Origin of the sequence: Bacteroides sp. FSHCM14E1 (assembly GCF_019633785.1) — a bacterium.
GTDB lineage: Bacteria > Bacteroidota > Bacteroidia > Bacteroidales > Bacteroidaceae > Bacteroides > Bacteroides hominis.
Genome location: NZ_JADKYL010000001.1, coordinates 346,028 through 576,713, shown reverse-complemented (window position 1 = coordinate 576,713; position 230,686 = coordinate 346,028). Strand labels below are relative to the sequence as shown.

General features: G+C 40.6%; 185 protein-coding genes, 8 tRNA genes and 6 pseudogenes (2 of these 199 cut by a window edge). 100 read left to right on the top strand and 99 right to left on the bottom strand.

What is annotated here, in order from left to right; translation table 11 throughout:
• The 5 genes from ISX59_RS02470 to ISX59_RS02450 form a co-directional block, all read left to right on the top strand.
• A protein-coding gene (locus ISX59_RS02470; RefSeq protein WP_220575622.1) for a S41 family peptidase crosses the window boundary here: on the top strand, positions 1–1,560 show its end. The gene continues 1,674 nt to the left of window position 1, outside the view; the window shows 1,560 of its 3,234 coding nt (coding positions 1,675–3,234); its start codon lies off the left edge, out of view; the stop codon is at positions 1,558–1,560.
• 131 nt (positions 1,561–1,691) lie between these two features.
• Positions 1,692–2,426, top strand: a complete 735-nt coding sequence (locus tag ISX59_RS02465) for a TIGR02757 family protein (RefSeq protein WP_220575621.1) — start codon at positions 1,692–1,694, stop codon at positions 2,424–2,426.
• Positions 2,427–2,510: 84 nt separating this feature from the next.
• Positions 2,511–3,275: a CDGSH iron-sulfur domain-containing protein gene (locus tag ISX59_RS02460; RefSeq protein ID WP_220575620.1), complete on the top strand. Its 765-nt coding sequence runs from the start codon at positions 2,511–2,513 to the stop codon at positions 3,273–3,275.
• Positions 3,276–3,454: 179 nt separating this feature from the next.
• Positions 3,455–4,948, top strand: coding sequence for a proline--tRNA ligase (gene proS / locus ISX59_RS02455; protein WP_005777918.1), 1,494 nt, complete (start codon positions 3,455–3,457; stop codon positions 4,946–4,948).
• An 88-nt stretch (positions 4,949–5,036) separates the two neighbouring features.
• On the top strand, positions 5,037–5,417 hold the full coding sequence (locus ISX59_RS02450) for a YccF domain-containing protein (RefSeq protein ID WP_005820355.1): 381 nt from the start codon (positions 5,037–5,039) through the stop codon (positions 5,415–5,417).
• Positions 5,418–5,525: 108 nt separating this feature from the next.
• On the opposite strand, the gene ISX59_RS02445 is transcribed toward ISX59_RS02450, so the two are convergent.
• Positions 5,526–9,962 carry a translocation/assembly module TamB domain-containing protein gene (locus tag ISX59_RS02445; RefSeq protein WP_220575619.1) on the bottom strand — a complete coding sequence of 1,479 codons (4,437 nt, stop codon included), beginning with the start codon at positions 9,960–9,962 and terminating at the stop codon, positions 5,526–5,528.
• A 200-nt stretch (positions 9,963–10,162) separates the two neighbouring features.
• On the opposite strand from ISX59_RS02445, the gene tsaD reads away from it, so the two are divergent.
• From tsaD to ISX59_RS02350, 19 genes are all read left to right on the top strand, one after another.
• Positions 10,163–11,182: a tRNA (adenosine(37)-N6)-threonylcarbamoyltransferase complex transferase subunit TsaD gene (tsaD, locus tag ISX59_RS02440; RefSeq protein WP_005777909.1), complete on the top strand. Its 1,020-nt coding sequence runs from the start codon at positions 10,163–10,165 to the stop codon at positions 11,180–11,182.
• Positions 11,183–11,250: 68 nt separating this feature from the next.
• A complete protein-coding gene (locus tag ISX59_RS02435; RefSeq protein ID WP_220575618.1) occupies positions 11,251–12,483 on the top strand; it encodes a CinA family nicotinamide mononucleotide deamidase-related protein in 1,233 nt (410 codons plus the stop codon).
• 121 nt (positions 12,484–12,604) lie between these two features.
• On the top strand, positions 12,605–12,865 hold the full coding sequence (rpmB, locus tag ISX59_RS02430) for a 50S ribosomal protein L28 (RefSeq protein WP_002560154.1): 261 nt from the start codon (positions 12,605–12,607) through the stop codon (positions 12,863–12,865).
• 22 nt (positions 12,866–12,887) lie between these two features.
• Complete coding sequence (rpmG, locus tag ISX59_RS02425) at positions 12,888–13,076, top strand: 50S ribosomal protein L33 (protein ID WP_002560155.1); 189 nt, start codon at positions 12,888–12,890, stop codon at positions 13,074–13,076.
• Positions 13,077–13,095: 19 nt separating this feature from the next.
• Entirely contained in the window at positions 13,096–13,254 is a 159-nt protein-coding gene (locus tag ISX59_RS02420) for a DUF4295 domain-containing protein (protein ID WP_005777897.1), read from the top strand.
• A gap of 150 nt (positions 13,255–13,404) precedes the next feature.
• Complete coding sequence (gene ftsY, locus ISX59_RS02415) at positions 13,405–14,364, top strand: signal recognition particle-docking protein FtsY (protein WP_022011375.1); 960 nt, start codon at positions 13,405–13,407, stop codon at positions 14,362–14,364.
• Positions 14,361–15,659: a 30S ribosomal protein S12 methylthiotransferase RimO gene (gene rimO, locus ISX59_RS02410; protein WP_122142144.1), complete on the top strand. Its 1,299-nt coding sequence runs from the start codon at positions 14,361–14,363 to the stop codon at positions 15,657–15,659. The genes ftsY and rimO overlap by 4 nt, the downstream gene beginning before the upstream one ends.
• A 75-nt stretch (positions 15,660–15,734) precedes the next feature.
• A complete protein-coding gene (locus tag ISX59_RS02405) occupies positions 15,735–16,025 on the top strand; it encodes an HU family DNA-binding protein (RefSeq protein WP_005777892.1) in 291 nt (96 codons plus the stop codon).
• On the top strand, positions 16,018–17,433 hold the full coding sequence (locus tag ISX59_RS02400) for an HU family DNA-binding protein (RefSeq protein ID WP_220575617.1): 1,416 nt from the start codon (positions 16,018–16,020) through the stop codon (positions 17,431–17,433). Before ISX59_RS02405 ends, ISX59_RS02400 begins: the two co-directional genes overlap by 8 nt.
• Before the next feature lie 241 nt (positions 17,434–17,674).
• Entirely contained in the window at positions 17,675–18,670 is a 996-nt protein-coding gene (locus tag ISX59_RS02395) for a MoxR family ATPase (RefSeq protein WP_005777888.1), read from the top strand.
• A 56-nt stretch (positions 18,671–18,726) separates the two neighbouring features.
• Positions 18,727–19,596 (top strand): DUF58 domain-containing protein, encoded by an 870-nt coding sequence (locus ISX59_RS02390; RefSeq protein WP_005806284.1) that lies wholly within the window; start codon positions 18,727–18,729, stop codon positions 19,594–19,596.
• Between the two features lie 8 nt (positions 19,597–19,604).
• Positions 19,605–20,678, top strand: a complete 1,074-nt coding sequence (locus tag ISX59_RS02385; protein WP_032539271.1) for a membrane exported protein — start codon at positions 19,605–19,607, stop codon at positions 20,676–20,678.
• Between the two features lie 51 nt (positions 20,679–20,729).
• Positions 20,730–21,713, top strand: a complete 984-nt coding sequence (locus ISX59_RS02380; protein ID WP_032531023.1) for a VWA domain-containing protein — start codon at positions 20,730–20,732, stop codon at positions 21,711–21,713.
• Between the two features lie 13 nt (positions 21,714–21,726).
• Positions 21,727–22,752, top strand: coding sequence for a VWA domain-containing protein (locus ISX59_RS02375; RefSeq protein ID WP_005777880.1), 1,026 nt, complete (start codon positions 21,727–21,729; stop codon positions 22,750–22,752).
• A gap of 8 nt (positions 22,753–22,760) precedes the next feature.
• Positions 22,761–23,471 (top strand): tetratricopeptide repeat protein, encoded by a 711-nt coding sequence (locus tag ISX59_RS02370; protein ID WP_175413947.1) that lies wholly within the window; start codon positions 22,761–22,763, stop codon positions 23,469–23,471.
• A gap of 35 nt (positions 23,472–23,506) precedes the next feature.
• The gene (locus tag ISX59_RS02365) at positions 23,507–25,330 is read left to right on the top strand and encodes a BatD family protein (RefSeq protein ID WP_032539373.1); all 1,824 of its coding nucleotides are present in this window, start codon (positions 23,507–23,509) and stop codon (positions 25,328–25,330) included.
• A gap of 18 nt (positions 25,331–25,348) precedes the next feature.
• Positions 25,349–26,185, top strand: a complete 837-nt coding sequence (locus tag ISX59_RS02360; protein WP_032539273.1) for a tetratricopeptide repeat protein — start codon at positions 25,349–25,351, stop codon at positions 26,183–26,185.
• A 211-nt stretch (positions 26,186–26,396) separates the two neighbouring features.
• Entirely contained in the window at positions 26,397–26,681 is a 285-nt protein-coding gene (locus tag ISX59_RS02355) for a hypothetical protein (protein WP_005777873.1), read from the top strand.
• 80 nt (positions 26,682–26,761) lie between these two features.
• Positions 26,762–27,883, top strand: coding sequence for a universal stress protein (locus ISX59_RS02350; RefSeq protein WP_022011368.1), 1,122 nt, complete (start codon positions 26,762–26,764; stop codon positions 27,881–27,883).
• Between the two features lie 223 nt (positions 27,884–28,106).
• Here ISX59_RS02350 and ISX59_RS02345 read toward each other — a convergent pair whose 3' ends face one another.
• Complete coding sequence (locus ISX59_RS02345; protein WP_005777869.1) at positions 28,107–29,321, bottom strand: tetratricopeptide repeat protein; 1,215 nt, start codon at positions 29,319–29,321, stop codon at positions 28,107–28,109.
• 32 nt (positions 29,322–29,353) lie between these two features.
• Positions 29,354–31,891 (bottom strand): DNA gyrase subunit A, encoded by a 2,538-nt coding sequence (gene gyrA, locus ISX59_RS02340; RefSeq protein WP_005806271.1) that lies wholly within the window; start codon positions 31,889–31,891, stop codon positions 29,354–29,356.
• 345 nt (positions 31,892–32,236) lie between these two features.
• On the opposite strand from gyrA, the gene ISX59_RS02335 reads away from it, so the two are divergent.
• From ISX59_RS02335 to ISX59_RS02310, 6 genes are all read left to right on the top strand, one after another.
• Positions 32,237–34,771 carry an ATP-dependent Clp protease ATP-binding subunit gene (locus tag ISX59_RS02335; RefSeq protein ID WP_032539274.1) on the top strand — a complete coding sequence of 845 codons (2,535 nt, stop codon included), beginning with the start codon at positions 32,237–32,239 and terminating at the stop codon, positions 34,769–34,771.
• A gap of 124 nt (positions 34,772–34,895) precedes the next feature.
• Positions 34,896–36,941 (top strand): molecular chaperone HtpG, encoded by a 2,046-nt coding sequence (htpG, locus tag ISX59_RS02330; protein WP_005806267.1) that lies wholly within the window; start codon positions 34,896–34,898, stop codon positions 36,939–36,941.
• Between the two features lie 219 nt (positions 36,942–37,160).
• Positions 37,161–39,413: a patatin-like phospholipase family protein gene (locus ISX59_RS02325; protein ID WP_233481297.1), complete on the top strand. Its 2,253-nt coding sequence runs from the start codon at positions 37,161–37,163 to the stop codon at positions 39,411–39,413.
• Positions 39,414–39,492: 79 nt separating this feature from the next.
• Positions 39,493–39,566 (top strand) — tRNA-Arg (locus ISX59_RS02320).
• Between the two features lie 18 nt (positions 39,567–39,584).
• A tRNA-Arg gene (locus ISX59_RS02315) sits at positions 39,585–39,658 on the top strand.
• A gap of 17 nt (positions 39,659–39,675) precedes the next feature.
• Positions 39,676–39,749 (top strand) — tRNA-Arg (locus ISX59_RS02310).
• A 217-nt stretch (positions 39,750–39,966) separates the two neighbouring features.
• Here ISX59_RS02310 and dapA read toward each other — a convergent pair.
• Positions 39,967–40,860, bottom strand: coding sequence for a 4-hydroxy-tetrahydrodipicolinate synthase (gene dapA, locus ISX59_RS02305; RefSeq protein ID WP_005806263.1), 894 nt, complete (start codon positions 40,858–40,860; stop codon positions 39,967–39,969).
• Between the two features lie 103 nt (positions 40,861–40,963).
• The gene (gene ligA / locus ISX59_RS02300) at positions 40,964–42,961 is read right to left on the bottom strand and encodes an NAD-dependent DNA ligase LigA (RefSeq protein WP_005777859.1); all 1,998 of its coding nucleotides are present in this window, start codon (positions 42,959–42,961) and stop codon (positions 40,964–40,966) included.
• A 76-nt stretch (positions 42,962–43,037) separates the two neighbouring features.
• Here ligA and trmD point away from each other — a divergent pair, with 76 nt between their 5' ends.
• The gene (gene trmD / locus ISX59_RS02295) at positions 43,038–43,715 is read left to right on the top strand and encodes a tRNA (guanosine(37)-N1)-methyltransferase TrmD (RefSeq protein WP_005777857.1); all 678 of its coding nucleotides are present in this window, start codon (positions 43,038–43,040) and stop codon (positions 43,713–43,715) included.
• Positions 43,716–43,931: 216 nt separating this feature from the next.
• Here the strand turns inward: trmD and ISX59_RS02290 are convergent, their stop codons facing one another.
• The 5 genes from ISX59_RS02290 to ISX59_RS02270 all read right to left on the bottom strand — a co-directional run bounded on the left by ISX59_RS02290 (position 43,932) and on the right by ISX59_RS02270 (position 49,160).
• A complete protein-coding gene (locus ISX59_RS02290) occupies positions 43,932–44,843 on the bottom strand; it encodes a dihydroorotate dehydrogenase (RefSeq protein WP_005820340.1) in 912 nt (303 codons plus the stop codon).
• Positions 44,831–45,607: a dihydroorotate dehydrogenase electron transfer subunit gene (locus ISX59_RS02285; protein WP_032529693.1), complete on the bottom strand. Its 777-nt coding sequence runs from the start codon at positions 45,605–45,607 to the stop codon at positions 44,831–44,833. Before ISX59_RS02285 ends, ISX59_RS02290 begins: the two co-directional genes overlap by 13 nt.
• A 69-nt stretch (positions 45,608–45,676) precedes the next feature.
• Entirely contained in the window at positions 45,677–46,132 is a 456-nt protein-coding gene (locus tag ISX59_RS02280; protein ID WP_005806250.1) for a helix-turn-helix transcriptional regulator, read from the bottom strand.
• Positions 46,133–47,345: 1,213 nt separating this feature from the next.
• Positions 47,346–48,365, bottom strand: a complete 1,020-nt coding sequence (gene holA / locus ISX59_RS02275) for a DNA polymerase III subunit delta (RefSeq protein ID WP_005777846.1) — start codon at positions 48,363–48,365, stop codon at positions 47,346–47,348.
• A gap of 18 nt (positions 48,366–48,383) precedes the next feature.
• Positions 48,384–49,160 (bottom strand): AMP nucleosidase, encoded by a 777-nt coding sequence (locus ISX59_RS02270; protein WP_032544117.1) that lies wholly within the window; start codon positions 49,158–49,160, stop codon positions 48,384–48,386.
• Positions 49,161–49,224: 64 nt separating this feature from the next.
• Between ISX59_RS02270 and ISX59_RS02265 the strand changes: the two genes are divergently transcribed.
• Positions 49,225–49,674, top strand: a complete 450-nt coding sequence (locus ISX59_RS02265) for a type I restriction enzyme HsdR N-terminal domain-containing protein (protein ID WP_005777844.1) — start codon at positions 49,225–49,227, stop codon at positions 49,672–49,674.
• 278 nt (positions 49,675–49,952) lie between these two features.
• Here ISX59_RS02265 and ISX59_RS02260 read toward each other — a convergent pair whose 3' ends face one another.
• The 5 genes from ISX59_RS02260 to ISX59_RS02240 all read right to left on the bottom strand — a co-directional run bounded on the left by ISX59_RS02260 (position 49,953) and on the right by ISX59_RS02240 (position 57,808).
• On the bottom strand, positions 49,953–53,075 hold the full coding sequence (locus ISX59_RS02260) for an efflux RND transporter permease subunit (protein WP_220575616.1): 3,123 nt from the start codon (positions 53,073–53,075) through the stop codon (positions 49,953–49,955).
• 4 nt (positions 53,076–53,079) lie between these two features.
• The gene (locus ISX59_RS02255; RefSeq protein ID WP_005820339.1) at positions 53,080–54,219 is read right to left on the bottom strand and encodes an efflux RND transporter periplasmic adaptor subunit; all 1,140 of its coding nucleotides are present in this window, start codon (positions 54,217–54,219) and stop codon (positions 53,080–53,082) included.
• A gap of 18 nt (positions 54,220–54,237) precedes the next feature.
• Positions 54,238–55,644 (bottom strand): efflux transporter outer membrane subunit, encoded by a 1,407-nt coding sequence (locus ISX59_RS02250; protein ID WP_005806235.1) that lies wholly within the window; start codon positions 55,642–55,644, stop codon positions 54,238–54,240.
• A 239-nt stretch (positions 55,645–55,883) separates the two neighbouring features.
• Positions 55,884–56,708: a zinc ribbon domain-containing protein gene (locus ISX59_RS02245; protein ID WP_005777840.1), complete on the bottom strand. Its 825-nt coding sequence runs from the start codon at positions 56,706–56,708 to the stop codon at positions 55,884–55,886.
• Between the two features lie 5 nt (positions 56,709–56,713).
• Positions 56,714–57,808, bottom strand: a complete 1,095-nt coding sequence (locus ISX59_RS02240; RefSeq protein WP_220575615.1) for a Nif3-like dinuclear metal center hexameric protein — start codon at positions 57,806–57,808, stop codon at positions 56,714–56,716.
• Positions 57,809–57,913: 105 nt separating this feature from the next.
• On the opposite strand from ISX59_RS02240, the gene ISX59_RS02235 reads away from it, so the two are divergent.
• A complete protein-coding gene (locus tag ISX59_RS02235) occupies positions 57,914–58,327 on the top strand; it encodes a DUF4891 domain-containing protein (protein WP_005806231.1) in 414 nt (137 codons plus the stop codon).
• Here ISX59_RS02235 and ISX59_RS02230 read toward each other — a convergent pair.
• From ISX59_RS02230 to ISX59_RS02220, 4 genes are all read right to left on the bottom strand, one after another.
• Entirely contained in the window at positions 58,320–58,703 is a 384-nt protein-coding gene (locus tag ISX59_RS02230) for a VOC family protein (protein WP_220575614.1), read from the bottom strand. The genes ISX59_RS02235 and ISX59_RS02230 overlap by 8 nt on opposite strands.
• Before the next feature lie 74 nt (positions 58,704–58,777).
• Positions 58,778–59,059 carry a hypothetical protein gene (locus tag ISX59_RS21105; RefSeq protein ID WP_005777836.1) on the bottom strand — a complete coding sequence of 94 codons (282 nt, stop codon included), beginning with the start codon at positions 59,057–59,059 and terminating at the stop codon, positions 58,778–58,780.
• A 6-nt stretch (positions 59,060–59,065) separates the two neighbouring features.
• Positions 59,066–59,860, bottom strand: a complete 795-nt coding sequence (locus tag ISX59_RS02225; protein ID WP_005777835.1) for an ABC transporter permease — start codon at positions 59,858–59,860, stop codon at positions 59,066–59,068.
• 4 nt (positions 59,861–59,864) lie between these two features.
• Positions 59,865–60,485 (bottom strand): ATP-binding cassette domain-containing protein, encoded by a 621-nt coding sequence (locus ISX59_RS02220; protein WP_220575613.1) that lies wholly within the window; start codon positions 60,483–60,485, stop codon positions 59,865–59,867.
• Positions 60,486–60,579: 94 nt separating this feature from the next.
• Here ISX59_RS02220 and ISX59_RS02215 point away from each other — a divergent pair, with 94 nt between their 5' ends.
• The 3 genes from ISX59_RS02215 to ISX59_RS02205 all read left to right on the top strand — a co-directional run bounded on the left by ISX59_RS02215 (position 60,580) and on the right by ISX59_RS02205 (position 63,197).
• Positions 60,580–61,110, top strand: coding sequence for a ferredoxin domain-containing protein (locus ISX59_RS02215; RefSeq protein ID WP_220575612.1), 531 nt, complete (start codon positions 60,580–60,582; stop codon positions 61,108–61,110).
• 74 nt (positions 61,111–61,184) lie between these two features.
• Positions 61,185–62,300, top strand: a complete 1,116-nt coding sequence (locus ISX59_RS02210) for an agmatine deiminase family protein (RefSeq protein ID WP_220575611.1) — start codon at positions 61,185–61,187, stop codon at positions 62,298–62,300.
• Between the two features lie 12 nt (positions 62,301–62,312).
• The gene (locus ISX59_RS02205) at positions 62,313–63,197 is read left to right on the top strand and encodes a carbon-nitrogen hydrolase (protein WP_044299425.1); all 885 of its coding nucleotides are present in this window, start codon (positions 62,313–62,315) and stop codon (positions 63,195–63,197) included.
• 82 nt (positions 63,198–63,279) lie between these two features.
• Here ISX59_RS02205 and ISX59_RS02200 read toward each other — a convergent pair whose 3' ends face one another.
• The 3 genes from ISX59_RS02200 to ISX59_RS02190 form a co-directional block, all read right to left on the bottom strand.
• Complete coding sequence (locus ISX59_RS02200) at positions 63,280–63,663, bottom strand: GtrA family protein (RefSeq protein ID WP_122142123.1); 384 nt, start codon at positions 63,661–63,663, stop codon at positions 63,280–63,282.
• Positions 63,664–65,421 carry an aspartate--tRNA ligase gene (gene aspS / locus ISX59_RS02195; protein WP_220575610.1) on the bottom strand — a complete coding sequence of 586 codons (1,758 nt, stop codon included), beginning with the start codon at positions 65,419–65,421 and terminating at the stop codon, positions 63,664–63,666.
• 83 nt (positions 65,422–65,504) lie between these two features.
• Positions 65,505–66,563 (bottom strand): diacylglycerol kinase family protein, encoded by a 1,059-nt coding sequence (locus ISX59_RS02190; protein ID WP_005806223.1) that lies wholly within the window; start codon positions 66,561–66,563, stop codon positions 65,505–65,507.
• Positions 66,564–66,782: 219 nt separating this feature from the next.
• On the opposite strand from ISX59_RS02190, the gene ISX59_RS02185 reads away from it, so the two are divergent.
• On the top strand, positions 66,783–67,967 hold the full coding sequence (locus ISX59_RS02185) for an aminotransferase class I/II-fold pyridoxal phosphate-dependent enzyme (RefSeq protein WP_005777827.1): 1,185 nt from the start codon (positions 66,783–66,785) through the stop codon (positions 67,965–67,967).
• A gap of 137 nt (positions 67,968–68,104) precedes the next feature.
• Here ISX59_RS02185 and ISX59_RS02180 read toward each other — a convergent pair whose 3' ends face one another.
• From ISX59_RS02180 to ISX59_RS02135, 10 genes are all read right to left on the bottom strand, one after another.
• Positions 68,105–70,447, bottom strand: coding sequence for an ABC transporter permease (locus ISX59_RS02180; RefSeq protein ID WP_220575609.1), 2,343 nt, complete (start codon positions 70,445–70,447; stop codon positions 68,105–68,107).
• Positions 70,448–70,458: 11 nt separating this feature from the next.
• Entirely contained in the window at positions 70,459–71,133 is a 675-nt protein-coding gene (locus ISX59_RS02175) for an ABC transporter ATP-binding protein (protein WP_005777825.1), read from the bottom strand.
• 25 nt (positions 71,134–71,158) lie between these two features.
• On the bottom strand, positions 71,159–73,489 hold the full coding sequence (locus ISX59_RS02170) for an ABC transporter permease (protein ID WP_220575608.1): 2,331 nt from the start codon (positions 73,487–73,489) through the stop codon (positions 71,159–71,161).
• A gap of 24 nt (positions 73,490–73,513) precedes the next feature.
• Positions 73,514–75,742 (bottom strand): ABC transporter permease, encoded by a 2,229-nt coding sequence (locus tag ISX59_RS02165; RefSeq protein WP_220575607.1) that lies wholly within the window; start codon positions 75,740–75,742, stop codon positions 73,514–73,516.
• A 163-nt stretch (positions 75,743–75,905) separates the two neighbouring features.
• Positions 75,906–78,296, bottom strand: a complete 2,391-nt coding sequence (locus ISX59_RS02160; RefSeq protein ID WP_101603169.1) for an ABC transporter permease — start codon at positions 78,294–78,296, stop codon at positions 75,906–75,908.
• Between the two features lie 9 nt (positions 78,297–78,305).
• Positions 78,306–80,636, bottom strand: a complete 2,331-nt coding sequence (locus tag ISX59_RS02155; protein WP_220575606.1) for an ABC transporter permease — start codon at positions 80,634–80,636, stop codon at positions 78,306–78,308.
• Between the two features lie 12 nt (positions 80,637–80,648).
• Positions 80,649–82,997: an ABC transporter permease gene (locus tag ISX59_RS02150; RefSeq protein WP_220575605.1), complete on the bottom strand. Its 2,349-nt coding sequence runs from the start codon at positions 82,995–82,997 to the stop codon at positions 80,649–80,651.
• A gap of 148 nt (positions 82,998–83,145) precedes the next feature.
• Positions 83,146–85,578 carry an ABC transporter permease gene (locus ISX59_RS02145; protein WP_220575604.1) on the bottom strand — a complete coding sequence of 811 codons (2,433 nt, stop codon included), beginning with the start codon at positions 85,576–85,578 and terminating at the stop codon, positions 83,146–83,148.
• A gap of 135 nt (positions 85,579–85,713) precedes the next feature.
• Positions 85,714–86,964, bottom strand: a complete 1,251-nt coding sequence (locus ISX59_RS02140) for an efflux RND transporter periplasmic adaptor subunit (protein ID WP_005777818.1) — start codon at positions 86,962–86,964, stop codon at positions 85,714–85,716.
• A gap of 40 nt (positions 86,965–87,004) precedes the next feature.
• A complete protein-coding gene (locus ISX59_RS02135) occupies positions 87,005–88,477 on the bottom strand; it encodes a TolC family protein (RefSeq protein ID WP_005777816.1) in 1,473 nt (490 codons plus the stop codon).
• Between the two features lie 317 nt (positions 88,478–88,794).
• Here ISX59_RS02135 and ISX59_RS02130 point away from each other — a divergent pair, with 317 nt between their 5' ends.
• On the top strand, positions 88,795–90,159 hold the full coding sequence (locus ISX59_RS02130) for a sigma-54 dependent transcriptional regulator (protein WP_005820276.1): 1,365 nt from the start codon (positions 88,795–88,797) through the stop codon (positions 90,157–90,159).
• Positions 90,156–91,433 carry a PAS domain-containing sensor histidine kinase gene (locus ISX59_RS02125; protein WP_005777812.1) on the top strand — a complete coding sequence of 426 codons (1,278 nt, stop codon included), beginning with the start codon at positions 90,156–90,158 and terminating at the stop codon, positions 91,431–91,433. Before ISX59_RS02130 ends, ISX59_RS02125 begins: the two co-directional genes overlap by 4 nt.
• 6 nt (positions 91,434–91,439) lie before the next feature.
• Here ISX59_RS02125 and ISX59_RS02120 read toward each other — a convergent pair whose 3' ends face one another.
• The 3 genes from ISX59_RS02120 to ISX59_RS02110 all read right to left on the bottom strand — a co-directional run bounded on the left by ISX59_RS02120 (position 91,440) and on the right by ISX59_RS02110 (position 92,982).
• Entirely contained in the window at positions 91,440–91,613 is a 174-nt protein-coding gene (locus ISX59_RS02120; protein ID WP_005777810.1) for a hypothetical protein, read from the bottom strand.
• A gap of 68 nt (positions 91,614–91,681) precedes the next feature.
• Positions 91,682–92,023, bottom strand: a complete 342-nt coding sequence (locus tag ISX59_RS02115) for a DUF1622 domain-containing protein (RefSeq protein ID WP_188520375.1) — start codon at positions 92,021–92,023, stop codon at positions 91,682–91,684.
• 8 nt (positions 92,024–92,031) lie between these two features.
• Positions 92,032–92,982 carry a fimbrillin family protein gene (locus ISX59_RS02110; protein ID WP_022012185.1) on the bottom strand — a complete coding sequence of 317 codons (951 nt, stop codon included), beginning with the start codon at positions 92,980–92,982 and terminating at the stop codon, positions 92,032–92,034.
• A gap of 184 nt (positions 92,983–93,166) precedes the next feature.
• Between ISX59_RS02110 and ISX59_RS02105 the strand changes: the two genes are divergently transcribed.
• The 5 genes and pseudogenes from ISX59_RS02105 to ISX59_RS02090 form a co-directional block, all read left to right on the top strand.
• The gene (locus ISX59_RS02105) at positions 93,167–93,385 is read left to right on the top strand and encodes a hypothetical protein (RefSeq protein WP_005777804.1); all 219 of its coding nucleotides are present in this window, start codon (positions 93,167–93,169) and stop codon (positions 93,383–93,385) included.
• Between the two features lie 210 nt (positions 93,386–93,595).
• Positions 93,596–93,670 (top strand) — tRNA-Pro (locus ISX59_RS02100).
• A 32-nt stretch (positions 93,671–93,702) separates the two neighbouring features.
• Positions 93,703–93,777: transfer RNA gene (locus tag ISX59_RS02095), tRNA-Pro, on the top strand.
• A gap of 327 nt (positions 93,778–94,104) precedes the next feature.
• Positions 94,105–94,335, top strand: a complete 231-nt coding sequence (locus tag ISX59_RS21100; RefSeq protein WP_032543253.1) for a hypothetical protein — start codon at positions 94,105–94,107, stop codon at positions 94,333–94,335.
• Between the two features lie 256 nt (positions 94,336–94,591).
• Positions 94,592–94,861, top strand: a pseudogene (locus ISX59_RS02090) (DnaB-like helicase C-terminal domain-containing protein); the annotation flags it as partial.
• Positions 94,862–94,960: 99 nt separating this feature from the next.
• Here the strand turns inward: ISX59_RS02090 and ISX59_RS02085 are convergent.
• Positions 94,961–95,674, bottom strand: coding sequence for a tRNA1(Val) (adenine(37)-N6)-methyltransferase (locus tag ISX59_RS02085; RefSeq protein ID WP_044300853.1), 714 nt, complete (start codon positions 95,672–95,674; stop codon positions 94,961–94,963).
• Between the two features lie 184 nt (positions 95,675–95,858).
• On the opposite strand from ISX59_RS02085, the gene lon reads away from it, so the two are divergent.
• The 3 genes from lon to ISX59_RS02070 are packed head-to-tail and all read left to right on the top strand — an operon-like array spanning position 95,859 to position 100,556.
• Entirely contained in the window at positions 95,859–98,327 is a 2,469-nt protein-coding gene (lon, locus tag ISX59_RS02080; RefSeq protein ID WP_032530004.1) for an endopeptidase La, read from the top strand.
• Entirely contained in the window at positions 98,324–99,454 is a 1,131-nt protein-coding gene (tgt, locus tag ISX59_RS02075) for a tRNA guanosine(34) transglycosylase Tgt (RefSeq protein WP_005806101.1), read from the top strand. Before lon ends, tgt begins: the two co-directional genes overlap by 4 nt.
• 4 nt (positions 99,455–99,458) lie before the next feature.
• The gene (locus ISX59_RS02070) at positions 99,459–100,556 is read left to right on the top strand and encodes an LptF/LptG family permease (RefSeq protein WP_005777794.1); all 1,098 of its coding nucleotides are present in this window, start codon (positions 99,459–99,461) and stop codon (positions 100,554–100,556) included.
• Between the two features lie 164 nt (positions 100,557–100,720).
• On the opposite strand, the gene ISX59_RS02065 is transcribed toward ISX59_RS02070, so the two are convergent.
• Positions 100,721–101,230 (bottom strand): thioredoxin family protein, encoded by a 510-nt coding sequence (locus ISX59_RS02065; RefSeq protein ID WP_005777789.1) that lies wholly within the window; start codon positions 101,228–101,230, stop codon positions 100,721–100,723.
• Between the two features lie 270 nt (positions 101,231–101,500).
• On the opposite strand from ISX59_RS02065, the gene serB reads away from it, so the two are divergent.
• Positions 101,501–102,724: a phosphoserine phosphatase SerB gene (gene serB, locus ISX59_RS02060; protein ID WP_005777787.1), complete on the top strand. Its 1,224-nt coding sequence runs from the start codon at positions 101,501–101,503 to the stop codon at positions 102,722–102,724.
• A gap of 80 nt (positions 102,725–102,804) precedes the next feature.
• On the top strand, positions 102,805–104,061 hold the full coding sequence (locus tag ISX59_RS02055; RefSeq protein ID WP_032539288.1) for a DEAD/DEAH box helicase: 1,257 nt from the start codon (positions 102,805–102,807) through the stop codon (positions 104,059–104,061).
• Positions 104,062–104,131: 70 nt separating this feature from the next.
• Here ISX59_RS02055 and ISX59_RS02050 read toward each other — a convergent pair whose 3' ends face one another.
• From ISX59_RS02050 to rfbC, 3 genes are all read right to left on the bottom strand, one after another.
• Entirely contained in the window at positions 104,132–104,935 is an 804-nt protein-coding gene (locus ISX59_RS02050) for a DUF4738 domain-containing protein (RefSeq protein ID WP_220575603.1), read from the bottom strand.
• Positions 104,936–105,073: 138 nt separating this feature from the next.
• A complete protein-coding gene (locus ISX59_RS02045; protein WP_022011012.1) occupies positions 105,074–106,387 on the bottom strand; it encodes a UDP-glucose/GDP-mannose dehydrogenase family protein in 1,314 nt (437 codons plus the stop codon).
• A gap of 23 nt (positions 106,388–106,410) precedes the next feature.
• Positions 106,411–106,959 carry a dTDP-4-dehydrorhamnose 3,5-epimerase gene (gene rfbC, locus ISX59_RS02040; protein WP_022011013.1) on the bottom strand — a complete coding sequence of 183 codons (549 nt, stop codon included), beginning with the start codon at positions 106,957–106,959 and terminating at the stop codon, positions 106,411–106,413.
• Between the two features lie 158 nt (positions 106,960–107,117).
• On the opposite strand from rfbC, the gene ISX59_RS02035 reads away from it, so the two are divergent.
• The 7 genes from ISX59_RS02035 (at position 107,118) to ISX59_RS02005 (ending at position 114,554) form a co-directional block, all read left to right on the top strand.
• Positions 107,118–108,179 carry an SPOR domain-containing protein gene (locus ISX59_RS02035; RefSeq protein WP_032539289.1) on the top strand — a complete coding sequence of 354 codons (1,062 nt, stop codon included), beginning with the start codon at positions 107,118–107,120 and terminating at the stop codon, positions 108,177–108,179.
• An 11-nt stretch (positions 108,180–108,190) separates the two neighbouring features.
• Entirely contained in the window at positions 108,191–108,727 is a 537-nt protein-coding gene (locus ISX59_RS02030) for an FHA domain-containing protein (RefSeq protein ID WP_032539290.1), read from the top strand.
• A gap of 363 nt (positions 108,728–109,090) precedes the next feature.
• The gene (gene uxaC / locus ISX59_RS02025) at positions 109,091–110,497 is read left to right on the top strand and encodes a glucuronate isomerase (RefSeq protein WP_032539291.1); all 1,407 of its coding nucleotides are present in this window, start codon (positions 109,091–109,093) and stop codon (positions 110,495–110,497) included.
• Positions 110,498–110,645: 148 nt separating this feature from the next.
• The gene (locus ISX59_RS02020) at positions 110,646–112,034 is read left to right on the top strand and encodes an MFS transporter (protein ID WP_032539292.1); all 1,389 of its coding nucleotides are present in this window, start codon (positions 110,646–110,648) and stop codon (positions 112,032–112,034) included.
• 81 nt (positions 112,035–112,115) lie between these two features.
• Positions 112,116–112,919, top strand: a complete 804-nt coding sequence (locus ISX59_RS02015) for an MBL fold metallo-hydrolase (protein WP_005777763.1) — start codon at positions 112,116–112,118, stop codon at positions 112,917–112,919.
• A gap of 89 nt (positions 112,920–113,008) precedes the next feature.
• Positions 113,009–113,081, top strand: a tRNA-Lys gene (locus ISX59_RS02010).
• 261 nt (positions 113,082–113,342) lie between these two features.
• Entirely contained in the window at positions 113,343–114,554 is a 1,212-nt protein-coding gene (locus ISX59_RS02005; RefSeq protein ID WP_032530007.1) for an MFS transporter, read from the top strand.
• A 122-nt stretch (positions 114,555–114,676) separates the two neighbouring features.
• On the opposite strand, the gene ISX59_RS02000 is transcribed toward ISX59_RS02005, so the two are convergent.
• Complete coding sequence (locus ISX59_RS02000) at positions 114,677–115,819, bottom strand: OprO/OprP family phosphate-selective porin (protein ID WP_032539293.1); 1,143 nt, start codon at positions 115,817–115,819, stop codon at positions 114,677–114,679.
• 519 nt (positions 115,820–116,338) lie between these two features.
• Between ISX59_RS02000 and ISX59_RS01995 the strand changes: the two genes are divergently transcribed.
• Both ISX59_RS01995 and ISX59_RS01990 read left to right on the top strand, forming a co-directional pair.
• Positions 116,339–116,411 (top strand) — tRNA-Lys (locus tag ISX59_RS01995).
• 315 nt (positions 116,412–116,726) lie between these two features.
• A complete protein-coding gene (locus tag ISX59_RS01990; protein WP_220575602.1) occupies positions 116,727–117,722 on the top strand; it encodes a phage/plasmid replication protein in 996 nt (331 codons plus the stop codon).
• A gap of 257 nt (positions 117,723–117,979) precedes the next feature.
• Here the strand turns inward: ISX59_RS01990 and ISX59_RS01985 are convergent, their stop codons facing one another.
• From ISX59_RS01985 to ISX59_RS01965, 5 genes are all read right to left on the bottom strand, one after another.
• On the bottom strand, positions 117,980–119,011 hold the full coding sequence (locus ISX59_RS01985) for a DUF3871 family protein (protein WP_032539294.1): 1,032 nt from the start codon (positions 119,009–119,011) through the stop codon (positions 117,980–117,982).
• A gap of 648 nt (positions 119,012–119,659) precedes the next feature.
• Positions 119,660–120,052 (bottom strand): hypothetical protein, encoded by a 393-nt coding sequence (locus ISX59_RS01980; protein WP_032539295.1) that lies wholly within the window; start codon positions 120,050–120,052, stop codon positions 119,660–119,662.
• A 101-nt stretch (positions 120,053–120,153) separates the two neighbouring features.
• Entirely contained in the window at positions 120,154–120,498 is a 345-nt protein-coding gene (locus ISX59_RS01975) for a hypothetical protein (protein ID WP_255580113.1), read from the bottom strand.
• 670 nt (positions 120,499–121,168) lie between these two features.
• Positions 121,169–121,477 (bottom strand): DUF3853 family protein, encoded by a 309-nt coding sequence (locus ISX59_RS01970; RefSeq protein ID WP_370633221.1) that lies wholly within the window; start codon positions 121,475–121,477, stop codon positions 121,169–121,171.
• Positions 121,478–121,751: 274 nt separating this feature from the next.
• Positions 121,752–123,035 (bottom strand): site-specific integrase, encoded by a 1,284-nt coding sequence (locus tag ISX59_RS01965; RefSeq protein WP_137570022.1) that lies wholly within the window; start codon positions 123,033–123,035, stop codon positions 121,752–121,754.
• Between the two features lie 957 nt (positions 123,036–123,992).
• Between ISX59_RS01965 and ISX59_RS01960 the strand changes: the two genes are divergently transcribed.
• The 3 genes from ISX59_RS01960 to ISX59_RS01950 all read left to right on the top strand — a co-directional run bounded on the left by ISX59_RS01960 (position 123,993) and on the right by ISX59_RS01950 (position 126,203).
• Positions 123,993–124,520 carry a hypothetical protein gene (locus ISX59_RS01960; RefSeq protein WP_005806074.1) on the top strand — a complete coding sequence of 176 codons (528 nt, stop codon included), beginning with the start codon at positions 123,993–123,995 and terminating at the stop codon, positions 124,518–124,520.
• A gap of 569 nt (positions 124,521–125,089) precedes the next feature.
• Positions 125,090–125,527 (top strand): DoxX family protein, encoded by a 438-nt coding sequence (locus ISX59_RS01955; protein WP_220575600.1) that lies wholly within the window; start codon positions 125,090–125,092, stop codon positions 125,525–125,527.
• A gap of 121 nt (positions 125,528–125,648) precedes the next feature.
• Positions 125,649–126,203, top strand: coding sequence for a DUF3332 domain-containing protein (locus tag ISX59_RS01950; protein ID WP_005806068.1), 555 nt, complete (start codon positions 125,649–125,651; stop codon positions 126,201–126,203).
• Between the two features lie 82 nt (positions 126,204–126,285).
• Here the strand turns inward: ISX59_RS01950 and ISX59_RS01945 are convergent, their stop codons facing one another.
• Together ISX59_RS01945 and ISX59_RS01940 are read right to left on the bottom strand one after the other, a co-directional pair.
• Positions 126,286–128,598, bottom strand: coding sequence for a BamA/TamA family outer membrane protein (locus ISX59_RS01945; RefSeq protein ID WP_005777747.1), 2,313 nt, complete (start codon positions 128,596–128,598; stop codon positions 126,286–126,288).
• Between the two features lie 120 nt (positions 128,599–128,718).
• A complete protein-coding gene (locus tag ISX59_RS01940; RefSeq protein WP_227560225.1) occupies positions 128,719–129,207 on the bottom strand; it encodes an energy transducer TonB in 489 nt (162 codons plus the stop codon).
• Between the two features lie 340 nt (positions 129,208–129,547).
• Here ISX59_RS01940 and ISX59_RS01935 point away from each other — a divergent pair, with 340 nt between their 5' ends.
• Positions 129,548–130,309 (top strand): RNA methyltransferase, encoded by a 762-nt coding sequence (locus ISX59_RS01935; protein ID WP_220575599.1) that lies wholly within the window; start codon positions 129,548–129,550, stop codon positions 130,307–130,309.
• Here ISX59_RS01935 and ISX59_RS01930 read toward each other — a convergent pair.
• The 5 genes from ISX59_RS01930 to ileS form a co-directional block, all read right to left on the bottom strand.
• Complete coding sequence (locus ISX59_RS01930; RefSeq protein ID WP_005777742.1) at positions 130,263–130,595, bottom strand: hypothetical protein; 333 nt, start codon at positions 130,593–130,595, stop codon at positions 130,263–130,265. The two genes, ISX59_RS01935 and ISX59_RS01930, sit on opposite strands and share 47 nt — an antisense overlap.
• An 8-nt stretch (positions 130,596–130,603) precedes the next feature.
• Positions 130,604–131,650, bottom strand: a complete 1,047-nt coding sequence (locus tag ISX59_RS01925; RefSeq protein ID WP_032539297.1) for a DUF4296 domain-containing protein — start codon at positions 131,648–131,650, stop codon at positions 130,604–130,606.
• A 10-nt stretch (positions 131,651–131,660) separates the two neighbouring features.
• Entirely contained in the window at positions 131,661–132,293 is a 633-nt protein-coding gene (locus ISX59_RS01920; RefSeq protein WP_220575598.1) for a lipoprotein signal peptidase, read from the bottom strand.
• Positions 132,294–132,407: 114 nt separating this feature from the next.
• Positions 132,408–132,788, bottom strand: a complete 381-nt coding sequence (locus ISX59_RS01915; RefSeq protein ID WP_005777736.1) for a TraR/DksA C4-type zinc finger protein — start codon at positions 132,786–132,788, stop codon at positions 132,408–132,410.
• Between the two features lie 35 nt (positions 132,789–132,823).
• The gene (gene ileS / locus ISX59_RS01910; protein ID WP_220575597.1) at positions 132,824–136,249 is read right to left on the bottom strand and encodes an isoleucine--tRNA ligase; all 3,426 of its coding nucleotides are present in this window, start codon (positions 136,247–136,249) and stop codon (positions 132,824–132,826) included.
• Between the two features lie 224 nt (positions 136,250–136,473).
• Between ileS and ISX59_RS01905 the strand changes: the two genes are divergently transcribed.
• The gene (locus tag ISX59_RS01905; RefSeq protein ID WP_032530018.1) at positions 136,474–137,523 is read left to right on the top strand and encodes a DUF2776 domain-containing protein; all 1,050 of its coding nucleotides are present in this window, start codon (positions 136,474–136,476) and stop codon (positions 137,521–137,523) included.
• A gap of 66 nt (positions 137,524–137,589) precedes the next feature.
• Here the strand turns inward: ISX59_RS01905 and ISX59_RS01900 are convergent, their stop codons facing one another.
• Positions 137,590–138,855 (bottom strand): S41 family peptidase, encoded by a 1,266-nt coding sequence (locus tag ISX59_RS01900; protein WP_032539300.1) that lies wholly within the window; start codon positions 138,853–138,855, stop codon positions 137,590–137,592.
• A 270-nt stretch (positions 138,856–139,125) separates the two neighbouring features.
• On the opposite strand from ISX59_RS01900, the gene ISX59_RS01895 reads away from it, so the two are divergent.
• From ISX59_RS01895 to ISX59_RS01885, 3 genes are read left to right on the top strand one after another with little or no spacing between them, the layout of a single operon-like run.
• On the top strand, positions 139,126–140,001 hold the full coding sequence (locus ISX59_RS01895; protein WP_220575596.1) for a cytochrome c biogenesis protein ResB: 876 nt from the start codon (positions 139,126–139,128) through the stop codon (positions 139,999–140,001).
• Positions 139,998–140,783 (top strand): cytochrome c biogenesis protein, encoded by a 786-nt coding sequence (locus tag ISX59_RS01890; protein ID WP_032539302.1) that lies wholly within the window; start codon positions 139,998–140,000, stop codon positions 140,781–140,783. The genes ISX59_RS01895 and ISX59_RS01890 overlap by 4 nt, the downstream gene beginning before the upstream one ends.
• A 15-nt stretch (positions 140,784–140,798) precedes the next feature.
• Positions 140,799–142,190, top strand: coding sequence for a cytochrome-c peroxidase (locus tag ISX59_RS01885; RefSeq protein ID WP_005777723.1), 1,392 nt, complete (start codon positions 140,799–140,801; stop codon positions 142,188–142,190).
• A gap of 72 nt (positions 142,191–142,262) precedes the next feature.
• Here ISX59_RS01885 and ISX59_RS01880 read toward each other — a convergent pair whose 3' ends face one another.
• From ISX59_RS01880 to ISX59_RS01870, 3 genes are all read right to left on the bottom strand, one after another.
• A complete protein-coding gene (locus ISX59_RS01880) occupies positions 142,263–142,508 on the bottom strand; it encodes an RNA-binding protein (RefSeq protein ID WP_005777722.1) in 246 nt (81 codons plus the stop codon).
• 210 nt (positions 142,509–142,718) lie between these two features.
• Positions 142,719–143,351, bottom strand: coding sequence for a peroxiredoxin (locus tag ISX59_RS01875; protein ID WP_044300869.1), 633 nt, complete (start codon positions 143,349–143,351; stop codon positions 142,719–142,721).
• 115 nt (positions 143,352–143,466) lie between these two features.
• A complete protein-coding gene (locus ISX59_RS01870) occupies positions 143,467–145,008 on the bottom strand; it encodes a carbon-nitrogen hydrolase family protein (protein ID WP_005777718.1) in 1,542 nt (513 codons plus the stop codon).
• A 105-nt stretch (positions 145,009–145,113) separates the two neighbouring features.
• On the opposite strand from ISX59_RS01870, the gene ISX59_RS01865 reads away from it, so the two are divergent.
• On the top strand, positions 145,114–146,322 hold the full coding sequence (locus ISX59_RS01865) for a nucleotide pyrophosphatase/phosphodiesterase family protein (RefSeq protein ID WP_005806053.1): 1,209 nt from the start codon (positions 145,114–145,116) through the stop codon (positions 146,320–146,322).
• A gap of 553 nt (positions 146,323–146,875) precedes the next feature.
• On the opposite strand, the gene xylE is transcribed toward ISX59_RS01865, so the two are convergent.
• The 4 genes from xylE to ISX59_RS01845 all read right to left on the bottom strand — a co-directional run bounded on the left by xylE (position 146,876) and on the right by ISX59_RS01845 (position 152,088).
• Positions 146,876–148,324 carry a D-xylose transporter XylE gene (xylE, locus tag ISX59_RS01860; RefSeq protein WP_022012729.1) on the bottom strand — a complete coding sequence of 483 codons (1,449 nt, stop codon included), beginning with the start codon at positions 148,322–148,324 and terminating at the stop codon, positions 146,876–146,878.
• 64 nt (positions 148,325–148,388) lie between these two features.
• On the bottom strand, positions 148,389–149,708 hold the full coding sequence (gene xylA, locus ISX59_RS01855; RefSeq protein WP_005806049.1) for a xylose isomerase: 1,320 nt from the start codon (positions 149,706–149,708) through the stop codon (positions 148,389–148,391).
• 92 nt (positions 149,709–149,800) lie between these two features.
• Positions 149,801–151,306 carry a xylulokinase gene (locus ISX59_RS01850; RefSeq protein WP_220575595.1) on the bottom strand — a complete coding sequence of 502 codons (1,506 nt, stop codon included), beginning with the start codon at positions 151,304–151,306 and terminating at the stop codon, positions 149,801–149,803.
• Positions 151,307–151,356: 50 nt separating this feature from the next.
• Complete coding sequence (locus tag ISX59_RS01845; RefSeq protein WP_005806044.1) at positions 151,357–152,088, bottom strand: NUDIX domain-containing protein; 732 nt, start codon at positions 152,086–152,088, stop codon at positions 151,357–151,359.
• 342 nt (positions 152,089–152,430) lie between these two features.
• Between ISX59_RS01845 and thiD the strand changes: the two genes are divergently transcribed.
• The 6 genes from thiD to ISX59_RS01815 all read left to right on the top strand — a co-directional run bounded on the left by thiD (position 152,431) and on the right by ISX59_RS01815 (position 157,668).
• Positions 152,431–153,264 carry a bifunctional hydroxymethylpyrimidine kinase/phosphomethylpyrimidine kinase gene (gene thiD, locus ISX59_RS01840; protein ID WP_032531472.1) on the top strand — a complete coding sequence of 278 codons (834 nt, stop codon included), beginning with the start codon at positions 152,431–152,433 and terminating at the stop codon, positions 153,262–153,264.
• Positions 153,265–153,366: 102 nt separating this feature from the next.
• On the top strand, positions 153,367–154,254 hold the full coding sequence (gene fabD, locus ISX59_RS01835) for an ACP S-malonyltransferase (protein WP_022012733.1): 888 nt from the start codon (positions 153,367–153,369) through the stop codon (positions 154,252–154,254).
• A gap of 255 nt (positions 154,255–154,509) precedes the next feature.
• Entirely contained in the window at positions 154,510–155,658 is a 1,149-nt protein-coding gene (sucC, locus tag ISX59_RS01830; RefSeq protein WP_022012734.1) for an ADP-forming succinate--CoA ligase subunit beta, read from the top strand.
• Positions 155,655–156,524 carry a succinate--CoA ligase subunit alpha gene (gene sucD, locus ISX59_RS01825; RefSeq protein ID WP_032539306.1) on the top strand — a complete coding sequence of 290 codons (870 nt, stop codon included), beginning with the start codon at positions 155,655–155,657 and terminating at the stop codon, positions 156,522–156,524. The genes sucC and sucD overlap by 4 nt, the downstream gene beginning before the upstream one ends.
• A gap of 40 nt (positions 156,525–156,564) precedes the next feature.
• Entirely contained in the window at positions 156,565–156,735 is a 171-nt protein-coding gene (locus ISX59_RS01820) for a hypothetical protein (RefSeq protein WP_005806034.1), read from the top strand.
• A gap of 723 nt (positions 156,736–157,458) precedes the next feature.
• Positions 157,459–157,668 carry a winged helix-turn-helix domain-containing protein gene (locus ISX59_RS01815; RefSeq protein WP_005777689.1) on the top strand — a complete coding sequence of 70 codons (210 nt, stop codon included), beginning with the start codon at positions 157,459–157,461 and terminating at the stop codon, positions 157,666–157,668.
• An 82-nt stretch (positions 157,669–157,750) separates the two neighbouring features.
• Here ISX59_RS01815 and ISX59_RS01810 read toward each other — a convergent pair whose 3' ends face one another.
• From ISX59_RS01810 to ISX59_RS01795, 4 genes are all read right to left on the bottom strand, one after another.
• Positions 157,751–158,344, bottom strand: a complete 594-nt coding sequence (locus ISX59_RS01810; protein ID WP_005777688.1) for a phosphatase PAP2 family protein — start codon at positions 158,342–158,344, stop codon at positions 157,751–157,753.
• Positions 158,345–158,547: 203 nt separating this feature from the next.
• Complete coding sequence (locus tag ISX59_RS01805) at positions 158,548–159,261, bottom strand: SDR family NAD(P)-dependent oxidoreductase (RefSeq protein WP_220575594.1); 714 nt, start codon at positions 159,259–159,261, stop codon at positions 158,548–158,550.
• A 71-nt stretch (positions 159,262–159,332) separates the two neighbouring features.
• Entirely contained in the window at positions 159,333–159,911 is a 579-nt protein-coding gene (locus tag ISX59_RS01800) for a Crp/Fnr family transcriptional regulator (protein WP_032539307.1), read from the bottom strand.
• A gap of 87 nt (positions 159,912–159,998) precedes the next feature.
• Positions 159,999–161,501 carry a glutamine synthetase family protein gene (locus ISX59_RS01795; protein WP_005806026.1) on the bottom strand — a complete coding sequence of 501 codons (1,503 nt, stop codon included), beginning with the start codon at positions 161,499–161,501 and terminating at the stop codon, positions 159,999–160,001.
• Positions 161,502–161,724: 223 nt separating this feature from the next.
• Here ISX59_RS01795 and ISX59_RS01790 point away from each other — a divergent pair, with 223 nt between their 5' ends.
• The 4 genes from ISX59_RS01790 (at position 161,725) to ISX59_RS01775 (ending at position 166,672) form a co-directional block, all read left to right on the top strand.
• Complete coding sequence (locus ISX59_RS01790; protein ID WP_005777683.1) at positions 161,725–162,933, top strand: MFS transporter; 1,209 nt, start codon at positions 161,725–161,727, stop codon at positions 162,931–162,933.
• 180 nt (positions 162,934–163,113) lie between these two features.
• Positions 163,114–163,914: a patatin-like phospholipase family protein gene (locus tag ISX59_RS01785; RefSeq protein WP_005806024.1), complete on the top strand. Its 801-nt coding sequence runs from the start codon at positions 163,114–163,116 to the stop codon at positions 163,912–163,914.
• Positions 163,905–164,963, top strand: a complete 1,059-nt coding sequence (locus ISX59_RS01780; RefSeq protein WP_022012739.1) for a Gfo/Idh/MocA family oxidoreductase — start codon at positions 163,905–163,907, stop codon at positions 164,961–164,963. Before ISX59_RS01785 ends, ISX59_RS01780 begins: the two co-directional genes overlap by 10 nt.
• Positions 164,964–164,974: 11 nt before the next feature.
• The gene (locus ISX59_RS01775; protein ID WP_005806021.1) at positions 164,975–166,672 is read left to right on the top strand and encodes an alpha-amylase family glycosyl hydrolase; all 1,698 of its coding nucleotides are present in this window, start codon (positions 164,975–164,977) and stop codon (positions 166,670–166,672) included.
• Between the two features lie 68 nt (positions 166,673–166,740).
• Here the strand turns inward: ISX59_RS01775 and ISX59_RS01770 are convergent, their stop codons facing one another.
• The 10 genes from ISX59_RS01770 to ISX59_RS01725 all read right to left on the bottom strand — a co-directional run bounded on the left by ISX59_RS01770 (position 166,741) and on the right by ISX59_RS01725 (position 180,160).
• Complete coding sequence (locus ISX59_RS01770; protein WP_005806019.1) at positions 166,741–168,753, bottom strand: alpha amylase C-terminal domain-containing protein; 2,013 nt, start codon at positions 168,751–168,753, stop codon at positions 166,741–166,743.
• Positions 168,754–168,820: 67 nt separating this feature from the next.
• Positions 168,821–169,489: a DUF2461 domain-containing protein gene (locus ISX59_RS01765; protein ID WP_005777676.1), complete on the bottom strand. Its 669-nt coding sequence runs from the start codon at positions 169,487–169,489 to the stop codon at positions 168,821–168,823.
• 287 nt (positions 169,490–169,776) lie between these two features.
• Positions 169,777–170,373, bottom strand: coding sequence for an aminotransferase class IV family protein (locus tag ISX59_RS01760; RefSeq protein ID WP_005777672.1), 597 nt, complete (start codon positions 170,371–170,373; stop codon positions 169,777–169,779).
• Positions 170,357–171,340, bottom strand: coding sequence for an aminodeoxychorismate synthase component I (locus ISX59_RS01755; protein WP_080594334.1), 984 nt, complete (start codon positions 171,338–171,340; stop codon positions 170,357–170,359). Before ISX59_RS01755 ends, ISX59_RS01760 begins: the two co-directional genes overlap by 17 nt.
• 120 nt (positions 171,341–171,460) lie before the next feature.
• Complete coding sequence (locus ISX59_RS01750) at positions 171,461–172,198, bottom strand: hypothetical protein (protein ID WP_005806012.1); 738 nt, start codon at positions 172,196–172,198, stop codon at positions 171,461–171,463.
• A gap of 174 nt (positions 172,199–172,372) precedes the next feature.
• Entirely contained in the window at positions 172,373–173,071 is a 699-nt protein-coding gene (locus ISX59_RS01745) for an SOS response-associated peptidase (RefSeq protein WP_005806010.1), read from the bottom strand.
• Between the two features lie 250 nt (positions 173,072–173,321).
• Positions 173,322–173,395, bottom strand: a tRNA-Arg gene (locus ISX59_RS01740).
• Between the two features lie 90 nt (positions 173,396–173,485).
• A complete protein-coding gene (locus ISX59_RS01735) occupies positions 173,486–174,940 on the bottom strand; it encodes an AbgT family transporter (RefSeq protein ID WP_022012743.1) in 1,455 nt (484 codons plus the stop codon).
• Positions 174,930–175,658: a DUF5932 domain-containing protein gene (locus tag ISX59_RS01730; protein ID WP_005777656.1), complete on the bottom strand. Its 729-nt coding sequence runs from the start codon at positions 175,656–175,658 to the stop codon at positions 174,930–174,932. The genes ISX59_RS01735 and ISX59_RS01730 overlap by 11 nt, the downstream gene beginning before the upstream one ends.
• A gap of 26 nt (positions 175,659–175,684) precedes the next feature.
• Positions 175,685–180,160, bottom strand: coding sequence for a DUF5113 domain-containing protein (locus ISX59_RS01725; RefSeq protein ID WP_220575593.1), 4,476 nt, complete (start codon positions 180,158–180,160; stop codon positions 175,685–175,687).
• Between the two features lie 131 nt (positions 180,161–180,291).
• On the opposite strand from ISX59_RS01725, the gene ISX59_RS01720 reads away from it, so the two are divergent.
• Complete coding sequence (locus ISX59_RS01720; RefSeq protein ID WP_005777652.1) at positions 180,292–181,230, top strand: ribose-phosphate pyrophosphokinase; 939 nt, start codon at positions 180,292–180,294, stop codon at positions 181,228–181,230.
• Positions 181,231–181,310: 80 nt separating this feature from the next.
• Here ISX59_RS01720 and ISX59_RS01715 read toward each other — a convergent pair whose 3' ends face one another.
• From ISX59_RS01715 to ISX59_RS01680, 8 genes are all read right to left on the bottom strand, one after another.
• The gene (locus ISX59_RS01715; RefSeq protein WP_220575592.1) at positions 181,311–182,474 is read right to left on the bottom strand and encodes a phosphatidylinositol-4-phosphate 5-kinase; all 1,164 of its coding nucleotides are present in this window, start codon (positions 182,472–182,474) and stop codon (positions 181,311–181,313) included.
• 50 nt (positions 182,475–182,524) lie between these two features.
• Positions 182,525–183,811 carry a pitrilysin family protein gene (locus ISX59_RS01710; protein WP_005777648.1) on the bottom strand — a complete coding sequence of 429 codons (1,287 nt, stop codon included), beginning with the start codon at positions 183,809–183,811 and terminating at the stop codon, positions 182,525–182,527.
• The gene (kdsB, locus tag ISX59_RS01705) at positions 183,808–184,566 is read right to left on the bottom strand and encodes a 3-deoxy-manno-octulosonate cytidylyltransferase (RefSeq protein WP_005777647.1); all 759 of its coding nucleotides are present in this window, start codon (positions 184,564–184,566) and stop codon (positions 183,808–183,810) included. The genes ISX59_RS01710 and kdsB overlap by 4 nt, the downstream gene beginning before the upstream one ends.
• A gap of 29 nt (positions 184,567–184,595) precedes the next feature.
• Positions 184,596–184,964, bottom strand: coding sequence for a 2-amino-4-hydroxy-6-hydroxymethyldihydropteridine diphosphokinase (locus ISX59_RS01700; protein WP_005805998.1), 369 nt, complete (start codon positions 184,962–184,964; stop codon positions 184,596–184,598).
• A gap of 11 nt (positions 184,965–184,975) precedes the next feature.
• Positions 184,976–187,309 carry a transglycosylase domain-containing protein gene (locus tag ISX59_RS01695; RefSeq protein ID WP_220575591.1) on the bottom strand — a complete coding sequence of 778 codons (2,334 nt, stop codon included), beginning with the start codon at positions 187,307–187,309 and terminating at the stop codon, positions 184,976–184,978.
• 209 nt (positions 187,310–187,518) lie between these two features.
• Positions 187,519–187,986, bottom strand: coding sequence for an HU family DNA-binding protein (locus ISX59_RS01690; RefSeq protein ID WP_005805993.1), 468 nt, complete (start codon positions 187,984–187,986; stop codon positions 187,519–187,521).
• 214 nt (positions 187,987–188,200) lie between these two features.
• Complete coding sequence (locus ISX59_RS01685) at positions 188,201–188,722, bottom strand: hypothetical protein (protein ID WP_255580112.1); 522 nt, start codon at positions 188,720–188,722, stop codon at positions 188,201–188,203.
• Positions 188,723–189,778: 1,056 nt separating this feature from the next.
• Positions 189,779–190,270: a PepSY-like domain-containing protein gene (locus ISX59_RS01680; RefSeq protein ID WP_220575655.1), complete on the bottom strand. Its 492-nt coding sequence runs from the start codon at positions 190,268–190,270 to the stop codon at positions 189,779–189,781.
• A 338-nt stretch (positions 190,271–190,608) separates the two neighbouring features.
• Between ISX59_RS01680 and ISX59_RS01675 the strand changes: the two genes are divergently transcribed.
• From ISX59_RS01675 to ISX59_RS01665, 3 genes are all read left to right on the top strand, one after another.
• Entirely contained in the window at positions 190,609–193,878 is a 3,270-nt protein-coding gene (locus ISX59_RS01675; RefSeq protein WP_032539312.1) for a TonB-dependent receptor, read from the top strand.
• A 16-nt stretch (positions 193,879–193,894) separates the two neighbouring features.
• Positions 193,895–195,979 (top strand): RagB/SusD family nutrient uptake outer membrane protein, encoded by a 2,085-nt coding sequence (locus tag ISX59_RS01670; protein ID WP_032539381.1) that lies wholly within the window; start codon positions 193,895–193,897, stop codon positions 195,977–195,979.
• 214 nt (positions 195,980–196,193) lie between these two features.
• Positions 196,194–197,144 carry a Dyp-type peroxidase gene (locus tag ISX59_RS01665; RefSeq protein ID WP_032539313.1) on the top strand — a complete coding sequence of 317 codons (951 nt, stop codon included), beginning with the start codon at positions 196,194–196,196 and terminating at the stop codon, positions 197,142–197,144.
• Between the two features lie 3 nt (positions 197,145–197,147).
• Here ISX59_RS01665 and ISX59_RS01660 read toward each other — a convergent pair whose 3' ends face one another.
• Positions 197,148–199,319 (bottom strand): fimbrial protein, encoded by a 2,172-nt coding sequence (locus tag ISX59_RS01660; RefSeq protein ID WP_032539314.1) that lies wholly within the window; start codon positions 199,317–199,319, stop codon positions 197,148–197,150.
• Positions 199,320–199,498: 179 nt separating this feature from the next.
• Positions 199,499–200,455, bottom strand: coding sequence for a hypothetical protein (locus ISX59_RS01655; protein ID WP_175413946.1), 957 nt, complete (start codon positions 200,453–200,455; stop codon positions 199,499–199,501).
• Between the two features lie 240 nt (positions 200,456–200,695).
• Here ISX59_RS01655 and ISX59_RS01650 point away from each other — a divergent pair, with 240 nt between their 5' ends.
• Together ISX59_RS01650 and ISX59_RS01645 are read left to right on the top strand one after the other, a co-directional pair.
• Positions 200,696–202,075: an Mfa1 family fimbria major subunit gene (locus tag ISX59_RS01650; protein WP_220575590.1), complete on the top strand. Its 1,380-nt coding sequence runs from the start codon at positions 200,696–200,698 to the stop codon at positions 202,073–202,075.
• A gap of 23 nt (positions 202,076–202,098) precedes the next feature.
• Entirely contained in the window at positions 202,099–203,016 is a 918-nt protein-coding gene (locus ISX59_RS01645; protein ID WP_005805970.1) for a FimB/Mfa2 family fimbrial subunit, read from the top strand.
• Here ISX59_RS01645 and ISX59_RS01640 read toward each other — a convergent pair whose 3' ends face one another.
• On the bottom strand, positions 203,017–203,637 hold the full coding sequence (locus tag ISX59_RS01640; RefSeq protein WP_005805967.1) for a lysine exporter LysO family protein: 621 nt from the start codon (positions 203,635–203,637) through the stop codon (positions 203,017–203,019). It abuts the gene before it with no gap.
• Positions 203,634–203,912, bottom strand: a complete 279-nt coding sequence (locus ISX59_RS01635) for a LysO family transporter (RefSeq protein ID WP_005777620.1) — start codon at positions 203,910–203,912, stop codon at positions 203,634–203,636. Before ISX59_RS01635 ends, ISX59_RS01640 begins: the two co-directional genes overlap by 4 nt.
• A 431-nt stretch (positions 203,913–204,343) precedes the next feature.
• On the opposite strand from ISX59_RS01635, the gene pyrB reads away from it, so the two are divergent.
• The 6 genes from pyrB (at position 204,344) to ISX59_RS01605 (ending at position 209,408) form a co-directional block, all read left to right on the top strand.
• A complete protein-coding gene (gene pyrB / locus ISX59_RS01630; RefSeq protein ID WP_005805962.1) occupies positions 204,344–205,270 on the top strand; it encodes an aspartate carbamoyltransferase in 927 nt (308 codons plus the stop codon).
• 4 nt (positions 205,271–205,274) lie between these two features.
• The gene (pyrI, locus tag ISX59_RS01625) at positions 205,275–205,736 is read left to right on the top strand and encodes an aspartate carbamoyltransferase regulatory subunit (protein ID WP_005777611.1); all 462 of its coding nucleotides are present in this window, start codon (positions 205,275–205,277) and stop codon (positions 205,734–205,736) included.
• 88 nt (positions 205,737–205,824) lie between these two features.
• The gene (locus tag ISX59_RS01620) at positions 205,825–206,394 is read left to right on the top strand and encodes a flavin reductase family protein (RefSeq protein WP_005805957.1); all 570 of its coding nucleotides are present in this window, start codon (positions 205,825–205,827) and stop codon (positions 206,392–206,394) included.
• A gap of 4 nt (positions 206,395–206,398) precedes the next feature.
• A complete protein-coding gene (locus ISX59_RS01615; protein ID WP_005805955.1) occupies positions 206,399–207,127 on the top strand; it encodes a porin family protein in 729 nt (242 codons plus the stop codon).
• A gap of 107 nt (positions 207,128–207,234) precedes the next feature.
• On the top strand, positions 207,235–208,515 hold the full coding sequence (gene glyA, locus ISX59_RS01610; RefSeq protein ID WP_005805953.1) for a serine hydroxymethyltransferase: 1,281 nt from the start codon (positions 207,235–207,237) through the stop codon (positions 208,513–208,515).
• 182 nt (positions 208,516–208,697) lie between these two features.
• Positions 208,698–209,408, top strand: coding sequence for a hypothetical protein (locus tag ISX59_RS01605; RefSeq protein WP_005777603.1), 711 nt, complete (start codon positions 208,698–208,700; stop codon positions 209,406–209,408).
• Positions 209,409–209,495: 87 nt separating this feature from the next.
• Here the strand turns inward: ISX59_RS01605 and ISX59_RS01600 are convergent, their stop codons facing one another.
• The gene (locus ISX59_RS01600; protein WP_032537139.1) at positions 209,496–211,163 is read right to left on the bottom strand and encodes a formate--tetrahydrofolate ligase; all 1,668 of its coding nucleotides are present in this window, start codon (positions 211,161–211,163) and stop codon (positions 209,496–209,498) included.
• A 167-nt stretch (positions 211,164–211,330) separates the two neighbouring features.
• On the opposite strand from ISX59_RS01600, the gene ISX59_RS01595 reads away from it, so the two are divergent.
• Positions 211,331–213,340 carry a sensor histidine kinase KdpD gene (locus ISX59_RS01595; protein ID WP_220575589.1) on the top strand — a complete coding sequence of 670 codons (2,010 nt, stop codon included), beginning with the start codon at positions 211,331–211,333 and terminating at the stop codon, positions 213,338–213,340.
• A gap of 26 nt (positions 213,341–213,366) precedes the next feature.
• Here the strand turns inward: ISX59_RS01595 and ISX59_RS01590 are convergent, their stop codons facing one another.
• From ISX59_RS01590 to ISX59_RS01565, 6 genes are all read right to left on the bottom strand, one after another.
• A complete protein-coding gene (locus tag ISX59_RS01590; RefSeq protein ID WP_220575588.1) occupies positions 213,367–215,478 on the bottom strand; it encodes an outer membrane beta-barrel family protein in 2,112 nt (703 codons plus the stop codon).
• 142 nt (positions 215,479–215,620) lie between these two features.
• The gene (locus tag ISX59_RS01585; RefSeq protein ID WP_032537141.1) at positions 215,621–216,808 is read right to left on the bottom strand and encodes a MalY/PatB family protein; all 1,188 of its coding nucleotides are present in this window, start codon (positions 216,806–216,808) and stop codon (positions 215,621–215,623) included.
• Positions 216,805–217,671 (bottom strand): DUF3737 family protein, encoded by an 867-nt coding sequence (locus ISX59_RS01580; protein WP_005777594.1) that lies wholly within the window; start codon positions 217,669–217,671, stop codon positions 216,805–216,807. The genes ISX59_RS01585 and ISX59_RS01580 overlap by 4 nt, the downstream gene beginning before the upstream one ends.
• Positions 217,672–218,089: 418 nt before the next feature.
• Positions 218,090–219,118 carry an alpha/beta hydrolase gene (locus tag ISX59_RS01575; protein ID WP_005805943.1) on the bottom strand — a complete coding sequence of 343 codons (1,029 nt, stop codon included), beginning with the start codon at positions 219,116–219,118 and terminating at the stop codon, positions 218,090–218,092.
• Between the two features lie 308 nt (positions 219,119–219,426).
• Positions 219,427–220,503 carry an NAD(P)-dependent alcohol dehydrogenase gene (locus ISX59_RS01570; protein WP_022012789.1) on the bottom strand — a complete coding sequence of 359 codons (1,077 nt, stop codon included), beginning with the start codon at positions 220,501–220,503 and terminating at the stop codon, positions 219,427–219,429.
• 49 nt (positions 220,504–220,552) lie between these two features.
• Entirely contained in the window at positions 220,553–221,101 is a 549-nt protein-coding gene (locus tag ISX59_RS01565) for a flavodoxin family protein (protein WP_032529953.1), read from the bottom strand.
• A 187-nt stretch (positions 221,102–221,288) separates the two neighbouring features.
• Here ISX59_RS01565 and ISX59_RS01560 point away from each other — a divergent pair.
• Both ISX59_RS01560 and ISX59_RS21345 read left to right on the top strand, forming a co-directional pair.
• Positions 221,289–221,465: pseudogene (locus ISX59_RS01560) on the top strand (GyrI-like domain-containing protein); the annotation flags it as partial.
• Positions 221,462–221,590 (top strand): annotated as a pseudogene (locus ISX59_RS21345) (epoxyqueuosine reductase); the annotation flags it as partial. The pseudogenes ISX59_RS01560 and ISX59_RS21345, both read left to right, overlap by 4 nt.
• On the opposite strand, the pseudogene ISX59_RS01555 reads toward ISX59_RS21345, so the two are convergent.
• Positions 221,575–221,937, bottom strand: a pseudogene (locus ISX59_RS01555) (phage integrase SAM-like domain-containing protein); the annotation flags it as partial. The pseudogenes ISX59_RS21345 and ISX59_RS01555 sit on opposite strands and share 16 nt — an antisense overlap.
• A 541-nt stretch (positions 221,938–222,478) precedes the next feature.
• Between ISX59_RS01555 and ISX59_RS01550 the strand changes: the two are divergent.
• Together ISX59_RS01550 and ISX59_RS01545 are read left to right on the top strand one after the other, a co-directional pair.
• Positions 222,479–223,606 carry a GyrI-like domain-containing protein gene (locus ISX59_RS01550; RefSeq protein ID WP_122330328.1) on the top strand — a complete coding sequence of 376 codons (1,128 nt, stop codon included), beginning with the start codon at positions 222,479–222,481 and terminating at the stop codon, positions 223,604–223,606.
• Positions 223,603–224,304: an epoxyqueuosine reductase gene (locus ISX59_RS01545; RefSeq protein WP_220575587.1), complete on the top strand. Its 702-nt coding sequence runs from the start codon at positions 223,603–223,605 to the stop codon at positions 224,302–224,304. Before ISX59_RS01550 ends, ISX59_RS01545 begins: the two co-directional genes overlap by 4 nt.
• Positions 224,305–224,409: 105 nt before the next feature.
• Here the strand turns inward: ISX59_RS01545 and ISX59_RS01540 are convergent, their stop codons facing one another.
• The 3 genes and pseudogenes from ISX59_RS01540 to ISX59_RS01530 form a co-directional block, all read right to left on the bottom strand.
• Entirely contained in the window at positions 224,410–224,931 is a 522-nt protein-coding gene (locus ISX59_RS01540; protein ID WP_005805932.1) for a DapH/DapD/GlmU-related protein, read from the bottom strand.
• 15 nt (positions 224,932–224,946) lie between these two features.
• Positions 224,947–225,507 carry a flavin reductase family protein gene (locus tag ISX59_RS01535; RefSeq protein WP_005805930.1) on the bottom strand — a complete coding sequence of 187 codons (561 nt, stop codon included), beginning with the start codon at positions 225,505–225,507 and terminating at the stop codon, positions 224,947–224,949.
• A gap of 6 nt (positions 225,508–225,513) precedes the next feature.
• Positions 225,514–225,660 (bottom strand): annotated as a pseudogene (locus ISX59_RS01530) (flavodoxin); the annotation flags it as partial.
• A 681-nt stretch (positions 225,661–226,341) separates the two neighbouring features.
• Here ISX59_RS01530 and ISX59_RS01525 point away from each other — a divergent pair.
• The 6 genes and pseudogenes from ISX59_RS01525 (at position 226,342) to ISX59_RS01500 (ending at position 230,467) form a co-directional block, all read left to right on the top strand.
• Positions 226,342–227,919 carry a cell wall metabolism sensor histidine kinase WalK gene (locus tag ISX59_RS01525; RefSeq protein ID WP_032542305.1) on the top strand — a complete coding sequence of 526 codons (1,578 nt, stop codon included), beginning with the start codon at positions 226,342–226,344 and terminating at the stop codon, positions 227,917–227,919.
• Complete coding sequence (locus ISX59_RS01520) at positions 227,916–228,611, top strand: response regulator transcription factor (protein ID WP_032542307.1); 696 nt, start codon at positions 227,916–227,918, stop codon at positions 228,609–228,611. The genes ISX59_RS01525 and ISX59_RS01520 overlap by 4 nt, the downstream gene beginning before the upstream one ends.
• 9 nt (positions 228,612–228,620) lie before the next feature.
• Positions 228,621–228,782 (top strand): hypothetical protein, encoded by a 162-nt coding sequence (locus ISX59_RS01515; RefSeq protein WP_175413774.1) that lies wholly within the window; start codon positions 228,621–228,623, stop codon positions 228,780–228,782.
• Positions 228,751–228,978 (top strand): annotated as a pseudogene (locus ISX59_RS01510) (hypothetical protein); the annotation flags it as partial. The gene ISX59_RS01515 and the pseudogene ISX59_RS01510, both read left to right, overlap by 32 nt.
• A gap of 62 nt (positions 228,979–229,040) precedes the next feature.
• The gene (locus ISX59_RS01505; protein WP_032529947.1) at positions 229,041–229,562 is read left to right on the top strand and encodes a hypothetical protein; all 522 of its coding nucleotides are present in this window, start codon (positions 229,041–229,043) and stop codon (positions 229,560–229,562) included.
• An 11-nt stretch (positions 229,563–229,573) separates the two neighbouring features.
• Positions 229,574–230,467, top strand: coding sequence for an SDR family oxidoreductase (locus tag ISX59_RS01500; RefSeq protein ID WP_032529946.1), 894 nt, complete (start codon positions 229,574–229,576; stop codon positions 230,465–230,467).
• A gap of 126 nt (positions 230,468–230,593) precedes the next feature.
• Here the strand turns inward: ISX59_RS01500 and ISX59_RS01495 are convergent, their stop codons facing one another.
• A protein-coding gene (locus ISX59_RS01495) for an ABC transporter ATP-binding protein (RefSeq protein WP_022012793.1) crosses the window boundary here: on the bottom strand, positions 230,594–230,686 show its end. The gene runs 912 nt beyond the window's last position; only the last 93 of its 1,005 coding nucleotides appear in the window; its start codon lies beyond the right edge, outside the window — the gene reads right to left on this strand; the stop codon is at positions 230,594–230,596.

Below are 230,686 nucleotides of genomic sequence, written 5' to 3'. Positions count from 1 at the left end.
GGGGATAAGAAACCGGCAGATAAGAAGGAGGTGGCTGATGCTTCGTTGGTGAAGTTCGATCCGGATGGCATTACCGATCGCATTGTTCGATTGCCCTTGTCTCCGTCTTATTATGGTAACTTCTATTCGGATGGCAACAAGGTGTACTACTGGGGACGCGGTGGTACGAAAATGTATGACTTGGCAAGTCAGAAAGAGGAATCGATTGCCGATGGAGCTTCGATGGATGTTACTTACGATGGTAAGAAGGCACTTTTCTTTAAAGGCCGTCAGATTTATGTGACCAATCTTCCTTCGGGTAAGACAGAACTGACCACTCCGGTCAATTTAAGCAATATGAAGATTACTGTGGATTATCCGAAAGAGTGGGCACAAATCTTTGATGAAGCTTGGCGTGCCTATCGTGACGGATTCTATCAGGAGAGCATGCACGGTGTAGATTGGAAAGCAATTAAAGAAAAATATGTGGTCTTGCTGCCTTACGTTAAAACTCGTTTAGACCTGAATTACATTATCGGTGAGATGATAGGTGAATTGAACTGTGGGCATGCTTATGTCAATCCGGGAGAAACGGAACAGCCCAAACGGATCAATACCGGTTTGCTTGGTGCGGAGATTACCCGCGACAAGAGTGGCTTTTTCCGTCTGGAGAAGATATTCCCCGGAGCATCTTGGAGCAAAGAACTGCGCTCTCCGCTTACGGAACCGGGGGTTGATGTGAAAGCAGGAGAGTACATCGTAGCTATTGATGGTGTGCCGACCAATACAGTTAAAGATATGTATTCTTTACTGGTGGGTAAAGCAGAGATACCTACTGAAATTTCGTTGAATGCCAAACCTCAGCTTTCCGGAGCACGTAAGGTTGTGATCAGTCCGCTTGCCAATGAATATCCTTTGATACATTACAATTGGGTACAGGATAATATAAAGAAAGTGGATCAGGCTTCCAACGGACGTATCGGATATATTTATATTCCGGATATGGGACCGGAAGGCTTGAACGAGTTTGCCCGCTATTTCTATCCGCAACTTGATAAAGAAGGGTTGATTATTGATGATCGTGCCAATGGTGGAGGTAATGTTTCACCAATGATCCTGGAACGTCTTTCCCGTGAACCTTATCGCCTGACTATGGGTAGAGGTACCAGCCATGTGGGAACAGTGCCTGATGCTGTACAGGTGGGACCGAAGGTTTGTTTGATTAATAAATACTCCGCTTCTGATGGCGACCTGTTCCCGTGGGGCTTCCGCGCACTTGGATTGGGCAAGTTGATAGGTACGCGTACCTGGGGAGGTATTGTTGGCATTAGTGGTTCATTGCCATATATGGATGGAACAGACATACGTGTTCCGTTCTTTACCAGTTATGACCCGAAGACGGGACAATGGATTATCGAAAACCATGGTGTGGACCCGGATATCCTGATCGATAATGATCCGGTGAAAGAGTGGAATGGAGAGGATCAGCAGCTGAACAGAGCCATCGAAGAGGTTATGAAACAGCTTCAGGACCGTAAACCATTGGCTCCGGTACCTGCTCCGAGAGATTTTAGCAAATAAAAAACTTACTGAGATTGCAGTAAGAGGTTTTCACCACAGATTCCACGTACTTTTACAGACTCATTATCAGTGTCATGTATAGAATCGCGTAATCTGTGGTGTTTCTTTTTGATACATACCTTCTAACGTTTATGAAACAAGAACTAAAGAATAAACTTGCATTTTTGGCAGATAAATACGAGGTAGCCGAATTTATTATGGACGACCCTATACAGTTTCCACATCGCTATACCGGCAAGTCCGATATTGAGATCTCTGCCCTGGTAGCCTCTTGGATTGCTACCGGAAACCGGAAGGCTATTATCAAAAGCGGCGACCGGATTGACCGTGAACTGTTCTCGAATGCTCCTTACCGGTATATACTTAGTGAGGAGTGGAAGAAATATCGAGGAGTAAAAACCAGCTTCTATCGTTATTATTCCTGGAATGATTTCTATTTACTTTGTCAGGCTTTGTATGCGGCCTATCAGGAATATGAAGACCTGGAGTCGCATTTGTGCCATTCGCTTTCTTGGGGTACTCCGTTGGAAAGACTGCAATCCGTGTTCGGACATATCAATGGGATGCCTGCTTTGGCAAGTGCTTCCGAAGCGAAAAAGATGTGTATGTTCCTGCGCTGGATGATTCGTCGGGATTCTCCTGTGGATCTGGGTATCTGGCGGAGTTTTGATCCTTCGGATCTGATTATTCCTCTCGACACGCATGTGCATCGCATTTCAGTCGATCTTGGACTGACCGATGCACGTAAATGTCTGAAGACTGCGCGTTGTATTACCGATGCATTGCGGGAGATATGGCCGGATGATCCGGTGAAGGGAGACTTTGCACTTTTCGGGTTTGGTATCAACGAATCCATAAAAAGTTAGACGGTGTTATAAGAAACTTTTTAGCTTGACTATCTGTTCTTTAAGCGATAAATGATATGTTAAACCTCCTTATGGCGTAAAATTATGACTAAGAAAGAAGAAGTTTTAGTAGAAGAGGGCAGTCGGCAAGCACCCGAGAAGTATTATATCAAAATAACTCCTGACGGCCCTTATCTTGTTTATGGTAATCCTCCCATTGACCAGGAAATTATTCTTCCCAATGAAGAAGGTTCTTCGTGGGTGTATCAACGCGGGCTGAGTTTCGACAGTTCGGCCACTCCGGTAGCTCTGTGCCGTTGCGGGCATTCCCGCCATAAACCCTTCTGTGACGGTTCTCATAAGCGTGTCACCGATTGGGACTCTAATGAAACCAATAACAAACGTCCGTTACTTGAAGAAGCCGAGGAATTGGAAGGCCCCGCCATGGTGCTTGCCGATAACGAAAAGTATTGTGCTTTTGCCCGTTTCTGCGATGCACGCGGCCGAATCTGGAATCTGGTACAACTCGCTGAAACGGAAGAAGAGCGTGAACTTGTCCGTCGCGAGGCCAGCCATTGTCCTGCCGGGCGGCTCGTCGTTTGGGACAAAGAGACGCAAAAAGTCTTCGAACCGCCTTTTGAGCCCTCTATCGGTATTATTGAGGATCCCGGAATCAGAGTGAGCGGACCTATTTGGGTAAAAGGCGGTATCCGCATAGAGAGTGCGGATGGCAAAAGCTATACAATCAGGAACAGGGTGACTTTGTGCCGTTGCGGACAGTCGTCCAATAAACCGTTTTGCGACGGTACACATGCTTCCATGGGATTCAGCGACGGACTTCCGTTGGAAGAAAAAGGCAAGAAGTGGTGATTCTGCTTTCTGAAAAATCATAAATAAGCCGGTTGTCAATCGATAAACCGGCTTGTTTATGAACTGCCCTGCCGGGTTCCCTCTTAAAATTATAGATAAAGAATGATCACAGTTCACCCATTTTTAGTATTTTTGCATCCTGTTTTGAAGATAGAAAACTTTAAAAGAAGAAAAATATAATGGCAAAAGAACTGAAAGACCTGACCAAACGCAGCGAAAACTATTCGCAGTGGTATAATGATTTGGTAGTGAAAGCCGATTTGGCAGAGCAATCGGCTGTACGCGGATGTATGGTGATTAAGCCTTACGGATACGCTATTTGGGAGAAAATGCAACGTCAGCTGGACGATATGTTTAAGGAAACCGGACATGTGAATGCTTATTTCCCGTTGCTGATTCCAAAATCATTCTTGAGTCGTGAAGCTGAGCATGTGGAAGGCTTTGCCAAAGAGTGTGCCGTAGTTACTCACTACCGCCTGAAGAATGCCGAAGATGGTTCGGGTGTGGTGGTTGACCCTGCTGCAAAGTTGGAAGAAGAACTGATTATCCGTCCGACTTCCGAAACAATCATCTGGAATACTTATAAAAACTGGATTCAGTCTTATCGTGACCTGCCTATCTTATGCAACCAGTGGGCAAACGTTTTCCGTTGGGAGATGCGTACACGACTGTTTCTCCGTACAGCAGAATTCCTGTGGCAGGAAGGCCATACGGCACATGCAACACGTGAGGAGGCAGAAGAAGAAGCAATCCGCATGCTGAATGTATATGCTGACTTTGCAGAGAAATACATGGCGGTTCCGGTGGTGAAAGGGGTGAAGTCGGCCAATGAACGTTTTGCCGGTGCGCTTGACACCTATACCATTGAAGCGATGATGCAGGACGGCAAGGCGTTACAGAGTGGTACGTCTCACTTCCTGGGACAGAACTTCGCGAAAGCGTTTGATGTGCAGTTTGTTAATAAAGAAAATAAGCTTGAGTACGTATGGGCTACTTCATGGGGTGTTTCTACCCGTCTGATGGGTGCATTGATCATGACCCACTCGGATGACAACGGTCTGGTATTACCTCCACATCTGGCTCCGATTCAGGTAGTGATCGTTCCTATATATAAGAATGACGAGCAGCTGAAACAGATTGATGCCAAGGTAGAAGGTATTGTAGCGAAGCTGAAGGCATTGGGCATTTCGGTCAAATATGATAATGCCGATAACAAACGACCGGGCTTCAAATTTGCCGATTATGAACTGAAGGGTGTACCGGTTCGTCTGGTAATGGGCGGACGCGACCTGGAAAACAATACGATGGAGGTGATGCGTCGCGATACATTGGAGAAAGAGACCGTTACTTGCGATGGTATCGAGACATATGTTCAAAATCTGTTGGAAGAGATTCAGGCCAACATCTACAAGAAAGCGCGTACTTATCGCGATTCACGTATCACTAAGGTAGACAGCTACGATGAATTCAAGGAAAAAATCGAAGAGGGCGGTTTCATTCTGGCTCATTGGGACGGAACTACGGAAACAGAAGAGAAGATCAAGGAAGAGACAAAAGCTACTATTCGTTGTATCCCGTTCGATTCGTTTGTTGAAGGTGACAAAGAGCCCGGTAAGTGTATGGTAACCGGCAAACCTTCTGCTTGCCGTGTGATATTTGCTCGTTCTTATTAATAATTAATATAAGGTATAAGGAAAAAAGGTTGGAGGTACCGAAATGAACTTCCAACCTTTTTCTTTACTATCGTTATTCTAATAGCCTATGAATCCATTCTTGAATCTTATCTGGCTGCTGTGCGGCGGCATTTTTACTGCGATAGAGTATCTTATTGCAAGTCTCTTGATGATGGTTACCATTATTGGTATTCCATTTGGCTTTCAGACTCTGAAACTGGCCGGGCTTGCTTTATGGCCGTTCGGCAAAGAGGTGAGGAGCACCCCCGATTCGGGAGGTTGCCTCAGTATAATAATGAATATAGTCTGGCTGTTTCTTGGTGGAATTTGGATCAGCCTTTCTCACCTGGGATGGGGGATTCTGCTTTGTATCACAATCATTGGTATACCATTCGGGAGACAACACTTCAAACTTGCCGGACTGGCTCTGACTCCCTTCGGAAAGGTTATTGTCGATAAGGGCTTTTAATCGTTCTATCTTCTTCACATCCCTTTTCGGTATTCATACACTTTCCGTTTTTGTATTCTTTCTTTGTAAGAGAGACATACGAAAATAAAAACTGAAGAAAAGAGAGCGTCACATCGGATGCTCTCTTTTCATTTCCGATTTAGCTTTGGTGATGTCCTTTACCGTGTCATTCGGGATGCTGTCTCGTGCGGTAGCCTGTTTCTTTCTCAGGTTTCTCAACTTCCATTTATTCCAGAAGAGAAGTTCACTCCATTTATTAAAATCTTTTTTGTACATGATACCGATTCCTTGGGTAGTCAGGTTGGTCCGTGTATAATAACGGTCGTTCGTTTCATTATACGCCTTCAGACGTATGTCTCCTGAGCGGTTGAGCAGCCATTCCGCTTCAAAGTCTCCGATGAAATTGGTATTAGCTAACGGATTATCCCGGTAGCCGAAATTACCATTAATAATCAGACGGTTGTTCAATAACTGTCCGGACAGGATACCTTCTATTTCCATGTCCGTCCAGCCTTTGTCACCGGTACTGAGATTCGTTCCGATGTTCCAGTTGTTGTTATCGAATACCTGCGATAACAGATTGTTTAACTGTCCGGACAGAGTAGAAAATAGGGCTGACGATGTCATATTAGAGTTTTGGGTGCCTCCGGTACTCTCCTGTGGATAGAACTTGCCGATACCCAGCAGATAGAGTATCTGTATGTTCATCTGCTCTTCCGTACTGATGTAATTGCGTACCAGCGTCTGTATCTCGTCCCGTTCGTTGGGGAGTTCGATACCTAATTTAATATTGGGGCGCCAGAGAATTCCGGTCAGGTTCATGATGCAATTCACCTTTACATTGGGTTGCTGGGTGATCGGGTCTGCGGCATCGGGGATCAGGTCATTCAGCGAAGCAGAGTTCACCGTATAACTGGCTTGTATATCGAGCGTCGCATCCAACGGGGGACCGTTGAAAGTGATACTGCTTCCGTCTTTTATGATAAAGTCCTTGCGGATGACTTCCTGCAAGCTGAACTTATAAATACCCTGGCTGATGCGGTAGTTTCCGAACATTTTCACATCTCCTTTATTAAAGAACTCTGTCCGTATGTTGCCGGAGCCCTTACCGCTGATGTAGTCTCCGGCAATGGGGTCCATGATAATTTTCATAGTAGCGTCCGGAGTAGCATCTATCAACAGATTCAGGCGGATATCCGTTTTTGTCTCTTCCTCCTCCATCTCCTGCTGCAGCCGCTCATATTCTGATATTACATTGATGGAATCCTGAACGAATCTGCGCGGAGTTTTGTCAATAAACTTAATGAACTGGTTGCTGGCTGCTGAAGCAGTGGCATTGGTTATGTAGACAAAATTGGTATTGCGGTTGGTCGTGACGGCTGCATTGACTTGCAGTTCCTGCGGATTGCCAACCAGCATCGCATTGCCGGTTCCATACACTTTTCCGTAGAAGTTGATATCAGAACTTTCTTTCGTGTCCATCAGTAACATGTTGTTCACGTTGAATTCGAAGTGATAGCTCAAATCCCTGAAATGCCTGAAATTCAGTTTGCCGTTCATTGTGCCCTGGTGCCCTTCCATATCTGCGATATGTATATTGTCGAAAGTGATACCGGTGGTGGACAGACGGATAGTGTCTTTTACGGCAAATGATGTGTTTAATATTCCTATCTTCAACGACGCATCTGTCATCAGATCCCCTTCGATGTTGAGCTCCTTGAATTTTCCATAGAAATGAGCTTTGCCGCTGGTACGTCCATGTAGGTCTTCGACAATGGAGCGCATGAAATATTGGAGGAACTGAATGTTTGTATGCTCCGTTTCTATATTCAAATCCAGTTTACTTTCCGGCTTTAACGGATAGACGTGCCCGATGACGTGCGTTTTCGATAGCCCTTCTTCTTCCATGTGAGCATCCAGGAAGATGGCACGTTTGTTGTTCTCCCATGCTCCGTAAATATCCATTGCTCCCAAAGAAGCATCATTGAAAGTGAAGTTTTTAAAATGTAAGCGGGTATTCATGACCGGCTCTTTCAAAATGCCACTGGCATACGCCGTTCCGGTGGCATCTCCTTTAAAGTCCACATCGTCAAAATCTACCACATCGAATACGTAACCCACATTGATGTCCTTCAGGTCTACCTTCAGTGTATCTTCGGCATGTTCCGAGATGCGCCCGTTGATGCGGATGTGACGGTCTTTATGCGAGAAATAGAAATTGTTTATATCTACTTTGCCCGAATCTACTACTACTTGTGACGGATGAATCTGCCACAAAGTGTCGTTCAGGATAATGTCTGTCTGCTTAATGTCTACGACTGTTTTCAGTGCCGACTTTTCTTCGGCCTTGCGGAAGAAGCTGGCAGCAGCGGATAATCGTCCGCTATAAGTATTGATGGTATTATTGCCCCAATTGATGTTGGCACTTATGGTATCATTTTGGGCTTGCGCATCCAGTGAGATGCTTACGGCACTCTCTTTTTTCAGGTTATTGAACCGTATCTTGGCCTTGAACTGGTCAGTAGGATTTTCACAGAGCACCAGTCCGGACTCGATAAACGTGTTTTGATATTGTAGCCGGGGGAAATAGCCCTCTACTCGCAGCCGCTGTGCCTGGTCATTGAAGTAACCCTTTACAGTTGAGTGCGTATATATCTTCAATGGGATGTCGAATACGGTAGACAGCAGTTCTGTATTGAATATGTGGACATCGAAACTGAAGTTGTTATTCGTTTCAATCGGCTTCTTATCCGGCTGGATCAATGAAGGAATGTATCGCCGCATAATATTCATTACGCTTGCCGGAAGTGTGTGATACAGATAATTACCTTCAATACTTGCTTTCAGGAAACTGGAGGTCAGTTTCAGTTGGTTTTGTTTGTCTTGTCGAGTGGCTATGATGTTGATATTATCCAGAAAGTAATTCTTTTCGGGTGCGGTGAATTGTAGACTGTCTATGTTGATTTCACCTATCATTTCATCGATGGAACCGCCACGGAAGTTAGCTTTCAGCTTCAGAGAGAATTCTGCGTCCGGATAATCCTTGGTCAGGTTCAAGTCGTGCGGGCGTACTTTATCTATTACAGCATTGAAGTTGAAAGTCGGGATTTTCTCGACTACATTGATGTTACCATTTAAATGTATCGAACCGTTTTCATCATCCAGTGCCACCTTTCCGTCGAAGCCGCCACGTTCGAACTCTCCGTCGAGTGTGATATTCTCATATTTATAATTACTGTATTCGAGGGCAGCTATCAGGCCTTTTAGCGTGATGGCGGGGTACTGGTTACGGTAGTGGCTGCCTTGAACATTCAGATTAAAGGTAATTTTGCCCAGTTGCTTGTTATCCAGCAACTGTCCCAGTGCGAAGTCGGTGGTCTTTACACCTCCCGAATAAGAAAACAAGGCTTTGGCCTTATCGGAACTGAGCTTTAAGTCAGTTTGGACAGAACCAATGTTGGTACGAAACAGACCGTACATGACCAAATCTGTGAAATACCCTGATATTTCACCGTGAAAGGAAGCATTTCCTAAACGCTGCAGAATAGGAGGAACCCCATTGTAATGCGGACTCAGGTTGCGTACCAGGAATCCGATTCCATCGTTATTAGCAGATAGATTGGCAAGATGCCCGTATACATAGGCATCTTGCGGGCGTGATAGATCCTGTAAAGAGACATCTCCCTTCAGTCGGAATTTATCGCCTGCATTAATTTCCAGCGTTTTGCAGTTCAACTGGTTGAGTGTACCTTCTACATCGATGCCCAGATCCAGCTTTTCTTTAAAGTTGGATAGTGCCGGAACAAAAGCTGAAATATCATTCAGGGTCACGTAGGATGGCAGAGTACGGAAAGAGAAGCGGACTTCATCGGCAAAATGATTGAGTGCTCCCAAACTGTCATATTCCATCCGAATGGTATCCATTTTCATTTCGGTACCCGGCATTTCTATAGCAAAATTCTCTATTTTCATGCCTCTGTCATTAGCTATGACTTTCAGGCTCAACTTTCTCAGCTCAAAGCCCGATTGTTCATCCACGCTTAGCCGTTTGATGGCCGCATTGATCGAATCGCCTTGAAGTGCTTTGAGAGAGATGTTGGCAATGATATTATGCAATTTGACATGCTGGGGGTTGAACTTTCCGGGAGTTTCTTTTTCCGACAGTACATCGTAAGCCAACTTACCACGGCGTATCAATATAGAGTTGATACGCAAGTCGAGGCTCTTGTCTGTTTTTACTGTGTCTTTAGAGGCAAATGCGTCAAGGACAAATTTGAAATTAGGGTCCGTATTCGGAGTAGGTTTGTTCAGGTTGATGTTAAAGCCGAACAATTGTACACTGCTGATTGCGATTTTTCCGTTGAATAGGGGGATAATATCAAACTTGGCGGAAAGACGAGTAATTTTAAGCATCTCTTTGCCCGATTGATCGTCGAGCAGCACATCGTCTATGATGATACGATTCAATAGTCCGATATCTATCTTACCGATAGTCAGTTCAGTACCTAATGTCCGGGATAGTTCTTTTGCGACAAACGTGGTCATATTTCGCTGAATAAAAGGAATATTCAGCAAAATGATAGTTCCGATATATACACCTAATATAATACCGATAACCCAGCGTACAGTCTTCTTCAGCGTTCTGATAAGCGGTTGTTTTTATTTTGCGAACAAAAATATAAAATAGTTCGTTATGAATCCTACTTTTATCATTACTTTTGCATCGTTTAAATATCAAAAAGCGTATGAGTACAATTATATTAGGAATTGAGTCTTCCTGTGACGATACGTCGGCTGCGGTAATAAAAGATGGTTTTCTGTTGTCGAATGTAGTGTCCAGTCAGGCGGTGCATGAAGCTTACGGTGGTGTAGTACCCGAATTAGCATCACGTGCGCATCAGCAAAATATAGTACCTGTGGTGCATGAAGCATTGAAACGTGCAGGGGTGACGAAAGAGGAATTGAGTGCGGTAGCTTTTACGAGAGGTCCCGGACTGATGGGATCGTTGCTGGTGGGAGTATCTTTTGCGAAAGGGTTTGCCCGCTCATTAAACATTCCCATGATTGATGTTAATCATCTGACAGGACATGTATTAGCACATTTCATTAAAGAAAAGGGTGAAGAGAATGAACAACCCACTTTCCCATTCCTTTGCTTGTTGGTGTCCGGAGGTAATTCTCAAATCGTACTGGTGAAGGCATACAATGATATGGAGATTCTGGGACAGACAATTGATGATGCTGCCGGAGAAGCTATTGACAAATGTTCAAAAGTGATGGGGCTTGGTTACCCGGGCGGTCCCATTATTGACCGTTTGGCACGTCAGGGCAATCCGAAAGCTTATACATTCAGCAAACCCCACATCCCGGGGTTGGACTATAGTTTTAGTGGATTGAAGACATCGTTTCTTTACTCGTTGCGTGATTGGATGAAAGAAGATCCTGATTTCATCGAACATCATAAGACTGATTTAGCCGCTTCTCTTGAAGCGACTGTTGTAGATATATTGATGGATAAACTCCGTAAAGCAGCCAAACAGTATAAGATTAACGAGGTGGCTGTAGCAGGTGGTGTGTCCGCCAATAACGGTTTGCGTAATGCTTTCCGTGAGCATGCGGAGAAGTATGGCTGGAAGATTTTTATTCCAAAGTTTAGCTATACCACGGACAATGCTGCAATGATCGCTATTACGGGATATTTTAAATATCAGGATAAAGACTTCTGTCCTATGGAATTGCCGGCTTATTCACGTGTGACTTTATAAAAGAAAAGAGGGTAGATCTTTCTTCTTCTTTATATCTATAATATTGAGAAAGCTAAATAAAAAAAATCATGTTTGCAGAGATAATAACCATCGGTGATGAGTTGCTGATAGGCCAGGTGACTGACACTAATTCGGCATGGATGGGACGCGAATTAAATAAAGTCGGTATCGAAGTTATTCGTGTAGTGTCTGTACGTGATCGTGCAGAAGAGATAACCGAAGCAGTGGATGCCTCGATGAAAAGGGCGGATATTGTATTGATGACAGGTGGTTTGGGCCCTACTAAGGATGATATCACCAAACAAACCCTTTGTGAATATTTTGGTACCAAACTGATTTTTAGTGAGGCTGTATTTGAAAATGTGAAGCGGGTATTAGCTGGAAAAATACCGATGAATGCGTTGAATAAGAGTCAGGCGATGGTGCCAGAGAATTGTACGATCATTAATAATCGGGTGGGAAGTGCCTCTGTCAGTTGGTTTGAAAAGGATAGTAGAGTGCTTGTTTCCATGCCCGGTGTTCCTCAGGAGATGACTACGGTAATGAGTGAAGAAGTGATTCCTCGTTTGTGCGCAAAGTTTCATACAGATGCCATTGTACATCGTACTTTTACTGTGCAAAACTATCCGGAATCAGTGCTGGCTGAAAAATTGGAGGCTTGGGAGGTGGCGCTGCCGTCTTGTATTAAACTTGCTTACTTGCCTAAACCCGGTTTGATTCGTTTGAGATTGACAGGACGTGGACAAGATCGTCAGGAAGTAGAGACATACTTAAATGTTGAGAGCGCCAAATTGGAAGCCATTTTAGGTGAAGATATTTTGGATGAAGAAGATACACCGATTGAGATTCTGATTGGGGAACTTCTGAAAAAGAAGAAATTGACCCTTTCCACCGCAGAAAGTTGCACCGGTGGAAGTATTGCAGCCCGTGTTACTTCGGTTGCCGGAAGTTCGGAATATTTTAAAGGAAGTGTAGTGGCGTACTCTAATGAAGTAAAGATGAAATTGCTGGGTGTGTCGATGGAAACGCTTGAAAAGAAAGGTGCTGTAAGCGAGGAAACCGTAATTGAGATGGTAAAAGGTGCGATGAAAGCGCTGAAAACTGATTGTGCAGTCGCCACTTCGGGTATCGCAGGTCCTGGTGGAGGTACTAAGGAGAAGCCTGTTGGTACAGTCTGGATTGCTGCTGCCTATAAAAATGAAATTTGCACTATGAAGCAGGAAACTGACCGCGGAAGAGAAATGAATGTGGAGAGAGCAGGTAATAATGCTCTTCTGTTACTTCGAAAATTGGTGAAATGAAGAAAAATTACTGCTGAATAATGAATTTATTTAAGAAATGCTTGTTTTATATCTATAAAAGTGCTTACTTTGCGCTCTGTTTGAAAGAAGTATAGATTAAAACTATAAAAATAAGATAGAAATGTCGAAGATTTGTCAAATTACCGGAAAGAAAGCCATGATTGGCAACAATGTTTCACACTCAAAGAGAAGAACTAAGAGAACCTTTGATTTGAACTTGTTTAACAAAAAGTTCTACTATGTAGAACAGGACTGCTGGATCAGCCTGAGCCTCTGCGCTGCTGGTTTGCGTATTATTAATAAGAAAGGTTTGGACGCTGCTCTGAATGATGCAGTTGCCAAAGGGTATTGTGATTGGAAAACCATTAAAGTTATTGGCTAAAACGTAAGAGGAGAAACTGATTATGGCAAAGAAAGCAAAAGGTAATAGAGTTCAGGTGATTCTGGAATGCACAGAACACAAAGATAGCGGTATGCCGGGAACATCTCGTTATATCACAACTAAGAACAGAAAGAATACTACAGAAAGACTTGAGTTGAAAAAATACAACCCGATTCTGAAGAGAGTAACAGTACACAAAGAAATTAAATAAAAAAGAAAGAGTATAACCCATGGCAAAGAAAACAGTAGCAAGTTTGCACGAAGGATCTAAAGAAGGTCGTGCTTATACTAAGGTTATCAAAATGGTTAAATCTCCGAAGACTGGAGCTTACATTTTTGATGAACAAATGGTTCCTAACGAAAAAGTACAAGACTTTTTTAAGAAATAAGCCGGTTGCATTAGATTGCAACCTGAAAAATCCTCTCACTGATATTCATTGAGGGGATTTTTTTTGCCAATTTTATTCGCTTCAATTTTTACTTTACGCCAGTTTTATTATATCTTTGTAGCATAATGTATTATACAAATAATTGTAATCATGGGATTTTTTAGTTTTTTCTCAAAGGAAAAGAAGGAAACTTTAGATAAAGGATTATCTAAAACCAAAGAAAGTGTATTCAGCAAGATTGCCCGTGCGGTAGCCGGCAAGTCGAAGGTGGATGATGAAGTGCTGGATAATCTGGAAGAGGTGCTTATCACATCGGATGTGGGAGTAGAGACTACCCTTAATATCATTAAACGTATTGAAAAACGTGCGGCAGAAGATAAATATGTAAATACACAAGAGCTAAACTCAATTCTGCGTGAAGAAATTGCAGCATTGTTGACTGAGAATAATTCGGATGATGTTGCTGATTTCGATGTTCCGGTAGAGAAAAAGCCTTATGTCATTATGGTAGTGGGTGTGAATGGGGTTGGTAAAACAACTACCATTGGTAAACTTGCTTATCAATTCAAGAAAGCCGGTAAATCTGTTTACTTGGGTGCGGCCGATACATTTCGTGCAGCGGCTGTAGAACAGCTTGTAATTTGGGGAGATAGAGTAGGTGTACCGGTGATAAAACAAAAAATGGGTGCTGATCCCGCTTCGGTTGCATTTGATACATTAAGCTCGGCCGTTGCTAATGATGCGGATGTTGTGATTATAGATACAGCAGGACGCCTACACAATAAGGTCGGTTTGATGAATGAACTGACGAAGATTAAGAATGTAATGAAGAAGGTGGTACCTGATGCTCCGAATGAGGTGTTGCTGGTGCTTGATGGTTCAACCGGGCAGAATGCCTTTGAGCAGGCTAAACAATTCACGTTGGCTACAGAGGTGACTGCCATGGCTATAACAAAACTGGACGGAACGGCAAAGGGAGGCGTTGTTATCGGAATTTCAGACCAGTTTAAGATTCCGGTGAAATATATTGGATTGGGTGAAGGTATGGAAGACCTGCAGGTTTTCCGCAAGAAAGAATTTGTAGACTCCTTATTTGGAGAGAATGCATGAAAAGAAAAACTATAGATATCATAACATTAGGGTGCTCTAAGAATTTGGTGGATTCGGAGCAGTTGATGCGTCAGTTGGAAGAAGCCGGATATGATGTTACCCATGACTCGGAAAAACCGACAGGAGAAATAGCAGTTATCAATACCTGCGGTTTCATCGGTGATGCGAAAGAAGAATCAATTAATATGATTCTGGAATTTGCCCAGGAAAAAGAAGAAGGAAATCTGGAAAAACTTTTTGTTATGGGCTGTCTTTCGGAACGCTATTTAAAAGAATTGGCGATTGAAATTCCTCAGGTTGATAAGTTTTATGGTAAATTCAACTGGAAAGAGTTGTTGCAGGACTTGGGAAAAGCCTACCATGACGAACTTCATATTGAACGTACGCTAACTACCCCTAAACATTATGCTTATCTGAAAATATCAGAGGGGTGTGACCGTAAATGTTCTTATTGCGCTATACCAATCATTACAGGACGTCATGTGTCTCGTCCCATGGAAGAGATCTTGGACGAAGTGAGATACTTGGTTTCCAATGGTGTGAAAGAGTTTCAGGTGATTGCCCAGGAGTTGACTTACTATGGAGTCGATTTATACAAGAAACAAATGCTCCCGGAATTGATTGAGCGTGTTTCTGAGATTCCGGGTGTGGAATGGATACGTTTACACTATGCATACCCGGCACATTTTCCTGAAGACTTGTTTAGAGTGATGCGTGAACGGGATAATGTATGCAAATACATGGATATAGCATTGCAACATATTAGTGATAACATGTTGCAACGTATGCAGCGTCATGTGACCAAAGAAGACACCTATCGGTTAATTGAACAGTTTCGTAAAGAAGTTCCCGGTATTCATTTACGTACAACGTTGATGGTGGGGCATCCGGGTGAAACAGAAGAGGATTTTGAGGAATTGAAAGAGTTTGTTCGTAAAGTCCGTTTCGATAGAATGGGAGCTTTTGCTTATTCAGAGGAAGAGGGCACGTATGCGGCAGCTAATTATGAAGATTCTATTCCTCAAGAAGTGAAACAGGCCCGCTTGGATGAACTGATGGATATTCAACAGGGGATTTCTGCTGAACTTAGTGCATCTAAGGTGGGGTGGCAAATGAAAGTTATCATTGATCGTATAGAGGGTGATTATTATGTTGGGCGCACTGAATTTGATTCTCCGGAAGTAGATCCTGAGGTATTAATAAAGTGCGAGGGAGATAGTCTGAGGGTTGGTAACTTTTATCAAATAGAGGTGATTGATTCCGATGAATTCGATCTTTTTGCGAAAGTTATCTAAAGATATTTCCCTAAGAATTTGTTTTTTTCATTCGGATTGACTAATATAGCAACACACTTTTAAAATTGTAGTATTTTGAATAACAAAGAATTTACTTCAGAACTTTCGCGCAGGTTAGGATATAATACAAAAGATACTTCTGACTTGATAACTACTCTGCTGTCTGACATCATTCAGGAGCTGCAGGAAGGTAATGCTATAGGAATACAGGGATTTGGTGCTTTTGAAGTAAAAAAGAAGGCTGAGCGTATTGTCATCAATCCTGTCACCAGACTACGCTTGTTGGTTCCACCCAAACTGGTGTTGGCATTCAAGCCAAGTCCAATCTTAAAGGATAAGTTTAAAGAAGCATTTCCGTATGAATGAAAGGTTGACTATACAGAATCTTGTTGATTTACTGGTTAGCAGGCATGGGGTCCCTCAAAAAGATGCCGATGTTTTTGTTCGGGAGTTTTTTCTGTTGATAGAACAGGCTCTGGAGAATGATCAGTACGTGAAAATCAAGGGGCTGGGAACATTTAAACTGATAGGGGTTAATAGCCGTGAAAGTGTAAATATCAATACAGGCGAACGAATTAAGATAGAAGGACATACAAAGATTTCTTTTACTCCTGATCCTTCTTTGCGGGATATTATTAATAGGCCTTTTTCTCATTTTGAGACGGTTGTACTGAATGAGAATACTGTATTGGAAGATACGCCGATAGAGGAATTGGAGGGAGATCCGGTGGATGTGCCTGGAGTAGAAGGGGTACAGTTTATGGAGGATGTCTCAGGGAAAAAGCAGATTGAAACAGAGCCTATAGAGGCAGCAGAGCAGATAGAAACAGTAGAATCGGAGGGTATGCCGGAGCAAAGCACTGAGAATGCTGAGACTACTACTGGGGATATTGAGGAGGATACGAAAAAAACGGAAAATATAGAAATTGGAGGTCGAATGGTTGATGTGCCAGAAGAAGTTGAAAAGGAAACCTGCAAGGATACGGGCACAAAGACTATTATAGAAATAGAAGGATTATCTGTTGATGAAGTATCGGAAGACATTAAACCAGATAAGACTGACGAAGGATTCGAGGAAGAACAAGAGCAGGCGGAAAAAGAAATAGAAGAAGGCGAGGCTCCTAAACTGACTGCAGAAGAAATAATTGCTCGGGAGATTCAGAAAACAGAAGTTCCGATTGTTCCTATGAGAAAGGAGAGGCACCCCCAAAAAGAAATTAAATTCAAAAAAGAGAAGTCTCCTGTCCCTTATTTGGTAACTATCATAGCGGTTGTTATGCTGCTTTGTGGTGCGGCTCTGGTTTTTGTTTATTATCCGGATTTGTTTTCTAAAGAAGAAATGCAATCAACCGTAATTGAAGCGGTGGAGAAAAAAGAGCCTATAAAGGAAGTCCCGTTAGATACTGTTATGAAAACAGATACTATAGCCGAAGTGGTGGTAAAAATGCAGGATAAACAACAGGTAGTGAATCCTAAACCTGTGTCGGTGAAAACGGATAAAGTATCGGAGAGTAAATCGGTTTCTCAGGAAAAGGTTACTAAGAAGGTGGTGTCAATACCTGTTAAGCCGGATTCTGTAAATTACATAATTACCGGTACTAAGACTACCTATATGATGAAAGAGGGGGAGACTTTAACCAAGGTCTCTTTACGCTTCTATGGTACAAAAGATTTGTGGCCTTATATTGTTAAGCATAATCAGGGAGTGATTAAGAATCCGAATAGTGTGCCATATGGTACTGTACTTAAAATACCGGAACTTGTTAAAAAGTAACGGCTTTGTATGGCACCCGGGTGTATAAACTTGTATACATCCGGGTGCCGTGTTTATGTTATACAAATACAAAAGCGTATGAAAGTACCTTAATCTAAAGACTTCGCATTGTTTTTTAATAAAAATTAGTTGGAATGGTTAAAGATATAGTGTACTTTTGGAATCGAAATTAAAAAGCCTTACAACATAGGTTTCATTTATATTATAAGTAAGAAATTAAACAATAAAATAATTAGTATTTATGGCTGAATCAATTGACATCCGCGAATTGAACGAGCGGATTGAAAGACAGAGTGCTTTCGTTACCAATCTTACAACAGGCATGGACCAGATCATTGTGGGTCAGAAACATTTGGTAGAGTCACTGTTAATCGGGCTACTTTCTGACGGGCATGTATTGCTTGAGGGTGTACCAGGATTGGCAAAAACTTTGGCAATCAAGACATTGGCTTCGTTGATCGATGCAAAATACAGCCGCATACAGTTTACGCCTGATTTGTTGCCTGCCGATGTTGTAGGTACTATGGTTTACAGTCAGAAAGATGAAACCTTTCAAGTGAAAAAAGGTCCGATTTTTGCTAATTTTGTATTGGCCGATGAAATAAACCGTGCGCCTGCCAAAGTACAGAGTGCCCTGCTTGAAGCCATGCAGGAACGTCAGGTGACCATTGGTAAAGAGACATTCTTGTTGCCTGAGCCATTCCTTGTGTTAGCTACACAGAACCCGATTGAGCAGGAAGGTACATATCCGCTTCCGGAAGCTCAGGTAGACCGTTTTATGCTTAAGGTGATTATTGATTATCCGAAGCAGGAAGAGGAGAAATTAATTATTCGCCAAAACATTAATGGAGAGAAATTCAATGTGAAACCTATTTTGAAGGCAGAAGAAATAATTGAAGCCCGTAAAGTAGTACGCCAGGTTTATTTGGATGAAAAGATTGAACGTTATATTGTAGACATCGTATTTGCTACACGTTATCCCGAAAAATATGATTTGAAAGAGCTGAAAGATATGATTGGATTCGGTGGTTCACCTCGTGCTTCCATTAATCTGGCTTTGGCTGCACGTACTTATGCATTTATTAAACGTCGTGGCTATGTGATTCCGGAAGATGTACGTGCTGTTGCACATGATGTCCTCCGGCATCGTATCGGATTGACATATGAAGCGGAAGCCAGCAATGTAACTTCTGATGAAATTGTAAGTAAAATATTGAATAAGATAGAAGTGCCTTAATTTTAATTGAGAATGAATAATCCTCAATTACCAACTTTCAATTCTCAATTAAATAGATGGAAACAAGTGAAATTCTAAAAAAAGTTCGTCGGATTGAAATAAAGACGCGTGGATTGTCGAACAATATTTTTGCAGGACAGTACCATTCGGCCTTCAAAGGTAGAGGTATGGCTTTTTCTGAGGTGCGTGAATATCAGTTTGGTGATGATATACGTGACATTGACTGGAATGTGACAGCGCGTTTTAACAAACCTTTTGTGAAGGTGTTTGAGGAAGAGCGCGAACTGACGGTGATGTTGATGGTGGATGTTTCCGGTAGTTTGGAATTTGGCACCGTAAAACAGCTGAAGAAGGATATGGTAACAGAAATTGCAGCTACTCTCGCATTTTCTGCTATTCAGAATAACGATAAGATCGGAGTTATTTTCTTTTCAGACAGAATAGAAAAATTTATTCCTCCCAAGAAAGGGCGTAAACACATTCTGTACATTATTCGTGAACTGATTGATTTTAAGCCCGAAAGTCGTCGTACAAATATTCGCCTTGCTCTGGAATATCTGACGAATGTCATGAAAAGACGTTGTACAGCTTTCATTTTATCCGATTTTATAGATCAGGAAAGCTTTAAGAATGCAATGACCATAGCCAATAGGAAACATGATGTTGTCGCTATTCAAGTATATGACAGGAGAGTAGCTGAGTTACCGGCAGTAGGTTTGATGCGGATTAAAGATGCGGAAACCGGACATGAACAGTGGATAGACACATCTTCGGCCGGAGTGCGTAAGGCGCATCATGAATGGTGGGTAAATAAACAAACTGAGTTAGACGAAACGTTTACAAAAAGTAATGTTGATTCTGTTTCGGTACGTACTGATCAGGATTACGTGAAAGCGTTACTGAATTTATTTGCTAAACGAAATTAACAGGAAAGATGAATAAAAATATATTTCTGATAGTATTGTTATTTCTGGTTTCTGGCAGAATTGCTGCACAGTCTGTGACTGTCGATGCTAAAATAGACTCTTTGCAAATTCTAATAGGAGAACAGGCAAAAGTGCAGTTACAAGTAGCGATGGATGTGAAGCAGAAAGCTGTTTTTCCGGTATTTACAGATACGCTGGTACGTGGGGTGGAAATTGTGGAAACTGCTAAACCTGATACACAGTATTTAAATGATCGCCAGAGAATGTTAATTACCCAGGAGTATACGGTAACTTCTTTTGATTCAGCTTTATATTATATTCCTCCTATGGGTGTGAAGATCGATAATAAAGAGTATAAATCGAAAGCATTGGCATTGAAAGTGTACTCAATGCCTGTGGATACTTTGCATCCTGATCAGTTTTTTGGTCAGAAGACCGTTATGAAGGCTCCTTTTGCATGGGAAGATTGGTATGGCTTGATTGGTTGCTCTTTTTTGGCATTACCACTGTTAGGATTGCTCATTTATTTGATTGTTCGCATCCGTGATAATAAGCCTATTATTCGTAAAATAAAGGTTGAGCCTAAGTTGCCTCCACATCAACTGGCAATGAAAGAGATAGAGCGTATTAAGACAGAGAAGATATGGCAAAAGGGACAACCAAAGGAATATTATACGGAATTGACAGATGCTCTTCGCACATATATTAAGAATCGATTTGGTTTTAATGCATTGGAAATGACTTCATCTGAAATTATAGATAAATTGCTTGAATTTAATGATAAAGAAGCTATATCAGATTTAAAATATTTATTCCAGACAGCCGATTTGGTTAAATTCGCTAAGCATGATCCGCAAATGAACGAAAATGATACGAATTTAATTAATGCAATTGATTTTATTAATGAAACCAAACAACCGGAAGAAGAGAACCTGAAGCCACAGCCTACTGAAATCACCATTATAGAGAAAAGGTCTTTGCGTACAAAGATATTACTGATATGTGGTATTGTATTTTTGTCGGCTGCTCTTATTGGAACCTTTGTATATATAGGGTTACAACTCTATAACTTGTTTGCGTAATAGGTTTTGACTTTTATCATATAAAATAAGAAATAGTAAATTGTAAATAGAATGGTTTTTGCCAATATTGAATATTTGTTTTTGCTGCTGTTACTTATACCATATATTGTGTGGTATATAATGAAGCGGAAGAAGACGGAGCCGACTCTTCAGATTTCTGATGCACGTGTATATGCACATGCACCGAAAAGTTATAGGAACTATTTGCTGCATGTACCTTTTGGTTTGCGCATCATTGCTCTAATATTGATCATCTTGGTTTTGGCACGCCCTCAAACAACCAATAGCTGGCAAAACAGCGAAATCGAAGGTATTGATATTATGTTAGCTATCGATGTATCTACCAGTATGTTGGCAGAGGACTTGAAGCCTAATAGATTGGAGGCTGCTAAAGATGTAGCTGCGGAATTTATTAATGGCCGTCCGAATGATAATATAGGTATTACGCTTTTTGCCGGTGAAAGTTTTACTCAGTGTCCTTTAACGGTAGATCATGCTGTATTACTGAATCTATTTCAAGGTATTAAGTGCGATATTATTGAGGATGGGACAGCAGTGGGAATGGGAATTGCTAATGCAGTAACTAGGCTGAAAGATAGTAAAGCAAAATCAAAAGTGATTATTTTGCTGACAGATGGTACAAATAATAAAGGGGATATTTCTCCATTGACAGCTGCTGAAATAGCAAAAAGTTTTGGTATACGTGTTTATACTATTGGTGTGGGAACAAATGGTATGGCTCCTTATCCGGTACCGGTTGGGGGAACAGTACAGTATATTAATACGCCGGTTGAAATTGATGAAAAAACCCTTACTCAAATAGCAGGTATTACGGATGGAAACTATTTTCGTGCTACCAGCAATTCGAAACTGAAAGAGGTTTATGAAGAGATTGATAAATTGGAGAAAACGAAATTGAACGTGAAAGAGTATAGTAAGCGTCAGGAAGAATATCGTTGGTTTGCGCTGGCTGCTTTCTTATGTGTACTGCTTGAACTACTGTTACGTAACTCAATATTGAAGAAGATACCATAAAATAGATAGAAAGATGTTTCGATTTGAAGAACCTGCATATTTATATTTGTTGTTGTTGCTACCATTGTTGGTAGCCTTCTATCTTTTTTCTAACTATAGAAGGAGGAAAGCTATTCGTAAATTCGGGGATCCGGTATTGATGGCACAACTGATGCCTGATGTATCTAAATATCGTCCGGATGTAAAGTTTTGGTTGGTATTTACCGCCATAGGTCTGTTTGCGGTATTGTTAGCCCGTCCACAATTCGGCTCTAAACTTGAAACTGTAAAGCGTAAAGGAGTAGAGGTTATGATTGCATTGGACATTTCTAACTCTATGCTTGCACAAGATGTTCAGCCAAGTCGTTTGGAAAAAGCTAAGAGGCTTATATCTAAATTAGTAGATGGTATGGAGAATGACAAAGTGGGCATGATTGTATTTGCGGGAGATGCTTTTACTCAGTTGCCCATAACGAGTGATTATATTTCCGCTAAGATGTTTCTGGAATCTATTAATCCTTCGTTAATATCTAAACAAGGTACAGCTATTGGTGCAGCGATCAGTCTGGCAGCTCGCAGCTTTACTCCACAAGAAGGAGTAGGACGTGCTATTGTAGTGATTACCGATGGTGAGAACCATGAAGGCGGGGCTGTTGAAGCTGCTAAAGAAGCTGCCAAAAAAGGTATTCAAGTGAACGTTTTGGGAGTTGGTTTGCCCGATGGTGCTCCTATTCCAATTGAAGGTAGTAACGATTTTCGCCGTGATCGTGAAGGCAATGTAATTGTGACCCGTTTGAATGAGGCTATGTGTCAGGAAATTGCAAAGGTAGGGAATGGGATTTATGTTCGTGTAGATAACTCAAATTCTGCGCAAAAGGCTATTAATCAAGAAATTAATAAGATGGCTAAATCAGATGTTGAGTCTAAAGTGTATACAGAATATAATGAACAATTCCAAGTAATTGCTTGGATGATATTGCTTTTATTATTGGTAGAGATGTTGATTTTAGATCGTAAAAATCCATTGTTTAAAAACATTCGGTTGTTTTCTAATAAGTAATAATGTGTATGTCAAGAAGTAAATATATATTATTCGCTCTGTTGCTATCCCTCTCTCTGGGTACATTTGCACAAAAGGCTGAGCGTGATTATATCCGTAAAGGCAATCGTCTTTTTAAGGACAGTGTTTTTGTGGATGCTGAGGTTAATTACCGAAAAGCATTAGAGGTGAATCCCAAATCAACTGTTTCTATGTATAATTTGGGTAATACGTTGTCGCAACAGCAAAAGTTTAAAGATGCGATGGAGCAATATGTAGCTGCAACTCAAATAGAAAAAGATAAGGCCAAGTTGGGACAGATTTATCATAATATGGGAGTATTATTCCAGTCTGGTAAAGATTATCAGAAAGCGGTTGAAGCATATAAGATGTCTTTGAGAAATAATCCGAAAGATGATGAAACCCGTTATAACTTGGCATTGGCTCAAAAGTTGTTGAAAGATCAACAGCAAAATCAACAGAACCAAGACCAAAATCAGGATCAGAATAAAGATGATCAGCAAAAGCAACAAGATAATAAAGATCAGAATAAGCAAAATGATCAAAATAAGGATAAACAGCAGCAGCAACCTCCTAAGTCTGAGAAGAACGACAATGAAATGTCTAAGGAAAATGCAGAGCAGTTGCTTAATTCTGTAATGCAAGATGAAAAAGGTGTTCAAGATAAAGTGAAGAAGCAACAGACTCTTCAGGGAAGACGTTTAGAGAAGGATTGGTAATAATAAAATAATTGATGATAAAAACTTCAGAGGAAATGAGAAAATTGATTTTCTTATTGATTACACTGGTAGCGGTGACTACACAGGCGTGGGCTGATGGGAAGGTAGTATTTACTGCATCTGCACCTGATGCTGTAGTAGTGGGTGACCAGTTTAGGTTATCGTATACAGTAAATACGATAAAGGTAAGGGATTTTCGTGTGCCTTCTATAAAAGGATTTGATGTATTAATGGGACCTAATCGTTCGCAACGTATGCAATCGATTAATGGGGTTACCAATAATAGTATTACTTTTACTTATATTCTGATGGCCACGGCTGAAGGAGAATATTCTATTCCGGGTGCTACGATTACGGCAGATGGAAATCAGATGGTTTCTAATTCGGTAAAAATAAAGGTTCTTCCTCCCGATAAGACTGGAGGAAGTACTGGCAGTAGTAGCGCTTCGTCATCAAGTAGCCCAACTGGGATATCCTCTTCCGTTTCCAATCAGGATTTGCTTATTACTGCTACAGCCAATAAGACTAATGTATATGAACAGGAGGCTTTCCTTTTAACTTTTAAAATTTATACTCGTGAGTCCCAACTTCGATTTGAGAATGTGAAACTACCTGATTTTAAAGGATTCCATTCTCAAGAAATAGAAATGCCGGCTAATGCTAAATGGTCACAGGAACATTATAAGGGAAGGAATTATTTTACGACTGTATATCGTCAATTTGTATTATTTCCTCAACAATCCGGAAAGCTGACGATTGAACCTGCACGTTTTGATGCTACTATCGCGAAAGCTGTACAATCTGATGATCCATTTGATGCTTTTTTTAATGGTGGTAGCAATTATGTAAATGTGAGTAAGGTAATCATGACACCCAAGATCACAATTAATGTAACTCCGTTGCCTGCTGGTAAACCCGCTAACTTTTCTGGAGGAGTAGGGGAGTTTAGCGTCACTTCTTCTATTAATTCTAAAGAAGTGAAGACGAATGATGCTATAACGGTAAAGCTGGTAATTTCAGGAACTGGTAATTTAAAATTAATAGCTAACCCGGAAATAAAATTTCCGGAGGATTTTGATGTATATGAACCGAAGATGGACAGTAAAGTTCGTCTGACTCAAGAAGGACTTTCAGGGAGTAAGGTTATTGAATATCTTGCCATTCCGAGACATGCTGGAGTTTATAAGATTCCGGGAGTTTCTTTCAGTTATTTTGATATAAAGTCAAAGTCTTATAAAACACTGAGTACTGAAGACTATGAAGTCAAAGTGGAAAAAGGGGCAGGAAATGCAGATCAGGTTATTGCAAACTTTACTAATAAAGAGGAACTGAAAATATTAGGTGAAGACATCCGCTATATAAAATTGAATGATGTTAAACTTCAGCCGAAAGATAGTCTTTTATTCGGTTCTTTACTTTATTGGCTATTCTACATTATTCCTGCTGTTGTATTTATTATATTCTTCATAGTTTACCGTAAGCAAGCTGCAGAAAATGCAAATGTAGCTAAGATGCGTACAAAGAAAGCTAATAAAGTAGCTGCAAGACGAATGAAGTTGGCTGGAAAATTACTTGCAGAGAATAAGAAAGAAGCATTTTATGATGAAGTACTTAAAGCTTTATGGGGGTATATTAGTGATAAACTCAATATTCCGGTTTCTCGTTTGTCAAAAGATAATGTGGAAGATAAACTTAGAAATCATGGAGTCAGTGACGAGTTGATAAAAGATTTCTTGGCTGCTCTGAATGAGTGTGAGTTTGCACGTTTTGCACCGGGAGATGAAAGCCAAGCCATGGATAAGGTTTATTCATCATCGTTGGAAGTGGTTAGTAAGATGGAGAATTCAATAAAACGCTAAATTAGAGAAGATAAAGTCATGAAAAAAATATTGTTTTTTACTTTGGGCTTGTTAGTGGCAGTGATTTCTTTCGGGCAGGATTCATTAGTAACAGATTCTACTCAGAGGATGGAAGGAGATTCTGTCATTATTCGTAATACGGAGTTTTCCAGTTCTAAATTAGAGGATGCTACAAAATCTGAAGGCGACAGTGCTTATATAAGAAATGATTTTGCATCTGCAATTCAAATTTATGAATCACTGTTACGTAAAGGAGAAGCAGCTGATGTATACTATAATCTTGGAAATAGCTATTATAAAGTCAATGAGATAGCAAAGGCTATTTTAAATTATGAAAGAGCATTATTACTTCAACCTGGTAACGGAGATATTCGTGCTAATTTAGAGATAGCTCGTAGTAAGACTGTTGATAAGGTGGAAACTGTGCCTGAGGTGTTCTTTGTGACGTGGACCAAAGCATTGATTAATAGTATGAGCGTAGATGCATGGGCTGTATGCGGTGTTGTGAGCTTCCTGTTGCTAATCGTATCTCTCTATTTCTTTATATTCTCAAAACAAGTGGTATTGAAGAAAGTGGGGTTTATTACAGGTATAGTCTTTCTAATAGTTGTTGTAATGACCAATGTTTTTGCTTTTAAGCAAAAAAAAGAATTATTGAATCGGGACAGTGCAATCATAATGAATCCTAGTGTTACGGTTAGGAGTACACCCAGTGAGAATGGTACTAGTTTGTTTATTCTTCATGAAGGGCATAAAGTTGATATTAAAGATAGCTCTATGAAAGACTGGAAAGAAATTCGTCTTGAAGATGGAAAGGTAGGATGGGTACCGGTTAGTTCGATTGAAATTATTTGAGAATAGAATCTATAAATATTTTATCAAAGTCCCTCTTTAATAGTATTGGATCTATTGAAGAGGGACTTTATTGTATTATAAGAAGTTACTATTGATTTAGATTGTTTTAGCAAAAAAAAGAGGCACTTTTTTTTGTTTTATCTTTTTTTTTTTCTTAAGTTTATAGCGTGATAATATAGTCACGTAGTATTAACCATTAAATTTATGAGACATGAGAACAATAACATTTAATGAACTTCGTAAAATTAAAGATTCATTGCCTAGCGGTAGCATGCATAGAATAGCCGACGAACTAAATTTAAACGTCGACACGGTGAGAAATTTTTTTGGTGGTCATAACTTTAAGGAGGGGAAAAGTGTCGGAATACATCTTGAGCCTGGTCCGGATGGTGGATTGGTTATGATTGATGATACCACTGTGCTTGATCGGGCATTAAGGATATTGGATGAATTGAATATGAGAAAAGAAGAAGCTACCGAAGCTATGCAGGCTTAAATAAAAGATAAAGTCAGAATCCCAATTGGCAAAAACAATTGGGATTTCTTATTTGTTGAATTCAATAAAACAAACGAATTATGGAAGACAAATTAGTAACTTTAGCTATTCTGACTTATACAAAAGCTCAGATATTGAAGAATGTTCTTGAAAATGAGGGTATAGAGACGTATATTCACAATGTTAACCAAATACAGCCGGTTGTGTCATCTGGTGTGCGTTTGCGTATTAAAGAAAGCGACTTGCCTCGTGCTTTAAAAATCACAGAAAGTTCAGCTTGGCTTGCTGAAAGTATAGTGGGAGAGAAGGCGCCTAAAGTAGAACACCGTACTAAAAAGGTACTTATTCCAGTCGATTTCTCTAATTATTCGATGAAGGCTTGTGAATTTGGCTTTAATTTCGCGAAATCTTATGATGCGGAGGTAATATTATTACATGTTTACTTTACACCAATTTATGCTTCATCACTGCCATATGGTGATGTATTTAATTATCAGATTAGCGATGAAGAGACCGTAAAGAATGTGTTGCATAAAGTTCATGATGATTTGAATGCTTTATCAGAGAAAATAAAACAAAAGGTAGCGTCAGGCGAATTCCCTGATGTGAAATATACCTGTGTGTTACGAGAAGGCATTCCTGAGGAAGAAATATTACGGTATAATAAAGAACATCGTCCTAGAATCATTATAATGGGTACACGTGGTAAAAATCAAAAAGATATTGATCTTATTGGTAGTGTAACCGCTGAAGTGATAGAACGTAGTCATACTACAGTATTGGCTATCCCTGAGAATACTCCATTTAATAGTTTTAATGAAGTGAAACGGATAGCTTTTATGACAAACTTTGATCAGCGTGATTTGATTGCTTTTGATTCATTTATCAATGGACTTGATCCATTTCATTTTTCTGTTTCTCTTATTCACTTATCAGATGTAAAAGATACATGGAATGAGATAAAACTGGCAGGCATTAAAGACTATTTCCAGAAGCAATACCCGGATCTTGAAATTCATTATGATGTGGTAATGAGTAATGATTTTCTGAATAGTTTAGAAAATTACATTAAAACAAATCAGATTGATATTATTACATTAACTTCTTATAAGCGGAATATATTTTCTCGTTTATTTAATCCAGGCATAGCTCGTAAGATGATATTTCATTCTGATACACCGCTCTTAGTTATTAATGGATGATCAAGCTCTCAAAATGCACGATTTAAAATAATGGAATAATCCACATTATGTTTAATAGAAAAAGGCAACTTACTTAAGTATAGTAAGTTGCCTTTTTGATAATGATAAATACACTATTTCTTATATTTTTCTGGAAAAATAAAGAGGTATCACTTTAGCTTGTGATACCTCTTTTTAAAGACAAGTTTTGTAATTTATATCTCTGATTAATCCATCAGTGAGATTAATTCATCAGTTTCTCTATAGCTTCAAATTCCGGTCCCATATTTAAGTTATAATAAACTCTATAAAGACCTTGCAGCCACAAATCTTTCTGATCAGGTTTTAGTTCTCTTGCTTTTTCGTAATACGGTTTAGCTTCCTCGTAGAACTTTTTGATGTTGGCTTGTGCTGTAGCATAATTCGGATCATTAATATCTGTTGGTGCTTTATCAGCATAGTCTTGTGCCTGTAGCAGATAGACTAATCCCAAGTTTGAGCATGCTTCTGCATATGTAGGGTCTACATCAAGAGTCTTCTTATAGAATTCAATTGCTTTCTCATAATCTTTCATATTATGATACAAATACGCTTTTACATACAAATATAATTTGTTGTTAGGATCTTTAGCCAACATGTCATTAGCAAATTGCATTGCTTTGTCATTCTGGTTAGAGCTACTATAATAATCAACCAGATTAGCAAAGAAATATTGATTTTCTGGGAATTTAACAATACCTTCCTGCAACTTCTCTACCCATTTGGCAGTATCGCCTTTAGCTTTATAAGCGTCTGTTAACAACTGCATTGCGAATTGGCCATTTTCTTTATCTTTCAAGGCATATTGAGCATATTTCATGACAGCATCCTTATCGCCTACTCTATCGGCAGCCAAAGTTGCATAATATGCTACTTGCGGTAAGATAGTGTCTTTTTCCAGTAGATTTTCTTTTTCTAACATAGGCAGTGTAGCTGCATCTACGTAAGCAGCAAAGAATTTTAATGCTTCTTCGTTTTGGTTTAGGTTAAAATACTGAATACCACCATTAATTAAATTGGGGCGTTCTGCCAGAATCGTTTTTGAGTTGGCACTTCTATATTTGTTTTTAATCTTACCCTTTTCATTGGGAATCTGTGCCAATTCGTCACATTTAACAAAATAATTATACATGTTCAGTACACTGTTGTATACCTTCAATGTATCATAGGGTTTTCTCAGATAAGCATTTTCCATCTCCTTTTCATTGATTCTTTTTTGGATATAACCAGCTACATCCCAAGTAGCTGCATTATCCTTTGTTTCAGGATTGGTTAGTGCTTCATTAATCAGCTGTTCAGCTTTTGCGAAGTCTGGTTTTACTTCACCGGCAATACTTTTCGCTTCTTTCACATTCTTTTCTTGAGCGAAAGCAAAACTTACAGCCATCAGTAAGACCATTGAAAATAATACTCTTTTCATGATTGTTGTTTGATTAATTATTAATATTATGTCTATTCTTCTGTTTCATTTACCAACGTGTCAGTTTCTGGATTACTTGGAATATTTCCCTCTCCCTCTTCTGCAGGAATTTCATCTTCCAAACTCTCTGACGTTACTTTACATACCGAGCCAATCTGGTCATTACGTTTCTCAAGATTTATCAGACGAACTCCTTGAGTTGCACGTCCCATAATACGAACATCAGCTACTTTCAGACGAATCGTGATACCTGACTTATTGATAATCATCAAGTCATTGTCATCTGTTACAGACTTAATTGTAACCAATTTGCCTGTTTTTTCGGTGATATTCATTGTTTTTACACCTTTACCACCGCGATTCGTTTTGCGATAGTCTTCAATATCGGAACGTTTACCATATCCTTGTTCTGAAACAACCATTACAGATTCTGTTTCAAGATCCTTGATGCAAATCATACCTATCACTTCGTCCTGTCCGTCATCATCCAATGTGATTCCTCGAACTCCAGTTGCTGTACGTCCCATAACGCGTACTGCTGCTTCATGGAAGCGTATTGCACGTCCATTACGATTAGCGATAATGATTTCATTGTTTCCGTTTGTCATACGTACTTCAATTACACGGTCGTCTTCACGAATAGTTATGGCATTTACACCATTCTGACGTGGACGCGAATATTGTTCTAATGATGTTTTCTTTATAACACCATTCTTGGTACAGAACAGTACGTAATGACTATTAATATATTTCTGATCATTCAAGCTCTTTACACGCAGGTATGCATTAACAGCATCGTCTGAATCTATGTTCAGTAAATTCTGTATTGCACGTCCTTTTGAGTTTTTGGTACCTTCGGGAATTTCGTATACTTTCAACCAATAGCACTTACCTTTTTGAGTGAAGAACATCATAGTGTTGTGCATTGTTGCCGGATAAATATGCTCAATAAAGTCTTCGTCACGGGTTTCAGTGCCTTTGGAGCCTACTCCGCCACGGTTCTGGGCACGGAACTCAGTTAATGGTGTACGTTTGATATATCCCATATGCGAAATGGTGATGATCATTTGGTCGTCTGCATAGAAGTCTTCCGGATTAAATTCTTCTGAAGAATATACGATTTCGGAACGTCGTTCGTCACCGTATTTAGCTCTTACTTCCAATAGTTCATCTTTAATCACCTTACGGCATACTTCATCATCAGCCAAGATACTTTCCAAATAAGCTATTTGCTTCATAACCTCGTCGTATTCAGCATGAAGCTGATCCTGCATCAAGCCGGTTAATTGGCGCAGACGCATTTCAACAATAGCACGTGCTTGAATTTCGCTCAGTTTGAAACGTTCCATCAGCCCGGAGATTGCGTCGTTAGGTGTTTTTGCTGCACGAATAATACGGATTACTTCATCAATATTATCCGAAGCAATAATTAACCCCTCTAATATGTGTGCACGTTCTTTAGCTTTACGTAGATCAAACTGGGTACGGCGAATGACCACATCGTGTCTATGCTCTACAAAATATACGATTAAGTCACGTAAATTCAGCATCTTAGGACGTCCGTTGACTAATGCTACGTTGTTTACACCAAACGAAGTCTGCAATGCTGTCATTTTATAAAGTTTGTTCAGCACTACACTTGCGTTAGCATCACGCTTGATATCGATAACAATACGCATACCTTCACGGTCGGACTCGTCATTAGCATTGGAGATGCCTTCTATCCTCTTTTCATTAACAAGGTCAGCGATTGCTTTGATCAATTCTGCCTTATTAACGTTGTACGGAATCTCTGTAACAACGATCTTGTCATGTGTTTGTCCAGACTCTATTTCGGCTTTTGCACGCATGACAACACGCCCACGTCCTGTAAGGTAGGCTTCACGTACACCACTTATACCATATATATATCCTCCTGTCGGAAAATCGGGTGCCTTTACGTATTCCATCAATTCCTCTACAGTAACATCTTTATTGTCAAGATAAGCTTCACAGGCATCGATGACTTCAGACAGATTATGAGGTGGCATGTTCGTGGCCATACCTACAGCGATACCCGAAGCCCCGTTGACCAGTAAGTTAGGAATGCGTGTTGGCATCACTTTGGGTTCCATCAGTGTGTTGTCAAAATTAGGCTCAAAGTCTACAGTTTCTTTGTAGAGGTCCTGCATCATTTCTTCACCTAATTTATTCAAGCGTGCTTCAGTATAACGCATGGCAGCAGGACTGTCACCGTCTACAGAACCGAAGTTTCCTTGTCCGTCTACCAACGGATAACGCATTGCCCATTCTTGAGCCATACGTACCATAGCAAAATATACGGAAGAATCTCCATGCGGGTGATATTTACCAAGTACTTCACCTACGATTCTAGCTGATTTTTTATAAGGTTTATCTGACGTATTTCCCAGTTCCATCATTCCGTAAAGAATTCTACGGTGAACGGGCTTAAATCCATCTCTAACATCAGGAAGGGCACGTGAAACGATGACCGACATGGAGTAGTCAATGTACGATGACTTCATTTCCTCCTCAATGTTAATCTTTATAATTCTGTCTTGTTCAAGCATTTAAAAAGATTATTAATTATACATTTGTGGCTTATGAAAAACCACGCTAAAGTACTACTTTTCCTTGATATACGAAAGTTTTAACGAAGAAAGTTTTTAGGCTTTTTAAAAGGGTCCGAAGTTAGTTCTTATAATATGATGATGCTTGTATACTGGCTGTATCAATTTCTTTTCTTTAGTAGTTTTTGTGTGTTTTATTGCTCTATTATATTATAATGTATAGAAATGAAAGAAATAATGGCACGACATTTGTTATATAACAAATAAAGCAAATGATGCATAAGCAAACGATATGAAATGCGTATATTTGCAAGTAAATAATCTCTTAGAAGAAGGAAGAAAAGTATGAATAATCAATTCTCACAAAAAGTTTCCGATATTATCGTATATAGCAAGGAAGAGGCCAACCGCCTGAGAAGTAGCTATATAGGCCCTGAGCACTTATTGCTCGGCATGCTTCGCGATGGTGAGGGAAAAGCAATCGAGATATTGTCTAAGCTCAAAACAAACCTGACCGACATAAAGAAGCAGATTGAGGCCATACTGAAAGAACATGCAGATGACATGCTGCTGCCTGATGCTGACGTTCCATTGTCAAATGGGGCTGCAAAGATATTAAAATTATGTATTTTAGAAGCACGTGTGATGAAAAGTCAAGTTGCAGATACAGAACATGTTTTGCTGGCTATTCTTAAAGATAAGGATAATTTGGCAGCTACAGTTCTTGAAGCCAACCATGTAGACTATCAGCAGGTGTTTGAACAATTGTCATTACAACCTGATATCAGTGCAGGTATGGGATTCACAGAGGATGATGACGATGAAGATGAGATGAATCAGTCTCGGTCCGCTCATGGAGCGGGTGAACATCAGCAACAAGCACAGACAGCTTCCAGAAAGCCGACAAATGATACTCCTGTGCTTGACAACTTCGGTACGGATATGACTAAAGCGGCCGAAGAAGGTCGATTAGATCCTGTTGTAGGACGTGAACGTGAAATAGAACGTTTAGCACAGATACTTAGTCGTCGTAAAAAGAATAATCCTATCCTGATTGGTGAGCCGGGTGTTGGTAAATCGGCTATTGTGGAAGGATTGGCGCTTCGTATTATTCAGAAAAAAGTGTCCCGCATTCTGTTTGATAAACGTGTGGTAGCGCTTGACATGACTGCTGTTGTGGCCGGAACTAAATACCGTGGGCAGTTTGAAGAGCGAATACGTTCTATTTTGAATGAATTGCAGAAGAATCCGAATGTGATTTTGTTTATAGATGAAATCCATACTATTGTCGGAGCCGGATCAGCTGCCGGATCGATGGATGCTGCCAATATGTTGAAACCAGCTTTGGCACGTGGTGAGATACAATGCATCGGAGCTACTACTCTTGATGAGTACCGGAAAAATATAGAAAAGGATGGTGCTTTAGAGCGCCGTTTTCAAAAAGTGATGGTAGAACCTACTACGGCTGAGGAGACTTTGCAGATTCTTCGTAATATTAAAGATAAATACGAAGATCACCACAATGTAAATTATACAGATGCTGCACTGGAAGCTTGTGTCAAGTTGACAGATCGTTATATAACTGATCGTAACTTCCCTGATAAGGCTATTGATGCATTGGATGAAGCCGGTTCACGTGTACATCTTACAAATGTCAGTGTTCCGAAAGAGATTGAAGATCAGGAGAAACTGATTGAGGAGGCTAAGAACAAGAAAAATGATGCAGTGAAATCGCAGAACTTTGAGTTGGCTGCCAGTTTCCGGGATAAAGAGAAAGAACTTACCACTCAATTGGATGTGATGAAAAAAGAGTGGGAAGAGCGTTTGAAAGATAATCGCGAAACGGTTGATGCAGAAGAAATTGCTAATGTTGTATCTATGATGTCGGGCATACCTGTACAGAGGATGGCGCAGGCTGAAGGTATAAAATTGGCCGGTATGAAAGAAGACTTACAGTCGAAAGTGATTGCTCAAGATGCTGCTATCGAGAAGTTGGTAAGAGCTATTTTGCGTAGCCGCGTCGGACTGAAAGACCCCAATAAACCAATTGGTACTTTTATGTTTCTGGGACCGACAGGTGTCGGTAAAACCCACTTAGCTAAAGAATTGGCTAAATATATGTTTGGCTCTTCGGATGCGTTGATTCGCATTGATATGAGTGAATATATGGAGAAATTCACAGTTTCGCGTTTAGTTGGTGCTCCTCCGGGATATGTAGGATACGAGGAAGGCGGTCAGCTGACAGAGAAAGTACGTCGTAAGCCCTATTCCATTGTTTTGCTTGATGAGATAGAAAAGGCACATCCTGATGTGTTTAATCTCCTGCTTCAGGTAATGGATGAAGGACGTTTGACTGACAGTTATGGCAGAATGGTTGATTTTAAGAATACGGTAATCATCATGACATCAAACGTTGGTACTCGTCAACTAAAGGAGTTTGGCCGTGGAGTCGGATTTGCTACACAAAGTCGCTTAGACGATAAAGAATTCTCGCGAAGTGTAATTCAGAAGGCTTTGAATAAATCATTCGCGCCTGAGTTTTTAAATCGAGTGGATGAAATTATCACCTTCGATCAATTATCATTGGAAGCTATTACGAAGATTATCGATATCGAGTTAAAAGGCTTATATGATAGAATAGATTCGATTGGTTATAAGCTGGTTATCGAGGATAAGGCTAAGCAATTCATTGCTTCTAAGGGCTACGATGTACAATATGGAGCCCGTCCGTTGAAGCGCGCAATTCAGGCTTATCTGGAAGATGGTTTATCTGAACTGATCATTTCGGCTTCTTTGAAAGAAGGAGATACAATAACTGTTTCTTTGAACGAAGAAAAAGGAGAGTTGGAAATGAATCATGAAGCCAAAACGACTGAATAGCTAAGTTATTTCCTTTGAGTATACGTCAAAATGTCAGACCTTCGGGTCTGGCATTTTTTTTGTCTGTATCTCTACAAAAAATAATTCGATTTAATAACCAGATAATTAAAAAATACACGTTATTATGCAAAAAGGTAATATTGGAGTTACAACAGAGAACATTTTCCCTATCATTAAAAAGTTTTTGTACAGTGATCATGAGATTTTCCTTCGGGAATTAGTCTCCAATGCTGTTGATGCTACACAGAAGTTGAATACACTGGCTTCTATCAGTGAGTTCAAAGGTGAATTGGGTGATTTGACCGTACATGTTTCATTGGGCAAGGATACTATTACCATTTCCGATCGAGGCATCGGTTTGACAGCTGAGGAGATTGATAAATATATCAACCAAATTGCTTTCTCGGGGGCAAATGACTTTCTGGAAAAGTATAAAAATGATGCTAATGCCATTATCGGGCATTTCGGTTTAGGTTTCTATTCCGCCTTTATGGTTTCTAAAAAGGTAGAAATCATTACCAAATCTTATAAAGAAGGTGCACAAGCGGTAAAATGGACTTGTGATGGTAGCCCGGAATTTACTCTTGAAGAGATAGAAAAGGCCGATCGTGGAACAGATATTGTATTGTATATCGATGATGATTGCAAAGAGTTCCTTGAAGAAGCTCGTATCTCTGCACTCTTGAAAAAATATTGTAGCTTCTTACCTGTACCTATTGCCTTTGGTAAGAAAAAAGAGTGGAAAGATGGCAAGCAGGTTGAAACCACTGAAGATAATGTAGTCAACGATACTACTCCTTTGTGGACTAAAAAACCGAGTGAACTTTCTGATGAAGATTATAAGAAGTTCTATCGTGAGTTGTATCCAATGTCTGATGAACCATTGTTTTGGATTCATTTGAATGTGGATTATCCGTTCCATCTGACAGGTATCCTCTATTTCCCGAAAGTAAAAAGCAATATTGACTTAAATAAGAATAAGATTCAGTTATATAGCAACCAGGTTTATGTGACCGATTCGGTAGAAGGTATTGTTCCGGATTTCCTTACTTTACTTCATGGAGTACTTGATTCACCGGATATTCCGTTGAATGTGTCCCGTTCATATTTACAAAGTGATTCAAATGTAAAGAAGATCTCGACTTATATTTCAAAAAAAGTTTCAGATCGTTTGCAGTCTATCTTTAAGAATGATCGTACACAGTTTGAAGAAAAGTGGAATGATTTAAAGATCTTTATTAATTATGGAATGCTTACCCAAGAAGATTTCTATGATAAAGCACAGAAATTTGCCCTATTCACAGATACGGATGGAAAGCATTACACTTTCGAAGAATATCAGGCTCTTATTAAAGATAATCAGACAGATAAAGATAAGAATCTGGTTTATTTATATGCCAATAATAAAGATGAACAGTTTGCTTATATTGAAGCTGCCAAAAATAAAGGATATAATGTGTTGTTGATGGATGGGCAGTTGGATGTGGCAATGGTGAGCATGCTCGAACAAAAACTGGAGAAATCTCGCTTTACTCGTGTAGACAGTGATGTTATTGACAATCTGATTGTGAAAGAAGATAAGAAAAGCGAAGTGCTTGAAGCCACTAAGCAAGAAGCTCTGACTGCAGCTTTCAAGAGCCAGTTGCCAAAGATGGAAAAGGTTGAGTTTAATGTGATGACTCAGGCATTAGGCGAAAATGGTGCTCCTGTAATGATTACACAAAGTGAATATATGCGTCGCATGAAGGAGATGGCAAATATTCAGGCTGGAATGAGTTTTTATGGCGAAATGCCGGATATGTTTAATCTGGTATTGAATTCTGATCACAAACTGGTAAAAGAAGTGCTGTCTGACGAGGAGAAAGAATGTAGCGCAGCTATTGCACCGGTACAAGCTGAATTGGATGAAGTGACAAAACGCCGTGATGCACTCAAGAAAAAACAAGAAGGTAAAAAAGACGAAGATATTCCTGTTGCTGAAAAAGATGAACTTAACGATTTGGATAAGAAATGGGATAATTTGAAACAACAAAAAGAATCGATATTTGCAGGATACGCAGGTAAGAATAAGGTTGTTCGTCAGCTGATTGACCTGGCATTATTACAGAACAACATGCTGAAAGGTGAAGCCTTGAATAATTTTGTAAAAAGAAGTATTGAGTTGATTTAGTCTATCACATTTAATTCATATAACATAAATTAAAAGAGCATTGCGCACGATAAAAGTGTCCGTAATGCTCTTTTTTTATTAATAAATGTGCGGTCAGAGTCGATAGATTAGAAACTATTGTATATATTTGAACGTTAAATCAACCATTTACACGATGTTTTGTTGAGCCTTATGAAGAAAGTTTTTTTATTGTTATTTCTCTTTTTACAGTTCTTACCAATGCTTGTCCACGCTCAGAAAGTTGGGTTAGTATTGAGTGGTGGCGGTGCAAAGGGGCTGACACACATAGGAATAATTCGTGCCCTGGAAGAGAATAATATCCCAATTGATTATATTACAGGTACTTCTATGGGAGCTATTATAGGGTCTCTTTATGCCATGGGATATTCACCTGATGATATGGAGACATTGCTGAAGTCAGATGACTTTAAACGTTGGTATTCTGGTGAAGTGGAAGAAAAATATATGTATTATTTCAAAAAGAATCTTCCGACTCCTGAACTTTTCAATATACGCTTTTCGTTCAAAGATTCACTTAATTTAAAGCCACAGTTTTTGCCAACCAGTGTGGTTAATCCAATTCAGATGAACCTTGTCTTTATCGATCTTTACGCACGGGCAACTGCTACTTGTGAAGGCGATTTTGATAAGTTGTTTGTGCCTTTTCGATGTATAGCTTCCGATGTGTATAATAAAAAACAACTTGTCTTAAAGCGTGGTGATCTTGGAGATGCAGTACGAGCCTCTATGAGTTTTCCTTTTATGTTTAAGCCCATTGAAATAGATAGTTTATTGGCATATGACGGTGGAATTTATAATAACTTTCCTACAGATGTCATGCGAGAGGATTTTCATCCGGATATAATTATAGGTAGTGTTGTTTCTACCAACCCGGGAAAACCGAAAGAAAATGATTTGATGAGTCAGATTGAGAATATGGTAATGCAAAAGACTGATTATTCTCTTCCGGATTCGGCTGGAATATTGATGACATTTAAGTACAACGATGTTAATCTGATGGATTTTCAACGAATGGATGAACTGGTGAAAATAGGATATGATCGGGCCATGGGCTTAATGGATTCTATCAAAAGTCGTGTTCATCGTAGAGTAAATATGGATAATATACGACTGAGGCGGTTGGTTTATAAAAGTAATTATCCGGAACTCCGTTTCAAAAATATATATATCGATGGTGCTAATTCTCATCAACAGGTTTACATAAAGAAAGAATTCCATACTTCAGATGATAAAGAGTTTACCTATGAGGATTTAAAACGGGGATATTTTCGTCTATTATCTGATAATATGATCTCAGAGATTATTCCTCATGCAGTTTTTAACCCCGAAGATGATACTTACGATTTGCATTTGAAGATAAAGATGGAAAATGAATTTTCTGTTCGTTTGGGCGGAAATGTGTCCACTACCAGTTCTAACCAAATTTATCTGGGACTTACATATCAGAATCTTAACTATTATTCGAAGGAGTTTACATTCGATGGACAATTGGGAAAAATATATAATAATGCTCAGTTTATGGCAAAAGTAGACTTTGCCACTACTATTCCTACTTCTTATCGCTTTATTGCTTCGATCAGTACTTTCGATTATTTTAAGAAGGATAAGCTTTTCTCTAAAAATGATAAACCGGCTTTTAATCAAAAAGATGAGCGTTTTCTGAAACTCAAAGTTGCTCTTCCTTTTCTTTCAAGTAAACGAGTGGAGCTTGGGTTTGGAATTGCACAAATAGAAGACCGGTATTTCCAAAATAATGTAATCGACTTCGATAAAGACAAATATGATAAAAGTGAATATCGTTTGTTTGGCGGTTCAGTAAGTTTTAATGGTAGTACATTGAATTTTAGACAATTTCCTACTCAAGGAGCACGAGAGGCACTCGTTGCACAGATATTTACAGGGAAAGAACGCTTTCGCCCTGGGGTGAATTCTGAGAGCAGGAAATCTACCGAAGAGAAACATTCATGGTTACAGTTATCCTATATGAAGGAGAAATACCATAAAATGGGAGCAAATTGGACATTAGGATGGTATCTGGATGCATTATATGCGTCTAAAAACTTCTCAGAGAATTATACAGCTACAATGATGCAGGCCAGTGAATTTGCACCTACTGCACATAGTAAATTAACATATAATGAAGCTTTTCGTGCCAATCAATATCTGGCAGCCGGGATACGGCCTATTTATCGTTTAAATCAGATGTTTCACGTTCGTGGAGAGTTTTATGGCTTTTTACCGATTTTTCCTATAGAAAGAAATCCAATTAATAAGGCTTACTATGGAAAAGCTTTCTCTCGTTTCGAATATTTGGGAGAAGTTTCAGTGGTATGTCAGTTGCCGTTTGGTGCAATCTCGGCATATGTAAATCATTATAGCTCACCGAAAAGGGAGTGGAATGTCGGTTTGACGCTCGGTTGGCAATTGTTTAACTATCGTTTCATCGAATAATTTATTTGCAAAAAAGTTTGCTGAAAGCTTGCAAATTCAAGAAAAGTCCGTATCTTTGCACCCGTTAAACAAAAACAATGGTCGCGTAGCTCAACTGAATAGAGTAGCTGACTACGGATCAGCCGGTTACAGGTTTGAATCCTGTCGCGATCACTTTAAAGTTTAACTAATGGCCGCGTAGCTCAACTGAATAGAGTAGCTGACTACGGATCAGCCGGTTACAGGTTTGAATCCTGTCGCGGTCACTCTAAAAATAACAAACGGTCGCGTAGCTCAACTGAATAGAGTAGCTGACTACGGATCAGCCGGTTACAGGTTTGAATCCTGTCGCGATCACAAAAGAAGGTGTCTTAAAAGGGTACCTTCTTTTTTTGTTATGCCGCCATTAGGATCATACCGGGATCAACGTAAGTTGATGGACTGTCTTTCTCTTCAAGAAAAACATCAATACGAAGAAGGCTGTGTGACAGAGGAAAGGTCTGGATATACAAAAAAAGAGTAAAGTCAATTTTTATGTAACTTTACTCTTTGCTTTCTTATAATGATTTAGTTATTAGCATTTTATATTTAACTCGTTAAGTACGTTTCGAATGGCTTCAAATGTTGTGATACGTGTTGGTACCAGTGGCAAACGAAGTTTATTCTCGATCATTCCCATTGCATTCAACATTGATTTTACTCCGGCAGGGTTTCCGTCTACGAATAACAGGTTAAATAACTCTGTAAATTTATGGTGTATGGTCAGGGCGTTGGCAAAGTCACCTTGCAATGCCAGGCGTGTCATCCTGCTGAATTCACGTGGAAAAGCATTTCCAATAACTGAAATAACCCCTACAGCTCCTAATGTGATTAAAGGGAAAGTAATGCCATCATCTCCGGAAATGACATCAAAATTGGCCGGTTTGTTTTTGATAATATCGTCCATCTGAGTGATATTGCCTGATGCTTCTTTAATTGCTATGACATTTTTGAAGTCTTTAGCAATGCGTAAAGTCGTTTCTGCGGTCATATTAACCCCTGTCCGGCCGGGAACATTATACAATACAATTGGAAGCTCTGTAGCGCCTGCAATTGCCTTATAATGTTGATAGATTCCTTCCTGTGAGGGCTTATTATAGTAAGGAACCACGGATAAGATGGCATCCACTCCGGTGAAATCATCATTTTTGAGTGTTTCTACGATAGCTCGTGTATTGTTTCCACCGACTCCTAATAGAATGGGAATTCTTCCGTTGACACGGTCGATTACCATTTTTTTGATTTTCTTTTTCTCGTCTTCGCTCAGAGTTGGAGTTTCGGCTGTCGTTCCCAGCACACACAGAAAATCTGCATTATTTTGAAGCAGATAGTCTACTAATCGCATTAATGCATCGTAATCAACGCTTTCATCCTCTTTGAAAGGAGTAATCAGCGCTACCCCCATTCCTTTCAATCTAGTCTGTATCATGAGTATTAATAATAATCTCTAAATAATTTGCTCGCAAAAGTACGAATATTTTCTTTTTTTACAGCAATAATAATATATAAAATAAGAATATAGCAGAAAAATGTTACAATATTAGCTTTAGAAATTCCTCTTCGTTCATAATTTTAATCCCCAGTTTATTGGCTTTTTCTAATTTAGCAGGTCCCATATTATCTCCGGCCAAGATAAAACTGGTTTTGGCGGAAATACTTCCCACATTTTTTCCTCCATGCTTTTCAATAAGATCTTTGTATTCGTCTCTTGAATGATGGGTAAACACACCACTAATAACGATGGATTGCCCGGCCAATTTGTCAGTATGCTCACTTAGATCTTCTTCCGGTCTGTATAACTGTAATCCTGCTATTTTCAATCGGTCAATTAATTTACGGTTTGAATCGTTTGCAAAATAGTTAAGAATACTCTGGGCAATTTTTTCGCCGATTTCATCGATGCTGACTAAAGTTTCCAAATCTGCATTTTCCAATTCTACTATGTCTTTGAATGATTTAGCTATTTTTTTAGCTACTGTCTCACCTACAAAACGAATGCCTAATGCAAAAATAACTCTTTCAAAAGGAATTTCCTTACTTTGCATAATTCCTCTGATGATGTTTTCCGCAGATTTGTCTCCCATACGATCGAGATTCTTAATGTCATCAGTCGTCAATTGATAAAGATCGGCTGTATTATGAATTAGATCTAAACGATAGAACATATCAACAGTTTCAGGGCCTAATCCGTCTATATTCATTGCTTTCCGGCTGATGAAATGTTCTATTTTTCCTTTGATCTGCGGTGGACAGGCAGTTTCGTTCGGGCAATAGTGGGCAGCTTCTCCTTCATATCTTATTAACTTGCTGCCACATTCCGGACAATGAGTGATGAATTTTACTTTTTCACCGATCATAAAACGGGCAGCAACATCTACGCCTGTGATTTTAGGAATGATTTCTCCTCCTTTCTCTACATAAACCATATCACCTATATGTAGATCGAGTCCTTCGATGATATCTGCATTGTGTAGAGATGCGCGTTTTACGACTGTTCCGGAAAGCTGTACCGGATCAAGGTTGGCTACAGGTGTAACAGCTCCGGTTCTTCCTACCTGGTAAGATACTGTATTCAGGCGAGTGAGTGCCCGTTCAGCCTGAAATTTATAGGCTATTGCCCAGCGTGGAGATTTGGCAGTGAATCCAAGATTTTTTTGTTGTTTGAGACTGTTAACTTTCAGTACGATTCCGTCTGTAGCAACATTTAAGTTTTTACGTTCTACGTTCCAATAATTAATAAAATCGAATACCTCCTGTAATGTTTGGCATTTACGCATTAGAGGAGAAATCTTGAAGCCCCATTTAGCCGCTTCTTGCAAGTTTTCATAATGTCCGTCAGTAGGCAAATTATCGCCAAGCAAGTAGTAGAGGTAGGCATCCAGTTTTCGGGAAGCCACGATTGCTGAGTTTTGTAATTTTAAAGTTCCTGAAGCGGCATTTCTGGGATTAGCGAAAAGAGGCTCTTCACGGGCCTCTTTTTCCCGGTTTAGCTCTTCGAAAACTTCCCATGGCATTAGGATTTCTCCACGGATTTCGAAAACATCCGGATAATTATTTCCATGCAGAACAAGAGGGATACTCCGAATGGTTTTTACGTTGTCTGTTACATCGTCTCCTTTTTCACCATCACCACGGGTTACGGCACGGATAAGTTTACCATTTTCGTAGGTCAAAGAGATCGAGGTACCGTCATACTTCATCTCGCAACAGATCTCAAAATCTTCATTCAATGCTTTTCGTACTCTGTCATAGAAATCGGTTACTTCATTCTCAGAATAGGTGTTTGACAATGAAAGCATTGGGTATTTATGAGCTACTTGAGTAAAGTTTTTATTGATATCGCTACCTACACGCATAGTAGGTGAGTTTTCATCTTTATATTCTGGATGTTCCTGTTCCAAAGTCTGGAGTTCTCTCATTAAGTCATCAAATTCTTTGTCGGAGATTTCCGGAGCATTCAGCACATAATAGTTGTAATTATGTTGGTGGAGTTGGATTCGAAGCTGATCTATTTTTTCTTTTACAGTCATATATTCTTTGGATTGTTTTAGGCAAAAATACGGGTTTCTCTTCGAATATTTGTACTTTTGCGAAAAATTAAAGATTATGCGTATCGATATTATAACAGTATTGCCCGAAATGATTGAGGGTTTCTTCAATTGTTCTATTATGAAACGGGCTCAAGACAAAGGGCTTGCTGAGATTTATATTCATAATTTGCGTGATTATACAGAAGATAAGTATCGTCGGGTAGATGACTATCCTTTTGGTGGATTTGCCGGTATGGTGATGAAGATAGAACCTATTGAACGATGCATTAATGCTTTGAAAGCAGAACGCGATTATGATGAAGTGATATTTACTACTCCGGATGGCGAGCAGTTTGATCAGAGGATGGCCAACAGTTTATCATTATCTGGTAATCTTATTATCTTATGCGGGCATTTTAAAGGTATTGATTATCGTATCCGGGAGCATCTGATAACGAAAGAAATTAGTATTGGAGATTATGTTCTGACTGGTGGTGAATTGGCTGCTGCCGTGATGGCGGATGCTATAGTGCGGATTATTCCGGGAGTAATTTCTGATGAACAGTCTGCTCTTTCTGATTCTTTTCAGGATAATTTGTTGGCAGCTCCTGTTTATACCCGTCCGGCAGAGTATAATGGTTGGAAGGTGCCTGAAATTTTGCTTTCAGGGCATGAAGCCAAAATTAAAGAGTGGGAACTTCAACAATCGTTGGAGCGCACCAAAAGACTTCGCCCCGATTTATTGGAAGACTAATTCTTATTGTATGTAAAAAAGAATGTCTTGCTAAAAGACAAGACATTCTTTTTTTATGAAACTATACTATTAATAATGGAATTTGTTTTCATGGAACTTCTCTATTTAATACCAGAATTTGTCTAACTTATTCCGGGATTAACAGAGAAAGGAATATCCATGTTTGAATAACTTTTTTATGGCTAATTGTGACGAAGGGCTATTATCTGTTTGTTACTATACCTCAAGTGCACCTATAATTTCAGAAACGGACTTGCATCCATGTCTTTCCAGGTAATCATTTATACCATCCATTACTTTGATGGTGATAGCCGGATCTATGAAATTTGCTGTACCAATCTGTACAGCTGAAGCCCCTGCAAGCATGAACTCGACGGCATCTTTCCAGTTCATGATACCTCCTAATCCTATGACTGGAATATTTACCGCTTTAGCAACCTGCCATACCATCCGTAATGCTATTGGTTTTACAGCTGCTCCCGACATACCTCCGGTTACGGTTGAAAGTATGGGACGTCTGCGTTCAGCATCAATAGCCATTCCCAGTAATGTATTAATTAATGATACACTATCGGCACCATTAGCTTCAGCTGCCCGTGCCATTTCGGCTATATCGGTAACATTGGGGGAAAGCTTAACGATAAGTGTCTTTTTGTAAGCAGAACGAACTGCCTGAACAACTTCTGATACTCCTTTAGTTGTTACTCCAAAAGCCATACCTCCTTGTTTTACATTAGGACATGAGATGTTTAGTTCGATAGCAGGAATTTTGTCAAGTTCATTAATAATCTCTGCCGTTTTTACATAGTCTTCAATAGCCGATCCGGAAACATTCACAATCATATGGGTTTGAATGTCCTTAATACGGGGATATATGTGATCAGAAAAATATTTCACACCCTTATTTTGCAGTCCTACAGCGTTTAACATTCCGGAAGGAGTTTCAGCCATGCGCGGATATGGGTTACCTTCACGCTTGTGAAGAGTAGTACCCTTCACAATGATACCGCCTATTCGCGTTATATCAATAAAATCTGCAAACTCTTCACCATATCCAAATGTACCCGATGCTGTCATTACGGGGTTCTTCATTTGTAGTTTACCAATATTTACACTTAAATCTGCCATAATAGTTTATTTATATTAAAAACCGGACCTTCTTTACAAACGCACAAATGCCCTTCTGTAGTATTCTCAACACAACAAAGACATGCACCTATGCCACATGCCATTGTATTTTCCAATGATACTTCACAATTGATATGATTAGCTTTGGCATATTTGGCTACTGCCATCATCATGGGCTTGGGACCGCATGTATATATCTGTTCGAAGTTTATTTTATTTAATATAGAATGTTGAGTGACATATCCTTTTTCGCCATAACTACCATCTTCTGTTGTGGTGTAAACCTCTCCGTAAGTGGTAAACTCTTCCAGTTGGAGCAGATCTTTGTCGCTACGTGCTCCTAAAAGGAATGTTGGTTTGCTACCGCTTTTGAAGAGCTGCTCGCCTAAATAAAGCATAGGAGCTGTCCCTACACCTCCACCTACTAATAGTAACTTGTCAGAAGGTGCTTTAGGCATTGTGAAACTACTTCCAAGCGGGAGTACTACATTTATTATATCTCCTTGAGTGGCTTGTGCAAGGCGTTTTGTTCCATCACCGATGAGTTGAATCAGAAACCATACTTCGTTACGTTGTCTGTCTACATAGTTAATAGAGATAGGGCGGCGCAGGAAGGTGGTAGGTGAACCATCCACCCGAATTTCCGCAAACTGTCCCGGTAGCATATCCGGGAGGACGGACTGAGATGTCAATTTCAGCAGAACATAATTAGAATGCAATCTGAGATTCTCAGTTACTGTCAGATCTAAAATAAATTTTTTCATGTATTGTGAGTAAATTCGTATTCGTGTTGCAAAGATACGGGAAATTGTGCAAACAGTGATTTATCTGTCTTATTTTTCTCCTCTGAATGTCTCGTATGTATTATCATCGAAGAAAATTCTTATTTCAGTGATTTTTCTGGAAGGCTTTTCTATATATCTAATTTCCTGTTTTACAATCTCTTTATGGGATGTTTCGGGGCTTTCTAACGCTATTTCTCTGCGATTTTCCGGAGCCATCGTCTCATTGGACGGAATTATAGCATTCTCAGCAAATAAAGAAGGCTGAAAATCGGAAGTCGGTTGAATGGTTTCTTCCGACATATTGCCGTGCCCATATAATAACCATTCCAAATTTACATAATTATATTTTTGATGTACTTTCATGATAACATCTAAACTGGGATTGTTGCGGCCATTCAAAATGTGCGAGAGAGTGGATTGTTGGATACCTATGCTTTCAGCGAAAGCACCGGAAGCCATATTCTCTTTTTCCATGATCATTTTAATCCTATCTTTTATTTCCATATCCTTTGAAGGTTTTACAAATGTATGACTTATATATTAATTCACAAAAGTAAATGACACATTTACTAATGCACAAAAGTAAAAAATAAAAATCACAAAAGCAAATTACAAATACATAATTCATATTTTACTATTGTAAACGCAAGATAGGACTTCCTCTTTAATTCTGTTTGTATTGCCTATACAGTCGTAACAATATATAAAGTATTACTTTATATAGATATTATAATATATTGATTTATTGCAATATGTATCTATGCATTTTATCTTGTGTTGCTTGTTTATTACAAATGTGTCCATATTTTCATGCATTAGTTGAATATTTGATTGATATATATTTTTTTTCTTATTGATTATTCTGTCATTAGCATGTAAAAAAGGAAATGTTAACTACTCCCCTATTACATCTACAAATGTAAATACACATATGTAATGTCGTCTATTTACATTTGTGCTATATTTATTTGCTATACAAAAATGATATTATTACTTTTGTAAATCCATATAAGGGCTATAGTCCTTATTCACAATTGTCATATTGTATCGTTATATATGCAACAAATAGCATGGGAGTTGCTTTTGTCTTTATGCCTATTGGATATAGATATAAAGAATAGCGTGTCATCATACCTTACATTTAGGCTATAATGCCAAATTTTTGCGTTATTTCCGTATGGTTGGTTATCCAAATGAAATTATTCGATTCTGAGGAAGTCAAATATTACCTAATTATTTGATATATAGAAGAATATGCTTGTTTTTTGATATATATTTTTTTTTATATTCTAGAAAAATGAATCTATACATAGAGAAATAGCATTATGATATAATTTATACTACTTTAGATAGCATTATGATGAAGCATTAGCACCATATCACACCCATATAGATGATTGATAGGAATCAGTATAATCACAATTTTATTATATGGGATATGTTATCTTCTTTTTGTTGATTTTTATATTGTTCTATTGGGAGTATACTTATTCGCCCCATGCAAAATCTGTTTTCTTTTAGAAGAAACAGAATACTATATTTAAGTTTTATATGTATGGTAGAGACAGGGAAAAGAGTGTAAAATTGATGTGAAGAATAAAGTGGATAATTATAGGAAAGTATATTTCGGATTATGAGGATATATTTACTCCCCATACACATATTTTATACCGGCAAAATATATGCATATAGGGAGTAGATTTAAAGTGGATTGTTTTTAATGAAGAATCTTGAAGACCAACTCGCGGAGGATGTCTCCATCACTAATTGAACCATTGCCCACACCTTTCGATTTAGCATCTGCATATCGTATTTCTCCTACAATTTGCATTGTTTTTACTCCACTGTATTTTCGCATTGCTGCCAGATAATCGCGAGCTTGCCATGGGGTTTTTAGTCCTAACATTGTGGCTACTCCTTGCTCTGATTTATCCGGTGCATAGTACGCTAACATAAGATTTGAGTAGAAATTAAATAGTAAAGAAAGTGTCATCTGTATCGGGTTTGTTTTAGGATTTTCCTCAAAGTATTTTATTATTTTATTAGCTTTGAGTATATCTTTCTCAACCAGTGCACTACGCAATTCAAAGTTATTATAGTCTTTGCTAATTCCTATGTTTTTCTCTATCTGTTCAGGTGTGACACGTTTTTGACCACTGGGTAATGTAATAATTAGCTTTTCCAGTTCGCCTGTTAGACGGCTGAGATCAGTCCCTACAAAATCGGCCAACATCGCAGTGGCTTTGGGTTCCATATCTATGCCTTTACGTTTCATGTACGAACTGATAAATGCAGGTAGTTGCGCTTCTTTTATCTTTTTAGATTCGAATAGGACACCTGCTTTTTCAACTTCTGCAGCTAATTTTTTTCTACGATCCAAAGTGCCATGCTTATGACAAATGACTAAGATAGTTGAATTTAATGGCTTTTGCAGATAATAAGATAACTCTTCTATATTGCGTATAGCTTGTGCTTCTTTTACTATTACAACCTGATGTTCGGACATCATCGGATAACGTTTAGCGGCATTAATTACGGTTGCTACATCCACATCCGCGCCATAAACCACAGTAAGGTTAAACTCTTTTTCTGTATCCGTCAATACATTGTCGGTGATATAATCGGCTATCAAGTCGATATAATAAGATTCTTCTCCCATCAAATAATAGATGGGGCGATATTGTTTGGCCCTCAATTCTTTGAGGATATCGTCGCAAGTCAGTTCTTGTTTTGCCATATAAATGTTGGTGTGGCGTTACCAGTCGAATTTCAAGTGTTTTACAGTTTTCTTTTCGTCAATAATCATTCGTAATGAAGCAATACCTATCTCTACATGTTCCTCTACATAGTTTTTAGTAACTATATTATCGCTTTTATCGGTTTTCACTCCTTCCGGAATCATAGGCTGGTCGGATACAAGCAGCAAAGCACCGGTCGGAATATGATTGGCAAAACCACAACTGAATAAGGTTGCTGTTTCCATGTCGACTGCCATTGCACGAGTTTTCTTCAGGTATTCCTTAAAGGCGTCATCATGTTCCCATATACGGCGGTTGGTTGTGTAGACGGTTCCTGTCCAGTAATCGCGTGCATAGTCGCGGATGGCCGATGATACGGCACGTTGTAACATAAATGCCGGTAACGATGGAACTTCGGGTGGAAAATAGTCGTTTGAGGTACCTTCTCCCCGGATAGCGGCAATTGGCAGGATCAGATCACCTATTTTGTTCTTTTTATCAATTCCTCCACATTTGCCCAGAAACAGACAAGCTTTGGGAGAAATGGCGCTTAACAGATCCATGATAATGGCTGCATTGGGACTTCCCATGCCGAAGTTGATGATTGTAATCCCTTCTGCACTGGCAGATATCATATTGGCATCTCTGCCAAAGATGGGAACATTAAATTTTTCCGCAAATATTTCTACATACTTGTTGAAGTTAGTCAACAGGATGTACTCTCCAAAGTCTTCCAGATTACGTTTGGTGTAACGGGGCAGCCAATTAGCTACGATTTCTTGCTTTGTTTTCATAAGATTCCATTAAATTTGTGCTTCCAATAACAGGAAGCCATTATTTAACTTACAAAAATAGTAAATGTTATCGTTAAACCTACCAGTATTTGACACTAAAATCGCCACTCGAAATGGAAAAAATGTTATTTTCGATGTGATTCGCCGTCGTTATGTCGCGTTGACCCCCGAGGAATGGGTCCGTCAGCACTTTGTACACTTTCTTATTGTCTATAAAGGATATCCGTCGTCTCTGATGGCCAATGAGGTGCTGTTGAACTTGAATGGAACCAAGAAACGATGTGACACAGTGCTTTATAAGCGTGATCTTACTGCCAGAATGATTGTTGAATATAAAGCTCCCCACATTGAGATCACACAAGCTGTTTTTGATCAGATTACTCGTTATAATATGGTTTTGAAGGTTGATTATCTGGTTGTCAGTAATGGTATGCAACACTATTGCTGCCGGATGAATTATGATACTCAAAGTTATTCATTTCTGGCTGATATTCCGGATTATGCTATCTTGTAAAATTAACAATGTTAACAGTGAATTCGGACCTTTATTGATTTATCTTTAGGAAGTTAATATCGTAATGACAGATTATTGTCTTCATAATTTGTTTATAATCAGAACTATTACCTAATAACTCAACATATTCCTATTTTTATGGAATAAGCATGAAAGCACTTAATTGTTTTTGTGATAAGTATAAGAAAAAGTCTATTGTCATCCGAGATTCGGCTCGGTGACAATAGACTGTGAAATGAAAAGGACGTTTTTTACAATAGAGATAGTGATATAGAGAACTATTTCTTTTTCTTCCGATCCAAGACGTTTTCTTGGAATTTCTGCATCAATTCATAAAAATTGGGGATATATACGGTTGCCAGCAATGTATTCAGTGCCATACCAAAGACAACAGCTGCCCCAAGAGCAATGCGGCTTTGTGCCCCGGCTCCGGTAGCGAACAGCAATGGCATTACTCCTAACACAAAGGCGAAAGAAGTCATAAGGATCGGGCGTAAACGAACGTGTCCGGCTTCATAGGCAGCGTCACGTATGGAGTTGCCTTCGGCACGGAAATCGCGTGCGAATTCTACAATCAGAATTCCATTTTTAGCTGAAAGGGCAATCAGCAAAATAATTCCAATCTGAGTGTAGATGCTCACTGGGGTACCCATGACGAAGCAGCCTATCATGGCGCCCAACAGAGCCATTGGTAGTCCCATGATAGCTGATAACGGGCTTGTCCAGCTTTCGTATTGGGCTGCCAACACCAGAAATGCTACCAATAGTGCCATAATGAATACAATGGTCGTTGTGTTTCCTGCCTGCGTTTCCTGGTAAGCTACTGAAGTCCATTCGTAACCGAATTCATTGCCCAGTTGCTCTTTTATGAGATTCTCCATCTGTTGTATTCCCTCACCTGAACTACTTCCTGAGGCTACGTTGCAGGTTATGGAAGCTGTTGAATACATATTGTAGCGGCTTATCTGGTCCATACCCAGACGTTCTTCAACTTTTGTAAAAGAAGAAAATGGTACCATATTTCCCGCGGCGTTGGGGACACTGAGCTTCAATACATCATCGATCACTTTCTGTGCCTGTTCCCCGGCTTCTATTTTTACCTGATAGATGCGTCCGAACTGAACAAAGTCGTTGACATAGGCTGCCCCCATGTAATAACTTAGCGTAGAGAATACATTGTCCAACTGGATACCCATAAATTGGACTTTATCACGGTCAATATTCAGGAAGTATTGTGGCACATTGGCCTGGTACATACTGGATATGGATGCAAGGGCCGGTTGTGTGTGATAGGTAGCCATCAAAGTTTCGATAGCTCTCTGCATTTCTGTCGGTCCCAGATTGTTACGATCTTCCAGTTGTAACTGTAGACCTCCCGAGGCTCCTAAGCCGGGAATGGCCGGAGGCACCATCGCAAATATCTGCGCTTCCTGAATGCCGTAAGCCATTTCATTGAAACGCTGTACTACAGCTGCAGCAGTGTGTCCCTTTCCTTTCCGTTCATCCCAGTTTTTCAGTACAACAAAATAGGTACCTGTATTTGATTGTTCGCCACCTCCCATAATAGAAAAGCCACTGATACCAATGTAGTCTTTTACTTCCGGATAACTGTCTAAAATTCGGTTTACTTTTTGTCCGACAGCTTGTGTGCGTTCGAGGCTGGATGCCGGTGGTAATTGGATGACAGCGATAAAGTACCCGTCATCTTCATCGGGCACGAAAGTTGAAGGCCATTTCATGAACAGAATGACAGCTATCGCTGTAATGATCCCATAAGAGATCAGTGCAAGTCCCGGACGAATGAGTAATCCTTTTACAATGCGGTCATAGAGATTCTGTGTCTTGTCATATACTTTGTTGAATCCTTTGTATATGAAAAAATTGGATGGCTTGTTATGTTCCAAAAACAAGGCACATAATGCAGGGGTCAGTGTCAACGAGTTAATGCCACTCAATACAGTAGAAGCGGCAATGGTCAAGGCAAACTGTTTGTAAAGCTGTCCGGAGATGCCACTGATCAATGTAGTTGGTATGAAAACAGCCAGCAATACCAGTACAACCCCGACAATTGGGCCGGTGATCTCTCCCATTGCTTTGGTGACGGCATCTTTAGGAGAATACTGTCCCGTTTCCAATAATCGGGAAGCATTTTCTACCACTACTATTGCATCGTCTACCACTATCGCTACGGCAAGTATTAATCCAAACAGAGTTAAAGTATTGATTGAGAATCCAAGAGTAGCCATTACTGCCAAAGTACCAATCAGTGATACAGGGATGGTGATACATGGGATGATAACAGCCCGCCAGTTTTGCAGGAACAGGAAAATAACAAGTACTACCAGTAAGGTGGTTTCCAGGAAAGTTACCAATACTTCATCGATAGATGCATTGATGACATCGGTTGTATCCAATGTCACATTATAGCTGACGCCTGCCGGGAAGTTTTGTGCAAGCTCCTGCATCTTAGCTTTGACTCCTTTGGAAACATCAAGCGAGTTTGAACCCGGTTGTTGATAAATAGCAATGGCAGCAGTGGGATGTCCTTTTAGTTTAGAGACAACATTGTACGAGGAACTGCCAAGGTCGATGCGTGCTATATCTTTTAGTCGGAGCATTTTCCCTCCTTCTCCGGTTCGGATAATGATGTTACCGAACTCTTCGGGAGATGTCAGCCGTCCCTGTACATTCAACGTATACTGGTAGGCGTTATTATTATTTTTTCCAATAGGTTGTCCGATATAGCCGGCACTGACTTCAATGTTTTGTGACTGGATAGCTTGATAAACTTGCGCAGGAGAGAGATTACGGATACGCATTGCTTCCGGATCGAGCCAGACACGCATACTGTAGTTTCCTGCCCCCATTACATTGACAGCTCCTACACCCGGTACTCGTGTTAATTGATCTACCAGATTTAGTTGTGCATAATTCGTAAGATATAGTCCGTCGTATACAGAGTCTTTTGCCTGCATTGTGAGAAACATCACGATGTTGGACGATTGTTTCTGTACAGTTACTCCCTGGACTACAACTGGTTCCGGCAGTGAAGATTGCGCTACACTTACCCGGTTCTGTACCTGTACGGTAGCCATGTCGATATCTGTGCCTACGGCAAAGGTAATAGTCAGTGAATAGGCACCCGAACTGGATGCGGTGGAACTCATGTAAAGCATACCGTCTACTCCGTTCACTTGCTGTTCAATGGGGATGCCGACAGTTTGAGCTACAGTTTCAGCATTTGCTCCCGGATAGAAAGCAGACACCTGTACTGTAGGTGGAGTAATCTCCGGAAACTGTGCGACAGGCAATATATTTAATGTTACCAATCCCGCCACCACGATAATCAATGCCAGTACCGTGGCAAATATAGGCCGATTGATAAAGAACTTTGAAAACATGCACTTAATGATTAGAGGTTTGTGACTCGTGATTGACTGATATTGGCTTGATTTTCATGCCGTCACGCACTTTCATTAATGCCGTTGTGACGTATTGCTCTTTAGCCGAAAGCCCGCTTTTAATTTGACGTAACGTATCGTTAACCAGCTGTCCCGGCTCGATGTGGCGATAGCGTACAACATTCGAATCATTTACAATATATAGGTATTTTCCTAACTGGTCTGTTCCAATAGAGGCTTCTGGTACGAGCAATGCTTGCTTCGCTTCGGCATATGGCAATGTAATGCTGACGTATAGTCCGCTTTTCAGAACCCCTTTCGGATTATCGAGGTTGGCGCGTACGTTAAGTGTTCCTGTACCCAGGTCCACATTGGGCGATAAGTAATCCAGTGTAGCCGGATAGTTTTGTGTACCGTTTTCTCCCAAGCGTACGATAACATTTTTGGGAAGTTCTTTCTCCTTACCGGTTTGTGAAAGTAGCATGGATAGCCATTGGTTGTCTGCTACATTAAAGTAGGTATACATTCGGTCGTCTTTATAGATCGTGGCCAAAGTGACAGGTTGTCCGGCTCCGCTGATATAGCTTCCTACATCGTAAAGTGAGCGGCTGATTGTTCCATTGAAAGGAGCACGGATGTAGCAGTATCCCAGATTGGTACGTGCGGTATTCAGGGTGGCTTCAGCATTGCTAACAGCAGCGGTGGCTTCGGCAACGTTTGATTCTGCCTGTAAAACCTGTATACGACTGACTGCATCACTTTTCAAAGCTTCTTTCATTCGGGTATAGTTATTGCGGGCATATTCCAGTTGTGCAAGCGCAGTTTTCAATTGCGCTTCAGCCTGTGTTACATTATCTTTGTAGATAGTAGGTTCGATAACGAACAGGAGTTGCCCCTGCTTTACACGAGTCCCCGGTGTGAATGAGGCGGATTGCAGGGTGCCGTTGACCCGGGCTACCAGATTTACGGTTTGTTCGGTAGTCAGATATCCCGGATAATCTTTTGTCAGGGTAATGTTTTGTACGAGTGGATATGCCACACTGATTTCCGGAGTAGGCATCTCTCCTCTTCCGGCTTCTTTTTTTCCTTTACATCCGGTCATTACCAAAGGAAAGATGAGAAAAATATACATTAGTTTTTTCATTATGATAGGTCTTTATAGTTAATCATTTAGGTTTCCGGACCATCCGCCTCCCAGGGCTTGGTACATGGCTATCAGCTGGAGCAAGGAATATCCTCTTGCTTGGACCAGTTGGTTCTCATAACTGAGTAGCGAGCGTTGTGCATCCAGTACATTCTGGAATGGGGTTAATCCTTGTTTATAGAGTTCCAGTGAGAGTGTCAAGGTTTCTTGTCCTTGATTACGCACTTCGCGTAGAGCTACTATTTGCTTGATGGAGTTCCGGTAAGCATTCATGGCATTGTCTGTCTCTTGTACGGCAGTCAATACAGTCTGATTAAACTGGTTGATAGCTTCGTCTAATTGTGCTTTAGCCAGTTTGGTGGCATTTACCAATTGAGTCCCTTTAAAAAGTGTCCAGCTTAGTGCCGGTGCTATTTCATAGGTCATGCTCTTATGATGGGTCAGATCTTTCAGGTCCTTAGCAGTATAACCAAGCGAACCTTTTAGAAAAATCTGAGGCAGCCAGTCCGATTTGGATGCCCCCACTAAAGCCGCTTGAGCATTCACACTTCGTTCTGCACTACGGATGTCCGGACGACGAAGCAGTAAGTCGGCCGGAAGTCCTACTCCAATTGGTTCCATATAGTCAGGTAATATTCCTGGAGACTCTAATGTGGGACGTATCTCCTGAGGATAAGTGCCTAATAGTATAGCAAGGGTAGTAATGTATTGATTGATACCCGATTCAATTTGGGGGATAGAGGCTTTTGTGCTGAAAAACACAGATTTAGCTTGCGCTACGTCCAATTTAGAAACGAGTCCGGTATTGTATCTCACTTCTGTGATTTTCAATACGGCTTCCTGCGATGCGCAGTTCTTTTGTATTACTGCCAATTCTTGTTGCAGCTCCCGCAGGTTGATGTATGCTGAGGCTACTTGGGCGCAGAGTGATACCATTGTGCCGGTGTACTCTTCTTTGCTGGCAGCAAAGTTTTCTTTCTGAGCTTTTACACGGTTACGGATGCTTCCGAAGAGGTCTAATTCCCAACTCATATTCAGCGAGGCATCGTAATAATGCTGAGTGGATTGAGGCAATTCACTGGTATTGCCACTACTTTGTTGACGAGTCCATCCGGCATTCAGTCCGATCGTTGGAAAAAAGTTTCCACGTTCCATCCTCAGGTTGGCTTTTGCCATATTGATACGGTCAATAGCGGTCAGTATCGAGTAGTTTTGTTTGACCGCAACGGAAATAAGAGAATCGAGAACCGGATCCTGAAAAGCTTTCCACCATTGGTCATCCACCGGCAATACTTGCTGAAAAATTTGTGCATCTTCTTCCCATTCTTGTGGCAAAGGTTTGTCCAGATAGCGGTTCGTAGCCTGTGGAAAGGCTACGGACGAAAGAAACAGCAAGAACATGATATTTCCTATTCGTAGTTTCATAAGTTTAGGTTATTTAGAAATGAAAACATAACAACGAAAAGAAATATTTGTTTATCCTGCCTATAAGAGAATCACTATGCTTAAAGGGAATATACTTTTTTTTATTGAAGAAACGGATATTAATGAATAAACCCGTAACTTTACTATGCTCACAATCGGGCTATAGTAAAATTACGGGTTTTAAATATGATGAATTCCGAACTTTTAAAATCGGACCATCAGAATATCAATGCAAGGCTTTATTCAGCTTTTCTTCTGATAGCTCTTTTGGTTGTAACGGGTGCTTCTTCTACTTTGTGTTCTATCTCCACACCTGCCAGTTCCGGGTCGATCATGATGCGTCCGCAATATTCGCAAACGATAATTTTCTTACGTGAACGGATATCCAACTGTCTCTGAGGCGGAATTTTATTAAAACAACCACCGCATGCATCACGCTGTACGTAAACAATACCCAATCCGTTACGTGAATTCTTGCGGATACGTTTGAAAGACTGGAGTAAGCGAGGCTCTATTTTTGTTTCAAGATCTTTAGCTTTATCTCTCAATTTTTCTTCCTCTTGTTTAGTTTCCTCGATGATCTCGTCCAGCTCATTCTTTTTCTGGTCAAGGTCTTTCTGGCGTTCCTCCAGTGCTTTGGTATTTTTCTCTATTTCTTCAGATTTTTCCTGCTCTTCTGCAGTGAATTCTTTGATTCTTTTTTCGCAAAGCTCTATTTCCAGGGACTGGAATTCGATTTCTTTTGTCAGGAAGTCATATTCGCGATTGTTACGAACATTGTCTTGCTGTGATTTATATTTCTCAACCGAAGCTTTGGCTGCTTCAATTTCCACTCTCTTACCGGCGATAGCTGATTTGAGTTCGTCTACTTCCGCCTTGATCTTATCGATACGTGTACTCAGACCGGCAATTTCGTCCTCAAGGTCTTGCACTTCCAATGGAAGTTCACCTCTTAACGTTTTAATTTCGTCAATTTTAGATAATGTTGTTTGCAGCTGAAACAAAGCTTTCAACTTTTGTTCCACTGTCAACTCTTTCGGTTCATTTTTAGCTTCTCTTGCCATTTTACTTATAAATATTTAATGGGATTCGTGTTAACCTTACTAAATTGGAGTGCAAAATTAGGAAATAAATCCCGTATTATGGAATAAAAAATTTCTTTTGTGTATTGTTCGCTTTCGTAATGTCCTATTTCTGCAAGTAAAATGTCTGTTTCACGACCAAAGTAGTCATGATATTTAATTTCACCTGTGATAAAAACATCAGCTCCGCTACCTATAGCTTGTGGAATAAGGAAAGCTCCTGCCCCTCCACAGAGGGCAACTTTCTGAATCAGGCGGCCTGTTAGTTTGTTATGTTTCAAACACCCTACTTCAAATGTCTTCTTTATACGCTTCAGGAATTCAAGCTCCGATTCAGCTTCTTCCAGTTCTCCGATGATTCCTGCTCCGATCTGTGCCCAACTATTGTAAAGAGGATATAAGTCGTATGCCGGTTCTTCATAGGGATGTGTCAATAGTAACGTACGGATAACCTCTCTTTTCTTATATTCCGGCAGGATGGTTTCAATCCGTACTTCCGCTTCATGATGAAGTTCTCCTATATTTCCACAAAAAGGTTTACTTCCTTCCTGTGCACGGAAAGTTCCCTCGCCTTCTGTGTTGTAGCTGCATGAGTCATAGTCGCCTATATATCCACATCCGGCAGTGAATAAAGCATTACGGACCTCTTCGGCTTGTGTGGTCGGGACGAATGTGACTAACTTTATCAGGCAGTTCTCTTTGGGTTCAAGTATGTGTACATCTTTTAATCCTATTTTCTCAGCTATTTTATAGTTCACTCCCCCCGGAGCATTGTCAAGATTGGTATGGGCCGAATAAATGACGATGTCGTTTTTGATTGCTTTTAAGATGCAACGTTCAACATAATCTTTACCGGTAATCGATTTATAACCTTTAAAAATAAGGGGATGATGGGATATAACAAGATTACAGCCGGACGCGATAGCTTCGTCAAGCACAGCTTCGGTAACGTCAAGACACAACAAAGCCCCTGTTGTTTCCGCATCTGTCAGTCCGATTTGCAGGCCGGCATTATCAAATCCGTCTTGCAATGGCAGAGGCGCGAACCGTTCAAGGGCGCTTACAATTTCTTTAATTTTCATTATCAGTAGAAAATTTGTTGCAAAGATAAGAAAAAGCCAATACTTTACCTTGCTTTTATTGATTTTTTAATATATTTACCTCCAAATTTATAAAAGCACAAACCGATGAAGGCAATTCTATTATTATTTTTTTCTCTCTTTTTTATCATTTCATGTCAACAGCATAAAGAAACTCCTATATCTGCTACTGAAGAGGAAAATGGATTGCAAGAAACAGTAGATAGCCTTTCCAAGGCAACGGCTATTTTCTGGATCGATAAATACCATATGAAAGAAATGAAAAAGGACGATGCTCTTTCTTTTCGTACGGCCAAGGCTAAAGTTATTATTCGGACTGATGGGACGATTGCCCTTCAGTCCTTTGTGGAAGTACAGCCTGCAAATGCACAACGATATATTCGTTACCGGCTGAAAGATTTTAAAGTTAAGAAGATACTGATGGACAATCGGTATATTAATCCTGGCGAGCAATATGTGCAACTTCGCTACATACCTGCACTTGCTAAGCGTGTCAAATAGTGATTTCTACAATATTTCCTTCAGGATCCAGGATTACACTTTCGAAATAGCCGTCTCCTGTAGTCCGTGGCTCACTTGCGATCGTAAAGCCATCCTTGCGTAGACGTTCGGTGAGTTCCAATACAGCTTCTTTACTACCGGTAGAAAAGGAGAAATGGGCCAATCCGAGGCTATCTTTTAATGCCGGGGTAGTAATGTCTTGTCGTTGCATAATTTCCAGGGAAGCGAATCCTTGGTCAAAACTGACAAAATAAGATTCAAATCCCTTTTTAGGATTGATATACTTTTCATGGCTTGTTCCGTTGAAATAAGTAATATAGAAATTTTTTAGCTCTTCTAAATGGGTACTCCAGATAGCAATGTGACTGATGTGCATATTCTTTGTAGTATTGTTTAATTATTAATGTTCGCAAATATAGGCAAATATTGATAGTAATGATTTGATTTACATCAATAATCATATCGTTTCTTTATCATTTTGTTTTTCATTGCATATTTTTCATCGACTACCCGATCGGTTGGATAGAATGTGAATGCTATGCGCCAGCCGGATTGTTGATAAATGAATTTTCTTCCGTTGGCACCTTGAATTATCTTCGCATGCTTTTCTTTTAAAAAAAAATCTATTCCTTGGGGGAGAAATTCTCCAGTTTGCAGAAAATCTGTGGTAATGAAGAATCCCGGAATATGTATTTCGCTTATTAATTGTAAAACGGAGTCGGTTAGTGTCATGGTTACTTATTTAAGGGATTCTTTGGTTATTTGTAACATACGGCCATATTCATCGAATGATTTACGGGAGGCCAGTGAGATGGTGATCATTAGTGATAGCATGGAAGCCGTAAAAGTAATGACCATAATCATCATTTGGTATTTGATGGCGACATTCGGGCTGCTTCCTCCCAGAATCTGTCCGATCATAGTACCTGGGAGTGCTACTAATCCCATTACTGAGATGTTGGCAATCAGTGGACTGAAGGATTTTATAATAGCTTGCCGTATAAATGGTGCCTGTGCTTCCTGGCGGGTGGCGCCATTGCCGAGCAGATAACAGTACAATTGTTGCTCCCGTTTCAATCCGCTGTAATATGTATTCAATGCAATGACATTGCTTGATAACATATTTCCCATTAAGATCCCGAAGATGGGGATAAAATATTGAGCGCTGAAGACGTTGTCCAGTTGCAATACAATGCCTATGAAATACATGCCAACCAGAACAACACTACACAGAAATCCAACGGATATAGGGATCAAAAGTACTTCACGTTTTAGCCCGGTGCGCATTAAGGCGGTTTGTCCGGCTACAAAAATCATGATGATAACCCAAAGAAAATTAATCCATGGATTGTTCCACAGGAACAGGTATTTGAGGTACATGCCTATCAGGAAGAGCTGTATAATCATGCGCCCCGTCCCTATCAGGGTGGCTTTCAGTAATCCGGTCTTGAATTTCCACAGATAGAAAAGCGGGATTGCCAATAGTAGTAGTCCTACGAGTAGGTTGAAATAAGATATATCGATAGTTCCCATATAACTATAATGTGATTAGCTGGTTACATCCGTAGGCGAATGCCCGGTCATGTGAAACGGCAAGTATAGCTGTTCCTTTTGTTGTCTGGTTACGTAGAAAAGCTAAAACTTTATCTGTAGAACCGGAATCCAATGCAGATGTCGGTTCGTCTACAATAATCAAAGGCTTTTCCAGCATAGCTGCCGCTGCTATCATAATGCGTTGGCGTTGTCCACCGGATATTTCTCCTACCCGCTTCTGGTATAAGTCCTTGTCCAGACCTAATTCATCAAAATAAGTGAAGAGTTTTTCCTCAGAAAAAGAGATATGTCGGTTGGCTTTTAGTGCAAAAGGTAGTGCTATCATTTCTTTTACCCATTCGGAGGGAAGCGCTAACTCTTGTGGAATCCAAGCTATATGTCGGCGTATAATATCAATGGTGGCAGGTTCAAGTAAAATATCCCCTACTTTGATTCGGCCTTTCCGTAAAAGAACGAATCCCATGATTGCGTTGAGCAGAGAAGTCTTTCCACGTCCGGATTCTCCTGTTATACAAGCTGTTTCGCCTTTTTTAAGCTGCATACAAAACTCAGAAAAAAGAATATCCTCCCCGAAAGCAATGCATGCATTGTCTATTTGTAACATTGTGTATCTTTAAATCTATCTTGCAAAGTTAGTGAAAATTCATAATATGTGCGGGATTTCTTTTATCTTTGTATCACTAATTAATGGACAAGATATGATACTGAACGAACGAGATAGTCGCCACGAGCATATATTGAATGTGGCACGGCAGATGATGACTGCTGCACGTACCGCCCCTAAAGGGAAAGGAATTGATATCATAGAAACTGCAGTTGTCACCGGTAAAGAAATACAGTTACTTTCGGACACATTGAAAGTTATGTTCGAAGAGATGGGAATGAAATTTTTCTTGCGAGATGCAGATAATATTCTCCAGGCTGAATGTATTCTGTTAATAGGTACACGGGAGCAAGCACAGGGACTGAATTGTGGGCATTGCGGTTATGCTACTTGTGCGGGGCGTGCCGAAGGTGTGCCTTGTGCATTGAATAGTATTGATGTGGGTATTGCTGTTGGTTCGGCATGTGCTACAGCTGCTGATCTGCGGGTAGACACCCGTGTAATGTTTTCGGCCGGATTGGCTGCCCAACGTCTTGACTGGTTGAAGGGGTGTCGCCAAGTAATGGCTATTCCGGTTAGTGCTTCTTCCAAGAATCCATTTTTTGATCGTAAGTCTAATAAATAACATAGATAGCAAGTGGCATTCAAAGATGTATCCACTTGTTATCCGTATCCTATTCTTCAAAAAACTAAAATATAATGGGAATAATAGTCGGTCTTCCTACTTCAGGAGGTTCAGAGAAAGATTTGCAACTGAACTTTGGTTTAACTGTCGATGATCAGGTAGAGATGTTGGCTCCTTTTCTGCCTGCGGAATGGTTTTTGCAAAGTGGTGTGCAATTAACATGGCCGCATGCTGAAACAGACTGGGCATATATGCTTTCTGAGGTTCAGGAATGTTTTATCAACATAGCTCGTGAAATTGCCAAGCGTGAGCTTTTGCTTATTGTTACTCCCTGTCCGGAGGCGGTAAAGAATCAGATAGCCGGAGTAGTGAATATGAACAATGTACGTTTTCTGGAGTGCGAAACGAATGACACTTGGGCACGTGATCATGGGGCCATCACTCTGATGGATACGAATGGAGCATGTTTGCTGGACTTTACTTTCAATGGTTGGGGAAAAAAGTTCGAAGCCGGTTTAGATAATCAGATAACCCGTAAGGCTGTAGAGGCTGGAGTTCTGAAAGGGCAATATAAAGATTGTCTGGACTTTGTGCTTGAAGGTGGTTCTATTGAAAGTGATGGTATGGGGACATTGCTAACTACTTCCGAATGTTTATTGTCTCCGCATCGTAATGCACCGATGAACCGGGTTGACATAGAGGAACACCTTTGCAGAGTATTTCATTTGCAAAGGGTGTTGTGGTTGGATCATGGTTATCTGGCCGGAGATGATACGGATAGTCATATAGACACATTAGCCAGGTTTTGTTCTCCGGATACAATTGCATATGTGAAGTGTTCCGATCCCAAAGATGAACATTATGAGGAGCTTTATAAAATGGAAGAACAGTTGAAAACATTCCGTACGGCATCTGGTGATCCTTATCGTTTAATGGCATTACCTATGGCGGATAAAATAGAAGTATCTGGAGAAAGACTGCCTGCAACGTATGCTAATTTTCTGATTTTGAACGATTCTGTGCTCTATCCCACTTATAATCAGCCGGAAAATGATGAACTGGCAAGAACAGTGCTTCGTGAAGCTTTTCCGGCATATGAAGTGGTGGGCATTGATTGTCGTGCACTCATTAAACAACACGGGTCATTACATTGCGTAACAATGCAATATCCGATGGGAGTCATTAAATAATAAAATTTGAGTATGAGAAAAATAAAAGTAGGAATCATTCAACAGGCCAATACGTCAGATATTAGGATGAATCTGATGAATCTGGCTAAAAGCATTGAAGCTTGTGCCGCTCATGGCGCACAACTCGTCGTTCTTCAGGAACTTCATAATTCATTGTATTTTTGCCAAACTGAAAATACTGATCTATTTGAATTGGCGGAACCGATTCCGGGACCTTCTACAGGATTCTATTCCGAACTGGCGGCAACTAACCGGATAGTGCTTGTTACTTCTTTATTTGAGAAACGTGCTCCGGGATTATATCATAATACAGCCGTTGTTTTCGATCGGGATGGAAGCATTGCCGGGAAATATCGTAAAATGCATATACCTGATGATCCGGCCTATTACGAAAAGTTTTATTTTACTCCGGGAGATATTGGTTTTGAACCGATACAGACTTCTTTGGGTAAATTGGGAATATTGGTTTGCTGGGATCAATGGTATCCCGAAGCTGCCCGTCTGATGGCATTGAAAGGAGCTGAAATCTTGATTTATCCTACTGCTATCGGTTGGGAAAGTTCAGATACAGATGATGAGAAAGTCCGTCAGCTCAATGCTTGGATTATTTCTCAGCGCGCACATGCGGTGGCCAATGGCCTTCCGGTGATTTCTGTAAATCGTGTAGGCCACGAATCCGATCCGTCAGGGCAGACCAATGGTATTTTGTTTTGGGGGAATAGTTTTGTTGTTGGTCCTCAAGGTGAATATCTGGCGCAGGCAGGAAATGAACGTCCCGAAAATATAGTTGTTGAAGTAGATCTTGAACGCTCGGAAAATGTACGTCGCTGGTGGCCTTTCCTTCGTGACCGACGTATAGATGAATATGGTAACCTGACGAAACGTTTTATCGATTGAAGTCTTGCGTTTCTGTAAATATAAAAAGTCCCGCAGATTATAGACTCTGCGGGACTTTTTATTGAATATTTTAAAATAGTTTTTATCTAAATGTAAGTTTCTTATTGACGATGAAGTTTACTGTTCCGTAGATAAATAATCCCAGGAATTGTGCCAGATACTCATTTACATCCCCACATTCTACCAATGTAACTAAAAACAGGAACTGGGCACTATATGCCAATCCGAAAGCTGAACAAAAGAATAATATCTGCTTCCAGATATTATTCTTTTTATCTTCAATCGGAAAGATCCAATATTTGCTCCAGATAAAATTATGTATCTGGGCTACTATGTACGCTGTAATGTTAGCCGGAATGTAATCGTATGACAATTCATCCATCATCAGCCAAATAACAAAGGCTGTGATTAATGCATTGAGCGTACCAATTACGGCAAATCGAAAAATGCGTACTGACTCTTTCACTTACTCCTTAATATCTACAATCAGATTCAGTTCTTCCAGTTGTGACGGATCAAGTGCTGCAGGAGCATCCAACATAACATCACGGCCTGAATTATTTTTCGGGAATGCGATGCAATCACGGATTGAGTCGAGTCCGGCAAAAAGAGATACCCAACGGTCCAATCCGTAAGCCAAACCACCGTGAGGAGGCGCACCGAATTTGAAGGCGTTCATCAAGAAGCCAAATTGTTCTTGTGCACGTTCCGGAGTAAATCCGAGTAGTTCGAACATTTTATTCTGTAACTGGCTGTCGTGGATACGGATTGATCCTCCTCCTACTTCTACACCGTTGATTACCATATCGTAAGCATTGGCGCGTACAGCTGCAGGATCTGTATCCAACAGATGGATATCTTCCGGTTTGGGCGAAGTAAACGGATGGTGCATAGCCATTAGACGACCTTCTTCTTCACTCCATTCGAATAGAGGAAAGTCTACTACCCATAAGCACGCGAATGTGTTTTTATCACGTAATCCCAATTGATTACCCATTTCCAGACGCAGTTCGCAGAGTTGCTTACGAGTTTTCATGGCATCATCTCCCGATAAAATCAGAATTAAATCGCCTGGTTTAGCGCCAAAAGCTTCTTTCAATTGCTGTAATACTTCTTGCGTATAGAATTTATCTACACTTGATTTTACAGTACCGTCGGCTTCAATACGGGCGTATACCATGCCTTTTGCACCAATTTGCGGTTTTTTCACAAATTCAGTCAAGGCGTCCAGTTGTTTACGAGTATAGCTGGCTGCACCTTCGGCACAAATACCACCAATATATGTAGCATTATCAAATACAGAGAAACCGTGTCCTTTCAGGATATCCATTAATTCAACGAATTCCATACCGAAACGAATATCCGGTTTGTCGCTACCATACAGTTTCATTGCTTCACTCCAAGGCATGCGCGGGAATGGTTCTGTCAGTTCAATATTACGAATAACCTTAAACAGGTGTTTAGCCATTCCTTCAAATGTAACGATTACATCTTCTTGTTCTACGAAGCTCATTTCACAGTCTATTTGAGTGAACTCCGGCTGTCGGTCGGCACGCAGGTCTTCATCACGGAAACATTTGGCAATCTGGAAATAACGATCGAAACCGGAAACCATCAACAATTGTTTCAAGGTCTGTGGAGATTGTGGCAATGCGTAGAATTGCCCCGGATTCATGCGGGAAGGTACAACAAAATCACGGGCTCCTTCCGGTGTTGAACCGATCAATACCGGAGTTTCTACTTCCAAAAAGCCCAGTTTATCAAGATAACTACGCACTTCTATTGTCATTTTATGACGTAACTCCAGATTTGAACGGACAGCGTTACGACGTAAGTCCAGATAACGGTATTTCATGCGGATATCGTCACCACCATCTGTGTTATCTTCAATGGTAAAAGGAGGAGTAATGGCTGAATTCAAGATATTCAGTTCCGAAACGATAATTTCAATATCACCGGTCGGAATATTTCCGTTCTTACTAAAGCGTTCGTTAACGGTTCCGACAATCTGAATAACGTATTCACGACCCAGCTTGTTGGCACGTTCGCAAAGCTCAGCGTCTATTTCTTCATTAAATACTAATTGAGTGATACCGTAGCGATCACGAAGGTCAACAAAAGTCATACCTCCCATTTTACGGCTGCGCTGTACCCATCCCGACAGCTTGACTTGTTTATTAACATCGGAGATTCTTAATTCTCCGCACGTGTGCGTTCTGAACATATTTAATATATTATTTTTATATTTTTGTTAAAGTAGTCTGCAAAAGTACATATTAATTCGGATTCTGTACTATTTCTAAAGGGCTATTTTTTAGTAAGCTTTTGTATCAGCTGCTTATTTTTTTTCAAAATAACTTTGTTTTTATGTGCTATGTCTTCTACGATGGCTTCATTCATCAGCTTGATACCATTCACATATTCTTGTGCTTTTTGCAGTACGTTGGAATTATCTTTTTTTTTATCGGTAGGTACAACGACTCGTAATCCTTTCTGAATCAGCTCTATCTTGATATCTTCATCAGCCTGCATCGGATCACCATCAAAATGGACTACTCCCGGTGAACTGCGGTGGATGCACAATTTCTTGCAACGGAAGGTTTTAATTCGGCTGTTCTGGTCAATTGTTTTATTGAAGAGTTGGAAAGCCAGTGCCGGAACATCCAGTACGGTAAATGGTTCAAGAATGGTTACGTCTAACAAACCGTCTGTCAACGTAGCTTGTGGAGCTATATAAGCATTATTTCCATATTGTGAAGCATTGCCGCAAGCTATCAGGAAGGCTTTGTATCTGGAAGTACCGTCTTCTGTTTCCAGTTCATAGGTTTCTGGTTGATACTTCAGGCTTTCTTGCAGAGTTTTTTCCAGATAAGTCAGGAGTCCGCGTTTACCCGCATTGGCAAATTTCAGACTGACAAAAGCATCAAATCCTACTCCGCAGGTGCAAAAAAAGTCTGTACCATTTATTTTTCCATAATCTATAATATCAACTAATCCGTCATTCAAAATCTCAAGTGCTTTACGCGGATCCATCGAAATTTGAAGATGTCGTGCCAATCCGTTTCCGGAGCCGCAAGGAATGATGCCCAATGCCGTATTGGTATGTACCAGCGAACGGGCAATCTCATTGATTGTTCCATCGCCTCCTACAGCCACTACTATATCTGTGTGGCTATCTGCCGCATCTGCTGCTATTTCGATTGCATGTCCGGCTCTTTCGGTATACACAATTTCCCAAGTATACTTATCCTTATCTATCTTCTCATCCAGTAGACTCAGAACAAGTTCCTTACTTTGTGTACCCGAAATTGGATTAACGATGAATATTATTTTTTTCTTATTTTCGATCATGCAAGTTGGTTCCATCATTTATATGTTGTGGTCGACAAAAGTAATATAAATATCTTAATTTTTGCCCTTTCCCAGCTTTCTAAAACTATAAAGAGTATATTTTTTCATAGAAAAAGAACAGCTAAAAACATATTTTGTTATCTTTGCCCCCTGTTTTAAACACTTGTTAAGGAAAAAGGATTTAGACTATTATAAATAAGATAGTCAATAAGCGAATTATATAAATAACTATTCATGGGATTATTACAAGAGAAGTTAGCTAAATACGACCTCCCTCAGCAGATAAAGGCTAAAGGCGTATATCCATACTTTCGTTGTATCGAAAGTGAACAGAACACAGAGGTGATAATGAGTGGCAGAAAGGTGTTAATGTTTGGCTCGAACTCATACTTAGGCCTGACTAATCATCCGAAAGTAATTGAGGCTGCTGTTGAAGCTACCCGCAAATACGGTACGGGTTGTGCCGGATCGCGTTTTCTGAACGGTACACTTGACCTTCATCTTCAATTGGAGAAAGAACTGGCCGAATTTGTTGGTAAAGAAGATGCTATCATTTATTCCACAGGATTTCAGGTAAATTTGGGTGTAGTTTCGTGTGTGACAGGTCGTGAAGATTATGTGATCTGTGACGAACTTGACCACGCTTCTATTGTTGAAGGGCGTCGCCTCTCTTTTTCTACCATCCTTAAGTTTAAGCACAACGACATGGAATCTCTTGAGAAGGAGTTGCAGAAGTGTCGTCCGGATGCAGTGAAACTGATTGTAGTAGATGGAGTATTCAGTATGGAAGGTGATATAGCCAATTTGCCTGAGATCGTTCGTTTGTCTAAGAAATATGATGCCAATATCATGGTAGACGAAGCACACGGCTTGGGAGTTCTGGGCAATAACGGACGTGGTACTTGTGATCATTTCGGGTTGACTAAAGAAGTGGATCTTATCATGGGTACATTCAGTAAGTCATTGGCTGCTATCGGTGGTTTTATAGCTGCTGATGAATCCATTATTAATTATTTGCGTCATAATTCCCGTTCGTATATCTTCAGTGCAAGTAATACGCCTGCTGCCACTGCCGCTGCTCGTGCCGCACTCCAGATTATGAAAAACGAACCAGAACGTATCGAACACTTATGGGACATTACCAATTACTCTTTAAAGTGTTTCCGTGAGCTTGGTTTCGAAATCGGGCACACCTCCACTCCTATTATTCCGCTATATGTACGTGATATGGAGAAGACATTTATGGTAACCAAAATGTTATTTGACGAGGGCGTATTTGTAAATCCGGTAGTTCCTCCCGCATGTTCTCCGAACGATACGTTGATTCGTTTCTCATTAATGGCTACACATTCCAAAGAACAGATTGACTTTGCTATCGGTAAGTTGGTGAAATGTTTCAAGGCACTTGATCTTTTATAAATAAGATAAGGAATAAATATACGAAAGGGATTATGTTGTTTGACATAATCCCTTTTTCATTTAAGGCTCCTTTGTTTCCATTTATAGTTTACGTTATCAATAACCTTATCCTTATCAGGGGTATCCCATGACATTATCTATTCTTTAATTGCATCTATTGGATTGGACTTTGCAACCCGCCAACTGTTAAAGCTAACAGTGCATATTGTCATGACTAAAGTTATCAATAGAGGAAGGATAAAAACTTTTAATCCAATGGGGGCTCTATAAGCGAATTGCTCTATCCAGTGCAACATTAGTGTATATACAATGGGAGTTGCGATGATAAATGCAATTAAGATATAACATAAGAATGGACGATTAAGTAACCAAACGATTTGCCAGGTGGAAGCACCGTTCACTTTACGAATTCCTATCTCCCGAGTGCGTTGTTCGGATGCGTACCATGCTATGCCGAACAGACCAAAAGCTGTCAAGAATAAGCTTATGATTGAGTATACCAATAATAATTGAGAGAAATTAGTTACTTCTTGATTGAATGACAAGTATTTCATGTACAAATCTGTACCGGTAAAAGAACGATTAGGGAAATGTGTCTCCCATAGTTGTCGTATCTTTTGTAAGGTTTCAATTCGTTGGTCCGGATCGATCTTTAAAGATATATAATAACATTGGTTCTCGGGGACTTCTTGCAAGATCATTTGCAATGGGGCTACCGGTTGATTAAAAGAGGTCAGTTTAAAGTCTTTGATTACTCCTACAATAATAGCTCCTTGCTGAGTATTATTCTTGTTGTATTTGTTCAGTGGCTGACTAATGGGGTCTTCTCCTGCGGGTACAAAATGATGTTGGAAGGATTCATTGACAATAACCGGTATAGCGGTTTGGGCTATTAGTTCTTTAGTACGTTCCGGATGAAGTAAAGTCATGTCATATAGTTCCTGAAACTTCGGGCTTTCATTGTACAAATTAACCATGACCAGTGTTTCTTCCTCTCCTTCCTGGCTCACAGGTACTGCCATGCTCCAGGGTTCAAAAATGTTCCCGCGGGTAGTAATCGCACTTTTTATTCCAGGTAGACTTTTTAAATCATTATATATTGGGAGTAATGATAGTTGCTGTCCATCTCCAAGTTCAATTATATTTTCATAACGCTTTCCTTCATTCTCTATCATATTTAATTGTGAACGTATAATTAAGAAAGTTGTCATTAAGGCAATAGATATTATGAACTGGAGTATAATCAGTATAGAGACTATGCGCTTCTTTTTTTCACCAATAAAGAACAGGCGGTAATTACTTTCTGACAGAGAATACATCTTCCTGCTCATGTAAAGTGCGGGAATGACAGATAAGATTATAATAAACAAAGCTAATAATGGCAATACCTTCCCCGAAAATATGAAACCGAATGTTAAATGTGCTGCTACAAGAGAGTTGAATGCCGGTAAAAGATCATTTATCAACAGTACAGACAGCAAGAACGCAAGCATGACAGTCAAAAAAGTATCGGCAAATAGTTGCTTGTGTATATATTGACGGGTAGCTCCCATTAATGTTTCTACATGGAGCATTCTAACCTGTTTCAGCAATCGTGAAAAACTAAGATTGACATAATTAAAACAGGCTATGGATAATATTAACAAAGCAGATAACAACCCTATGCTGAGTAATGTAATTTCTCTATGTTCCATAGTTTGGGAAGTATCAGAGAGGTCTGTATTGAAATAAGAATCTTGCAAACCTAACAACTGATAATTTCCTTTTCCCATCAAAGTAGGCAGTCCTGTTTCTTCAAATCGTTGACGAAATGAGGCTGACTGGACTTCTTTTTTCAGGAGAATCATACAAGAGCTTCCCTGCTCGGGATCTGGCAACGAGGTAAGGATATCAGCTTGTAACATGGCTTGTGGATAATGTCTGAATATCGCAGTTACTTGTACCGTATAAATGGTATCGGGCAATTCCAGTGTAATCGTACGATTTTCATAATTCTCATTTCCGAAATAAAGACGAGCTAATTTCTCGCTGATGGCTACTTGACCGGGGTGAGATAATACTTCAGGCAAATTACCATATACTGTTTCAAAAGGGAAAAAATGAAGTAGTGAACTATCTGCTTTAACTATTGTTTGTTTGTCGAATTTTTCATTTCCGACCCGAATACCTGACGTTTGAAGTTCATTCATTCGCAGATAGCTTTCAATTTCCGGGAATTGGGATACAATGTCTGGAACACTGCCTCCATAAACAAAGGTCCCTTGTTTCTGCTTTTGCATAACCGGAACATTTTGTGTTAGCCGGAAAATATCTTCTTTTCTTGGATTGGAAGATTCTATAGTGTACTCATAAGTAACGAATGATATCAGCAAGATAGTGCATGTAATGCCAATCGCTAAGCTCAATAAGGAGATGGAGGCGAATAGTTTATTTCGCCACCAACTCCTTAAAATAAGTTTCAGTATAACCGGATATTGCATTCTGTTTAAAGTTAAATACTTACTTCTGTTACTACCTGACCATCAAATAGATTAATCACTCGGTCAGCAAATCCTGCATCATGTTGGGAGTGTGTCACCATGACGATGGTAGTTCCTTCTTTATTAAGTTCATTCAGCAGTCCCATCACTTCTTTACCATTCTTGGAGTCAAGGTTACCGGTAGGTTCATCGGCAAGAATCAACTTCGGGTTAGCAACGACTGCACGTGCTATGGCAACACGTTGTTGCTGACCTCCTGAGAGTTGTTGGGGGAAATGTTTGCTGCGGTGAGTGATGGCCATGCGTTCCATTGCTTTTTCCACCCGTTGTTTACGTTCAGAAGCGGGAATACCCATGTAAAGTAATGGCAGTTCAATATTCTCGTATACATTCAGCTCGTCGATCAGATTGAAACTCTGGAATACGAAACCGATAACTCCTTTGCGGAGATTGGTACGTTGCGATTCCGTATACTTGGATACTTCTTTTCCATTCAGATAATATTCGCCTCCTGTAGGATTATCAAGCAGACCTAAAATATTGAGCAAAGTGGATTTTCCGCAACCGGATGGTCCCATAATGGCTACAAACTCGCCTTCTTTCACTTCTACACTGACATTGTTTAACGCCCAGGTTTCTACTTCTTCGGTTTTGAAGATTTTCTGTAAGTTTACTGTTTTAATCATAATGGTAATTTTTTATTGGTTTATATTATTCATTTTTAATGATATCGGCCGGGTTGAGGTGCATCACTCTGTATATTTTGTATGCCGTTGTTACAAAGATAAGCAAACCTATTACAATGAACAGGTAAATGCCCCAGGCAAATCCGCTGACACTGCTGATTGGAGAACTTTTGGTCATATCAATGATCAGTAGCCGTAACAATGGATAAGTGATCATATAGGCCAGTATGAATTGGATGATGTAGACTCTTCCAAACATGAAAGCGATCACTTTAGGTGTAGCACCGTTAATTTTACGAATGGCTACTTCTTTTTGCCGATTAACGGTATCCATGGAGATCGCAGAATACACACTTAACACCACGAGCAATATACTAATGATAGCAAGTAACAGTGAAATATCACCCATCATGTCCCTAATTCCCTGAGTCGTACTTTTTCTTACGTCCAAGGGCTCTATGTCTAATGCCAGTGATTCTGGTACATAGTTACGGCATACCTTCTCTATTTGTGCTTTCGCTTTAGAAAAGGCAATGTCATTTCGAAAACGAATGTATATGACTGATATTTCTTTGGTGGGGAAAAATACGGATATGTGGTATTGGTTATATTCGGAAAGATTTTCCCCGTAGCAGGCTTTATAGGTTCCTAAAATCCGGTAGCTCTCCTCTCCTAATTTCACGTTTCCGCTGATAGAATCTTTGTCCAGTTGTTGCCGGAAAGCTTCGCTGATATAGACCACTTTACTTGCATCAGCATCAACAGTTTCCCCTTGAAATGGAATCCGGAAGAACTGGAAATAGCTGGGATCACCTTGCCGGACATTGATGGTAAGTGTACGATGATCCGCAGACTCATAGCTGCTGGTCAAGAAAGAGTTGAATGAGCCGGTCATCAAAGCTGCGCTTGTTTCTTCCACTCCGGGTAACATCTTTATTTGTGAGAGGATAGCATCTTTGTTTTTATAGAGTGTAACGCTATTCATTTGAAGACAGAAAGTACGGCCTGTTTCTTGGTCGGATAAAGGAAGGTATAGACGGTTATCCTCCTTATTGAATAAATGAACGGCAATGGCTGTTCCCAAGAAGAAAATACACACACATAGTTGTATGCACATCATGATATTGCGGAAAATATGTTTATGACTTTTCCCCGTAATATTGCTTGCAAGTCCGGATCTTTGAAGTCGTCTGACTGGAAAGAGAATAATGATTGCACAAATTATGAGTAAACCTAAATATACTTGGAATTGGATAGAGTATAACGTTTGTATATCTATTGGAATCATTTCTTTTGGCGGAATGTAATATACAAGAAGACCACTTACACATTCAGACAATACCAAAGAAAGAAGTAAAGAGAAGGTAAGCATCCAGAAAACTTCCGTAAACAATAGTCCGAACAAACTTCGGGCAGTTGCTCCCATACTTTTGCGCAATGCCAGTTCACGGTTTCGGTTATAGAAAGATTGTATGATAAACTTTAAAAAGTTAATCATGCCTGATAACAAAATTAAGGAAGATAAGAAAGTGATGAATGCCATAGCAATGAGGCGTTGTGGCTCTTGATATGAATCGGCTTCTTTGGAGGCAACAAGATATGTCATTTCTCCACGATGCAGAAAAGGGACTCCTTTTAAGCTTTCATTTGCTTTATCAAGTCCGTCAGGAGTGTCTAACACTCCTTCCATAATAAATCCATTTTGCTGGGCATCGTCTCTGCGATAAGAGAAATAGATATCGGCTTGTACACGGAGTACTTTCGGCAACTCTTTTACTACGTTAACGACTTTGTAATAAATGTCTTTTTTCTTTTCTTCTTCTTTGAATTGTACTATTTTCAGCAGAGTACCGACCGGATTCTTTTCTCCATAAACTTTGCGGGCACAACTTTCGGATAACACAACCTCGTCAGGTTCAACAGGAAGTGTATTCCCGTATAAGAATGACGCTTGATAATGCGGGAAGAAGTTGGGGTCTGTACTTATATAAGATACAATATAGGGCTTTTCCTCCTGTTCTTGATTGATAAAGACGACTTCAGCTTGACTTTCAAAGGATCGGCAGCTGAGCTGTTTGATTCCGGGTATAGGATGATCTGTTAATGTTTTGATTTGGGAAGGGGTGAGAAACCATCCCCATGCCCTGTCTTCCTTATTGTTGGGGTTCATGATCCGGAGTCCGATTCTTTGTTCAAAATTGGGCAGACGACGAGTGGCGCCATCTATTTCACTAATGTAGAAATGCACAATACAGAAACAGGTCATACCTACCGAAAGGCAAATGGCTGAGATCAAGCAGTGAGTCTTGTACTTCAAGAGACTGCGAATGGCTATTTTTAAATGATGTAGTATCATAATGGTGTATAGTGTAATTTGTTTTTATTCGTTTTTAATAACTTCTGCCGGGTTAGTTCGTGCAATATGGTATATTTGCCAGCTAACAGTACCTGCTATAATTATTATTAAGAGCAAAAGAGAATATATCCAAAGCCATGGGTTAGCGTAATCAAATAGAATGATTTTATGTTGGCTACCTGTAATCATGATAAACAAACTGCTCAAACTCCCTAAAATAGAAGATATTAAGAATAAAATCAGGTAGGTTTTCCCAAATAACCAATAAATATTCAACAGGCGTGCACCATTAATTTTACGGATAGCCACCTCTTTTTGTCTGCGTACGGTGTCAATACTGATTGCACCATAAATTCCTAACATCGTAATCAGTAGGCAAATAGAGGAGCAAACAATGAATAGCCATATAAGTGAGATACTCCTCAGACCGATTTGTTCTTTATATAAGCTGATGAACTCAAAAGGTTCGTTTTGCGGCAAATATTGATTTATCTCCCCGGCCATCTCTGCTTCTATATCTTTGTGAGAAACATTGGAGGCTAATTGGATATAAATTTTTCCAATTTCATTGTTCATTGCAGAAATGGGCAAAATAGCGAGTAGCTTTGCGCTTGGTGAGTCACAACCTATATGTACCAAACCTTTCACTGGATATATTTTGTTTTGATAACGATAGATTTCCGGAGTAGAATCTGTCTGTAAAGTCTGATATAGCTGTTCGTTTACATAACAAAATGGTTCCCCTGCCTGGTGTTTACAATCTATATTCATCAATTCAAAATATTCGTCTGAAACGTAAATAAGTTCTGTGAACCCATAATCCTGAGCATAATCTCTGTTACTATATGCCATTTTTTCGTTCCAGTGGCGTGAACGGAGAAAACTTATAAGTTCCTGCCGGTTCTCTTCGATACGGTTATATCCTCTAATATCCAATACCATGATTTCTTTCTTTTCTTTAGCACTCAAGTACGGATTGGCTATTCGGTTATACTCCTGCATCTGCATCCAAATACTGACTGTTCCAATGACGAATAAAAGGGAGAAGAAAAGTTGGAAACCCAATAAAGAGTTTCTTATGATGTGACGCTGACCGGTAGCAGTTCCCCCCTTTAAACCTTGCGCCGCAGTTTTACGCGTAATATACCATGATGAAAGAAGAGAGACTAAGGCACTGATTGACAGTATCCCAATCAAGTATTGGCATTCGTATTTCCAGAGCCGATAGGTATCAATATACAATTCTTTTTGCATCTCATACGAAAACGTACTTATAAACCAGGGTAGGAAACTTTCGGTGACAGCTAAGGTGATTATTCCACTAATCAGGATAACGACAGCTTGTTCAAGGAAAAGTAGCATGAATTGTCCTGAATAAGTAGCTCCTAATGTACTACGTAGACTGATTTCTTTGCAGCGATTGGCAAATGTTCCTATGCTGAACGAGAAATAGTTGATCATACCTACCAATAAAACCAATATCCCAAGAAATGCAATCCATAATTCGGCACCGGACTTGTGCTCCATTTTGCTTTCTAATACTATTTGAGGTACCCATTCCGGGAATTTTGGAAAAAGTTCCAACTTTTGTAGATATTGAGAGAGCCGTTCGGCATCTTCTGCATGTTTTAATAAGATTTTGTGTGCTCCAAATGAAGCGTTTTCTGCTAACGGGAGAAAAACATCATACTGATTGTGGTAGTTGTTCATCCCTGCCGGATAAGGCTCTATGACGGCAATAATCGTATAGTTTCTTCCATTTTCAGTTAGTATGCTCTTTCCCAACGGAGATTTATTACCACAGAATTCTCTCACAAAATCAGTAGTTACTACTGCCTCATTATATGATATTCCAAACTGTTGTAATGACCCGTTCACACACTTGGCAGGAAATACTTTGAAATAATCGGCATTGCATTCAGTTTTGCTTATCTTATAATAAATGGTTTCATCCAAAGTAATCTTGGCATTAGCGTTGAAATAAAAAGCAACTGCTTCAAAGTTTTCTTTTCCGATTTTTTTTTCAAAGTCTTGTATTGGAATATTTACTTGGTATGCATTTCCCTCTATCCATATTTCAGCCTGACGTTCATAAGTTGCTAAATCTTTATTGCCAGTACTGAAAATACGATTATAATAATTGCAAACACTGAAGCAAAGCAATCCGCAAGTGATTCCCAATATAGAAATGATAGTCTGCGTTTTGTGTTTTATCAATTGTCTGAATGTAGCTTTTATATAATGTAATATCATAATTCGTTTGCATTATTTGTTTTTATGTCTTTTATTGTTATTATAGATTCAATAAATGTGCCAAACTTGTATAGTACTGTATTCATGTATATTACATCTATTGCTCATTCAAAAACAGTGTGTGATATTGCACGATTCCGGTGCGAATACGCACTCTGACGGCTTATTCACTTTTCATACATTCCGCCGGATTTATTTTAGCTGCTATTATTACTTGTTTTATAACGGAAAGGATAACAATAATACAGGTAAAAAGAAACACACATATAAACAGCCATCCGTGGAAGCCCGTGTGGTATGCGTAGGTTTCCAGCCAGCGGCGGATAAAGATATATCCTAACGGAAGAGCAATCGCATTACCGGTTAAAGTCAGCCATAAATACTCTTTAAAAAACAGGCACAAAATATCAGAGAATCGTGCACCGTTTACTTTCCGAATGGCTATTTCTTTCTTGCGTTGCTCAGTAGAGAGCGAAACCAGAAAGTATACTCCGAATGAAGAAATGAGAATGCAAAGGATAGCCAATAGCAGGAAAATACGGAACATCATCTTTTCCGGCCGGTTGAACAATTCCATCAATGTAGAGAGCTGAATGATCTGTGCATCTTCGGTAATCTCTCCTTTGCTATATTCCGGATAAATCTGCCGGACATGTTCCAATGCTTGCTTTTCTTTTCCCGGACGTACCTTTATATAGAAGTACCGGAAACCGTTGTAAGCTTTCGCAGCATCGGCATTGCTTTGATACATAAAGAAGGTCTTCGACAGAGGATATTGCATCGGACAATAGTAAAAGTCGCGTAAAATACCACTGATTCTATAAGACTTTGCATCGGTTCCTGTATTATTGATAATAGGACGACCTGTTAAGGAAGGGATATTAAGTTGGCGTGCCCCGGTTTCATTGACAACGATATCTTCCGTTCCTTGATTTTGTATCCATTCTCCTTCTTTCATCTTCATCCCAAAGAATGGGAGAAAATTCTTTTGTACGATGACGCAGTTATCCTCCTCAGATTCATCAGAATTCCGTCCTTCAATAGGGAAATTGGTAATGAAAGTACAATACCATTCCCCTCTGAAAACAAGGATCGGCTGTGTTAAAGCTGTCACTCCTTCGATAGCAGAGCTTTCTTTTAATGCTGCTATAAAAGGACTGCAGTCTTTATTATAAGTCGCATCATATCCTAAATCGATTTGCCATATATGGTCTGTAACGAGCCCTTTATCTGTGTGTGTCATGAAGCTATATTGACTGTAGAACATACATGAAGTGAAAAGAAATAAAGCACCAATAAATATTTGTCCGATGATTAATCCGTTTCGTAAGGACGTTGAAGTCCCATGACTGCTTCGTTTCAGCAATCCGATGATGGGAAGCAGACTTATGACAAGGAAAACAACACAACATAACGGATAAATCCAAAGAGCTGTTCCAAATATTTCCTGTCTGGTGATACTTTGAATCGTGCCAAAATAATAACTGTTACTCTCTGCCACCAGGCTGGTATAATCTTTATAATATGGAAATAAGAATTCACAAACTCCCATTGATATCAAAAAAGCGATGAATAAAGGTATAATGAGCTCAAGCAGGTTTTTACCTACCAAGCTCAGGGTAGAAGCTCCGAGAGTTGAAAAAGTTGAATTATACCGTGCTTTTCGTTGCTGTTGTCCGATGAACAATACGAGCAGATTCATTAACGCACTGACAAAAGCCAGTAAACCTGCTGTTGCCAAAATGCCGATATGTTGAAATCTTCCCTTGAGTTCCGGAGAACAGTAGACATGAACCTCGGGCAATGAACGTAAGTGGAAATGCCATTCGGAATAAGTATCCCTTTGAGTGTCTGCCTCTTTAATCCGGAAAGATGTTATTTTCTTATTCAGATGTGATGCATTGGCACTGGAGTGTAATAATACATAAGTGGTACTACGCTTCACAATATTGGCTTGGGGGGTATTCAGAATAAGATACTCAAACTTAAAATCACTGTTCTGCGGATAATTCTCCATTACTCCCGCAACGGTGTAAGATATTTCTTTATTAATTTTCACTTCTTTCCCTATACAGCTGCTATCTCCATAAAGATGTTTTGCCATTTTCCGGGTCAGAATTACAAAGTTTGCGTTATAAGGCGTTTTATGATAATTTCCTTCGATCATCCGGCATTGGAAGATATCAAAAAAAGTGGAGTCTACTGCCATTCCTATCCAACTTCTTTCTTTACCATCTGCTTCATATTTCACATCGCTGACATGGCATACCTTAGCTATTTCAGGGAATGCTATTATCTCTTTCTCCGCCAGCTGGTGTATTTGGTTCAGTTCTCCTTCCAACCCATCGGCTGTTTTAAATATTCCGGTAGTCGTCAAGGCATAAGTATGTTCACTTTGTGGATGAAAACTGTCAAAATGGTGCTCCCAGTAGTACCAGTAGCCACCTAACAAAAAGGCTATAAAACCGATGGAGAGTCCAATAATGCTGAGTATGTTCTGAGCTTTATACTTCAGAAGATTCCTACATGTTATTTTTAAATAAGATCGTATCATGCTATTTTTTTATTCTGTTTTTACTACTTCCGCCGGATTTTGCCGGGCGGCTTTCCACACTCTCCAACCAATACAAAGGCTTATGACAATAGTAGTTCCTGCCAAGATAACGATGTAAATCCAAGCATTTATATAGGTTTGTTCCACATAGCTCTGTAACCATGACTTCATGACGACATAACCGAGTGGAAATGCCAGAAGAGAAGAGAGCAGTATCAATATGAGGTACTCTTTTGCAAAAATAGAGAGTATATTTTTAAGTGTTGCTCCGTTCACCTTTCGAATAGCTATCTCTTTGCGACGTTGTTCGCAAGCCAGTGTTATTAACGAAAATATTCCAAAAATTGCGATCAAAATGCAAACTATTGCTACACAGCTTAATAATTTCAAGAGTGCATGTTCAGATTTTAAATAATCGTTATAAACATCTTCCATGTTGGATAATACGATTTTTGTGTCCGGATATTCTTTTCGGCAAAGATCTTCAACAGCCTGTTTCAGTTTAGGCCACTCCCCTTCCCTGTATTTTATCAGAATATCTCCTTTGCCAAGATAGAAACCGGAAAACCCTTTGGCTATGAATGCTATTGGTTTTACAGGAACAGTGGGCGAAGTAGTGTGGAAGTCTTTGACCAAACCGATGACAGTGGTGGCTGTTCCGTTAGGCCTGATTAATTTCTTGCCAATCGGATCGCTCCAGCCCAAAGCTTTTGCAGCCGTTTCGTTGATAACAATAGTGCTTGCGTCACTTTCTCCTTCTTTCAGCATTTTCCCTTTTAAAAGCTGGATGCCATAGAATTGGGCCAATTCCTCACTTTCCATCAGTACTTCCATGTTCATATCGGGGTCCGAAGGTTGTTTGCCATCCCAGTTCTTGAAAGCCATAGACATAGACACTGTTCTCGGGAGCAAAGAGAAATGTCCTTTCAGTATTTGGGTAACAGAAGGCATCTGCTCTATTTTATCTGCTGCGGGAGGTAGATTGTCTTGCGGATACAAGCTTAAGGTAGCAATGTTTTTACGTTCTATGCCGATATCTGTAGTACTTAGGAAATAGAGTTGTTTCATTATAATGCAGATACAGAAAATGAATCCTATACTGATTGATAACTGAAACAGGATACTTGCCTTACGAATGAAATATCGATGTCTGTTTGTGTTACTCTTCTGTATGTTGGTGTGCAGGGTCTGTCGGTTGAAATAGAGAGTGACGGGCATGAAGAGGCAAAGAGAACATCCAATAATAATCATAAAATACAGAGATGATTCCCAATATATATTTCCGTCTGTCACTCCCGAAAGTTCCTTAAACTCCGACAATGCTAATTCTATTAATGCCATGCCTATCAATCCGGCCGAAATCAGGATAACCAGGAACTCGATGGTCAGTAAAGCAAACAGGTTCCGATTGGACGAACCGCAAACTTTGCGTAATGCAAGCTCCTTGGCCCGCATCCATAGGCGGCTGATAAACAGTGACAGATAGTTGATCAACGAACAAAGGATCACCAAACCTCCAATCACAGCGAAGAGAATAATATAGTTGAACTGAATGGCATTATTGTCTGCCAATATCGTGTAATGGCATTTACTGACAGGCATCATTAATAACTCCTTGATAGCCCCCTCGTTTTTATTTGTCTTTATTTCTGTTTGCTTCAGTTTATTACTTAGTACCTTGGTATCTACTCCTTGATGAAGTTTAATAAAAACATAGAATCCATTATTGTACCAGACGTCCTGCCATTGCCGTATTCCGCCTCCTAATATGGAGAATGGTAAATTGGTATGTTCGCTCCAACTGTTGACAATGGCACAAACAGTTTTGGGGTCTCCATAGACTTTGATTTCTTTACCGATAGGGTTTTCTGTTCCAAAAAGACGGTTGGCAGCTTTGTCCGTCAAGGCTATCTTATTGGCTGATTCTAAAAAGTCAAGGTTTCCCTCAAGAACCCGTATCCGAAACATATTCATGAAACAAGAGTCAGCATTGATCTGGTATAGCTGTTGTGTGGCACCGTCATTGACAGTTATATCCGATTTATAAAATTCAAAAGCACATGCATCCTCTATTTCAGGGAGCATTCTTTTTAAAGAAGTTGAAACCGGATATGGCACCGTTTTATCAAATCCTGTAGCATCCAGTATGGATTTCTTGTATATTAGATGGATTCGGTCGGCTCCTTCGTGAAAAGTGTCGTATGTGATTTCATAGCGAATCCATAAAACGGTAAGAGCGAAACAGGTGAATCCCATAGCCAGTCCGATTATACTAATTATAGTTTGGGCCTTATATTTCAATAAGTTTCTGAAAGCAATCTTAAAATAGTGTCGTATCATACTTTTCCTCTTTTATTCTGTTTTTACTACCTCTGCCGGGTTTTGCCGGGCAGCACTCCATACTCTTGAGAAAATACTGATGACAATAACTCCCGCTATGCCTATAAAGATGGTGACGTACATCCAGGCCGGAATAGTCGTTTGCCGGATGTAACTTTCAATCCATGTTTGCATGATGATGTGGCTGATTGGAAACGCAATGATGGCGGCTATAAACAAAAGAATGAAATACTCTTTAAAGAACATCTGCAAGATGTTCTTTATGGTAGCTCCGTTCACTTTGCGGATAGCTATTTCTTTACGTCGTTGTTCGCATGACAAAGTCACTTGAGAGAAAATGCCAAAAATGGAGATAATGACACAGATCAAAGAAACAATTCCCAATAGGGTCATAAGTGCATCTTCGGAGCGCAGATATTTGTTGTATTCCTCCTCTTCGTTATACAGTCTCATGAAAGAAGACGGGAAATCTTCGTTCTGCATTTTTTGAATTGTGTCCAGACAAGCTTTCCAGCTTCCTTCTTTAAACTTGAATAGGATACTGGCACGTCCCCACAAATATTGCTGTTCTTCGGCACGGACAAAGGCGAGAGGTTGCGGAGCAACCGTAGGGGGAAGATGGCTAAAGTCTTTCACAACTCCTATCACATGATAGAATGTTTTCTGTCCGTCGTATTCTGAGTAGAATTTCTTTCCGACGGCACTTTTCCACCCGAATTTTAATGCGGCGGTTTCATTGATGATAACATCATTTGTAATACTCTTATCAGATAACCATTCTCCTTCCGACAAATGCAATCCGTAGTATCTGAAGAAATCTTCGCCCGAAGGCATGATACCTACCGAATATGTTTCATCATTTGTTTTGTTCTGACCATCCCATCCGTTGATCTCTGTATACATCATTGGCCCTGTGGGAATGATCGGGAAATAGTGTGGGGGCAAGGTTTCCGTAACCATGGGCAAACTGGCAATTTTAGTATTCCATTCATTGATATCACCTCCCTTCATCCAGATGGCAACGTTGGCTAAGTTGTGTCGTTCCATACCCAGATCTGTGTTTTTCAGATAATAAAGTTGTTTCATCATGACAGCTGTGCAGAAAATGAAGCCTAAGCTGATAATTAACTGCATGACCAATCCGGATTTGCGAAATATCCCCCGTTGGGCGGTCTCTTTTTTGTTTTGGATATTATTTTGTAAAGTCCGTTTTCTGAAGTAATACAGAGGGATTTGTGAAATGATAAATGACAGGATAATTACCGCAATGATGTATATCATTGCTTCTGAATATAGTGATGTTGTTTCTGATATTTGTGCCAGTTCTATAAATCGTGATAAACATAACTCTATAAGGACCATTCCTGTTGCAGATCCGGCAATCAATACTAACAGGTATTCGATGGAGAATAGTGCGAACAGTGAACGGTCTGTGGCACCACAAACTTTGCGAAGTCCCATTTCACGGCCACGCATGCGAAGACGACTGATAAAGAGAGTCAGGTAATTGAATAGCGAGCATAGGATGACCAGAGCCCCTGCTATGGCAAAATAACGGATATAATTAAACGAAATAACGATTTCGTCTCTATTTAAGTAATCTGAATAGCGGAGTGAGGTAATCGGCGTTATGGTCAATTGGCCCAAACTGCTCTCTTTTTCTTGTTTAGAGAGGTTGATAGCAGATACTCTTTTTTGAAAGCTCTCAATGTCCGTATTGGAACGTATGCGAATAAATATTTGTTCCGTTTCACTTAACCAGTCGGGGTAATGGCGGATGGGTAGCAAGATACTGTATGCCAGATTGGAGTGTTGTGACCAATCGCTGACGACTGCACATATCCGGCAAAGACGCCCTCCCAACTCAACCTCTTTTCCTAAAGGGTCTTCTTCTCCGAACCAACTTTTAGCAAGCGATTCGGTGATGGCTATTTCTTTTCCTCTTTCTTTAAGAAAGTTGACATTTCCCTTTAGGAGACGTACATCGAACATGTTGATAAAGGCAGAGTCTACTTCGACAGTCAGCAGATTCTCACTCCTGTCATTGAACTGAAGTTTCCGTCTCATGGGAGAGATTCCGCAGATGTCTTCTATCTCGGGTAAATTCTTTTTCAGATATTCTATGGCAGGATATGGCAGTGAATTGCTTAGTACACCGGTTGCCGATTTGAGCTGTGCTCTAACCATATAGATATTGTCGGCCTTTCTATGAAAAGTATCGTATGTCATTTCATAGCGTATCCATAAGGTAGCAAGCGTGAAGCAGGTGATTCCTACAGCCAATCCGATAACACTGATGATACTCTGAGTTTTATATTTCTGCAGATTTCGGAATGCGATTTTAAAATAGTGTCGTATCATTTGGTTCTTGTTTTTGCAAATAGTGTTTCAAGAAGTATGCCAAAGAAGCAACTTGTTGAAACACTATTGTTTATGTGCTTATGATGTATAGATACACCGTGTGAATTTGCACGATCATAGTGCGCATGCGCACAAAAATACAAATTTACTACTCTCCTTTCAACACTTTGGCCGGATTGATATTGGCAGCTTTTCGTATTTGCCATATCAGAGTGGCCAGCGAAATGAAGGAAGTCACTATGGCGGCAACAGCAAACAGCCACCAGGATATAGGAGCTTTGTTGGCAAATCCTTCCAGATATTTTGAGATGATATACCAGGATAGAGGTGCTGAGATGACAAATGCCACTCCCAGAATAATCGAGTATTTCTTTAACAGGAGCGGATAGATCTCCTTTAGGGTGGCTCCGTTCACTTTACGTAGTGCAATTTCACGATATCGCTGACGGATGTCGAACATAGATAATCCGAATAACCCCAGGCAAGATATAAGAATGGCAATGACACTGAACAAGGAGTATATCTCAGCAGTTCGCTTATCTTCTTGATACATGGTCGCTATCTCGTCTTCTAAAAAGCTGTATTCAAACTCACCTTCGCCCAGTATTTCATCGTGCAGCTTTTTCAGGAAGGCAATGGCTTCTTGCTTTTTTCCGGGAATGATTTGTGCCATCAGTCGATCTCTATAACTGCCCCGCGGATCTTCGTAAACAATGAAGAGCGGAGGAGTGGTTTTCGATAAGTGACCGATCTTGAAGTCTTTGATCACTCCGATAACCTGATATGGAGGATTCTTCTCCATTTCTTCGGATTTTGAAGAAGACCACCACAATCTTCTTTCGGGTTGAATCAGGGCCGTTTCTATATTATTTATTTCTAAGAGTGATTTGGCCGATTCATTAATGATCATTTTATAATCACTCCATTGATCAACAGAGTCATTCCACAGGCGCCCCTCTTTTAGCTGAAAGCCGAACAGTTCAATATATTTGTTGCTTAGACTGCTATAAATAACTGGCTTGAACTCGTCCCGCTGCACATTCCGCACATTATTATAATTACCGTCCAATTGATTCGGGTTCTCTCCATACTCCCAACGGATAAAGAGCGGAGAATGGTCCATTTCTTCTTTGATGTAAGCCAGATTACTTTTCTCTCTTTGTTTACGTCTCTCCCACTCTTCGTTCGACATATTTAGATCATATGAAGAACGTTCGGCATATAACTGACACTGAATGATGTCCTTGGTAGTATAGTTCAAATCGGCAGCCAACATGAAACGCACTTGCTTTGTGAAAAAGAGAGAAACAATAATAAGCACAAAGGTGATGAGGTACTGAACGAATAAAAATAGCACACGGGATACGATGGAATGTCCTCCTGCATTCACCGAACGGATAGATACGGAAGGCGAAACGTAATTGTATCTGATGAATGGATAAATAGAAGTCAGTAATGGCAACAGAATCAGTACTCCGACAGAAAGTATGGCACTGAATTCCGTATTGGAGATTTGCGGTATCCGGAGCACATGTTCCATCATACCACCGGTTATTTCGATGATGCACCAGGATATACATAGAGCCATGCCTGTCAGGATAAAGTTTTCAGTGAAAATCTGTGCGAATACATCCTTTGTACCGGCACCGTATACCTTTTTAACTCCAAACTCTCTGGCACGCTTGAGCATCATTACCGTATAGATATTGATGAAATTGAACAAACCGATTATCAACAAAGCAATGTTGACAACAGCAAGTACTAAGATATTATTATAATTGCCTCTTTGGAAATTACTCTTGCCGTTATCATAGATACGAATGGTCTTGTCGAAATAGAAATCTTTTAATGGAAAAAATTGCAGGCGAGTCGGTGTGTCCATATAGCACCTTAACTTCATAAACTTTTCGTTCTTGACGTTCAGCTTCTTAAAGTCCGTTCCGGGCATCAGTTGTATCAGGCTATAGCTTGAACGCGACCATGAATGTTGCAATTGTTCGGATACAATCAGGTCGAAATCTAAAAAGCTTTTTGTAGGCGGCTCCCCTATTACTCCCGTAATCGTGATAATGTCTCCTGTGCTGTAAGTTATTGTTTTCCCAATCGGATTATCTCCTTTGAACAGTCTTTCAGCCAATCGCCGGGTGATGATGGCATCATTCGGAGATTTCAGAGAGGAGATACCGGATACAGACGGATATGGCAGTATTTGCAGAAACGCACTGTCTGTCACTACGGTTTTCACATTGTATATCTGTTTGCCGACTGTAATCCTGTCTTCCGAGAAATTAATCCACCGGGTACTTTTCAGAACAGACGGATCTTTCAGCGGATCGATAAAGTTGGGGTCGTTATTTCTATCTTCATTGCTGCTTATTGTCCGCGTTCCATCTTCATACTCGCAATATAGCAGATAGGTGTTTTCAAGGTCTTTGCAGAAATGGTTTACAGTAACCTCTTGATGGATATACCGTAGGATGATAAGTACACAAGCCAGACTCAAGGCGAGGCCCAGTATATTGATAAATGTATATGTTCTGAAACGTGCCAAGGCTTTCCAGGCCAGCTTTATAGTTTTCATGTTTGTAATGGTTTTGAGTTTGATTTCACCACAGAGCACCACAGAGTCTCACAGAGTTTTAATCTCTTGTTTATAGGATATTAAAAGAAAACCATCTCTGTGCTACTCTGTGGTGAGTTTGATCCATTTTTTATATTACTTCAGTATTAATTCTTCCGCCTCCCCAAAGGTATCATATCCTGTCGTAACGACATAATCTCCGGGCTCTAATCCTCCGGTGATTTCATATTGCTGAGGATTTTGGCGTCCGATGGTGATGGGCGTACGTACTGCCTTTGTTTTTGATGCATTGGTTTTGTAGATCCATTGTCCTCCGGTAGCCTGATAGAAATTACCGCGTGGGATGACAATGGCCTGTTCTGGTTGCCCCAGTTCGATCTGTACACGGAAACTCTTGCCTACACGTACATTATCGGGCATTTCACCGGTGAAAACCAGATCGACATCGAACATGCGGTCTTTCACTTCGGGTACGACTTTAGTAATGCGAAGCGGATACCTCTTGCCCTGATAGTTGACGGTAGCAGGTAGTCCGGTGGTGATGCGGTCAATATAATACTCGCTTAATGAAGTGTGAATCTTGTACTGATCGAGTACCTTGATTTCGGCAATGCTCTCACCTGAACTTACCTGCTGTCCCGGTGTCACTTTGACGAAACTGAGTTGTCCGCCGAGGGGTGCCTTCACTACCAGATTGCCCAGACGCTCTGTGGCTCGCTCATATTTCTTGCGTTCGCGTTCCATATCTGTACGTATCAGATCTTTACGGATGATGGTCACAGCCGAGTCGTGGCGCAGACTTTCACGTTGCAGTTCGGCATTTTTTACCTTATAGTTATATTCGTCTTCCGATACTTCAAGTTGTGCCTTGCTCTTGATACCCATACGAAATTCTTCTTTATCCAGCGCAAAGCTCTTTTTGAGCCGCGCCAGTTCATAATTGGTTTCCAACGTTTGTTGTTTTAGGTTCAGGCTTTTCTGTTCCATTTCGATCTCTTTTTCCTGGTAAGTGATGCGCTGCTTCTCCCAATCGTCCCGTTGGTCCTCGATGCTGCGCAACAAATCCGGATTAGAAAGGGTAAGGATCGTATCTCCCTTTTGGAGCAGGCTTCCTTCCTCAGCGATGATACGCTCTACGCTGCCGGCTTCGCGGGTGTTCACTTTGATAGTGAGAATTGGCTGGATCAGTCCTTCCACATCTACATATTCCATAAACTTACCGTCTTTGACCTCGGCTATCTGTATGTTTTCCGATTCGATGCGGAGCTTGCGCGGACCGACCGACAAAATAATGACGTAAACAAGGAAAGCGGCGAATGCAATGCCTCCGGCTATGTAGAATTTATAGCGGATGTACCAGGGTTTCTTTTCAATTTTAATATCCATATTATTTTTATTTTTTTCGATTAACGATTTTTGTTTCGGATCAGTCTATCAACAGATCATAATTCTCGGTGAGTGGTGCCTTCCCTTCAAAGTCGAAGAGAGTGAGGCTGCGTAAGGTGTAATACAAACTCCAGTAGTTATAAAGGGCTGTTATATAATTACGGCGCGCCTGGTCTTTCTCTGTGATGGAAGCATTCAGGTCGAGAATGGTCGACTTACCGAGCAGATAGAGCTTGCGTGCCACGTCGCTACGCCGTTGGGCAGTTTCGTCGGTACGTGCGGCTATCCGTACCCGCTGCGCCTGAAGGTTGAATTGTTTCACCAGTTTGCGCACATTTAGTTCGAAGTCGGTTTTGTCCTGTTCCACCTGTGTGTATACAAGGTCGCGATTGGAACGTGCCACACGCACCTTGCCTTTGCCGCGTCCCCAGTCAAGAATGGGAAGCGCAATGCCCAAACTGACGTATTGCTGGTCTAAAGGTCGTTTGTATGCACTCCCCAGTTTATCGGCTGTCTGTGTCAATCCGAAACGCAGATAAATATCCGCTTTCAGTCCGGCATTGGCTCGGGCATACGACACATTGCTTTCACTTTCCAGTTTCCGGCGCATCATGTTCTGTATCTCCGGGCTGTTCTCGTTGGCCAGCAACAACGCTTCGTGCAATTCTACACTGAAGTCCGGCACATGGTCATTGACTTTCACTTTTAGTTCTTCATCACTTTGAATGCCCAGATACGAGCGTAGCTCCTGCATGCAGTTGTCCATCTCAATACGGGCATTCATTCGGTTGGTTTCTTCGGTTAGTTTGTTCAGCTCCAGTTGCAACATTTCGTTTTCGGTAATGGTACCGATGTTATAGCGCCCCTGGGCATATTGATAGAGTGTGTCTGCGTTGGCATAATTGATGGTGGCGGTTTCGTAATTGCTTTGTGCGGTGGCAAGGTTAAAGAACTTCTGTGTAGCCCGTGCAGCTACCAATTCGAGTGTTTCTACATACGATTTTTTTGCTTCCCGGTAACGTACCGGTTCAATGCGGCGGTCCCATTTCAAACTGTTGTATCCGAAGAGCGACTGGCGGTAACCTATATTAATAGGTGAAGTCTGCCAAGCCGTTGTATGATCACTGAAGAGATCCATGCGTTGCGCTGCCGTCTCTATGAAAAGTGAACCTCCGGTCCAGGGAATATTCTGAGTCAGGCTTAGGGTGAGGTCTGTGCTGAGCATATTCTGTTCTACGAACTTTACGGTTCCGTCTCCCAGTGTCACTTTGTTGATGGCCCGGTTTAAATTGGGGTCCGAAGTCAGGCTCAAAGCAGGCAAATAGTTTGCTTTATAATATTTGTAATTCCAGTAAGCCGAACGGAAGCTATGGCGTGCCGTTTGTGCGTCCGGCGACTGAAGCTTGGCAAGCTTCACAGTTTCGTCCAAAGAGAGCTCCATCGTGTGTTCCTGTGCGGCGACCAATGAGATGCAACTGCATCCGGCAATAATAAATATCGTTTTCAGATTCATTGTGTATTTACTTTTTATATAAATCATTCAAAAGGTATGCCATGAATGTAAGTTGCTTTTTAATAGCATTTTATATGTGCGCGCTTCTTTGTCTTCATGTGCATATACGCACAAAAATAGTGCGAATTAGCACACACAACGCATGAATATAATCTGTATCTTTGCCCTCAGCCTAAAGGTAAGCAGTTGTATCCGGCTTACATTGGCATCATTGCATAGTGAGATAAGATGTACGAGATGTATAACCGGGATATGACGAGCTGTACAACTGGTATATCTCATCTTTTAAAGGAACATAAATTAGCTCGTAATATAATATGGAACAGCTTGGAAAGATATTAATTGTAGATGATAATGAAGATGTATTGTTTGCCCTCAATCTTTTGCTCGAACCTTATACCGAAAAGATTAAAGTGGCTACTACCCCCGATCGCATTGAATATTTTATGACTACTTTCGGCCCGGACATCATCCTGCTCGATATGAATTTTAGCCGTGACGCCATCAGTGGGCAGGAAGGATTTGAGAGCCTGCAACAGATTCTGAAGATTGACCCGCAGGCAATCGTGATTTTTATGACGGCATATGCCGATACGGACAAAGCTGTACGGGCCATCAAGGCAGGTGCAACAGATTTTATTCCCAAGCCATGGGAGAAAGAGAAACTTCTGGCAACCTTGTCTTCGGGCATGAAACTCCGACAGTCACGTCACGAAGTGAATATGCTGAAGGAACAGGTGGAAGTATTGAGCGGACAGGGAGGATCAGAGAACGAGATCATCGGTGAGTCGGCAGCCATGCAAGAAGTGTTTGCTACCATTAATAAATTGAGTGAAACGGATGCGAATATCCTGATCTTGGGCGAGAATGGTACCGGAAAGGATGTGATTGCCCGTTTGCTCTATCGTTGTTCTCCTCGTTACGGAAAGCCCTTTGTGACAATTGATCTGGGTAGTATCCCCGAACAATTGTTTGAAAGTGAATTGTTTGGTTATGAGAAGGGTGCTTTCACCGATGCCCGGAAAGCGAAAGCCGGGCGGATGGAAGTGGCTACGGGCGGAACTTTGTTTCTGGATGAAATAGGTAATCTTTCACTTCCAATGCAATCGAAGTTACTGACTGCGATTGAGAAGAGGCAAATCAGTCGGTTGGGTTCCACTCAGTCGGTGCCTATCGATGTACGTCTGGTATGTGCAACCAATGCGGATATCCGGGCAATGGTGGATGAAGGAAACTTCCGTCAGGACTTACTTTACCGCATCAATACGATAGAAATCCATATTCCTCCCCTGCGTGAACGTGGTAATGACGTCATCTTGCTGGCCGAGTTCTTTCTGGAACGTTATGCCCGCAAGTATAAAAAGGATATGCATGGGCTGACGCGTGAGGCGAAGAATAAATTGTTGAAATATAACTGGCCCGGCAATGTGCGCGAGTTGCAACACACCATAGAGCGTGCTGTGATTCTGGGCGACGGCTCTCTGCTGAAGCCGGAGAATTTCCTTTTCCACTCTTCTGTACGGCAGAAAAAAGAAGAGGAAGTACTCAATCTGGAACAGTTGGAACGGCAAGCCGTAGATAAAGCCATGCGCCTGAGCGAAGGCAATATCACCCGGGCGGCCGAATATCTGGGAATCACCCGTTTTGCTCTTTATCGTAAACTCGAAAAACTCGGCTTATGAAACGCTATTCTATCAGTGTAGTGCTACACATCCTTTTGTTGGTAATACTCTCCATCGGAGGATATCTGCTCTTCCATTACGAATTGTGGTTTAGCACTTTGATTGTGACACTTTTGCTGATTGCCACAGGAGTGCACCTCTATTCCATTCAGATGAGATTGGCAGGCATGATGCGGCGACTGACGGATAGCATCCGCTTCAATGATATGACGCAAAGTTTTCAGCCGCCGTTTAAAAGCAGGATGATGGTTGAACTGGCGGATGAACTCTCGCAAACGCTGAAATTGTTCCGAGGCAGACTGCTTGAGGAAGAAGTAAAGCATCAATATTATGAGAATCTGTTAAGTAAGGTAGATACGGCTGTGATGGTGACCGATCGTTCAGGCCGGGTAGAATGGATGAATCATGCGGCTGTGGCTTTAGTCGGGCAAGAAACCCAATTGCCTCAGGAATGGCTTACCACTTCTTGGAACGAGACGCAAGTAGTACGCATCCGGCAGCAAGGAACTTCTGTCGAAATGGCTGTGTCCTGCACCCTGTTTGCTGCACAAAACAAGGAAAGGTTACTGGTCAGTCTGAAAAATATCCATTCGGTATTGGAACGTAACGAGATGGAGGCCTGGCAAAAATTGATACGGGTATTGACTCATGAGATTATGAACTCTATTACTCCTATTATTTCTCTGTCCGAAACATTGAGTGAACGTGGAATACCCGAACGGCTTAGCGAGAAAGAATACGGTGTCATGTTGCAGGCTATGCAGACCATTCATCGGAGAAGCAAGGGACTGCTCGGGTTTGTGGAAAACTATCGTCGGCTGACCCGTATCCCTACTCCTGTCTGTGCGTTGGTGATGGTAGACGAACTTTTTTCTGATCTGAGGAAACTATTTCCGGATGCGTTTATCCATTTTGCGGCTACACATAGAGGTGCTACTCTCTACATCGATCGTGCACAGATAGAACAGGTATTGATTAATCTGATTAAAAACGCGAAAGAAGCCTGTGGACAAAGTACTGCTCCGCAGATTGAAGTGGAATTGGAACAAATACCCGGAAAAGTCTGCAGTTTGACGGTCCGTGATAACGGTGAGGGCATTCTTCCGGAAGTGATGGATAAAATATTCGTTCCGTTTTTTACGACGAAACCTTCGGGGTCCGGTATCGGACTCAGTTTGTGTAAACAGATTATGAATCTGCATGGGGGCACTATCACTGTTTCCTCAGAGATAAGTAAAGGCAGCTGTTTTACACTGATGTTTCCGGGAAGATAGGGGCTGTTAACCCCTATCCAATCCGCTCATGTCCGGATTGAGTTCTTTTACTGCATCGCGCACTTCTTTTTTGGTGGCTTCGCTGTAAGTTCCGGTTTGCTGTACGGGTACTTTGTCTTTAAGTACCTTTTCAGCCTTCTTCTGTTCTTCCGATGAAGTTTTCTCTTTTTCAGTATTCATAAGTTCGATCTCCTTTATTTAGTTAATAATAATGTAAACACCCCCACAGATGGATGGTTCATTACATTTTAGTTATTTTCTGTTTCTAATTCTTTGATTTCTTTGTTCAGGAATACCGATAATATGGTTCTTACGACAACGATACCGCCTAAAATAATCAGTTCGTTCATTGTAGGCTCCAATACAGTTTTCAGGATGTCCGAAGCAATCAGAAATTCTAACCCCAATAATAAATAGGTTCCGAATACGGCTCTCAGCTTCCGTATATTAGTTGGGGTATAGGTGCCGGTTATCCTCTTCAGTTCATTGAGGATAAAAGAGATGATAGCAATCAGCGCCCCATAAGTGACAATCAGCAAGCTGATGACACTGATAATAGTAGCCAGTAGATTTAAGAATTGTGTAAGCATAAAAGTTGTTATTTTTGTGATGGATAAAGCGGGTTACCTGTCTCGTCTACTTCCGTCCAATCCTTTACGCTGACGGAAGGAATAGAAACGGAACTGCCATTGATCACCGCACTGAATAAGTAAGAATCTCCGGCTTTCAGCTCTCCGCTTGGGACAGGGATCTGAACGCTATAAGTTTTCGAATTGTTGTTTCCATCTGTTTCCACTTCAAGCGTAAGTGTCATCGGATCATTGGTCTGCAGTGGAAGCATGATATATTGCGCCAGAAATCCATTAATGCCCATTTTATCGGGTTTGTCATATGATGTTGCGGGAGGAATAACTCCGGTGGAGAGTGTCATGCTCGCTCCTGGAACCGGCGGAGTGATAGTAGCTGATAGTAGCCTGCTTAATTGAATACCATCTCCGGCAGAGACTTCAACGACAACTTGTGTACAGGCATGCTGGAATACAATGGGAATATTGATCTGTGCACTGCTTACATCCTGGTCGGTACTACCCCACCAAAGATAATCGATGCCATTGAATAAAGGTTCTGACTCTTGTCCGGTAAAAGAAGGTGGTATGGTTGAGAAGTTGTCGGATACGGCGTAAAAATTATAGATGCCGTTTGCAAGATACATTTTATACCCGTCTTTTCCGGATAATACCCCCGGAGAGGAAGTGATGTACAATCCTTCGGCAAACAGAGTTTCCTGACTGGTGGTACTCTGTGCCTTTTGATAGGCGTACAAAGTGCTCTTGATTCCTTTTTTCATAGGAGACATGGCACGGGTCAGGTTTCGGCTTTCGACAGAAGCATTGAAAGTGACGAGTGTCGTCTCCTTTTGTGGAGTTTCGGGAAGGTTATCTTCTCCGTTGCCATAAATAATGGTGGTATTTTTGGCACAACTGCCCATAAACAAAGCCATACCGGCAAAAGCAATGAAATACATAGGTTTAGGAATTCTAAGTCTCATGATATTTGTTTTTATAGTGATGTTTCTGTATTATACGTTTGAAACGGGATTTAGTTCACAGCTTTCGGAAATATTGCCGGAAAGTACCGTTTAAAATCTATCTAATAGTATCAAACTTCATTAACAGAGAGAACTTTTTCTATGTTTTATTGTCATTATAGCATAACAATAAAACGTAGAACATATGGCTAAAGTAATTAATAGGGATGTACCTATCGCAGAAGAAAATACCACCCTGACCGGTCAGCCGGCATCGAACATGTATGATGACTGGAGTGAAGAGATGGTGGATCGTGCAGACAATGTGTATGATGATACCAAAAAGAAGCCTGCCCAAAGCAAAAAGATAAGAGAAAAGAAGATCAAGGAAATAGATGAAGTGATCAAAGAGGATCTTGAATAACTTGTCTCTGTCGTGTGTTTAGCATAAAAGTCCTGATTCTGGCGGAATCGGGACTTTTTAGGTTAATAGCTTCTATTTTTCTTATATATCCAAATGCGTGACTGATAGGATGTTAAAAAATAAATATGAAAAAATGCTTCTTTCACTATTGTATATTTAAAAATAGTCCCTATCTTTGCACCGCTTTTGAAAGGAACTTCCCTATAAGAACGGGGTGTAGCGCAGTCCGGTTAGCGCACCTGCTTTGGGAGCAGGGGGTCGTGGGTTCGAATCCCGCTACCCCGACGAAGTCAAAGGGAGTTTTCATTAAAAATTTTCGGGGTGTAGCGCAGTCCGGTTAGCGCACCTGCTTTGGGAGCAGGGGGTCGTGGGTTCGAATCCCGCTACCCCGACAATAAAAAAACACTGGTAATTAAGTTTGCAACTTAACTATCAGTGTTTTTTATTTATCAGATGGGTATTAAAAGGATTTAAGTTCTTCTTCAAATTTGGTGATAAGTTTTCTTTTACTCATGGAATCTAATTCCGTTTTCGGAAGTGTAAGCCCTCGCTTATAGTTGACAAAAAAGCAAGTATCCCGGCTTTCCCCCGAAGAGTCCATCCGTGAGGTGAAGAAGCGAATTTTAGGATAAACCATCTGAAAATCAATATCTTTAAAAAGTAAGATTTCTGTTCTCAAAAGCTTGTTTTAACACAGAGTTAAAGCTTGTTCTTTGGATGTGAATAACAAGTTCTTTAAATGCAAAAGACTTGTTGTTTGCGCACAAGAACCTGACAACCTGCAAAAGGCGTTAACAATGTTAATTGAAGAAAGGTATAAGGATGAAGATACCGGCTCGGACGCCGCAAATTCACTTCCGAAACTCGAGTTATCTTATTCAGGCGGTGTCTGGTCTTTCTTATTAAAGCAAGCAAAAAGGACAATTATCAACTTGAAAATAAAGAAATAAAGAATTTAGCACCAAATTTGAAAAAGAACCAGGATTTATGATTCTTCAAGAATGAAAATACTGCAAAAAACGCAAATTTTAAAATGTTATCCATATAATTCTACTTATGCCAACCTGTGAAACAGAAAGATGAGAAGCTCCCATTGAAAATTAGCATATCGTACATGCAGCAATTTACACTGATAAACTTAAATGCTTTCTTTCTCTTCTAAAATGGGATACAAGAAGGGAATAATTTGTAGAATAGCCAACCATCTTATATATACCTTTAATTGTTATCTCTCAAATGAATCGGGCTATTGAAAGTAGAAAAAAAATTGAAGTTAAGCGTTCTCAATTGACCGATTTGCGGGATAGTGATACTTTATGCGATGATTCTGATATGGTGATATTCATTCATCGCCTGGAATATTATGAGATATTTCAAGATTATAAAGGAAACGATCTTTGCGGTATGCCTGAGATAATTATTGCCAAACTCCGTAATAGTGCTCTTGTTGATGGTTTCTTGCGGTTTAAAGGTGAATTGGTTATATAATTGTTGATGCACATCGTATAATACCAAGAATACTACCTGTGACAGAACGCTTGCACGGCTTTATAGATGGAACTTGTGTTAGCTTTTTCACATTTTCAGATAAAAATCCCGGGTGAGTTCTATATACTTTTCACTATATTGATGACGGGAGGTTTCAGTCAGTAATTCTTCTGTTTCGCATGTCTGTTTGGTGAATCTAAATGAAATTAGAATTCGTTTGGGAGCTCCGCCGGGCTTGGTTATGATAAAGAGTTGACGTGAAGGATATAGCCCATATTTATGAGCAAGTGTTTTAATTTGCTCACCGACATCCATTGGTATCACTATAGTGAATGTTCCCTCTTGCGAAAGTAGTTCGGATACACCTGCTAATAATTCTTCATATGTCAGGCTGTCGTTGTGACGGGCTTTATTACGTTGTTCGTCAGAACACTTTAATGAAGCGTTAAAGTAAGGAGGATTGGAAACTATTGTATCAAATTTAGAAATACTATTTTTACTGCTATAATGTTTAAAATCTTGTTGGATTACCTCTATCCTATTTTTCCAGGGCGAGCGGTTTATGTTTTCTGTTGCTTGGGCAGCAGCGGCTTCATCAATCTCAAGGGCTGTAATGGAAGCTGTACTGCGCTGGGCTAACATAAGTGCCACCAGTCCTGTGCCGGTACCAATGTCGAGAATGCGGACCGAGGATTTTACGGGAGTCCATGCCCCGAGCAGGACGCCGTCTGTACCTACCTTCATGGCACATTTATCGTGCCAAACGGTAAACTGTTTAAACTGAAAATAAGGTTGGCTCATTTAGCTAATAAATAATTAAGTTCGCCAAAAATAGGTAAATATTGTGATATGACATTCCGTCCGTATTATTATTTGGCATTGTTTTTGTGTTTTTATCGAACAGATGTTTTATTCTTAATGAAGAATCGATTAACTTTGCGAACGTTTTATGCTCGCTGATATGACATAAACTAATTTATACGAAATGAAGAAAGAAAGATATTTAAGAGAGATGGATGACCAGAATGATAACGCATTTTCATTGATTGCCGATTTTGACGGAAATGAAGATCAAGTGTTTGATATTAAGGTTGGTGAAACTCTTCCGGTTCTCCCCCTCCGTAATATGGTATTGTTTCCCGGAGTATTTATGCCTGTTTCTGTAGGTAGAAAATCATCTTTGAGATTGGTGAGGGAAGCTGATAAGAAAAAATCCTATATTGCAGTAGTTTGCCAGAAAATGGCAGAAACAGACGAACCGGCATTCGAAGATTTGCATCCAATCGGAACGATAGGTAAGATTGTACGTGTGCTTGAAATGCCTGACCAGACGACAACAGTCATTATCCAAGGGATGAAACGCCTGGAGTTGAAGAACATTACAGAAACACATCCATACCTGAAAGGAGAAGTGAACATTATCGACGAAGAGATACCTTCGAAAGACGATAAGGAGTTCCAGGCATTGGTAGAAACCTGCAAAGACCTAACAATACGATATATTAAGTCATCGGACTCTTTACATCAGGAATCGGCGTTTGCCATCAAGAACTTGACGAATCACATGTTCCTGGTAGATTTTATCTGCACAAACCTTCCATTAAAGAAGGACGAGAAAATAGAATTGTTACGCATCGATTCTTTGCGCGAACGTACCTATCGGTTACTTGAAATTTTGAACCGCGAGGTACAACTGGCCGAAATTAAAGCATCTATCCAGATGCGTGCTCGTGAAGATATTGACCAGCAACAGCGTGAATATTTTCTGCAACAGCAGATAAAAACCATTCAGGATGAATTGGGTGGTGGAGGCCAGGAACAGGAAATAGAGGAAATGCGTCAGAAAGCGGAACACATGAAGTGGAGTTCCGAGGTGCATGAGACTTTTCTGAAAGAATTGGCTAAACTGGAACGTACTCATCCTCAATCACCTGATTACAGTGTGCAGTTAAATTATCTGCAGACGATGCTTAATCTTCCGTGGGGAGTATATACCACTGACAATCTGAATCTGAAGAATGCGGAAAAGACTCTTAATAAAGATCATTACGGTCTGGAAAAGGTGAAAGAGCGTATTCTGGAACATTTGGCGGTACTGAAGTTGAAAGGTGACATGAAGTCTCCTATTATCTGTTTATATGGTCCTCCGGGAGTCGGTAAGACGTCATTGGGTAAATCCATTGCCGCTGCATTGAAACGGAAATATATCCGTATGTCATTGGGAGGTGTGCACGATGAAGCGGAAATCCGCGGACATCGTAAAACTTATATCGGTGCAATGCCGGGACGTATCATCAAAAACCTGATAAAAGCCGGATCTTCTAATCCGGTGTTTATTTTGGACGAGATTGATAAAGTAAGTGCCGATCGTCAGGGAGATCCTTCTTCTGCTTTGCTTGAAGTGCTTGATCCGGAGCAGAATACGGCTTTTCATGATAATTTTCTGGATGTGGATTATGACTTGTCTAAAGTGATGTTTATCGCTACGGCAAACAATTTAAATACTATCCCGGGACCATTGCTCGACCGTATGGAGTTAATCGAAGTCAGTGGTTATATCACCGAGGAAAAAGTGGAGATCGCACGGAAGCATTTAGTGCCGAAAGAATTGGAAGCAAACGGTATGAAGAAAACCGATATCAAGATTCCCAAAGACACCTTGGAGGCTATTATCGAATCATATACACGTGAAAGCGGTGTGCGCGAACTGGAAAAGAAGATCGGTAAGATCCTTCGTAAGTCCGCCCGTCAATATGCTACGGATGGTTTCTTTTCCAAAACCGAAATTAAACCGGCTGATTTGTACGACTTCCTGGGGGCTCCGGAATATACACGTGATAAATATCAGGGCAACGATTATGCCGGTGTGGTAACAGGTTTGGCATGGACAGCTGTAGGAGGTGAGATCTTGTTTGTCGAAACCAGCTTGAGCCGTGGCAAAGGCGGTCGTCTTACTTTAACCGGAAATTTGGGTGAAGTAATGAAAGAGTCTGCAATGTTGGCACTTGAATATATCAAAGCACACGCTTCACTTCTGAACCTGAATGAAGAAATCTTTGACAACTGGAATATTCATGTCCATGTTCCCGAAGGAGCTATTCCCAAAGACGGTCCTTCGGCAGGTATCACAATGGCTACTTCATTGGCTTCTGCTTTGACACAGCGTAAAGTAAAGGCTAACCTGGCTATGACCGGCGAGATTACCTTACGTGGTAAGGTGCTTCCGGTGGGTGGTATTAAAGAGAAGATTCTGGCTGCTAAACGTGCCGGTATCAAAGAGATCATCATGAGTGCCGAAAATAAAAAGAATATTGACGAAATACAGGATATATATCTGAAAGGACTGACTTTCCATTATGTGAATGATGTAAAAGAAGTTTTTGCTATTGCGTTGACCCAGGAGAAGGTTGCCGATGCCATTGATTTATCCGTAAAGAAAGCCAGCCAGGAATGACATTCGAACTACAATATACAGACGCAAAAAGTAATGCCCGTGCCGGTCTGATCACGACAGCCCACGGGCAAATACAAACCCCTATATTTATGCCGGTAGGTACAATCGGCAGTGTGAAAGGAGTACATCAGACTGAATTGAAAGAGGATATTCAAGCTCAGATTATTCTGGGAAATACGTATCACCTTTATTTGCGTCCGGGACTGGAGGTGCTCGAGAAGGCCGGTGGGTTGCATAAGTTCAATGGATTTGATCGTCCGATGCTGACCGATAGCGGTGGTTTTCAGGTGTTTTCTTTATCCGGAATTCGTAAATTGCGTGAAGAAGGAGCTGAATTCCGTTCACATATCGATGGAAGTAAGCATATCTTCACTCCCGAAAAAGTAATGGACATCGAACGTATTATCGGTGCCGACATTATGATGGCATTTGATGAGTGTCCGCCGGGAGATTCGGATTATGAATATGCCAAAAAGTCATTGGGATTGACGCATCGCTGGCTTGACCGTTGTATTCAACGGTTCAACGAGACGGAACCTAAATATGGCTACAATCAGTCTTTGTTTCCAATTGTGCAAGGATGCGTATATCCTGATTTACGTAAACAATCCGCAGAGTATATAGCTTCTAAAGGTGCAGATGGCAATGCCATAGGCGGACTCGCTGTAGGCGAGCCTGTAGACAAGATGTACGAGATGATAGAGTTAGTGAATGAAATACTTCCGAAGGACAAACCTCGTTATCTGATGGGTGTGGGCACGCCGGTTAATATTCTTGAGGGCATTGAACGTGGAGTTGATATGTTCGACTGTGTAATGCCTACCCGTAACGGGCGAAATGGAATGTTGTTTACGAAAGATGGTATCATGAATATGCGTAATAAAAAATGGGAAGCAGACTTCTCTCCTATTGAGGCTGATGGTGCTTCGTATGTGGACACGTTGTACAGTAAAGCATATCTGCGCCATTTGTTTCATGCTCAGGAACTGTTGGCCATGCAGATAGCATCTATCCATAATCTGGCGTTTTATTTGTGGTTGGTGGGAGAAGCACGCAAGCACATTATTGCAGGGGACTTTTCAACCTGGAAACCTATGATGGTGAAAAGAGTGTCAACAAGACTATAAACTTATGAGAAGCAATCGGTTTATTAAACGCCTGGACTTGTATATCATCAAGAAATTCTTGGGGACATACGTGTTTGCTATTGCATTGATTATTTCTATTGCAGTAGTATTTGACTTTAACGAGAAAATGGATAAGTTTATGGAGCGAAGTGCACCGTGGTCGGCTATCATCTTCGATTACTACATGAACTTCATTCCTTATTTCGCAAATCTGTTCAGTCCGTTGTTCGTATTTATTGCTGTCATATTCTTTACTTCAAAGTTGGCCGAGAACTCTGAGATTATTGCGATGTTCTCTACCGGTATGAGTTTTAAACGCATGCTACGTCCTTATATGATATCGGCCGGTATCATCGCGATCTCTACCTTTATATTAGGATCGTATGTTATCCCGAGGGGAAGTGTGACGCGTTTGGATTTTGAAGATAAATACGTAAAGAAAAAAAAGACTACTTATGTACATAACATACAGTTGGAGATCGACACAGGCGTGATTGCTTATATTGATAATTATCAGGATTATAACAAAACGGGAAACCGCTTTTCGCTGGATAAGTTTGTAGATAAGAAGCTGGTGTCTCATTTGACCGCCCGCAGTATAACTTATGACACTACAGCTGTTAATAAATGGACGATCAAGGATTATATGATTCGTAATCTGGACGGATTGAAGGAGACAATTATCCGTGGGGATAAACTGGACTCCATCATACCGATGGAACCTGCCGATTTTATGATCATGCGTAATCAACAGGAAATGCTGACCAGTCCGCAATTAAGCGCTTATATTGATAAACAGCGCCAAAGAGGCATCGCTAATATCAAAGAGTTCGAGATCGAGTATCATAAGCGGATCGCCATGTCATTTGCATCGTTTATCCTGACTGTAATCGGAGTATCTCTTTCTTCAAGAAAAACAAAAGGGGGAATGGGGTTACATTTGGGAATCGGGCTTGGTTTGAGTTTCTCATACATCCTGTTCCAGACCGTAGCATCCACTTTCGCAGTGAATGGAAATATGCCTCCGGTGATCGCAATGTGGATTCCTAACTTACTATATGCACTGATTGCATTTTACTTATATAGAAAGGCTCCCAAATAATGGAGTGCATCTGAATATGAAAGGTCTAAAAATAAGAATTTCCGCCTGCTCCTGTGAAATCACAAGTGCGGGCGGAATTTTTTGTTGTATTCATTTCCTCTTTTGTCTCGTTCCCAAGACCGAAGTCCTGTAGGGAACCCCCACTTTCTTCTTACGCCTTAAAATCAACCTTTGATTTTGTTTGCATAAGCAGAAAGTTCTGCAGCAGAGATGTTTTTGGCTATAATCACACCATTTCCATCCAATAAATAGTTAGTGAAACCCCGGTTCAAACGGTATTTCTTAAACAAGCCGGAGCTTTCGCCTTTAGTTTCCACGAAACAGGTGGGCGTAACTATTTGGTCCTTACGAATGGTTTCTTTAAATACCGACTGGTACTCGTCAAACGAAACGGAAACCATTTCCACATCTTGAGAAGTTGATCGAAGCGCATTGCTTAAACTTGCGTTTTGCATCCGGGATTGCGCATCATAACTTGCCCAGAAACTAAGCAGCACATATTTACCTTTCAAATCGGTTAAATCAAGATTGTGCTGTACATCTGACGTAGTTTCGATTCTGAAATCAGGGGCTACGTCACCCACGTTCAAACCTCCGGTGGGTTTGTCTTTTTCTACGAAAGAAGTCAAGGAACTAATTAGTAATACAACAAAAATCCATTTTACATGCCTCATGTAATTCGGTTTTAGTTAATACTATCCGGGACTGTCCTCTAAACAGTGGTCTCTCCCCGAAACATCGTCTTTTTAGGCACAACAGAGAGGAATCTGTTGACTGTCAAGGCCTTTAATTCAGAAACCGGGTGCAAAGGTAAGTAAATATTATTTCAACTTCCAAATAAACAAGTAAATTTCTCACTTTTTAGGTGCAGTTTTTTATGTTATTTAGCATAAATACTGGGAATTTTCTCCTACTTTTGCAGGATACTTAATGAACAATCCGCTATGCAACCATCAAAAACAGAACTAATTCTGATCCGTATCACCGGTGAAGATCGTCCGGGACTCACAGCTTCCGTAACAGAAATATTGGCAAAATACGATGCTACTATTTTGGATATTGGTCAGGCAGACATTCATAATACTCTTTCGTTGGGTATTCTTTGTATGACTGAGGAGCAACTTTCGGGATTTATGATGAAAGAGTTACTTTTCAAAGCATCTTCTTTGGGAGTGACTATTCGTTTCTATCCAATTTCTGCGGAAGAATACGAAAGCTGGGTAAATCTGCAGGGTAAGAACCGTTATATTCTTACTTTGTTGGGACGTAAGCTCACTGCTCGTCAGATTGCAGCGGTAACCCGCATCTTAGCTGAACAGGACATGAATATTGATGCTATCAAACGTCTGACCGGACGTATTCCATTGGACGAAAGGAAAATGCACACTCGTGCTTGCATTGAGTTTTCAGTTCGTGGTACCCCCCGGGATAAAGAAGCTATGCAGGGACAATTGATGAAGTTGGCCAGTGAACTTGAAATGGACTTCTCTTTCCAGCTCGACAATATGTATCGTCGTATGCGTCGTCTAATCTGTTTTGATATGGATTCTACCTTAATAGAGACCGAAGTGATTGACGAGCTGGCTATGCGTGCGGGTGTAGGGGCCGAAGTAAAAGCAATCACCGAACGTGCCATGCGCGGGGAGATTGACTTTACGGAAAGCTTTCGCGAACGGGTTGCATTGTTGAAGGGGCTGGACGAGTCTGTTATGCAAGAGATTGCCGAGAGTTTACCAATTACCGAAGGAGTCGATCGTCTGATGTATGTACTGAAGAAATATGGTTATAAAATTGCTATTCTTTCGGGAGGCTTTACCTATTTCGGACAATACTTGCAGAAAAAATATGGTGTTGATTATGTATATGCTAATGAACTTGAAATAGTCGATGGCAAACTGACAGGCCGTTATCTGGGAGATGTAGTGGACGGAAAGCGTAAGGCGGAATTGCTCCGGCTGATTGCTCAGGTAGAAAAAGTGGATATTGCTCAAACCATTGCTGTGGGTGACGGAGCCAATGATTTGCCAATGTTGGGGATTGCAGGTCTTGGCATAGCCTTTCATGCAAAGCCTAAAGTAGTAGCCAATGCCAAGCAGTCTATTAATACAATTGGGCTTGATGGGGTACTCTATTTTCTGGGCTTTAAAGACTCATATCTGAATATGTAAGAGTGGGAATAATAAAAGAACCCGAAAAATTTGTACTACGTAGTGAATTTTCTATCTTTGCGAGCAAATAAAAAGAAACGATGAAGTTTTCCGAATTACAATTAAATGACAATGTACTTGAAGCACTCGACGCTATGCGTTTTGAGGAATGTACTCCCATACAAGAACAAGCGATTCCTGTAATACTTGAAGGTAGAGATTTAATAGCAGTAGCGCAAACGGGAACCGGAAAGACGGCTGCCTTTTTGTTGCCTATATTGAATAGATTGTCCGAAGGCGGACACCCGGAGGATGCTATTAACTGTGTGATCATGTCCCCTACTCGTGAACTGGCTCAGCAAATAGACCAGCAAATGGAAGGATTTTCTTATTTTATGCCTGTTTCAAGTGTAGCTGTCTATGGTGGAAATGACGGGATACTTTTCGAACAACAGAAGAAAGGCTTGATGCTCGGGGCTGATGTGGTTATAGCTACACCGGGACGCTTGATTGCACATCTGAGTTTGGGTTACGTTGATTTATCCCAAGTTTCTTATTTTATTCTGGATGAAGCGGATCGCATGCTTGATATGGGCTTTTATGAAGATATAATGCAGATTGTAAAATACTTGCCTAAGGAACGTCAGACCATTATGTTTTCTGCTACCATGCCCTCCAAGATACAGCAATTGGCCAATACTATTCTTAATAATCCGGCGGAGGTCAAACTGGCAGTATCAAAACCGGCTGAAAAAATCGTTCAGGCTGCCTATGTTTGTTACGAGAATCAGAAATTAGGCATTGTACGAAGTCTCTTTGCGGAGGAAGTTCCTGAAAGAGTGATCATCTTTGCATCTTCCAAATTAAAGGTAAAGGAGGTTGCAAAAGCCTTGAAAATGATGAAATTGAATGTCGGAGAGATGCATTCGGATCTTGAGCAGGCACAACGTGAGTTTATTATGCATGAGTTCAAATCGGGACGTATTAATATTCTGGTTGCTACGGACATCGTATCCAGAGGTATTGATATTGATGATATCCGTTTAGTCATCAATTTCGACGTACCGCATGACAGTGAGGATTATGTACACCGCATTGGACGTACTGCGCGTGCAAATAATGATGGAGTCGCTCTTACGTTTGTTAATGAAAAAGAACAGACAAACTTTAAAAATATCGAGAACTTTCTTGAGAAGGAAATTTATAAGATTCCTGTACCTTCAGAATTAGGAGAAGCACCTCAATATAACCCTCGTTCGAATAATAGTGGCGGAAGAGGAGGAAGAAACTTTCGGAATGGAGGTAGAAGAAACAGTAATGGGGGACGCTCTGCATCACCCAGATCGGGCAGAAAATAAGCGTACGCTTTCTGCCCCCTACCCTTTTTTTCTAAAATATGTCTCTTTGATATCTTTTACAATCAGATGCTTATTTGTATTTAGCAGCTGCTATATTCAATTGTCCATTAAAGCTAATGGTCAAATTCACAAGATTGCATACCGGACTTTCCGGAATGCAAACTAAGGCTTGGTAATGATAACCTGTGCGATCAATTCCTGTAAAATTCATATCGGACAAAATGGCTTGTTGCAAAAAGTCCGCAGGAATCACATCAACAAACATTTGTTTGGTGATATCTTTGGCATATAGACTCTTTTTGCCTTCATACACACATATATGCATCACGTTATCATAGTAAATGTTGTCCATACTGATACCATCGTCTGAATATGTTGTTTTCACTACTTTCATTTGTGACGGATTAATGTATACGTAGGCTCTGTAACGGACACCATCGTATATTACTACACTATCTTTTTTAGTAACTTCCGTATAAGTTGGGATAACTTCTGCAGATTTGCGAGAGAAGACCAATGTATCATTCGGATCTTCTGATTTATGCAACTTGACAATGTTGTCAGCCAGAGAATGAAACCAAAAAGAGTATTCACTCTGTTTGTCAATCTGGTATCGGGTTATATCTTTGCCATATGTATAAAGAGTATCTTTTAAAACCTTGAAGTAAACCGGAGTGCTCTGAGTGTCGGCATAATATATAGTATCTCCGATTATGCGCATCAGGGGAGTTTCTGTTTCATCATCAAGCCAAATGCCTTGGAGGATTTCTTTAGCTTTGGGGTCTTCATTGTCTTTAGAGGGCTGTTGTCCTTTGCCATTATTGCATGCTACGAATAAGACCATCAGTAACAATGTTGCAATGTACTTTATCATCTGTTTAATTTTGTGCAAAATTACTCATTTATATCGATAAAGATATAAAAAGGAGCTGAAAAGTAAGTCGGGGATTACAAAAAAACTCCTGACTTTTCAGCTCCGTTATTACTTTTTTGAGGATATGGATATTGGATATTATTTACCGATGCAGTGGTAAATAAAGCCTTGTTCCTCCATTTCTTTTTTATCATAAATGTTACGACCGTCCATGACTACCTGTTGTGACATTGTCTTTCTCACAACAGCCCATGAAGGCAGACGGAATTCTTTCCATTCGGTAACCAGCATCAGCGCATCGGCATCCAAAACGGCATCGTACATGTCGCGTGCATAATATATGGAGTCGCCGATCCGCCTTTTACACTCATCTGCTGCTGCCGGATCATAAGCACGTACGTGACATCCTGCTTTAAGCAACTTATCAATTAATACCAGCGCAGGTGCTTCACGCATGTCATCTGTTTCGGGTTTGAATGCCAGTCCCCATAATGCAATGGTTTTGCCTTTCAGGTTTCCATTGAACTGTTTTACTAACTTATCGAATAACAGGCTTTTTTGAGCTTCATTCACATCCTCTACAGCCCGTAATACCCGCATTTGATATCCATTCTGTTCAGCCGTTTTAATCAAAGCCTTTACATCTTTTGGAAAACATGATCCGCCATAACCGATGCCCGGATAGAGGAATTTACGTCCGATACGGGTATCTGAACCGATACCACTGCGTACCATATTGACATCGGCCCCTACCAATTCACACAAGTTCGCAATGTCGTTCATGAAACTGATCCGGGTAGCTAACATTGAGTTGGCAGCATATTTAGTCATCTCAGCAGAAGGAATGTCCATGAATATCACACGAAAGTTATTTAGCATAAACGGTTTGTAAAGCTTGGTCATTAGTTTCTCTGCACGTTCCGACTCGACGCCAATGACAACACGGTCAGGACTCATAAAATCATTAACAGCATTACCTTCTTTCAGGAATTCAGGATTCGAAGCCACATCAAATTCTATTTTGGCTCCCCGTTTGTCCAGTTCTTCCTGAATGGCAGTACGAACTTTACAGGCTGTACCTACGGGTACGGTACTCTTGGTAACTACCAGTTTATATTTTTTCATGTTCTGTCCGATAGTGCGTGCTACTGCAAGTACGTAACTCAAGTCGGCACTTCCGTCTTCATCGGGAGGGGTTCCAACAGCGGAAAACACCACTTCTACATCATCCAGGCAGCTTTCCAATGAAGTTGTAAACTTCAGTCTTCCAGCTCTGGTATTACGGATAACCATTTCTTCCAACCCATTTTCATAAATGGGAATAATACCTTTTTTAAGTGCTTCTATTTTTTCGTTGTTCGTGTCAACACAAGTGACATCCACACCTATTTCTGCAAAACAGGTTCCTGTGACCAAACCTACGTATCCGGTTCCGACAATTGCAATTTTCATATTCTTTTGATTATTGAGGGTTTCTATTCAAAATACTCTGCTGCTCGGAAATTTCCTGCCTGCCGGTCTTTTTCCGACATGACGAGTTGTGAATCGGCAATAGGCCAGTCGATGCCTAATGCCGGATCATTGTATATTATGGAGGCTTCCGCCTGAGGAGCATATATATTATCTACTTTATAAGTAAAAACGGCCTCTTCGCTTTTCACCAGAAATCCATGAGCAAAACCACGAGGAATAAAAAGCTGGCGCTTATTGTCATCACTTAGCAATACGCTGATATGTTTTCCGAACGTGGGAGACGATTTTCTTAAATCAACAGCTACATCCAAAACTTCGCCTTTAATGACGCGTACCAGTTTAGCTTGGCAATAGTCTCCTTTCTGATAATGGAGTCCGCGCAACGTGCCGAATGAAGATTTGGATTCATTATCCTGTATAAAATTTATCTGCCCGATAGTAGCATCAAACTCTTGCTGCTTAAATGCTTCCATGAAATATCCGCGCGGATCAGAAAAAATCTTCGGTTCAATGATCCACACACCATCTATTTCTGTTTGTATATAATTCATTCGTTTCTAATGATATTATTAAGTAGCGCAAAAGTAGGCATTTTTTCTAATATGACAGGTATAGATAGATAAGAAAGGAAGGTTGAGTTTAGCATTTGTTAATAATAAAATGTGCAGTTTTATGGCATATCTTGAATTAATCTGTTAATTTTGCACACATGATTGAATTGGCACAGCATATTGAAGTATTATTATTGGAGAATGATTGTGTAATTATTCCCGGATTTGGTGGATTTATCGCTCACTACGCTCCTGCTATGAGAGTGGCTGAAGAAAATATATTTCTCCCTCCTACCCGTGTTATCGGTTTCAATCCCCAATTGAGGTTGAATGACGGAGTATTAGTGCAATCATATATGGCTGTGTATGATACCAATTTCTCGGATGCCACAAAAATGGTGGAAAGAGAAGTGGCAGAGCTTATTGCCGTTCTCCATGAAGAAGGAAAAACTGATTTACCTAATATTGGAGAAATCCGTTATACTATTCATAACACTTACGAGTTTATTCCATACGACAATAAAATTACTACTCCTTATCTTTACGGACTCGATTCGTTTGAGATAAAAGAGTTAACGTCTTTACGACGTCCGGAAAGAGAGAAAATTCTTCCGCTCATTCCTAAAGAAAAGAAAAATCGTGAAATCAGCGTAAACTGGGCATTTTTAAGAAATGCAGTAGCAATGATTGCTGCGGTTACATTGTTTTTTCTAATGTCTACTCCTGTCCAAAATACATATGTAGAAAAGGGTAATTATGCTCGATTGCTTCCTACTGATTTGTTTGAGAAGATAGAAAAACAATCGGTAGCAATGACTCCGGTTATGCTGAAAGCAAACGTTGCTACTCCACAAGCTAAACCGGTAACTACAAAGAAGAAAACGACGACTGTCTATAAAGCGTCTGTAACAAAACCGGTTGCAGTAAAAGAAGTAAAAGTTGCCCATCCGGAAAAGCCAATGAAAACAGCTGATGCAAAGGTTACAGAAGCTTCTTTTCCATATCATATAATCATAGCCAGTGTAGCTAATACCAAGGATGCTGAGTTAATGGCTGCCGAATTGAAAACTAAAGGTTATGCAGGTGCCAGTGTATTGACAGGTGACGGCAAAATTCGTGTTAGCATAATGTCATGTGCCAATCGTGAAGACGCTAACCGTCAATTGTTGAAATTAAGAGAGAACGAGGCTTATAAGAATGCCTGGATGCTGGCTAAATAAATATTTTTATAATGAAAAGAATTCTTTGCCCTAAGTGTGAAAATTACCTTTCTTTTGATGAAACCAAATATAGCGAAGGCCAATCATTGGTTTTTGTATGTGAACATTGTGGTAAACAGTTTAGTATCCGACTGGGAAAGAGCAAAATAAAAGCTTCCCGTAAGGAAGAGAAGTTGGACGAGGAGGTATATAAAGAAGGATATGGCTGTATCGTCGTGATTGAGAACGTATTTGGTTTCAAACAAGTCCTACCCCTGCAGGAAGGTGATAACATCATTGGGCGTCGATGTATCGGTACAAATATCAATACTCCGATTGAAACCGGCGATATGAGTATGGACAGACGTCACTGCATTATCAATGTAAAACGTAACAAGCAGGGGGAATTAGTTTATACTTTACGTGATGCCCCGAGTCTGACAGGTACTTTTCTTATGAACGAAATTTTGGGTGATAAAGACCGTATTCGTATTGAAGACGGAGCTATCATTACTATTGGAGCTACTACTATTATTCTCCGTTCTGCAAGAAAAAGAGAGGAAATCTGAATTCTCAATAGAGTATGAACAGTGATATACTTTTCATGCTAATGATCTGAAAAACAATATTTTTAGGAAGTTAATATCGTAAAGGCAGGAAGTTAACTTCTTGCAAACAAGATATTAACTTTCTATCCTTTATGAAGTTAATATCTTACCCCTCCCTTTAAAAAAGTGTTTTTCCCATATTATTTTAAAGTTTAAATTCATAAATATCTGGTTTGTCTTTGCATCTCTAAGTAATTTTTTTAATTTTGTGTTCGATAACGATAAATAAAATCGAAATATAAATAGAATATATTGTATTTATAATCAACAATATACCTTGGCTTTAATACAAATAACTATTCTGTACAATAAAAACACAAAGAAATGAAAAAATTTATGGGTAAGAACTTCCTGCTGCAAACAGAAACGGCTCAGGAATTATATCACGAACATGCATCTAAGATGCCGATTATTGATTATCACTGTCATTTAGTTCCCCAGATGGTAGCGGACGATTACCAGTTTAAATCTATAACCGAAATCTGGCTCGGTGGTGATCATTATAAATGGCGTGCCATGCGCTCAAATGGTGTGGAGGAGCGTTTTTGTACAGGAAAAGACACATCAGATTGGGAAAAATTTGAGAAATGGGCGGAAACAGTTCCATATACCTTACGTAATCCTTTATATCACTGGACTCATCTGGAATTGAAAACAGCATTTGGTATTGATAAAATATTGAACCCCAAAACAGCACGTGAAATTTATGATGAATGTAACGATAAACTGGCTTCTCCAGAATATTCTGCCCGTGGAATGATGCGTCGCTATCATGTGGAAGTCGTTTGTACGACCGATGATCCTATCGATTCATTGGAGTATCACATTAAAACACGTGAAAGTGGATTTGAAATAAAGATGTTACCCACTTGGCGGCCGGATAAAGTGATGGCTGTAGAAATACCATCAGACTTTCGTGCTTATGTTGAAAAACTATCGGAAATAAGTGAGGTCGATATCTCTGATTTTGACGATATGATAACAGCCTTGCGTAAACGCCACGATTACTTTGCCGATCAGGGATGTAAGCTGTCTGATCATGGAATCGAAGAATTTTATGCTGAAGAGTATACGGATAGCGAGATTAAAGCTATTTTCAATAAAATTTATGGTGGATCTGAACTAACAAAAGAGGAGGTTCTGAAATTTAAATCGGCTATGTTGATTATACTGGGTGAAATGGATTGGGAGAAGGGATGGACACAACAATTTCACTATGGTGCAATTCGCAATAACAACAGTCGGATGTTTAAATTGCTGGGACCTGATACTGGGTTTGATTCCATTGGTGAGTTTATGACCGCTAAAGCAATGAGTAAATTTCTGGACCGTCTGAATTCAAAAGGTAGACTGGCCAAAACAATTCTATATAATCTGAATCCTTGTGCAAATGAAATGATTGCTACTATGATAGGTAATTTTCAGGATGGCAGTATCCCCGGAAAAATTCAGTTTGGATCGGGGTGGTGGTTTCTTGATCAGAAGGATGGAATGGAAAAACAATTGAACGCCCTTTCTTTACTTGGATTGTTGAGTCGCTTTGTAGGAATGCTGACGGATTCTCGTTCTTTCCTCTCCTACCCTCGTCATGAGTACTTCCGCCGTACATTGTGTAATCTATTGGGGCGTGATGTGGAAAGCGGTGAAATACCGGCATCTGAGATGGACCGTGTCTGTCAGATGGTTAAAGATATCAGCTATTTTAATGCTAAAAACTTTTTTCAGTTTTAATTACCTGTTTATTTAACTGTTATAATAAATTAAGTCGGAAACTGGTTCTCCAAGCCTTTTTCCGGCTTTTATTTCATGAGTGGCTGGTCGGATTGGCAAAAAATCTTATCTTTGCGTTCGATTATCAATTAAAAAAAGAAAAACATAAATGAACAATTCCCCTCAGCCTGCTGCTAAAGGGTTCACAAGAGCCTTTTATGTCAGCAACACAGTCGAACTGTTTGAACGCATGGCTTACTATGCCGTGTTTATCGTTCTCACTATTTATCTATCTACAATTTTAGGTTTTAATGATTTTGAAGCAAGTATGATTTCCGGCCTTTTTTCCGGTGGATTATACTTGCTTCCTATTTTTACCGGAGCATATGCCGATAAAATCGGTTTTCGCAAATCAATGCTTGTTGCTTTTTCATTATTGACAGCCGGATACTTGGGCCTGGGAGTATTACCCACGTTACTTGAAAGCGGCGGATTAGTGACTTATGGAGAAAGCACTCATTTCGATGGACTGACGGATAGTGCCTCCCGTTGGTTGATAGTCCCGGTTCTATTTATAATTATGATAGGCGGCGCATTTATTAAATCGGTTATTTCAGCTTCTGTTGCCAAGGAAACAACTGAAGCGACTCGGGCACGCGGATATTCTATTTTTTATATGATGGTTAATATCGGTGCCTTTACCGGTAAAACGGTTATCGATCCTCTACGGAATGTTATTGGTGACCAAGCTTATATCTATATTAACTATTTCTCAGGAGTCATGACTCTCATCGCTTTGTTGGCTGTTTTCTTTTTGTATAAATCGACTCATACCGTAGGAGAAGGAAAGAGTATGCGTGAGATCGGACAAGGTTTCTTGCGTATTGTCACTAATTGGCGTTTGCTGATCTTAATCCTTATTATTACGGGATTCTGGATGGTACAACATCAGCTTTATGCTACAATGCCTAAGTATGTTATTCGCATGGCTGGTGAAACTGCAAAACCGGGGTGGATTGCCAATGTAAATCCTTTTGTCGTTGTTTGTTGTGTGAGCTTTGTGACTCGCTGGATGGCCAGACGAAGTGCTATCACTTCGATGAATATTGGTATGTTTCTGATTCCGATATCAGCGCTGTTGATGGCATGTGGTAATCTCTTGGGCAATGAAGTTATCTCGGGAATGAGTAATATTACGTTGATGATGATTGCCGGCATCGTGGTACAAGGCTTGGCAGAATGCTTTATTTCTCCGCGTTATCTGGAATATTTCTCTTTACAAGCTCCTAAAGGTGAAGAAGGCATGTACTTAGGTTTTAGCCATCTTCACTCTTTTTTGTCTTCTATTTTTGGCTTTGGGCTCGCAGGGGTGCTGCTGACCAAGTATTGTCCGGATCCTGCCCTGTTTGAATCCAGAGAAGCTTGGGAAGCCGCCAGTGTAAATGCTCATTACATCTGGTATTACTTTGCAGCAATCGGTTTGATTGCAGCAATTGCATTGCTTATTTTTGCAAAAATCACCGATTTCATCGATAAAAAGAAGAAAGCTAACACCTGATTGTTTCCTTTTTTATGTATATTTGCCGTCACTTTGCCATAAAAGTTGACGGCAATTTGCATTTAAAAGAAGAGAATAATAATGAAGATTAGATTTATAAGCCTGGCAAGTGGCAGTAGCGGAAACTGTTATTATCTGGGTACCGAAAAATACGGCATACTCATTGATGCAGGTATCGGAATTCGTACCATAAAAAAAACGTTGAGAGATATAAATGTGACGATGGATTCGATACGCGCAGTGTTTATAACGCATGATCATGCTGATCATATCAAAGCTGTGGGGCATTTAGGTGAGAAGTTGAATATTCCGGTATATACCACAGCACGTATACATGCGGGGATTAATAAAAGTTATTGTATGACAGAAAAATTGCATGCTTCTGTACGCTATCTGGAGAAAGAAGAGCCTATGCAATTGGAAGACTTCCGCATTGAATCTTTTGAAGTTCCACATGACGGAACAGACAATGTGGGTTATTGTATAGAAGTTGATGGTAAAGTCTTTTCTTTTCTAACAGATTTGGGAGAGATTACTCCGACTGCTGCCCGATATATCTGTAAAGCCCATTATTTGATTCTTGAAGCTAATTATGATGAAGAAATGCTTCGTATGGGACCTTATCCTACATATCTGAAAGAACGTATTTCAAGTAGTACAGGCCATATGAGTAATGTAGATACTGCCGACTTTCTTGCTGAGAATATCACGGAACATCTTCGTTATATCTGGCTTTGTCATCTGAGCAAAGATAATAATCATCCGGAACTGGCTTATAAAACGGTTGAATGGAAATTAAAGAATAAAGGCGTCATTGTTGGGAAGGATGTGCAACTGCTTGCTTTAAAGAGAAATACGCCATCAGAGCTCTATGAATTTGAGTAAGTGTGAGAAAAAAAGAATAAAAAAAGATCCCTATTTGTTTTGCAATATGAAATAAAAGCCCTACTTTTGCAACCGCAAACGAGAAACAAGCACTCTTAGCTCAGCTGGTAGAGCAATTGACTCTTAATCAATGGGTCCAGGGTTCGAGTCCCTGAGGGTGTACAAAAGGAGATTATTTATAATCTCCTTTTTGTTTTTGTGACATTTTGAAATATTATCTTATCTTTGTCGCCGCAAAGAATAAAATTGATGAAAACAACTTATCTGTTTGACATACTTGTCGATTATTTGGAACTGGCTTAGCTACGGTTTCACCTTATTTTGATATGCCTTTTCTCGTAATGGTATATCTCATTCTTCTTTTCCTCCTGTATAAATGCAACAGAGGAATGATCTCATTCTTTATCTTATTTCAACTTTAATATGAATAATTGGAAGAAAAAGTTTATTATTATATGGACCGGGCAGCTATTCTCTATACTAAGTAGTTCTATTGCCCAGTTCTCTATTGTTTTGTGGATTAGTCTTAAAACTGGTTCTGCAGAAGTATTGTCATTTGCAACAATTGCTGCCCTATTGCCACAGGCGGTATTAGGTCCTTTTGCCGGTGTATTTGTCGATCGTTGGAATCGTAAGTGGACTATGATTGGAGCAGATAGCTTCGTCGCCCTTTGTTCCGGTATAATTGCATTGTTGTTTTATCTTGATACAGTTGAGCTATGGCATATATATTTTTTGCTTATGTTGCGCTCTGTTGGTGGTGCATTTCATACGCCTGCCATGAAATCGTCTGTGCCATTGCTGGCACCCGAGAAAGAGCTTATGCGCATTGCAGGTATCAATCAGGCGATTCAGTCAGTATGTAACATCGGTGGACCGGCTCTCGGGGCTATATTACTGCTTGCCTTCGACATGAGCCTTGTTATGCTTTTGGATGTATTTGGAGCCATAATAGCTTGTACAGCTTTACTTTTTGTGTATATTCCTAATCCTAAAAAAGAAAATGCTTCTGCTAAGAATGTGCTTTATGATATGCGAGATGGGTTTAATGTCATCATGCGCAACAAAGGAGTCAGTTGGGTTATGGTAACAGAAGTTCTTGTTACATTTTTTGTTATGCCTATGGTAGCTTTGATGCCATTGATGACCTTGAAGAATTTCTCGGGAACGGCATATCAGGTGAGTTTGATAGAGGCCCTTTTCGGTGCAGGCATGCTGGCCGGTGGTGCATTGCTGGGTGTTTGGAATCCTAAGATACGGAAAATTCTGCTGATTGCCACCTCTTACTTTTTACTCGGTCTGGCGTTGGCATTCTGTGGAGTGCTTCCGGCTGAAGGCTTTATCTATTTTGCCATACTAACAGTAGCACAGGGCATAGTTGTTCCGTTCTTTTCCGGACCTTTTACTTCATTGCTTCAAACTCAATTTGAACCGGCATATTTAGGACGGGTATTTTCACTTTTTGATAGCGTGAGCTTACTCCCCTCTATTATAGGGTTGTTTATTACGGGATTTGTTGCTGATAATCTGGGGATAGCCAATATTTTCATTTATTGCGGAATAGCAATTGTGCTTACCGCCGTTTTGATGATGTGTATTCCAGCCGTTAGGGATTTGGAAAGAAAAGGCAGGTAGAACGAATTTATTTATTATAAGTCATCCGTTTATGCTCACTGTTTATCTCTTGGGTTGTGAAGAGATAAACAGTGAGCATCTTATGAAATATAGTATAACCTGAATATATTAAAGACTATTGATTAGAAAATGAATTGGAATCTTCCCTGAACTACGCTGAAGTTTTGGTTGCTTATCTCTTTTATATTAGCTCCGGGTATCATATAGCTATAGTTTAATTTTACTCCGATGTATTTATTAATGTAATAATTAAGTCCAACGGAGATATCTTTTTGTTCTCCTCCCCAGATAGCAGCTTTTCCGTCATTAAGTGTTAGATAATTAAATCGGGAACAGAGCTCCAGGCTTTTTCCTTTCGGCCGGCCGGGACATGCGACTGATTCGTCATATAAATAAGTCTGACCGGCTAAAAGCCAAGAGCATTGAAGATAACCACCTTGTGCTACATAATTTTCAAATGCATCATCCCGCTTCACATGTGTGCGTATATATTCACTTTGCAGACAAAAACGGTGATAATAAACCAATAATTCGGTGCCAAACTTTATCTGATGTGTCGCATGGTCGACAGTGGCTGCAACAATGTTTCGGTTGTCAATCGTGCTCACTCCAGGAGATTTATAAGAAAATACGTTTTTGTCTTCTTCATTCAATGAACCGTCAGGAGTACGATAGATTGTTGCAAACCCTATATGGATAAGCTTCTCATTTTCAAATACCGGTCGATATACTATCCTGCCATCCAACGCATAGCCTTGTGAAACATTTTTCAGATTATTGACATCATTGTCGGTAAATGCCCCTCCCGACAAATAGTAACGTTTACTTCTATAGCTATATGCGACTCCCATTCGCCGACTGTTTGTCAAGGCAAGAACGACTCCGGGAGATTGATTAAAGCGAAGGTCGAAAGTACTACACAGCATTTCTAAGCTGAAGGGTTCATAAAATTGTCCAACCTGTATAGTGTGCTTTTTTTGTGTATACATTGCGTAAGCATCCTTGATTGCTGCTTTATTGCCCGTATAGCCTATTTCAACTTTCATATTCCAGTTTTGATAAGCAACTTTTGCGCTTATGCGAAGATCACCAAATTCCACTCCATTACCAAAATGGTTATCATTTTTAAGATATACGCCTCCATCCAGAAGCATTCGTCCTGTCACTTTACATTGTAGTTTGTCCGAGTTGGGCTGTGCCGAAGATAATAAAGCGTAAGATATGCCCAACAAGTAGGAAAAAGTGTGTTTTAGATATAAGTTCATTTGTTATTAGATTTTTAGCCTTGCTATTTATTTCGGATACAAAAATACATTAAAAGAAATATAGATGAAATGAATATTTATAATTTATTGATATATTGATTTTTTTTCATTAGAAGATTGTAATATAAATCTAATTAAATAGATACAGATAATTTTATAAATTATATATTATAAGAGGTATTATACATTTATCTGTTGAATTATAATAGTTTACGTAAATCGTACTATATAAAATGCTTTAATGTGCGATTAAAAAAACTTTTTTAAAACTTAATCTTTGACCGGAATATGTTTTTTCTTTACTAAATCTTAATTCGACGCTTCTTGGTCTAATATAGATTATTGTAAATGAGACAATTTATCATGTATGATTATTTATGAATGAATACTTAAAAAGATACAAGTGTTTCATTAGACAGAATAAAAGACATTCTTTAGACGAAAAAATTCCTTCAAACATTTGCAGTTTAAAAATAAAGGTTTACCTTTGCACCCGAAATCAAGAACGCTTGATAACATGCACTCTTAGCTCAGCTGGTAGAGCAATTGACTCTTAATCAATGGGTCCAGGGTTCGAGTCCCTGAGGGTGTACAAATGGTATTGAAAACCAGTAAGTTATAAGAATTACCCCTCTATTTACCCCTCTAATAGGGGTTGATGAGAGGATTTCTTGTTTAAGAGTAAGCCAAACCCTTACCGCTATGGATATGGTTTGGATACCTTGAAAACGCTTGCAAGCTTCAATGAGAGAGGATTCACGCCTTATTAGTGAGGGTTTATTTTCTCTTTCTTAGATTCTTCAGAAGTAGCCATGCTACGTAAAGCGTATGCGTGTATGGCAGATGTTCAGTAAACTTTCACGGATTCTGTGAAGGAAATTTTCGATTAATTTCAAACCTCCATTTTATGGAAAAAATTATTGAAAACGGATTGAATAAATCTGTTCTGAACATGGTGTCGTATGATACCGTAATTATGGTGCTGTATCAGCAGCAAAGCGATGTTTCTTTTCAAAGAAGTGTTCCGCAACATTTAGACACAGGAAGTCTGAAAACGCTTCCTTATGGTTCTGATGATATGAAAATTTGTGGAACAGTTGAAAACCTCCGCATCACTGTCTATCCTGAAAAGATTGTTATCATGGGTAGTCTATGCAAGTATTTGAAAGGAAACAACGTTCAAGGTCTTAGCATGGAGGAAACACGTCAAGCGATTGATTTTCTTTCGCAAAAGTTGTGTTTACCTTTAAGGTTGGCTCGTGTGATGCGGATTGACGTTGCCTACAATGCTATCGTATCTCAAAACCCTAAGGAGTATCTTAATCGACTTGGGAGTTTGAGTAGGCATGATAGGCTGGAAGAACCTGATTCTCTTTATTACAGACAGTCTAAAACTCTCTTGCATGTATATGACAAGCTTAAAGAGATGAAGCGTAAAAGAGAATTTTTCGATTGTGGTTTCAATGGAAATATACTGCGTATCGAATTAAGGTTTTCCTATGGGAAGCAGGACTGGAAACGACACTTTGGAACTGAAACCGTTTTAGTTGATATGTTGCTGAATGAGACTTTCTTTACCAATCTTGTAAAGATGCTCTATGGACGGTACAAGAAAATAGAGAAGGTCAATGATGTGCAGTTAGACCTGCGAGTTGTAAAAGGCAAAAAGGACGCCCGTGTTTTTTTGGTTGCATACATCTTGAAGGTGCAAGGATGTGTTCCCTTGGAGAAGATGATAAGCGAACAACAGAAGACTGGACGGATTAGTTCTAGACAGGTTGACTATCTACGGTCTGTGATTAGTGAGGCTAACAGTGTCGACCAATCCTTCATTCAGAAAAGCGGTCATATTGAAGAACTGGATGCAGCATTTGAACTGATGAGGAAAATGTACGGTTTTTAAAGAACTTCTATAGTAAGCGAAAGTTTCCTTTATTTCAGAGGACTTCAATTACTTAGTTCTCTATCTGTTTGGAAGGGTGATATGATGTGAATTTTCATGTCATATCATCCTTTCTTTTCTTTATTTACATACATCTTCAATCCTGTCTAATTTGTTCAAGTAACAGCCTGATTGCATAACAGAACTTCATATCAGTATTAGGATTAAAAGAAAGGACATCACAACGGATGCCCTCTCTTTCCTCCCAATCGAGTTCATCAATCAATGAACCACTTATATCGTTCATCACCATGTAATGCGCTGCTTATTCCTACCGCTATTTCAGTAGCGTTCAGACTTCTGTCTAAGAAGCTGTCGATATAGCTTGACTTGTTAGCTCCAGTCAGAAGGTTGTAGAACCGCCACATATCCAGTTCGCTACCGAAGCTACCGAAATTCTCGTCACTAATGTATGCTCTTGCTACGGAGTTTATCTGCGTATCGGTCAGCAGCATTCTTGGTAGTCGTTTTTGATAGCCTTGTGGCAAGCACTGATACAGCCGCATTCTTCCCAACAAGGTAGCAAAGTGGTGTTCGGTCATCACTGTATTACCAAGAGACTGCATCAGATGCAGATGCTTTGCAGGGTTGTACTGGTTAAACAATTCCAATAAAGCACGGTACAAGTCTTTTGTACTGCTGACCTCTATTTGAGAACGGTAGCCGTCAGTGAACACGCACATATTGCAGCACACTTGATTCACAAAGCCGATAGCTACGCTGAACCGTTCCAATGTCTTTCTACTGTACAGGTTTTCACGATTGTACGCACGCACCCCTACAATGGAGAGATTCAGTTTGTTGCCACCTACTGTCTCGAATATTGTAGGAACATCAATGGCGAATGCACACCGTTCATAATAAATGGTCTTGTCGCTTTCTAAGAGTTGATTTGCGGGCTTGTGTATCGCTTCGGGTATTCTTCCTTTCACCACATGAGAAACCCGAATAGCTGGCGTCTCTATGCGTTCTCCATTGAAGAAGGAAGTGGCTGCATCATAGGCGGTTTCAATGAATGCAGGGTGTGAAATTGTGAGTTCGTTGTCCTTCGCAAAGACGGGAATGATACATTCCGATTTAAGAGATTTCAGGTCGATTTCCGAGGTGTTCGCTTCGATAAAGTGATTTGTCTTCTTGACGGTTTTCGGCTCGTCTAAGAGGATTTCTGCATCGTCTGCGTAGCTGTTTAGCCCTAAGGTCTTTCTCGGTTCTTGCTGTGCCGTATTCGGCAAAATGGTTACTGCTTCCATGTTGATAAATATTAATGGTTATTGATTGGTTTACGGATAGAAAGTATGCTAAACGGTATCTCGTCCGTATATTGTTCCTATCTGAATATAGACAGGGTTATAAAGTGGACTTGGGAGTATATTGGAACGGATTGGGAGAATTAATTCATCAGGTATAGCGATGAAAAAGTAAAGTAGTGCTTTTTCATCGCTTCATTCTCTTAAAATCAGGTTAATAACCAATGCTTGAAGTATCGGGGCTTTTCAGCTATCGTTAGTCTTTTTCTATCTTGTGTTATTTCACAGAAAATAGCCTGATAAATAGTGTTGTGGTATTGAAGGAAAATGAATGATATATGCAGAAACCATAATGGAATTTTTGTTAAAAGCCTGTTAATTTGAATCGTCTTGCCAAGATTAATTTTAGGAAGGGTGAGGATTAAAATTTTAAAAGCGAATAGTGCGGGGGGATATTAAAGGATAGGCTTCTTATGCTTATAGGTATAAGAAAATCGCATTTCAAGATGGGCTGTCTGTTAATGAGGGGGGGTAATATTTTACCCCTTATTCATTCAGGATAATTCGTAGAATGAATTTAAAATCTTACTCTAAAATAAAAAGTCGTAACAGAGCATTCCATTACGACTTTCTCACGGCTTCTTTTATTTTCTATTGCTTTACTAAAGTCATGATATATTCAGTATCGTCATCCCATTCCCCTGCGTAATCATGCCAAGTATATTTATAAGTAGCCTGATTTTTAGAAATAGCTATCGTACCTTCAATATAATCATCCTGATTCAGTATGATTTTCAGGTTGCTACCATTTAAGGTATAAGAACAATTAGATGAAGTTTCTTCTCCGTCATCCCAAACTAAACTACCATTACTTTTGAAAGTGAAAGAACCTGAACGCAAATCTTCATCAGAGCTTGAAGTATATTTCCAAGTACCCTCGATTGTAGCGTTTGCTTCTTCTTCATCATCATCGCTACAAGCTGCGAAGTTCACACACATAATTACGGCTACAATAGCCATTCCGATAAATCTTAATGTTTTCATTTTAACTAATAGATTGTTATTTCTGCTCCTATGTTCCTTCTCAGAGCGTTATAAAATAATAAGGCATGAGGAACACGACATAAAGCCGCACGCTTTTTTGATTAGAAACTAAACCCTATAGAAGCAGAGACGCCATGCGGATAAACATCATCACCGTCTTTGTTCCAAGCCTCTCCGTATGCTTTGGAATTATAAGTATACCCAACTTTCAGAAACACAGATAACGTCTTATAAAAATTCCAATTCACACCAGCTCCCGGATTTGCATAGAATCCTGCTGCGTCAAGCAGACTATAGCCTACTTTCGCATCAATAAACGGAGAGATTTTCTTTTTGAGGAAGGTGTATCTCACGCTACCATATAGCGGTATGGAAGTATAATCATCGCCTAAACGTACACCTACACCTGCACCGATATAAAAAACGAGAGCCAAGCTGAACCCCATGCGTTGTATAAATATCAGTAGTGCTGAACATTCCTATATCGTCAGTATGGAAAGTTCTACCGCCTTCAATAGAACCTTTGTAGTTTTGGGCGTTGCACGTTAGAGAGTTTATGCTCACTGTTACAGAAACAAGAAGCATACCGATTAATCTTAATATTTTCATTTTGTTTCAGATTGATGCTTACCTGCTCCCTTGTAAGCTGTTAAAAATAAAGAGGCGTGGGAACATTGAATATTACTGTACTGAGGCTCTCGACTGCCCTTACCCAATAATAAACAATAGCCCACGCCAAACGATATATAGACTGCTCCAAGCAGAGCAGATATATAACATCAGCGTGAGCGTTCTTGCTTATTATCTTGGGTAAAAGAATTGTCGAGATTCCAGTACAAGATAATATCTTAAACGCTCTTTTATTATAATATGTCTGCACCTCGTAAACGAAATGCAATGCAAAATTACTTTATTAAAACTAATCAGCCAAGAAAAAAGCCTTTGTTTTTTGCATATACAGCACACATGTATTGAGGAGAGATGTTTCTTAGATAGAAAAAAATGTCAACAAACCGCATTTCAGACGCTTATAGGCACTTTTTTACGTGGGGGATAAAAGTATAAAGCCGCTTCCCAAAAACCGAGAAACGGCTTCATCTTCCCATTTTGACTATCTTACCTCTTGGCTCGGAGATATGCTTTCCAACTACTTTTCATCAGTTTCAAAGCGAGGTCAGCATCAATAACTATTTTCCGTCCGACCTGCGATATAGCCTTGTCAAGGCAACCTTCCTGCTTTATTCGGTTGGCGGTTGCTATGGAGCAATGAAGTAGCTCTGCAAGTCCTTTCAATCCGTAAACAAGATGTTTTACATTCTCCGTTTTTTCAGGGTGAATGGGATTCTGATTGGAAATAACTGGTTGTAAGATATCAAGAAGTTCTTGAACCGTAAGCGCCCCCACGGGCTTGTTAATGTCCATGATTAAACATTTAATAAATTTACGTTCATCTCGCACCATATTTACAACTGTAGAAGAGTATGGTGCAGTCCTTCTGTAAAATCTGTCTTGATAGACCTATGATGCGAACATGGCTCTATAAAAAAGCCCTGATTTTACACGGTCATAATACCTTATCTATTTTCGGGTGTAAAGATAAAATAGATATTATTGAAAAACAAAGAATAGGCAGGAATATTCACTTCATCAGATTATATTCCTGCCTAATATTTATATAAGATAACAGACTATCAATCTATTAGAAATTCCATTTTCCCATATATGCAGCCTTCGTCTTGTCCGAAATCTCAATGTATGGTTTCATTGAGGCATAATCACGATGCCCCGTCCATTTCATTACGACTGTATGAGGGATTCCAAACGCAAGCGAACAACATATAAAGGTTCGGCGCCCGTCATGAGAGGAGATTATTTGATAAAATTTGTATTCTTCCCTTATGCGGTCATTTCCTATGTAGTATTCATCAACCCACGTTTTTGTTAGTTGAGCTAATAATGCAGCTTCTTTCAAATGACTGTTCAATTTCTGATTTGACAGCGGTGGGAACACATGATTTCCTTTCTGCTTCATCTTTTTATATTTCTTCAAGATTTCCAAAGCGTAATCATTCAATTCGATTTGCAGTCGTTCATCAGTCTTTTCCGTAACGATTTCCATAATCTTTCCATGTATGTCACTCCAGCAAAGGGATTTTAAATCGCTGTATCGAATGGATGTAAATGCCATAAAACAGAACATATCTCTTGATAGTTCCAATATTCCGTCTTTTTTAGGATATTGGTAATTATAAAACTGCATTAATTCTTCTATATTCAAAAAGGAAACGGGAGTCGGAATCTCTTTGAGACAAGTATTGAATTTCAGGACTTCCCGATGAATTAGCATTCCATTCTCGGCAGCCCACCGCAGAAACCAACCTAAAAATTCAAAGTACTTATTAATAGTCGTATTGCGGTATTTATGTTGTAATTTTCCGTTTTTATCTTCCGTACGATATTCAACAAACCAATCTCGGAGAGCCAGCAGTTTGTTTTCTGTAAGGTTCTGAAATGAGAGGTCAGGAGAAAAACTTCGCAAGATGTTTTTTAAGGAGATGAATTTCTTTGTCACATTCGGCACCCAGTTCTTTTGCTTCTTTTGAACTTCTATGTATTCGTCCCATACCGTAAAGAAGTTTTTGTTTTCTACTGATACCTTGACTTTTCCAAGCCTTTCATTAATCATTAGTTTGACTTCCTCCTTTGTCGGTATATGCTGGACACCCTCATAATATTTGAAAACATCCTCTATCGCATTTTTGTAGCCTCCAATGGCACGGCTTATTTCTGATGCAATCGCTTTATGCTTCCCTACCGTATGGGTCGTATTCCTTAGCGGTAATTGGTTTGCTTTATCCCATTTAGTCTCGTCGCCGTAGTAACCAATGTAAAAGTCTATTTCTCCTTTTACCCACTTCACACGACAAATAATCTGCTTGTTACGGGATTTGATGAAAACCCGTAGATTCTTTCTGATGTTCATGTTTCTATTAAATTTTAAATTAAACAATGGAGCAACAAAAAAGAGGGGTAAAAGTTGTTTTTACCCCTCTTTTTGATGCTATTTATTAAGATTTCGTGAATATGTAATATATGGATATATAATATAATGTACTGATATTGAGTATTGTTAAGTATTTAATATTATTAGTTTAAATATCAGTTCTACTCCCTGAGGGTGTACAATTCGTTATAAATCCACTGCATATAAAAATGTAGTGGATTTTTTATGTGTTTATTTTTATTTTGCTTCTGTTCTTCAACAAGATATTGAATTAATCGGAAATTTTTGTTGGTGCTCCTCTCTTTATATTTCTGCATCTTAGCGATGCCTTTGTCACACAACCTTCTTCGTATTGATGTTTTTCCTGATAAGTAAGGATAGTCCATCAATAATGAAACCTAAAGATTCAGGTGGAAGAGTATCTTTTGATCCTTGGGAAAATGGTTACTCCCTATAATTCAAGTTCATCTTGGCAGCTAAGATACAGATCTTGCGGGCCAAGATGTGTATCTTGCGAGCTAAGATGTAGATCTTAGCCCGTAAGATGGACTTTAACTATCGGTCTGAAAAGTTTATTTTCTATGTTTCAGCACTTTATAGTAAAGTGATTTGTTATTTTATAATTGGGTCTTTACAACCAATAAAAAGAAATGTATACCGCTCCTGTGGTTAAGTTCTGATTATATTTCCTTAGGTGTACTTTAATCATTTTTATGGGCTGCAATCGGACTGTCCCTTTTTACATAAAGATGAATGCCAACAAAAATTTCCGATTACTCCGTTTTTATGTATTTGATAGTAAATAGATAGATAATTATAGCAAAAAGACTGGAAAAAAATGGATTTTATTTTGTTTTTAACCTTGAAACTTACTATCTTTAGGAAATAGATTATAATTGGGGGCAATTAATAAGTCCTGGCCCACAGGCGAATGATATGAGAATACAATTTGAAATTAAGGAAAAGTTACCTGAAATAATCGGGGAAATTCTAAATTCCGAAAGATGGACGACCCTTATTAAGGAAGATATTTCAGGTAGGAAATTAGTCGTAATCCGTGATCGTGCATTCGATTCGGAGGCAACTGTGGAGATCTACTCTCGTGAGGTTACTATTAAAACAGCATGGTCCAGATACACTTATCGGCTGTTTATATTGGGAGATTGTGTGTGGTGTGAATACAACGGTGCTTATCGTGGGTTATTAGAACAAAACTTATTGCCGTCTATAACTCCTAAAGAGAGTTTATTGGATTCGGAAGTTTTGGATAGTTCATTGTATGGGCATGAAAAGAAAAAACTCCGGGAATATGCTGAGGATAATCTTAAACTGAAGAAATTCAGACGTGAGAATTTTAATGAAAATCGCACTGGAGTAGCTCCGTTTGATCATCCGAAAAAGGTGTATGACGAATTCATTAAAGAAGATTACATTGCTCCTTCTTCGGAAAATAATAATAAATAAGAATAATAAAGGAGGATTTTATACTATTCAGAGTATCAATCCTCCTTTATTTCTATAGAGGATTACTCTCTGTATCCTCCATTTCCGGTGCATCATGTATACTTTTCATTATAAATGCCCACGTGATAAGCAAAAAAGCTATATAAATAATTATATATTCCATAATCCCTTTATTTTATTGACTATATAACAGGTTGGATTTTGAAAAGATGTTCGTATTACATTTTTTTTGCATATTCGGATGAAAATAAATGCATTGTTCCTGAGAATACGATACATTTCTCCAATAATAACATCAGTAAGAGATTTATTTGTCATCAGAGTAGCCATATTCTTTAAGAGTATTTCTGCCAATCTCCTCCAGACAGCTTCTCAGAAACTTCCCTATTTTTTTCATGATCACATTCCTTTCATTTTAGTTGTCATTCGCCGATATAACAAAAATGATAATTCATGAGTTGTATTTTGATATTGCTTTTTGGGGGGATCTGGCTATTATTTGATCTGTATCAAGTAAACAATACAAAACGGATAGTTGTTTATATTATAAAATCTAAAAATATAAACTTATGATTTACAATTTTTTATTTCCTCTTAAACCAGACAGTATGGGAGCATCCGCATTCCTGCTGATTCTAAGAATCTCGTTTGGATTATTGTTAATGAATCATGGCATACAAAAATGGAGTAATTTTCAGGAACTTTCCACATCCTTTCCTGATCCGTTGGGATTAGGTTCTCCCCTCTCCTTGGGGTTGGCCATCTTTGCAGAGTTAGTATGTTCGATGGCCTTTATTATAGGTTTTCTTTACAGGTTGGCCATGATTCCAATGATCTTTACTATGGGTATTGCATTCTTTGTTATTCATGCAAATGATGCATTTGCAATGAAAGAATTGGCATTAGTATATTTGATTGTTTTTATTTTGATGTATATAAGCGGACCGGGGAAATATTCTGTCGATTATATGATAGGCCGGCAACTCCGAAACAAAAGGAAAATGTAAGCAGAAAAGTAACCTAAATTTGTTCTCTTTAGCTAAAAAGAGTATATTTGCAGATTATAACAGGATCGTTTTTATATAAATGATCCATAATATTAACCTAATAACAAATAAAAAAATTAGTATGAAAAAGAACAGATTAACTTTGGTTGCTGCCATTTTTCTCAGTGGTACTATCCTGTTTAGTTCATGTGTAGGATCATTCGGATTGTTCAATCGCATTTCGTCATGGAATCAGTCCATTGGTACAAAATTTGTAAATGAACTTGTTTTCCTTGCTTTAAATATCGTTCCGGTATATGGTGTCGCTTATCTGGCAGATGCATTGGTAATTAACTCAATCGAATTCTGGAGTGGCACCAATCCTATGGCTAATGTAGGTGATGTGAAGAAAGTAAAGGGTGAGAACGGAGATTATCTGGTAAAGACCCTTGAGAATGGTTATTCCATCACTAAAGAAGGTGAAGATTCAGCTATGGAGTTGATTTATAACAAAGAAGCAAACACTTGGAATGTTGTTGCTGACGGAGTCAGCACGGAATTGTTGAAAATGAACAATGACGGTACTGCTGAAATGAATTTACCGAATGGAGAAAAGATGAACGTAACTCTTGATGCACAAGGTATGATGGCTGCACGTCAGGCTACAATGGGCGGACTGCTTTTTGCAGCACGCTGATTATCGAAATAACTATAAATATAAAGATGAAACCGCTCTGAGAGTCAGTTTCATCTTTTTTTTATCTCTATCCTTAATAGAATCAGAATGGATAGCCTACAGCAAAATGAAATGCGAAATCACGGCTAAATTTAGGATGAATAATAGGATAACGTTCTTTTGTTTTCTCATATTTAGGATTTACAGCTTTCATACCTCCGTCAAAACGAAGTACAAAAAAGTCAAGGTCCAGTCTGAGCCCTAATCCATAAGCCACTGCGATTTGCTTATAGAACTTGTCGAATTCAAAAGCTCCTCCCGGCTGGTTTTCATATTCACGGATAGTCCATATGTTACCTGCATCGATAAATGCCGCTCCGCGGAACTTCCAAAACAGACGGGTCCGGTATTCGATGCTTGCATCCAATTTGATATCTCCGGACTGATTCATGAAATTTCCATCGCCAGCAAAAGAGCCCGGTCCTAAATTACGTACAGACCATCCTCTTACGCTGTTGGCTCCTCCTGAGAAATAACGTTTCTCAAAAGGAACTACCTTTGCATTTCCATAAGGTACGGCAACTCCTATCCCCGCATGAAACGCAAGGGAATTGCGATGATCGATTATAATATTTTTGGCAAAATCAAAGTCGCCTTTCAAATATTGTGCATAAGGTATCCCTAAAATAGCATATTCCCCATCTTTATTCTTTCTCATATTAATCATTTTAGAGACTCCGTAAAGAATGTTGCCTGCAGATTCGAAGCCTGCCCGTATGGAATAAGAATTGGAAGTTATCGTATTATTGACAAGGGTTCCTCCTGCACTATTATAGTTATAAGTATATCCCATACGTACAATAAGACGATTTTCATAATTATATCTGAGGATGTAGTTGTCTTTGTCCTTATCAATATAGTCTTCCTGGAATTGAGGAGAAATCCAGGGAAGGTAGAGGTAACTGATATCCAATAAATCGATGCGGTGCTGAATCTTTTGCTTTTGCATCCATTTGTAGCTCCATGAAGCCGAAGCAATGGTACGGGAGAACTCGGGGCGTAATTGATAATTGTATTGTAGTCCGAACTCTGTCGTTGCTCTTATCCGCCGTTTAAAGTCAGAAGTAAGAAAGGGAAATAAGAAACTGGGGAAATTGATGCTTGTTTCAACTCCGTATTCAGTATAATTATGGTTTTTATATCCCGGCTGTAATCCGGATATGGCCTCATAAGCTCCTCGGAATTTTACCATGAAAGTTTCTGAGCCGCGAAATAAATTTCTATGTTGAAAAGAAACGGACGCGGCAGCTCCCAAATCACCTGCCGAATTAGTACCTTCCAACTCAAAAGAAATGGATTTATGCTTGCTTTTGGTTAGCATTACATAGCAATTCAGTCTGGTACTATCGTCATTTTGTGTCTCAAAAAAACGAATGTTAGTATACTTGAGAGCTGAAAGCCTCCCAAAATAAGTATAGGTCTTTTGTACGTTACGTTCATCATATAAATCTCCGGAGGTGAATCTTAAGTTATCTACGAGCACTTTAGGACGTAAATACAGTTGGTCTTTATAATAGATCGGAAATCCGTTATAATGCAAAGAGTCATTAATTTCAATGCTGCTCAGAGCTGATGATTGCAAGACATCATAATCAGTGATAAAATTGATTTTGTTGATCTTGTACTGAGGATGTTCTTTAGGAACATCACCAACATAAGCTTTATAGGGCAACAGATGTAAAGTCAAATCTACTTGATAAGTATTGCGGGCAGTATCTGCCGTATAAGTAATATAATCCTTATTAAATTTATAATAACCGTTACACAATAAGTAGTCTGTAATACGTTGCCGTTCCGCATCAAGTGTGTTTACATCGAAAAGCATTCCTTCTTTCAACGTTGATTTGGTAGAATCATTTTGAAGATATTCGGCTATTTTCTTATCAGAAATATCATACTTCAGTGTGCGTACAGTATAAGGTTTGCCTGAATTGATTTCATAAAACAGTTTTAGCTTTTTCTTTTTAGTTTTTATGGTTCTTTTTACGGTAGCTCCCATATAGCCGAGATTCTGCACTGCTTTTGCAATTTCTTCTTGCGAACGGATAGCATCGGCTTCATTATAGATAACCGGAGCATCTCCTATCTTGCGCAAGAATTTATTGAGCCATTTCGTAGAATCCCTTCCGGACCAATTATACACATACAGTTGAGTCTTGACTGCACTGAACCATTTCGAGTTAGGATTCTGTCGCACATAAAGTCGCATGTCCGACGGTTTTATGTCTTTATTATCAGTATGTATTTTTACTTCATCCAACAAATAAGAACCCTCCGGCACAAACTTAGTGGCAGAACACGAAGCCAGTGACAAAACAAAATAAAGAAGAATCGTGTAAAGAACCCCTTTCTTCATATACGGTTTTTAATAGATTACGCCAAATAGGTTACAAATATAAACCATATTTTTTGTTTTGGGAAATAAAAATGCCGGAAGAGCATTTCTACTCTTCCGGCATTTTTATAGATGATTACATCATTTAAGCCTAAACCTGACCGGAAGTGTAAATCGTGAGTTTACATTTTCGCCTTTGTGCTTTCCAGGAATCCAATCAGGCATTGAGTTTACCACTCTGATAGCTTCCGCATCAAGTAGCGGAGATATGCTTTTTACAACAATCGGGTTAAGCAGTTTACCATTCTTAGAAACAATAAACTGAACTACTACCTGACCTTCTTCCTTGTTTTCAATAGCTTGGGCCGGATATTTGATGCTCTTTGCAATAAACTGTAAGCATGCCTTCATTCCATCCGGAAATGTAGGAGCACTATCAACGACATCATACACTACGTCTTTTAGTATAGCTACAGAGTCCGGTACAACTTCTTCTTTAAGGGATTGTGTGGCACTTACAGAGTCTTTCACTTCGGTAACAGCCTGCTCGTTACTTGTTTTACTCCCGCAATTGCTAAACAATAGCAACATGGCTACTACCGGCAGAAATATCAGAAATTTGCTCTTCATAATTTTTTGAGTTCTTTTTTCGTTCAACATTTTAATTCGTTTTTAAAGGTTATACATTAGGATTAATATCTGGATTTGCTGCAGCCAATCAGAGCTTATTTATTTTTTAAGAGAAGATACTGTTCTTCTTTCTTTATTGTATTTTATGTGTCTGGGCATACCTTCTTCGTTCTGGATATCAATATAATGATGTATTACAAATCTACTAAATTTAAGTAGATGGTTTATATTTATCAATATAAAGTTTGTTAATGGTAAGAAAATAAAGACATAAAAAGGATTAGAAATATAATAGTTAATTGGGAATATCTTTATAGCTTTGCCGTAAAATTAGAGTTAGATGGGAACATTAAGTAAAAATAGAGTTAAATATATCCGATCGCTGGAATTAAAAAAAAATAGGAAAGAAGAAAGAGTCTTTCTGGCAGAAGGTCCCAAATTGGTAGGTGATTTACTGGGACATTTCCCTTGCAAGTTTTTGGCGGCCACTTCGGAATGGCTTAGAGAACATTCTGCAGTTAAGGCTGTGGAGGTAATTGAAGTCGGTCCTGAGGATTTATCTCGTGCCAGTTTGTTGAAGAGCCCTCAACAAGTACTGGCATTGTTTGAACAACCGAAGTACGAGATCGATACAGAAGTTATTCGTAACTCTTTATGTTTAGCTTTGGATGATATTCAAGACCCCGGTAATCTTGGGACAATCATTCGTCTTGCAGACTGGTTTGGTATTGAACACATTTTCTGTTCGCCCAATACTGTTGATGTTTTTAATCCTAAAGCCATACAAGCTACTATGGGAGGCATTGCCAGAGTAAAAGTACATTATATCGCATTGTCAGAGTTGATTCATGTACTGGGAAATGTACCGGTATATGGTACCTTTCTGGATGGAAAGAATATGTATGAGCAGCCTTTGTCAAAGAATGGAATAATAGTAATGGGGAATGAAGGAAATGGTATTGGAACCGAAGTGGAAAAGCTGGTAAACCGTAAGTTATACATTCCAAATTATCCTCAGGAACGCGAGACCTCAGAATCATTGAATGTAGCCATTGCTACCGCAATTGTCTGCGCTGAGTTTCGGCGACAGGCCGCATTGTAGCAAAGTCAAATGGAAATAACAAATAAGCCTGCCATTTCATGCATGAGGTAATTTCCGGAATAGTAATACTTTGTTCATCGGTATTGGTTAAGTTGAACAAAGTATTATTTATATCCATCCTTTCTTGCGGAATCAATAAAATGACACCGGGAAACCATTCTACAGATTCAATTTCTTCACTACAGGGAAAAATACGATAGACATACTCTCCCTCCATTTCTATGGCATGCAGTTTTAAAAATCCACTTTCCGGAATAAATATATAATGTGCAGCAAAACGTTTCATCTTATTTTCTAATTATTCTGACGACGCAATGGTCTCCTTGGATTAGTTCGTTGCTGTCTTTCTAATTGCTGTTTTTCTTTTTCTATTTGTTGCTCTTTCTCTCGTTGTTCCGGTTTAACGGGACGGACATCGTTATTGGGGCGGTTCAAATCCTTTGGATTAGTCCGTTGATGTACCGGCGTCGTTTGAATAGTATCTTGGGGAGCTTTCTTCCGGATAGAATCTACCTTATTTTTTTCTGTTATTGAGTCGGCATTTAAAGAGTCTTTTCCCATTTGTGTTAATGAGTCATTTACATGATAACGGGTCAACGAAATGTCGCTAACCAAAAGTGTTGTTAACTTTTGGGATTGCGGATAGAAAATGAATCCTTTTATTTCCTTGATAGTCATCGTATCTGATTGAAGACGAATGTCCTGAATTCCTGATTCAAATATATGTTTCGTGCAACTATTGGTCACACTGTCGTTCTTATAAACAATCTGCATGGCCATTACCGGAGCCATTGTTGAGTCCGGCATTCCATCCAGGAAGTTATATTGTATTTTCCAGAGCAATACATCACGTTTCTTGAAATTTGTATCAGAAGGTAATGTGAACGTGAACCTATTATTCAATGGAGATCCCGTTAACTGGGCAACCCGCTGCCATGCCCAGACATCAATACTGTCGCCTGGAGCAGACATCTTAGGCTTATTATCACGCAATGCTATTAAGTGGTTGATGGCATCCTGTTGGGCTTTCAGCCTTTTATTTACCTTTTCATAGATTTCCGATAGTATTTTTGTGTTGCGTGTATACCATACCATAGACGAGTCAAAAACTTCTTCTGTTGTACCATATTTCTTAAATACAGCTTCTACATACAGTGCTTTTTTGTAATTCTCGCCACCAGGCATGTTCTCACCCATCGCTTTGGCAATGTGGTAATCGTATAGCAGATTTTCCATCTGTGATTCTGATATAACGCTATCAGGTCTTTTCACCTTACAAGCAGATGTTATCAGTACCAAAAGACAGATACAACATAATTGAAACCGGAAATACTTTTTCATTACCTCTTTTTTACTTTTTGGTCACAGAATGATGGTATGAATCATTCAGATATTTGCTATAGAACAGTAATAAGGCAATAATTCCGCAGCTAATGGCGGCATCTGCGAAATTGAAGATCGGACTAAAGAAAATGAAATGCTCTCCACCTACAAAAGGCATCCATGCCGGCCAGTTTGTATCGATAATCGGGAAATAAAACATATCAACTACTTTACCATAGAACCAAGTGGAGTAACCACCTCCTTCGGGCATAAAACTGGCTATTTGTGAATGTGTGCTTTCGTTGAAAAAGACTCCATAGAAAACACTGTCAATAATGTTACCCAGTGCACCGGTCAAGATTAACGATACACAAATGATATATCCGGTTTTTAATCCTCTTTTTACTATTTTATATAAGTACCACCCTATCAAGCCTACTGCAATGATTCGGAATGTAGTCAGAAAGAGTTTTCCAAATATCTCCATTCCAAACGCCATACCATTATTTTCGGTAAAATAAATATAAAACCAATCTGTAATACGGATACTCTCATGCCAATACATATGAGTCTTGATCCAGATTTTAATCACTTGATCAATGATCAGCACGGAAAAAATGACGAGCAGAGCGATTTGTCCTTTCGTGAGTAGTTTCTTCATTTTGTTAAGCTATCAGTTATATAAGTTACGAGCTACCAATTACAAGCTAAAGAGAAACACGATATTGCCGTGTATACACTTGTCTCTTGCAATAGGTAGCTCGTAGCCTACTATTTATTTCTTTCCACTGTTCTTTGCTTCAATGCTCAGTGTAGCATGAGGCACAGCACGCAGACGTTCTGCCGGAATTAATTTTCCTGTTTCACGGCAAATACCATACGTTTTATTCTCGATACGTACAAGAGCAGCCTGTAAACCCTGAATAAACTTCAGTTGGCGTTGAGCCAAACGTGTAGTCTCTTCTTTCGACAATGTATTTGCTCCTTCTTCCAAGACTTTATATGTGGGGGACGTGTCATCTGTGTCATTTCCGTCAAGCCCCATTAAGCTCAGTTTTAACTGTTCATAGTCACGTTGTGCTAGTTCCAGTTTTTCATTAATGATGGCACGGAATTCTTCTAACTCCGCATCCGAATATCTTGTCTTTTCTGCCATAACTTTTACTGTTTATTAGGTTATTAGTATTAGAATTATTCTTTCACTACATTCACAAACAAAGAGAAGTCGTCGAAATTTAATTCTGTGCCGCCTTTTACTTCGTCTGCCAAAGTAAGGGATGTACCCAAAACTTGGTTACAAATATAACCATTATATTCATTTACCGCATCATCTGTCTGCGGATTTTTAGATAATGTTATTTTTATTTTGTCTGTAATCTCGAAACCACTTGATTTACGGATATTTTGAATGCGGTTTACCAATTCACGTGCAATTCCTTCACGGCGAAGTTCTTCCGTTACAGTAACTTCCAGCGCAACAGTCAATTTCCCTTCATTGGCAACCAACCATCCCGGAATGTCCTCGCTGAAGATCTCTACATCTGCAGTTTCTATAATAGCTTCTGCCCCATCTAAATTAAGGGTATAACGGCCGTTCTTCTCGAGTTCGGCAATAGCTTCCTGTGACATTTCTGCTACAGCTGCTGCTACAGCTTTCATTTGCTTTCCGAATTTTGGTCCCAGTTTCTTGAAGTCACATTTAACCTTTTTCACCAGAACGCCGGCTGCACCATCAACGAATTTAATCTCCTTTACGTTGACTTCACTCATGATAAGTGCTTTTACAGCCTCGATATGCGCCTTTTGTGCTTCATCCACTATAGGGATCATGATACACTGCAACGGCTGACGAACTTTAATATTCACTTTACGACGCAATGCCAACACCATGGAAGTAACGTCTTGTGCCATCTGCATTTGTGCTTCCAGTTCCTTATCTACCATTTTTTCATTGTATTCCGGGAATTTCGCCAGATGGACAGAAACTACATTATCGCGTCCTGTTGCACTGATTAGGTCGCCATACAGACGGTCTGCATAGAAAGGAGCGATAGGTGCCATTAATTTGGCTACCGTTTCCAGGCATGTATACAAAGTCTGATATGCAGATAGTTTATCCTGAGTGAATCCACCACCCCAGAAACGCTTACGGTTCAGGCGGACGTACCAGTTAGACAGATTATCGTTTACGAAATCAGAAATTAAACGTCCTGCTTTAGTAGGTTCATATTCGTTATAACAGGTATCTACTTCCTTTATTAATGTGTTCAGTACAGAAAGAATCCATCGGTCAATTTCCGGACGATCGCTCATCGGAACATCAGCCTCTTTGTATTCAAACCCGTCTACATTAGCATACAAAGCAAAGAAAGAATAGGTATTGTATAAAGTACCAAAGAATTTACGACGAACTTCCTCGATGCCTTCTACATCAAACTTCAGGTTATCCCATGGAGAAGAATTGGTAATCATATACCAACGCAAGGGATCGGACCCATATTTCTCGATGGTAGAGAACGGATCAACTGCATTTCCTAAGCGTTTAGACATTTTATTGCCATTCTTGTCTAATACCAATCCGTTTGAAATGACTGCTTTGTATGAAACACTGTCAAATACCATGGTTGCAATGGCATGTAGAGTGAAGAACCATCCACGTGTCTGGTCCACACCTTCTGCAATGAAATCTGCCGGATATACCTGATGGCTATCCAATAACTCTTTATTTTCAAATGGATAATGGATCTGTGCATAAGGCATCGCACCCGAATCAAACCATACGTCAATCAGGTCTGTTTCGCGTTTCATAGGCTTACCATCTTTTGAAACAAGGATAATATCGTCTACATATGGGCGATGGAGATCTATCTTATTATAATTTTCTTCATTATATTCACCCGGTATGAAACCTTTATCTTTATAGGGGTTCGATTGCATATACCCTGCGGCAACCGATTTTTCGATTTCATTATATAACTCCTCAACCGACTCTATACATTTCTCGTCGCTGTTGTCTTCTGTTCGCCAAATAGGCAACGGAGTACCCCAGTAACGGGAACGGCTCAGATTCCAATCATTCAGGTTTTCCAGCCATTTGCCAAAACGTCCGGTTCCGGTAGATTCCGGTTTCCAGTTAATGGTTTTATTTAACTCTATCATGCGCTCTTTGCACGCAGTAGAACGAATAAACCAACTATCCAGCGGATAATAAAGCACCGGTTTGTCTGTACGCCAGCAGTGCGGGTAATTATGCACATGCTTTTCTATTTTGAAAGCCTGATTATTAACTTTCATCATCATACAGATACTTACATCCAATGATTCATCCTGATCGGATAGATTCGGATCATAAGCATTCTTCACGAAACGACCTGCATACTCTTTGTATAAATCTACGTTAACGCGCTGTTTTACAAAATCTTCATCCAACTCATCTAAAGTATAGAATTTACCGGTCAGATCTACCATCGGACGAAGTTCACCTTTTTTATTAACCAACTGTAATGGAGGCACACCGGCAGCTTTTGCCACTTGAGCATCATCCGCACCAAATGTCGGAGCGATGTGTACAATACCCGTACCGTCCTCTGTTGTTACATAATCGCCCAGTATTACACGGAAAGCACCTTCTCCCGGATTTACCCATGGAATTAATTGTTCATATTCCATGTCTACCAAATCGGTACCTTTATATTCAGCAATTACTTTGAAAGGAACCAACTTATCACCTGGTTTATAATCTTCCAGCTTCAGTTCGGCTGCTTTCGGGTTGAAATGTGCATTCAACAGTGCCTTTGCCAATACTACCGTGATTGGCTGTCCTGTATATGCGTTGTACGATTGAACTGCAACGTAGTCAATTTTAGGACCTACACAAAGTGCTGTATTCGAAGGTAGTGTCCATGGAGTAGTAGTCCATGCTATAAAATAAGGAGTACCCCACTCTGTCATTTCGGGTTTAGGGTTCTTCATCTTAAATTGTGCCACTACCGTTGTGTCTTTCACATCACGATAGCATCCCGGCTGATTCAGTTCATGTGAACTTAATCCTGTTCCGGCTGCCGGAGAATATGGCTGGATAGTATATCCTTTATAAAGTAATCCTTTTTTATACAATTGTTTCAATAACCACCACAGTGTTTCGATGTAACGGTTGTCATATGTGATGTACGGGTGCTTCATATCCACCCAATACCCCATTTGATGAGTCAGGTCTTCCCACTCTTTTGTGAATTTCATTACATCCTGACGGCAATGAGCATTGTATTCTGCTACAGAAATTGTTTTTCCAATATCCTCTTTGGTGATCCCTAAAGACTTTTCTACACCTAATTCTACAGGGAGTCCGTGTGTATCCCAACCTGCCTTACGTTTCACCTGATATCCTTTCATCGTTTTGTAACGACAGAAAATATCTTTTATAGAACGAGCCATTACATGGTGAATACCCGGCATACCGTTAGCTGATGGAGGTCCTTCGAAGAAAACAAACGAAGGACAGCCTTCACGTTCTGTCATACTCTTGGCGAAAACCTGGTTTTCGTCCCATTTTTTCAATACGTCCTTATTCACCTGCGAGAGGTCGAACTGCGAATATTCGGCAAATTTCTTGCTCATGGCTATATTTACAATTTTACTATTTACAATTTAAGATCGGGATACCCTCCCTATTTTAAGGGTGCAAATGTACAAAAACATTCGTTTTCATACAAGAAAAGCCTTTTTAATTTCAGTCTGACAGGAAGGACCGCCTTGTGAAAAGAGTGTAAAAAGTAGTAAGGGGAGCAAAACAAAAAACTATATGCCTTGTTTATCAGGGAAATTTTAAAACCCTATATGTTATGAATTACGGTATTAGTATATTGTTCAGAGCAATTCCTTTGGCGATGGCTCTGTTTTGTTTCGGCTACGGAGCGTTTATCAGTGCATATGGAGATGATCCTAACCGATTGGTGGCAGGTCCTGTAGTCTTTTCATTAGGTATGATTTGTATTGCATTGTTTGCAACAGCCGCTACTATTATCCGGCAAATCATACATACTTATGGGCGCGGTTCTCTGTACGCACTGCCTATTATCGGTTATTTGGCTGCTGCCGTTACTATTATTGGTGGAATTTGTATGTTTACCGGATCTGCCTCTGCCTCTTCCTTTGTGGCTGGGCATGTGGTTGCCGGAGTAGGACTGATAACTACTTGTGTAGCAACTGCTGCAACATCTTCTACCCGTTTTTCACTGATTCCTGCCAACTCAAAAATGATTGGTAATGATATTCCTAAAGGAGCGTTTACTAAAGGTCAAGAACTTGTATTAAAAACAATAGCTATTATTGTCTCGTTGATTGCTTGGATATGGGCTTTTGTTTTATTGGCTAAAAGCGATGTACATCCTGCTTATTTCGTAGCAGGGCATGTGATGGCAGGTCTGGCTTGTATTTGCACAAGCCTGATTGCTTTGGTCGCTACTATTGCCCGTCAAATAAGAAATGTATATACGGATAAAGAACGTAAACAATGGCCGAAACTCGTATTATTGATGGGAACTATTTCCCTCCTTTGGGGGCTGTTTGTTATTTTTGCCGATTCAAGCAGTACAAATGGGGTTATCGGATATATTATGATTGGGCTTGGCCTTGTTTGTTACAGTATTTCCAGTAAAGTAATTCTACTGGCAAAAATCTGGGGACGAGAATTTGCTTTGGCCAACCGCATCCCTCTGATTCCGGTATTGACAGCATTAGCTTGCCTGTTTCTGGCCTCTTTCGCCTTCGAATTAGGTACGACACACGATGATTATTTTATCCCTGCACGTGTATTAGCCGGATTAGGGGCTATTTGCTTCACCCTCTTTTCAATTGTCAGTATTCTTGAGAGTGGAACATCTTCAAAATAAATGCAATAGGACAATACTAAAAAGAAAGCGGAATTGTGAACTCCGCTTTCTTTTTAGAGAGTTCATTTATTCATAGAATTTATTAAGTGAGACATAATATTCTAATCGGGAATTGGGTAATGTGAATGACATATAATTGCCAAAATATACATTTGGGCAGCCGGTTTCACCAAGAATTTTTCCTGCATGAGATTTTTTAATAGCAGATGCAAATGTCGACGCTCCGGAATAAGTAGTTTCATTTACCAATACTGTAACTGTTCCTTTATAAATATCTGCTTTATCCCGGTTTCCCGCTACAGAAGAATCTTGAATAGCAAATAAAGATCCGTCAGGTAAATTTTTGATCTCTTCATAGGTTTCCGGATGTTTTTGCTTATTATACAGTTTTGAGTATGAACTGATTTTTAAATCAGTTTTAGTATATAATGTATAAGCATCATGCGATAAGTATGATAGAAGCATGTCAACTCCGGCACTTGACCCTCCTTTGTTATTCCTGATATCTATAACCAAATTGGGTACATGCTCTCTGTTAATCACCGAAAAGACAGAGTCACAAAATTGTTTTAGTTGTGGTAATTGATATAAGTTCATTATTTGCAGAGTAGCAGTCTGTCTATCGGGGCTTAGAGTATAACTAAATTGCGGCAGGCTTTTTCCAAGTTTTGCTTTTAAAACAGGGAGGGCATCTATTTGTCCGATGCCATTCAATGATTCTTTCCAGATCTTATTTCCCCTTTTAATTGTAAAATCATATTTGTCACCCCAATTATATTTATACCATAGCAAAGTAGAAAGATAAAGGGTCAATTGATTTTCCTTAATAGCGTTTCCTTTTTCAGCTCCCAGTAAGAGATACAATTGGCTTAATATAGTTTGACTATTTATATTATTCATACATGTTATTTCATCATTTTCCTGTATCGAACAGGATATTAAGGGGAAATCAACTACTATCTTATCGTCTACTATTTTTAAGCGTAAAGGCAGAGTCAGTCCTCCATGATTCAAATAGTCTATTCTGTCTGGAGTAGCAGGAATTGCGAAATTAGTATGACCATCTTTTACAGATGCAACAAATGGAGAGACTATAAAGTAGAAATCAGAAACGTTTCGTTCTTTATTTAACAAGCGATATATTGAATCATGCTTTTCTTCAAATTCTTTTTGTGTTTGATACATAAATAAATCCGGATGTACTTGACATAATAAGCTATATAAGGTGTCAAAATCTTCTTTTTGCTGGCGGGAGGTTAGTACTTGAGCATTTATTGGGATACTGAGATTACATAAAATGATTATCATCAGAATTAAAGATGGAGTTTTCATGTTTTGCCGTTTTTAAGATTAGACATTTAATGATTAAAGCTATTTTGTGAATGCTAATATAGATAATCTCCTGGAAAGCTACTTTATTCTAAGTACTAATTTATATTTTCTTTTATTTTGTATCCCGGTCATCCCCAACTAATATTATAAATAGCAATGTTCCTTTTTAATTTAAATCTACTTCAAATTTGTATTTAATACAAATTAATAGCCCTTTTATACGTTTATTGGCATATTTTTACTTACTTTGCACCCTATAAAGGCACAACTATGCACAAAAAACTATTAGTGACTGCATATTTTGTAATAGCGGCATTATTGCAAACTATGACAGGCAATTTCCCCTTATCTTTTTTTGCATTCCCTCTGAATGTGATTGTAGCAGTTATATGGGTCTATTTATTATGGCGTCTCTATAAAGAAGGGAATAAGTTGCCGTTAACCCGTTTTCTGCTGTCTTCCCGGACAAGTATTTTATCAATCTTATTATTAATAGGTGGCAGCTTGGTTATCGGGTTGTTTCCCCAATTATCGGAAGCAGAAGCTGCATCCATATCAGGAGTCCCAGCCTCATTGGGATGCTATAACTTTATGACTTCCTGGATATTCATTGCCATTCTTTTTCTTTTATTGAGTAATCTGGCAATGGTGGTTATCCATGCTTTCTATCATCGTGTGCCGGCGAAGAAGCGTTTTCTCCTGAACCATTTAGGATTATGGCTCGCTTTATTTGCCGGATTCTTTGGCAGCAGCGATGTGCAGACATTACGGATTCCGCTTTATGCCGGACAACCGGGACGCGAAGCCTATAGTATGGATGGGAAAGCCTATTATCTGGATTATGAATTGGAACTCTACTCCTTCAATACAGAGTATTATCCGAACGGGATGCCTTCGCGTTTTGCGGCAGATGTACGTATTGGAGAGCAGAGAACTACGCTTGAAGTAAATCATCCTCACAATTACCGTTTGGGAGAAGATATTTATCTGACCGGATATGATACACGTAATGTGGGAAATACCCGATATTGCATTCTTCAGATTGTACGTCAACCCTGGAAATATGTAATGGTGACTGGTATTTTAATGATGTTAGCAGGAGCTGTTCTGCTATTTATTAATGGTCCTAAAAAAGCTAAATCATGATAACCTGGGATAACTTCTATCTGTTTGCAACCGTCTCCATCTGCCTTTGGCTTACGGGTGCCATATCGGCACTTCGTTCATCGGGACAAAGTAAAATAGCTGTTGTACTGACTGTAGCAGGAATTACTTGTCTGGGGATATTCATTGCTGGGCTATGGATATCTCTGGAACGCCCTCCTCTTCGCACTATGGGTGAAACCCGTTTGTGGTATTCCTTTTTTATGGGGATTGCCGGGCTGTTGACGTATATTCGCTGGAAATATCGATGGATACTTTCTTTCTCTACTCTGCTGTCCACTGTTTTTGTTATCATCAATTTGCTGAAGCCCGAGATACATGACCAATCACTTATGCCGGCTTTGCAAAGTGTCTGGTTTATTCCCCATGTCACAGTTTATATGTTCTCCTACTCTGTATTGGGATGTGCTTTCATTATTGCTATTTGCGGGCTTGTACACCACAAAGAAGAATATTTGGTGACAGCGGATAATCTGGTCTATTCTGGTGTGGCTTTTTTATCGATCGGCATGCTTCTTGGATCTTTATGGGCAAAGGAGGCCTGGGGAAATTATTGGAGTTGGGATCCCAAAGAGACCTGGGCAGTGGTTACCTGGATGGGATACCTATTATATATGCACCTGCGCTTACGGGGCAGGTTTTGTAAAAAGATGCTGTATGTCATACTTATTTTCTCCTTTTTGGCTTTGCAGATGTGTTGGTATGGAGTAAATTATTTGCCCTCGGCTCAACAAAGTGTACATTTATATAATCGTAATAATTAACTAAAAGAATCCACAATGAAGAAAAGTACAAAATTTATCATCGCATTACTGGTGACGGTCGGAGCTTTGGCTATCACTTACCGCGTCGTAAATCAGGCTCCGTCAAAAGAGCTTGCCGCTGACGCTCAGATGCAAGAGATCATTACTTCCGGTGGCTGCCTGCAATGCCATTCGGGTAGTCCGGATCTTCCTTTTTATGCAAACTGGCCTGTTGCCGGCGGAATGGTTCAGAAGGACGTGGAACAAGGTTATCGCGCTTTTGACATGACCGAAATGGCTGAAGCCTTAAAAGTCGGTAAACCTGTAGGAAAAGTGGCTTTGGCCAAAGTAGAGAAAGTGATCATGGACGGAACAATGCCCAAACATGCCTACTATATGGTACACTGGGGAGCCAGTGTGACAGATGCTAAAAAGGAAATGGCTATGGCGTGGGCAAAACAACACCGTCTGGCACATTATGCTAACGGGCTGGCTTCAGCCGAATTCGCTAACGAGCCGGTGCGTCCCATCGCTGATTCCATTCCGGTAGATATGCGTAAAGTGATTTTGGGAGATATGCTTTATCACGATACTCGCCTTTCGGCCGACAACACCGTTTCATGTGCATCATGCCATGGATTGAATACGGGAGGGGTAGACAATAAGCAATATTCAGAAGGTGTAGGTGGACAGTTCGGAGGTGTGAATGCTCCGACGGTATACAATGCTGCCTACAATTTCGTGCAGTTCTGGGACGGACGTGCCGGAACACTTGCCGAGCAGGCTGCCGGTCCTCCGTTGAATCCGGTCGAGATGGCTTGCCAGTCTTTTGACGAAATCATTGCAAAACTCGAACAGGACGCTAATTTCACCAAAGCCTTTTTAGCTGTATATCCCGACGGATATTCGGAAAAGAATATCACTGACGCTATCGAAGAGTTCGAAAAGACATTGCTCACTCCCAATTCTCGTTTCGACCTTTATCTGAAAGGTGAAAAGACTGCTATTAACGATATGGAACTTGCCGGATACGAATTGTTTAAGAAATACGATTGCGCTACTTGCCATGTAGGTGAAACTTTGGGTGGTCAGTCTTACGAGTTAATGGGTGTGAAGAGAGATTATTTTGCAGATCGTGGCATTGAATTGACAGAAGAAGATAACGGACGCTTCAAACAGACCCAAAATGATCGTGATAAACATCGTTTCAAAGTTCCCGGTTTAAGAAACATTGCCCTGACAGCTCCTTACTTTCATGACGGTAGCATGAAAACAATGAAGGAGGCTGTGGATTATATGGCCAAATATCAGGTAGATAAGAATCTGCCGGAAGATGAACTGAATAAAATAGTAGCTTTCCTGGAAACACTGACCGGAGAGTATAAAGGTAAACCACTGACCAATGATAATCAGAGCAAGGCATTGTAATGTCTGCCGGATAAAAACAAGAAAAGGATACTCTGCAAAGAGTATCCTTTTTAGTTTTATGCTATGAATGGATTAGTTACGAGGCAGGGCTTCTTTAACAACCATCTGACGGCCTTCGTATTCAGCACCGTTCAACTCAGCGATAACATTTTTGGCTTCGTCGTCGTTCGGCATTTCAACGAATGCGAATCCTTTAGATTTGCGAGTCTCGCGGTCGGTGATCAGTTTTACTGAATCAACTGTTCCGTACTCTTCCATTACTTGTCTCAAATCTGCTTCCTTAACACGATAGCTAAGGTTTCCAATGTACATGTTCATAAAATAAAAAAAATAAAAATTGATAAATAAATTTAGAAACAACAGAAGTTTGAGATTAGATCCGGATTCGACTGATTCAGTAGAAAATAGAGTAAAATAAAACGATCAATTGTTTTCGGCAGCAAAGAACGCCATAATATTTGGATTATCAACTATAAAAGGGCATTTATTTTTCAATAAACGCCCTTTTTTCTTACAGATGTGTCTCTATTAATGTTTACTCAGATAGCTGGCCACTCCGTCTTCGGTTGCTTTCATGGCATCTTTACCTTTCGACCAATTGGCCGGACAAACCTCGCCATACTCTTCAAAATGTTGCAAGGCATCCACCATACGCAGTACTTCGTCTACGTTACGTCCCAATGGTAAGTCGTTGATGACACAATGTCTCACTACACCTTCTTTGTCAATCAGGAACAGACCGCGGAAAGCCACCGGTGCCCCTTCGCATACCCAATTGCCATTTTCATCGGGAGCATAGCTTCCGGCCAGTACTCCGTAACTTTCAGAGATTGATTTAGAAAAGTCGGACACAATAGGATACTTCACGCCTTGGATACCTCCCTCGCTCTTGGGCATCTGCAACCAGGAGAAATGAGAATATTCAGAGTCGACCGAGCAACCTACCACAGCTACGTTCCGTTTTTCAAACTCGTCGAGCCTTTCCTGAAATGCGTGCAGTTCGGTGGGGCATACAAAAGTAAAATCCATCGGATAGAAGAAGAATACTACATACTTTTTCCCTTTATACTGATCCAACGAGAAGTCCTGAACGATTTCATGCCCATTGATTACGGCCGTGGCATCAAATTTCGGCGCTTGTTTTCCAATTAATGATCTCATAATTTTCTTGTTTTAGAAGTTATTAAACGATTCATTTCGGAAACAAAGCTATCAGAATCTTTGTTTGCTACCAAAGTTTAACGATTTATAATATCTATCGGATAATAGACAAAATCTATTGCGGCTTCTTAAATCTCACTTCATATACATCGTTCCGGCGATCTTTCAGGTTACGTACACTGCCATAAGTATGCAACTCGTTCAGCAAATCGAGATCTACGTCCGAAACCAGGATCATTTCCGTATTTGGAGTGGCTTCGGCGCGCTTTCCGTCCGTCGGGAAGGCAAAGTCGCAAGGTGTAAATACCCCAGACTGGGCATACTGAATGTCCATGTTATGTACACGGGGAAGATTGCCTACGCTGCCGGCTATTACAACAAAACATTCGTTCTCAATGGCACGTGCCTGTGCACAGACCCGTACACGTGAATAAGCATTTTGAGTATCGGTGAGGAACGGCACAAACAGAATCTGCATTCCCTGGTCGGCCATCAGCCGGGAAAGTTCGGGAAACTCTACATCATAACAAATCAATATGCCGATCTTGGCACAGTCTGTTTCGAATGTTTTCAACTGTTTGCCCCCGCTCAGTCCCCAGCTCTTTATCTCGTCCGGAGTGACATGAAGCTTTTCATACATTTCGTAAGTTCCGTCACGCCGGCAGAGGAAACCGGCGTTGTACAACAGTCCGTCCTCTTTTATTAGCGGCATGCTGCCCGTAATGATATTGATATTGTAGCTGATTGCCAGATTGATAAAGCGGTCACGGATTTCCTCGGTATATTGGGCCAGTCCGCGGATAGCTTGTGATTCGCCTTTATCATTGTACTTTGACATCAGTGGCGCATTAAAGTATTCGGGGAAAAGCACAAAGTCGCTTTTATAGTCGGATACGGCATCAACGAAAAATTCTACTTGTTCGAAAAGGTCGTCCAAAGTTTTGTAACTGCGCATCTGCCATTGCACCAATCCTACGCGAACCGTCGTTTTGGGAGCGAGGTATTCCTGTGTAGGGGGCTGATAGTAAATGTTATCCCATTGCAACAGGCAAGCATAATGTTTGGATTCTTCATCATTCGGCAGATAATTGGTCATCACCTTCCGAACGTGGAAATCATTGGAAAGTTGAAAAGTGAGCACCGGGTCGTAGATTTCCCGCTGGCGTACGCGGTCAATATACTCTTTGGGACGCATCTTGTCAGCATATTTATGGTAATTCGGAATACGTCCGCCAAACATGATCGCTTTCAGGTTAAGCGTTTCGCAAAGTTCTTTGCGATATTCGTACATGCGCCGTGCCAACCGTAATCCGCGATATTCGGGATGAATAAAGACCTCGATGCCATATAGGATATTTCCTTGGGCTGTGTGGGTATTGAAAGTCTCCTTCCCTGTGACTTGGGCATAAGTGTGGTCGTTCTTCACTTTATCATAATCTACAATGATAGAGAGTGCACAGCCAACGATCTTCTCGTCGACTACGGTTACAATCTGCCCTTCGGGGAAAATCTTGATTAGTTTCTCAATCTGTCCGTGTGTCCAGAAGACATCACTTCCGTCCGAATATACACGTGTAAACGATTGGGATAATTGAGCGTAATCTTCAATCTGGAGGTTACGGATCTGTACCTTATTAATTTTATGAGGATAATCCATAGTAACTTGTATTAAAAAAACGTTGCAAAGGTAAGCTTTATCTTTATAACCGGACAGCTTTCATATAATTTTATACCTTTGCACTTCATAACAACTATCAAGAGTATGCGTAAATTTATTATTTCTTTCTGCTGCTATGTTTTCTTTATTTTTACTTTGGCAGCGCAGGACAAGGCTCCGCACTACACCGTAATTGTTTCGTTGGATGCCTTCCGCTGGGATTACCCGGAGATGTATGATACCCCTAACCTGAACCAGATGGCCCGCGAAGGGGTTAAGGCAACTATGCTCCCCTCCTATCCGGCATCTACTTTCCCCAACCATTATACATTGGCTACGGGGCTGGTACCTGACCATAACGGTATTATCAACAACACTTTCTGGGATGTAAAACGGCATCGGCAATACTCCATGGGAGATCCTGCCACACGAAACAATCCCGACTATTATCTGGGTGAACCGATTTGGATAACAGCCCAGAAGCAAGGTGTAAAAACAGGAAACATCTATTGGGTAGGTTCGGATATTGCCATTAAAGGTTGCTACCCCACTTATTACCGGGAATATGCAGAAAAGCCCCGTCTTACTTTTGAGCAACGGGTAGATTCGACCATCGCTCTGCTGAGAAAGCCGGAAGCGGAACGTCCCCGTTTTGTTATGCTTTACTTTGAGGAGCCGGATGGAGTGACGCATCATCATGGTCCTCACAGCGCGGAAGCTGCCGCTATCGTACATCGTATGGATAGTCTGATAGGAATGTTGCGACAGGGAATCGCTGCTCTCCCCTTCGGAAAAGATGTCAACCTGATTGTTACTGCCGATCATGGGATGACGGAAATCAGTGACGACCGGGTGGTAGATATGAATAAATATCTGCGTCCGGAATGGTGCGAAGCGGTAGACGGGCGGACACCGACTTCTATCTTTACCAAGCCGGAATATCGTGACTCGGTATACAATGCTTTAAAGAATGTAGCCCACATCCATGTTTGGAAAAAAGAAGAGATTCCTGCTGAGCTGAATTACGGAAGCAGTGACCGTGTTGGAGATATTGTAGTGGCTCCCGAATTGGGATGGCAATTTACCGATGTGCCGCGTGCGCTGAAAGGTGCTCATGGTTATTTTCCGCAAAGTCCGGATATGCAAGTAATGTTTCGTGCCTGCGGTCCCGATTTTAAGGAAGGATATGAATCGAAAGGTTTTGTCAATGTAGATATTTATCCGTTACTGGCGTATTTGATGAAGATCACTCCGGAGAAAACGGACGGACAGTTTGAAAGGATAAAAGACATTCTGAAAGATCTGTCTTTTTGATAATCTACTGCGTGTAGAATAGCATATTTCTGTCCAACGGCAAGGCGGACAAAAAAAACGCCCGGAATTTGAATCAGTCTATTTAAGAATGCAAGCCTATTGCGCGTATTTATTACAATATGCGCAGCAGGCTTGTGTTATTTTAATCTTTATGATCGGAGTCGGCTCTAAACAGTGATCTTTTTTCTATTTTTCGCTTGTTGATCTTTTGCGCTCAAATAGAGAAAAAAGGTCTGCGTTCTTACCATTTTATAATATCATTATACCATATGGGGCAAATGTAGTAATCATCCGGACGGGATGGTTACGGCATAATGAGCAAATGCAGTAACCATTTTCTCTCTTTGCTTACTGTAATTTGTCCGAAAGCCTATTGTTCTACCCCTCTCACGTTACTTCTGAGAGGGGTAGGACTATAGGCTTCGTGTTATTACGCTTCCGGTTCGCCGGATTCATAAAAAGTGCATGTCAGCAAAGATAAGTATATGCTACATTCGGTCAGTATTCAGACCATTCTGCTTTCAAAGTGGAATGGGGCAAGAATCCTCTCCCATCAATGTTTTTTCCAAAGTTTACTCATATCTTCCAATGTCTTTCCTTTGGTTTCGGGCACCCAACGCCATACAAACAGTGCGGCAATCACACAAATGACCCCATAAAGGCTGTAAGCAAACATCGGACTGAAATCATAGAGGGCAGGGAAGGTGGACGAAACAATGTAATTGAATATCCATTGAAATGCTACGGCAATGGCTACGGCTTTGCCACGGATGGTGTTGGGGAAGATTTCGGATATCAGTACCCAGCAAATAGGTCCCCACGACATCATGAAAAAGGCTGCGTATACAATTACCGACAGCACGGGAAGTATCCCCTTGACGCCCATGCTGTCGCACAAGGCAACAGCGAATGCCCCGGCCGCCATACCGATGGACCCGATGATGAGTAAGGGCTTACGACCGAAACGGTCGACGGTAAAGATGGCTACCAGTGTGAAGATAATGTTGACAATCCCCATAATGACGGTTTGCATCATTCCTCCCCCTTCGGCGCCGGCATTTTCGAATATTCGAGGTGCGTAATAAAGCACGGCATTGATGCCGATGGCCTGCTGGAAGACGGAAAGCAGAATACCGATGACAATCACTGTTGCGCCATAAGTGAACAGCTTTTCTGCCTTTTCCTGCGAAGTAGCCTTTATATCCGCCAAGATTTCTTGTGCCTTGGCGGCTCCGTTCACTTTCTTTAGAATGGAATATGCTTTCTGATCCTGATCGATCATCACCAGATAGCGGGGAGTTTTGGGTACAAAGAAGAGCAGCATGCCGAAGAAGGCAGCCGGAAAAGCTTCGGAACCAAACATGTATCGCCATCCTTCGGTTACGGTCCACATATCCGATTCGCTGCTGACGGAAAGTGTACCGGCGGCATCTTTCAGGATGATCGGATTTTGGTGGTCACCCAAAATCAAGAAGTTTACAAAGTAGACTACCAGCATGCCGAAAATAATGGCAAACTGATTGCAGGACACCAGTGTACCCCGGATATTGGATGGTGCTATTTCGGCAATATACATCGGACAGACGGCAGATGCCAGCCCCACACCGATACCACCTACGATGCGGTAAAGGTTAAAGGCTATAAGCAGGTTCATATCAGCTTTTCCATATTCAAAGAACAGGAACTCGGGGTAATATGACCCCAGTGCCGAAAGGAAAAAGAGAACGGCAGCCAGTCGCAGCGAGTTGCGGCGACCCAACCGTGAAGCAAAGATGCCGGACAATGCACCACCCAGTACGCAACCAATCAGTGCACTTGAAGAGGTGATGCCGTGCATCACTTTGTCGTATTGAAAATCTGTGGCTGTGAGGAAGAAGGCTTCGAGCCCTTTCTCAGCTCCCGAAATCACAGCGGTGTCATAGCCGAACAACAGTCCGCCCAGGATGGCTACCGATGTAATGGAATACAGGTAGAGCTTGCTACCTTCGTTGGTATGATTCATGGCATTAGCTTTTTTGAATTACGGTTTGCAGACGGAAACTGTCTGCAAACCGCATTGTACGGACTTATAGTGAGTATATGTTAACGAGCGCTTCATACAACTCCTGTTTACCACTGGTTTGTTTCGGCTCACCATTGGATTTTGCATAAGCAACAAGTTCATCCAGAGATATTTTACCTTCTTCAAACTCTTTCCCTTTACCTGTATCGAACGAGGCATAGCGTTCGGACAGCATCTTCCGGTAAGGAGATTCATTGAGCAGATTGGCTGCGCTTTCCAAAGCACGTGCCATCGCGTCCATTCCGGCAATGTGGGCAATGAAAATATCCTCCGGATCGGTAGAGTTCCGGCGGGTCTTGGCGTCGAAGTTTGTTCCGCCGTTGCCCAATCCGTCATTACGGATAATCTGCATCATGGCTTGTGTCAGTTCGAAGTTATCAATCGGGAACTGGTCGGTATCCCATCCATTCTGATAGTCGCCGCGGTTTGCATCGATAGATCCTAACATACCGTTATCTACAGCCACTGCCAGTTCGTGTTCAAATGTATGTCCCGCAAGGGTGGCATGGTTCACTTCAATGTTCACTTTGAAGTCGCGTTCCAGCCCGTGAGCTTTCAGGAAACCGATGACAGTTTCGGTGTCGACATCATACTGGTGCTTGGTCGGCTCCATGGGTTTCGGCTCAATCAGGAAGGTGCCTTTGAAACCTTGTGCGCGGCCATAGTCACGGGCAATGGTGAGCATTTGTGCCAGATGTTCTTTTTCTCGTTTCTGGTCAGTATTCAGCAGCGACATATATCCTTCGCGTCCGCCCCAAAAGACATAGTTTGTCCCCCCCAATTCTATAGTGGCGTCAATCGCATTCTTAATCTGAACGGCAGCACGGGCCACAACATCGAAATCGGGATTGGTAGCCGCACCGTTCATGTAACGGGCATGGCTGAATACATTGGCTGTTCCCCACAATAGTTTGATACCGGTTTCGGCCTGCTTCTGCTTTGCGTAGGCAACCATCTCTTTCAGGTTGGCTTCATAGGCCTCGATGGTATCAGCTTCTGCAACCAAGTCTACGTCGTGGAAACAATAATATCCAATACCCATCTTCTGCATAAACTCAAAACCTGCATCCATCTTGTTCTTGGCTGCCTGTAAGGGATCAGGGTCACCGTTCCATGAAAATTGTTTGGTTCCGCCTCCAAACTGGTCACCGCCCTCGGCACAAAGTGTATGCCACCACGCCATTGCAAACTTCAGCCAGTCTTTCATCTTGCGGCCGTTAATCACTTTCTCGGCATCGTAATAACGAAATGCCATCGGGTTCTTACTATCTTTACCTTCGAACTTAATTTTCCCTATACCCGGGAAGTACTCTTTTGTTGCCATATTATTTAAAGTTTTAGGAGCTTCGCCCGCTCCTTCTTCATTTGGAGAAGGCACAGGAGACAGCTTTGATGATTCATTTTTTTATCTTATGATTATTCGTTTTTTTTATTCATCTGCATAGATCGGGCCAGGCATTGTTTCCAACGTCCATATGCATCGGCATATTCCTGTTGCCGGGCCGGATCGGGTTCAACGACTTCCAGCTTGTCGAGTGACGCGAAAGCCTCTTGATGGTTTTTGTAGATGCCTGCTCCCATCCCGGCACCCTTGGCTGCGCCGACAGCACCATCTGTGTTATAAAGTTCGATGGTAGCTCCCGTCGTGCCGGCCAATGTCTCACGAAAAATGGGGCTGAGAAACATATTGGCATGTCCGGCATGGATCTTTTCGACAGGGATACCCATTCCTTCCATAATATCGATACCATATTTAAAGGAAAAGACGATGCCTTCCTGTGCCGCACGGATCAAATGCGCCTTGTCATGCATGTTGAAGTCAATTCCGTGAAAACTGCAACCGGTCGTCCGGTTGTTCAGCATGCGTTCCGCTCCGTTACCAAAAGGCAGAATGCTGATGCCTGCACTGCCAACCGGAACCTGTGAAGCAAGGCGGTTCATCTCTGTATATGAGATGCCTTCCGGAGCGACATTGCGTTTTATCCACGAATTTAGAATCCCTGTTCCGTTGATGCAAAGCAATACACCCAGACGTGGATTCGCGGCAGTATGATTGACATGCGCAAAGGTGTTGACACGCGACTGCGGATCATAGCTGATTTCCCCGTTTACTCCGTATACGACTCCCGACGTTCCGGCAGTGGAAGCTATTTCACCCGGATTGAATACATTCAATGAAAGAGCGTTGTTGGGCTGGTCGCCAGCACGGTAAGTGATCGGTGTACCTTCCTGCAATCCAAGTTCCCGGGCAGCACTCCCGGTTAATAGTCCCTGTTCGGCGAAAGTTGGCCGGATGTCGGCTATCAGAGAAGAATCGAACCCATAATATTGCATTAGGAAATCTGCCGTACGGTCATTCCGGAAATCCCAAAGCATACCTTCGGAAAGCCCTTCGACTGTCGTACAGATTTCTCCGCTCAGTTTCATGGCAATATAATCACCCGGCAACATAATTTTATCAATCTGTGCGTAAATGTGCGGCTCGTTTTCCTTTATCCATGCCAGTTTAGAAGCGGTAAAATTGCCGGGAGAATTGAGCAAGTGCGTAAGGCAAAACTCCTCTCCGATTGTTTCGAACGCCCTTTGTCCATAGGGGACCGCACGCGAATCGCACCAGATTATAGCCGGGCGCAGCACGCGCTGCTGTCTGTCTACACATACCAGGCCGTGCATCTGATAAGAGATGCCGATGGCCTTGATGTCTCCGGCAGCTATCCCCGATTCTGAAAGGACGGACTGTGTGGAGAGTTTCAGATTCTCCCACCAGTCTTCCGGTTCCTGTTCTGCCCATCCGGAGCGTACGGCAATAATGCCTGCCTCCGTTTTCGGAAAGAATGCGGAAGCGACGCATTTGCCTGTCCCGACATCTACCAAGCTCGCTTTGACGGACGAGCTGCCTATGTCATACCCTAATAAAAACATGATCTTGTTTATTAATTAATTTGTGATTTAAAATAAAATCTCCATAAGACTTACCGTCTTACCTTATTATATATCTTTTTGTCGAATTTATAATAGCGGGCTGCCCGGTGGGCCACTCCGGTTTGTTTTTCTTCCAATGGTACGACGTACTCCATCAAGGCTATCTTTTTATGGAAGTTGCGTACATCCACTGCTTTGTCGTATACCAGTTCGAACAAGATCCGAAGTTGGGAAGCGGTAAACTTGCGCGGCAGCAGATCAAACAGCATTGAAGGATTGAACTCCACAAATTGCCGGATATAAATCAGCGCTTCTCTGATAATCAGATTATGGTCAAAAGCTAACGTCTTTATGTCTTTCAGTGCCACCCAACAGGCCTGGAACTCATCCAGGTTTTTGTCCAACGCCCGGTCTATCTTTACCATCGATAGATAAGCTATGGTGACAATGCGCTCTACTTTCGATTGCATTGCCCGTTCCAACCAACGCACATCTTTAGGATTGCTCGTCCGGTTTTTAGAACCAAATGCTTTAAATTGCATCAGGTTGACGCTTCGGATACCTGTCAGTTCGAATAAAACACGTTGTGCTGCTTCGTCCAGGTCTTCATCCATGTAGATCAGGCTCCCGGGAAGCTTCATATCATGGTAAACTTCTCCGTTTTCCTCTCCTACCCGCTTAATCAACAGGACTTTGAGTTGCTCTCCGTCAAAACCAATCACTACACAGTCTACTGAGATATGATTGTTTGCCAATGGGGTTTGTTTCGGTATGTCATGCATAATATTTAGTCTTTGAACATTGCAAATATAGAGATATTCTCATCTGGTAAGCAATTAAATTATATGCTATAAAGCATTGTTTTTCATATATATACATATCGTATGTTTTACACTAAGGAGTATTCATCTTATTGTATATACAACAATATGTATTTCTACCTTCCAGGAAAGACAGTAATTGTAGAAAGTACAAAAAGACGGGGATACTTTATAATCAGCTCTTTCGATTGATGGCAGACCATTGGTTTTACGGCGGACTTATTGTATTTTATAAGGTGTGTCATTTTGTATCTTCTTTGTTTTTATCCTATCTTTGTTGTAGAATTATTAAAAAAAACTAAAATGAAACGTTATCCGGTTGTTCTTTCTATTGCCGGTTCCGATTGTTCGGGAGGGGCGGGTATACAGGCAGATATTAAAACGATTTCTGCTCTGGGCGCATACGCGGCATCGGTGATTACCGCAGTCACCGTACAAGATACAAGGGGAGTGAAGGCTGTACACACGGTTCCCGCTGGGATTGTGCAGGGACAGATTGAAGCGGTAATGGACGACTTATGTCCAGATACTCTGAAAATAGGTATGGTAAGTGAACCGCTCCTCGTAAAAGTGATTGCGGATTGCTTACGAAAATACCCTCACCGCCCGGTGGTTTATGACCCCGTTATGGTGTCTACCAGTGGGCGGAAATTAATGACTGACGATGCAATACAGTTGATTAAAGAAGAACTTATCCCGCAAACAACCCTGATAACTCCCAATCTGGATGAAACGGAAGTGCTGACAGGAATGAAAATAACCACAGTGGAAGAGATGATAGATGCGGCCCGGACGCTCTCCACGATGTATCATACTGCAGTATTGGTGAAAGGAGGACACTTGCAGGGAAACGAAATGCAGGATGTATTGTTTGCGGGCGGAAACACCTATATATATAAGGAGAGAAAAATAGAAAGCCGGAATTTACATGGTACCGGATGTACTCTCTCTTCTTCAATCGCCACCTATCTGGCATCAGGACTTCCAATGGATCAGGCAGTAGGCAAAGCCAAAACATATGTCAGCAGGGCCATTGATGCCGGAAAAGAAATAATTGTCGGTCATGGCAACGGCCCGTTGTGTCATTTCTGGAGACCGGAAAAAGCCAGTATATGGGAAGATAAAGAAGAGGAATAAACCGAAAAACACTTCTCTATTGCACAATTTTGTCAATTCTGTGCTATCATATTGCAAAAATATATAACTTTGCACCCGCAAATTAAATTAAAAAACAAAAATATGAAAGCATTTGTATTCCCCGGTCAAGGTGCTCAGTTCGTAGGTATGGGCAAAGACCTGTATGAAACTTCAGCTTTAGCAAAAGAATTGTTTGAAAAAGCAAATGATATCCTGGGATATCGCATTACAGATATTATGTTCAACGGTACTGATGAAGACCTCCGCCAGACCAAGGTTACCCAACCTGCTGTATTCCTTCATTCTGTTATCTCTGCGCTTTGCATGGGGGAAGATTTCAAACCGGAAATGACTGCCGGACACTCATTGGGTGAGTTTTCTGCATTGGTTGCTGCCGGTGCTCTTTCTTTTGAGGACGGTTTGAAACTGGTTTATGCACGTGCCATGGCAATGCAGAAGGCTTGTGAAGCTACTCCTTCTACAATGGCTGCCATTATCGCTCTGCCTGATGAGAAAGTAGAAGAAATCTGTGCGGCTGTTGCCGCCGAAGGCGAAGTTTGTGTACCGGCTAACTACAACTGTCCGGGACAGATTGTAATTTCCGGATCTGTACCGGGAATCGAGAAAGCTTGCGAACTGATGAAGGCAGCCGGAGCAAAACGTGCACTTCCGCTGAAGGTAGGTGGAGCGTTCCACTCTCCTCTGATGGATCCTGCCAAAGTAGAACTGGAAGCTGCTATCAACGCAACCGAAGTCCACACTCCGAAATGTCCGGTTTACCAGAATGTGGATGCTCTGCCTCATACAGATCCGCAAGAAATCAAAAAGAACCTGGTTGCTCAATTGACAGCTTCTGTACGCTGGACTCAAACCGTAAAGAATATGGTTGCCGACGGTGCTACCGACTTCACAGAATGTGGACCGGGCGCCGTATTACAAGGGCTGATCAAGAAGATCGACTCTACAGTATCTGCTCACGGAATTGCATAAAAGTCTTTTTGAAGACTTTCCTATAATACAACACCGAAACTCTTTCTATAGGGTTTCGGTGTTACTTTTTTAAAATAACATATCCGATATCTTGATTTTACAATCTTCCTTCTGGTTTTAAGGAGATATCCAGTTGCCTTTATACCCATTTTGCACAAGTGAATCCGATGGGTGGACATATCTGGCGTGTCCTGAGTACTTTGCAACCTTTTTGCCTATGCTTTTGTTATAATTAGAAACAAACCTATTTGTCCAATGAAAGTACACGAATATCAGGCAAAAGAGATTTTCTCCTCTTACGGAATACCTGTCGAAAGACATGCTTTGTGCCATACTGCAGACGGCGCTGTAGCCGCTTACCACCGTATGGGTGTAAACCGGGTCGCAATTAAGGCACAAGTATTGACCGGGGGCCGTGGAAAAGCCGGTGGGGTAAAACTTGCCGATAACGACAGGGATGTCTATCAATATGCTCAAACGATTTTGGGGATGACCATTAAAGGATATCCCGTAACCAAAGTCCTTCTTAGTGAAGCCATCAATATCGCCGCAGAATATTATATCAGTTTTACGATAGATCGTAATACACGTTCTGTTGTACTGATCATGAGTGCAGCCGGTGGCATGGACATTGAGGAAGTGGCTCGTCAATATCCCGAAAAAATAATGCGTTACAACATTGATCCTCTGGTCGGGATTCCCGATTATCTGGCACGTAAATTTGCTTTCTCTCTATTCGAACAAGCAGAGCAGGCCAATCGGATGACAACCATTATTCAAAACCTTTACAAAGCATTTATTGAAAAGGATGCCTCACTGGCTGAGATTAATCCATTGGTACTTACCCCTACGGGTACATTACTGGCAATTGATGCGAAAATGGTGCTTGATGATAACGCACTTTACCGTCATTCGGATTTGCAGAAACTATCAGAACCTACAGAAGATGAAAAGCTTGAAGCTATTGCCAAAGAGAGGGGATTCAGTTATGTCCGTATGGATGGCGAAATTGGCTGTATGGTTAACGGAGCCGGTTTAGCTATGGCAACCATGGATATGATTAAACTTTATGGAGGTAATCCGGCAAATTTTCTTGATATTGGCGGTAGCTCGAATCCTATCAAAGTAATAGAAGCAATGAAATTATTGCTGGATGATAAAAAGGTAAAGGTTGTCTTTATCAATATTTTCGGTGGCATCACCCGAGGTGATGACGTGGCTGTCGGACTATTGCAGGCATTTGACCAGATACATACGGATATCCCTATTATTGTACGACTGACGGGCACGAACGAACGTATGGGACGTGAATTATTGAGTAAAAATAGTCGTTTTCAGGTAGCACAAACAATGGAAGAAGCTACTCGGATGGCTGTAGAATCATTAAAAAAAGAATCGATATGAGCATACTTATTGATAAATCCACCCGACTCCTGGTACAGGGAATTACAGGCAGGGACGGACTCTTTCATGCAAAAAAGATGGCTGAATATGGAACTAATGTAGTGGGTGGCACATCGCCCGGAAAAGGAGGCACAATGGTAGATGATACCTTTCCGGTATTCAATACCATGTATGAAGCTGTCCGCCGCACACAGGCCAATACATCTATTATTTTTGTACCGGCCCGTTTTGCTGCTGATGCTATTATGGAGGCTGCCGATGCAGGTATCCGATTGATTATTTGCATTACAGAAGGAATTCCGACACTGGACGTGATAAAAGCCTATCGGTTTGCTGAACAGAAAGGAGCAAAACTGATTGGACCAAACTGTCCGGGGCTTATCTCTCCGGGGAAAAGTCTGGTAGGTATTCTTCCCGGACAGGTATTCAGTCCGGGCAATATAGGAGTGATAAGCCGAAGCGGAACACTGACTTACGAAATCGTGTCACATCTCACAGCCAAAGGTATGGGGCAATCCACCGCTATCGGCATGGGGGGAGATCCTGTTGTCGGACTTTATTTCCGTGAATTATTGGCAATGTTACAGAATGATCCTCAAACAGATGCTATTGTTATGATTGGTGAGATCGGAGGAAATGCAGAAGAACTGGCCGCAGCATATATTTGTGAACATGTAACTAAACCTGTAGTAGCATTTATTGCAGGGCAATCTGCCCCGCCGGGCAAGCAGATGGGACATGCCGGAGCCATTATATCCGGAAGTTCCGGTTCTGCTGCCGAAAAAATTTCAGCATTGGAGATTGCAGGAATCAGGGTCGCCGGCGAACCTTCGGAAATACCGGACCTGTTAAAGGGGCGTTTTTGAACAAATCATTTTAATTCATCAAACTTATAGACTTAACGATATGAGTAGGCGCAAGGAATTAGAGCATGAGGTATCTCTTGCTCAGGAAAGAATTAAGAAAGCTCCCAAAGATACCCCCAGAGAGATACTGAAGATATGGGAGCAAGAGTTGGTTGATCTGGAAGTGGAACTTAATAATTTGGTCGACGACGAGGAAGATAATAACGATTGAATCACTTTTCTGCCTAATAAAAGGCCCGTACAAAAATTGTACGGGCTTTTTCAAGGAAATAGAATACTCCCAGCTACCTTCGGGAATGGCTACGCATAAAGGGTGTACGGCTCCCTCACTTTATCAGTTGTATAACATTTATAATAAGACGGTATTTTATCTACTTTGTTCCGTTTTCATCCATCTTTTAACTATTTATTTTCACATTTACTCTTTGTCGGGTTATTCTTTGATAAGATGTAACAGGATTATCCTGCAATCATTGACATACATCAAAAACAAACAGTTTAAAACAGCCTTTTTATCCTACGTCAATTCAATCGTCATATTTCTCCCTTACATTTGTAATGTTTTCAAGGTATAACATAAAAATTTGAGATTATGAAATGGGTAAAAAGATTGTTGGATAGAATCGGTAATTCCGATTCTATGATTTGGGGCTATGTAATGCTCCATGAATAAAGGATTATAAAACAGAGTTTGATTGAAAAAAACGTTTGAAAAAGGAGGCCGGGATTATCGCGGACTCCTTTTTTAGTTAATCCCCCTTATTATTTGCACAAATATGGTTTATTTTACTCTTCTTGTTCCAAAGCCGGATTATCCGGTAAAGAGTACTTGAGATTTACACTAAAAAATGCAAAACCAGAATAAAAACATGACTTAAAAATTCTGTATTTGAATGTTTTTCTGTATATTAGGAACATAACCAAATAATGTAAAATGGAATTAGAAACAATTGGAGAAAACGCCGGCAAAGTATGGCGCACCCTGAATGAAATGAGGGGAAAAATATCTATTCAGGAACTTAGTCGGAAAATTAACCTCAGCGCTGAAGATGTTGCACTTGCAGTAGGTTGGTTAGCCAGAGAAAATAATATTTTTATTCAGAGACACAACTACCTGCTATATGTCAGTCATGATGCTTTCTGATTTTACTTTAAGAGAATTGACTGTCAGAGTCTAAGAAATATAATAGGGATTATTCGTCACCGGATAATCCCTATTATATTTCTTACGATTTAGGACAAGTATGCGTGTCACTCTCTTTCCTAAAAATTAAATTTGTCAGAAAATAAGCTAACTCTACCATCATGATGCCAATGGTAGCACCAGCCAATACGTCACTTAGCCAATGACGATTGTTTAATTGGCGTGTGAAGCCGGTAACAACAGCCGGCAGGAAAGTGGCAATGGTGGCTAAAGGAGTCTTGAAGCCATATTCTTTATATAAAAGAGTAGCAGCCGTAAAAGCAGTAGCCGTATGGCCTGAAGGGAAGGAAAGAAAATCCGAACCGTCTGGACGGAGAACACCCGCCAATGATTTCATGGAGATGACTACTGCTCCCATTAAGACATACGCAAATGCAGTTGAAACGAGCATACGTTTCCAGTTACTACGACTTTTTACTCCTGCAAGTTTCAATATAAACATGACAACAATCGGTAGATAGGGTAGAAAATCATCATACCGATATGCAAAAGTCGAAGCATGCATATTCCGCAGATGATAGATATATTGATCTGCACTTGTCAATAACCCGGCCCGCAGGGCACATACTATAAGGGTACAGGCAAATAGCCAAAGTATTAATTTACGTGGACTCATTTCGTTCTATTATAGGTTTATAGTATATGCCTACAAAGATAATTCTTTTGATGCAGAAGACATTAGGAACAATTAATATGAAAATATTATTTGTCTTATTATAACATTCATATTAATAAATATTCCGGGAGCTGCAAAGATCGAACGAAAGTAGATAACTCAATCTGTCAAATGTCAGAAAAACCGGAGCCCTACTTCTGCTGTCACATTTTACAATAAATAGAAGCAGGCATTATTCTCAAAAGCATTGCTACATATCTCCATCTTCTTGAGATGTATACAACTTTTCTTTTCCGAAAGATCGCCCGGTATATCTGTTGTACGGCTTTCTGTAGTGGAGTGACCCAAAACAACCCCTCTCCTTTAGCCATCGCTGTATCTACGAATCCTGGGCGTATGTCCGTAATGTGAATGGGGTAAGATAGCTTGGCTGCTTTCTTCCTCAAGCCTTCCGTATAATTGATTTGATAGGCTTTCGAAGCATTGTATGCCGGTGCTATTCCTTCACCACGCATCCCGCCTACAGAGGAAATTGTAACCAGATGCCCCGATTCTTGTCTCTGGAAAAAATAAAATGCCCAGTCTGCCACATTGGTGAATCCGATAACATTGGTCAAAAGAACCGGTCTCTCTAAATTATAATCGAGCTCAGGGTTTAGTTCCCCTACCCCCGAACAGAACACGAGTATATCCATACCTCCCATTCTGTCCACAAGATTATTGAGTTGCCGGATTGTATCAGTTTCCTTTGTAACATCTGATATGGTATAAAAACAGTTTTTATTTTGTGAACAAAGCTCTTGCAGTTTATTTTCCCTTCGTCCCGTTATGCCAACCATATTCCCTTCCTGAATAAACCGTTCTGCCAATCCTCTACCGATCCCGGATGTAGCTCCTATTATGATAACCTTTTTCATTTTTATTCTTTTTAATGCTTACACAAAGGTATTGGGATCGGAACAAATGAATCTTGACTGAAATCAAGATTTTATTTTTGTACTAACTTTCTTCGAAGACGGCTGAGTGTTTCCGGACATATCATCAGATAGGATGCCAGTTCCTTCAATGAAATCAAATTCAACAGTCCGGGACAACGTTCAAGTATCTCCCTATATCGTTCTTCGGGCGTCATGCTGTACATCGATATCATCCGTTCATATACTTCCCATAACAATATTTCAGCTATATGTCTACCCAATTTCAGATTCGTGTCGTCCCGGTCATAGAATTCCTCTAACTGTCTGTTGTTTACTATATAAACAGTGCAGTTACAAATGGCTTGTATATCTACATTTGAATTATCTCCTAAACGGAATGCCGGATAATTACCCACAAACGAGTGTTCGAATGTATAGCCTACAATTTTATTTTCTCCCCGACTGTTGGTACAGCAATAGCGGAAAGAACCTTCTGCCACATACCCCATCAATTTGCAGGATTCACTTTGTCGGCAAAAGAAATCTCCTTTTTGATATTGGGTAAGTTGCCCATTTTGAAGTACAAAATCTGTAATGGGGGCAAAGTTAACCTTCGATGTATACTTATTGAAATCTTTTGCTTCTTCCATGATATAATTTCATTTTGAAGTGCGAATATAAATAATGCGGACTGAACTATGATACTCAATCCGCATTAAAATGATCTTTGGGGGACTTTATCCGCAATGGAAGTACTTGCTTACTAATGCCAGCATCTCCTCCGGTTTGCCCTGTATCTCTATACGCAGGGTAGCATCATTATAGCTTCGTAATCTACTGATAATGCCATCAATCATAGCAGGGCTGAATACATTATACTGTTCAAATACAGTCCGTTGTTTCTGTAAGCAGTCTGCTGATGCCGCACAGCTATCCGGTAGTTGTGCTAAGTTTTTCAGTTTATCAGCATTCTCTTTTTGATGGATATTTACGTTAACGTATGTCTTCTCTGCAATGGTTAAGGCGTTGTCTATCTCAAAACCGTGACGACAAGCCACTGCAAGTCCTGCCAGTAATTGATAGAGATCGGCTGATCCGTCCGGTGAACGCATTTCCACTGTCTGCTTTTGCGTCGTATCATAGTGGCTGTCCAACTCCAATGGATTGGCTAACGCACACATATCTGTTTTAGCAGACCATCCCAATGGAACTCGTACCAATACAGAACGATTTCGATCGCCCCAACAAACATTAGTCGGCGCCTCTTGATGTGGTACAAGCCGGAAATATGAAGTAGGATTTGTATTTCCGAAAGCCGTGATGGATGGGGCAAGCAGCATCATGCCCGCAATGGCTCTACGAGCTGTATCAGAAAGAATCCCACCTTTTAGCATCTGGTTCTGTCCGTCTTTCATCATGCGCATATGGATATGTAATCCGGATCCAGCTTTGCCCACTGTAATTTTCGGAGCAAATGTAATATCATAACCATATTGGTAAGCTAAGTTGCGGATAACCCATTTGGCTATTATCAATTGGTCGGCAGCATCTTCTGCACGGACTGGCAGAAATTCTATTTCATTTTGCTCGTAGACTTTATCGTCAAGCATAAAATTACCGACTTCAGAATGCCCGTATTTTATTTGTCCACCCGTTTGAGCTATGTAAGACATACATTGTGTACGGAAATCATTGAATTTAGCATAAGGTCCTGATTCATGATAACCGCGCTGATCGGTTGCCGGAAACATTCCGTCGTCCTCGGCAATCACATAATACTCCAATTCTCCCATAGCCTGAAACTCCATGCCTGTTACTTCCGTGAACGCTTTACAAGCTTTGTGTAAGGTATATTCGGGAGAACTTTCCAGAGGTTCTCCATCTTTATTAAAGAAAGAGCAAAGCATCACGAGTGTAGGTAATTCTGCAAATGGATCAACGAATGCGGTACGGAAGCGTGGAATTACATACAAATCACTGCTCCCTGCCTCTATAAAAGGAAACAGGCTTGATCCATCCACTCGTTCACCACAAGTCAGGATAGCATCCAGATAGGCAGCGTTGTTTATTACAAAATTCAATGTTTTAAGTCGTCCGTCCGCAGCAGGATACATAAAGTTAACCATGCGGATTTCATTTTGTTGGATATAGGAAATAATATCTGCTTTTGTAAATTCAGCAGCAGGCTTTTGCAAAAATGTCACCAGATGATTGGGACTCATTAATAATTCTTGATTCATCATACGTTGATTGTTGTTTCATTAATTATTTGGGTTAACAGATTATTTTATGAACCAAAGATACACAAAAAGTTAGCAAATCAAGATTTATTCCCATGAAAAATAATAGTTCCCTTTCATCCGCTGACGATTCGGCTATTCTTTAATTTAGACTCACTCCTATGCTACTTACTTCTTTGTTTTTTATACCTTTGCATCCGATTTTAAATAAGGTATAGAATATATGGTACAAAATCAGGTCCAACCGGTTCGTAGGATTGCATTTCCTATATTGATCGCATTAAGTATTTCTCACTGTTTAAATGATCTTTTGCAGGCTGTCATTTCGGCTGTATATCCTCTCTTTAAAGAAGATCTCTCGTTAAGTTTTGCTCAGATTGGATTGATAACTCTTGTTTACCAGATGTCCGCTTCCGTGTTTCAACCACTGACCGGTCTTATTTTTGACAAACGTCCTATAGCATGGTCACTTCCCATCGGAATGAGTTTCACACTGGTAGGTATGTTGAATCTGGCTTTTGCATCCAATTTACACTGGTTGCTTGCATCCGTTTTTATTATTGGAATCGGTTCTTCTGTCCTTCATCCCGAAGCATCACGTATAACCTTTTTAGCTTCAGGAGGAAAACGGGGATTAGCGCAATCACTCTTTCAGGTGGGCGGCAATTTGGGCGGATCATTAGGCCCTTTGTTAGTGGCGTTGTTAGTGGCTCCTTACGGCAGGCATTATATTGCTTTGTTTGCAATTCTTGCTTTAGCGGCTATCTGTGCAATGTTCCCTATTTGTCGGTGGTACCGGGCCTATCTGAACCATCTTAAAAAACGTCCCATACTTGCAAGAACCTATATTGAACGCCCGCTCTCTCCAGGCAAAACAGTGTTTGCCATTACGATACTGATGATCTTGATCTTTTCTAAATATATTTATATGGCGAGTCTGAATAGCTATTATACTTTCTATCTGATACATAAGTTTAATGTAAGTATTCAGCAATCACAACTCTTCTTATTTGTATTTCTGGTAGCTACTGCCATCGGTACATTAATGGGAGGCCCTATCGGTGATAAGGTCGGGCGCAAATATGTAATTTGGGGATCAATCCTTGGCACAGCACCGTTTAGTTTGTTGATGCCACATGCCGGACTTGTATGGACTGTACTTCTTAGTTTTTGCGTCGGACTGATGTTATCGTCCGCTTTTCCCGCTATTTTGCTTTATGCGCAGGAACTGCTTCCTAATAAATTAGGGCTGATTTCGGGACTCTTTTTTGGATTTGCATTTGGTGTTGCCGGTATCGCCTCTGCTGTCCTTGGCAATATGGCCGATAAATTTGGAATCGATGCGGTATACAATGTTTGTGCATTCATGCCGTTATTAGGATTGGTAACTTGGTTTTTACCGGATTTAAAAAAAACGAAAAAAGAAAAATAAGAATAATTGAAAAGTAGTCTGTATCTGCTTTTTATATTTGAATAAATAAAATCCGGAAGCACTTTTCCGGATTTTATCCTTTTTAATGCTATTTTCTACCAGTTTTTTTCTTATATCAATTCTCCCTCTTAATTATTTTACTAATTTCGTGGCGTACATATATGAATCAAGTAAATGAAAATGGAGAATAACGCATTAACCGGAAAACCTTATAACATTGGATATGCCTTAAGCGGAGGCTTTATTAAAGGATTTGCCCATTTGGGAGTTATCCAGGCCTTATTGGAGCATGATATTAAACCGGATATCATTTCAGGAGTAAGTGCCGGAGCTTTGGCCGGAGTTTTTTACGCCGACGGTAACGAACCCTATAGAGTGTTGGACTACTTTTCCGGACATAAATTTCAGGACTTGACCAAACTTGTGATTCCCAAAGTCGGTTTATTTGCACTGGGAGAATTTATAGACTTTCTGAAGTCGAATCTTAAAGCACAGAAACTGGAAGACTTAAAACTTCCACTTATCATCACCGCCACTGATCTGGATCATGGGCGCAGTATGCATTTTCATAAAGGGAATATAGCCGAACGAGTGGCAGCTTCATGCTGTATGCCGGTATTGTTTACGCCTGTAAAAATAGGAAATACACACTATGTGGACGGAGGGCTTTTGATGAATCTACCGGTTTCTACCATCCGAAATGAATGTGAAAAAGTAGTGGCAGTAAATGTCAGTCCGCTGATGGCAGAGAAATATAAAATGAATATTGTCAGTATTGCCATGCGCTCTTATCATTTTATGTTTCGCGCCAATACGTTTCCGGAGCGCGATAATTGTGATTTACTAATAGAACCTTATAATCTGGAGGGTTACAGCAATACTGAGCTTGAAAAAGCTGAAGAGATTTTTGAGCAAGGCTATAACACAGCTTCCGAAGTTTTGGATCAACTGATTGAGGAGAAAGGAAAGATATGGAGATAATAAAAACCGGATTGGCTGCTTTTGGTATGTCGGGACAGGTATTTCATGCCCCGTTTATCAGTACGAATCCGCATTTCAAACTTTGTAAAATAGTAGAGCGTACCAAGGAACTCTCTAAAGCACGTTATCCGCAAGCAACGATTGTGCGTAGTTATAATGAGTTGACAGAGGATCCCGAGATAGATCTGATCGTGGTTAATACCCCGGACAGCACACATTATGAATATACCCGAATGGCTCTTGAAGCCGGAAAAAACGTGGTAGTTGAGAAACCTTTTACTTCTACTACAGAACAAGGAAAAGAATTAATAGCTTTGTCTGAACAAAAAGGACTAATGCTTAGTGTGTATCAAAACCGCAGGTGGGATGCAGACTTTTTGACAGTACGTGATATTCTTGATAAGTCGTTGTTAGGTCGCTTAGTGGAATATGAATCAACTTTCGCCCGTTACCGAAACTTTATCAAGCCTAACACATGGAAAGAAACCGGAGTATCGGGAGGTGGACTGACATACAATCTGGGATCACACCTGATTGATCAGGCAGTTCAGCTTTTCGGAATGCCTGAAGCTGTTTTTGCCGATTTGGGTGTACTTCGTAATGGAGGAAAAGTAGATGATTATTTTATAATTCATTTGTTACGTCCTTCCTTGGCACCTGATGTGAAGATCACCCTGAAAGCAAGCTATTTGATGCGGGAAGCCGAACCACGTTTCATGTTGCATGGGACGTTAGGATCGTATGTCAAATATGGAGTCGACAAACAAGAAGCTGCCTTATTGGCTGGTGAAATGCCTGGCAGCCCTAATTGGGGAGAGGAATCGGAACAAGAATGGGGATTATTGCATACAGAAATGAATGGAAAAGAAATCTGCCGGAAATATCCGGGTATATCCGGTAATTATGGTGGTTTCTATCAGAATATATATGAACACTTGTGTTTAGGAAAAACGTTGAAAACGCATGCACAAGACATCTTGAATGTGATACGAATAATCGAAGCGGCTTATCAGAGCCATCGGGAAACTAAAATAGTTAATCTTAAATAGCTTTTATAAAAATGAAGAACGAAGAAAAAATGATTATTTATCAAGTGTTTACGCGCTTGTTTGGAAATAATAATAACCACTGCATCAATAACGGAGACATCTTACAAAACGGTTGTGGAAAAATGGCTGATTTCACAGCCAAAGCTTTGGGTGAGATCAGAAAGCTCGGAGCGACTCATATTTGGTATACCGGTATTATCGAACACGCTACTCAGACTGATTACAGAAGATATAATATCCGACCGGATCATCCGGCTATTGTAAAAGGCAAAGCGGGCTCTCCTTATGCCATTAAGGATTATTATGATGTAGATCCGGATTTGGCTACTGATGTTCCCGGACGAATGAAAGAGTTTGAAAACCTGGTAAACCGCACACACAGGGTAGGACTAAAAGTGATTATCGACTTTGTACCGAATCATGTAGCGCGCCAATATCATTCGGATGCACAGCCGGATGGTACCAGCCAGCTCGGAGCCAACGATGATCCTAATTACTCGTTCAGTCCATACAATAATTTTTATTATATTCCACAATCGGAATTGCACGGTCAGTTTGATATGACAGGAAACGCAGTGGAACCTTATCGTGAATTTCCTGCCAAAGCAACTGGTAACAATCGATTTGATGCTTACCCGAATATAAATGACTGGTATGAAACTGTAAAGCTGAATTATGGAGTAGATTATCAAAATGGAGGAACCTGTCATTTTTCACCGACTCCGGATACCTGGATTAAAATGTTGGATATTCTTTTTTTCTGGGCTTCCAAGAACATTGATGGATTCCGTTGTGATATGGCTGAAATGGTTCCGGTAGAGTTCTGGGAATGGGCTATTCCACAAGTGAAACAAACCTATTCCAATATTTTGTTTATTGCTGAAGTATACAATCCTCACGAATATAAAAATTATCTGTTTCGTGGTAAGTTCGATTATCTCTATGATAAAGTAGGACTGTATGATACCTTGCGTAACGTGGCTTGTGGTTATGATTCAGCAACTGCCATCACCCGTAGTTGGCAGTCTTTGGGGGGGATTGAAAAGCGGATGCTTAACTTCCTTGAGAATCATGACGAACAGCGCATTGCATCTGATTTCTTTGCCGGAGACCCACGCAAGGGCATTCCCGCACTAATCGTATCAGCTTGCATGAATACGAATCCGATGATGATCTATTTTGGTCAGGAGTTCGGAGAAATGGGAATGGATAGTGAAGGATTCAGCGGACGTGACGGACGAACCACTATTTTCGATTATTGGAGTGTAGACACCATTCGGCGTTGGCGTAACGAAGGTAAATTTGATGGAAAAATGCTAACTGAAGAACAAAAGCATTTATATGCAATTTACCATAAGGTTTTGACTCTATGTAATGAAGAGCAGGCAATATCAAAAGGTGTATTTTTTGATTTGATGTATGCCAATGAAAATGGATGGAGATTTAATGAACATAAGCAGTATACTTTCATGCGTAAGTATAAAAATGAATTGCTGTTTGTAGTCGTAAACTTTGATAATCAATCGGTAAATGTTGCAATTAATGTACCTTCTCATGCCTTCGATTTTTTGCAGATTCCCCAATTTGACTCATACAAAGCAACCGATTTAATGACCGATAAAGAAGAAGTAGTCTGTTTATTGCCTTATAAAGCCACAGAAATAGCTTTAGGAGCATATACCGGTAAAATACTGAAGATTAAATTTTAGTTGAATATAAAACAGCCCTTGCAATCTAATCTGTGCAAGGGCTGTTTTTTATCTGTTTATTCCCATTTTTATTTGGTTCTTTTCAATACCATTGCTGTTCGCGCAGGAATATAGAGTTTCAACCATTCTTTCTTTTCTTTTTTATATAAAGAATCGGGCAATGTGAAATGTTTCACACTATCGTCTGACAAGCCATTGCCTCCATAAACTACATTGTCTGTATTCAATATTACCTCATAAGTTCCGGGGGTTACCAAAAATCCATAATCAGTAAATGATTGTTTCGGATTGAAATTGAACACAAAAATCAAGTCTTTACGTTGGTATGCCAGTACTTGGTCACCATCGTTATGCCAAATTTCCTGTACAGGAGTCTGCTGAATGTTTTTAACGCTCTTGATTACTTTCAGCATGTCAGCATCAAAATCACCTAAATAATGGTAAGTCAGGTTTTTATTATCAACCAAATCCCACTGCCGGCGAGCATATTTACATGACCATCCGTTACCTTCACGCGGGAAGTCAATCCATTCCGGATGTCCGAATTCGTTTCCCATAAAATTCAGGTATCCACCGTTGATCGTACTTGCCGTAAGTAGACGAATCATTTTATGGAGAGCAATGCCCCTATGAACCATATAGTTTTCATCGCCCTTCTGCATATGCCAGTACATGTCGGCGTCAATCAGGCGGAATATGATTGTCTTATCTCCTACTAACGCCTGATCATGGCTTTCGGCATATGAGATTGTCTTCTCATCCTGTCGGCGGTTAGTTACTTCCCAAAACATGCTGGATGGCTTCCAGTCTTCGTCTATCTTTTCTTTAATGGTCTTAATCCAATAGTCGGGGATATTCATAGCCATACGATAGTCAAATCCATACCCTCCGTCTTCCACTTTGGCGGCAAGTCCCGGCATACCGGATACCTCTTCTGCAATGGTAATAGCCTTAGGATTCACTTCATGAATCAATTCATTAGCCAGTGTCAAGTAACAGATGGCATTGCCATCCTGATGCCCATTAAAATAATCTCCATAATTACAGAATGCCTCGCCCAATCCGTGGCTGTAATAGAGCATAGAAGTGACACCATCGAAACGGAATCCGTCAAAGCGATACTCTTCCAGCCAGTATTTGCAGTTTGAAAGCAAGAAATGCACTACTTCGTTTTTACCATAGTCGAAGCAAAGTGAATCCCATGCCGGATGTTCTCTGCGTCCGCCCGGATAGAAATATTGGTTCGGATCACCTGCAAAGTTGCCCAACCCTTCTACCTCATTTTTTACGGCATGCGAATGAACAATGTCCATAATAACGGCAATACCCAGTTCGTGAGCTGTATCAATTAACAGTTTGAGTTCCTCTGGAGTGCCGAAACGAGATGATGCCGCAAAGAAACTTGACACATGATAACCGAAACTACCATAATATGGATGCTCCTGTATGGCCATAATCTGGATACAATTGTATCCCTCTTTGGCAATGCGTGGCAAAATTTTCTCGCGAAATTCATTATATGTTCCAACTTTTTCCTCTTGCTGTGCCATACCGATGTGGCATTCGTAAATCAGCAATGGATCGGTACTGGGTTTAAAGGTTTTCTTTTTAAATTTAAATGGCTTCTCCGGTGCCCATACCTGAGCACTGAATATTTTGGTGCTTTCATCCTGCACGACCCGGTTAGCCCAAGCGGGAATTCGTTCTCCCTGACCACCTTCCCAGTATACATGTAATTTATATAGATCGCCGTGTTTGATAGCGTCAGCAGGCAATTTAATTTCCCAGTTACCATTTTTCAGGCGTTTTAGTTTATAAGTAGGTTTTTCTTCCCAATTACTGAATGTACCTACCATGTAAATATGCGACGCATTCGGTGCCCACTCACGGAATATCCATCCTTTATCAGTGCGATGTAAACCGAAATAAAGATATCCGGAAGCGAAGTCCGACAACGTAGATTTTCCCCCATTGGTCAATTCGGCCTTCTTATCCATGGCATGTTCAAAACGTCCGACGATAGCGTCTTTGTAAGGTTCCAGCCAAGGATCATTTTTAATCAGATTAAGAGTCTTTTCCATAAAAAGGATGTATTATTGTGTTTCAGAATTTGTTTTTAGAGTCATTCAGGATATACCTATCCAATCGTTATTCAAAATCATCGATAGTAAAATTCGTAAAATCAGCAAAGCGTTTGAATTGCCGGAACACCTCTTCTGTTTTATCCAGAATATCAGGAGCCAGGAAAAAACTGTCTGGCACAGAATAAGCACAAGTAAATTCTTTAGGTTTCAAATAATCAATGTATTTGAAATCTTTAGGAAAACCTTTAGGAGCAGTTTTTAGAAAATCTTCACCAACGACTGGAAAGAACTTTTTGAATTCAGGATCTTCCACAATTGAACGATACTCGTCAATGTTATCATAAATAGATTGACGCAATGCTTTTAAAACGTTGGGTGGCAGGCATAAACTACCTCCGGCCAGCATACAACCTTCTGGTTGTATATGTACGTAATAACCACTATGATTGGATTTTTTCCCTTTCGCATTAATATATCCTCCGAAATGATTCTTATAAGGAGTTTTATCAGAAGAAAAACGGGTGTCTCGGTAAATACGATAGGTACAATCTTTGGGTTGAATGCCACGGATACTTTCGTCAAAGAGTGAAATACGGGCAATTACGGAAGAAAGGAAGTTTTCAAATTCTATGCGGGCTATTTCATATTCACCCCGATGTTCATTAAACCACTCACGATTGTTATTCGCAGTAAGGTCTTTTAAAAAACGAAAGATAACAGGTATATTACTCATTGTGTCATTCTTTTCTGTTTATATCCCACAAATATATAAGAATTATTTGTAACTATCCATAAAATTGACGAAAAACAGGTATAAAAAAAGTGTCGGCTACAAAGAGCCGACACTTTAACACATTTATCAATAAAACAGACGCCTCTGTTTCTGACGTACTTACTTATCACAAGCTGGTACAATCTCTTTAATTAATCTTATATCTAATACTATGAAAAACACATCTATATAACATGCCCCAAAGAGGTTTTGTTCAAACAGACCAGAAATAAACTTGTTAATAATCGTTATATCCGTATGAGATCCTGATTGACATCAATCTTTATCTTACCAAAGTCGATCATTGCGTTGAATAAACAGATTTGAGAGTATTCAAACAACCGCTCTACGGTTATTTCTTTTTCCTTGATTAGATTCATAGCTAACAATGATGCTCTTCGGGTACCTTTAAGGAGAGGCTGTTTTGGGGTATACCATTCATTTCCATCGAAAAGAGCAATATTACCTATAGATGTATCTGTCAGAAGTCCATTCTTGACAATTAGTATGTCGTCTTGTTCCTGTCTGCGAGCGAAAAGTTCATTAATTACACTCCGATCTGTACTTTTGTAAGTGTAATCGATATCATCCGAATAAACAATCTGTAAAGAATGTACCGGACGTATCTGATAAGACGTATATGTAATCTCCTCTATTTCGCGACCATAGATTACTCTGCACTTCATCACTCCTTCGCTTGATACAGGATAAAGGTATTTTGATAGCTCTAACGCTGGCTGTTCCGGCCAGAAAACTGCACGTGTCCGGTTCATCCGATTCGTGTGATAATCCAGATTATATATTATTCCTCTCTCTATATGTATTGTTTCAATAAATTGGCACATAAACTTTCTGCTTCATTTCATTATATTCACTTTCTAAGTCACTTTTACAGGTAATCCCTCCTCCACTCTTAAAAAACATTTTTCCATCTTGTTCTTCAATGAAACGAATCATGACGGCACTATCCAACTTTTTTCCGTTATAGTATCCGGTAATGCCAGTATAAAACCCTCTATCATAATTTTCCGCCTGTTCTATTATCTCCATCGTTTTATGTTTTGGGGCTCCCGTAATGGAACCGGCAGGGAGAAGCTTGAAAAGAATATCTCCCAAACAGGAAACATAATCTTTCGGCAAAATCCCACTGATTTCCGAACTGGTCTGTAAAATAGGGCCGTGATTTGTATGGAGAGTATCTACATAGCGATAACGGGTTACAGCTACACAATCTGCCACCATACTCAAATCATTCCGTATCAGATCAACAATTGTGGCATGTTCTGCCGCCTCCTTTTCATCCTCCATCAATACCTCCAAGGCGGAAGGTAAAGTTGCGTCCATTGTTCCTTTCATAGGATAAGAACAAATCTTCCCATTCTCTATACGAATGAATATCTCTGGGGAAAAAACGACAAAGCGATTCTTCAGCCAAAGTTTGTATAAAGCTTGAGAATGATAAAAAATATCTTCCAATCCTAAATTTGTAGCGACCGGAGTTATACAGGTGAGATTCGTTAAAAAACTATTTCCTCCCAGAATATTTCTGCGTACAATATCGAACGAAGTTTTATATTGTACAAGCGATATTGGGGTCGGCCTCCATGTTATAGGAGATTGTAAAGGTATAGGTACAGACGTACAGTTGCTAAAGCCATTCAGATTATAAAGAAGCTCAGACGGGTCTATATTATCTATCTGCTCTACAAAAGAACAATCTTGTTTATAGTTTATAATAAACAGAAACGCTTTTCCTGTTTTGGCCAGTTTATTTATACGGTCGATAGCTTCATTTTTACTATAGGATTGCATCATTCTTTTTTTCACTGTTTAGTTCAAGTGACAAACTTACAATAAAAAACAGATGCATACAAAAAAATAGGGTTGCTGATTTTAGCAACCCCATTCTCTTCTATCTTTAGGATAATCTTTTTATTTTATCATTCCTTTTGCTTGATCTTGCATCTGTTTGATTTCAGTTCTATTGGGTGACAAGGTAATTGCCTCTCCCAGGTAGTCTACGGCTTTTTTGAAATCTGCATCTGCTTTGGCTTTCTCGGAAGCATATTTTTCTTTGTTCGAATTTGCTAAAGGAGTTGCTTTCTGCAGAACACTTGCTCCATTGTTATAGAACAAAACTCCCAAGCTATATAAAGCATCAGTCTTCCACTTTTTACTGCTCACGTCAGTTGCATGTTTATAATTCTCTTCTGCTTTTTCAATATTGCCTGCCTGCTGAAATTTCTGCCCCTCTTTTAAATAGTATATTGCATATAGCTTTTCAAGCGTTGCATTGCCTGGAACAGCTTTGATACCTTCTGCCAATGTAGCAATATACTCCTTATTATTCTTCATATCACGATAGGCAGCCGATTTACCGATATATGCATTTGCTAAGTTGTACCTTTTTTTAATTGCAATATCAAAATAGTTGGCAGCTTCATTATATTTCTTTATGTTATCCGCACATACGCCACAGTTGTATGCAGTAACAGAGTCCTGATTATTAGTTAATTTCAGGTATTCGCTATATTTCTCATAAGCAACAGCATAATTTTTTGCATTCAAAGCGTCATTACCTTCATTCTTCAGTTGATTCGGATCAGTAGTCTGCGCAAAGAAATTATTTGCGGTAAAACATAAAGCAAGTAATAAAATAATTTTTTTCATGGTTATTGTGTTTTTTAATTGTTTATCGTTCAAATGTAACACGAATCTTATGTAAACACAATATATTTTTTCATCTTTTGACTTTTTTGAAAAGTCAATAACGATAGTTATTTTTCCGTTAAAAAAAGTGATAAAATACCAATCTGATAATATTCCGGAAGCCATACACCAACTTTATGCCCGCTGCAAAATACTTTTGTCCGTTGGCATTTTCTTTATAAAATCATTACCTATCGGGTATGCCCCCATTTCATCTGAAGAATATGGTTTAAAGAAATATTCAATATTCTCGCGGGATAATTCAGGATTCAGCCACTGTTCTTCATCTTCCGGTGACAAAATAGCCGGCATTCGGTGTTTAGTGTTATGTATGTAATCCGTCAACGAATTTGTAGCAGTCGTTATGATGGAGAAAGTAGCATGCTGCCTACCCGATTCCTTATCTGTCCAGATGTCATAAATGCCTGCCATTGAAAAGATGGATTCATTTTTAACATAAATATAATAAGGAGTCTTCTTACTCTCTTCATGTCTCCACTCAAAATATCCAGTAGAGGGAACGATACATCTTTTCCTCATTATAGATTCACGAAACGACGGCTTTTCAAATATTGTTTCTGCTCTTGCGTTTAAGGTCATTTTACGCATCTCTTCAGCATCCTCTTCTGTCTTTACCCAAAAGGGAATAAGTCCCCAATTGAATACCTGTATCTCATCAGATGCAGTGATAATCGGATATTTGGGAAAGTTAAAGGCGTTAATGTGATATTGTTCGTTAAGAACATCCCGATATATCTCAATGATATCAGATTTTCGTCCGTAACGTGTAGCCAGTTTTATAGCTTTGGCAGACATTGAATTATGAAAACACATGGTTTAGTAGTTAATAGTTAGTATTTCATTAATATTGGTTATATAACATCCAGATGGCTTTACTTGTTTCCATCCACTACTTTAGTTGTTTTCTAAATTCTTTCTACCATGCCCCTATTGGGGCATGTTTTCTACCTTTTTGAAGAAATTCGCACGATTTTGATCTGAAACGATATAGTACTAAGTGTCTGATAGCCAGAAAATGACGAAAGGCAAGCAGTCTTTTTACAGACTACTTGCCTTTACGTTGTGATTCCGAAGCGATTCGAACGCTTGACCCACGCCTTAGAAGGGCGTTGCTCTATCCAGCTGAGCTACGGAACCATCCTTGATTGCGAGTGCAAAGGTAGTGCTTTTTCTGAAATCTCCAAAAGAATCTATGACTTTTTTTACTTACATTTTCATCACACTATTCTATAATCCTAAAGGTAAGCCAGTTAAATACCAAATAAAAAGTAACATAGTCCAGCCTATCAATATATATACAGAATATCGCCAAGTATATTTTAAAAGCGAACCATAAGTGGCCTGTTTATCGTATTGTTGCATATAGGTTAATACTAAAGGCATATAAAACATAAATGGGGTAATGGCATTCGTCGCACTGTCACCTATCCGAAAAGCGCATTGCGTCATATCCGGTTCAATCCCCATCCGTGCAAATACAGGTACGAAGATAAAAGCCATAAAGGCCCACTTGGCAGTCGCAGAAACCATAATCAGATTGATTGCAGCAGTGAACAATATAAACAGGATGAGAGTCCATAATGGACCTGCTTGCACCGAAGAAAGCAAATTAGCCCCTATGATAGCCACACATTTATCAAGATGTGAATATTCAAGGCAAGCAAACATCTGAGCAGCAAAAAAAGCAATGACAAGATAGCCACTCAATAACTTCATCGGTTTTGCCAGTCCCTCTATTACATCTCCGTCCGTACGATAACGTCCGGAACTAAATCCGTAGACCATTCCCATGATTGCAGCTCCCAACGATAGTAAGAATAAAATGCCCATAATGAAAGGTGAACGTATCAGTCCTCCATTTACTCCCCGCAAAATACCCCAAGATGAAAAAGTAGCCCATAGTATGATTGAGGCGTAGATCATCCCTACTACGATTGCCATAGTCATAGCCCGACGTTCTTTCCGTGAGAGTTGTTTATAGACCTCAGATATTTGCATTCCTTCATATTCTCCCAAAGAAGGAATCAGTTGTTTACAGGTTATTCTATAAATAATAGCTCCAATAATAAATGTAGAAACAGACATGAAATAATAATTGCATAAAGGTCCTGTGTTTCCCTGATATACTCCGGAGTCGATGGCCGCCTCTTGTGTGGTACGGGCTATCAACGGATCCATTGTACTCAACATCACATTGGCACTGTAGCCACAAGATACCGATACGTATGCAGTGATGATTCCTGCTACCGGATTCAATCCAACCGAATAGAATAGAGTAGCTGCTATCGGCAGTAGTATGATATAACCTGCATCCCCCACTATATTCGATAACAATCCCAGGATAATCACCCAAAGAATTATTTTTTTAGTGTTTCTCCGGTTCTTCACTCCCTGTCGGATACAAGCATCGATAAATCCGGAATGTTGGGCTACTCCGATGCCAAACATTGCTGTCAGTACCATGCCCAGCGGTGCGAACCCGGTAAAGTTAGTGATCGCATTCCGCAACATCCAGCGAATCCCCTCCGGACTCAGCAGACTCTGCACACGAATTTCCGCTCCTGTTTGCGGAAGCTGTACCCTTAGTCCATAGATATCGAATATCCAAGATAAAAAGATGACTGCCAGCGTAAACAGGAAGAACATCGTTGCCGGATGCGGAATGCGCCATTTACTCTTCATCGGCTTCCAGATTGTCCAGATCGATAATGCGAAGTTCTAATGCACGAACCACCAGCCGGGTTGCGTTTACTCCCACCCGTTCACCTTGCGGAAACAACCTCCCAATCAAATCGTTTTGCCGTTTTTCCAGTGATTTCACTCCGAAAGGCATACCCTTCAGGTTAGCTATCATCTCTTTGGTATATCCTAAGGCCAAGTGGCGGAGAAACCGTTCGTCATATTCATCGATATCATAGCTTATGACAGCTTCCTGACGTTTAGCGTCATTGGCAACGGATTTTTTAAACCGCTCGACAATCTTCTCCAGAATAGGATAATTAAATACCAGTTTTTTGCCATCCATCACGGCCTGCACATCTGTTTTGGTCAGTAATTCACCTGTTTTCAATATAATTCCATCTGCTCCGGCGTTCAATACGTCTACCCATAACTTTTCATTTAGAATTTCTCCTGTGAATATCAGCACCCGCACCCCTGGATAGCGTTTAAATATGTTCCGGCAAATATCGACACCGATCGTCGTAGAACCTCCCAACCCTAAATCCAGCAATACCATATCGGGTAACTGAGTCTCCATCAAAGGCCAGAATTCATTTTCCGTCATTGCCGTACCAATTACCTGGGCATTCGGTATTTCATGACGGAATATTTCTTCGGTTCCTTTCAGTTCCAGTTTGACGTCTTCTACAATAATTACTTTAAATTTCTTATCTTCCATACTATTATCTATGTATATTAGTTTTCTTATCTTTTAGGTACAGTAAAATAGACTGTAAATCCTCCCCCCTGTGCTGGTTCGGCATTGATGCGACAACCGCGTCTTCCGGCAAATTCATCATGATCACGGATAATTTGTTTGCATATCAAGTATTCAGTTCCGCGCAACTCACCTTTTTCCCCCGAAGTCATACGTGCCAGATTCGGATAAAACAACAGGTTCAGTTCTTCTACGTGTTTTTCACGTCTTCTGTCTGTAAACAGGAAACGAATGTATTCTCCGTCTGCGACAGCTTTTAATATCAACTCTCCATCCTGATGGAAAGAGAGGGCTTCATCAATCAGGTTTTCCATAAGAAAACGCAATTGATTGATATCTCCTATTACTTTAGCTTCAAGAGGCTCTATAGCCATCGTTATCTTATTAGCACCCCCTTTACCAGCTTTCTTGAAATACTTACCGGCATATGCCATTATATCGGCAACCGGAATTGTTGTTCTCCGAAATGTAACCTCTTCCAACTGACGTGAAACACACGAACTCAATATCGTAAAAATACCTTTATAATATTCTATCAGCTCACTAATGGTCTCTACACTCTCCTTCTCTTCCTCTTCTGAGAGGGACTGCACATTCAACCTGCCGATGATCTGTTTGATTTTATTCGGATAATAAATCGTTTCATGTTTAATGGTCGAAAGGCAATTATCCAGTACCATGTTCTGTACATGCAGCATACTGTCTTCCCATGAAGCTCTTCTTGTTTCTTCATGTGCTGCTTCAATATCGCGGTATTTCGTAGCAAGCCTGACAACTGCATTAAAAACCACAATGCCTACATATCTGGAGATCAATTGAAACAGCAGGCGGTCTGCCTCTTGCATGCTTTCTTCCTGCCTTTCCAAATATAATACACCCACACACTGATGTTCACCTCCCGCATCGACCAGCAAAGGCAATGCTTGCATGTCTTTGTCCGAAAGATAAGACTGACAGTCAAAACATTGTTGTACAATTTCCGGAGTCACATTCATGCGAGGACTGGAAGCAAACTCAAGCCGATGTCCCATTTCGTTATATACAGCAATGCCTAACCTCTCTATGGTCAAAAGTTCGTTTACCGAGTCAAAAGCTTCATTTACAATTCTCTGTGGTATCTCTTTCAGCGTATCTTCTTCGCGTTGCAAAGCTTCTGCCGATTCTTGCGTACGTGTCAGTGAAGAGGCAAATACTTTTTTGTTAATCTCCAGGACTTGCTCCAGATTCAGGCGGTTCAGGAGCCGTTTGCGCATGTACAAAAGATAATAGCCGCAAAGAGAAACCACTAACAAAAGAATACACAAAATAATCCCTACTGTCTTATTAGTAGTCGACCGTTCCAGTTGACGGCAATAACCTTCCAGAGACTGATCTTCTCCAGTCAGTTTATATAATGCCGTATAAGCGACATTATTGTAATTATATGCATCCAGTTTTTTGAGACCTAAGAAAGCGACTGACGCTTCGTTTCGCACATCCAATATCACATGGAAATCGGTATTGAACGGTTCCACCCACCATTCCAGTTCGGCCGGTACTCCACTCCCCACCAGTTTCATATATCGTTGAGGATGGCGAGCATACTTTTTATAATGTGCATTCAGTCGGTTTAGTGCCGAATCGGCATACTGCAAAGCGAGTTCAAAATTTTCTATCACATTACAATAGTACACTGTATCAGCAAAGCGGGAAGCTTCGTCTAATAAACGTTCGTATTCCTCTTCAGCTACCAAGGTTACGGAGTCGACAGGGACATCTTTCAGTTTCTCCGGCATCGGTTCATCCTGACAAGAGAAGAAACTGCAAGATATGATCAGGTATAGCCAGATCCCGAAGATCTTACGTATCCCGGGAGGCAACCGGAAATAGAAGCGACTTCCTTTACCCGGTGTGCTCTCTACGTTAAATGTACACACCCTGAACAAGTCGTTGGTCTTTTTGTATTTCTCAATAATTCCCTTACAGTTCATCAGTCCGAACCCACTGCCTTTACTGCGTTTCAGTTCTTCTTGATCCGTACTTTCTTTCATCCCTATCGATTGAGAATCATAGACTTTCTCACCGATAATTTTCGTTATATCTTCAGACGAAAGTCCCCGTCCGTTATCCTCCACAGAAATCTCCACATATTCATCGGTCGTCCCAGCATATATCTTTACGGTACCTCCCTCCGGGGTATATTTGCGGGCATTCTCGGCCAGTGTGTTAATCATAAACAAGGTCAGAGCTTTATCCGCCTTTACCAATGCCCCTGTCGGTTCTATTTCAAGCCTCTGCTTCTTCATTTCAAAAGCTTTACGCCCTTTGCCTATTAACTCAAACAGTTCGTTCAGCTCAAAATTTTCAATATTCAGGCTAAGTGAACCTTGTCTCATTTTAATCCACAACGCCAATATATCATTGTATTCATTGATAGTAGTGACCAGTTCGTCAATGTACTGGTACTTCTCTTTTTTTATCCGGTCGTCATTAATAAAGCCTTTTTCCGTCAGCTTGTGGACTTCGTTAATAATCCGATCTATATACGGATTGATTCCGTCTACGATAGCCAGGCAGGATTTTTTTATCAGGTTCTGACGTTTGTTTCCGGCGATGTGCTGTTCATAAACATACCTTTGTTTTTCCAGCTTATTTCGTTCATCACCCAATGAAATAAATGTCATTCCATTGTCTAATGCCCAAGCAATATAAGGAGTTATTACTTTCACCAACGCCTGTTCGTCTTTATTCAGCCGATGGCGGGTAAAGAGAATCAAAATACCGATAGGATCTGTTTTATCGGGTACATATAAATTAAAGTCGGCTCTTATACCAATCTCGCTACCCGGCTTTACTTCAGTTTCCTGTTCACTTTCACATTCTTCGTCAAACTTAATTTCTCCAGCTTCTTCATCCCTCACCCCGATTCTGATTCCTGTCGCACTAAACAATTGTTCCATATCCGGCAATATCGATCCAGCGATGGCACGTACAATCTCACTTTCATCCGCCACATCAGCCGGGATAGAAGCGGTGATTTTCTGACAGACATCCAATGTTTGTTTCAAACGGGCAATATGGATGCGGTTTCGTACTTTCGATCTTTTGTTGAACAGCCAAAACATGACAGCAACCAGTACGAGCCCTATAACTACGAAAAATAATACCACATTCAACTGTCTGGATTCTTGTTCCAGAGACAGGTAACGACTCTCCAGTTCCTTGTCTTGACGGGTATATCGCAAGATATCCAGATAGACATTTCTATTATAATCCGAAGCCGGTTTCATACCCAGACACGCAAATGACACACTCAACTGTTCACGTATTCTGGAGATCCATTCCGGCACAGTTTTCACCTTTTCTTTCCCAAGCCAGGTTACTTCAGTATATGCCACATCTTTGTTTGGGACAAACACCTCCAGTTTATCAAGTGTATCTGCTACAGAATGGTAATATGTTATATGGTGCTGGTTCACGCAATCCAACGCTTTTGCCAACGTGTCCAGCGCTTCTGCATAGCGCCCATGAGCATTCAGATATTTGCCGATTGATACATAGGCACCCGCTATTTGATAAAGGTCGTTATATTTGCGAAAACGTTCCAGTGCCATTTGTCCTAATCTCAACGGCAACAATGAATCTACAGGCATACCGAATCTTGTCAGAGCATGCGAACGCCTGTTCAGGAATAATTCATAACTACCCGGAGATGCCATCAGATTGGCAAGCCCCTGCAAGCCATTTCCTTCGAAGTATAAATATCCTTGCTCCGATGCCATTTTCCAAGTGGTATACAGTTCATCAAACTCTTCAAGCTTCCGGTCTTCCGGTGTTTTCCCCTCACATAAACCGGCTGAACCTTTGATATAATGAAAATAGAGAATTTGGTTTGTATCGGCTGCCAACTCCTCGTTTTGCCGTATTTCGTTCAGCGAAGCCATCGCCTCGGCACGTTGTTGCAGATAGTAGTAATAAACCGCTGAAACGATAAAAAACTCTGTAAAAGCATAATTCAACCGGGCACTTTCGTGACGATCTATAAACAGGTTACTTTCTTCATCAATCCGCTTCATTCTCCGGATTGCACTATTCCTGTAATCATAGAACTCTTTATTCATAGCTGTCCGCTGATAAATTTTCATCAGTCCGATATCAGCAATCAAAAGCTCCAGTTCATTTTTCGTCAGATTGTAGACCTCTTTATACAAACGTTCCGCATTATCAAAATCCATCCGCATGAAAGCGCAGAAAGCAAGATTATTGGAGGCTTCCGCTTTTCCCTGCTGGTACATGCTAACCTCTTTATAGGCCTGCGACGCAGCCCGGCAAGAAGAATCCAGATTTCTATATCGATAAGTATATGCCAGTTGGTTTAGCGAATCGATATGCTGTACCTCCTTGGTTGGAGCTGTATCGACACAAGAGAAGAATGTCGTTAGCAACAACACACAAAAAAGCACTATAGGCAAACGCGGATTCATTTCTTTTCGGATACAATTAGTGTTCAGGTAGCAAAACTACAATTTTTTCTACAATAAGTCTTTTAAAATGCCCAGATAATTCATACCTTTGCGCGCAAATTATAACCAATAGGTAACAACTATTACACACAATGAGCGAAAAAGCACCCTTTATGGTATTCTCGGGAACTAATTCGAGATACCTGGCAGAAAAAATCTGCGCAAGCCTCAATTGTCCTTTGGGAAACATGAATATCACCCACTTTGCTGATGGTGAATTTGCAGTTTCTTATGAAGAGTCAATTCGTGGCGCACACGTATTCCTGGTTCAGTCCACTTTCCCTAATTCTGACAATTTGATGGAACTTCTTCTGATGATCGATGCAGCCAAGAGAGCGTCTGCAAAGAGCGTCGTTGCAGTTGTCCCCTATTTCGGATGGGCACGTCAGGACAGAAAAGATAAACCACGTGTTTCTATCGGCGCAAAGCTGGTAGCAGACCTGCTTTCAGTTGCAGGCATCGATCGTCTGATCACAATGGATTTGCACGCAGACCAGATTCAGGGCTTCTTCAATATTCCGGTGGATCACTTGTATGCTTCGGCCGTGTTCCTCCCCTATATTCAGTCATTGAAGCTGGAAGAACTCGTAATTGCAACTCCCGACGTCGGTGGTTCAAAAAGAGCAAGTACATTCTCCAAGTATTTGGGTGTACCCCTGGTTCTCTGCAATAAGTCACGTGAGAAAGCAAATGAAGTAGCCTCTATGCAAATCATCGGCGATGTAAAAGGTAAAAACGTAGTATTGATTGACGATATTGTTGATACAGCCGGTACTATTACAAAAGCCGCCAACATCATGCTTGAAGCCGGAGCCAACTCAGTACGCGCCATTGCCAGTCACTGTGTAATGTCCGATCCCGCATCATTCCGTGTTCAGGAGTCAGGACTGACTGAAATGGTCTTCACCGACAGCATTCCTTATTCTAAAAAATGTGTCAAAGTAAAACAGCTGAGCATTGCCGATATGTTTGCCGAAACAATTAAACGTGTAATGAACAACGAATCCATCAGTTCACAATACATTATCTAAGAAAGATAGGATAAAGGACAATAAAAAAACGTAGAACTTTCAGTTCTACGTTTTTTTATTTATGCTTATCTCTGCTCTGTCTATTGTTCCAGTCGTCCGAATTTGTAAGTTCCTTTACGGATTACTTTTCCGGTACTATCTGTTTCTACAAACGGTCCATTTTTCTTACCTTGCTTGAAGAAGCCTTCATAACGATTCCCGTTTTTATCTTCTTCCACTCCATTGCCTTCCTGCAATCCGTTCACAAATCCACCTTTATATTTGGTACCGTTTGTCAAAGTAAGAGTACCTTTACCATTAGGCTGGTTATTCTTCCATTCTCCCTCGTACACATCCCCGTTGCTCCATTTATAGGTTCCATGTCCGTTACGCTTGTTATCTTTCCATTCACCTTCATATACGGCACCGTTAGCCCAGGTAAACGTACCTTCACCATCCTGCATGCCATCTTTGAAGTTACCTACATATTTGTCACCATTAGCATGATAATATATACCGGAACCGGTACGTTCGCCCTGCAGATATGAACCTTCATAGCGGTCGCCTCCCAGAAAGAAGATACCTTTTCCATGTTGCAAGTCGTCCTTCCAGTCACCCACATATTTTTCACCGTTTGTATATTCAAAGGTTCCTTTACCTTCACGGACATCATTTTTCCAGTCACCGTCATATCTACAACCGTCATTCCATTCCAATACGCCTTTACCGTCTTTTTTATCATTTTTCCAGTCGCCCACGTATTTGGAACCGTCTCTCCAAGTGTATGTTCCTTTACCTTCACGTTTGTCGTTCACCCAGTCACCCACATATACGTCTCCATTATGGTAATACATCGTTCCCGGCCCGTGCTGATAATCCTGAAACCACATACCGTCATAACGGTTATTGTTCATAAAATAGTAGATCCCGTTGCCATGTTGCTGGTCCTGGTACCACTGTCCTTCATACCGTTCACCGTCTGGGAAAGTATAAACTCCGAATCCCTCACGCTTACCTTTTACGTACTCCCCTTCGTAAACGTCGCCATTCTTAAAAATAGTCTTACCTTTACCGTTTGGCTTACGTCCCTTCATTTCTCCGGTATATACGGAGCCATCCTTAAACGTGTAGTTTCCTATTTTAATTTCAGTAGAGAAGGTGTCCCGCACTTTGCTGAAGAATCCACCTTTATTTTGTGCGACAGCACTCCCTTGCGAAAGAGCCGCTAAAATGAGTGCTGTATAGATGTATCTTGTTGTTTTCATTTGGCAAATATACAATTTATACACTAAAGCTGCTTTCTTTTGACGCATTTTTATGCTAACTTTTTACCTGCAATGACCTCTTTTAAATTCTCTTTGCACAAATAACGACCTGCTAACTCCCGTATTTCTTCCGGCGTAACCTCCTTCACAGCTTGTAGCGAGCGGGCAAAATAAGCATCATCCAAACCGGAAGTAAGGATAAACATCCAAGCGTCAGCCAGTGAGAAAGGTGATTCATAATTCCGGCACATCTCTCCAAGCATATAGTTACGTACCATGGCCAGCTCCTCCGGTGCCACCCGGTCATTCTGCAATTTATCGATCTCCTTGTAAACTTCCTGTATCAACGGTTCTACATATTCATTCGCTGTCTCCGTGCTGATGCCAAGCAGGCCACTACCCGGATAGAACATGATCCCGGCAGAAATTCCATAGGTATATCCTTTATCTTCACGAATATTCGACATCAATCTACTGCCGAAATACCCCCCGAACAGAGTGATCAACACTCGTAGTTTCAGATAATCGGGATGTGTTCGCAAGATAGTTGTAGTTCCCAATTTCACCGCACTCTGCATTGCATCTTCTCTTTCCGTGAAAATACGCTTCTCCGGGACCGCAACAAACGGATATTCTTTCTTAACCAGCCTTTGCTGATGATTGCCAAACGGAACCGTACCGAATGCAGCTTCTATACGGCGGGTAATTTCGTCCGTTACTTTACCGGAAAGGTAAATATAGCAATTTCCCGAATGATAATACGTATTATAAAACTCACGCAATAAGTCTGGAGTTATGTTATGATAGTCTGTCTCCTCCACATAGCGTCCGCATGGATGTTCTTCACCATAAAGTGCCCTCAGTAGACTCCTGTGTGCCAGAAAATCCACTTTTGACGTATTAACCAAATACTGCTGAATATTGGCATCTATTACCGTATTCAGCTCTTTTTCCGGAAAAAGCGGCTCTTTGATAATCGATTCAAGCACATCGAGCGTTTCGGCAAAATACTTATTCAGTGAGTACAGTGTGACATATGCATATTCCGCCGAACTGGATAGTTCGAGCCATGCCCCGTAATAATCCAGCCTTTCAGCAATCTCTGCTGCGGTATATTTCCGGGATCCTTCACGCAACATACGGTTCGCAAACAATGCCTGTAGTTTTTTCGACTGTTGCCAACGTCCGCCACCAAACAAAATGTCAACGCGTACCACATCCTGTTCGCCGGCATTGATAACCGTCAACGGTACTCCGTTCGGCATTACCGTACGTTCCGGAGGAAGGATGTTGAACTGAACTAATTCCTGAATTTCGGGTTGAAGTGTCCGGTTCATAATAAATTATTTTTCTGTAAAAACTTCTCTGCCTCTTCCAGGTCCTGAGGTGTATCGATCCCGATTGTCTCTACTTCACTGATTCCGACTTTAATGGTATACCCGTTTTCCAGCCAGCGAAGTTGTTCCAATGATTCAGCCAGCTCCAACGAAGACTGTGGGAGTGAAGTTATCTCTTTCAGTACTTCTGTTCTGTATGCATATAGTCCGATATGTTTATAATAAGTGTGATTTTTCAACCAATCTTTTTTATCCGCGTTACGTTGGTACGGGATCACAGACCGGCTGAAATACAATGCATTCATGTTCTTATTCAGTACTACCTTCGGAGAATTCACATTTTCCAGCACGGCAAGCTCGTCATCTGCCGGAAAGGGTTTCACTAAAGTAGCAATCTGTGTAGACACATCTTCAAAGCAGGCTTTTACAGCTTTCAGCTGCGAAGGCTGAATAAAAGGTTCATCTCCCTGTATGTTAACCACTACATCAAAGTCCCCGCCTATCTTTGTACAAGCTTCATAACAGCGGTCTGTTCCACTTTTATGGTTAACAGAAGTCATTATTACCTTGCCGCCAAATGCTTTTACAGCAGCTTCGATCCGTTCGTCATCCGTGGCTACATAGGCATCATCAAGTACACCGGCCACTTGTTCATATACACGTTGTATCACCGTTTTTCCTCCCAGCATAGCCAATGGTTTTGCCGGGAAGCGGGTAGAAGCATAACGTGCGGGAATTATTCCTAAAAATTTCATATTTCTTATATTTAGTTGCGAGCCATAGGCTACTTCAGTTCTTCAAGTCCTTTGAGAATATAGTCTCTTTTCAAGTCTTCCGGTTTCAATACCCGGTTATCAAAAACGAGTAAGTCGATATCCAGACAAACCTTTTCCCTCTTTTTGTCTTCCTTCTCTCTTCCAGCCTCCTTTTCGATTGTTTTCAACTCTTTCACCACCCGTTCGGCGTCCGCATCAGTATAGAAGCGAGCCACTTGGTTAGAGAATAATGCCGGATTACGAAAGAATAACGGCCTTGTTTCCTGCTCACCCGTAAAGCGGATGGAGGGAAACAGAGCCGTCAGCCTCCTGCGGGCAAGAAGGAGATTCTCCTTCCGGTTATAATTACTTCCGATACAAATCAGACAGGAGTGCATCACTGACTACGTTAATTGAATAAATCGTCCAGTCCCGATGCCGGTTCATCTATGATGCTGTCCCCCGAAATACTGAAGTCTTTGCACGGGTCAAATCCGTCAGGGAGTTTAAAAGTCTCTTTCGGATCATATCCCAATGTCTGGTCTGCATACACCTTATGCATGTATTTTGTCCAGATGGGCAATGCCAGCGCAGCACCCTGCCCGTCTTTCATATAGTCAAAATGGATATCCCGTTCTTCACCGCCTACCCAGCAACCGGATACCAGTGAAGGAGTGAATCCCATAAACCATCCGTCCGAGTTGCGCTGAGTCGTTCCGGTCTTACCACCCATATCGGCTGTTATTCCGTACCTGCGGACACGTCCTCCTGTACCTTCATTGATTACGGCACGCAGCATTACCAGCATCTTATAGGCACTCGATGCACTGATCACCTCTTCCATCTGTGGCGAGAAGGTGGACAACACATTGCCTTCACTGTCTTCTATTTTGGTCACAAACAAAGGTGCTACCCGAATTCCCTTATTCGCAAAGGCTGTATAAGCACTGACCATCTCTCCTACCGAAATTTCGCACGGACCAAGACAGAGAGATACTGTAGGTTGAATTTCTTTATTGCGTACCCCGAAAGTGTGGATCAGACGTGCCAACGCATACGGGTTCAGTTTACTCATCAAATAAGCCGATATCCAGTTATTTGAGTTGGCAAGTCCCCATTTTAAAGTTACCATTTCACCATAATGTCCTTTCGAAGTATTCTTCGGTGACCAGGGCTTTCCATTTTCATCAATAAGGGTGATTTCCACGTTGCGTGTTTCATCGCAGGGAGAGAATCCGTTTTCCATTGCCAACGCATATAGATAGGGTTTAATAGTAGATCCCACCTGTCGGCGCCCCACCATCGCCATGTCATATTGGAAATAAGTATAGTTCGGCCCACCCACATATGCCTTTACCTGTCCGTTTATCGGATCCATCGACATAAATCCGGCACGCAGGAAGTGTTTATAATAACGGATGGAATCCATTGGAGTCATAATGGTATCTTTTTCACCGTGCCATGTGAAGACTGACATCGGCTCCGGCTTGTCGAATGCCTTCTTGATCTCTGTTTCCGAGGCCCCGGCTGCTTTCATGCTCTGATAACGGCTGGTCTGCTTCACTGCCCTGTCCAGAATGCGGTCAATCTCTTCTTGAGTCAATTGATTGCTGTACGGAGCTTTTTTGCGTCCTTTCTTCTCTTTGAAGAACAGAGGTTGCAGATAGTCTCCGATATGCTCTTCCACTGCCTCTTCGGCATAACGCTGCATGTGCGAATTGATGGTTGTATAAATTTTCAGCCCGTCCGTATAGATGTTATAGTTCGAACCGTCCTTTTTCTTATTTTTCTCACACCAGCCATACAACGGATTCATTTCCCAGTCGATCGAGTCTTCATAGAACTTTTGCATCTGCCAGCCACGATAGTTACTGCGAACGGGTTTAGAAGCACTCATCACACCACGCAGATATTCGCGAAAATAAGTAGCTAATCCTTCTTTATGGTCCACCCGGTGGTATACCAGCTCCAGCGGCAGGTTCTGCAACGAGTCACACTCCTCCTCCGTGATATATCCGGCTTTTCTCATCTGGTCGAGTACAGTATTCCTTCGTCCACGCGAGCGCTCATTAAAGCGTACCGGATTGTAGAGTGAAGGATTCTTACACATACCGATCAGCGTAGCCGCCTGTTCAACTTTCAAGTCTTTCGGTTCACATCCGAAATAGGTATAGGAAGCTGTTTTGATTCCTACTGCATTGTTCAGAAAGTCAAACTTATTGAGATACATACTCAGAATTTCCTCTTTGGTGTAATATCGCTCCAATTTCACGGCTATCACCCACTCTATCGGTTTCTGAAACAGACGTTGCAGAGTGTTTTTGGCAACTTCATCTGTGAACAGCTGCTTGGCAAGTTGCTGCGAGAGCGTACTACCTCCACCTGCGTTTTTCTGCATCAATAATCCACGTTTCACTACAGCGCGTATCAGTGCCTTGGCATCAATGCCCGAATGTTCGGCAAAGCGTACATCTTCCGTTGCTATCAGTGCATTGATGATGTTAGGTGAAAGTTCATTATATGAGGTATATACACGATTCTCCTTACTAAGCGACCATGTTCCTAAAACCTTACCGTCCTCCGAAAGAATTTCGGTGGCAAACTTGTAATTTGGATTTTCCAATTCTTCCACAGGAGGCATATATCCAATCCATCCATAAGCGATAGAAGCAAATACTGCAATTCCTGCCAGCACCATCAGTGCAAAGAAAATCCAAAGGCCTTTTACTATCTTCTTAACCATTTTATTCCGTAGTTTTATTCGAAGTTGCAAAGATAATCATTCCCTTCCATCTGACAAGCGTTCCCTTCCATGTTTGCACACAAAAAAGCCTAAGCGAAGTAAAAAAAGGCTCCCGGCCGTCCCGTTTTTTCGGGAATCGGCCGGAAGCCATACACACATCCTGTTTTCTATTCGTCTGTTACAGGATCATTACCTCTCCGTCAGCCGTTTTATGCCGTCGGATCATCTACGATACCTCCGTCTCCTCCATCAGTTGTCCCTTTCAGGTAATCGTCCAGACTGATCAGGTCCAGTTTTTCACCCGCACGGGTAGCCGTTTTGGTAATTTTCAACTCTTTGTTAGCCTGAAAATAGATACGTACAGCCTCTACACTTTTGGCCGTGATGTCTTCTTTCTTTTCGGCACCTTTCGACTTGGCTGCGAGCATAAACACCCCCAATCCTTCAATGTTTACCGCTTTTCCTTCCAGCAGCTGCTCTTTCAACTTTTCTACAAAATTCTGAATCGTACTCTTAATATCACCTACCGAAAGTGATGAACGGTCTTGGATTTTCTGTGCTATAAACTTCAGGTTTACCGACCGACCCAATGTAATGAGTTGCGGATAATACCTCTTCGGAGAATTCTCAACGCGCGGATCTGACGGGCGTTGCACTGTTTTAAAAATTACACTCATACTACGTTTCTTTTTAAAGATTTAAATTTCATTTTTATAGTCTCGTTTCGTTGATCAACAGTGCAAATATCCGGTTTTCCCTGAAGAGTACCAAGCAAAACAGCCCCTCACGGAGTGTTTTTCAGGATTATGATATAACTCGCTTATTATCAACTGATCTCACGACTACATTACAGAATAGCTTTATTTTCTTTACTCTGCCTTTAATCTCATATTATTTCTGTCGCCAATATGGATGCAAAGCTGTTGCAATATTAAAATCTGATACATTAAATTCATAATCCCAATCAAGTCGAGTCCATAAACCTGAGTTTTCTCCAATGATAAATACTACACTATCACATAAGACAGCTTCAAATTCATATGGATGCCGCCCGATCTGAAAGTTTAGAATTATAAACCGAACTGGGGACTTGTCTTGCTTTGGAATCACAACAGAAGTGCATTGGAAAATCGATTTAGCTTGCCGACCGATAGACCTGTTGTTTTTGCTCATCACTTCAATGGCTTTCTTTGCGTTTCTTGATACCGCCTTTGGATTGTAAACTGAGCCATATTGAGGCTTGATATCAGCAAATAATAAATCCATTTGCCTTGATAACTTCGTAAGTCCCTCGATAATCATTTCTTTCATGTTCGTTGGGCTGATTTTACAAAAGTCTTCCCATGTGGCAAGTTGTTTTTCAGTGGGAAAATTTTCATTCCCGACGTCAAACCACGCAACAAAAATCTCCATTCAAAGAATCTATGTTGATTGGATGTTTGGTTTCATATAATCCTAGGTCTCCAATTCTCCAAAATTGGGAATTGAAACCTGATATGTTATTTACTATTTGTTGAAGGCAAGAGAACTGATGTTGTTCGCCTTGCTTTAAGGCATCAACAGTTTTTATTCGTTTCTTTTGTAATAGATCAATAATATCTTTCATTTTATTCTTTAAATTGATAATGTCCACTGGCTATCTAACTACGCAATTTGTTCGATACGACTCTTTTGGCATACTATCACATGTAGAACAAATGATATTTTCACACATAGAGTCATTCCTTCCGAGATTTACAACATCAGCTTATGGACTTCATCATAATTCTAATATCTAATAAATTAATTATCAGAAATTTATATACATATCATCCGACCGCACATAATCATGTCTCTAAAAATACGGTTTTGTCTAATTACTCACAGAGGAATCTGTTCTTTTTTTCTTCTATCCTATAAAATAGTATTTCATGACAGTTGTTACTCCAATCATCATATTATTATGATTCGTAATAGTAATCATCTTACCAAGATACCCTTTCATAGATGCAGACAATTTTGTAAAATGTAAGTTAGACAACAAAATAATATTCTAAAAATCAAAAAGATATAGTTCCTACAAAGAGAATTATCGGAAGGAGGTAAGACTGATTACCTGAAAAGGGTGTAGCTATCCAAGGTGAAAGGTGTAGCCATAACGATCGGATGGCTACACCCAAACAACAGTTGGGCTACACCTTTCTCAAATGCAATTTTGGAGAAAAGCTAAAGAATAATTGCGTCCGGGAATGAATTGTACGAGCATAAGAAGATAACGATACAAAATCTGAGGATGATTCTGAAACCATGGCACAATAAAAAAGAAATCTCAATGAACAATCGCATGGAGAAAAGGAATGATCTTCATAGATTAGTCACCACAGATTCACAAATTACACAGAGAAAAAAGAAATCAATAGATGTGATTTGAATATCTGCGTAATTTGTTTAGCTGTGGTGAAAAGAGTAGCTGGTATTATGTAGCAAACTCTATTTAAACAGTCCGGGATAAATCTCCCCTCCTGTTTCGCTTACATTAAGAGTCTGTAAGAGTTTACCGTCCGGAGAATAAAACAACTGAAATTCCGAATCAGTGTCATATTCCTCCACTTCGATTATGATGACCGCCGGCTGCTTGGGAAAAGTGATGATTCTTACATCTTCCAATTGCATGGACGCCATCGTACTTTGCATAAAGGCCTTTGCCACAACAGGAGGAACAGCCTCCAAAGATTCGACATCGGTCTCTGTCATCAACCATTTACCTTTATCACTGAACCAGACGTTTAGCTCCCGCCCTTTCACCCTGATATCGGCAATGTGATAATCTCCTTTTCGTTCCCAATCGACCGTGGTCACTTTAGGATACATTTTCTGAAAGGCTTCCTGCACTTTATCGGGAGGAGGAAAACCGGCTGAAAAAACAGTGCTGGAAATGAATAACAACATTGCCATCAACAAAAGGGGGCTAAGCTTCTTTATCATTTGGGTTTCTATTAATTTAAGTTTGATACAACAACAACGTCAAGCGGATTTTGTTTGTGGATTTATTCCACAAAATTGTGGTGAATTCCACATTTACATCCCCGTATTATACTTCATTAGTGCCTTATACCATCTTTTCACATCTGGCATAATCTTTGTCTACTTCATCAATTAGTTTCTTTTCAGAGAAACCGGAATAATTGTATCACTTAAAAGAAAAATTATGAAAAAGTAGAAGAAAACAAAAACTAACAAGACTTCGATTCCGAAATGAGGACGGAGTTACAAAAGAAGTAAAAAACTGAAAAACATGTTTAACTCAAACCTATTAATTTATGACGAAAAAAAGTAACCTATCCTTAAGGTTTACAAGAGTATGGGAAAAACACTGCCTGAAAACAGTAGTTGCTACTTTGTTGCTGTGGTGCGCACAGTCGGCACAAGCGACGACCGATACTTACAAAACACAAGCGACTGCCAGTATACAACAACAAACCGTGAAAGCCACCGGTGTAATCATCGACAACACGGGTGAACCACTTATCGGAGTTTCCGTAAAAGTGCAGGGCACCAATACGGGAACCATCACCGACTTGGACGGAAAGTTCTCTATTGACACTCCCAAAGGAGCTATCCTCGAGTTTTCATTTATCGGTTACAAAACTGTCACAACGGAAGTGACCGGAAAGGAACTCCATATCACCATGCAGGAAGATTCAAAGCAACTGGATGAAGTAGTAGTTGTGGGCTATGGTTCACAAAAGAAAGTAAACGTTACCGGATCTGTAAGTATGGTCAATGCGGACGTCCTGGAGTCGCGCCCCGTACAGAATGTGTCACAGGCACTGCAAGGAGTTATTCCGGGACTGAACATGTCCGTGGGCAGTAGCGGTGGTACACTGGATGGCGAACTAAACGTAAACATCCGAGGAGCAGGTACGATAAGCGATGGTTCGAGCAGTAGTCCGTTGGTACTGATCGATGGAATCGAAGGAGACATGAATACAGTCAACCCGAATGATATTGAATCGGTATCTGTACTGAAGGATGCAGCTTCTTCATCGATCTATGGTGCGCGTGCGGCATTCGGGGTCATCCTGATCACTACGAAGAGTGGTAAAAGTGGCAAAACACGTGTAAACTATTCGGGTAATGTACGTTTCTCGGATGCCATTCAGTTGCCTGACATGGTGGATTCTTACACCTTTGCGCAGTATTTTAACCGGGCTTCGACCAATGGTGGGGAATCTCCTACCTTTGACGAAAAAGCATTGCAAAATATTCTGGACTTCCAAAACGGAAAGTTTACCGATCCTTCCACTCCCGAGTATTACGGGCTGGAAGCCGGACCGGACGGCAAATGGAAAAGCTATGCAGGATCTTTTGCCAATACAGACTGGTTTAAAGAGTTTTACAAAAGCTGGACACCCTCTACGGAACACAACCTCAGTATCAGTGGAGGAACAGAGAAGCTGACTTATATGATCAGCGGCAGTTTCCTGAATCAGAATGGCCTTATCAAGCACGGCGAAGATAACTTCAACCGTTATACGATGAATGCTAAAATCTCGGCAAAACCTGCGGAGTGGATCACGTTAAACTACACGAGCAAATGGACCCGTGAAGACTATGACCGCCCAACTTACATGACAGGCGCATTCTTTCATAACATTGCCCGCCGCTGGCCGACCTGTGCTCCCATGGATCCGAACGGTCATTACATGCCCAATATGGAAATCATTCAGTTGGAAGAGGGAGGTGTGCAAACGAGCCAGAAAAACTGGTATACCAATCAGCTGCAAGCTATCTTCGAGCCCGTCAAAGACTGGCGAATTGTAGTAGAGGGAAGTATGCGTACCTATACACGAAAGCAACATTGGGCAGTATTACCGATCTATGGATATGACGTGAACAACAAACCTTACTTATTGTCGTGGAACGGTGGAGCGGCCGGATATTCAGAGGTTCAGGACGAACGTGAAGATGAAGATTACTTCTCCGGCAACATTTACAGCGACTATGCAAAAACAATCGGTGATCATTATTTTAAAGTGATGGGTGGTTTCAACGCCGAACTTTTCCGGCCAAGCGGAATGACCGGATTCGGAACTGACCTGATCAGTTCGAATGTTCCTTCTTTAGGATTGACTCAGGACAATCAGAAGGCAAATGCATGGGCACGCGAAAGAGCAATTGCCGGTTTCTTCGGACGTGTGAACTATAACTACAAAGAGCGGTATATGTTAGAAGCCAATCTGCGTTATGACGGTTCTTCACGGTTTGTAGGCAATAAGCGTTGGGGATTGTTCCCTTCTTTTTCAGCCGGATGGAATATCGCACGTGAAGATTTCTTCCGTCCTTTGGCCGGTATTATCGGCACCTTAAAGCTGAGGGGCTCTTGGGGGCAGCTTGGCAACAACAACACGGATAAGGCCAATGCCTGGTATCCCTTTTATCAAAATATGATTACGGGATCTGCCAATTCCGGATGGCTGATCGACGGCAAGAAACAAAATACAGCTCAACTGCCGGGCATCGTTAATTCACTGATGACATGGGAAACCATTGAATCATGGGATCTCGGTCTGGATTTTGGTTTGCTCAATAATCGCCTGACAGGATCGGTCGGTTATTATAACCGTTACACATACGATATGATAGGTCCTGCTCCTATATTACCCCCCGTACTGGGAGCTCTACCCCCTCAAGTGAACAACTGCGACATGAAGTCATACGGTTGGGAGCTGGAGCTCTCATGGAGAGACCGCATCAGCGAGTTTGATTATAGTGCGCGATTCGTTTTATCTGATGGAAAACGTAAGATACTGAAATATCCAAACCCGACGAATTCACTCTCTTCGGACGTATACTATAATGGACAGATATTGGGTGACATCTGGGGATACAAAACTGTTGGTATCGCACAAACCCAAGAGGAAATGAATGCGCACCTGGCCAACGGAGGCACACCCAACTGGGGAACAAACTGGGGAGCCGGTGACATTATGTATGCAAACCTGGATGGAAAAGAAGGGGTTAACAACGGATCGAACACTCTGGAAGATCATGGTGACTTAACAATTATCGGTAACAGCACACCCAGGTATAATTTCGGTCTGACACTGACCGGAGCATGGAAAGGATTCGATTTCTCAGTATTCCTGCAGGGAGTGATGAAAAGAGATTACTGGCTGGACGGTCCGTACTTCTGGGGAGCAAATGGCGGATTATGGCAATCAACTGCATTCAAAGAGCACATGGACTATTGGCGTCCGGAAGGTGATCCTCTCGGTGCAAACACTAATGCTTACTACCCAAAACCCTATTTTAATACGGATAAAAACCAGAAAGTACAAAGCGGATATCTACAGAATGCCGCATATTGCCGTCTGAAGAATGCCCAGATTGGCTACACTCTGCCCAAAACATGGACCCGGAAAGCAGCAATGGAATCGGTACGTGTTTATGTGTCCGGAGACAATCTGTTGACCTTCTCGGGAATCAGCGGAGTATTTGATCCGGAATTATTGGGTAGCGACTGGGGAGACGGTAAGCTCTATCCTTTGCAGAGAACGATTTCTATTGGCTTAAATGTTAACTTCTAATTTTACCAGACAAATGATGAAACTAAAACTGAAACATATCTGTTTCTGCTCGTTAATCGGAATGGGCGGACTGGCACTGACTTCATGCAACGACTTCCTGGACCGTTCGCCAATCAGTGATATCACTCCGGAAGATTACTTCAACACAGTAGATCAAGTGGGAAGCTATGTTATCAATTACTATGACGACTACCTTGAAAATTCAAATACAACCAAGATGTATCACCAAAGGGCATGGAACTCCGGGGTGGTAAGAAATGATGCTAACACCGACAATTTATTGAGTGATGATGGAAACCTTGATTATTTTGCGGGAAACAAACAGGTGCCCGAAGGGAAAAACATTCAGGAACCTCTGAACCGTATTCGTGTGTGGAATTATCTCTTTGAACAAGTACTGCCGAAAGAGAAAGAGGGTACGATTCCCGGAGATGCAGAATTGTTGAAGCAGTATATCGGAGAGGCTTATTTCTTCCGTGCCCTGGCGTATTATAACGCATTGGTACGTTTTGGCGATTATCCCATCATTACCGAAGTATTGCCGGACGACTCCGAAACACTGATCAAGAAAAGTCAGCGCGCACCACGCAATGAAGTGGCACGCTTCATTCTAAAAGATCTTGACGAAGCTATCAGTCGCCTGAAAGAACGTGGTTTCCAGAATAACCAGCGTATTAACAAACAGGCTGCATTGGTGCTGAAATCAAGAGTTGCACTGTTCGAAGCAACCTTCGAGAAATATCATCAGGGAACGGGGCGCGTACCGGGTGATCCAACATGGCCCGGAGCCGTAATGAGCTATAACAGTGGAAAAACATTCGATATAGCAGGAGAAATAAACTTCTTCCTGACGGAAGCAATGCAAGCAGCGGCAGCTGTTGCCGATCATGTTCAACTGGCAGAAAACTCGCATGTAATGAATCCTCCATACAATACACTTTATGGGTGGAATCCTTATTTCGAAATGTTCAGCCAGCCGGATCTTTCGAATGTGGAAGAAGTACTGCTGTGGAAACAATATAACCTGTCACTTACCGTATCACATTGTGTAGGTGCACGCCTTAAAAACGGAGACCGTACCGGACTGACACGTTCACTGATCAAAACATTTCTGATGAAAGACGGTATGCCTATCTATGCAAGCAACAATGCTATTGATGACAGAACGGTTTCTGATGAAAAGAAAGACCGTGACGAGCGCTTGCAACTGTTTGTGTGGGGAGAAAAAGATGCGTGGATGACAGATGAAAGAGCAGATACAGTGAAGAATTACAATAAGGACCAGGCGGGAAACATGGTGACGAATCCGATACCTGTACCTTGGGTAAAATCTACAGTAATCAGTGATCAGGAACAGACACGTGATATCACCGGTTATCGTTCCCGTAAGTTCTATCCGTATGATGACGAACAAAGCAGATCGGACGAATTGCTGGGGACCAATGCCTGTCCTATTTTTCGTGCTTCCGAAGCATATCTTAACTACATCGAGGCTTGTTATGAGAAGAATGGTTCGTTAGACAGTAAGGCACAGGACTACTGGAAAGCCATTCGCAGACGTGCCGGTGTCGATGAAGACTATCAGAAGACGATCAATAGTACGGATCTGAGCCGCGAAGACGACCTCGGAGTTTACTCGGGAGACCGAATGGTAGATGCGACGCTTTACAACATTCGCCGTGAGCGCCGCTGCGAATTTATCGCCGAGGGCATGCGCTGGGATGACCTGAAGAGATGGCGCTCTTGGGACCGGTTATTTACACAACCATACATTGTAGAAGGCATCAACTTCTGGGATGAAGCCTATAAACTCTACACAACCACGGATAAAGACGGTAATGAAAAGTCTGCTGTAGTAGCCGATGGCAGCACATCTGCCAACATGTCGCCGAAATCGGATGGGAAATACGTACGACCACTGCGAAGGACACAAACGAATAATCAACTTTATGACGGATATACCTGGAAAAAAGCTTATTATCTGGAGCCACTCGGACTACAGGATTTGCAATTATCGGCCACCAATCCGGAAGACATCAATACATCCATGATGTATCAGAATCCATATTGGCCTGTCGGTACAGGAAAAGCGCTTGAGTAATGTCGCCGAATACGTAAAACCATAATATAACAAAGTTCACCACAGAGTTTATACAAGGTATGTTTGCCGATGTATCCTGTGGTGAACAAAATCAAACCTCCGAATGAACCTAAGCCAAGTCTTTTAAGTTATATGATATATAGAAAAGAATAAAATCTGATTTGATCAGATCAGACCGACTACAATAAACAACAACTTTAAAATATAGGAAAGTATGAATGTACATGAAGAATTATTCGGTGGAAATATACCACAAGATGTAACTGAGAAACAAGGCGAAAACGCTATTTTTATTGTTTATGGACTGAAGCAATCGGACGATGCAATCAAGCAAGTAAAAGATGTATGTGCTAACTTCTCCGCCCTGATACGCAGTATGCGTAACCGTTTTCCTGATATGCAATTTAGCTGCACGATGGGGTTTGGTGCCGATGCCTGGAGCAGACTTTTTCCGGAGTTGGACAAACCTAAAGAGTTAAGTACCTTTGAAGAGATAAAAGGAGATAAATATATAGCTGTATCTACCCCGGGCGACCTGTTACTGCACATCCGGGCTAAACAGATGGGTCTCTGTTTTGAATTTGCCTCTATAATTGACGAAAAACTCAAAGGTGTGGCAGAATCCATCGATGAAACACACGGGTTCAGATATATGGACGGAAAAGCGATCATCGGTTTCGTAGACGGTACGGAGAATCCGGCCGTAGATGAAAACCCTTATCATTTTGCGGTTGTCGGTGACGAAGACCCGCAATTCGCAGGAGGCAGTTACGTTTTTGTGCAGAAATATATCCATGACATGGTAGCATGGAACTCGCTTCCGGTCGAAGCACAAGAAAAGGTGATTGGCCGCCGCAAATATAATGATGTGGAATTGTCGGACAAAGAGAAGCCGCAAAATGCCCACAATGCCGTAACCAATATCGGTGACGATTTGAAAATCGTACGTGCCAATATGCCGTTTGCCAACACTTCTAAAGGAGAATATGGAACATACTTTATTGGCTATGCCAGCACCTTCAGTACTACCCGCACAATGTTGGAGAACATGTTTATTGGTGACCCTGTGGGGAACACCGATCGTTTGTTGGACTTCAGTACTCCGGTAACAGGCACATTGTTTTTTCTACCTTCGTACGATTTGCTTGCTACACTCGGAGAATAGTAATCACTCTCCATACAGTACAGTCTCCGCTATCCAGGCAAAAACATTGGCTATCAGTTTGGAGGCATTATTATTAATGGTCCCGGAATTATTGTTTATACGGTTATCGGTAGTAGACGTTGAACTGGATGCCGAACTGCCAATATCCGTATCTCCCCAATAAACGATTCTCCTTGAATAGTCAACGCCCAAAACAATACCTCCTGCAGGCCCCATCAATATAGGAGTAATACCTTTGGATGCATCTGTATTGAGTTGTATCTCGCCATGATAAGGATCATAATTGCGTAAAGAGAAGTCAGTATTGACAGGAGTATATGGAGCAATGGTAAAAGGCCCGTTAGTAGTAAAGTAGCTATTACCATCCTCAAGAGTTGCCAAAGGATAGGGACCGGTATTACTCGTTAAAAAAGAAATGCCACTATTTCCACCCAATATCTCTTTTAATAAATTCTGGCTGACATCACTGGCATCATAAGAAACAATCAATACACGGTTCTTTTTAGCCTTCACCCAATTGTGCGCTTTCTGGGCATCCGAGATCCCGAATAAAGAATTGCTCATATAATGGACATAAACAACATCAAAAGCCGTGAAAAGAGCATCTGTCAGATTATTATTGCTCGCACTCACGCCAATCAGATTATATCCTCCGCATTCAACTGTTCCGGCCGGACCGAAATTATTTTGATTATTGAGTATTCCGCGAAGACCAGTTGCGCGCGCCTCTGCATTGCCAGAGCCAATTATATTCGTTCCTAAATATCCCAAACCGGCATTGAATGTTAAAAGATCAATTGTTTTGTAGGCAGCGACATCATATCTCTGCTGTATATTCACTAAAATACGCCAGCGATGGGCTGTAATCATAAAGTTTTGAATACGGCGGATATTGCTTGCCGAATTGTTCTGCAGAGCTGTAATCACCAGTTGACTCCCATTCTGTGTTTTTTCTACTTTAAAGAATTCATTTGCTAATGACTGGTCGGCGGTTCCTTGGGGAGTTCCTGCCGCGTCGGCCCATTGTAAAGTATAATCCGGAAGATCGGTATTCACACTGATGATTCCTGCCGAACCGGCTTTGTTCTTGAGGATGATCTCTCGCAAAGACACCCCAAAATGATGTTCTCCATCGAAACTCATGTCAATGGTATAATCATCCCATGCCTGTACTTCGGCTACGATATGGGCGGAACGATTATTAGCCGCTTCGTCCGGACTACCCCACCCCGGACCTGAGACCTTCTTTATATTGAAAATATACTTATGATTACGAAGTACTTGCCCGAAAGCATTTTCAACATTATCGGGATCAAAATCCATACGGTAGTAACCCGGTTGATCACTTCCTTCATAATAACCCTCCACAACAATACAGGTTGCCTGACTAACCCAATTATCCGGGGCTGGTGAATCGGCCTCAGGCAAGTAGAGTTGGGCTGAAAATTCATTCAGGTTCTCAGCAGATACAGGATACAGGACACTGTTTACATTTCCGGTACTTCCGGCAGGTACGCTCGGAAGCGTAACCCTGACGACTCCGGTTTCATCGGGTATTATCTGCAAGTGGTCATTGGCACGATATGCTTTTACCCCTGACAACTTAAAGTTTGCCACTTCCGTAGCTTTCACGTCTACCCGGGCAATGGAACGTAACATCTTTATTCCGGTAATATTATTTATAACCGTTGCTTCTAATCCTCCGGGCAATTCATACTCCCCATACATTGGAAAATCGGAAGTGATATTGTTGAACCGGAGATTGATGTTTTTTTTCACCAAATCTTCGCTATCATCCACCGAAGGCTCATTGGCTATTACCGCATCGGTAGCATTGGCTAATATGAGTAATTTTAAAGGCGAACTGCTTGATTTTAATAAAGCTTTAAAAGAAGCAGCGGATGAAGTGTTGTTGATGGATATGCCGGGTACACGGTACTTATATTTACCTTCTTCAAACACTAACACTTGAATCTCACTGATTTTAGACTCATGATCGGTCGTCGCAAATGTTCCTCGCGTCCGGGCATATGTAGTGGAGGCCGGTATGGTTATCACTAACCTTACCGATACATCCTCTGTATTATTTCTATCTGCATCTCCGGGCACTTCCATACTGTCGGTACATGACATATATAAAAGGCCGGTTATCAGAATAACCATTAATTTTTTCATTAGGGTTTAGGTTTGTTTTCTCAGATACAAAGATGGACTTTTTCAGGAAGGAATCCGTGGCGTTTAATGAATGGTGTAAACAAAGATTTTTCTATTATCACATCTCACATGAATTTATTGTCCAATTATGCAACAATCGGAAATGTGTGTAAAGACGTGTATCCATTTTCGAAACTTCGTCATAAACTTGTCACCAGTTCTTGTTGCCGGTTAAAGAAATGGATTCGCTGAATCTCACCACTCTGCGAAATCAAAGTTGAATACTTCTTTAATGACTGTATCCATACCTTCAAATGCTGAAATAGCAAATCATCTTTCGAAGTTATGGAATTAATGGAAAAGACCCCTATCAGGCATTGATGGTAGATATCTGTTTCTACATAACTATATGTAGACTCAAAATTGATATCGGATATATATATTTTCACATCTTTTCCGGATGAATATTTTCCCTGAGCTGAGATCTTCTCCAATTCATTCAGTAATACCAATAATTCCTTCTTTATTCTTTTTACACTGTCTTCTGATATCAGATTGATATTTAAGAAAAACTTGATCTCATTGACCAATCTGATAAATATCTCTTTATCCCATATATAATTGGTTGTCTGGAATAGCTGGGACAAATTTACAAATTCTTTTTGCTTGTCAATCAACTTTTCCGGAATCTCCAAATCTTCATAATGTCTGCCTGCATATGTGCTTTCATGTTGGTAAATCCATTTGAAAAGCTGGAATTTGGATAAGGCTTCATACTTTAAATACAGGGTTTGCGGAACGGTATTTGAGGAGGTACTTCTTTCCGAACTTTCCCGTTCAATCAATTGACCGAACAACTTTATATACGAATCAATAATAGAATAATAGGTCTCCGCAGGGCGTTGACATTGCAACATATTCAGATTAACAATAGCGTTGTCATTCAAATCGGCCCCTACTATTTTATCAAGAGAAATGCCCATGTGTTGAGATATGGTGGCAACTTCGGCAAAAGTGAACGGTACTTCACCCCGCAACCGCCTGTAAGTAGCTTCTTTGCCAAGGTAAAGAATGTCCATCAGCGCATTTGCAAGATTGTTCCCCTTGGGTAAGTATATTTTCATTGCATCTATTAAATCTGTATTTATATCACGCATAATCATTGTTTTTATATTTTTATCTGTAAACAAGTAATCTGTAACTTTTGTTGCGCCTATCGAAACGAACAATCCCTTTGATGACGGTGCGTTGCATTATCAGAGCTTTCTTTTTCAGGGGTTGCTTCAATAGACACTTTTTGTTTATAAATACATTTTTAAAGTCACAAATCGTTGCTGTCTGGAAGGTATATTTGTTATCTGAAAAAAACGTAGTATATCCACTTAAATAAAAAGATAATGAAAACAAGTAAAATCTTTATGACTACACTGGTTGCATTGACTATGGCCGCATGCAGCAATGACAATGATTGGGTTGACCAGCCCAGCAATCCGGACGTAATTGCCCCGGATGCATATGCCTCTTTTTCCATCAGCATTCCCCACGCATCGAAGACACGTGCAGTATCTACAGATCCGGGAATTGCAGCGGAAAATACAGTGAAATCCCTACATGTGTTTATTTATGACGCAGAATCTCCCAATACACCTACTGTAGCTGAATTTACGGTCGCAGGAGGCACACTCACACAGAAACCAGCCGGGAGTTCTACCTGGGTGACCAGCCAACCGGTCAGTACCAAAAAGACGGATAAATATATTTTTGCGGGAGTAAACCTTAATGCAGAAATAGTGAACTATATTACTTCTAATGGATTAGGTGCATTCAGCTATAAAGATTTCACACAAGAAATAACAAAATTGGCCGATCAAACAAATGGATTTGTCATGTTCAATAGTGCTTATCCGACCCTTACGCCCGCTACTGACTTATATGAGAAGAAAAGTGAAGCCGAAAACAATCACATAACCATTTCTGTAAATCGCGTCACTGCAAAAGCGGCGGTGTTCCAATCACAGAGCTTTGTAGTGAATGGAGGCGGAACGATGACAGATCTGAAGTTCGGCTGGAGAAACCTGAATAAAAAATTCTACTTTATTCAGGATAACAGGGACGCTCTCATCAAAGACTATAACTGGGCTAATTATACCGCAGCAGATTTTACGAGGGGAGCAGATGCCATCAACGTTTATGCTTCGGCTGATGTGCCTACCTCTTTTTCTTATGCTACGGAAAATGCATTCCAGTATATTTCGGGTACATCCAATGTGGATGCAGCAACTTTTATCAGTGTCAGCGGGGTATTTACACCCACTAACATCATATCTGCCAAAATAAATCCCCCTACAGTTGCGGCTGATTTTGAAATCATCGTGAATCCGAAACCGGCGGATAAAACATTCTTTGTCGTGCGGACTGCCGATGGTGTTGCCAATTACTTTATAGATGGACCTACGGCAGAAAAGTTTGCGGAGCTATGTGCCGCAAATACTCCGCAAATGCCATCTATCAATGGGGCCTACCTATTATCGGAGAATACGTATAGCAACGGATTGTGTTACTATCATATTTTTGTTAACAATGATGCAGTCACACCACAGGCTCCTTATAATATCTACAGAAACCAATATTTTAAGATCAACATCAATTCTATACAAGCACCGGGAAATCCTTCGGATAACTTTGACAGCGGAGAACCAATCAAGCCTAATTCATGGATTGGAGTCGACATCCAGATTATCCCTTGGGAGGTGATTGAAGAAGATCACGATTTATAACCAGCTAATTAATGTCCCACAGAATGTTCACCTGCAAGATAGAAGCCGGATTCAGAGTATTCATATTCATTATATTGCCTTTCGTACTCACGAATTGCATTCGGGAAGATATGTCCGGATGTCCCCGGGATGATGGAGGGTTGGCCCTCAAATTCAGCTATGATACAAATGCAGACTCAAGACAGAACACTCCACAAGGTATCGATCGGTTGGCTGTTTTCATATTCGATGAAAAAGGGCTTTTTATCTCTCAGGTAAACGATTCTATGACTTCAATCAATGACGATTATGTCATGGAGCTGCCTTACAAACAGGGCAGTTACCAATTTGTAGCATGGGGTGGCTATGATAAAAGTACTTATCAGACTTCTGAATGTGTGCCGGGAAAAACTTATATCGATGATTTCTTTCTATCTGTAAAACGTCAGGAGGACAACCGGGTAATCAATCAGCCCAAACTGCTCTATCACGGTATGCACGATATAGTCGGGCTTAACAGTAAAGAAAAAACAATTGTATTGATAAACTTGAAACAAATGACGAATCATATCCGGGTCATTGCTCATAATTTGAATCAAGACAGAAGTGACAACATTTATATAGAGGATAATAACGGTAAGTATGGATATGATTCACAATTCTCCGATGATGACCAGATAAGCTATATTCCCATTTATGAAGCATCATCGGGACAATCAGATCCGTTGATTGCCGACTTCAATGTAATGAGACTGGAAAAGGATAGAGAACCCCGGCTGCGAATTGCCGACAAAACAGGTACAATCCGCTATGATGAGAATCTTATTGGTAAACTCATAGGCGAAAATCCCAATATTGATTTTGAGCATAACCATGATTTCACCATTGAAATATCCTTCGATAACTACATCCCGGTCATTATCAAGATTAATGGCTGGGAGATAGTTAATGAAGAAATATAACTATAAACTGCAGAAGAATGAAACAAAGAAAGGTACACTCATATCAATGAGGATTCCGTGAAAGATGGCAACAGGTATCATGTCCTTTCCCGAATAGTGAGTAATGGACGGCAACAATACATCCATTGAATTTACACCGGCAGCAGAAATAGGGGCCAGTTTCCCAAAATATTTCCTGATCAGTGGTGCGCCCAGCAATGCCATCATTTCGCGGAAAATATTGGCCAGCAAAGCAATTGTACCAAGTTCCGTTGCCAACTGTAATCCTACAGAAGCTTCCTTAAACTGAGTAATCAAGATGGATGAAAGGGAATAATATGCAAATCCACTTCCCACTGCCATACAATCGAATACACTCCACTGACTCAACAATAAACTGGCAAAAGCTGAAAAAAGAAGGGTTCCGACAATAGTAGCTATCGGCACTAAAAGCATATTGGGGCGTAGACTTTTGATCAGAAATTTCAGATTCTTATTGCTTCCGATACTGATGCCAACCTGCAACATCAACGCATAAAGTATATACATAGAAAGATTGTGCATGTCAAACTGGAAATCATTGAAGATTCCGACCAAACAGCCTATACAGAAAAATGCGACAACAATCAGACTACCTTTCATGATTTTCCTCCTTTCTTGAAAAACAGGCGTAATACGAGAAAAGAAGCCAACATGCTGCCCAAGATACTTGAAGTGGCCAACACAATGGCTTGCCATCCGAATTTACCCAGATTATTTACGATTAAACTATTGGAGCCTATCGAAAGGCCCAGCACAAAAAGTAGCAGGAATATCGTAAGCGAAGTACTCTTTTCTACTTTCTCCAGAAATTTCAGGTTACGCAGCAAATAACCGATGCCAATACCTAAAAACATGATAGATATAATGGAAAACATACTCGTATATTTTAAAAAGTTACACAATGCAATCCCTGGCAACTTTTATGTATGAGCTGCCGGACAGATCCTCCCTTTCACCTTTATTTAATAAGGAAACGAAAAGAGATAAATCAAACTACAAAACAGGGAGTAATTCAGATAAATCCGCTAAACCAATGTACATGCACAATGCAGTGTCCGTACAGAATCTTATTTTCTCGCACGGCATTGTGTATGCTATATGTAGTAAACAATCGGTTCATATCATTCATTAATTACAGTGCAAAGGTAATACTATTGCGCATATTTTCCAAATAATTATGCAAAATATAAATAGTCATAGTAGTAGAATTACTCATAAAAAGACGATGAAAATCTTGCAGAACCTGTATTTTTCTTCGTATCTTTACAAACCGAAATAAAGGATATATCAATAAACATATAACGATATGGAAAACAGAAGTTTAGTAACCATAGCGGAGCATTCGAAAGAAAAAATCCTCTATATGCTCGAAATGGCGAAACAATTTGAGAAGAATCCCAACCGCCGGTTATTGGAAGGTAAAGTAGTGGCTACCCTATTTTTTGAACCTTCTACCCGCACCCGGCTAAGTTTCGAAACTGCTGCCAATCGCCTGGGCGCACGGGTTATCGGATTCTCGGATCCTAAAGCCACCAGCTCATCCAAAGGGGAAACTCTGAAAGATACAATTATGATGGTTAGTAACTACGCTGACGTGATTGTAATGCGGCATTTTCTGGAAGGAGCAGCACGCTATGCCAGTGAAGTGGCCCCAGTGCCTATCGTAAACGCCGGAGACGGAGCCAATCAGCACCCTTCACAAACAATGCTCGATCTCTACTCCATTTATAAAACACAAGGTACACTGGAGAATCTGAACATCTATCTGGTAGGTGACCTGAAATACGGACGTACAGTACACTCTTTACTGATGGCAATGCGGCATTTTAATCCGACTTTCCACTTCATTGCTCCCGAAGAGCTGAAGATGCCGGAAGAATATAAGATTTATTGCAAAGAACATAACATAAAATATGTGGAGCACACAGACTTCAACGAAGAGGTAATTAAGGATGCGGATATTCTTTACATGACCCGCGTACAACGTGAGCGTTTCACTGACCTAATGGAATATGAACGGGTGAAGAATGTATATATCCTGAAAGCGAAAATGCTCGAAAACACTCGCTCTAACCTCCGTATCCTGCATCCATTGCCACGTGTTAACGAAATAGCTTATGACGTAGACGATAGTCCGAAAGCATACTACTTTCAGCAGGCACAGAACGGTCTCTATGCCCGTCAAGCTATACTTTGCGATGTATTAGGAATCACTTTACAAGATATTTTATAAAATCATGAGCGAGAATAAACAAGAACTACAGGTGGCCGCACTGAAAAACGGCACTGTTATTGACCATATCCCTTCGGAGAAACTCTTTACTGTAGTTTCACTGCTTGGGTTGGAACACATGACGACCAATATTACTATCGGATTCAATCTGGACAGCAAGAAACTGGGTAAGAAAGGGATCATCAAGATTGCTGACAAGTTCTTCTGTGACGAAGAAATCAACCGTATTTCCGTAGTAGCACCTCATGTAAAACTAAACATTATCCGTGACTACGAAGTGGTAGAAAAGAAAGAGGTACGTATGCCGGACGAGTTAAAAGGTATAGTGAAATGTGCCAACCCGAAATGTATTACGAACAATGAACCGATGGCCACGTTATTCCATGTGATTGACAAGGATAGTTGCGTTATAAAATGCCATTATTGCGAAAAAGAACAGAAAAGAGAAGATATCACAATCATTTAGTTACGTGTCACAGCGCTACGAGTTTTAAAATACTGTGCTATGACGTAATAGCACTTGTAGCGCATATAGCACGCTATTAATAAAAAAGATGAAGCAAGACTGGAAACCCGGAACCCTGATTTATCCGTTGCCTGCCGTACTGGTGAGTTGCGGAAACAATGAAAGTGAATACAATATACTTACGGTGGCTTGGACCGGAACCATTTGTACCAATCCACCGATGTGTTATATTTCTGTCCGTCCCGAACGCTACTCCTATCCTATTATAAAAAAGAATATGGAGTTTGTGATCAACCTGACAACCCGGGATATGGCTTTTGCAACAGATTGGTGTGGGGTACGGTCGGGTAAGGATTATCACAAATTTGAAGAAATGAAACTGACACCGGGTAAATGCACGGTGGTGAGTGCGCCTCTCATTGAGGAATCTCCCCTTTGTATCGAATGCCGGGTAAAAGAAATTGTATCTTTAGGATCACATGATATGTTTATTGCCGATGTGGTAAACATTCGGGCGGATGACCGTCACTTAAACCGGGAAACCGGAAAACTGGAACTGGCAGAAGCTAATCCGCTTGTATATGTACATGGGGGATATTATAATCTGGGAGAAAAGATCGGTAAATTCGGTTGGTCAGTAGAAAAGAAAACAAAGTGAAGCTATGAAACGAGTGATTCTCCTTTTTATATATATGTGGATTACTTTTGCCGCTTATGGTGAAGGTGATCATAAAAAGGAAAAACGCCCGGATGACCGCAAAATAAATGTAGGAATCAGGGGTGGTTTTAACTCTTCCATGTTTTTGGTTTCCAATCTGAAAATCAAAGATGTAACCATTGACGAGATTCAGAATAATTATAAAATAGGTTATTTCGGTGCTCTCTTCATGCGCTTCAACATGAAGAGACATTTTATACAGCCCGAGATATCGTATAACATCAGCAGATGCGAAATCACTTTCGACAAACTGGGTTCACAACATCCCGATATCGAACCTGACTATGCATCGGTTAATTCAACTATTCACAGTATTGATTTTCCGTTGCTTTACGGCTATCACGTAGTAAGACAAGGCCCTTACAGCATGTCTCTTTTTGCCGGACCGAAACTAAGATATCTGTGGAATCAAAAAAATAAAATCACCTTTGAGAACTTCGACCAGCAAGGCATCCATGAGAGGTTACATCCCTTCAATGCCAGCGCAGTGATCGGAGTAAGCGTCAGCATTTCACGTATCTTTTTCGATTTTCGTTATGAACAAGGACTTCGCAACTTGTCGAAGTCTGTTACTTACGATAATATAGACGTCGAAGGTAAGCCCGAAGTAAGTAATATCACTTTTCGACGCCGTGATAATGTACTTAGTTTTTCACTCGGAGTTATATTTTAAATAACTTTTTTAGCTAAAAGGTTGCACACTCTTTAAATATTACCTAAATTTGTGCGATTATAATAATAAAGGTTTCAAGATATACTTTAATCTTATTATAACAAATAATGAAAAGAGACGATTTAATTTTCGAGATTATCGAAAAAGAACATCAACGTCAGTTGAAAGGCATTGAGCTGATCGCATCAGAGAATTTCGTGAGTGATCAGGTGATGGAGGCAATGGGATCTTGTCTTACCAACAAATATGCGGAAGGATATCCGGGTAAACGCTATTATGGCGGCTGTGAGGTGGTAGACCAGAGTGAACAAATTGCCATCGACCGCTTGAAAGAGATTTTCGGTGCAGAATGGGCCAATGTACAACCTCACTCAGGAGCACAGGCTAATGCTGCTGTATTTCTTGCTGTGTTGAACCCGGGCGACAAGTTCATGGGACTGAACCTGGCACACGGAGGTCACCTTTCACATGGTTCATTAGTAAATACTTCGGGAATCATTTACACTCCCTGCGAATATAATTTAAAACAGGAAACCGGTCGCGTGGATTACGACCAGATGGAAGAAGTGGCATTACGTGAGAAACCCAAAATGATAATTGGAGGAGGTTCAGCCTACTCTCGTGAATGGGATTACAAACGTATGCGCGAAATTGCCGATAAGGTGGGTGCGATCCTTATGATTGATATGGCACATCCTGCCGGATTAATTGCAGCAGGACTGTTGGACAACCCGGTGAAATATGCTCATATCGTAACTTCAACTACCCACAAGACTTTGCGGGGACCTCGTGGCGGTGTAATCATGATGGGTAAAGATTTCCCCAATCCATGGGGAAAGAAAACTCCAAAAGGAGAAATTAAAATGATGTCTCAGTTGCTCGACTCAGCTGTATTCCCCGGAATACAGGGTGGTCCGCTGGAACATGTAATTGCAGCTAAAGCCGTAGCTTTCGGTGAGTGTTTGCAACCGGAATATAAGGAATATCAGAAGCAAGTACAAAAGAATGCTGCCGTATTGGCACAAGCCTTAATTGACCGTGGCTTTACCATCGTTTCCGGCGGTACGGATAATCATTCGATGCTGGTGGATCTACGCAGTAAATATCCTGACTTGACAGGTAAAGTTGCCGAAAAAGCACTTGTATCTGCTGATATAACAGTCAATAAAAACATGGTTCCGTTCGATAGTCGTTCTGCGTTCCAGACTTCAGGTATCCGTTTGGGTACTCCCGCTATCACGACTCGTGGTGCAAAAGAAGATCTGATGCTGGAGATTGCAGAAATGATCGAAACCGTTCTATCGAACGTAGAGAACGAAGAAGTGATAGCACAAGTACGTGCACGTGTCAATAAGACAATGGAAAAATATCCGATCTTCGCTTATTAAATAGCACATTTTAGTATTAAACAATAACATACGTGGGCTCGCAATTCTCTGTGAAGAAAGTTGCGGGCATTTTTTTTGCTCTTTTAACATGGCATTAACACCCCACCCTAAAACCTTTCCTTCCCAAGAACCGTTGTTAAGTAGTTAAAAAAAGAAGATATTCACTTAATACCTAAACTGATATGAAAATAAGAAATTTAATGGTTGCAACTACATTATTTGTTGCTGCAGGAGCTATGGCTCAAAATCAGGATTGCGCCTTCTTCTTTCCTAATCAAGAAGGTGAGCAAATCACTCGTAATTGTTACACCGCTGATGGTAAACTCACCAACATCCTTGTCTACAGAGTAGACCAAGCCTACGATTACCCTTCAGGAATGGAAGTAGTAGCCAACTATACATTTACTGATGCTTCCGGAAAAACACTCAATTCCGGGCAAATGGTAGCTCGCTGCAATGACGGTAACTTCTCTATGAGTATGGGAGATGTGGCCACATTCCCCACTGCACTTAATATGATGAATGCCGATGTATATATGATGGGAGATTTAATGAATTACCCGAATGCATTTTCCGATCCAATGAATCCGGGAGACGATGACGAGTTTGATGACGGCACTCTGCGTCTTTATCAAAAAGGCAATAAAAATAACCGCGCCGAAATTTCTATCTTCGACCGGGAATTTGTTGCTACCGAAACGGTAAACACTCCAGCAGGAGCATTCTATTGTACCAAAGTAAAGTACGAAATGAATATCTGGACTCCTCAGGAAACAATAAAAGGTTATGGATATGAATGGTATGCACCCAATATTGGAATTGTCCGCTCTGAACAATACAATAATAAGAAGGAGCTACAATCGTACAGTGTGTTAGAAAGAATCAAAAAGTAGCACACTGGACTCTATATATCCGTCATCCCCGCCATTCTTTCAAGAAGAATAGCGGGGATTTATTTATTGCTTTATATCGGACTATCTTTAACTCAATCCTTCAATATTACCATCCACGATGTCAATATGCAGAGCTTGTGGTTCTTTAGGTAAACCCGGCATACGCATTATTTCGCCCGCAATCGCTACGATCATCTCGGCACCGTTATTTATAACGATATCTTTAATATGAAGTTCGAAATTATCTACCGCACCATATACTTTCGGATCCGCAGAGAAAGAATATTGGGTTTTAGCAATACATACAGGATAATGACCAATACCCATTTCTTCAATCAATTTAATCTTGTTACGGGTCAGTGTGCTATAAGTCACGACACTTGCACCATATAGATTGATTGCGATTTTCTCGATTTTCTGCTGTACGCTGTCTCCATCATTATATGTAAACTGTAACGGTTCAGACGGTTTATTCTCAATTGTTTCAACCACAAGGTTCGCCAGTTCGACAGCACCCTCACCTCCTTCCGTAAAGGCATTATTGATAGCATAGCCTACTCCTAACTGCTCACAGTGCTCACGAAGCAACTCCATTTCTTCATCCGTATCACTCGCAAATTTATTGAAAGCAACGATAACCGTTTGACCGAACGAATGAAGATTACGAACATGCTTGTCCAAATTGCGCAAACCTTCTCTCAATCCTTCAAGATTCGGTTCTTTAATTCGGTCCAGGCTTACTCCTCCGTGCATTTTGAGCCCTTGTGCTGTGGCAACAATCACTGTCAGACGTGGTTGAAGCCCGCTCTTACGACATTTAATATTATAAAATTTCTCTGCTCCCAGATCGGCACCGAAGCCGGCTTCTGTGATAACATAATCTCCAAAAGTCATCGCCATTTTTGTTGCCAAAATAGAGTTACAGCCATGGGCAATATTAGCAAATGGGCCACCATGTACAAATGCAGCGGTGCCTTCGGTAGTCTGTACCAGATTCGGATGTATAGCATCTTTCAGCAAGACAGTAATAGCCCCTGCCACGCCCAGATCTTTTACAGTAAACGGTTTGTTATCATAGGTGTAGCCTAAAAGAATATTCTCGATACGACGGCGGAGATCATCTACATCCTTTGAAAGACAAAGAATAGCCATAATTTCCGAAGCCGGTGTAATGTCAAATCCGGATTCCTGTGTAATACCATTTGTTTTCGGACCAAGACCAACTACGATATTGCGCAATGAACGATCGTTGACATCGAGTACGCGACGCCAGAGAATCTCTTTCAGACCAAAACCTTTAGATTGATTCTGGTATAAATAATTGTCCAATAGTGCAGAGATCATATTGTGAGCCGAAGTGATGGCATGAAAATCACCGGTAAAATGCAAATTAATCTTTTCCATCGGAAGTACCTGGGCATAACCTCCTCCTGCTGCCCCTCCTTTCATACCGAAACACGGTCCCAGGGAAGGTTCACGCAAAGCAACAATTGCCTTTTTACCTATCTTGTTTAATCCTAATGCAAGACCTATGGATACAGTCGTTTTACCAATCCCTGCTTTCGTTGCAGTAATGGCAGTGACCAAAATCAGATTGCTCTGTTTCACCTTCTCTTCATCAATCAGATATTCAGGGATTTTTGCAATATACCGGCCATAATTTTCTACTTCATCGCGAGGTATACCGATGCTTTCAGCCACTTGTTTTATTTTCTTCAATTCAACACTACGTGCTATTTCTATGTCTGATTTCATATTGGGAGTTATTAAGTTAGTAAATGAAGTCGCAAAATTAACAATTAACTCCATATCAAAGTTGTCTTTATTACCTTTTTTTAGTGGAGATAAAAAGATGCCACATCATTGCTGGATTTTTCAGGGAAAAAAGACGTATATTTGCTACTTACAAACAAACAAGCAATATGATACGATATATAATCTTTGTGGCTCTATGTATCTGTACCGGAATAGTATCAGCTATAGATCACCATGCAAAAGACAGCCTCTTACTACAACTAAAACATACGACAGTATCCGCTCAACGAATCAGTATCTACAGAAACCTGGCAGATATCTGTTTTGAAACACCGGACGAAAAAACATATTTGCTTGGCATGTATAGAGAAGCTAAAAAGGCGGGTGACACACCCATGATGCTTGATGCATTGAATGATCTTGCATGCGGAGAGGCTAAAGAATACCGCATGGATTCAGCGTATCATTATATGAATCTGATAAAAGCAACTCATAATGTCAAAGAAATAATTCCTTTATCAGCTTATCTTCACATGCGTTTTTTCGATGTGCTATGCAGCCATAACGAGACAGAAGAGGCCATTGCGAAGGAATTGCAGTTTACGGAAGAAAAGAAATCGGACGCACCATCTCTATACAGCAAAATCGTACAAGCTTATATCACCGGAAGTAGCCTTCATTCCAATGAAATGATGAAAGAAGCACTCCCCTATTTGGAAACAGCAATGAACTTATCCAAGCAATTACCTCCTGAGAAACGCATTAAATTTGTATCAATGATTGTTTGGAAATTATCCAATATCTATAGTTTTTTGAACGAATGTGACTCAGCGATCCGTCTTTTGGAAGAAGATTTGGAAAATCAGCAACTGTATTATAAAGATCATTACAAAGCAAAACGCCCCTTTTACAATCTGGCTGCACGTGAGTTACAAATCTATGCGTCACTGTTGACAAATGCTATCATGGTAGCTCCCGAAAAGATGGATTATTACTGGCAGCAAATAGTAAAACTGAACAAGGAGCTGACAAATCCGTACGACCGGTACAATTATTTCCTATCAATGGACAACTATTACTTGAACTTAAAGCCTCACCCCAATTACGAGAAAGCATTAATTGCCAATGACAGTCTGATTCAAATAGCTCAAACGATAATTCCAAACAATCTGCCAGGACTCTACGACATCCAATCACAAACATATGAGGCCATGGGCAATTTTAAGGAGGCGCTGGCATACCTTAGAATATCTGCTCAGTATAAAGATTCGCTAAACACTGAAAATATGCAAAAGCAACTTAGTGAACTCCAAATAAAATATGAGGTGAACAAATTGAATAATGAAAAGTCACAGCTTGAAATAAAAAATAAACGCATTTTAGTGATATGCCTGTTCATCATCCTGACCATTGTAATCGTTATCTGTCTTTATTTATATCACAATCTGAAAAAAGAAAAAAAGATGAAGATTCACCTCCGGAATCTCAAGCAAAAGGCCGAAGAAAGTGAAAAGATGAAAACAGCTTTCATTAATTCTGTTTGTCACGAGATACGAACACCACTTAACGCCATTGTCGGTTTCTCTGATTTGATATTCAATGATGAAGTAGATAAAGAAAACCGCGAAAGCTTCTCACACGAGGTGCAGAAGAACACGGTCTTACTGACTTCACTGATCAATAATATGCTCGAGGTATCCAGCTTGGATGTATCACAGGAAAAACTGCCTTGTAAACAAGTCGATTTACATCATATCTGCATACAAGAAATGAAGCAACTAAGCCGGTATCATAAGCCTGATATAGAATATCATATGGACTTACCGGAACACCCTGTCATTTTGTCTACCCATGAGAAATATTTATCATTGGTTATAGAACACTTGTTGAACAATGCTAATAAATTTACCGAAAAAGGAACTATCACCCTCCGTTACTGCATGGATGAAGCACACCAACAGCTTCACATCAGTGTGACAGATACCGGATGCGGTATTCCGGTTGACAAGCACAAAGAGGTATTCGAGCGTTTCTCGAAACTCAACACGTTTACTCCGGGAAATGGATTAGGACTATATCTGTGTCAACTAATTATCCGCAGGTTATCCGGAGAGATAAATATCGATCCGACATACAAGGAAGGTACTAAAATAACAGTAACCATACCTGTCCAATAGCCCCTCCTTAATTTTTAAGAGTAAATCTACTTGAAACGTGAAGTATCCACACCTTCACGTTTCTTCTCTTTATATCCTCCGAATTTATAGGTAAACGAGATACCCAATTCACGAAAAGCGGAATAATGGTTTGTTACGTTCTGCGTGGCATAACGAATATGCGGAGAGATTTGAGCCGTTTCAAACAAGTCATTGCACCGAAAGGTTAACAACGCTTTCCCACCAGCAAAGGTATATCTGAGTGCCACATCTACATTGCCGGATACCGGTAAATCATAAATGCCCTGTATTGCCTTACTGCGCATCATCCCATTCACAATCAACCTGAGATCCGGACGGGAAGAAAGGGTCAGGGTATGATTCATATTCAACATGGCATAATATACTTTCCTGTCAAAAGGAATATTCCAGAAGTCACTGTCTTTCTGGCGATCGTAAACGCCGGTCAACGTAAAACGTGAACTTAGCCAGCGACCTATCGTAAATGGAACAACAGCTTGTATACCTGCTTGTTGCTCAAAATCAAAATTGAAGTATTTATAGATCTCGACTAATCGGTCGGGGGACTGATAAAGAGTTTGTGTTGCATTATCTTTAGTATGGCTATACCAGACATTGAATATATATTTACTCTTCAGAATATAAGTCAATTGTAGCTGATAATTAATTTCCGGTTTCAGATAAGGATTTCCATGAATTTCCGAATATTCTCCGCCCATATAGGACACGGCATTTTGAGTTGCCCAATAGTCGGGATAACTTTTATCGCTGCTGAGTGACAATTGCCATACGTTTCCCGGTGCCGGAGTGTAATTGAGATTAAAAGCCGGATATAGACTCCATTCATTCCATACAGTCGTATGGAATCGTTCGGCAGCCAACGAGGCATCCAAAGACAAGTTATCGCCAAAACTCTTGTTAAATCCGGCATAGAAATTCAGTGTTTGCTCCCGCCGACGAGATTTCATGTTGTTGCTTTCCAACATCATGTTGTCATTCTCAGAATTATAATAATATTGATAGCTGTTGTCTAAACTTGTAGTATAAACAGCTCCATAGTTTACTCCCCATCCATTAGGCAGTTCATGTTCTTGAGAAAGGAAAAGCTTCCAACGATTGATACGCTGAGAATCGCTACTACGAAAATTCAATTCATCGCCTTCTAACCGGCTATGTAGCAATTGTGAAGAAGGCGAATGATAATAAGTATATTCCACTCCTGCTTTCATTCCGAATGGGGTGTGATAATCGATCCGCCCGTTATGTAGTTGATCGACCATCCGGGTACGGGCATTTGAGCTTTGTGTACCATTCACTGTACTTAAATTAAAGCCATTCATAAACTGGGCATTGTATGTCAAACTGAGCTGATGATCGTCGGCAAAAAGATAATCACCTCCCAAGCGTAAATTGTGTCTGTTAAAACGACTTTTTTGAGATTCGTTGGTGTTCATGGGATGTATCGTACCATCCGACAAGGTGTGCAAAGCCTTCTTATCCGTCAAGAAATAGTTCCGTCCATGACTGTAAGAGTAAAGAAAGTCTACAGAAAATTTATGTCCGGAATATAGAAGGCTCGCACGCTCAGTCAGGTTTTCATAATGCTTTTGCCGGTAGTCACTGAAAATTTCTCCTTGCAGGGAGGCTGCTCCGGAATCACCTTGCTTCAGACAAATGTTTATCATGGCTCCACGCACCTGATAACGTGCTGGAGCCGAATACATCACTTCAGCTTTCTCTATACGACTGGCAGGAATACTTTTTAATAGAGTGTTCAGTTGTTCGGGAGTCATTGTAGTCACTTTGCCATCCAATACAACAGTAACGCTCTTCCCACCTAAAGTAAGGTTATCGTTCATCTCCGTGACACCGGGAAGCTCCTTCACTGCATCATAAGCATTATCTACCGCTAAATTCCGGAGGAGCCGTGGCAGGTCATATATAAGTTTGCCTTGCATAGCTTTCACTATCGGACGTTCACCTACCACCATCACTTCCGGCAAGGATCTGTATAAACTGTCTAAACGTTCATCCATCGTAATCAGGCTATCTGCAGAAAGTATCCGGTCTTCATTTTGCGCTGCCACCTGCCAACAGACAGCAGCAACAAACACTAAAGTTACGTAAATCCGTTTCATCTTTTCGTTTTTTGTTTGGGTTACAGCTGCAAAGTACCGAAGAAAAGACAAAACAATGAGTTATCACCGGCTTATTTAGAGTTATCTACTGTTATCGGGAATACTATTCTTATATTTACTCAATTGTATCATGGAGCAGCATCTACCTATCCCGACAATAGCAAAGACTCATTTCTTTAAGACCTCTCTTCAATCGATTTAGGCCGTCAATCAATATCTGTCGGGGACAGGCTATATTGATACGGATAAAGCCTTCACCGGCTTCTCCATACATACTTCCTTCGTTTATACAAAGTTTTTCTGCCTTCAATAATAACTCTGCAATTTCCTTTGAACTACGATTCAGCACCGAACAATCTACCCATACCAGATATGTACCTTCCAATTTCACAACAGGAAATTGTGGAAGATACTTATTGAAAAAAGTCCTCATGTACAGGTAATTATCCGACAGATAACATTTCAGTTCCTCCAGCCACTCTTCCCCGTCATTGTAGGCGGCCACTAAGGCTTCCACACCAAACGGATTCACGTCACAAACCTCATTCAAATTGATTGCTTTATCTATTTTCACACGTACAGATTCATCAGCCGCAAAGATATTGGCAATCTGCAATCCGGCAAGGTTGAATGCTTTGCTTGGCGAAGTACAGGTAACCGAACGAGTTCGGAAATCATCCGAAATAGAAGCAAAAGGTATATAAGTATGCCCCGAGTAAACCAACTCACAATGTATCTCGTCCGCTACAACCAGTACATCATTACGAAGGCAAATTTCACCGATACACATCAGTTCTGCCCGGGTCCAAACCCTTCCTACAGGATTGTGTGGATTGCAAAGTAACAATAGTCTTACTTTCGGATCGGTAGCCTTCCTTGCCAAATCGTCAAAATCAATCCGGTATGTTCCATTCGTGTATACAAGGGGATTAGCTACTATTTCGCAACCATTATTACGAATAGAAGAAAAGAAACAATTGTAAACCGGGGTTTGTACCAGCACACGGTCACCCGGAACTGTCAGGGCTTTGATTATGGCAGATAAAGCCGGAACGACTCCCGAAGTGTATATAATCCAATCTCTATCTATCTGCCAACCATGCCGGCGTGTGAACCAGTTTATAATGGCATCATAATAAACCGGAGGGACTTTGGTATAGCCAAAAATGCCATGATCCATCCGCTTACGTAACACTTCAACCACAGCAGGAGCCGTACGGAAATCCATATCGGCTACCCACATAGGCAGAACACCCTCTTCCATCACCGCATCCCATTTATAGGAATTGCTATTACGACGGGAAATTATTTCATCAAAATCGTACTTCATGCGCTAAAGCAAGTTAAGTTGTCCCATAGTTGCAGTGCGCAGTCAGCAGGAGCTTTAATACTTCCATCCATAATGATTTCCCCGTAGCTTTCTGCCGTTATACTGCCGGTACGCGGATTCTTCACACTATGTACCGGAGTGTTAATAGTTGCCTGCAAACTGCTGTATTCAAAACAAAGGTCAGCATCATCAGCCATCATACAATTCTCCATAACAAGGTCGTGAGCATAACAAAGTGGCTGCGTTCCCGAGATTCTGCAATTTACCAGACGTAGATTGTGAGAGTGCCACCCCAAATACTCTCCGTTCAATTCAGAGTCATACACGGTTACATTCTCCGTATTCCAAAAGGCATCTTTCGAATTAATGACAGCATTATGAATTTCTACGTTCTTGCAATACTGAAAAGAATAATTCCCGTTCTGGCTATAATTATCAATACGGATATTTTCACTATGCATGAACAGGTAATCGGCCTTATCTATCTGTACCTTTTTTAATTCTACATTACGACAATGCCAGAACGTTTCCAACGCATTGGGAAGTTGTACGTTTTCCAATTTGATACCATCCATTTCACGAAACATTTTCGGAGCTTCTACCACGGTATCCATCATCTGGAGATTTTGTGAATACCAAAGTGCGGCACGTGCTCCTTCCGTAAAAAAGCTGCTTCTCACAATGAAACCATTCGTGTGCCAGAAAGGATATTTACCTTCAAAACGGCAGTTCACCGCTATGATATTACTGCACTCTTTTAATGCGGATTCACCGGCATGAATCGTTACGTTTTCCAATTGCAAGTCGTGTGTGGCAAACAAAGGACGTTCGCCTTCATAGTCCTTATTCTTAATTATTTCCATGATTTGATTGTTTAGTTATCGATTTTATTTCTTCCCCTGGTATATTCTCCATCAAAGTAACTCAAAAGAATGATTATATCATATTTCATTCCCATATCCTTCTTTTTTATGGTTCACCCGATACATGCGCAGTTGAATCAGCGTTTAAATGGAATTGATAATCAGAAGATTATATTTACCTGAATTTTACTATCGACGTAAATCCATTTACCCAGGCATGTAAATGCTTTTACCTGGGCATGTAAATCCATTTACCTCGGTATGTAAAAGCATTTACCCCGGCCGGTAAACGGAACCGGCATTCAAGGTTACGGATGTCCGCACCTGGAGTTAACGTCAAGACAACGCATTCTTCGGATAAACCAGATTCCAGCAATGCATGAGAAAAAACTACGCATTTGTGTCGGATGAACTTTTATTATTTCAAATATGTCTTAAAGAAATCCTCCAATTTGTCGAACGGAATAAAATTCACGCGGTCGTAAAGATCCACATGACCCGCACCAGGCACAATATAGAGTTCTTTTGGTTCGGCGGCAAGCCGGTAGGCATCTTCACTGAATTCACGCGAATGTGCATTCTCTCCGGTAACAAAAAGCATCGGACGTGGTGAAATGGTTTCAATATCAGCAAACGGATAAAAATTCATAAACTTGACATTGCTGCTGAGCGTGGGATGTGTAGTGGTCAATGGGGTTGCTCCTTCAGGAGTATATTCTCCCCGTGAAGTACGGTAGAACTCATAGAACTCACGTGCTATCGGATCGGAGTTTTCTGTTATTTCATGAGGAGTTCCACCAGTATATCGGGTTTCTCCACCCAAGAACTCTACATAGCGTTGTTCAGCGGCTTCGACCATGATTTGCTTCCGTTGCTCCAAAGTCAAGGCATGCTTCAGCCCATTACGACTGGCTGTCCCCATGTTGTACATACTTATGGTTGCAATGGCCTTCAGACGAGGATCTATTTTTGCCGCACTGATGGCAAAACTTCCACTGCCACAAATCCCAATCACACCGATATGCTCACGTTCGACAAATGAACGTGTCCCCAGATAATCGACTGCAGCACTGAAGGCTTCCGCATAAAGCTCCGGAAGGACTGCATTGCGAGGCTCTCCTTCGCTGCTTCCCCAGAAAGATAAGTCGATGGATAAAGTTACAAAACCGCGTTCGGCCATTTTCGTAGCATAGAGATTAGCACTCTGCTCTTTGACGGCTCCCATAGGATGTCCTACAATAATTGCCGGACGTTTCTCGTCTGCTTTCATCTCTTTAGGCAAAAAGAGATTACCTGCCACTTTCATTTTGTACTGATTGGGAAAGGATACCTTCTCCATATTTACCACATTGCTTCTATAGAAATTATCTGCATCGGTTTGAGCAAAAGAAGGATTTGCACTGAGCATCGTAAACGATGTTGCTGCCAATAATAAATTTCGTTTCATATCTTCCTTGATTTTAGTAATTAAATAATTGATTGTCTTCTTTCTACATTGCAAATATACAAGGAAGAAAAGAGACTCCTTGTAGACATATTACAGACATCATAACCCGAATTACAGATTATGCTTCTTTATGCCTACACCAATTTTAAGTTTGGCATAAAGTGCCACTGCGATACAGACAGCTAACTAACGGCATTACGCAAAAAAGCATTCCATACCTTACAAGGACAGAATGCTTTTTTTGATATCTACCAATATGTTGGAAATGAAACACACGGACCATGTCCGTGTTATCAGTCTATGGGACCTTACATCACATTATCGGTATTCGGAGAAACTTTTTTCGCTTTCATGTCAATCACAAAACGGTACTTGACATCATTCTTCTCCAAACGTCGGAAGGCTTCGTTTATCTGATCAACACCAATCAACTCTATCTGAGCCGTAATATGATGTTCCGCACAGAAATCAATCACCTCTTGTGTTTCGGCAATACCGCCAATATTGGAACCGGAGAAACTTTTGCGGCCATTTACAATATTGAATGCACCGACTTCAAGCGGTTGGTTAGGAAGACCAACTAAAACGAGACTACCGTCCACTTTCAAGGCATTCAGATACATATTTACGTCATGCCGTGCGGAAACCGTATCCAGGATCATATCAAAACGAGTCTGATATTCCATCTGTCTGGAGTCGGTGGACAGAACAGCTTCGTCTGCACCCAATTCTCTGGCTGTATTCATTTTTGAAGGAGATGTTGTAAACACAGTAACATGGGCTCCCATCGCCTTGGCAATCTTTATTGCCATGTGGCCTAACCCACCGATACCGACAATACCTACTTTCTTTCCGGGACCTGCCCCCCAATGCTTCAATGGCGAATAAACGGTAATTCCTGCACACAAAATGGGAGCTGATGCTGCAAGATCAATCGTCTCAGGAAGTTTCAGTACATAATTGGCATCGGCCACAATAGCTTGCGAAAAACCGCCATAGGTCTGTCCGCCAAGATATTTATCGGGCGAATTAAAAACAACAGTCCAGCCTTCATCACAATATTGCTCTTCACCGTTGTGACAGTGTTCGCAATGTCCGCAACTATCGACAATGCAACCAATACCAGCTAAATCACCAACCTTAAATTTTGTCACATCCGAACCAATTCCTGTAACACGTCCTACAATCTCATGTCCGGGAACTATGGGATAAATAGTTCCGCCCCAGTCATTATGCACAGAATGAAGGTCTGAGTGACAAATTCCACAATATAAAATATCAATTTCCACATCGTTCGGTAGAAGTGAACGACGCTGAATATCCAAACGATGAAGCGGTGTTTCAGCCGATTCTGTTCCGTAAGCTTTTACTGTCTTTGTTTCCATACTGTTTTAGGATTATGTTTTGAAATAATTTATTCTATACCAATCTATATTATGAAATTTGTTTCCCCATTTCATATGCTTCTGCCAATGCCGGATTACCTTTTATTTCACCCACATGCCAAACACCGGTAGCAAGCACTTTACCTTTCACTACCGGATTTTCCAGGCAATCGATAAATCCCATGAGGTTATCGAATACATGTTCCAAATAAGGAAGTCCTTCTTTACCCTCGGCAGCAGAAGCGAGAAAATAAAACTCCTTATTAATCATTTCGGTATAAGGGCCGCAACAACGGTCGAGTAACGTTTTCAACTGTGCACTCATTGCATAAAAATAAACGGGTGTCGCTAAAACGATAACATCGGCCGATAACATTTTCTCAATAATTTCCGCCGCATCATCTTTCTGAGGGCACGGCTTCTTATATTGGCTGCATATGCCGCATCCCGTACAATAGTGGATGGTCTTGTCCCGTAGAAAAACCTTTTTCACTTCGTTCCCCGCCTCTGTGGCTCCACGCATAAACTCATCACAAAGTGTATCAGAATTTCCCCCGCGTCGCGGACTGGATGATAAAATCAATACTTTCTTGCTCATAATTATCTATTGTTTAAATTGTTGTTGTTCATGTTACAAAGGTATGTGGTTAAGAGAATATACTTAGTAGATAAATCACGGAGAATATAACCCGAATTACAGATTCTGCAATTAGGCGTCTACCTGCTGTTCGGCCTGGTGGATTCAACTGGCAGTAGGGGGGGGACGATACTGGGTATCGGCGTGGTTTTATCATGAACTGAATAAGGTGTACGGCTATAATTACCTCGACCGGTTGCCGACAAGCGATTATACCCTGCGGGAACAGTTCACCTTTGAAACTTACATCAACACTCCCGAAAAAACTCCGGCTGCGGAGCTTATAACAGATATTTATATCCCTATTACAAAAAAAGAAACATGAAATACTTAAACCAAGAAATAGAAAATGAATTAAAAAATCATGGAGCAGGACTGGTTCGCTTTGTCGGCATATCGCATTTGGACGAAAGGCAAAACAGACAACTCCCGAACCGATTGTACACCGCCTTCAAATCACGCATGTAGGTAGAGATGGTATTGAGGCTCAACCCTTTCGGCCCCCTATCTATCTTTTGCGCCCCTTCCTTGCCGGAGCTTCTCTTTCGCGCCCCTTCCAGTTTCATCCATTCCTCATACTCCTTCAACCTGCCCGGAGTGAAAACTTCACCCACCGGCATCGGTGTTCCTTCACCCCCGTAAAACTCCGTAACAGATTTCAGCGCATACGTGTACGTATGTACCGCCGAACGTTTCTTGTCCGCTTCCAACTGTCCGATCACCGACTGCATGTAACATGCCAGATCCGGTAAGTTCGTGGTTAGCGTCCCTCCTGCATTCCTTTCTTTTTCATCCATAATACTCTGATTTTTAGTTCCGCATCGCGCGTATGTCCTGAAACAGGCACGACGACGGGAAAGTTTTGGGATGCAAAGTAAAGAATGTGAGGGAGTGATAAAGAACACAAAAGGGGAAATAAAAGAACCCGGCAAATATTCAATTTCAGGCGTAGGCTGTATAATTTATCTATTCCGGATGTCCAGGTTGGACACCGAAATAACCACCAACTTTATCCGCCGCTGTTCTTTCACTTATCACGATAAAACGATCAGGTTTTGCTTCTTCTCCTAACACAGAGATAAGAGCAAGTTTGGTTAAGTGATGCAAGGGAAAATCAATAATGCTAATTTATAGTTAAGGGGTACCCGCAAATTATTAAATAGAACCCTAACAGAAAGAAATTTTACACTAATGAAAATATAATCACCCATTACTATATGTAAAGTATTGAATCTATAATTATTAAGGCATTCCCTATTTTCTTTTAAAAGAAGACTACTTATGGTAACCTTTAGCACAATCTATTGATTAACTTTGCACCCAAAGAACAAGAAATATATGAAAATCAATGCTGAAACAAAATATTGCCAAACGTGTGGAATCCCTTTAGACATAGATTATACAAATCTTAAGGCAAACCAAAATGTGGAATATTGCGACTATTGTTTGCACAACGGGGTTAAACTCTATGATTTCTCAATGGATTATCTCATTTACCTTTGGGGGCTTTTCCCTGAAGAATATTATAAAGAGACAGGAGTCAATCTCACTTCGGAAGAATTGAGAGCGGAAATGTCCAAACGGCTTCCGAATATCAAAAGGTGGAAACAAAAGATCAATACGGCTCATGTGCAATATGATTTGATTATAAGAGTTCAGGAGTATATCAACCGCCATTTGTTTGACGACCTTGATTCCGACAAGCTATCGCATGTTGCAGGTATCTCCAAATATTATTTTCGCAGGCTTTTCAAAGCAGTTTGTAGCGAAAATATTGGAATGTACATTCAACGACTGAGATTAGAGTACATTGCATTTAAGCTAATAACAACTGATATAAGTGTCCCGAAACTTCTCGGGCAAATCAATTATCAGAACAAACACACACTTTCGAGGGCATTCAAGAGTTATTTCAATTGTTCCATTCCGGAATTTCGCAAAAAGCATTCAAACGTCAATCCCGAAAGAAAGAATCCGATACGAATTGAACCAAGTATTGAAAAAATATCTGGTATCCGAATCGCATACTTGAAATTGGAAAGAACAAATAATGTCATCCATAGCTTCTCTGTTTTGTGGAAGCAGTTGCTACAATTTTCCGAAAAATATGAATTGTCTTCAAAAGGATGTAAATACATAAGTTTGACTCTCGATTATCCGTATATCACGCCAGAAGAACAAAGCCGTTTTATGATTGGGGTAATATTGCCCAAATCATTTGAAACGCCGAAAGGCTTTGGCGTTTATGAGATTCATGCGGGAGAATATGCAATCTTTCGTTTCAAAGGGTTTTATCATGAACTGAATAAGGTGTACCGCCATATTTACCTTGACTGGTTGCCGACAAGCGATTATACCCTGCGAGAACAACTCACCTTTGAGACTTACATCAACACTCCCGAAAAAACTCCGGCTTCGGAGCTTATAACAGATATTTATATCCCTATTACAAAAAAAGAAACATGAAATACTTAAACCAAGAGATAGAAAACGAATTAAAAAATCAAGGAGCAGAACAGATTCGCTTTGTCGGCATATCACATTTGGATGAAAAGCAAAACAGACAACTCCCGACCGCCATCGTTTTTGCACTTCCGCTAACCGCAGAATATGCTAAAATGGTATTTAATATTCCCGACTACGTACAAGCACGGATAGCGGATAATTACAATTTCGATGATGATGAATATTCGCAAACCGAACATAAGGCGGGAGAAATAGCAGACGAATTAGCCAAGTTCATTACCGGGAAGGGCTATAAAGCCATATCGCAATCCGATACAGGATTAGTGGCTGATGGCGTATTCAATTTTGAAACAAAAGAATCAATATTGCCCCATAAAACCGTTGCACTACTTGGCGGATTAGGGTGGATTGGAAAAAACAACCTGCTAATTACCCCTGAATATGGCGCAGCACAATGTCTCGGCACGGTTTTGACTGATACTCCACTGGAAACGGTATTGCATGAACCTCTAACTCCAAAATGCGGAAATTGCATTACTTGTGTCAATATCTGCGAGAGAAAGGTCCTTAAAGGTAAAGTTTGGAGTAGATCTGTTTCAAGAGATGAAATCGTTAACATACATGGATGTAGTACCTGTTTGAAATGCCTTGTGCATTGTCCCAGAACACAAACATATATAAAGAGGAATATTGTCTGAATCTCCACAAGCAACAAACGAAGGTTCACAAGAATAAAAACGGAAGAGAAATCAATCCCTTCCGTTTTCATTCTTATATTTTTCCATAACCAATAATCGAAAAATCTAAATCCTTCGAATTACCCTGGCGGGGTTACCTGCCACAATCGTGTTCGGTTCTACATCGCTGGTCACAACACTACCCGCTCCTACAACACTATTCTCACCGATTGTAACTCCCGGAAGGATCGTAGCCCCTGCTCCTATCCATGCCCTGCTACAAATATGTACCGGTCTACAAGTAATAATCGAGCGATTGTCAAGATCATGATTATTCGATATCAGTTGTACGTTGGCAGCTATCTGAGCATCATCGTCAATCGTAATACCACCGGCAGACATCATCAGGCAACCATTCATAATAATGACATGGCGGCCAATCTTCACCTCATGGGGACGAACGACAGTAAGCGGAGTATTCACACGACTGCCTTCCCCCATATCCGGGAAAAGACGATGAAGCAGCTCATCATATTCGTCCGTCATCGGCATAGTATGGTTCAGGCGGAATACCAATTGTGCCTGTTCTTTCGCCAAAGCAAGTTCCGCCTCACTCTGGTGTGCGCAGTCTATTCTTATTTCTTTCATATATAATGCTACTCCTTATTTCAATCTCTTTCCATCCGAAAAGGCATTACCTATCTTTTTACCCACTTCCAGGTAATCGTTATTGAACGGGTCGAATATAATAGGAGACACTTTGGATACATCCACTTTTCCGTTTTCGTCGAGAACACGTTCATCTACACTTACGTTTATTATCTCACCACGCAAAATGCAGGTTTCAGGATTATAATCCTTCAACTTACATTCCAGCACTACAGATAATTCGTCGATCAACGGTGCATCTACAAACTCCGAACGAGTAGCATGGAAACCTGCACGAGCAAATTTATCCGAAACCTTATTGCCGGAAACAATACCCACGTAATCACAGGCAACCACCTGTCCGACCTCTGCCATACTTACGGTAAAAGCCTTACGCTTCAGTATATTGGCTGTCGTTTTATGTCCCTCACTAATACAAATACTAATTTCATGCATCTCGCTGATACCACCCCAAGCCGCATTCATAGCATTGGGAGTACCATTTTCATCATAAGCAGCGATAATAAACACCGGCTGCGGATAAGTAAAGGGCTTTGCCCCAAAATTCTTTCTCATAACAATTTATTTTTTAGTCCATTTCTTAATATCTTCCTTCGCCACACCATTCAAAAGGCGACCCTTTTGCCATTTCATATCAGGATAGGTTTCCTGTAACTCTTTTTCCGCATTAGAAATACTACTGCTACCCGATGTAGCAAACGGAATAATGTTTTAGTCTCTATTATCATGGTACAAAATTACAGAATAATATTCATCATTAAGGTATATAAATCACTGATTATCTAACCAAAATCACTGATAAAAGAAAAAACGAAGGACGAGCTTAAATCTATATCTGGGTTACCGGTAACTTCGATGATACTAAAAGTCTTTTAGATTTAGAAATAGTATGTGTAAGAGGCTGTGTCGAAACTCTTTTCACCACAGAGTAGCACAGAGTATCACAGAGTTTTTCACTAATAATCAGTAACTTTAAAACACCTCTGTGTTACTCTGTGTCCTCTGTAGTGAGTCATGACACCCTCTTACACATAAGTTACACATTCATTATCAATACATTAAAAAATCGACATATTAGCTATCTTTTGAAACTCAGTATATATGCAGACAAAAACAGACAAATTCTCAATTTTATATATTTCCAATCCAAGTTATCGAAGTAACAAACAAATATTTTATCTTTACCTGAAAGAGAGTTCTTTGAAGATTAATGCAGAATAATGAAATTGACCTCAAAAATCAATCGTTACCTAATTCACTATTCATTTTTCTTTGACTTCACGAATATCCTGCTAATCAGGCTATTTCGTCACTGTAGTTTTTGACTTTAGTGTTATTTAGTCTTATCAGATGTGATAATCCAGAAAGTTTACTATTATCTTTGTTTGCATGAAACTCCCCATAAAACATATTGCCATACTCGTAATAGCCTCTTTGATAGCTATTTTTGCCTACCAGACATATTGGTTGGTCAGCATGTACCATACCATGAAAACAGACATGGAGCATTCCATTACCGAGGCTATGCGCACATGTGATTATAATGAAATGATGCTACGCATAGAATGCATGCGCCGTGATGACAAAGATCATGGTGAGATCTCTGTCTCTGCCGGGTACAATGATGAAGGTGGAACACTGGTTCGCAGCAGCACTACAGTTCATAAAGAGAAGGTTCCCAAAGGTATGGATGTACAACAGGACACAATTCTTAGAACCGAAAAAAAACTGGACACCCTGATCGTAGTCCGTAATGATCAGAGGGAAATAAAAGTAATCCCCCAGGACTCTACTTCGCAGGAAGTGAAAGCTGCCATGCTACAAACGAAAGGTGGTCTGGACCTATTATTGAAAGATCAGAGTAGCATGCTCGAACTGGCTACTTATTTTCAAAGGGGATTACATTCGGGACTTGACATAATCATGGATCCCGACTTTCAGTCCTACGACAGCCTGCTGACACTAAGCCTGCAAGAAAGGGGAATAACACTTCCATATCGGATAGAATATCTGCGTTTCAGCCACACTCTCGATTCTACTCAATTTTTTACCGATACCTTGGGAGTTGCCGGTACAGCGGACTACATCCCCGGACCGGATGCACATACTTACGACTATACTTTCGACATCCATTCACACTCGCTCTACCGCCTCCGGATGGATTCTGTAGCCGGAGTTATTGTCCGGCAGATGGCTGGTATACTTATTACTTCATTTATCATTTTGTTGATATTAGGATTCTCTTTCTGGTACTTGATCCGTACATTGCTGAAACAGAAAACACTGGAAGAAATGAAAAGTGATTTCACCAACAACATCACGCATGAATTAAAGACCCCTATAGCTGTGGCATATGCCGCCAACGACGCATTGCTAAACTTCGGACAAGCTGATGAGAAAGAAAAGCGAGACAGATATCTAAATATCAGCCAGGAGCAACTGCAAAGACTCAGTGGGCTGGTCGAACAGATACTAACGATGAGTATGGAACAGCGTAAGGCTTTCCGACTCCGCCCGGAAGAGATAACTCTTATCCCTTTGCTCGAAACATTAGCAGAGCAACACCGACTCAAAGCAAAGAAACCCGTCAGCATTGACTATAAAACAGAACCAGAAGATCTTACGGTATTTGCCGACCGGACTCATTTCAGCAATATTCTGAGTAATCTGATAGACAATGCCGTGAAATACTCACCAGAGAAAGCCGTTATCCATATCCGCTGTCGTGAAACAGAAGTTAACGGAAAAGTAGAAATCTCAGTCACCGATGAGGGAATCGGTATCGCACAAGAGAAACAAAAACATATATTCGACAAATTTTACCGTGTACCGACCGGAAATCTCCATAACGTAAAAGGATACGGTCTGGGACTCTACTATGTGAAAACAATGATTGAGAAGCATAGAGGCACAGTTTGTGTAGAAAGCGAACCAGGACACGGTAGTACATTCACCATTATGTTATGAAAGAAAAAATTAAAGTATTATTAGTGGAAGACGAACTAACCCTCGCCATGATTATCAAGGATACACTTGAAGAGAATGACTTCACCCTCACCATTGCTGCCAACGGTGAAGAGGGATTGCGTATGTTTTTCGACACACGTCCGGATGTGCTGGTAGCCGACGTGATGATGCCACGTATGGATGGCTTTGAGATGGTAAGACGTATCCGCCAGACCGATAAACAGACCCCGGTACTTTTCCTGACAGCCCGTTCGGCCATCAATGACGTAGTAGAAGGTTTTGAATTGGGTGCCAATGATTACCTGAAAAAGCCATTCGGAATGCAGGAACTGATCATCCGTATTAAAGCATTGGTAGGTAAGGCATTCAGTTTTGCAGAAGAAAAGAAAATAACCACACGGTTTGAGATAGGCAACTATTTGTTCGATACCCTTGCACAAACACTGACACATGCCGGATTGAAACAAGAGCTCTCCCATCGGGAAACAGAAATTCTAAAACGGCTTTGCGAAAATCAGAATCAGGTAGTCAACACACAGAATGTACTACTCGACCTTTGGGGAGACGATAGCTTTTTCAATTCACGGAGCTTACATGTTTTCATCACTAAACTCCGACATAAATTATCGGCTGACGAACGTATACGCATCGTAAATGTCAGAGGAATCGGATACAAATTGATATTAAACTAAAAAAACAGCATGATAACCCCAAAGATATACAGCACATTTATACTGGCAATCATGTCTACGATAGCCTTTGCACAAACGGAACAACCGCAAGACAGCGTCACAGGTTATCGCAGGACTGTGCCCGAAATCCGTCAGGAATTACTTGAACGTATTCGGGCAATATTCACTTAATGGCCAACGTAACTCTAAAATGGGCTATATGGTTCCCGATCTCTATATGCAAAGCCATTTCGGAGGTACACTCGACTACATGTTCAATGATAAATTCGGTATTACCGGGGGAGCTGTCCATGAATTTAATCCAATAAAAGGGCACTGGGAAACCACCCCTGTTTTCGGTCCCGTAATTCATCTAAAAAAGAAATAAAGGATTCACGGCAAGCTGATTATTTTCATATCTTTGCGACACTAAAGATAAACCCAACGGATATGAAGAAGCTGATATTCTTTTTGCTGCTGTTACTGAGTACGGCCTCACTTTCTGCACAGTCGGAATCACCGTCCGACAGCATCCGGCATTTGCCCTCTACCGTCAAACAATACGGAGACTTCCTGATCGACATGGGACTGTTTATGGCAGCTCCTCCCAAACTACCGGAATATAAATTCGAGCTGCCCGATGCGAGCAAAGATTATAGCCGAATATTCAGTCTAAATCCCGACATTATAATGACACAAGGGTTATCCAATGTATTCACGCCCTCTCTTTCATACGGATTTGGTGGTTTCTTCTCGTCTCCACAACAACTCCAGATGGGATCGTTTAAACTGAAAAACGGCATGCGCCTGAATACATACGGAGAATATAATGCCAAAGGCCAGAAGGTGCCTAACCATGGTGCCATGCCATGGGAAAAGAATAACTTCAAAGGTGCTTTTGAAATGAAATCTTCCGATGGTAATTTCGGTATCCGCATCGAGGTTCAACAAGGACGCTACTATCCATATTAAAAAAGAAAGAAATGAAAAACATACTGATTATCGGTGCAAACGGATTTACGGGTCGCCGGATACTGAACGATTTGTCGGCTAAACCTATCTACAATGTCACCGGATGTTCTTTAAGAGATGATATCTGCCCCGGAAAGGGTTACCGTTTTGTACGTACAGACATTCGGGACACAGATGCCGTACAAAGGTTATTCAATGAATCCCAACCGGACATTGTAATCAATACTTCTGCCCTTTCGGTGCCGGATTATTGTGAAACTCACCATGCAGAAGCTGAAGCCACGAATGTAACGGCTGTTGAAACCATTTCACATGCCTGTGAACAGTATGGCAGCCGTTTCATCCATCTGTCAACTGATTTTGTATTTGATGGTAAAAGCAATCAACTCTACAAAGAAGAAGATGAAGCCTCTCCGGTCAATTATTACGGAGTTACGAAACTGAAAGCTGAAAAAGTGGTGGCTGATTGCTGCAGCAATTATGCAATAGTGCGTGTAGTTGTTGTTTATGGAAAGGCTCTCACGGGGCAGCATGGCAACATTCTTCAGTTAGTTGCCAACCGGTTGAGAAAAGGAGAAACAATTCGTGTTGTATCCGACCAATGGCGTACACCGACTTTTGTAGGAGATATTTCGGAAGGAGTAGAAAAACTGATGTTTCACTCCTCCAACGGAATCTATCACATTTGCGGGAATGAATGTCTCACGATTGCCGAAATCGCCTACCGGGTAGCCGATTTTCTGAAACTGGACCGTTCTTTGATTGAGCCCGTCACTACCGAAGAAATGCAAGAGGCTACTCCCCGTCCCCGCTTTAGCGGATTGAGCATTGAAAAAGCTAAAACTGAAATCGGATACAACCCACACACATTGGAAGAAGGAATGGCAGCCTGCTTGTCTGAATAGTATCGACACTTATATTTTTTCACCACAGAGGAGACACAGAGGGCACAGAGTTTTAATGTTCTTATTTGACGTATTCGCAAAATCAGATATTAATCCTCCGTGCCCTCTGTGGTGAAAAAGCGGGCTTCATCCTAACTTCTCCAACAATTCTTCAATGCTCCCCACCGTCACCACTTCTCCTTCCTGCAGATGCATAATGAATCCATTACCCTCTTTCAA

What these genes read in the sequence shown, in the direction of transcription:
- ISX59_RS02465 (WP_220575621.1), top strand. Translation starts at nt 1,692, where the DNA reads ATGAAACAAGAACTAAAGAATAAACTTGCATTTTTGGCAGATAAATAC.
- ISX59_RS02460 (WP_220575620.1), top strand. Translation starts at nt 2,511, where the DNA reads ATGACTAAGAAAGAAGAAGTTTTAGTAGAAGAGGGCAGTCGGCAAGCA.
- proS (WP_005777918.1), top strand. Translation starts at nt 3,455, where the DNA reads ATGGCAAAAGAACTGAAAGACCTGACCAAACGCAGCGAAAACTATTCG.
- ISX59_RS02450 (WP_005820355.1), top strand. Translation starts at nt 5,037, where the DNA reads ATGAATCCATTCTTGAATCTTATCTGGCTGCTGTGCGGCGGCATTTTT.
- ISX59_RS02445 (WP_220575619.1), bottom strand. Translation starts at nt 9,962, where the DNA reads ATGACCACGTTTGTCGCAAAAGAACTATCCCGGACATTAGGTACTGAA.
- tsaD (WP_005777909.1), top strand. Translation starts at nt 10,163, where the DNA reads ATGAGTACAATTATATTAGGAATTGAGTCTTCCTGTGACGATACGTCG.
- ISX59_RS02435 (WP_220575618.1), top strand. Translation starts at nt 11,251, where the DNA reads ATGTTTGCAGAGATAATAACCATCGGTGATGAGTTGCTGATAGGCCAG.
- rpmB (WP_002560154.1), top strand. Translation starts at nt 12,605, where the DNA reads ATGTCGAAGATTTGTCAAATTACCGGAAAGAAAGCCATGATTGGCAAC.
- rpmG (WP_002560155.1), top strand. Translation starts at nt 12,888, where the DNA reads ATGGCAAAGAAAGCAAAAGGTAATAGAGTTCAGGTGATTCTGGAATGC.
- ISX59_RS02420 (WP_005777897.1), top strand. Translation starts at nt 13,096, where the DNA reads ATGGCAAAGAAAACAGTAGCAAGTTTGCACGAAGGATCTAAAGAAGGT.
- ftsY (WP_022011375.1), top strand. Translation starts at nt 13,405, where the DNA reads ATGGGATTTTTTAGTTTTTTCTCAAAGGAAAAGAAGGAAACTTTAGAT.
- rimO (WP_122142144.1), top strand. Translation starts at nt 14,361, where the DNA reads ATGAAAAGAAAAACTATAGATATCATAACATTAGGGTGCTCTAAGAAT.
- ISX59_RS02400 (WP_220575617.1), top strand. Translation starts at nt 16,018, where the DNA reads ATGAATGAAAGGTTGACTATACAGAATCTTGTTGATTTACTGGTTAGC.
- ISX59_RS02395 (WP_005777888.1), top strand. Translation starts at nt 17,675, where the DNA reads ATGGCTGAATCAATTGACATCCGCGAATTGAACGAGCGGATTGAAAGA.
- ISX59_RS02390 (WP_005806284.1), top strand. Translation starts at nt 18,727, where the DNA reads ATGGAAACAAGTGAAATTCTAAAAAAAGTTCGTCGGATTGAAATAAAG.
- ISX59_RS02385 (WP_032539271.1), top strand. Translation starts at nt 19,605, where the DNA reads ATGAATAAAAATATATTTCTGATAGTATTGTTATTTCTGGTTTCTGGC.
- ISX59_RS02380 (WP_032531023.1), top strand. Translation starts at nt 20,730, where the DNA reads ATGGTTTTTGCCAATATTGAATATTTGTTTTTGCTGCTGTTACTTATA.
- ISX59_RS02375 (WP_005777880.1), top strand. Translation starts at nt 21,727, where the DNA reads ATGTTTCGATTTGAAGAACCTGCATATTTATATTTGTTGTTGTTGCTA.
- ISX59_RS02370 (WP_175413947.1), top strand. Translation starts at nt 22,761, where the DNA reads ATGTCAAGAAGTAAATATATATTATTCGCTCTGTTGCTATCCCTCTCT.
- ISX59_RS02365 (WP_032539373.1), top strand. Translation starts at nt 23,507, where the DNA reads ATGAGAAAATTGATTTTCTTATTGATTACACTGGTAGCGGTGACTACA.
- ISX59_RS02360 (WP_032539273.1), top strand. Translation starts at nt 25,349, where the DNA reads ATGAAAAAAATATTGTTTTTTACTTTGGGCTTGTTAGTGGCAGTGATT.
- ISX59_RS02355 (WP_005777873.1), top strand. Translation starts at nt 26,397, where the DNA reads ATGAGAACAATAACATTTAATGAACTTCGTAAAATTAAAGATTCATTG.
- ISX59_RS02350 (WP_022011368.1), top strand. Translation starts at nt 26,762, where the DNA reads ATGGAAGACAAATTAGTAACTTTAGCTATTCTGACTTATACAAAAGCT.
- ISX59_RS02345 (WP_005777869.1), bottom strand. Translation starts at nt 29,321, where the DNA reads ATGAAAAGAGTATTATTTTCAATGGTCTTACTGATGGCTGTAAGTTTT.
- gyrA (WP_005806271.1), bottom strand. Translation starts at nt 31,891, where the DNA reads ATGCTTGAACAAGACAGAATTATAAAGATTAACATTGAGGAGGAAATG.
- ISX59_RS02335 (WP_032539274.1), top strand. Translation starts at nt 32,237, where the DNA reads ATGAATAATCAATTCTCACAAAAAGTTTCCGATATTATCGTATATAGC.
- htpG (WP_005806267.1), top strand. Translation starts at nt 34,896, where the DNA reads ATGCAAAAAGGTAATATTGGAGTTACAACAGAGAACATTTTCCCTATC.
- ISX59_RS02325 (WP_233481297.1), top strand. Translation starts at nt 37,161, where the DNA reads ATGCTTGTCCACGCTCAGAAAGTTGGGTTAGTATTGAGTGGTGGCGGT.
- dapA (WP_005806263.1), bottom strand. Translation starts at nt 40,860, where the DNA reads ATGATACAGACTAGATTGAAAGGAATGGGGGTAGCGCTGATTACTCCT.
- ligA (WP_005777859.1), bottom strand. Translation starts at nt 42,961, where the DNA reads ATGACTGTAAAAGAAAAAATAGATCAGCTTCGAATCCAACTCCACCAA.
- trmD (WP_005777857.1), top strand. Translation starts at nt 43,038, where the DNA reads ATGCGTATCGATATTATAACAGTATTGCCCGAAATGATTGAGGGTTTC.
- ISX59_RS02290 (WP_005820340.1), bottom strand. Translation starts at nt 44,843, where the DNA reads ATGGCAGATTTAAGTGTAAATATTGGTAAACTACAAATGAAGAACCCC.
- ISX59_RS02285 (WP_032529693.1), bottom strand. Translation starts at nt 45,607, where the DNA reads ATGAAAAAATTTATTTTAGATCTGACAGTAACTGAGAATCTCAGATTG.
- ISX59_RS02280 (WP_005806250.1), bottom strand. Translation starts at nt 46,132, where the DNA reads ATGGAAATAAAAGATAGGATTAAAATGATCATGGAAAAAGAGAATATG.
- holA (WP_005777846.1), bottom strand. Translation starts at nt 48,365, where the DNA reads ATGGCAAAACAAGAACTGACTTGCGACGATATCCTCAAAGAATTGAGG.
- ISX59_RS02270 (WP_032544117.1), bottom strand. Translation starts at nt 49,160, where the DNA reads ATGAAAACAAAGCAAGAAATCGTAGCTAATTGGCTGCCCCGTTACACC.
- ISX59_RS02265 (WP_005777844.1), top strand. Translation starts at nt 49,225, where the DNA reads ATGTTATCGTTAAACCTACCAGTATTTGACACTAAAATCGCCACTCGA.
- ISX59_RS02260 (WP_220575616.1), bottom strand. Translation starts at nt 53,075, where the DNA reads ATGTTTTCAAAGTTCTTTATCAATCGGCCTATATTTGCCACGGTACTG.
- ISX59_RS02255 (WP_005820339.1), bottom strand. Translation starts at nt 54,219, where the DNA reads ATGAAAAAACTAATGTATATTTTTCTCATCTTTCCTTTGGTAATGACC.
- ISX59_RS02250 (WP_005806235.1), bottom strand. Translation starts at nt 55,644, where the DNA reads ATGAAACTACGAATAGGAAATATCATGTTCTTGCTGTTTCTTTCGTCC.
- ISX59_RS02245 (WP_005777840.1), bottom strand. Translation starts at nt 56,708, where the DNA reads ATGGCAAGAGAAGCTAAAAATGAACCGAAAGAGTTGACAGTGGAACAA.
- ISX59_RS02240 (WP_220575615.1), bottom strand. Translation starts at nt 57,808, where the DNA reads ATGAAAATTAAAGAAATTGTAAGCGCCCTTGAACGGTTCGCGCCTCTG.
- ISX59_RS02235 (WP_005806231.1), top strand. Translation starts at nt 57,914, where the DNA reads ATGAAGGCAATTCTATTATTATTTTTTTCTCTCTTTTTTATCATTTCA.
- ISX59_RS02230 (WP_220575614.1), bottom strand. Translation starts at nt 58,703, where the DNA reads ATGCACATCAGTCACATTGCTATCTGGAGTACCCATTTAGAAGAGCTA.
- ISX59_RS21105 (WP_005777836.1), bottom strand. Translation starts at nt 59,059, where the DNA reads ATGACACTAACCGACTCCGTTTTACAATTAATAAGCGAAATACATATT.
- ISX59_RS02225 (WP_005777835.1), bottom strand. Translation starts at nt 59,860, where the DNA reads ATGGGAACTATCGATATATCTTATTTCAACCTACTCGTAGGACTACTA.
- ISX59_RS02220 (WP_220575613.1), bottom strand. Translation starts at nt 60,485, where the DNA reads ATGTTACAAATAGACAATGCATGCATTGCTTTCGGGGAGGATATTCTT.
- ISX59_RS02215 (WP_220575612.1), top strand. Translation starts at nt 60,580, where the DNA reads ATGATACTGAACGAACGAGATAGTCGCCACGAGCATATATTGAATGTG.
- ISX59_RS02210 (WP_220575611.1), top strand. Translation starts at nt 61,185, where the DNA reads ATGGGAATAATAGTCGGTCTTCCTACTTCAGGAGGTTCAGAGAAAGAT.
- ISX59_RS02205 (WP_044299425.1), top strand. Translation starts at nt 62,313, where the DNA reads ATGAGAAAAATAAAAGTAGGAATCATTCAACAGGCCAATACGTCAGAT.
- aspS (WP_220575610.1), bottom strand. Translation starts at nt 65,421, where the DNA reads ATGTTCAGAACGCACACGTGCGGAGAATTAAGAATCTCCGATGTTAAT.
- ISX59_RS02190 (WP_005806223.1), bottom strand. Translation starts at nt 66,563, where the DNA reads ATGGAACCAACTTGCATGATCGAAAATAAGAAAAAAATAATATTCATC.
- ISX59_RS02185 (WP_005777827.1), top strand. Translation starts at nt 66,783, where the DNA reads ATGGGATTATTACAAGAGAAGTTAGCTAAATACGACCTCCCTCAGCAG.
- ISX59_RS02180 (WP_220575609.1), bottom strand. Translation starts at nt 70,447, where the DNA reads ATGCAATATCCGGTTATACTGAAACTTATTTTAAGGAGTTGGTGGCGA.
- ISX59_RS02175 (WP_005777825.1), bottom strand. Translation starts at nt 71,133, where the DNA reads ATGATTAAAACAGTAAACTTACAGAAAATCTTCAAAACCGAAGAAGTA.
- ISX59_RS02170 (WP_220575608.1), bottom strand. Translation starts at nt 73,489, where the DNA reads ATGATACTACATCATTTAAAAATAGCCATTCGCAGTCTCTTGAAGTAC.
- ISX59_RS02165 (WP_220575607.1), bottom strand. Translation starts at nt 75,742, where the DNA reads ATGATATTACATTATATAAAAGCTACATTCAGACAATTGATAAAACAC.
- ISX59_RS02160 (WP_101603169.1), bottom strand. Translation starts at nt 78,296, where the DNA reads ATGATACGATCTTATTTAAAAATAACATGTAGGAATCTTCTGAAGTAT.
- ISX59_RS02155 (WP_220575606.1), bottom strand. Translation starts at nt 80,636, where the DNA reads ATGATACGACACTATTTTAAGATTGCTTTCAGAAACTTATTGAAATAT.
- ISX59_RS02150 (WP_220575605.1), bottom strand. Translation starts at nt 82,997, where the DNA reads ATGATACGACACTATTTTAAAATCGCATTCCGAAATCTGCAGAAATAT.
- ISX59_RS02145 (WP_220575604.1), bottom strand. Translation starts at nt 85,578, where the DNA reads ATGAAAACTATAAAGCTGGCCTGGAAAGCCTTGGCACGTTTCAGAACA.
- ISX59_RS02140 (WP_005777818.1), bottom strand. Translation starts at nt 86,964, where the DNA reads ATGGATATTAAAATTGAAAAGAAACCCTGGTACATCCGCTATAAATTC.
- ISX59_RS02135 (WP_005777816.1), bottom strand. Translation starts at nt 88,477, where the DNA reads ATGAATCTGAAAACGATATTTATTATTGCCGGATGCAGTTGCATCTCA.
- ISX59_RS02130 (WP_005820276.1), top strand. Translation starts at nt 88,795, where the DNA reads ATGGAACAGCTTGGAAAGATATTAATTGTAGATGATAATGAAGATGTA.
- ISX59_RS02125 (WP_005777812.1), top strand. Translation starts at nt 90,156, where the DNA reads ATGAAACGCTATTCTATCAGTGTAGTGCTACACATCCTTTTGTTGGTA.
- ISX59_RS02120 (WP_005777810.1), bottom strand. Translation starts at nt 91,613, where the DNA reads ATGAATACTGAAAAAGAGAAAACTTCATCGGAAGAACAGAAGAAGGCT.
- ISX59_RS02115 (WP_188520375.1), bottom strand. Translation starts at nt 92,023, where the DNA reads ATGCTTACACAATTCTTAAATCTACTGGCTACTATTATCAGTGTCATC.
- ISX59_RS02110 (WP_022012185.1), bottom strand. Translation starts at nt 92,982, where the DNA reads ATGAGACTTAGAATTCCTAAACCTATGTATTTCATTGCTTTTGCCGGT.
- ISX59_RS02105 (WP_005777804.1), top strand. Translation starts at nt 93,167, where the DNA reads ATGGCTAAAGTAATTAATAGGGATGTACCTATCGCAGAAGAAAATACC.
- ISX59_RS02085 (WP_044300853.1), bottom strand. Translation starts at nt 95,674, where the DNA reads ATGAGCCAACCTTATTTTCAGTTTAAACAGTTTACCGTTTGGCACGAT.
- lon (WP_032530004.1), top strand. Translation starts at nt 95,859, where the DNA reads ATGAAGAAAGAAAGATATTTAAGAGAGATGGATGACCAGAATGATAAC.
- tgt (WP_005806101.1), top strand. Translation starts at nt 98,324, where the DNA reads ATGACATTCGAACTACAATATACAGACGCAAAAAGTAATGCCCGTGCC.
- ISX59_RS02070 (WP_005777794.1), top strand. Translation starts at nt 99,459, where the DNA reads ATGAGAAGCAATCGGTTTATTAAACGCCTGGACTTGTATATCATCAAG.
- ISX59_RS02065 (WP_005777789.1), bottom strand. Translation starts at nt 101,230, where the DNA reads ATGAGGCATGTAAAATGGATTTTTGTTGTATTACTAATTAGTTCCTTG.
- serB (WP_005777787.1), top strand. Translation starts at nt 101,501, where the DNA reads ATGCAACCATCAAAAACAGAACTAATTCTGATCCGTATCACCGGTGAA.
- ISX59_RS02055 (WP_032539288.1), top strand. Translation starts at nt 102,805, where the DNA reads ATGAAGTTTTCCGAATTACAATTAAATGACAATGTACTTGAAGCACTC.
- ISX59_RS02050 (WP_220575603.1), bottom strand. Translation starts at nt 104,935, where the DNA reads ATGATAAAGTACATTGCAACATTGTTACTGATGGTCTTATTCGTAGCA.
- ISX59_RS02045 (WP_022011012.1), bottom strand. Translation starts at nt 106,387, where the DNA reads ATGAAAATTGCAATTGTCGGAACCGGATACGTAGGTTTGGTCACAGGA.
- rfbC (WP_022011013.1), bottom strand. Translation starts at nt 106,959, where the DNA reads ATGAATTATATACAAACAGAAATAGATGGTGTGTGGATCATTGAACCG.
- ISX59_RS02035 (WP_032539289.1), top strand. Translation starts at nt 107,118, where the DNA reads ATGATTGAATTGGCACAGCATATTGAAGTATTATTATTGGAGAATGAT.
- ISX59_RS02030 (WP_032539290.1), top strand. Translation starts at nt 108,191, where the DNA reads ATGAAAAGAATTCTTTGCCCTAAGTGTGAAAATTACCTTTCTTTTGAT.
- uxaC (WP_032539291.1), top strand. Translation starts at nt 109,091, where the DNA reads ATGAAAAAATTTATGGGTAAGAACTTCCTGCTGCAAACAGAAACGGCT.
- ISX59_RS02020 (WP_032539292.1), top strand. Translation starts at nt 110,646, where the DNA reads ATGAACAATTCCCCTCAGCCTGCTGCTAAAGGGTTCACAAGAGCCTTT.
- ISX59_RS02015 (WP_005777763.1), top strand. Translation starts at nt 112,116, where the DNA reads ATGAAGATTAGATTTATAAGCCTGGCAAGTGGCAGTAGCGGAAACTGT.
- ISX59_RS02005 (WP_032530007.1), top strand. Translation starts at nt 113,343, where the DNA reads ATGAATAATTGGAAGAAAAAGTTTATTATTATATGGACCGGGCAGCTA.
- ISX59_RS02000 (WP_032539293.1), bottom strand. Translation starts at nt 115,819, where the DNA reads ATGAACTTATATCTAAAACACACTTTTTCCTACTTGTTGGGCATATCT.
- ISX59_RS01990 (WP_220575602.1), top strand. Translation starts at nt 116,727, where the DNA reads ATGGAAAAAATTATTGAAAACGGATTGAATAAATCTGTTCTGAACATG.
- ISX59_RS01985 (WP_032539294.1), bottom strand. Translation starts at nt 119,011, where the DNA reads ATGGAAGCAGTAACCATTTTGCCGAATACGGCACAGCAAGAACCGAGA.
- ISX59_RS01980 (WP_032539295.1), bottom strand. Translation starts at nt 120,052, where the DNA reads ATGAAAACATTAAGATTTATCGGAATGGCTATTGTAGCCGTAATTATG.
- ISX59_RS01975 (WP_255580113.1), bottom strand. Translation starts at nt 120,498, where the DNA reads ATGGGGTTCAGCTTGGCTCTCGTTTTTTATATCGGTGCAGGTGTAGGT.
- ISX59_RS01965 (WP_137570022.1), bottom strand. Translation starts at nt 123,035, where the DNA reads ATGAACATCAGAAAGAATCTACGGGTTTTCATCAAATCCCGTAACAAG.
- ISX59_RS01960 (WP_005806074.1), top strand. Translation starts at nt 123,993, where the DNA reads ATGAGAATACAATTTGAAATTAAGGAAAAGTTACCTGAAATAATCGGG.
- ISX59_RS01955 (WP_220575600.1), top strand. Translation starts at nt 125,090, where the DNA reads ATGATTTACAATTTTTTATTTCCTCTTAAACCAGACAGTATGGGAGCA.
- ISX59_RS01950 (WP_005806068.1), top strand. Translation starts at nt 125,649, where the DNA reads ATGAAAAAGAACAGATTAACTTTGGTTGCTGCCATTTTTCTCAGTGGT.
- ISX59_RS01945 (WP_005777747.1), bottom strand. Translation starts at nt 128,598, where the DNA reads ATGAAGAAAGGGGTTCTTTACACGATTCTTCTTTATTTTGTTTTGTCA.
- ISX59_RS01940 (WP_227560225.1), bottom strand. Translation starts at nt 129,207, where the DNA reads ATGAAGAGCAAATTTCTGATATTTCTGCCGGTAGTAGCCATGTTGCTA.
- ISX59_RS01935 (WP_220575599.1), top strand. Translation starts at nt 129,548, where the DNA reads ATGGGAACATTAAGTAAAAATAGAGTTAAATATATCCGATCGCTGGAA.
- ISX59_RS01930 (WP_005777742.1), bottom strand. Translation starts at nt 130,595, where the DNA reads ATGAAACGTTTTGCTGCACATTATATATTTATTCCGGAAAGTGGATTT.
- ISX59_RS01925 (WP_032539297.1), bottom strand. Translation starts at nt 131,650, where the DNA reads ATGAAAAAGTATTTCCGGTTTCAATTATGTTGTATCTGTCTTTTGGTA.
- ISX59_RS01920 (WP_220575598.1), bottom strand. Translation starts at nt 132,293, where the DNA reads ATGAAGAAACTACTCACGAAAGGACAAATCGCTCTGCTCGTCATTTTT.
- ISX59_RS01915 (WP_005777736.1), bottom strand. Translation starts at nt 132,788, where the DNA reads ATGGCAGAAAAGACAAGATATTCGGATGCGGAGTTAGAAGAATTCCGT.
- ileS (WP_220575597.1), bottom strand. Translation starts at nt 136,249, where the DNA reads ATGAGCAAGAAATTTGCCGAATATTCGCAGTTCGACCTCTCGCAGGTG.
- ISX59_RS01905 (WP_032530018.1), top strand. Translation starts at nt 136,474, where the DNA reads ATGAATTACGGTATTAGTATATTGTTCAGAGCAATTCCTTTGGCGATG.
- ISX59_RS01900 (WP_032539300.1), bottom strand. Translation starts at nt 138,855, where the DNA reads ATGAAAACTCCATCTTTAATTCTGATGATAATCATTTTATGTAATCTC.
- ISX59_RS01895 (WP_220575596.1), top strand. Translation starts at nt 139,126, where the DNA reads ATGCACAAAAAACTATTAGTGACTGCATATTTTGTAATAGCGGCATTA.
- ISX59_RS01890 (WP_032539302.1), top strand. Translation starts at nt 139,998, where the DNA reads ATGATAACCTGGGATAACTTCTATCTGTTTGCAACCGTCTCCATCTGC.
- ISX59_RS01885 (WP_005777723.1), top strand. Translation starts at nt 140,799, where the DNA reads ATGAAGAAAAGTACAAAATTTATCATCGCATTACTGGTGACGGTCGGA.
- ISX59_RS01880 (WP_005777722.1), bottom strand. Translation starts at nt 142,508, where the DNA reads ATGAACATGTACATTGGAAACCTTAGCTATCGTGTTAAGGAAGCAGAT.
- ISX59_RS01875 (WP_044300869.1), bottom strand. Translation starts at nt 143,351, where the DNA reads ATGAGATCATTAATTGGAAAACAAGCGCCGAAATTTGATGCCACGGCC.
- ISX59_RS01870 (WP_005777718.1), bottom strand. Translation starts at nt 145,008, where the DNA reads ATGGATTATCCTCATAAAATTAATAAGGTACAGATCCGTAACCTCCAG.
- ISX59_RS01865 (WP_005806053.1), top strand. Translation starts at nt 145,114, where the DNA reads ATGCGTAAATTTATTATTTCTTTCTGCTGCTATGTTTTCTTTATTTTT.
- xylE (WP_022012729.1), bottom strand. Translation starts at nt 148,324, where the DNA reads ATGAATCATACCAACGAAGGTAGCAAGCTCTACCTGTATTCCATTACA.
- xylA (WP_005806049.1), bottom strand. Translation starts at nt 149,708, where the DNA reads ATGGCAACAAAAGAGTACTTCCCGGGTATAGGGAAAATTAAGTTCGAA.
- ISX59_RS01850 (WP_220575595.1), bottom strand. Translation starts at nt 151,306, where the DNA reads ATGTTTTTATTAGGGTATGACATAGGCAGCTCGTCCGTCAAAGCGAGC.
- ISX59_RS01845 (WP_005806044.1), bottom strand. Translation starts at nt 152,088, where the DNA reads ATGCATGACATACCGAAACAAACCCCATTGGCAAACAATCATATCTCA.
- thiD (WP_032531472.1), top strand. Translation starts at nt 152,431, where the DNA reads ATGAAACGTTATCCGGTTGTTCTTTCTATTGCCGGTTCCGATTGTTCG.
- fabD (WP_022012733.1), top strand. Translation starts at nt 153,367, where the DNA reads ATGAAAGCATTTGTATTCCCCGGTCAAGGTGCTCAGTTCGTAGGTATG.
- sucC (WP_022012734.1), top strand. Translation starts at nt 154,510, where the DNA reads ATGAAAGTACACGAATATCAGGCAAAAGAGATTTTCTCCTCTTACGGA.
- sucD (WP_032539306.1), top strand. Translation starts at nt 155,655, where the DNA reads ATGAGCATACTTATTGATAAATCCACCCGACTCCTGGTACAGGGAATT.
- ISX59_RS01820 (WP_005806034.1), top strand. Translation starts at nt 156,565, where the DNA reads ATGAGTAGGCGCAAGGAATTAGAGCATGAGGTATCTCTTGCTCAGGAA.
- ISX59_RS01815 (WP_005777689.1), top strand. Translation starts at nt 157,459, where the DNA reads ATGGAATTAGAAACAATTGGAGAAAACGCCGGCAAAGTATGGCGCACC.
- ISX59_RS01810 (WP_005777688.1), bottom strand. Translation starts at nt 158,344, where the DNA reads ATGAGTCCACGTAAATTAATACTTTGGCTATTTGCCTGTACCCTTATA.
- ISX59_RS01805 (WP_220575594.1), bottom strand. Translation starts at nt 159,261, where the DNA reads ATGAAAAAGGTTATCATAATAGGAGCTACATCCGGGATCGGTAGAGGA.
- ISX59_RS01800 (WP_032539307.1), bottom strand. Translation starts at nt 159,911, where the DNA reads ATGGAAGAAGCAAAAGATTTCAATAAGTATACATCGAAGGTTAACTTT.
- ISX59_RS01795 (WP_005806026.1), bottom strand. Translation starts at nt 161,501, where the DNA reads ATGAATCAAGAATTATTAATGAGTCCCAATCATCTGGTGACATTTTTG.
- ISX59_RS01790 (WP_005777683.1), top strand. Translation starts at nt 161,725, where the DNA reads ATGGTACAAAATCAGGTCCAACCGGTTCGTAGGATTGCATTTCCTATA.
- ISX59_RS01785 (WP_005806024.1), top strand. Translation starts at nt 163,114, where the DNA reads ATGGAGAATAACGCATTAACCGGAAAACCTTATAACATTGGATATGCC.
- ISX59_RS01780 (WP_022012739.1), top strand. Translation starts at nt 163,905, where the DNA reads ATGGAGATAATAAAAACCGGATTGGCTGCTTTTGGTATGTCGGGACAG.
- ISX59_RS01775 (WP_005806021.1), top strand. Translation starts at nt 164,975, where the DNA reads ATGAAGAACGAAGAAAAAATGATTATTTATCAAGTGTTTACGCGCTTG.
- ISX59_RS01770 (WP_005806019.1), bottom strand. Translation starts at nt 168,753, where the DNA reads ATGGAAAAGACTCTTAATCTGATTAAAAATGATCCTTGGCTGGAACCT.
- ISX59_RS01765 (WP_005777676.1), bottom strand. Translation starts at nt 169,489, where the DNA reads ATGAGTAATATACCTGTTATCTTTCGTTTTTTAAAAGACCTTACTGCG.
- ISX59_RS01760 (WP_005777672.1), bottom strand. Translation starts at nt 170,373, where the DNA reads ATGTGCCAATTTATTGAAACAATACATATAGAGAGAGGAATAATATAT.
- ISX59_RS01755 (WP_080594334.1), bottom strand. Translation starts at nt 171,340, where the DNA reads ATGCAATCCTATAGTAAAAATGAAGCTATCGACCGTATAAATAAACTG.
- ISX59_RS01750 (WP_005806012.1), bottom strand. Translation starts at nt 172,198, where the DNA reads ATGAAAAAAATTATTTTATTACTTGCTTTATGTTTTACCGCAAATAAT.
- ISX59_RS01745 (WP_005806010.1), bottom strand. Translation starts at nt 173,071, where the DNA reads ATGTGTTTTCATAATTCAATGTCTGCCAAAGCTATAAAACTGGCTACA.
- ISX59_RS01735 (WP_022012743.1), bottom strand. Translation starts at nt 174,940, where the DNA reads ATGAAGAGTAAATGGCGCATTCCGCATCCGGCAACGATGTTCTTCCTG.
- ISX59_RS01730 (WP_005777656.1), bottom strand. Translation starts at nt 175,658, where the DNA reads ATGGAAGATAAGAAATTTAAAGTAATTATTGTAGAAGACGTCAAACTG.
- ISX59_RS01725 (WP_220575593.1), bottom strand. Translation starts at nt 180,160, where the DNA reads ATGAATCCGCGTTTGCCTATAGTGCTTTTTTGTGTGTTGTTGCTAACG.
- ISX59_RS01720 (WP_005777652.1), top strand. Translation starts at nt 180,292, where the DNA reads ATGAGCGAAAAAGCACCCTTTATGGTATTCTCGGGAACTAATTCGAGA.
- ISX59_RS01715 (WP_220575592.1), bottom strand. Translation starts at nt 182,474, where the DNA reads ATGAAAACAACAAGATACATCTATACAGCACTCATTTTAGCGGCTCTT.
- ISX59_RS01710 (WP_005777648.1), bottom strand. Translation starts at nt 183,811, where the DNA reads ATGAACCGGACACTTCAACCCGAAATTCAGGAATTAGTTCAGTTCAAC.
- kdsB (WP_005777647.1), bottom strand. Translation starts at nt 184,566, where the DNA reads ATGAAATTTTTAGGAATAATTCCCGCACGTTATGCTTCTACCCGCTTC.
- ISX59_RS01700 (WP_005805998.1), bottom strand. Translation starts at nt 184,964, where the DNA reads ATGCACTCCTGTCTGATTTGTATCGGAAGTAATTATAACCGGAAGGAG.
- ISX59_RS01695 (WP_220575591.1), bottom strand. Translation starts at nt 187,309, where the DNA reads ATGGTTAAGAAGATAGTAAAAGGCCTTTGGATTTTCTTTGCACTGATG.
- ISX59_RS01690 (WP_005805993.1), bottom strand. Translation starts at nt 187,986, where the DNA reads ATGAGTGTAATTTTTAAAACAGTGCAACGCCCGTCAGATCCGCGCGTT.
- ISX59_RS01685 (WP_255580112.1), bottom strand. Translation starts at nt 188,722, where the DNA reads ATGGAGATTTTTGTTGCGTGGTTTGACGTCGGGAATGAAAATTTTCCC.
- ISX59_RS01675 (WP_032539312.1), top strand. Translation starts at nt 190,609, where the DNA reads ATGACGAAAAAAAGTAACCTATCCTTAAGGTTTACAAGAGTATGGGAA.
- ISX59_RS01670 (WP_032539381.1), top strand. Translation starts at nt 193,895, where the DNA reads ATGAAACTAAAACTGAAACATATCTGTTTCTGCTCGTTAATCGGAATG.
- ISX59_RS01665 (WP_032539313.1), top strand. Translation starts at nt 196,194, where the DNA reads ATGAATGTACATGAAGAATTATTCGGTGGAAATATACCACAAGATGTA.
- ISX59_RS01660 (WP_032539314.1), bottom strand. Translation starts at nt 199,319, where the DNA reads ATGAAAAAATTAATGGTTATTCTGATAACCGGCCTTTTATATATGTCA.
- ISX59_RS01655 (WP_175413946.1), bottom strand. Translation starts at nt 200,455, where the DNA reads ATGCGTGATATAAATACAGATTTAATAGATGCAATGAAAATATACTTA.
- ISX59_RS01650 (WP_220575590.1), top strand. Translation starts at nt 200,696, where the DNA reads ATGAAAACAAGTAAAATCTTTATGACTACACTGGTTGCATTGACTATG.
- ISX59_RS01645 (WP_005805970.1), top strand. Translation starts at nt 202,099, where the DNA reads ATGTTCACCTGCAAGATAGAAGCCGGATTCAGAGTATTCATATTCATT.
- ISX59_RS01640 (WP_005805967.1), bottom strand. Translation starts at nt 203,637, where the DNA reads ATGAAAGGTAGTCTGATTGTTGTCGCATTTTTCTGTATAGGCTGTTTG.
- ISX59_RS01635 (WP_005777620.1), bottom strand. Translation starts at nt 203,912, where the DNA reads ATGTTTTCCATTATATCTATCATGTTTTTAGGTATTGGCATCGGTTAT.
- pyrB (WP_005805962.1), top strand. Translation starts at nt 204,344, where the DNA reads ATGGAAAACAGAAGTTTAGTAACCATAGCGGAGCATTCGAAAGAAAAA.
- pyrI (WP_005777611.1), top strand. Translation starts at nt 205,275, where the DNA reads ATGAGCGAGAATAAACAAGAACTACAGGTGGCCGCACTGAAAAACGGC.
- ISX59_RS01620 (WP_005805957.1), top strand. Translation starts at nt 205,825, where the DNA reads ATGAAGCAAGACTGGAAACCCGGAACCCTGATTTATCCGTTGCCTGCC.
- ISX59_RS01615 (WP_005805955.1), top strand. Translation starts at nt 206,399, where the DNA reads ATGAAACGAGTGATTCTCCTTTTTATATATATGTGGATTACTTTTGCC.
- glyA (WP_005805953.1), top strand. Translation starts at nt 207,235, where the DNA reads ATGAAAAGAGACGATTTAATTTTCGAGATTATCGAAAAAGAACATCAA.
- ISX59_RS01605 (WP_005777603.1), top strand. Translation starts at nt 208,698, where the DNA reads ATGAAAATAAGAAATTTAATGGTTGCAACTACATTATTTGTTGCTGCA.
- ISX59_RS01600 (WP_032537139.1), bottom strand. Translation starts at nt 211,163, where the DNA reads ATGAAATCAGACATAGAAATAGCACGTAGTGTTGAATTGAAGAAAATA.
- ISX59_RS01595 (WP_220575589.1), top strand. Translation starts at nt 211,331, where the DNA reads ATGATACGATATATAATCTTTGTGGCTCTATGTATCTGTACCGGAATA.
- ISX59_RS01590 (WP_220575588.1), bottom strand. Translation starts at nt 215,478, where the DNA reads ATGAAACGGATTTACGTAACTTTAGTGTTTGTTGCTGCTGTCTGTTGG.
- ISX59_RS01585 (WP_032537141.1), bottom strand. Translation starts at nt 216,808, where the DNA reads ATGAAGTACGATTTTGATGAAATAATTTCCCGTCGTAATAGCAATTCC.
- ISX59_RS01580 (WP_005777594.1), bottom strand. Translation starts at nt 217,671, where the DNA reads ATGGAAATAATTAAGAATAAGGACTATGAAGGCGAACGTCCTTTGTTT.
- ISX59_RS01575 (WP_005805943.1), bottom strand. Translation starts at nt 219,118, where the DNA reads ATGAAACGAAATTTATTATTGGCAGCAACATCGTTTACGATGCTCAGT.
- ISX59_RS01570 (WP_022012789.1), bottom strand. Translation starts at nt 220,503, where the DNA reads ATGGAAACAAAGACAGTAAAAGCTTACGGAACAGAATCGGCTGAAACA.
- ISX59_RS01565 (WP_032529953.1), bottom strand. Translation starts at nt 221,101, where the DNA reads ATGAGCAAGAAAGTATTGATTTTATCATCCAGTCCGCGACGCGGGGGA.
- ISX59_RS01550 (WP_122330328.1), top strand. Translation starts at nt 222,479, where the DNA reads ATGAAAATCAATGCTGAAACAAAATATTGCCAAACGTGTGGAATCCCT.
- ISX59_RS01545 (WP_220575587.1), top strand. Translation starts at nt 223,603, where the DNA reads ATGAAATACTTAAACCAAGAGATAGAAAACGAATTAAAAAATCAAGGA.
- ISX59_RS01540 (WP_005805932.1), bottom strand. Translation starts at nt 224,931, where the DNA reads ATGAAAGAAATAAGAATAGACTGCGCACACCAGAGTGAGGCGGAACTT.
- ISX59_RS01535 (WP_005805930.1), bottom strand. Translation starts at nt 225,507, where the DNA reads ATGAGAAAGAATTTTGGGGCAAAGCCCTTTACTTATCCGCAGCCGGTG.
- ISX59_RS01525 (WP_032542305.1), top strand. Translation starts at nt 226,342, where the DNA reads ATGAAACTCCCCATAAAACATATTGCCATACTCGTAATAGCCTCTTTG.
- ISX59_RS01520 (WP_032542307.1), top strand. Translation starts at nt 227,916, where the DNA reads ATGAAAGAAAAAATTAAAGTATTATTAGTGGAAGACGAACTAACCCTC.
- ISX59_RS01515 (WP_175413774.1), top strand. Translation starts at nt 228,621, where the DNA reads ATGATAACCCCAAAGATATACAGCACATTTATACTGGCAATCATGTCT.
- ISX59_RS01505 (WP_032529947.1), top strand. Translation starts at nt 229,041, where the DNA reads ATGAAGAAGCTGATATTCTTTTTGCTGCTGTTACTGAGTACGGCCTCA.
- ISX59_RS01500 (WP_032529946.1), top strand. Translation starts at nt 229,574, where the DNA reads ATGAAAAACATACTGATTATCGGTGCAAACGGATTTACGGGTCGCCGG.